Here is a 230,686-nt window from a genome sequence, read left to right on the forward strand (position 1 = left end):
GGTTGGGGGCCGCTTTTTGTTCGGGTGGGGTTTTTTGGCCCCCCCGGCGGCCTTAAACGGCTGTGCGCCGGGGGGGGGCCGGGGCCCCCCCCGGTTGGGGCCCCCCCCCCCCCGACAGAGCCCAGCAACTTCTATAAAAACTTCACGCTCGTTCTAGCGGAAACGCCAATACATCTGCGATATCACGAGTACCAGTTTTCAGCATCAATAGACGATCCAGCCCTAGCGCCACCCCAGCGCAGTCTGGCAAACCCTGTTCTATAGCCGCCAGAAAAGCCTCATCCATCTCCATTTCGGGCTTTCCATCAACTTTTCGTAGACGATTATCCGCCTCGAAGCGGGCGCGCTGTTCGTCGGCGCTGGTGAGTTCCCAGTAGCCGTTGCATAGCTCCAGGCCATTAACATAAAGCTCGAAGCGGTGGGCTATGTCAAAGCCATCTACGCTGGAAATTCTGGCCAGAGAGGCCTGGGAGGCCGGGTATTGGTTGATGAAGACCGGGGTTTCGGTGCCCAGGCTGGGTTCAACAGCGAAGCTCATGAGCAGGTCGAGGCAACCATCGCGGCTGAGGCCTTGCAGTTGTTCGGGCTCAAGCCATTGCCGGCAGCGCTGGCGCAGGTCGTTTTCCGTAACCACGAAAGGGTCGATGCCGGCCCCGTCAATCATAGCCTGGCGGTAGCTTGTAATTTGCGGTCGCGGGCAATCAAGCCAACCACAGACCAGGTCGGCAACTTCTGACATCAGACCTATGTCGTCAAAACCCGTGCGATACCATTCCAGCATGGAAAATTCGGGATTGTGGCGGCTGCCACGCTCTCCGTTGCGAAAAACTTTCGAGATCTGGTAGATGGAGCCGGCGCCGGCGGCTAGCAGGCGCTTCATGTGGTACTCCGGCGAGGTCTGCAGCCAACCACCCTCAAGGCCCTGGGCGCTTGAATTCGCAAAGATGCTCTCGAGATTGGGCTCTGTTACACCGCAACGGCCGAGTATCGGGGTTTCAACTTCCAACACACCTCTTTGGGCAAAGAAGCCGCGCACAAAGGAGGACTGCTGTGCACGGCTTTTCAAGGCTGCCCGGGAGGCTGTCGGCTGCCAGTCGGGCTTTTGTTTCATACTTTGCTCAGCTGCTTTTTACCCGGTTCATATATTCACCGGAGCGGGTGTCTACTTTGAGCACTTCACCGATGGTGATGAACAGCGGCACGCTGACAACGGCGCCGGTAGACAGGGTTGCCGGCTTGGAGCCGCCCTGTGCAGTATCGCCCTTCATCCCTGGGTCGGTCTCAACAACTTCCAGTTCAACGAAGTTTGGCGGGGTAACCGTCAGGGGTGCACCGTTGTATAGGGTAACCGTGTAAACGTCCTGCTCTTTGAGCCATTTTAGAGCATCACCTACAGCTTTTGCGTCGGCTGCGAACTGCTCAAATGAACCATCGGTCAACATGAAGTGCCAGAATTCCCCGTCGGTATAGAGGTATTCCATATCATGGTCCATTACGTCTGCACCTTCGAGACTCTCACCAGACTTGAAGGTACGTTCCCACACCCGATTACTCATCAGGTTACGCAGCCTGACCCGGTTAAAAGCCTGGCCTTTACCGGGTTTTACAATTTCGTTCTCAAGAATGATGCAGGGGTCGCCATCCAGCAATACTTTAAGACCGCCGCGAAATTCGTTGGTAGAATATGAAGCCATGAAATGTCCACCTGCCAAAATGCTGTTTAAAATTCGAAGGCCGCTATGATACAGCGAACCCCCACCTCTATAGAAGCCCGGCTTTCTGGCGATGACAACCGAAGCTGGCAACAGCTGCTGTCCGATTCCATAACTTCGCCACAAGAGCTGCTAACCAGGCTGGGTCTGCCGGCAGATACCTGGCTGGATGGCGCAGAGACCGGACACCGATTATTTGAAGTCAGAGTTCCCGAGCCTTTTCTCGCACGAATGGAGAGGGGAAATGCCTCAGATCCGCTTCTACGACAGGTTTTACCCCTGGGTCTTGAGGCCAATCCGGCAGAGGGATTTGTAGCAGACCCCTTGCAGGAAGACGGTGCAATACAAACCACCGGACTGATTCGAAAGTACCGCAGCAGGGCTCTGCTGATGGTAACGGGCCAATGTGCGGTTAACTGTCGCTACTGTTTTCGCAGACACTTCCCCTACGACGAGCAACGCCTCAGCCCGGCCGATCGACAGGAAGTGCTGGATACGCTCTCGGCAAGCCCGGAAATCAATGAAGTTGTTTTCAGTGGCGGCGACCCTTTGGCAGTCAACGACCAACTGCTATCCCGGTGGTCTTCAGCCATCAGCAGCATTCCCCACATACGCCGTATACGCCTGCACACTCGACTGCCGGTGGTGATACCTCAACGAGTGTGTGACTCTCTGCTCAAGTGGATCAGCAGCACACCGGTGCAGGTTGTGATGGTGCTGCACATCAATCATCCAGCGGAAATTGACCAAATGACCCGTCGCGCACTGAGCTATCTCCGCTCAGCAGGCGTAACCTTACTGAACCAAAGCGTCATCCTCAGAGGTGTTAATGACAACGCCGATGTGCTTGAGGAGCTAAGCGAAACACTGTTTGATGCGGGTGTTCTGCCCTACTATCTTCATGCATTTGACCCGGTCGCAGGGGCTCAGCATTTTGATGTACCTGATGACGAGGCTCGCGCGCTGGTTCGCGAACTGCTCTCCAGGTTGCCAGGATTCCTGGTTCCAAAGCTGGTTCGCGAAGTGCCCGGAAAGACGGCCAAGACACCTATTGACCTGCACCTGGAAACTCTTTAGCCGTATTTTTTCAAAGCTGGCCTGATTTCACATGTCAAACATTGTTAACTGACAACTTTCTCGCTTTCTTGCTCTGGTTTGCTACTTTAAAGTCCAGTACCGTCTATTTTGTAAAAAAATGTATTTACGGTGTTTTCCAGGCATACCGATGTGATAGAGCGATCTACTTTGCGTCGAATGAGGAAGCCCGGAATACGAAACCCAGCTTTGATATTGGCGCATATTCATGGAAGGCATGATCCTCAAACCCGATCTCCGTGTTCCCGAGCAGAAAACAGCGAGTCTGTCGTTCTGTGACACAACGCCCAAAGCGTTCAGGGCCTGGATCAATCAGCTTCCCATGGCCAATATTGGCGAGGTTTCGCGTCAGCTCTATCATGCGATCATAGAGCTCAACCATCTGTTCCTTGGCCCCCAGCATCGCCTGCAATTCCTTGAGCTGATTCGTGACAAAATTCACTTCGTCTGCAGTGAGCTTTCCCGTCATTATCTTGGTCTTGCTGTGGCACTGCCTGAAAAGCAGCGCAAAATTGCCAATCTGTCCCAGGCGCTTCAGCTTCACCTCGCCAGTGGTTATAAGCTTTGCGTTCTGGAGGCATTGGATGACGGCGGACTCGACAAAAACCGCAAACTGATTGCGACAGCCATCCATCGGGCTATGTCAGAGCTGGCCTCAACCATTCTGAGATCTCACCAACTCTATTGCCCGAGCCCGGCACAAAGCTGGCTGGAATGTCACCGCATGTTCCGGTTTGCCCATCGCAACAAACTTTCGGACGCAACCGTAGAAGACAGCACCTTGAAACAGCGAAAGGCAAGCACTGTGGCCGACAGCTACAAGCGCCTTTTGCTTCTCGGTTGCGCAAGACCAAACCAACTCCGGCAGTCAGAATTGCTCCAGGCATACGACCTGTTTGAATCCTGGACTGAACAAACCCGTTGCGGACCGAACATCGGAGAAGACACCCTTTTCGTCATCAATATGGAAGGGGATAGCTCGCCGGTATACAGAAGCCTTCTCGAAGCCAAGCCCGGTGATGAGAGCTTCGGGTTTGATACCCGCGACCTGGCGGCCGCAATTTCCGAAAACCTGGATGCGAGGCTACGTAAACTTCCGGCACCCGACACTTTGATAGTACCGGGCAGTGTCAACGAAACCCTCCTCACTCACCTGAGCCAGGCTCTGGGAATTCTGGCCAAAAGGAATTTCAACCGGATTGCCAGCCAAGGCACACTCGAAGTCTGCGTAGGACTCTCGGCGGCACACTATTTTATTTCCGGGGAAAAGTCGTTTACCGAGTTTGTTACGGGCAATGACAACGGTGATGAGGCCGACGAGAACCTTTTTGTGCGTTCCGACCGCTCGTCACGCAAGCGAGGTGATGCCTGGTCAGGCGCCCATGATGCCTCTCCTGGTGAGGAGCGCCTGCACTCCGCTGATACACCAATCAACTTTCGCGGCAGCTTCGGAAATACACCGGCACCTGCAACGGAAAAGAATCGCCCGAGAGCGCATATTACCTTGCTGGTGAACACCAGTCCCGGCGGCTACTGCGTCTCGTGGGAAACCAACGTCCCACCGTCGATGCAGGCAGGTGAAATTCTCGGTGTGCGAGAGCAACGCTCTCACCCATGGAGCATCGCGGTCGTGCGCTGGATCCGGCAGATCAAAAATCAGGGCACCCAGATTGGCATAGAACTTTTGGCACCCAGCGCCTCCCCCTGCGGTGTTCGACTGATTCATAAAGTCGGCAACAGCAGTGAATATCTACGCGGACTTCTGCTTCCCGAGATCAGTGTTGTCAACCAGGCTGCAACCCTGATCACGCCACGACTGCCGTTCCAGGACGGCAGTCGAATCTCCATGCTGCATAGCGGCCGAGAGGAACAGGGGCAGCTTCTGAAAAAGATATCTTCTACCGGAAGCATCAGTCAGTTTGAGTTAAAGCTGCAACACAACGCTGCAGCCCCGGCACATGCGAGTACCTCACCTTCGGCAGGCACCAGCGAGGATGATTTCGACTCTCTGTGGCCATCACTCTGAACACCTCCGGCGCCTCCGTAAATCCGCCGGAGGCTTGTTATTAAGCCTCAACCCCTGCATCATTCAGCGATAGTGATAGTCCGGTCTTGCAGTACCAGTTCACATTTTCTTGCAAGATACTGTATTTAAGGCAGATTTTTATCTGCCAAGGCCGGCTCAGCCAACCTGTATTATGAGACGCCTTAGGAATGCAGAAACAGAACGCCACCGTACACCTGCTGATCCTCGATCCATCCCAGAATGATGCCGAATCCCTGGTAAGCCTCCTCAGAAATGCTGGCAGGGCCACTCGGGCGCATCGCATTACCTCCGAAGAGGACCTGGAAGAAGCTCTTAAAAGCAACAACTGGGATCTGCTTCTAGCGCGTGATATCGAGCAGGAATTCTCCGCGGATAGCGCTTTAGCCATGATCCGACGCATGGATAAAGATATCCCCTGTCTGTTCCTGACAGAGGAAGAAACCCGTGAAAGAACCGTGGCTGTCATGAAAGCTGGCGCTCAGGGTACGGTTCAGTCTGGCCATAATGATCTATTGGTTCTCAAGACCAAGCGCGAACTTGCAGCCCTGGAAGATCGCCGCCGCCGCAGAGCGCTGGAATCTCATCTGCGCGAGGCAGAACAACGCTGCCAACTGCTACTCGAAAGTTCTAAAGATGCGATCGCCTATATCAATGACGGCATGCACATCTACGCCAACCAGTCTTACCTGGAATTTCTGGGATACGACGACATCGATGACCTGATGTGTGTCCCTGTGCTCGATACGCTGACCGCTGAAAGCCAGAACGACTATAAGGCGTTCATGAAATCTTTCACCGAGAAGGGCGAAGACGGCATGACCATCAACTGCACTGCAAAGCGCAGCGATGACCATGAACTGAACGTAACCATGTCTGTCTCAGCTGCCACCTACGATAGTGAAGTATGCACTCAGATTGTGCTGCAGCCCGAGCACAGCGATGCAGAGCTGGAAGAGAAATTGCGCGAAATCAGCAGCCAGGATCTGCTTACCGGCCTGTATAACCGTCAATACCTGATGAAAGAGCTTGAACAAACCATCGCCAGTGCCGGCAAAAACAACGAAACCGGTGCCCTGGCGTACATAGCTCTCGATAACTTCATAACCATGAAAGGCCAGGTTGGTATTTCCGGCGCGGACTTGTTGCTGGGTGACCTGGCCACACTGCTGAAAGAAGAGGCCGCCGATGATCTTGTACTGGCGCGCCTTAGCGATGATGCGTTCTGCCTCTTGTCTCAGTCAGGTGATGAAAAGTCACTGACCAACCGGTGCGAGCAGGTTCGCAAAGCTGTTGAGGAGCATCTGTTTGATATAAATGGCCACACGGTTCCGTTGACCGTCAGCATTGGTATTGCATCCATTACCGAAAACTCGCCAAAAGCCGAAGACCTCATGGCTCGGGCTCATAATGCATCATCGGAAGTACGCAAACAGGATGGCCACGCCGAGGGCAATGGTATTTGCGCCTATAATCCTGCAAATTATGAAACCCTCGATGATGGCAGCGCCGTAGATGACATACTGAAGGCACTGGAAGATAACCGATTCCGGCTTCTGTTCCAGCCCATTATCAACCTTCGCGGTGAAGGCGAAGAGCACTACGAAGCTTTCGTGAGAATGCTCGACAAAGACGAAAATGAAGTCTCCCCCTATGACTTCCTCCCTCCCTTGGGACCAAGCGATACCGCCATCAAGATCGACCGCTGGGTCATTCTGCAGACCATAAAGCAGTTATCCAGCCACCGCTCCAAAGGTAACGATACTCGCATGTTCCTCAATGTGACGGCGGAAACTCTCCAGGACAAAACCTTCACGCCCTGGCTGAGCGTCGCCCTGAAAGCCGCTCGCTTACCCGGTGACTCGCTGATTTTCCAGATCCGCGAGGGCGATGCCAACAAGTACATGAAGCAAGCCAAGGAGTTCACCAAAACCCTGCATCAGCTGCACTGCAAGGTATCCATTGCACAGTTCGGCTGCGCACTGAATCCGTTCAATACCCTGAAGCACATCGATACGGACTATGTGAAGATAGACGGGTCGTTCACGGAAGAAATCCAGAAGAACGATGAAGCCAGGGAACAGGTGAAGGAAATGGTAAAAAGCCTGCAAAGCTCTGGCAAACTAACCATCATTCCTCTGGTAGAAAACGCCGCTGTTCTCGCGACACTCTGGCAAGCCGGCGTGAATTACATTCAGGGGTATTATCTGCAGGCCCCGGTACCTGAGATGAACTACGACTTCAGTGATAACTGAAACTGACTGGTCAATGCCGGTTTAAAAACCGGCATTTTTCAGCCCCTGATTCGTTTCACTTTCGCGAAAGCCGATCAGATAGAGAATAGCATCGAGGCCAAGCGTAGATATCGCGTGGCGAGCAGACTCCTTAACCAACGGCTTGGCCCGGAATGCAACGCCAAGTCCCGCCTGACTCAGCATAGGCAGGTCATTGGCGCCATCCCCGACCGCAATCACCTGTTCCCGGGAAATATGCTCTTTCCCGGCAATCTCGAGTAGTAATTCCGCCTTGCGCTTACCGTCAACAATTTGGCCACAAACCTCACCTGTCACCTTGCCATCGCGAATCTCCAGCGCGTTTGCGTACACGTAGTCGATTCCCAGCTTCCGTTGAAGGTGCTCGGCAAAGTAAGTGAAACCACCGGAAAGAATCGCCGTGCGGTAACCCAGCGCCTTCAGGCTTCGTATCAGGTGTTCCGCTCCTTCCGTCATCTTCAGACGGCCAGCAACACGCTCAAGCACAGATTCATCCAGACCTTTGAGTAGCAAGAGGCGTTCAGCAAAACTCTGGCTGAAGTCCAGCTCTCCCTGCATGGCACGTTCTGTAATCTCCGCAACCTGTTCGCCAACGCCAGCTTCCAGGGCAAGCTCATCAATCACTTCAGCCTCAATGAGGGTGGAGTCCATATCAAAGACCACCAGGCGGCGGTTCCGCCGGAAGATGGAATCCTCCTGAAACGCGATATCTACGTTCATCTCACCGGCAATGTGTAGAAAATCAGCTCTGAGCTGCTCAAGATTGGAGGGAGTGCCGCGCACTGAAAACTCCACACAGGCAATCCCGTTGCCGGCCGCAGTGAGTGAAGGTCTTGCCGACAGCCTGGAGATATTATCAATATTCAGGCCATGACGAGCGGTGATCGCAGAAACCCGGGCAATCTGCTCTGCCTTGATATCACGGGACAGCAGGGTGACGATGTAGCAGGCCCGGTTACGCCCTTCAGCCCAGGACTGGTATTCCTCCACTGTTATTGGCGCAAACCTGACCTGAAGATCCAGCGAATGCAGTCGAAACAGCAAATCGCGGATCACCGGGGAGGATTTCGATTCATCAGGAATCTCAATGAGAATACCCCAGGTCAGGTGGTCATGAATAACCGCCTGACCTATGTCGAGAATCCTCACGTCATAACGACCCATGATGCCGGTAATTTCCGACGTAAGGCCGGGCTTGTCGCGCCCCGATACGTTAATCAGAACCAGTTCACTCACGATTTGAGCTCTCCATCATCAGAACTCTCCTCTTCCTTTGCTCTTGCGGCAGAAGGGATAACATCAATGGAATCCACCCGCTGCAGCCCTCGCGGCAGTTTATGCCCGCGCCGGCCCCGCTCGCCCAGATAATGCTCAAGATCGCTGAACTGCAGCCCCATCTTGCGCTTGCCTGCACGTATCTCTAACTGATCATCCTTGGCGAATACCGCCACAGCCACCACATACTCTTCGCGGTTCTGCACCCGGGCGGAAGGGATACTGATAATCTTGTTGCCCTTACCCTTGCTCAATTCCGGCAATTCACTGAGAGGGAAAACAAGCATTCTGCCTTCGTTGGATATCGCACCAAGATACAATGCGTTCTCCGTTACAGGGATAACCACCGGCGGCATGATCTTCGCTCCTTTCGGCACGCTGACCACGGCCTTGCCGTTCCGGTTTTTACTGATCATGTCCTCCAGCGAGGTCACAAAACCGTATCCGCCATCCGTAACCAACAGGGCTTTGCGGGCAGGGTCGCCCATCAGCAGGCCGGAGAAGCTTGCCCCCGAGGGAGGATTGATCCTTCCGGTCAGAGGCTCGCCCTGCCCCCGGGCTGAGGGCAGGCTATGGGCCATCAGTGAATACGCCCTGCCGGTGGAGTCCATAAAGATGGCTTGTTGGTTATTACGACCTCTGGCGGCCAGGGCAAACCGGTCGCCGGACTTGTAGCTCAGCCCGTCCGGATCGATATCATGCCCCTTGGCGGCACGCACCCAACCTTTATCCGATAGAACTACGGTAACAGGGTCGTTGGATACCAGATCATTCTCACTGAACGCACGGGCTTCCTCACGCTCAACAATCGGAGAGCGCCGATCATCACCGTATGTTTCGGCATCCGCTTGCAACTCACTCTTGATCAGCTCGCGCAGCCGGTCTTCAGAACCGAGAATGGCCTGAAGCTCGTCCCGCTCAGCAGCCAGTTCGTCCTGCTCACCGCGGATTTTCATTTCCTCAAGCTTGGCCAGGTGCCGCAATTTCAGCTCAAGGATGGATTCGGCCTGATCCGGAGACAAGCCGAAACGTTCCATCAACACCGGCTTAGGCTTATCTTCGGTGCGGATAATATGGATGACTTCATCGATATTCAGATAAGCAATCAACAGACCTTCAAGGATGTGCAGGCGCGCCAACACCTTATCGAGCCTGTGCTGCAAACGACGGGTAACCGTGGTGCGACGGAACGCCAGCCATTCTGTCAGCATCTGGCGCAGGCCTTTTACGCCCGGACGACCATCGTTACCAATTACATTGATATTTACCCGATAGGTTTTCTCGAGATCTGTGCTGGCGAAAAGATGGGCCATAAGCCCGTCCAGATCTACACGATTGGAGCGCGGCACAATAACGAGGCGAGTCGGGTTCTCATGATCCGACTCATCACGGAGGTCCGCCACCATAGGCAGCTTTTTAGTTTGCATCTGGTGCGCAATCTGCTCCAGCACACGGTTGCCAGATACCTGATGTGGCAGGTCTGTCACTACAATTTCACCAGTATCCCGAACCCAACGCGCTCGCATACGCAGCGAACCCCGCCCGGTCTCATACATCTGGCGTAAGTCCTTGCGGGGCGTAATTATTTCAGCGTAGGTTGGGAAGTCCGGGCCTTTTACGTGTTCGCAAAGCTGGTCAACCGTCGCTTCCGGGTCGTCCAGCAACCGTATACAGGCCGCGGTTACTTCCCTCACGTTATGGGGCGGGATATCCGTCGCCATACCCACCGCAATACCGGTGGTGCCGTTTAGCAGTACATGGGGCAAGCGTGCCGGCAGAACTGCGGGCTCGTCCATGGTGCCGTCAAAATTTGGCGTCCAGTCTACCGTGCCCTGGCCAAGTTCCGAGAGCAAGACGTCGGCGAAGCGCGCCAGCCGGGATTCCGTATACCGCATAGCTGCGAAGGATTTGGGATCGTCCGGCGCACCCCAGTTACCCTGCCCGTCAACAAGCGGGTAACGATATGAAAAGGGCTGAGCCATCAGAACCATGGCTTCATAGCATGCGCTATCCCCATGGGGATGAAATTTACCCAGCACATCACCCACGGTGCGTGCAGATTTCTTATATTTGGACGTGGATTTCAGGCCCAGCTCTGACATGGCATAGATAATACGCCGCTGAACCGGCTTCAGCCCGTCCCCGACATTGGGGAGCGCCCGGTCAAGAATGACGTACATGGAGTAATCGAGATAAGCTTTTTCCGTGTAGTCCCTGAGTGAAACCCGCTCAAAGCCTTCATCCGTCGTCTGAAACTCTGGCATGGATGCCTCTTTTGCCTGTATTGCCTGATTTTGAAGAAGTCCGTGATGCTACCTTGTGCGCCCGGAATAATCACGGGGCAGTGCAGTGGCACATTATATGAAGCAGCGCGCTGATACACCAACAACCGGCGTATTTATTGGTCTGAATGCTCCATCGGCGCCAGGTACCAGCAATTCCAATAGCGGAATTCCCGCATGGAGAGTCGGTAAGGTGCACCGTATGCTCCATATCGTTGACGATCAAAAGGCAGTTTTCCCTCCACACAAGCGGAACACTATGAAACCCAATATGAAAGCCTGCGGGCAAGCCATGATCACGGCAATAGTGAATGCGTCACTGGCCGTCGCACTGATGCTTCTTGTGGAATTCGCAATCAGCGGTAGCTTTCAGGTACCTGCGCCCTATCTCTGGGCTGGCCTGTTGATCGGGCTGGTAATTTTCGGTGCTCAGTTCTGGCGTCAGCGCCATCTTTGTCGCGCCTGCGAAACCCAGCGGGATGCCACCAACACAACACATCACAAGCTTCACACTGACACCTGATCCTCATTATGGGATACAGACCGCCGCAATAAATCCCTTAGAATCTGCTAAACCCTGTTATGCTCTAAAAAAAACAAACAGACACGAGCATACTATGACTATCGGCAAACGCTTCGGGCTAAGGTCCAAAATCGCACTCCCCTTTGCCATCACATCAATTGCCCTGGTTTTTATTGGATTATTCAGCGTTAACACTACGCGTCAGCTGGTTTCAGGTACGGAAGATATAGCCGACACCTATCTGACCTCAGTCAGCCTCATCCTGAACGGAGACCGGGACCTCTATCAGGCGCTCGTTGCCCAGACGTCCTATGTGGATGCCAGAACAAACAACACGGATGGCTCAAACTTTCTTTCAGAATTCAGGGAAAATGCCGGCCAGGCCAAAGAGCGCTTCGAGACAACGGTAAAACAGCTCGAAGGCACCGGCGTTTCAGCGGTAGCACAAGGATTCGATGCTGCCTTCGAAAGCTGGCACGAATCCGCTATGCAAGTGATCAGTCTCGCGGAGAGGGGCTCACTGGAACAGGCACGAGCGCTGGCAACGACTGAAACATCCCCTCGCTTCGACTCCCTGCGCAGCTATTTTGACGAGGTCGGCGCTCATGTAGACCAAAGAGCGCAAGCTCGCACTTTGGCCCTGGCCTCTGAAGGACAGAGCAGCTCTGCAACAATTCTGGTCATCACTGCGATTGCCATTCTCGGCAGCATCACGCTTTTTATCATGTTCCTCAGGATGATCATTCAATCCATTTCAACCCTCAAAGAACAATTGGATAACATTGCACAGGGCGAGGGGGACCTGACCCAGCGCATTCCGGTTGAACTCGATGACGACCTGGGCGCTCTTGCCGGAAGCTTTAACCTGGTTCTTGGAAACCTGCAGTCAATGGTCGCGTCAATCCAGCAACTGACCATAGAACTGGGCAAAGGTGCAAACAGCCTCCGCCAGGCCTCCAATGACAATAACGAAGGCGTAAGCCGGCAAACCGACGCTATCTCGATGGTGGCAACCGCTATCAATGAAATGCAGAGCGCTATAGAAGAGGTGGCCGGAAATGCATCTCAAGCGGCAGATGTCACAAAAGAAGCCCAGCACAAAGGTAGCAACAGCGCGAAAATTATCCGCGAATCTTCTGAACAGGTGCACCGCCTTTCCGCCCAGATTACGAAAGCTGTGGAAGTTATCCGTAAGCTCTCCGACGACTCCGACAACATCACGTCGGTGCTGGATGTTATCCGTGGCGTTGCAGAGCAAACCAACTTGCTCGCTCTGAACGCGGCTATAGAGGCAGCCCGGGCCGGCGATCAGGGCCGGGGGTTTGCCGTAGTCGCAGACGAAGTACGAACGCTGGCCCAACGTACACAGCAGTCTACGGAAGATATTCAGACCATGATTGAAACACTGCAGACGGGCGTTTCAGATATTGTTTCCGTCATGGAAACCGGGAGCCAGGAAGCGTCAGAAACAGTGAAACTGTCAACAGAAGCCGAACAAGAACTGAATGCCCTTCTTGAGGCCATGACCCGGATTGCTGACATGAACATCAGCGTTGCTTCCGCCACGGAGCAACAGACTCAGGTTGTTGACGAAATAAACCGCAGCATCACAGAAATCAATGACCTTGCAGCGGAAAGCGCGTCCAGATCGGAACAGATTGACGATATCAGCCAATCCCTCGACGGCTATGCACGAGAACTGGAAAATCAGACAGGCAGATTCCGGGTTTAACCCCGGAATCTGTTTTGGCACGGTAACCGGTTTTACTGGCGGATGCCTTCAACCGAAATAGTGATCTCAACGGTCTCCGATGCCTTCCCAAGGTTCGTGGGAATACCGAAGTCTTCAAGGCGTAGCTCGGTCTCGGCTTCAAAGCCCATCCGATAGCCTCCCCATGGATCTTTACCGTGGCCCAGCATCTCAACATCCAGGGTAACTTCGCGGGTAACGCCGCGCAGGGTGAGGTCACCGATAATGTCAGCCTCACCTTCCTCATCAACAACCACGCGCTTGCTCTTGAAACTCGCCTCCGGATACTCACTCACATACAGGAAATCTTCGCCGCGCAGGTGTTTGTCTCGCTCGGCATGATTCGAATCCACACTTGAAGGGTCAATCGTCACGTTTACTGAGCTGTTTTCCGGGTTGTCAGCATCGTACGTAAATTGCCCATCAAAATCATTGAAGCGGCCGTAGAGCCAACTGTAACCCAGATGCGAGATCTTGAAAGTGATGAACTGGTGCGCGCCCTTGTCATCAAACGCATAGGTACCAGCGTGTTCGTCTGCATGAACACTGCCGATCATGGCCAGTGAAACCGAAGTTGCAAGCAATAGTTTTTTCATAGTTGTCTCCTTTGACGAGAAATCCAAAACGCTCTGAGCCAGAGCGACTGTAGGTAAATCAATGATCCCGGCGGCCCGGAGCCAGCATCCGGCGGAGCGTCGCATCCCGGTCTATAAAGTGATGTTTGAGTGCCCCGGCGGCGTGAATCAGGGCAAGGACGATCACCGCCCACGTGCTCCAGTAATGCACCAGGCCTGCAGTGTCTTCCAACCCTTTTATCTGGCCAGTCACCGAGGGCACCTCGAACCAGCCGAACACATTCACAGAGGAGCCGTCCGCAGTTGAAATCAGAAAGCCGCTTACCATCACCACAAAAACCAGGGCATACAAAAGGATGTGCGCTATCCGGGCGCTGACCCTCTCCCAGTTTTCGTGCCCCGACAGTGGATCAGGCGATGTGGCGAACAGGCGCCAAGCCAACCGGAACACCATCAAGCCAAATAATAAGACACCGATACTGCGATGAATATCCGGGGCGCGACGATACCAATCGTCGTAATAAGACAGGTCCACCATCCAGAATCCCAAAGCGAAGGTTCCGAACACGGTGGCAGCAACAACCCAGTGAATAACGATAGTCAGCCAACCATAACTGACAGATGTGTTACCTAATTGCATCGTGACTGATCCCTCTTTTTCCTTGTCTGCAACTCGCGAGAAGGAGTATATGAAGCCTCATACTCAAAGGAAATCGGAATGTTTTGCCCACTATCATCAGAAATTCTGATCATGTATCCGGAGGTACGCCAGCCATTTGCCTTTGGTCTCATACGGCTTCTACGGATTGTTAGAAACCATAGACACGATAAAATTTGTCCATGCTTAACCGCCCCGTCCGGGGGGCCTCATTGAACGAGAGGACAAGACATGGAACTTGAATTCGACGAATCCGTTGCAATCCCCAGCAATAACTAATTTTGCGTGGCCCCTTGCGGGGCCACCCTCTTACTTCAGCCCACACTACACTACGAAAATCCGCAAATCGCTTCCTGTTTCTTCATGAAACAGTGGCAATACTCTTCCGTTTTTGGCAATCTCTCTTCCAACTAGCAGTTTACTCAGGCTTTTTCCGGTTTTACCAGTGACTGACCAGTGACCATTCAGGTACTTGGCTTCCATAGTTCCTGATGCATTCGCTCAATAACCTGAAACTCACTATGCAGCGCTCCTTCCCGGAAAAGTGGACAGCCCCCGAACTTGATGTGCTGTCGCCAATGTTACACAGAAACGGCAATGTCTGGACGGCAGAGTTTCGCGGTCTGGTTCTGAGCACGGCGCTCCAACCTATCTACAGCATTTCCCACAAACGAACGGTTGGCTACGAAGCCCTGATCCGGGCCCATGACCCAGATAAGTCCAATGTTCTGCCAATACATCTTTTTGAGGTGCCAACTTCAGATGCTGAAGCCCTCCTCCTGGATCGCCTCTGCCGATACCTTCACATTCAGAACTACTGCGGTGCAGAGGATCAGCTCAACTGGCTGTTTTTGAATGTATCCCCCCGGGTGGTCACTATCGGCAGCCAAAGAGATTCGTTTTTCGGCGAATTACTTGCAAAAACAGGACTCCCTCCGCACCGGATCGTTATCGAGATTGTTGAGCAACCAACAGATGACGCCGAACGCCTGCGTGAGACAGTTGCCTACTACAGGAAGCTGGGATGCCTGACAGCCATCGATGACTTTGGCGCCGGACACTCCAACTTTGAGCGGATATGGAACCTGTCTCCAGACATCGTCAAGCTGGACAGGAAGCTGTTAACTCGAGCTACAGAAGACAATAAGGCACGGCAGATCCTGAACGGTATCGTTTCACTGCTACACCAGTCCGGGTGTCTGGTTTTACTGGAGGGCGTGGAAACCAGTGATCAGGCCATGATTGCCATCGATGCCGGTGTGGATTTTGTTCAAGGGTTCTACTTCTGCCGACCCAGCACGGATCTGGCAAAGCTGTGCAACACCCCAACAGATTTCGACCAGCTTCTGCAGAAATACAAAGCCTGTCACCAGATAACCCGGGACCCGACCCGTCAGCTGATCGATTTCTTCCAGCGAGATTTCCATTTGGCAGCCGAGCAACTCCAAACCGGCGCCCCCATGGCCAAGGCCTGTAGCGTCCTGCTGAACCAGCCTACAGTTTCCCGTTGTTATCTGGCGGACGACAGAGGCGTGCAGGTTGAGGACACGCTCATATCAGACACCGGAACCCGAAGCCTCGACCCCCGCTTCAAACCGCTTGAGAGCACCAGCAAGGCCGACTGGTACCGACAACAGTACCTGAAGCAGGCATTGGCCCAACCGGGCAACCTCCACGTTACAGCGCCCTATCTCTGCGTAACTGGCGCATACATGTGCGTTACCCTATCACTCTGCTTTACTTACGAGAGCGAGCTACGCGTACTTTGCTGTGACATTCTCGCCAATCCGCCAGCAGTTCCCGTTAACCAGAACTGATTCCGTATACCAAGGAAATCACTGCAACAGATACCAGACCAATGAACACATTCATTGGCAAGCCTAACCTTACAAAATCCCCGAACCGGTAACCACCCGGGCCGAATACCATCATATTGGTCTGATAACCCAAAGGGGTCGCGAAGCTGGCCGAGGCAGCCATCATCACCGCGATCACAAATGGTTCGGCTGCAACGCCCATGCTGGTGGTCATCGACAGCACTATCGGGAGAACAAGGACAGCGGCTGCATTGTTTGTAATAACTTCCGTGAGCACGGATACGGAAAAATAGACCAGGAAAAGAGCCAACAATACGTGCCCCTTGCTGAGACCAAGAATGGCACCCGCCACATAGTTTGCCGCCCCGGTCTGTTGCAGAGCGGCGCCCAGAGCAAAGGAAGCCGCTATAGTCAGAACCACTGGCACATCCACGGATTTCTGAGCCTGGCCTACGGAACAGCAGCCACTCAGGATCATGAGGGCTGCACCCAGCAAAGCGGCATTCAACATGCTCAGAACACCGCAGGCAGCAAGCCCTACCAGAACAACCAGCACGCCCCAGGATAACCATGCACGATCATGCCTCGGGGCTTCTGTTCCCAGGTCGTTGATAAGCAGGAAGTCTTTATTGTAGCGTTGACGGCTCACAAACGCCGGCCGTGCTTCGAGCAAAAGCACATCGCCGGGTTTGAGGCGAATGTTGCCCAGGTTTCCCGAGACTCTCGCGCCACCCCGGGCGACCGCCAGAACAACCGCCCCATAACGTTCGCGGAATCGCGCATCGCGAATGGTCAGGCCAAGCACCTCCGACTGGGGGGACAAAGCCGCTTCCATCAAACAACGCTCCGCACGGTCTTTGCTGAGGCTAGGCTCGTCCGCGTGTACGGAAGGCACAATGCCGTTAATGCGCAGCAAATCGGAAATTGCCTGAGTGTCCCCGGCAAATACAAGCCGGTCTCCGCCTCGCAGGCGCTCCTCGGAAGGCACTGCCGTTACAACGCTGCCATCGCGCTCAATCTCGACAAGGTATAACCTTTCCAATTCGCGCAGGCCAGCTTCACCCACAGCCTTGCCAACCAGTGGCCCATCAAACGCAACCGCAACTTCCAGAGTAAACTCCTTCATGGAACCGAACTTGTGCTGATCTTCACGGTTGGGCAAGGCTCTGGGCATAAACAGTAAAATAGCGCCGATACCGAGAATCGCTACCGGCAGCCCTACAACGGTTATGGAAAATATAGAAAATCCGGCATCACCGGTTAGTTGCTCATACTGACCATTTACAACCAGGTTGGTGCTGGTGCCAATCATGGTCAGCGTGCCACCAAGAATGGCGGAATAGCTGAGAGGGATCATCAGTTTGGAAGGTGAAATTCCGATCTTCCGGGACCAGGCATGAATCGCCGGAATCATTGTGGCAACGACTGGCGTATTGTTGAGAAAACCACTCAACACCGCAACCGGAAGCGTAATCCTTGCCTGAGCAGAGCGCACAGTCGTCGGGTTTCTCAGCAGGTGCTTGACCAACAGGTCAACCCCGCCGGAATGATGAATGCCCGCCGCCACCACAAACAGTGCCACAACGGTGATCAATCCGGTATTACTGAAACCCGCCAGCGCCTGGTCAGCAGAAATAATGCCACTGGCACTCAGAACCACAAGCACACTCATCATGACAAGATGGGGCGCGAAGCGCCCTGAACTCATAAGTACCAGCGCTCCCCCTGCGAGGCTCAGCGCAAACCAGCCCTGCCAATCCATCTGCGGTTCATCCCGATCGTAAAACCGGCAGGATAACGAGTTTCAGGAATACTTAAAAAGAATAAAGAACTATTTTTATAGACCTAAAGGAAATATTCTTCGACCCAAGCACCTTGCCATAATCAAACGGCCACATCCGCCATGTTGCCATAGGCCTCAAGCCACGCCCTGCGGTCAGACGCGCGCTTCTTGCCAAGAAGCATGTCCATCCGGCTATCGGTATCATCGCCGTCTTCAATGGTCAGCATCACCAGACGACGGGTATCCGGCGCCATGGTGGTCTCCCGAAGCTGGAGCGGGTTCATTTCACCCAACCCTTTGAAGCGGGTAACGGAAATCTTGCCTTTACGCTTTTCCGCTTCTATACGATCGAGGATGCCCTGCTTTTCGTGTTCGTCCAGGGCATAAAACGTTTCCTTGCCCAAATCCACCCGATAAAGCGGTGGCATGGCAACAAAGACGTGGCCCGCAGCAACAACCGAGCGGAAATGCTTGAGGAACAATGCGCACAACAGCGTAGCAATGTGCAAACCATCAGAATCCGCGTCCGCGAGGATGCAGATTTTGTTGTACCTAAGGCCGTCAAGCTGATCCGAGTTGGGGTCAACGCCAATGGCCACGGCGATATCGTGGATTTCCTGGGAAGCCAGGATCTCACTGGAATCCACTTCCCAGGTGTTCAGAATCTTTCCACGCAACGGCATGACCGCCTGGAATTCACGATCACGCGCCTGTTTCGCGGACCCACCCGCGGAATCCCCCTCTACCAGAAACAGCTCAGAGCGGGCGGTGTCGCCGCCAGAGCAGTCGGCAAGCTTGCCGGGTAAAGCAGGCCCGGAGGTTACCCTTTTTCGGGCCACTTTTTTACTGGCCTTGAGCCTGCGCTGGGCGTTGCTGATAAACAGTTCCGCCAGCACTTCGGCCACGCCAGTGTGCTGGTTCAGCCACAAACTGAAGGCATCCTTGACCACACCGGAAATGAATCCTGCTGCCTCCCGCGAGGATAAGCGTTCTTTCGTCTGGCCGGAGAACTGAGGCTCCTGCATCTTGAACGAAAGCACATAGGAAACTTTTTCCCAAATATCATCCGGAGAAAGCTTTACGCCCCGTGGCAGAAGATTACGGAACTCACAGAACTCACGCATGGCTTCCAGAAGCCCCGTCCGCAAACCGTTTACGTGGGTGCCTCCCTGAACGGTGGGAATCAGGTTCACGTAGCTTTCCATGAGCGCCTCACCGCCTTCCGGGAGCCACTGGATTGCCCAGTCAACCGCTTCCTGATTACCCGAAAAGCTGCCGGTAAACGGTTCCAGTGGCACAACTTCCAGGTCTGTCAGCGCAGAGCGCAGATAATCCCGAAGGCCTTCCTCATAGAACCACTCATCTTTTTCACCGGTTTTTTCCTGCACAAAAGTTACCGTCAAACCCGGGCAAAGCACTGCCTTTGCGCGGAGGTTATGACGCAAGCGACTGACAGAAAAATTAGGGCTATCGAAGTATTTTGCATCCGGCGTGAACTTGATTCGGGTACCGGTGTTGCGCTTACCAACCGTATCGATAACCTCCAACTCAGAAGCCTTGTCTCCATTCGCAAATGTCATGCGATGGAGTTCACCGTTGCGCTTTATCGTTACTTCAAGCAGCGTGGAAAGTGCGTTCACGACGGAAACGCCAACGCCGTGCAGGCCACCGGAGAAGTTGTAGTTACCCTGCGAAAACTTACCGCCGGCGTGGAGTCGGGTCAGGATCAATTCGACGCCAGGCAGCCCTTCCTCTTTATGGAGATCGACTGGCATACCGCGGCCATCGTCTTCAACACTCAGCGAACCATCGGCGTAAAGCACCACGTCAATACGGCGGGCGTGTCCGGCGAGGGCTTCATCCACACTGTTATCGATCACTTCCTGGGCCAGGTGGTTCGGACGACTGGTGTCGGTGTACATTCCCGGGCGCTTACGCACCGGGTCCAGGCCGCTCAGTACTTCAATGGCATCGGCGTTGTATTGTTGCTCGCTCATAAACTGGAAGTGACTCCGCAGGAAGAAAAATTCGTTAACATAGCTTAGGGATTCGCCGCCAAAGATCAACGGCTGATTTATGCAACCCGTAAGGCTCACCGGGCTAGTCGGCCTCTAAGACCGCCAACACGACCATCATGGTACCTTTGTCGTAAGTATTTCATACGGAGGTTCCAGGCCACCACATCCTTTAGGAGGATTTGCTCAACGCAGGCTTGACACCTTTTCCCGGTAAGGCTAGTTCTAAAAGATGAAGCATAAAGGCACGCCAACAGGTGCCTCAATCAGATAATAACAATATTTCCATGACCCACTCCCTCACATACATACTGAAGCCGCCCATGCCGTTGAAGTCTGGCTATCAGTGAAGCCACTAGATGCCCGTTCCGGTAGTTAAAGGTTAAACGGGCCAGGGGAGTGAGAAAATCAGTCTGATCGACTGGATGTCGGAGGGCAAGACAACGATGGCGAGCCTCATTGAATCCGAAGAGTTGCCTGTTTGGGTGCCGGGAGAGGTTCTGACCGCCAGTGATAACCTCGGATGGCTGGATGTCGGGCAGCGCTCTTATCGCTATGCAGGCCTGGATGTCCCGATTCCGCCGATGAACCACTACATGATCGTCCGGTATTTCGAGGGGCAGACGCCCATGGACCGGCGGATTGACAGCCGCTGGACACGGACGACCTGCGTGCCTGGCCACATTTCCCTGTTGAGCCGGGCTCGACCATCACACTGGCATTGGACGCAACAGATCGACGTGTCCCACGTTTACCTTTCCGAAAACCTGATGTCACGAGTTGCACAGGATGTTTTGGGGCGCCCGATATCAGAGGTCAGCCTGCACGATGTTCTTAATGCGGAAGACCCTACCGTTACTTCGATCTCTGACGCCATCCTGGGAGAAACGCGGAATTCTGCGATCGGTGGGCCAACTTATGCCGAGGCACTGGGCCTGCAGCTCAGCGTTCACCTATTGCGAAATTATGCGGATGTAAAGTTCAGGGAAGATCACAGCCAGTCTGGCCTTTCAAAGCGCCAGCGCTCAGCGCTGACCGAGTTCATCTATAGCAATCTACAGCATCAGATCAGCATAGAGCAGTTGTCTGCAGTCACTGGTCTGGGCGTCTGGACTTTCTGCCGGCGATTCAAGGCAAGCTACGGAGTAACGCCTTGCGCACACCTTCTGGACACACGTGTCGAGCAGGCAAAACTGATGTTGGCAAAGAGTTCGCGCCCTATCAAAGCCATCGCAACCGAGTGCGGCTTCTCGGACCAGGCTCATATGACGCGAGCATTCCGACGCAAGCTGAACCTGACACCCGGACAGATCAGGCAATCCCGGAGCCATTAATCCGCGCGTCTCCTTACGCGCCAACTTACTGCAATCACTGCAAATCAACGAGAGCGGTAGCACTCGCGCCACCGCTCCAGTCACCAACCTATCAATTCAGGTTGTTATAAGTTGTCGCCTCGAACTCATAGAATCCGGGATAAGAGGCACAGTCATAAAAAGGCAGTATCTGGGTAGCCCAGTATCCACCCACTCCCCTGGCCTTATCAATCCACAGATAGCTATTGGCAAGGCCTGTCCAGGCCATGGATCCGGGGGAGCGCCCGGTAGGTGCCTGTTCACGATTAATCATAAAAGCATGGGACCACCCCTTATCCACCCCGGGCATAAACTCACCACTATTGGCCAGGCTCGGATCAGACGTTTCCCAGAGGCCTATTGGAATGCTGGTGTCAGCGTAACCATCTTTGGCCAGCAGATGTGCCGTTTCGGGTTTCAGTACCCTGCCATGTTCACCGGCACCGTCGTTCAGGACCATACGTATGAACTTCATGTAGTCCCTGACCGTTCCATAGAGGCCATGCCCGCCCATGTCCATGACAGGTTTTGCAGGCAGGGCCAACTCAGGAACGGGTACCAACTGCCCGTCCGCGGCTCGCGAATGTATGGTGGCACGGCGCGCCACCATGTCATCGCTGACCGAAAAGGCCGTATCCACCATGCCAAGGGGCTGAAACACACGTTCGTGCATCACCTCACCCAGACGTTGCCCTCGCAGTTTCTCTACCACCAGCCCCAGCCAGTCGGTATTGACTCCATAGGTCCAGGCCTCACCGGGATCGTGCTGAAGTACTGTCTGAATCGATTCCCTGGTGCAGGTGATAATCGATGGAATATCTTTCAGCTCCCGGTATTTCTTGTCCTCAGCGCTGAAAAAATCGTAGCACAGCCCTGAGGTTTGCAAGAGTAGATCACTGACGGTAATCCTGCGTTTGGGTGGCCTCAGCCGGGCCTGCCCGTCCGCACCAAACCCTTCAAGCACATGCAGCTTGTCAATCTCCGGGAGATACTTGCCCACTGGGTCATCAAGCCGAAGAAGCCCTTCCTCAAGCAGTTGAAGTGCACAGACACTGGTAATCGCTTTGGTGGTGGAAAAGATCGCAAACACCGTATCCAGATCCATCGGGGTTTGCTTACCCTGCTCTCTGACTCCCGCCGCACCTTCATAAATGTTGCGTTCCTGATCGGTAACCATAGCTACCACACCAGGGGCACCACCGTGGCGCCCCGTGGTCTGCCGGAGCACACTGTCCAACGCAGCTTTCATCTTCGGATCGCTCATTTGACACTACCTCTTGTTGTTGTCGGAATAGATCTTTCTACCTGCTTTACGCGAAGACAAATCCCGGGTAGTTGTTCCTGGCCAGCTCGACACAATGCTGGTTGTAGCTATTCACCCCGCCGCAATACGACAGCAGTCTCCGGGGCTTGCCCGGTACATTGGTTCCCATATACCAGCTATCCACCAGGGGTAGAAGTGTCTGGTTTGTCACCTCGTCGTGGTGCCGCACCCACTCGTCCTGGCACTCTTTGGTAGGCTCTATCACCGTTTTATCTTCTGCTTTCGCATACTGAATGATATCGGTGATCCACCCTACCTGCTGCTGCAGACAGGTTGTCATGTTGCACAGTGCAGCGGACGGTGCGAGCGGCGCGCCAGTTGTAAATAGATTGGGGTAACCGTGTACCTGAAGCCCCATTGCCGTACGGATTTCATTGCTCCACTCTTCCTTCAGGCTGCGCTCTTCCTTGCCGCGTATGTCAATTCGCGTCAGCGCACCGGAGCCGGCGTCAAAACCTGTCGCCAGCACAATAATATCAACTTCATGAACGCTACCGTCCTGCATCAGAACACCCTCGGGGACAATGCCTTCGATCGGTGTCTCGCGGCAGTTCACGGCTTTTACATTCGGTCGCAGGAAGGTTTCCAGATAACCGGTATCCAGCGGAACACGCCGGGTACCGAAACCGTAGCTGGTGGGAATAAGAAGTTTACAAAGATCGGCATCATTGTTCAGTCGTGCCCGCATTTTTGCACGAACAAATCGGGAGATTTCTTCACTCACCTCCGCTTCAGTGAACATCTCAGGGTAGGAGGACAGCCAAAGCGCAAGCGAGCCGTCGTTGTAAAGTTTTTCCAGGGTCTGTTCGCGTTGTTCCGGAGTGTCCGTATGCCAGGACCGCCCATCGAAGTCGTAGTCAAATCCTGCAAAAGTATTCAGAACTTTATCTTTGAGATACGTGAAATTCTTCGACCAGTGCTTCCAATCCTCTTCCGTATATTTCGGGTTTCTCATCGGAATGGTGTACTGAGGTGTGCGCACAAACACCGTGAGGCTCTCTACCTCGGGCGCAATGCTCTGGGTGGCCTGAATGCCGGTAGCACCAGTGCCGATCACGGCAACACGTTTGCCTTTGAGATCTACACCCTCTTTGGGCCAGCGGGAAGTGTGGCAAATCTGGCCCTGAAACGTGGATTGTCCAGGGAAGACATCCTCAAGTGGGGCGGAAAGCATGCCAGTACAGGCAATCAGGTACCTGGCTTCCAACCGGTCACCCTTGTCTGTTCTGATGGCCCAGCTACCGTCTGCCTCCTGCCAATGTGCGGAATCCACCCGGGTATTAAACTCAATGTCCTGATTAAGATCGAGTTTGTCAGCAACATGATTCAGCCACCGCTCGCTTTCAGGTTGCGCAGGGAAACGCTCTGATGGTTGCCAGCTCTCGTAAAGCTCTTTCGAGAACCAGTACTGGTAAATCTCTGCCTGGGAGTCGAAACGGGCACCCGGGTACCGGTTCCAGTACCAGGTACCGCCTACTCCGGAGGCAGATTCAATAACCCGAACACTCATTCCGAGGGACCGTAGCTTGTGCAACTGATACAAACCAGCCACACCCGCACCAATCACTATTGCATCGTAGGAACTAGCATTAGCTTCAACATTCATCTCATACCCCTCGTTTCCTCTATCAGGAAACTTTCTTGTATTTGTTTGTTGGTCGCCAGCACGGGTAAAAAGTGCTGGCAAGCTCAATACTGAGGGGGTAAGAGTGATTGGGTATTGGATGAAACTGGCAAGTTATTGCACATTTCTGGCAGATTCCGCATCGCATTGCGGTTCAGAGTTTTAAAACAAGATCCTTGTCACGAACACCGGATACCCGGACTTCCGACCATTCATTGGCCGGCACGGCGACCACCGCACAGGGAGAAGTAATCGCCTGAGTAACCATGGTTCCAGGGGCCGGCGCGCGTATCGCCATGGAAAGACGCAAAATCTTACCGGCGCGCTCTGCCGACGCCAGACTGACGTTGTAACCGCCTGTAGGCTTCTCTCCCAGGGTTACGAACAGCAGATGCTCCTGTTGCAGATCCACCTGCCGCAGTTGCTGAACGGCCATATTCTGGGTAGGTAATTCCAACAGTTGCTGCAGTCGCTCACTGGTCTGAACATAAGCCAATCCGGGTCCCGTCAGCCCGCAGTGTGCAGACTGGGTAACCTGGCGTACCAGGGGTGCACTGGACTCACTTTCTACCGGCTCTGAAGATGCACAGCCAACCAGCCAAACACACCCGACCAACAAAAAAACCAAAGGTAAGCCCGCCAATACCTTCCTGTATGCTGCAATCAACGCTCTGCTCCGATTGTTTTGGGTGCTGTGCCGCCAGTGTCTGGCAGTTGCTGAATCAACCTGTAGCCTATAAAAGCAGGGCGAGGCAATACGCCAGGTGTAGCGGCAGATATTGAGGGGCGGGAATAACTGGTTGTCATCCGGACACCCGTGACAGGATCTCCCTGCCTGATCGTGATTTCCTCCCGGAGCCCAGCTACCGGATACTCCGCACAGGCTTCACCAGCATGACAAATCAGCCCATCATTATCCAGATCTGTCCCTGCGACGAGAATGTAGTCGCCAGGAGGCACCTCGTTCAGCATTCTCGGCACCTCACCGTCATCAGGCAAAAATGAAAACTGATACTGTCCGTTTTCTGCCACCGCAATGGTCTGAGCAACGGTTGTGTACCGATCGCCAACGGGCTCTGGATCGACCAAGAGCACAAAATGCCTGCCTGCATCACGGGCCTGCTGGTCTGTCACCCACTGGCCGATAACCGGGATTTCGAGCCGGCGCAATTCGTCACTTCTGTATTCGATAACTATAGTTGTCCGCTCGGATATACCAGCCTCCAGGGCTTCCGGCAGCAGAGTGACGCTGATGGCGAAATCAGTTCCAGAGTCCCCACTGACTGGCGCTGAATCCAGTCTTAGCCATGGGGCCACAACGGATACGGATCCAATGATAATGTCACTGGGAGCGCTGCCATATACATTCAGGCTCACGCTCGCAGACAGTTCCCCTTCCGTTGAAAGGCTCACAATGGAGGGCGACGCCGTTAAAAAATCCGATACCGTGCCTGCGGCCGCAGCCAAAGCCGACTTACCCGCATCCAGAAGTCCCCAACCCAACTCGGTCGACTTCAGGCAAATCTCGCTGCCACAGGTCAACTTCCCTGTCATCAGCATGTCATTCAGTTGTTCATAACCGAGTGCCGAATTGAGATTCTTCATCAGCGCAAACACCGCCGAGACATGAGGCGCGGCCATCGACGTTCCCTGTAAGCCGATATAGGTTTCCTGAACCGTGCCATTTACCAGCGCTGCACTGGAGCTGCTGACCAGATCACTGCGGCCGTCGGCGTTACCATCACGGCTGGCATCACCGCCAGGTGCAGCAACGTCTATCCAGCTCCCATAATTTGAATAGGATGCCAGAACACCCGCACCATCCACCGCGCTTACAGCAAAAACTTTATCGAAGGCTGCCGGGTAAGAAGCGACAGCAGAAGCGGAATTACCCGCTGCAGCAACGAAGACAATACCCCGGTCCGCTCCATAGGTGATGGCATCCTGCAATGGCTGCAAAAAGGGAAGCCCACCGAGACTCAGATTGACGATTTCGGCCAGAGGCTCTCCACCTGACGGCCCGGCCACCCAGCGAAGGGCCGCCAGCAGATCGGCGGATGAGCCTGTGCCGCCCTCTCCCAGAACCCGAACGGGGAGCAGCGAAGATTTGTAGGCAATACCTGCCCCACCCGCCCCATTCACCGCTGCTGCGATGGTTCCCGCTACATGAGTGCCATGATAAACACTACTGCCCACGGCATTCCCTGGATCCGACGGGTTGCTATCAGGGCCTGGCATGCCATCATTGTCAAATTCTTCTGACACGAAATCCCAACCCTCAATGATATTTGCATTCAAATCACTGTGCCAGTTCCCAGGCGCCCCGAACAGACCTGTATCCATCACCGCAAGGGTAACGCCACTTCCACCATCCGGGGCTATTTGCCATGCAATCGGGGCATTCAGCAGTTCATAGTGCCATTGCTGCCCGACGGAGGGGCTGTCATAGAGCGGTTCGTCCAGAGGCGTTTGCATGGCGCGCATTTTGTAATTGGGTGTTGCGGAAGCAATTTCCGGGCGTCTATTCAGCGTTCGAATCCACTCCAGTGTCGCTTCTTTTGGTTGCGCCTGGCTGCTGCGGGCCATTTGGGATGGCGCCTTCATCAGCCAGACACCCGAAGCCAGCTCCTGTTTTGGTTCCATAAGGTGCAGCGGCATTGTTGAGCGCATCGACACCGAGTCTTTATCAGCCTTGAGCACGACAATTGCCTCAGCGTCGACAAAATCATGATCCGGCCACTCGAATGCTATCGCGCGAGCACTACCAGCAGCGGATGTAGTGAGGATATAGAGCATCGGAGCTGCGCCAATTGCCCCTACCTGCAATGTATACGCACCCGCAGTCTCGGTATCCGGTAATGAAACCCGAATCGGATCCACCTGGTTATTAGTGACAACGCTTTCAATAACACGACTGCCACTCAACAACGACAGAGCAAGCGGCGAAAAACCCTGGCTTGTTGAAAACGGCTGGAGATAAACACTCTGCCCTTCACGCAGAGTCATTGAGAAGGTATCAACAGGATCAGCCGGATAGTTGTTTCCTGGAAATTCGTTCTGATCCGGGTATGTCCCGTCGCTGACGCTGACATAACCCGCCAGAATAAACTCCTGTGGCAAAAGCTGCGAACTACCCAGAGGGGATGCGCTCAACGCGAGCGTATCGGCATCGTCTGCATCTACCCGGGTGCCGGTTTCAATATCGATAATGCCCGAAAGAGCGATATTGGCCGATGCCGGCTCGCTGCCGCCAGAGCTACCGCCACAACCATAAAGTGAAGCAACCGCCACCAGTACGGAGCACCTGAAAAGAATCGCAGCCCGCGAGTTAGCCGTCATCCACAATAGCCTCTGTGTTTATACAAGATACAAATATACGCCACGCACTTTACAGCCAGATGTTAAGAAATGCCCGAACACGCCCGCCCGGGGCGCAGAGAAACAAAAAAGCCGCCCCAGGGAAATTCCAAAGGCGGCTCTAACTATAGAGGATAAACCCTAGATCACGTAGAACATCATCGGTACAAACGCCACCAGACGGGCTGCATGAGTTGCCAGTACGGACATCATAAGTCGCCTTGCGCTACTTTGTTTTTATGAGCGTGGACCACAGCCAGTTCTGTTGTTCCGAAAGCAAGGATGCGTTGAAAACTGTCCTACAAAAATGGTTCGTTTGGCATTTTGGTCATGCCAATTAGACCAATGACCTGAAAAGACGGCTTTACTTTGGATATTTCCATTCAAAACAATGACTTTGCAAAAACAAAAACCCGAAGTCATTCTACGGGCTTATTTCGAATAGGTTACCGACGCCTATTGCAGCCTGCCAGGTTATAGATCAGGACTAACTCAGGCCCAGCATTGCAACCACCTGATCTGTCAGCCCTTCCCGGGTCAGGCCACCGCGTTCCGGGCGGTACCAGGTTACGGTCCAACTCAAAGCGCCCGTCAGCATACGGCGTACCACAAATGGATCGGCAACCAGGGCGCCCTCGTCTTTCAAAGCTGTGAGCACATCCAGCCACAAGGCTTCATAAATATCGCGAAGCTTCAGCACCTCTACCTGGGAAGCCTCCGACAGGCTGCGCCATTCAAACACCAGAACCGCCATTGCCTCGCCGGTCTGCCCATTAATCGATTCCAGCTCGGCACTGATGAGTGCCCTCAGCTTGTCGCGATTGGAATCAGCAGCTTCCATGGCTGCCTGCATGACCGCTGTGTTAAGCCTGATGGTTTCAACCATAACCGCTTTAAGGATCTCTTCTTTGGTGCGGAAATGGTGAAAGAGACTGCCCGATTGAATTCCAACCGCCGCTGCCAGGTCCCTGACAGTGGTGCGCTCATAACCTTTATCACGAAATAAACGGGCTGCCTCTCGAAGCAGTCGGCCACGCGCGCTGTCCGGGGCCGAAACCAGGTTGTCAGCGATCAGTGACTGAAGAATTTTGTCTTGGCTCACGGGCATATCCACGGGTTTTGAAAGAACAGATATTCTACCCCACATTTAGCTGTTTACAAACCAAGCGCTTGCTTGGTAATGTTTGATCCATGGGCTAAACACTGGCCCGCACCCCTCGTGGGGCACGTGCCAGTAATAACAGGATGCTTAACCATGGCTGATTCCACTAAAACGGTTCGTATCGGTTGTTCCTCCGCCTTTTGGGGTGACACAGAAACAGCCGCTGCGCAGCTGGTTCACAAAGGCGATATTGACTATCTGGTTGCCGACTACCTTGCCGAAGTCACCATGTCGATCATGGCCGGCCAGAAAATGAAGGACCCCAACCAGGGCTACGCACGGGACTTTGTCGAAACCGTCATGGGCCCCCTTCTTGCTGACATTAAAGCAAAAGGGATTCGCGTACTGACGAATGCCGGCGGCGTAAATCCTGTGGCTTGCCGGGATGCACTACAGGCACTCTGCGAGCAGGCCGGTGTGGAAATGAAAATTGCGCTGGTGGTCGGGGATGATCTGCTCCCCCAAAAGCAGGCGCTGAGCAAAGCTGGCATTACTGAAATGGCCACAGGCGAGCCTATGCCGGCAATGATGGTAAGCCTGAACGCCTACCTTGGCGCTCCCGGCCTGGTGGCTGCTCTGGACGGAGGCGCCGACATTGTTCTTACCGGCCGGGTAGTGGACAGTGCATTAATCCTCGCCCCTCTGATTCATGAATTCGGCTGGGGTTGGGCGGATTATGACAAGCTGGCTCAGGGTAGCCTTGCCGGTCACCTTCTGGAGTGCGGCGCACAGGCTACTGGCGGTAACTTTACCGACTGGGAAGAGGTTGCCGAAGGCTTCGCCGACATGGGCTTTCCCATTGCCGAAGTCAGTGCAAACGGAGACTTTGTCATCACCAAGCCGAAAGAAACCGGTGGCAAGGTGAGCCGCGGCACCGTTGCCGAACAACTGGTTTACGAAATCGGTGACCCTCGTGCGTACCTGCTGCCAGATGTGACCTGCGATTTTACCAATGTAAAACTGGAGGAGAGCGGGCCAGACCGTGTAACCGTCTCCGGAGCAAGCGGCCTGCCACCCACCGATAGTTACAAGGTATCCGGCACCTGGCCGGACGGCTTCAAGTGCACCGCAACTTTCCTGCTGGCAGGCATGGATGCTCCCAAAAAAGCACAGGCTGTTGCCGAAGCGATCCTGAGCAAAACATCCCGACTGTTCCGGGAACGCGGCTTGCCCGATTACACCGAAACCAGCATCGAACTCTTGGGCACTGAAACCACCTACGGCAAACAAGGTCGTGGCCAGACCAGCCGGGAAGTTGTCGTGAAAATCAGTGCAGCCCATGTCAAAAAGGGCGCTCTTGTACTTTTCTCCCGGGAGATTGCGCAAGCCGCTACCGGCATGGCACCGGGTTTAACGGGCATCGTGGGTGGTCGGCCAACAGTGTGGCCCAAGATTCGACTCTATTCTTGTCTGGTGCCCAAGAGTGAGGTAGCTGTGTCTGTTGACTTGAACGGCGAGGCAGCCCCCGTTTCGGTAGCTTCGGCCGGTGGATTCCAGCCCGGCCGGATCACGGATCAACCCTTAATAGAGAAACCATCGGCAACGGATACCACCGTGCCTTTGATTGATCTTGCCTGGGCTCGCAGCGGTGATAAGGGAGACCACACAAACATTGGCGTCATTGCACGCAACCCCGACTTTGTGCCTTTTATCGCAGCAGCGTTGACCGAAGAAGCCGTTGCGGCATGGATGGCCCACACACTGAACCCGGAAACCGGAAGGGTCACACGCTGGTCACTGCCAGGATTTAACGCCTTCAACTTCTTATTGGAGCACAGCCTGGGCGGAGGCGGCGTTGCCAGCCTGCGTATTGACCCGCAAGGCAAGGCGTTTGCTCAGCAGTTGCTGGAAATTCCGGTACCGGTGCCCTCGGGACTGGCTGGATCTTAATCCTATGGTGCATGCCCGAGCGCCCCAACATTGAACAAGGCTTTCAAATTATGAGTTATCAATCCGTTTTCCACCCCGACCTGTTCAAGAATCAGACCTTTATCGTCACCGGCGGAGGTTCTGGTATCGGGCGCTGTACCGCCCACGAACTGGCCTCTCTTGGAGCCAGAGTGGCGCTGGTGGGTCGTAAAGTCGAAAAAGTTGAAGCCGTGAAAGCTGAAATTCTTGAGGACGGCGGTATTGCCTCAGCTCACGTGTGCGATATCCGTGAAGAAGAGTCTGTAAAAGCCACGGTAAAAGCAATTATCGCCGAGCACGGCGGCTTGAACGGCCTGGTCAACAACGCTGGCGGCCAGTTCCCCTCCCCCCTTGCTGGAATCAATCAGAAAGGCTGGGAAACTGTAGTTCGCACCAACCTCACCGGTGGTTTTCTGATGGCGAGAGAAGCCTACACACAGGCGCTATCGAAAACCGGCGGCGCCATGGTGAACATTGTGGCCGACATGTGGGGCGGTATGCCGGGCATGGGGCATTCGGGCGCAGCGAGAGCGGGCATGGTGAATTTCACCCAAACAGCCGCTGTAGAATGGGGCACCTCCGGCGTTCGCGTGAATGCGGTGGCTCCAGGCTGGATTGCCTCAAGTGGCATGGACAGCTATCCCGAACACATGAAGCAGTGGATTCGCAGCCTCGGCGATAACGTTCCTATTAAACGCATGGGCACAGAATCGGAAGTCAGCTCGGCGATCTGCTTCCTGCTGAGTCCGGGCGCATCGTTTATCAGCGGCGACTGCCTGCGCATTGATGGCGCAGCGTCACAGGGTGGGCGCGTATGGCCGTTCCCCAAAGCCAAGAATAACGAGCCTTATAACGGTTTTCATCGGGCAGTCACACCCAAAGTACTCAGCGAGGATTGAGGAATTCCTATGCAACCCCTGGAAACCACCGTTAATCCGCAATCTGATGAGTTTCGCGGCAACAGCGAGGCGATGACTGCACACATCCAGACGTTCCGGGATGTAGAGCAAAAGGTGCTCGACCTGGCGGAAGCCGCAAGGGAAAAGTTCACCAAACGCAAAAAGCTCCTGCCCCGGGATCGCATCAACCGCCTTCTGGATCGTGGCACACCTTTCCTGGAGCTTTGTTCACTGGCCGGCTACAAAATGCACGATGACAAAGACGGCAGTATGGCGGGCGGCAACATCATCGCCGGTATCGGCACCGTCAGCGGCATCCGTTGTCTCGTAGTTGCCAGCAATAGCGCCATCAAAGGCGGGACCATCACGCCTGCGGGCCTTGATAAAACCTTGCGCCTGCAACAGATCGCCAAAGAGAACAAATTGCCGGTTGTCTCGCTGTCGGAGAGTGGCGGCGCCAACTTGAACTACGCCACGGATATTTTTGTTCAGGGCGCGAGGGGCTTTGCCAATCAGGCTCGCATGTCGGCCGCCGGGCTACCGCAGATCACTGTGGTACACGGCAATGCTACGGCCGGCGGCGCCTACCAGCCCGGCTTGTCTGATTACGTAATTGCCATTCGTGACCAGGCAAAAATGTTCCTGGCCGGTCCACCATTGCTTAAAGCAGCAACCGGTGAAATAGCCGATGACGAAGAACTCGGCGGCGCAGAAATGCACGCCCAGGTTGCCGGCACCGCCGAATACCTTGCCGAAGACGACGCCGACGGGATCCGCCAGGCCAGAAACATCATGGAAGCCCTGCCCTGGAATGAGCAACTCCCGGTTCAGCGTGAGTTGAAATGGGACGAGCCTCTTTATCCAGCTGAAGAGCTCCTGGGAGTAATCCCCTGTGATTCGAAAAAACCTTACGACGTGCGCGAGATATTGGCGCGCATTGCCGATGGCTCAAAGTTCATGGATTTCAAGAACGAGTTCGACGACCAGACCGTATGCGGCACCATTCGCATTGAAGGTCACTCCGTCGGCATTATCGGCAACAACGGCCCGATAACCCCGGCGGGAAGCGCAAAAGCGGCCCAGTTCATCCAGCTCTGCGACCAGGCCGGCACGCCTCTGCTGTTCCTGCACAACACCACAGGTTTCATGGTGGGCACTCACTCTGAGCAGAACGGCATCATCAAACACGGTTCGAAAATGATTCAGGCCGTTGCCAACTGCCGGGTACCCAAAGTCGCAATCGTGATCGGCGGTTCCTATGGTGCAGGTAACTACGCCATGTGTGGTCGCGGCCTGGACCCCAGATTCATCTTCGCCTGGCCCAACAGCCGAACCGCCGTAATGGGCCCCGCGCAAGCCGGCAAGGTGATGCGCATCGTAGCGGAAGATAAACAGCGCCGCGCCGGTATGGAGCCAGACGCGAAAACTCTGGAGTTTCTGGAGCAGGCCACAGCCAAAAAACTGGAGGACGGCTCCACGGCTCTCTTCGGTACGGCAAGGTTATGGGATGACGGACTGATCGATCCAAGGGATACCCGGCGCGTAGTCGCCCTGGTTCTCGACGTATGCCGAGAAGCCGAAATTCGCCAGTTGCGGCCCAACACATTTGGCGTGGCCCGGCTCTAGGGGATTTGAATCATGGTGTGTGGAACCGGGCCGGAAGGTCCCCCAAAAAACGCCCGTAAATACGTCCCTGTAGGGCTCGGTCGCGCCATCCCTGGCGCTCCACGTTTTTGGGAGACCTTCCGCCCCGGTTCTGAGCAACCACCAGTTATCGCTTTGAAACGCTTCAACAAAATAACGTGCCAGCAAGTAGCAACAACATTGCAGACAACAGCGGGTGTGGGGACAGGCTTCCAGAAAATGTCGGAGGCCATGGATGGCCGGAGTCAAGCGCACACGGACGTGCTTGTAGCGGTTTTCTGGAAGCCTGTCCCCACACCCGCCACCCAAGGTTATGAACCTGCTCCCACACCAGCAGGCAAGAACTAGTCATCAGGAGAACAAAAAGTGAAATTCACAGCCGAACACGAAGCCCTGAGAAAAACCGTCCGCGATTTCGTGCAGAAAGAAATTAACCCCCACTGCGACGAGTGGGAAGAAGCAGGCAATTTCCCTATTCACGAACTGTTCAAAAAACTGGGCAACCTTGGCCTACTGGGCATTCAAAAGCCCGAAGAGTACGGCGGCATGGGGCTGGATTACAGCTACAACCTCGTAGCGGCAGAAGAGCTTGGTATGGCAAATTGCGGTGGCGTACCCCTGGCCATAGGCGTGCAAACCGACATGTGCACACCCGCTATATCTCGTTTCGGCTCAGACGAACTGAAGCGCACCTTCCTGGCACCGGCGATCGCCGGCGATATGGTGGGATGCATCGGCGTGAGTGAAGTGGGGGCCGGATCCGATGTCGCGGGCCTAAAAACCAACGCCAAAAAAGATGGGGATGATTACATCATCAACGGCTCCAAAATGTGGATCACCAACAGCCCGCAGGCCGACTTTATCTGTCTGCTGGCAAACACCAGCGACGACAAACCGCACAAAAACAAGTCCCTCATTGTGGTGCCCATGAACACGCCGGGGATCACCTTCAGCCCGCATCTGAACAAGTTGGGCATGCGCTCGTCCGAAACCGCCCAGATCTTTTTTGACGACGTTCGCGTACCCCAACGCTACCGTATTGGCGCTGAAGGCACCGGTTTCATGATGCAAATGCTTCAGTTCCAGGAAGAACGTTTGTGGGGTGCAGCCAATGTCATCAAGGCGCTGGAAAACTGCATTGATCAGACCATCGAGTATTGCCGCGAGCGCAAGACCTTCGGCACACCGCTGATCGACAACCAGGTTATTCACTTCCGTCTGGCCGAACTGCAAACCGAAGTCGAAGCCCTGCGCGCCCTGACCTACCAGGCTTGCGAGCTCCACATCGAAGGCAAAGATGTAACCAAACTCGCCTCCATGGCCAAACTGAAAGCCGGTCGCCTGGGCCGCGAAGTTACCGACAGCTGCCTACAATACTGGGGCGGCAACGGCTTTATGTGGGACAACCCTGCATCCCGTGCGTTCCGCGATGTCCGCCTGGTGTCTATCGGCGGCGGTGCCGATGAAATCATGCTGGGGATCATATGCAAGCTTATGGGGACCTTGCCAGGCAAGCGCTAAAGCTGAACTTTGGTGCCAGACCGATAACCCGGTTGAACTCTTCAGGACACGCCCGCGAGTACGTCCATGTAGGGCTCGATCGGGCCATCCCTGGCCCTCAACGGTCCTGAAGAGTTCAACCGGGCTATCGGACCCAAATACTGTTCGTGGAGTCTAACGATGGAAACCTTGCCTCACTGCGAAACACTGCTTCTGGAAAAACAGGGGCCAGCCCTGCACGTCACCATTAACCGGCCAGACTCCCGGAACGCCATGAGCCTGCAGATGGTGGCCGAATTGTCCACGATCTTTACCGAAGTGGAATCGGATTCCAGCATACGCACCGTGGTTATAAGAGGGTCAGGCGGCCACTTCTGTGCAGGCGGCGACATCAAAGACATGGCAGGCGCCCGCAACCAGAAAGCCAATCAAGGTGAAAAAGATCCGTTCTACCGACTCAACCGCGCCTTCGGACAGATGATTCAACAAGTAAACGAATCCTCCAAAGTTGTCATCGCCATCACCGAGGGTGCCGTCATGGGCGGCGGCTTTGGCCTTGCTTGTGTATCCGACGTAGCTATTGCCGGGCCTACCGCAAAATTCGGCATGCCGGAAACCTCCCTCGGCATCATCCCGGCCCAGATCGCGCCATTTGTGGTTGAACGCATAGGCCTGACCCAGGCCCGACGACTAGCGTTGCTCGGATTAAGAATTGGAGCGGAAGAAGCCTGTGCGCTGGGCATCGTTCACCAAGCAGCAACATCCGATACAGAGTTGGAAGACATGCTGGCACATGCAGTGGAACGCGTTCGCCACTGCGCGCCAGATGCCACGGCAAAAACCAAAGCCCTGCTCCACCGGGTCGGACACGAATCCATGGGCGGGTTACTCGACAGCGCAGCCGAAATGTTCACAGCAGCTGTCCGGGGCAGCGAGGGCACCGAAGGCACCATGGCATTCATGCAGAAGCGTGCTCCAGCCTGGGCAGACACGAAATAGATCAGAGGGAGTGAATGGGTGTGGAAGCACTTTCAGGAAATGTCGGAGGCCATGGATGGCCGGAGTCAAGCGCACATGGGTGAGGCAAGCGTTTATGAAGCGAAGCTTCATGCGCAGCCGAACGACAGCAATCTATGATTGCTGGCCGGACCCCGCAAGGGGGGCTCGTAGCGGTTTTCTGGAGACGTCTGTCCCTCCTCACTCGCGGCCTCACACAGAACAAGAGACCAGCACAATGCTAAAAAAGTTACTGATAGCGAACCGCGGAGAAATCGCAGTCCGCGTTATTCGTACCGCCAAAGCCCTCGGATACCGCACCGTCGCCGTCTACTCCGAAGCAGACGCCAACGCCATGCACACAGAGCTGGCAGATGAAGCCGTTTGTATAGGCCCGGCGCAAGTCTCCGCGTCTTACCTGAACGCCGACGCCATACTCGATGCCGCCCGCAAAACCGGCGCAGACTGCATTCACCCAGGTTACGGCTTCCTCTCCGAAAACGCCGGTTTTTCCAATGCTTGTAAAGAAGCCGGCATCGTATTCGTAGGCCCGCCAGCCGGCGCCATCGAACTTATGGGCAGCAAACGGCGCTCAAAAATCGCCATGCAAAAAGCTGGAGTACCTGTTGTTCCCGGCTACGAAGGCGACAACGCCAGTGACAACGAGCTCATTGCCGCCGCAGCCGACATCGGCTACCCGCTGATGATCAAAGCCTCTGCTGGTGGTGGTGGCCGGGGCATGCGCCTTGTAAACGATGAGTCCGAGCTGGCAGACAACATAAAACGCGCCCGCTCCGAATCCAAACAAGCCTTCGGCGACGACGAACTGATCCTCGAAAGAGCCGTCATCGAACCTCGCCATGTGGAAATACAGGTCTTCGCCGACCGCCACGGCAACGCCGTATACCTTGGTGAACGGGACTGCTCGGTACAGCGGCGCCACCAGAAAGTGGTGGAAGAAGCTCCCTCACCCTTCGTGACCCCGGAACTCCGGGCCGTCATGGGCGAAGCCGCCGTTAAAGCCGCCCTGGCCTGCGACTATGAAGGCGCAGGCACCGTCGAGTTCCTCGTGGACAAAGATCGAAACTTCTACTTCCTGGAAATGAACACGCGCCTGCAGGTAGAACACCCGGTTACTGAACTGATCACCGGGCAGGATCTGGTGGCATGGCAGCTTACAGTTGCCGAAGGCTTGCCGCTCCCGCTGGTTCAGGATGAAATCAAACTCAATGGCCACGCTATTGAAGTGAGGCTCTACGCCGAAGACCCGTCCAATGGCTTCACCCCACAAACCGGCCCCCTGCATGTCTTCCAGCCGGCCGAGGGCGAAGGCCTTCGCTATGACACGGGCGTGCGTTCCGGCGACGAAGTCACTCCGCATTACGACCCCATGCTTGCAAAGGTCATCGCCTGGGGCGAGAACCGGAATCAGGCCCGCCGTCGGCTGATCCGGGCGCTGGAAGATACGTTTGTTTTTGGCGTCACAACCAACCGCCACTTCCTCAGCCGAATTATTACAGACAGCACGTTTGGTGCCGGCGAGGCTACCACGGCATTCCTGCAGCAAGCCTTCAGCGAAGACCAATCATTGCAGCCAGCTAAACCGAGAATCCGCCAGCTCGCGCTTGCAGCCTGCGTTCTGGCCCATGGCAATGCTAGCAAGCAAGCCTGGAGCAACGCACCCGCTACCAATACGCCGATGAAGCTCGATACCGGCGACGAAACTGTTGAGCTGCTGGTACAAAGCAGCGGCAACAAACTTTCCTGCCGCTTTGGTGACGAATGCCATGAAATGGTTGTTACCAGCATGCAGAACGGTGTCCTATGCACTATCGACAAGGGTATCCGGCAGCGTTGCCAGTATCATCGCAGCGGAGATTCGCTATATTTACAGGCGTTCGGAGAGTCGTGGTCAGTCACTGATCTTACTCACCAGCCAGCCGCAGGTACGAACGGCCCGGGCAGCGGGCGCATTCAGGCCTCAATGGACGGCGCCATTATCGACGTACAGGTGGAGCCCGGGCAGGCAGTTCGCCAAGGCGACACCCTGGTAATACTGGAAGCCATGAAAATGGAGCACCCGGTGAAAGCCGATTGCGATGGGGTTGTTGGCGAGGTTCTGACCAACAAAGGCAGCCAGGTGAAACGCAGCCAGTTGCTGGTAGAGATCACCATCGGCGAAGCACCCGAACAGGAGAGCGAGAAATGAATACCTTGAACAAGAAAACCGTATTTATTACCGGTGCCAGCCGTGGCATCGGCCGCCAGATTGCCCTCGCCTGTGCCCGTCAAGGCGCAAATATTGTGATCGCCGCAAAGTCAGACACACCGCATCCAAAGCTACCCGGCACCATTCACACGGTCGCTGAGGAAGTTCGTGCAGCCGGAGGCCAAGCACTGCCTTTAGTACTCGACGTGCGCGACGAAGAACAGATCAAAAAACGCATTGATGAAGCAGCCGAACACTTTGGCGGCATTGATGCCCTGATCAACAACGCCGGCGCCATTCGACTGGCCGGTGTGGAGAAGCTGAAGGTCAGCCGCTTCGACCTTCTGCACCAGGTAAATGCCCGTGCAGTGATGGCATGCAGCCAGGCCGCCTTGCCCTGGCTTAAACAGTCCGAGCGTGGCCATATCCTTAGCATGTCGCCGCCATTGAATATGGATCCCAAATGGTTTGCTCACTTTGGGCCTTACACCTCAACGAAATATGCCATGACCATGATCAGCATTGGGATGGCTCAAGAGTTCAAACGATACGGTATCGCGGTGAACACCCTTTGGCCTAAAACCGTAATAGCCACCGCAGCGATTCAGCATGAAGCGGGCGGCGAACAATTAATGGCACAAGGCCGGAAGCCGGACATCATGGCCGACGCTGCCGTAAGCATCCTGAACCGGACAGTGGACGAACTGACAGGACAGAACCTCATTGACGAAGATGTTCTCCGTGAAGGCGGCGAGACCGATTTCGAACGTTACCGGTACAAAGCCGGCGACAAGCCCCTGTTGCCCGACCTTTACCTGGACTAGCCTCCCGGCGAGGTTATTCCGAGGCCCTGATTCAACTATAAAAATACCAAGGGGAAACCATGAGCCAAGACAGCGTTACCGCGATGGATATCGTGCGCAGCCTCCCGGGAATACTTAAACGATTCCCGGCGATTGCCAAAGGCTATTATTACTACTCAATCAAGGATGCGCGCAAACCCCTTACCCTCGGAACACTCATTGAGAACAACGCAGAAAAGCATGGCGAAAGACCAGCGATTCTATTCGAGGATCGCAGTATCACCTGGGGTGATTTCAATGCATGGTCAAACCGCATCGCCGGTTATTTTCAATCTCAGGGACTAAAAAAAGGCGACTCCATCGCCGTCTTCCTGGAAAATCGCCCGGAAATTCTGGCCGTGGTTGCGGGCGCTGCCAAGATCGGCGTTGCCTGCGCCATGCTGAATACATCGCAAAAAGGCAAGGTTCTGGAACACAGTGCGAAGCTGGTCAAGCCAACAATGGTCGTGGTTGGTGAGGAGCTGGTACCTGCATTCGATACTGTAAAAGCAAGCCTTGAGCTCAACCACCCCACGCCTTTTTTGTTTCTCGCCGACACCAATACACTCAATGCCTTCGGTGACGCACCCGCGGGCTACGCCAACATGGCACAACAGGTCAGCACCTTCAACAGCGACAACCCCGATCTGAGCGACCCGCCGAGAACCGGAGATACAGCGATTTACCTGTTCACCTCCGGTACAACCGGCTTACCGAAGGCTGCACCGGGATCCCACAACAAGTTCCTGAAAGCCTACGGTGGCTTTGGCCTGATGTCTCTTTCAATGACACCGGAGGACGTCTTCTACTGCACTCTGCCGCTATATCACGGTACTGGCCTTGTAGTTTGCTGGGGCTCAGTGTTGGCCGGCGGTTCAGCCTTTGCCCTGCGCCGAAAATTCTCCGCCAGCGCTTTCTGGGATGATGTACGCCGTTATGATGCAACGGTTTTCGGCTACATCGGCGAGCTATGCCGCTACTTGCTCAATCAACCGCCAAGCGACCAGGACCGTAACCACCGTCTGACCCGCATGCTCGGCAATGGCCTGCGGCCTTCTATCTGGAAAGAGTTCAAAGACCGCTTCGGCATTGAAACTGTCGCGGAGCTTTATGCCTCCAGCGAGGGCAACATAGGCTTCAGCAACTTTTTCAACCAGGACAACACAGTCGGTCTTTCTACGGCAACTTACAAACTGGTGAAGTTCCACGATGGCACCCGAGATCCGGTTCGGGACGAAAAAGGTGTGATGCAGGAAGTAGCCAAGGGCGATCCGGGCCTGCTCATCGGCGAAATCACAAAAAAATGGTCTTTCGAAGGCTACACCCAGAAAGAAGCCACGGAAAAATCTATCCTGCGCGATGCCTTCAAACAAGGTGACGCCTGGTTCAATACTGGCGATGTGCTGAGAGAAATAGGCTGTCGCCACCTGCAGTTCGTTGATCGAATGGGGGATACCTACCGCTGGAAAGGCGAGAACGTTTCAACCAACGAGATCGAAAACATCATCGATGGCTCCGGGATGGTCGAGGAAGCCATCGTTTACGGCGTCGAGATTCCGAAGACCAATGGCAAGGCGGGCATGGTGACGCTGGTACCGAACAAGAGTAACTTCGACCTCAACAAGCTGCTGACCTACTTGCGAGATAACCTGCCAGCTTATGCGGTGCCGGTGTTTGTGCGGGTCACCCACTCCATAGAGAAAACGGGAACCTTCAAGTATCGCAAAGTGGATATCCAGAAAGCGGGTTACGCTCTGGAGCGACCCAATGAGGAAGTTTATGCGTGGCTGCCAAAGACAGAGGGCTACACACTGCTAACTCCGGAGCTGGTTTCGGATATTGATGCCGGGCAGTTTAACTTCTGACTTTGGTGTTGGGGTCTTGTTGAAGCTCTAGCCTATAACATTTGGGGCCTGCGTTGGTGGGAGCCCCCTCCCAAAAACCGCTACGAGCACATCCCTGTGCGCTTGGCGTGGGCCATCCTTGGCCGCCGACATTTTTGGGAGGGGGCTCCCACCAACGCGACCAAACTTATCCATTTACCTTGAGCAACACACACTGAGACTCCAAGACAAAGCTCACGTTCAATCGGAGCGATGCCCTTAACTTCAATAATCAGAGTCATTCGGTTTTGATATATCTGAGAAGCCAGCAAGCCGTGGCTGACAGGCCTCCCCAAAAATGTTGGAGGCCATGGACGGCCGGAAACAAGCGCACACGGACGTGCTCGTAGCGGTTTTTGGGGAGGCCTGTCAGCCACGGCTTGCACCCCAACTATCAGGCTACAGTCACTAAAAAGCAGGCACCTCAAGGGCCGACCTTAAGCACCACCTTCCCAGTAGCACGCCGCTCAGTCAGAGCGCCCAGAGCCTTGGCATAATCCTCAAACTCGAAGACTTCGCTGATTTTGGGATCGATTTTACCCTCAGCATAGAGCTTCATCAGCTCCATCATATTCTGGGCACTTGCCTCCGGCTCACGCTGGGTGAAGCTGCCCCAGAACACACCAACAACGGAACAGCCTTTAAGCAGAGTCAGGTTCGCAGGTACTTTGGGAATATCACCTGCAGCAAAACCAACAATCAGGTGCCGGCCATTCCAGGCCATGGCCCGAAGTGCCTGCTCGGTGAAATCACCACCTACCGGATCGTAGATCACATCCACACCTTTACTGCTGGTCAGGCGCTTTACGGCGTCTTTCAAAGGTTCCTCGGTGTAATTTATCAGCTCATCCGCACCGGCAGCCTTGGCAATCTCCAGCTTCTCCGCTGAACTGGCAGCAGCTATCACACGAGCGCCCATCGCCTTACCCAGCTCTACCGCCGCCAGGCCAACTCCCCCACTTGCACCCAGAACCAGAAGGCTCTCGCCCGGCTGGATGTGTGCACGCTGCTTGAGAGCGTAGTACGAAGTGCCGTAAACCATCGTAAACGCAGCTGCTTTTTCGTCGCTCATACCTTCCGGCACGGGCAGCAGGTTGTGCTCAGGTACGACTACCTCTTCGGCAAAAGCTCCGTAGCCGGTCAGGCCGGCAACACGATCACCGACTTTGAAGCGGGTTACTTTATCGCCCACAGCGACAACTTCACCTGACATTTCACCACCGGGGGAGAATGGCATGGTCGGTTTGAGCTGGTACTTGCCTTCAATAATCAAGGTATCGGGGAAATTCAGACCCGCCGCTTTTACGCGAACTTTAACGCCACGGCCTTTGGCCTCGGGACTTGGTACATCCTCGATGGCCAGCGTTTCAGCCGGGCCATATTCCTTACAGAGAATCGCTTTCATGGGGGCTCCTTTAGTGAACGTCTGTTGTTATTGAATCACGCCAAGCTAAACAGAGTCGGACCATGAAGCAAATAAAGAGCTTTTATCCATATTTATAAACGGTACTTATAAACCGTTGTCTCCGCACTCCAGAGCAGAGATGAATCAGGCGCAGTTTTCAGCTATCCTTCGCGCTTCTGATCCCGGCCGCTCAGATGCTAGCCGATGTCCTTTCAGGGTTGATCATGCTCGACATTATTTACTCACTTGAAATGATTGGAATTATTGCCTTTGCAATATCGGGCATGGTGGTTGCGCGATCCAAGAATATGGACCCGGTTGGCGTTTTTACCATCGCATTCATTACCGCCCTGGGCGGCGGAACCCTGCGCGACCTGATTATGGGGAACCACCCGGTTTACTGGATTAAACATGAGGAACAACCCATCCTCATCCTCGCCATGGCGATCGTATTCAGCTACTGGAAGCGTTCAGAGCGTATTCGCGAATCCTGGATTGTTTTCCCGGACGCAATCGGGCTCGGTACTTTCTCGATATTGGGGGCGCAGCTTGCTCTCGATCTGGGCCATTCATGGTTTATCGCCTCGTTGCTCGGCGTGATGACCGGCACCTTTGGAGGCGCTCTGCGGGACACTCTCTGTAACGAAGTACCCTTTATTTTCCGCAAAGACCAAATCTATGCATCCATTTCATTCGCCGGGTGCTGGCTCTATTTCGTGTGTCAATGGGTTCTGCAAAGCGAGGCCCTGTCACTGACAATTGGTTTGCTTTTCATTGTTATCGTTCGGATGGCAGCTGTACGCTTCGATATCCGCTTACAGCGTGATCCAACGCAACACTGACGGCGCCGAGACTTCAATCATTTCTTGGCCTTGGAGCCCTCAACCAGTAAGATTACCGGTTTTTCACGCAACTCTTTTTCAAGTAGCTTTTACAGCTAGGCTTTTTAATTTAACGGTACACTCCCAAACTCCACACTCTGGCATCCTGAGAGGCAGACACCCGTCATGCTTGAACGACTGTTCCAACTCCAGGCCCACGGCACCGATGTTCGTAAAGAACTGGTTGCGGGCATCACCACCTTCCTGACCATGGCGTACATTATCGTGGTCAACCCAAGTATCCTGTCTTCAACAGGTATGGATTTCGGCGCTGTTTTTGTCGCCACCTGCCTGGCAGCGGCCATCGGCACTCTGATCATGGGGCTGTGGGCAAATTATCCGATTGCTCTGGCGCCGGGCATGGGCCTGAACGCCTTTTTCTCATTCACTGTCGTGGGCAGCCTCGGGTACAGCTGGCAAGTCGCACTTGGCGCAGTTTTCCTCTCTGGCCTGATCTTCTTTTTACTGAGTGTTCTAAAAGTCCGCGAATGGATCATAAACAGCATCCCCATGTCTCTGCGCTTCGGGATTTCAGCTGGTATCGGCTTCTTCCTGGCGCTGATTGCACTGAAAAATGCAGGCATTGTAGTGGACCACCCCGCTACGCTGGTTGGCCTCGGTGAACTGAAGTCGGCCGAGAGCATGCTGTTCTTTGGCGGATTTGTTCTGATTTGCGCTTTGTCGTTCCGCCGCATAACCGGTGCCGTCATGATCGGCATTATTGCCGTAACCGTCATCGCAATGATGCTGGGCATGGTGGAATACAACGGCTTCGCTTCCGCGCCACCAAGTCTTGCGCCCACTTTCATGCAACTGGATATTGCTGGCGCTTTGAATATCGGCATGATCAGCATCGTTTTCGCGTTCCTGTTCGTGGATCTGTTCGACACCTCGGGCACGCTGATTGGTGCCGCTCAACGCGGCGGCCTTCTGGACAAGGATGGCAAGCTTCCACGGCTGGGCCGCGCACTGATGTCTGATTCAGTAGCCACCATGTCTGGCGCAGCCCTGGGCACCTCAACCACCACCAGCTACATTGAGTCCACTGCTGGCATTTCCGCTGGAGGGCGAACAGGTCTGACAGCTGTGGTTGTAGCTTTGCTGTTCCTTGCCTGCCTTCTGCTCTCACCCATCGCCAGTATCATCCCGGCCTACGCGACGGCCCCTGCGCTACTTTACGTGGCAGTATTGATGGCGAGCGGCCTGAAGCTGATAGACTGGGACGACATCACAGAAGCCGCACCGGCTGTGGTAACTGCGCTGATGATGCCCCTTACGTTCTCTATCGCTAACGGCATTGCGATGGGCTTTGTCACTTACGCTGTAATCAAAGCTTTGAGCGGGCGCTGGTCAGACCTGAACGTGAGTGTGGTGGTGATCGCCATTATTTTCATACTGAAATTCATGTTTCTGGACGCAGGTTAAGCTGCGCCCGGAATGAGAGCCTGACTTTTTATGGATTACTTTTCTCAAAGCATCAAACAAGCCATTCGCACCGTGCCAGACTGGCCCAAGCCCGGCGTTGCGTTCCGGGATATCACCACGGTTCTGCAGGATAAGACTGCCTTCCGGAAACTGATAGATGCGTTCGTTCATCGCTACCACGGCCACGATATCGATGCCGTGGCAGCGGTCGATGCGCGCGGATTCATCATTGGTTCTGCGTTGGCTTATGAGCTCAATGCTTCACTGGTACTGGTGCGCAAGAAAGGCAAGCTGCCGTTTGACACCCTGGTGGAAGACTACGAGCTCGAATACGGAACCGCGTCCGTTGAGCTGCATCAGGATGCATTCAAACCCGGTGACAAAGTAATACTGATAGATGATCTGATCGCCACCGGTGGCACCATGCTGGCCGCCAGTCGCTTGATTCGGCGCATTGGCGCCGAGATTGTGGAGGTCGCAGCGATGATTGACCTCCCCGACCTTGGCGGCTCCACCAAGCTGCAGGAGGAGGGTCTGAAGGTCTATACTGTGTGTTCGTTTGAGGGCGAATAAAGGCTTCGCCCAACCAAGTGCTGGTTGAAGCACAGATGGCGTTTTGGGAGGTCACTATGGAGCAGTATCAGCATCATTGGGTTGATGGCACACCGGTGCATTTGCCATTGGGGAAAATCGTCTGCATTGGCCGAAACTACGCCGAACATGCCAAAGAACTCAATAATCCGATACCAGAAGAGCCCCTGCTATTCATCAAACCGGCTACCTCAGCAGTACATGTAACACGCCCTCTGAACTTCCCTTCGGATCGTGGCCAGATGCATTTCGAGACCGAGTTGGCGGTGCTGATTGGCAAGCCCCTCACCAACGCAACTCCCAGCGAATCCGAGGCGGCCATTCTCGGCTATGGCCTGGCTCTGGACCTGACCCTTAGGGACCTGCAGAGTCAGCTGAAGGAAAAGGGCCACCCCTGGGAAAGAGCCAAGGCGTTTGATGGTGCCTGCCCGCTGTCACCATTCGTAGCTGCTGAGCAGTTCCACAAAGATCACATTACTTTTAGCCTTGATATCGATGGTCAGCGCCAGCAAAGCGGCGACACCCGGGATATGCTCTTTCCTGTCATTCCTCTGCTGGGCCATATAAGTCGCCATTTCACGCTACTGCCCGGCGATGTTGTCATCACCGGCACCCCTAAGGGCGTTGGTCCATTGCACCAGGGGCAAACGTTGGCACTGCAGCTGGAGGATAAGTTGTCTGTCTCCACCAAAGTGGTTTAACTTAGGCTGACACAATCTTTCTTTACACAGAAAACGTATAGTCAGGCATGGCAAAAAAACCAGTTACCTCACGCAGTGGTCGTTTTTTCAAGCTAGCCGGCATGACTGCCTCGGTAGCGGGGCAGTATGCGGGCCAAAAAGCCCGCAGCATGTTCAGCAGCGAAAACGACGACGGCGCCCGCAGTGAAAGCTATACCCGCATGGCTAACCGCATCACCGACACCCTCGGTGAAATGAAAGGTGCAGCCATGAAGGTGGGCCAGATTGCCTCGCAGACCCAGGACTTCCTGCCCAGGGAGTTTTCTGATGCGCTTCAGAAGCTGCAGAAAGAAGCGCCACCCATGCCCTTCGAGATTATCCTTGAGCAGATTGAGACCGAGTTGGGAAAACCGGTTGGAGAGCTGTTTGAGTACCTGCAGGAGACGCCATACGCAGCGGCATCGATTGGTCAGGTTCACCGCGCACGCCTGCACGATGGTACCGATGTGATCATAAAAGTGCAGTATCCGGGTGTTGATGAGTCCTGCGACTCCGACCTGAAGCAATTGCGTCTTGCTTTGAAGCTCGGCGGTCTGTTGAAAATGCCCAAAGAGTCAGTCGACCAGCTGTTCACGGAGATTCGCGAACGGCTGCGGGAGGAGCTGGATTACGAGAATGAGGCCCGGAACATTGAACTGTTCCGCGCGTTTCACAAAAATGATCCCTGGGTGGTTATTCCTTCCGTGGTTCCTGGTCACTCTACGCGTCATGTTCTCACTCTGGAGCTGGAAGAAGGTGACCATGTGAGCGAGGTCACACCGGAGCACTACGATCAAGCGACGATCAACCTGATCGGCCACCGTATGTTTACTGCCATGGCGGATCAGTTATTCCGCTTTCAGTGTATCCACGGTGACCCCCATGCCGGGAACTTTGCGTACCGGCGGGATGGCAGTATCGTTATGTACGATTTTGGCTGTGTTAAGAAACTGAAACCGGAAATTGTTGAAGCCTACCGCAATGCAGTTAATGCGGCACTGGAACAGGACTATAAGGCGCTGGATGCGTATCTGATTGACCTGGGAGCGCGGGTTGGAAGCCAGCCGGCCATTGATGAGGCTTACTACGCCATGTGGCGGGATATTCTTGTGGTGCCGTTTGATTCTGAGCAGCCTTACGATTTCGGCGAGTCAAGCATTCACAAAGATGTGGCCGCCAAGACGAGCACCGTGTTCAAGTATCTGGATTCGTTCAAACCGCCAGTTGAGAGCATTTTTATTGACCGGATGATTGCGGGGCATTACTGGATGCTGAAGCGGCTGGGGGTTCAGGCTGCTTTTGGTGAGCAGCTTCGGAAGTATCTTGCGGAAACTCACTGACGTTCATCTCTGGCACTATCGGAGGCATCCGGACAGGGTTTTCAAAACACGCAGTGAATACTTCCCTGTACGCTTGGCTCCGCCATCCATGGCTCCGCACAGTTTTGAAAACCCTGTCCGGATGCCCCCTCCCAAACTCAGAAATTTGCTGCCGACACCTATCTGGATAAGAAGTTTTCAATCCATTCGGCAACGCCCTCTCCTGCACTTTTACGGATAACCCTTGCCCGGGAAACGCCCGCTGGCTCGCCTGGGTCTATTACCGTGATGGGTACATCTCTCTCAACCTCATGCACCAGCCCTGCTGCCGGGTAGACCTGTAACGAGGTGCCTACGATCAGTAAGTCGTCGGCAGTACGAACCAGGTCAGCTGCCGCGTCCAGCATAGGAACTTCTTCGCCAAACCAGACAATGTGTGGGCGCAACTGTTCGCCGAGTTCACACTGCTCGCCTAGCTCGATATCCCGGTAGCCCAAATCGTAAATCAGCTCGGGGTTCAGTGAACTTCTGGCTTTGGTGAGTTCGCCGTGAAGGTGTATCACGTGGCTGGAGCCGCCTCGTTCGTGCAGGTCATCTACGTTCTGAGTGATGATGGTGACCCGGTGGCGTTTCTCCAGCTCGGCGAGCAGACGGTGGGCACGATTGGGCTGAGCCGCAGCGAGCTGTTGCCGGCGTTCATTGTAGAACCTCAGTACCAGCTCCTGATTACGCGCGAAGGCCTCGGGAGTAGCAACGTCGTAAACACTGTGTTGTTCCCAGAGGCCGCCGTTGTCACGGAAGGTGGAGAGGCCACTTTCGGCGCTGATGCCAGCGCCGGTGAGTACTACGATATGCCGTTCCATCAGTCGAAGATCTTGCCCGGGTTGATGATCCCATTGGGATCGAATACCTGTTTGATTCCTCTCAGGTAAGCGATTTCCGCTTCGCTGCGGGTGTATTGCAAGTAAGGCTTTTTAGTCATTCCCACGCCATGTTCGGCGGAGACGCTGCCTTTATATCGTTCGACGATTTCAAATACCCACTTGTTGACCTGCTGGCACTTTTCGAAGAAATCTTCTTTTGCCATGTCTTCCGGTTTGAGGATGTTGAGGTGCAGGTTGCCATCGCCGATATGCCCGAACCAGATGATCTCGAAATCCGGATAGTGGTCAGTCACAACCGCATCGATTTCCTGCAGGAAGCCAGGCACTTTGGAAACAACAACGGAAATATCGTTCTTGTAGGGTGTTCGGGGCGCGATGGACTCCGAGATTCGCTCGCGCAGCTGCCACAGGTTCTGCGCCTGGGTTTCACTCTGGCTTATAACACCATCCACCACCCAACCGTTTTCCATGCACTGTTCGAACAGGCTCATGGCGTTGTCCATGACCTGATCAGACGTTGCCTCAAACTCCAGCAACGCATAGTAAGGGGCCTCGGTTTCAAACGGAGCCGGCACTTGCCCATGGGCCAGGACATGCCCCATGGCTTGATGAGAAAAGAACTCATAGGCAGTCAGATCAAGGCCGCCCTGGAAGGTCTTGAGCACATCCATGGTGTTGCCAAGATCACTCAGCCCGAGCACCAGGACTGTAAGACTGTCAGGTTTACGCGAAAGCTTCATGGTGGCTTCGGTGATAAAGCCCAGCGTACCCTCAGCGCCGATGAAAAGGTGGCGCAGGTCGTAGCCGGTATTGTTCTTTTCCAGATCTTTGTTCAGGTCAAGGATATCGCCTTTGCCGGTGACTACCTTGAGGCCAGCCACCCAGTCTCGGCTCATGCCGTAGCGGATAACCTTGATACCTCCGGCGTTAGTTGAAAGATTACCACCCAACTGGCTGGAGCCCGCAGATGCAAAATCCACCGGATAATAGAGATAGTTTTCCTCAGCAAAATTCTGCAGTTGTTCAGTCACCACGCCTGCCTGGCAGCGAACCAACCGGTCGCTGGCACTGAAGTCCAGAATCTGGTTCATGTTATCAAAAGCAACGACGACTTCGCCGTTGGCAGCAACAGCGCCGGCACTCAGGCCGGTGCGGCCACCGGACGGAACCAGAGCAACCTGGTGCTCATTGGCGAATTTCACTAGTGCCTGAACCTGCTCGGTGGTCTTCGGGAGCACGATGGCCAAAGGATTAGGGGCGTAAATGCGCGTCCAATCCTTGCCGTAGCTTTCAAGATCAGCGGCGTCAGTCAGAACCTTTCCGGGCGTCGCTCCGGTGGCCACCAGCTCTTTGAGGGAAGCAATGATCTGTTCGGATTTCATGAAGGCATCAGTCTCGTCAGGGTTGGGCAGGAAGCTATGGACAAAAGTTTCTCAGTTCAATTGATCCAGGTGAACCCGCACACTGTGAAAAGTTCCTTTTATGGTATCATACCGCCCCTGTTCTGTGAGCTAGCCCATACGATGCCTGGCCACAGGTCACTTCATGCGACGAAAGGTTCGGAAGCAAAGCCCATGTCAACGACGTCTCTCGAAAAGAGCAAAATCCGCATTCTGCTGCTGGAAGGCGTGCATCAGTCCGCACTGGATACCCTGAATGCTGCAGGCTACACCAACATTGAGTACCTCAGTCACTCTCTGGCCGAGGAAGACCTGATTGAGAAGATTGCCGACGCACACTTTGTCGGTATTCGCTCACGCACTCAGTTGACGGAAAAAGTATTCGAGGCAGCCAAGAAGCTGGTTGCGGTGGGTTGTTTCTGTATCGGTACCAACCAGGTGGATCTGCAGGCAGCGACCCGTCGCGGTATCGCAGTCTTCAATGCACCCTTCTCCAACACCCGAAGTGTGGCCGAACTGGTTCTGGCACAGGCTATCCTCCTGTTGCGCGGTGTTCCCGAGAAAAGCGCCATGGCTCACAGGGGCGAATGGCAGAAGTCTGCAAAAGACAGTTACGAGATTCGTGGTAAAAAGCTGGGGATCATCGGTTACGGTAACATCGGCACCCAGTTCAGTGTTCTGGCCGAAGCCTTGGGCATGGACGTATATTTTTACGATGTGGTTTCCAAGCTATCCATCGGCAATGCCACCCAAGTGGGCACGATGCAGGAACTGCTCAACATCGCGGATGTTGTGAGCCTGCATGTTCCGGAAACACCGGCCACCAGGTACATGTTCAAGGCTGAGCAACTGGCCCAGATGAAGCCAGGTTCTATCCTGATGAACGCATCCCGCGGCACGGTCGTTGATATTGACGCACTGGCCGACACTCTGAGAAGCGGCAAACTGCTCGGCGCGGCGATCGACGTGTTCCCTACCGAACCCAAGTCCAACAACGAAGAATTTGTTTCTCCGTTACGGGAATTCGACAACGTTATCCTGACCCCGCACGTGGGCGGCTCCACCATTGAAGCCCAGGAAAACATCGGGCGCGAAGTAGCCGAAAAACTGGCTATGTACAGCGACAATGGTACCTCTGTGTCGTCAGTAAACTTCCCGGAAGTTGCCTTGCCGTCGCACCCGAACCAGCACCGCTTGCTGCACATTCATGAAAACGTGCCGGGCGTAATGTCTGAGATCAACCAGGTCTTCTCCGAAAACGGTATCAACATTTGCGGTCAATACCTGCAAACCAAAGAAGACATTGGCTATGTCGTGGTTGATGTAGACAAGGCTTACGGTGAGCTTGCACTGGAAAAACTGCTCCAGGTCAAAGGCACAATCCGGGGTCGCGTTCTGTTCTGAACAGACGACTAGCTGCACAAAAAAACCGGAGCGATTTGCTCCGGTTTTTTTGTGCCCGGCAGAACCGGGATGCTAACCATCCATGCAGTATCTGTTTACTGCATAGGCACCAACGTCAGCTCAACACGACGATTTTGTTCACGCCCTGCGGAGGTGTCGTTGGAAGCAATGGGGTAACGCTCACCGTAACCCACCGCGCGGGTACGGTTAGACTCAATGCCCTGGTTTAGCAGGAAGTCTCGCACTGAGCCTGCACGACGCTCACTGAGCAGTTGGTTGTAACTATCTGAACCCGAGCTGTCGGTGTGACCCTCAATCTGGATAATGGTCTTATTGAACTCTTTCAACACCAGGGCGACAGATTCGAGGGTGTTAGTGAAACCACCCCGGATGGATGTCTGGTTCAGGTCAAAGGTAATATTGCCGGGCATGATGAGCTCAATCTGATCACCATTACGGACCACACGAACACCACTACCTTCCAGCTTCTGCCTCAACTGGGCTTCTTGCCGATCCATATAGTAACCAATACCACCACCAACAGCCGCACCACTTGCGGCGCCAATCAATGCTCCCTTTCCACGGTCGCTTTTGCTGGAGGTTGCAGCACCAACGGCTGCGCCACCAATTGCGCCAATGATACTGCCTTTGGTCGCATCAGAAGTCTTCTGCTCGCCGGTGTACGGATCATAAGTCATACAACCGGCAAGGCCCATGGTCGCTACTGCTACTGCAAGCATTGTTCTCTTCAAAACATTCTCCTGTTGCTGATTGTACTGCAGACGGCTTTAAACTCTCTGGCACTCTTATCAATGAGAATCAGGAGTCTCAGCGACGCCTGCCACTGAATGATCAAATGTATCAATAATGGCATTGAAGACGGTTGCCTGTAAGTCCTTGGCTTCGTTCACCAGATGATGACGCCCGTCGATAATTCTTACTTCCTCTACCGATGCAAACTTGTTACGGATAATTCTCAAATTGTGTTGCCAGTCTACAGTCTGGTCTTTTTCGCCCTGAACGACAGTAACCGGAAAGTCTACGGGGCGAGCTGATTCTATGTGCGGTATCCAGGTGCGCAGAGCGCTTACCCAGTCCACGTGAACGGCTCTTGCCTGCAATGGGTCATGTTCGCGCAGGAAGCGTAAAAAGCGGGTGTTGCCGCTGTTCGCTGCAAATACACGCTGCCAGCGGGTAACGAAGGGCTTCACCATGGTGTGCAATACTTTAGCGCCAAGCCAACCTGCAGGCCGCACCAATGGTGCCAGCAAAACCACTTTGCGGAACTCCGATGTTTCCCGGGAGTGATGGTTCGACAAAAGGTAGTCAATCAGTATGCCCCCACCTGTACTCTGTCCAACCGCAAACCAGGGCCCCCGGATTTTATCGCGGACATGGGCCAGAACTTCTGACAGCACCCCCTGATACTCAAGAAAACTACCAATTGCAGCCGGCGTGCCGCTGGAAAGTCCATGGCCCGGCTGGTCGTAAGTCAGCACATCAAAGCCAGCCGCAAGGCAGCGCTCAATCAATTGGCTATATAAACCTACATGATCAAAGTAGCCGTGCAGGATGAACACAGTGCCACGCTCTGCACAAGACTCCGGTAGCCGGAAATAGTGCACCATTACTTCGTGCTGGCCTGCTGTCACATACCCTTGATGATACGCAACATCCGGATGCTCAACCCAGAGATCAAGTCCATAGAAACGGCAGTACGCCACCATTTCCTCGCTGAGCTCTCTCCGCTCTTCCGGGTCGAATGGCTCTAGCCGGTCCAACAGGGATTTACGATTCCAGTCCGGTATTTCTATGGTATCCGTTTTCCAGTACACGTAGAGTTAAACGCCTGTCATGAATAGATAATACGAATTAAGATACATAATCCTAACCCATAGCGGGGGCATAACACAGATGTTGCAACATCTTCTTGAAACCGGACTGCGCCAGACCATGAATCGGCTGGTCAGGCCAGCACTTCATCCAGCAGTCCCGGTTTCGGTTCAGCGCGCTTTGATCAGCCAGGCCTACCGAAGCTCCGTACCGCCCCGCGGCTGCCGTTTCCAGACAGCTACATTAGCAGATAGACCTGTCGTGAAAAGTTCTTATGGCCAGACCTCGCGGGGCGCAGTCCTGTACCTTCATGGTGGAGGCTATATCATCGGCTCGGCGGCCACTCATAAAGGGCTTACCGGACACCTGGCCAAAACAAGCGGCTGCATGGTAATTACACCAGACTACCGTCTTGCTCCCGAGCACCCTTTCCCGGCCGCACTGGACGACGCTGAGGCCGCCTGGCTGGCGCTGATTGAAGAGGGGTTTGCACCCGGGCAAATTGCCATTGCAGGTGATTCGGCCGGCGGCGGGCTGGCCATCGCTCTAGCTATGCGCTTGCGTGACAACACTCAATCCTTGCCATCATCAATTACGGTTTTTTCACCGTGGATGGATCTGACTCAGGAAGCGCTGTATTCACCCGAATGCGAACCGGTACTACAACCACGCTGGACCGCAAAAGCCGCAAAGCTTTACGCTGGCGGAGAATCTCTACGCACCCCCCTAATCTCTCCAATTTTCGGTAAGTTTGAGGATTTGCCACCACTATTGATACAGGTCGGCAGCCAAGAAATTCTGCTCAACGATGCAGAACGGCTTGCGGATGCGGCCAGAAAAGCCGGAGTAAAAACCTACCTTGAGGTGTTTAACAGCCTTTGGCACGTGTTTCAGGTTCACAGTGGACAACTGGACAGAGCAACCGCTGCCGTGCAAACCGCTGGCGAGCATATCAGAGAACATCTGGCAGACTGAGCACTCCGAGCACTAGCGCCTCTTTACGTTGTCGTGGCCACCGCTTGATGTGCCACTCCAACTTTGATGCGTGGCTGCGGTCGCCGGCTGGTGAACTGAACACCAGCTCCAGTGGCCCCTTCCCTCTGAGGCTTCGGGCGCCCTTCGGCGCGCCAGCCTGATGTTCAGCAAAGCGTCGAGGCACATCTGTGCTAATACCAGTGTAAAGCGCACCACTGGCGGTGCGTACCAGGTAAACAGACCAATCAGTCGCCATTGATCAATACCCGCTCCCTTGCTTTCACTTTTTTCTGCTGTAACCAGAGGCCAGCCATAATGAGCACCAGACCGATGTAGGTCGATGACAGGATCCGCTCTCCAAGAATCAAATAGATAAAAACGAGAGAGAGGAAAGGTGAAATGAAGATCAGGTTGCTCACTCTCGAGGTGTTTTCCGCCTTTTTCATGGCATAGGACCAGAGTACAAAGGCGATGCCCATCTCAAATGTGCCGACGTAGACCGCGGCAGCAATTGAGCCGGTTGCCGGCATGCTCAACCCTTCTGTCCACCAGCAGATCAAAGCAATAACAGGAAGCCCGAACAAAAAGTTGAGAAACAGACCGACCACAGGATCCCGGGTATCGCGGGTCGCAATAATCCAGTAAGAAGCCCAGACAAGCGTGCTGCCGATAGCCAGTGAGACGCCCAGCGGATCTGAAAAGCTGAGCGTAGTCACAGCACCACGGGTTGCGATCACTACGACCCCGGCGTAACACACCAGCCCGGCGACAATATCCAGACTGCGCAGGCGATGCCCCAGAAATGGCACCGAGAGATAAGCCAAAACCAGCGCCCAAGTATAATTTAACGGCTGTGCTTCTTGTGCTGGCAGCCGGTCAAAAGCGCCAAACAGCAGAAAGTAATACAGGCAGGGGTTGATCAAACCCATACCAAACGACTGGATGTATTGCCTTTTACCTAGCGAAAACACCAGATGCCAACGCTTCTGCAATAACAGAATGCCGCCCATGACCAATACAGATGAAGCGCAAGCAACCAGCAGCATTTGTACGGGGGCGAGATCCGCAAGCGCCAGCTTGAAAGCGGTAGCCACAGTAGACCAGAGCAGCACCGTGCCCAGCCCATACATCATGGCTGTTTTCTGATTCGTCATTACAGCCCCCCTTTCAGCTCCCCTGCATCGGTGCCTTCAGAATGAGATTCATCACTTGTCTTGTCCGCCGCCTGATCTGCTGCCAGCCAACGGTACAAGGTACGTCGGTTAATGCCGAGAATCTGTGCTGCCCGGCGTTTGTTGCCGCTAACCGCCTGCATTACCTCGCGCACATAGTCTTGCTGAAGGTGTTCCAGCGTTGGCCATTCAGAAATGTTTCCAGCGGATCGCGCCGCTTCAGGGTTCACCGATCCGACCCGACGCTTCCTGATGCGCTCAGGCAGATGATCAGGCTGAATGGTATCGCCTTCACAGAAAGTAACCGCCCTCTCGATTGCGCTACCCAGCTCGCGGACATTCCCCGGAAACGGATAATCCATCAAAGTGCGGGAGCTTACCTCACTGAGCTTGAGAAATCCGCGTTGGTGCTTACGAGCTATCTCCCTTAAAAAGTGCATTGCCAGAAGGTCGACATCATCCCCCCGCTCTCTCAGCGGTGGAATACGCAGGCTAAGAGTTTCCAGGCGATAATAGAGGTCTTCCCGGAAGCTTCCTTCGTGCACGGCCTTCAGCAAATCCACATGGGTAGCGGCGAGGATTCGCACGTCCACTGGCTCTTCCTGATCCGCACCTACCGGTTTGACCATGCCTTCCTGCAAAACCCGGAGCAGCTTCGCCTGCAACGCCAGAGGCATTTCTCCTATTTCATCAAGCAACAAGGTGCCACCATGGGCTTCTGCGAACAGGCCTTTTCGAGCCTGACGGGCGCCGGTAAACGCACCCGCCTCATGGCCGAAAAACTCACTCTCCATCAACTCGCCGGGAATGCCGGCGCAATTGACAGCTACAAAAGACCCTGAACTCCGCCCGCTAGCCTGATGGATCGCTCTCGCCACCAACTCCTTACCTGTGCCACTTTCGCCGCAGATCAGCACGGCAGCTTCGCTGCGCGCAATTTGCCGGATTTCCGAGCGGAGCCGAACCATGCTTTCATGCTCACCTATCAGGCCAAGAGACTGATCCTCGCCTTTGTGCGCAAGAAACTGCTGCAATTGCCGGGTGAGATCGGCCTGAGTCAGTAACCGGCGTATCTTCAGGCGCAGGTGGTCAGTAGATAAGGGTTTGGTCAGAAAATCATCTGCTCCGGCTTTTAGTGCATCAACGGCCTGATCCACGGTCCCGAACGCGGTAATGATGATAAAAGGCAGGCTACGGCCGTCAGCCTGAGCTGCCTTTAGTAGCTCCAGCCCATCGCCATCCGGCAGACGAAGGTCAGAGACAACCAGATCCGGTGTTTCTTCAGCAAGCAGCCTGCAGGCCTCATTTACTGTACCGGCCCGAGTTACGCTATAGCCATCCAGCTCGAGCTCTTCGCTCAACAGCAAGCTCAGGCTGACATCATCTTCCAGAAGCAGGATAGTTGCCTGTTGCTCTTTCATTCCGCTACCTCCGCGGGCCAGAACAGACTCATCCGGCACCCGCCTGTTTCATTGCTGCCGATTTCAATCCGGCCACCGTGCTCCTTCAATACACTACTGACGACCGCAAGCCCAAGCCCTGTACCCTCTCCAGCTGGCCGGGTACTGTAAAACGGCTCAAATACAGACTTCCGCTTCTCCGCCTCTATGCCTGGGCCGTCGTCGTCTACCCGTACCTCCCACTCGTTATTGCTGCAAAGCAGCGATACGATCACTTCAGAACGGGCGGCCTGGCAGGCGTTGCGGACGACATTAAGACACGCCAGTTCCAACCTCATGGGTTCTGCCCTGACCCTCGCGTTCACATCAAGGCCTTCACTCAGCAAGCGCTTGCCGCGGCATTTATCATCTTCAGTAGCACGCTCCAGGGCGTCCCGGAGAACCGTACTGAGGCTGATTGGCCTTCTTGAATCCGGCACATGACGAAAGCAATCCAGGAGTTGCTGAATAATCGTGGTCATACGCCCAACCTGATAACCGATATCATCCAACTGCCGACGCTGATCTTCCGTAAGCGTCTGTCGTGCCATGATATTTGCGCGCCCCTGAATTACATTCAACGGGGCGCCAAGTTCGTGTGCGACGCCTCCGGCCACGCGCCCGATCATGGCAATTTTCTCCTGGTACTCAAGACGCTCGGCCAATTCGCGTTCCTTGATCACGCGCTGTTGTATTTCCTCTTCCGCCCGAGCCATGCGCTCTCCCATGTCCCGCACACCACCGTATATCTGCCGCAATTCACGGGGGCCGGACGCTTCCGCACCAAGGCGCCATTGCCCGGGAGCCAGGCTTGCCATGGTATTCAATAGCCGGCTTACATGCCGCCCCACCGCACCATAATGCCCGAGCACCACCACCAGAATGATCGTGATCGCAAGAGCCGACCAGATAGACACAGCCCACAGGCGCATTGAGGCAAGAAGGTCATGAAAGTCACTGCGCCTACGAGTTACCTGCAGCAACCCCTGTATCCGGCCATCGTCGGCTACCAGCGGAGTGAAGTGCGAAAATACTGATTGCCCGTCGACCCAGCGAAAAGCGCCCCCCAATTCGCCGCTATTGATGACCTGTTCAGCGCTGGCACTATTACCCACATCGGTATCTGCAAGGCCCAGGCTGGAGACTCGCGCGCCATCCTTGTCAAACACCGACGCTCCTGAAACACGGCCAATCCGGAAGATCGACTTCAGGGAGTCGCTCATCACTAATTCATCTTTTTCCTGCATCGCCCGGGAGAGCGGACCGCTGGCCGCACGGGCAACCAGTTCCAGGTCTTCACGCAGGCGGTCATTCAAGGCTCGTTCAACCGCACCAAACCCCAGGTAGATGGCAAGCCCGCTGATGAGAAGCAGAGGGACAACAATGCTCAATACCAGTGTTAACTGTATCGATCCAAAAACCTGGCCGGCGTTTCTGAGTAAAGGTTTCATCCTGGCTCCCACGACATAATTGCCACACCTTTCTGCCACATGTGACATTTCGCCACAACCTTCATTACCTCAGATTAACCAGAATTTTCGCGTAAGTTTATGTTTTAACTACATAAAATAAAAACCAAAGAAGCTGGCACGGTGCTTGATACATCAACAATGAACCTACACGAAACAGGAGAAGTCGATTATGAATATGAACAAAGTACTCGTATCCATTACCGCATCCGTTGCCCTGCTGGCCGCAGCTCCCGTTATGGCAGAGCAGGCGCAGCAAAACCCGGCCGCCACAGATTCAAGCGGCTACTCAAACCCTGCAGCAACAGGTACTCAGAAGACCGATTACAACGATGCAGAACTGAAAAAGTTCATCGACGCCCAGGAAGGCATTACCGAAGTGCGCGAGGAGTATATCGATAAAATCGAATCAGCGGATTCCCAGCAGAAAGCTCAGGAACTGCAGATGGAAGCTAACGATGAGATGGTAACGGTTATCGAAGAGGCGGGCATGGACATCCCGACCTATAACGCCATCGCCACCGCTTACAGCAGTGAGCCGAAGGTACGTAACCGTATTGAAGCGCTGATGTAATCGCCGGGCGAAACCGGACAAGCTGTTCGTCAGTTTAGCCCCGCCAAGTGCGGGGCTTTTTTACAGAAATCTGACAACCCTTACTGCAAATCTCTCTGTCCATTGCCAGGTAGTCTTAGCTCAGCGTGCGAAAAGGAAATCGCTAATCCTTATCTCTTACCCAGCGGTCCCCTTCTTTATGATATTCCTGCTTTACTGCAGCCCAAGCGACTTTGTGAGCGGTTTCCTCGCGTCCTGAGTCGTCCCGGCGGTCGTCTGGATCACTGTATTCGTCCCACGCTGAGTTAAACGCTTTGCGATAGATTTCCTGAGCATGAGAGGGAAGGTTGTCGGTAACCTGTTCTGGCAACTCCGATTTACTTGAATACGGCATAAATACCTCCCTGAATGAGGGGTTGGCTACGCGCCTTGCCGGCGCACTCCGCCAACATAATTAACAATCTTTGCGACTGCCTTCAACGCGCAAATAATGACAGCAGCCTTAAGAATTATTCACAACCGCTCCTTCCAGCATTATTCACACTAGACTAACTCCGGTAACTGTCGATATCGCGAAAGGAGACATTCTATGACTCATAATTCCGATCATCCAAAACACTCCGCCGCTAAGGGCGGTGAGTGGCATCAGCTTTCTGACAAAACGCACCCGACGCTTACAACCCAACAGGGCGTACCCATTGCCGACGACCAAAACTCTCTACGCGCCGGAGCTAGAGGACCGGGGCTGCTTGAAGATCAGGTCATGCGGGAGAAGATCTTCCATTTCGATCACGAGCGGATTCCGGAGCGGGTTGTTCATGCCCGCGGCGTTGGTTTCCATGGCTACTTTGAGAACTATAAAAACCAATCGGAGCTCACGACAGCAGATCTGTTTCAGCGCCCTGGCGAACAGACCCCCGTCTTCGTAAGGTTTTCAACCGTCGCGGGAAATAAAGGCTCCGCCGACCTGCCTCGTGATGTCCGTGGGTTTGCGACCAAATTCTATACCCAACAAGGCAACTGGGACCTGGTAGGCAATAACATTCCGGTCTTCTTTATTCAGGACGCAATGAAGTTTCCGGATCTGGTCCACGCCGTAAAGGAAGCACCGGATCGCGGTTTTCCGCAAGCCCAATCCGCCCACGACAATTTTTGGGATTTTGTCAGCCTGATGCCCGAAAGTACTCATATGCTGATGTGGGCCATGTCCGACCGGGCAATACCCCGTTCCCCCCGATTCATGGAAGGCTTCGGCGTACACAGCTTCCGCTTTGTTAATGCTCGGGGGGAGTCGCACTTCGTGAAATTCCACTGGAAACCGAAACTGGGGCTTCAATCAGTTGTCTGGAACGAAGCTGTGAAGATCAACGGTGCAGATCCCGACTTTCATCGCCGGGACATGTGGGACGCCATCCAACGCGGCGATTACCCTGAATGGGAATTAGGGGTACAGATTTTTGACGACGCCTTTGCGGACGAGTTCGAGTTCGACATATTAGATCCCACAAAACTTATTCCGGAGGAACAGGTTCCGGTAACACCGCTTGGCAAAATGGTGTTGAACCGCGTGGTCGATAATTTTTTTGCTGAAACGGAGCAAGTTGCCTTCTGCACGCAAAATATCGTCCCAGGTATGGATCATTCAAATGACCCTCTCCTTCAGGGCCGCAACTTCTCCTATCTGGATACCCAGACCAAACGCCTGGGCGGGCCAAACTTTACGCACATTCCGATAAATGCACCCAAATGCCCGATGCATCACTTTCAGCAAGATGGCCACATGGCGATGACCAACCCCAGAGGCCGGGCAAATTACGAACCCAACAGCTGGGATGACAACCCAGGGCCCCGGGAAAACCCTGAGCTAGGGTTTCAGAGCTTTCCTGAGGAGATATCTGGCACCAAAGTGCGCGAGAGATCCCCCACTTTTGCCGATCACTATAGCCAGGCGTGGCAGTTCTATATCAGTCAGACCGAAACGGAGCAAAATCATATTGCCGATGCGTTCGTATTCGAGTTGAGCAAGGTGGAGAGGGAGGATATACGTATCAGGATGGTGAGCCACTTGTTAAACGTGGATGACACCCTTGCCAACAAAGTTGCCGACGGACTCGGGCTGGAATCGCTGCCAGACGCAGCTGCCGCCGCGGTAGAGCCGAGAAAAGACCTTGCCCCCTCTGACGCCCTGAGCATTTTAAAGAGCGGACCCTCGAGTTTTGCTGGCCGCAAGCTTGGAGTGTTTGTCAGTGAAGGCACGGATGCAAAGATCTTCGATGCCCTGAAGGCTGCAGCAGAGCATGAGGGCGCAGTGCTTGCTGTAATTGCGCCGGTCATTGGTGGCGTAACCGATAGCAGTGGCCGAAAAATCAGCGCGAACGAGAAAATTGATGGAGGACCGTCTGTGCTTTTCGATGCCGTCGCTCTCTTGCCTGGCGACAAGGGCATTCAAAAACTCGCACGCCACAGCCCGGTTCGCGATTTCATCAGTGATGCTTTTGCCCACTGCAAGTTCATTGGCTATAACACAGCCGCTGAGCCTTTACTGGAAAGCGCTGGCCTTGCTGAAAGCAAAGATGACGGATGCATAGAGATCGATATCATCGAGGACTCTTGTGCACGTTTCATCGAACGCTGCCGTGATTTACGTTACTGGCCACGTGAAGATGCAGTTAACAAAGTATGAAAACCTGACACTCAGGGCGAAGTGATTAAAGTTGGCCGGGTTTCGCGGCCAACTTTAATCTACAGCGACCGGCACCGAGACAAACTTGACGCCCTGGCGCGCCAATTCAGCAGAACCACGTGCCGTAAGTTCGGAGATAAACTGAAACTGCTCTTTAGGGGCGAACGGGTAAGCCTTCAATCGATAATGCATACCCCACGGCTTGTTGAATACAATCACGACCACAGGCTGCCAGGTTTTTGTTCTCGGGCTAGTAAAAGCCACATCTCTGAGCAACTCACGCACCCGGCCGACATCATGGTTCGACTCAAGATGAAAATCGGCCACGCACATCAGGTTGTCGGTGCCATCGTTACCGTTGGCAATCAATGAGTTCCACAATTTGTTATGAGGGATAATCACAACCGTGTCATCCGGAGTAACAATCTCCGCCGCACGCGTTCCTATCGCCCGCACTTCACCGTACTGCCCGTCTACCTCAATCCAGTCACCTGGCCGGTAAGGCATCTCATAGAGGGTCACAATGCCAGCGATCAGGCTGTTCGCATAATCCTTGAAAGCAAAGCCCAGAGCCAACGCCAGGGCGCCAAAAATAGCCACCATATTTTCAAACGATGGCTCCACCAGAATCGGAACCACGACCACAATCGTGGCGAGAATGATTAACAGCCGAAGCAGGGGCACAGACGCCAGCAGGTAAAGGCGCGCCTTGCCACCCAGCTTTTGCGCAACCCGCGGAAGCACCTTCTGAATCGCTACGGTTAACAGGGAGGCGAGAGCAATAACAAGCACAGCCTCCAACAGCGCCTGCCCGGTTATGGAGGCAAAGGCGTCTTTGATACCAAGGTCATCGATCATGGTCGCTCCTAAAACTGATCAAGCGGGAATCCCCAACTCTGCAGGTGGCGCCTGACCGTGGGATACCCGATGGGTGTTACTCGCCAGCGCTCGCCGGGCTGTTCACAGATCACCAGTTCAGCACGCTTCAACCGTGACAGCACCAGGCTCAGCTCATAGGCGGAAACACCAGTGACCACCTCCAAAGAGGCTATATCGAGGCTGTTGTGCAGCAACAACCCATGCAGCACGAAACCGGTGACACTCTCCTTGCTCTGCGGCATGGTCGGAAGGCTCAACCGCTCCAGTGGCACAACCCAGCAGTCCGCCGCCCGGCTTTGTTTCTCCGACATTTCGCCGTCACCTTCCAGCTTGGCGTCATCATCTGGCTGTGCACGCAAGGATCTCTGCCAGATGGCCAGGGCCACGCCGGGATTGCCGCGAGATGTCGCCGCCAGGTCACGCAAAAAATTACTGTATTTGCGCTTCTTACTTCTCTTCTTTTTTTCAATATCATCTGGCTCAGGCTGGGGCAGCACGTAATGACCATCACCGGTCATCCTTACGACCACCGACGATTTTCTGCCTTTCGAAGCCAGATAAGTAAACCAGACACCCAATCGCTCAGAGTTCATTGGCGCAGGCGTCCAGGGTGACATTTGGGCGTTTTCAAGATAATGCCCCCAATATCGCCAACACCAACTTGAGCACCCCACAATACCTGCACCCGCATTGCCATTTGCGATCCTGCGAAACAGCTCCTTGACCAAGGCCAGACCTGAAAGACGTCTCAACCAGAATTCTGCAAGCTCAGTGATTACCCAGGGGCGAGACAAATCCTGGTTGTCCCACCATTCACAGGCTTCCTGATCGCTGAACGCCAAGGTCTCAGGCGGCGCAATAATAGTCCATTCGCCAGTCCCACCAGGGATAAAGCCCGACGGCCCAGACTCAGAAAAACAAGCTAGCGACTGCTGCACTCCAGAAAAAGGCGGCGCCACCAGGCAGACAACTTCGCGGCTGAGCGCGCCTTCGGAGCGTGCGTGATCAAGACTGGAGGCAATAACGACCGCCTGGCGTGCATAATCCGGCTCCGGGGCGAGCCGATGTTGCTGGGCGATGGAAAGTTCGGGTAGGTCGTCCATGCTCTCAAAAGGCTCTTCGGCCTGAGACACACCGGCCCGCAGCTGTGTAAGTGCATGGCTAATTGCATCTTTTAGCGAACGCCGCACAGAGGTCTCAGGCAACGCCCACTGCTCAGCAGACATCAAACCACCAGGAAGACACGGGTCAGCATTATTCTCGTTGGTTGTTTCCTTCAAAAACAGCTCCTCCATGGCGAGCGGCTACCCGGTCTACTCAGGCAGCAACCAGCCCTGTTCGTGGGAAAGACCCAGCACAGACTCTCCGGCGATATCCCCAATCATGGCAGAAAATCGTTTATCAAACCCCCAAGGCGGGTTGACCACCAACATGCCGGAACCGGTCATGCCCCGCTCCGGAGGCGTTTTCAGATGGACCTCGCTGCACCACACTTTACGCATCGGGCTGTTTTCCAATGACTGCTTCAACGCAGTATGCAAACCACTGGTAAGAATCGGATACCAGACAAGATAGACCCCATGACGGCATTTTTGCCATGCTTTCTGCAAAGTAGTGGCAACATCAAGATACTCGGATTTGATTTCGTAAGAGGGGTCAATCAACGTGATCAGCCTGGGTTGAGCGGGCGGCAGGTTCCGCAACAGGCCTTTCAAGCCATCTTCATGCAGAACCCGCACACTCTTACCCTGCCCCCGGTCCGCAGCCCAGCCTTCAAGCTGGCCGCTTTCCGAAGGGTGAAGCTCAAACGCCGTCAACGAATCACCCCGGCGCAGGGCATGACGAAGCCAGGCCGGGGAGCCCGGATAAACTGTCAGTGGGCCTTCGCCGGCATTGAAATGCGACAACAGATCCACAACTGGCTGCCAGTCTTCAGAAGTAAAAGCGTTCCGACTGGTCCAGAATTTTTGCACGCCCGAATCCGCTTCTGCAGTTTTCCGTGCGCGCTCACTCTTAAGGTCATAGACGGCGCTACCCGCGTGGGTATCAAAGCAGGCAATGGCAGAGGGCTTCGCCTGCATCATGGAGATGGCAAGCGTTAATGCACCGTGCTTTTGCACATCCGCAAAATTCCCGGCGTGAAAAGCGTGAAGATAACTCAACATAAATCAGCTCCCTGTAAACAGGAGCTATTAGGCCCGAGCGCGCACTCGCTGTGCAAGCTAACGCCTGCAAAAGCCTCGCAAAGTGAACAGAAAATGGGGATTCTGCCGGATGTCAGCCAGAACGGCTCCCACTTGAGGAGGCCTGACCTGAACCACAGCACTCGGGCCGACCCTGCGCAACATTGCCTTTATCGACCGACTTACGGAGCGATTGCCACGCAGAGAACACACTTTTTGAGGAGCCTGCTAGTCGAACCACTGATCCACTCATGCTTTTCTCCAAATTAAGAGCACGTTTGAATCAGAATTTAGCATCACAAATTGTAATTGCAAATGATTATCATTAAAAATTGATATCGAGCAGGTTTTTGTTCTACCTTGGCCCGCGCTAAAGCATGCTTGCGTTAAGACACTTTAACAAACATAATTACGAACGATAATGCCTCCCATTTACATAGCCGCTTCTCAACTTTCGGAGTTCTCAATGAAAGCAATGTTCCGACCAGCCCCTCTGGCACTTACCGTCGCTGCGGTTTTAACCGCTGGTTGCGCCAACACTACCCAGACAGATTCTGCTGCGTCCCAACCAGCCACGAAAGCATCGGTTGTTGAACACTATGCCGATCTTGCACATGCAGGGTACGAAGACGCACTGATCACAGCAAAAACACTGAACAAAGCCACAGACCGTTTACTCGCAAACCCTACAGAGGCCAATTTGCAAGCAGCTAAAGAAGCCTGGCTTGCAGCCCGCGTACCCTATCAGCAAACAGAAGTGTTCCGCTTCGGCAACACGATTGTAGATGACTGGGAAGGCCAGCTGAATGCGTGGCCACTGGATGAGGGCCTGATCGACTACGTGCAGGCAGACGATTATCAGTATGAGCTGGGCAACGCAGGCGCAACTGCCAATATCATTGGAAGCGACAGCCTCAACGTTGGTGGTGAAACCCTTGATGTAACAAACCTTTCTGCCGAACTCCTTGCCGACCTGAATGAAATTGGCGGCTCGGAAGCCAACGTTGCAACCGGCTACCACGCCATCGAATTTCTGCTATGGGGCCAGGATTTGCATGGCTTTGAGCCTGGCAGTGGCGAACGCCCGGTAACCGACTACGCCACCGGTGCCGACTGCACCAACGGCAACTGCGAGCGCCGGGGTGAATACCTCGATGCCGCCACGGACCTTTTGATTTCTGATCTGGAGTGGATGGTCGCACAGTGGGCGCCAGGCGCCTCAGACAACTACCGCAGCCAGCTTGTAAATGCCGACGCCAACGAAGGCGTGCAGAAAATGCTGTTCGGAATGGGTTCTTTGTCGCTGGGAGAGCTTGCTGGCGAACGCATGAAAGTGGCTCTTGAAGCCAACTCCTATGAAGATGAACACGACTGTTTCAGCGACAACACCCACAATTCCCACTATTACAATGGTCAGGGCATCCAGAACGTATACACTGGCACCTATCGGCGCGTAGACGGTAGCCTGGTAACAGGCCCATCGCTGTCTGATCTTGTAAAACAGGGCAATCCCGAGCTGGATGCACGCCTGAATGCACAACTGGATGCTTCAATGAAGGCGCTGGGCGTAATGAAATCCAAGGCCGAATCGAGCCAGAACCCCATGCCATTTGATAGAATGATTGCACCGGGCAACACCAGCGGCGCAACCGTTGTTAATGGCGCAATCATGGCGCTGGTTGAACAGACTGGCTCCATTGAGCAGGCTGCTCGTCAACTGGGCCTTGAGGCTTTGTCGCCAGACGACGCCGGCCACTCTTTCTGACGGGAAATCAGTAGGGTATAGATATCCGGGGGCAAAACTTGCCCCCGGTCATCAAGGAACCGGAACAAGCCATGGAAAGCCTGCTTTGAGATGAGCAGATTTTCCATGGCTTCTTCAATTGTGTGGTAAGAAATAATGACCAGAAACAAATTAATGACTGCGTTGCTGCCCTTGCTGCTCGGCTTCGCGTTACCAGTTAATGCCGACACCCATGCTGGCTTTCCGTTGCAGCAGTCACCAGGCACCGGAGGAGAGGGTACTGTGGAGCAGTTTGATACCAACGCCTACTCCCTGCCCCAGAGCAACCTGTCGATGACCAAGCGCCTGGACTTCAGCGTTGGCAACAGCTTCTTCCGCAACCCATGGGTAGAAGCACCATCCAGCACCGTAGCACGGGACGGTTTGGGCCCCCTGTTCAACACCAACTCCTGCCAGGGCTGTCACATAAAAGACGGCCGCGGACACCCCCCCGGAATTGATGAACCGTCGGTATCCTTGTTTCTGCGCCTGGCTGTTCCGGCAGACCCCGAGGCTGACGCCGAAATGTTGCTTACCCATGGATTCAAACCTGCGCCTGTCTATGGCAGCCAGTTGCAAACGGCTGCCCTGCCCGGTGCGCAACCAGAGGCAGATTTGGTGTTAACATGGAAAAAATTGACCAAAACTCTGGCTGACGGCACCAAAGTGGAGCTGCGGGAGCCCGTGTACCAGATAGAGAACCCCAATTACGGTCCCTTGCCCGATGGCCTTCTGGTCTCCCCTCGTGTCGCACCACCTATGATCGGCATGGGGCTTCTGGAAACCATTCCAATTACCGATATTGAGGCCCTGGCTGACCCGGAGGACGCAGACGGAGATGGCATTTCCGGTAAACTGAATCAGGTATGGGATCTGGCAACTAACCAGACAAAACCGGGTCGGTTTGGCTGGAAAGCTGCCGAACCAGACGTACACCAACAGAGCATGGGCGCGTTTGCCGGCGATATGGGTCTGACCTCCAGCCTGAAACCCACTACGGATTGCACACCAGAACAGGAATGTGATCGCTTTCCCGACGGCGGCCAACCGGAAGTCAGCGACAAGATCGCAAACTTTGTAACCTTCTATGCCAAGAGTCTGGCTGTGCCGGCACGGCGTAATATGGAAGAGCCATCTGTGCAAAAAGGCGCACAGCTATTTAACGACACCGGGTGCGCCGGATGTCACACTCCCCGGCACACCACAGGAACAGATCCGGAACGGCCAGACTTGAGCAAGCAGACCATCTGGCCCTATTCCGACATGCTTTTACACGACATGGGCCCTGCCCTTGCCGATGGCCGTGATGAGTTTTTGGCCAATGGCAACGAGTGGCGCACACAACCTCTCTGGGGCATTGGTCTGGCCCAGACCGTCAATCCGCAAGCAGGATTCCTGCATGACGGGCGAGCGCGAACCCTGGAAGAAGCCATACTTTGGCATGGTGGTGAAGCCGCACCAGCCGTAGCACGCTTCAGCCAGTTCAGCGCCGACAACCGTCGGGCTCTGCTCGATTTCCTGAACTCACTTTAAAAGGAGCCTGTTATGAAGCGACTGACACTAACGCTTTGCCTCGCCTCAACTCTGGCCACCGCGCCGTTGATGGCTGCGAGCACCAAGAGTACCGATACGGACTATCGGACGCAGTGGCACAGCGACATTCTCACAGGCTACGAGAGCTTGTCGACACAAAGCCAAGCCCTGGCAGAACAGGCCGAGACATATTGCCAGAGCCCAACATCCGAAGGGCTTGAGAAGACCAAACAGGCCTGGCTGGAAGCGTTCCTCGCCTGGCAGCAGGTTCGATTCGTAGACTTTGGCCCTGTAGAGCATGGAAACCGCGCCTGGCAATTCCAGTTCTGGCCGGATCCCAAAAACCTGGTGGCTCGCAAAGCTTCCTACCTGCTGAAAGATAATGCTGCGATCACACCTGAGGCAATCAACGAATCCGGCGTTGCAGTTCAGGGCTTTCCCATGGCTGAGTACCTGTTGTACGACCAGACCTTCAACAGCAGCGAAAGAGCGCTGCCAGTAGACCATACCTGTGAGCTACTGGTGGCCGTAACCCGTCATATCGCTGGTAATGGTGAAACCCTGGCTCATGACTGGAATAGCTTTCAGAGCGACTACCTTGGCAATGACCAGTACACAGACACAACGATTCGTGCTGCCATGGCCGGGCTGGAAATCCTTGAAGAGCGCCGCCTGGCCACCCCTATGGGGTTGCGCGGCAACGGCAAACGCTCGGTATACAGCGCCGATGCATGGCGCAGTGGAGCCAGCCTGATTGCTGCTGACGCGAGCGTTCAAGGGCTTAAAAACCTCTTTCTTCCGGGCTTCTCTAAACTCCTCAAAGAGAAGGGGCAAGCCGACCTGGCTGAGGATATAAATCAGCAGTTTAACGAAGTTCTCGAAAACTTCCCGGAACTCGACCGCCCAATGGCTCCATTACTGGCTGACGACAATGCCTTCCGGTCCTTGCAAAGCCTCTACATTGACGTGACTCAGCTAACCGCACTGGTGAACGACAGGGCAGCCGTTGAACTAGGCGTAGTGCGCGGCTTTAATTCCAGCGATGGAGACTGAGACAAAGCCATGCCTGAACTGACCCGCAGAAGCCTGATCAAACTAGCCTTCACAGGCAGCGCCGCGCTCACACTATCCGGTTGCAACATCTTGCCCCGAAAAGCCGGCAGTGACGGCCCGCATCAGTACACAGGTGCGGTCGGCCTGGCCGACGGCAGTTTTGCTGTGAGTGCCATAAAGCCGAATGGGAAAATACTCTGGCAATCTCCTGTACGAACCCGCTGCCACAGCGGCTGTAAACGCCCGGGTACAGCGGAGGTGTTGTTTTTTGAACGACGGCCCGGCTGGGCGTTCTACGCCATCAACAGCAAAACAGGCGAACAGCTCCATCGTATTGAAGCCGCTGAAGGCGAGCATTTCGTGGGCCACGGTGTGTTTTCACCGGACGGTCGATTCCTGTACGCCCCCGCTAATCGCTACGAGCCCGGAGAAGGCATCATCGCGGTTTACGACAGTCATCAGCAATACCAGCGAGTCAATACCTTTGATCTGAAAGGTATAGGCCCACATCAAATCACACTGCACCCGGATGGCCAGACATTGGTCGTCGGGCTGGGTGGTATTCTCACCCACCCGGATTACGACCGTATCAAGCTCAATCTTGACACCATGGAGCCAGCGCTGATCTTGATGAACAGGCATTCCGGTGAGATTCTTGCCAGATTCCAGCCAACCCATCATCAACTGAGCACGCGGCACGTGGATGTGGCGCCAGATGGCACCATTTATGCCGCCTATCAATATCAGGGAGCGGCCCATGAACTGCCACCGCTGGTAGCAAGATACCGCAACGGGCGCTACGAAGAGATAGCCTTTGATGAGGCCGTTCACCGGGAACTCGGTAATTACATCGCCAGCATAGTCGCACACCCGGAAAACGATCTGGTTGCCATTGCCTCACCGATTGGAGGCACAGCGCTGATCTTTAACAGCCGCACAGGCGCGGTTATCGAGAAGGCCGCCATCGCAGACTGTGCCGGCGTTGAAGCGCTGGCAGGGGGCGACTTTCTGATATCTTCAGGCCGTGGCAAATTGGTTCGCATGGGCCAGCGCACGCCCGCCAAAGAAATTGCCAGCTTGCCGGTTCAGTGGGACCATCATCTGGTGTAAAGGAAACGCTGATCTGCATTCCGGGGTTCAGGGGTGCCGGCCCGGCTGGTATCCTTGGCTACCCATTTCCCGGAGGACTGCGGCTTGTCCCAGCAACAGACACCCTTACAGAACAACACTTCGTCACCAGAGCGCGCCCAAACAACCGGCGCACTCGATCGATCGGTTGACCGGCTATACGGCCTGATTGCAAACGAGGAAGATGCCCGAGTCTGCAAAGACATTCCGGCGGAAGCCTGCCAAGTTGTGCCGCGCAACTTTTTTCTGATTCTGGCCGCCAACGTACTGACCAAGCTGGGCGATCTCCTGATTAGCCCCAAAACAGTACTGGCGTGGCTGATGAGTGCCATTGGAGCACCGGCACTGGTGGCCTGGCTTGTCCCCATCCGGGAGTCCGGCTCCATGGTACCCCAGATGATGATTGCAGCCTGGGTTCGCCGCAAACCTGTGCGTAAATGGTTCTGGACCCTTGGCAGTTTTGGTCAGGCGATCAGTGTTACAGCCATGGCGGCGTGCGTCTGGTTTCTTGAAGGCTATATGGCAGGTGGCGGCATCATAGCCGCGCTGGTGGCATTCTCCCTGTCACGGGGCTTCTGCTCTGTCGCCATGAAAGACGTTCAGGGAAAGTGCGTTCCGAAAACCCGGCGAGGCAGGCTTTCAGGCCTTGCGGCCACCATCGGCGGCACTGCGACCGTTATATTAACGGTTTTGCTGTTCCGGGATCAGGGCGATCCGACCCTCGCATTTTACAGCTTGCTACTCTTGCTTGCTGCCGCCCTCTGGATCATTGCAGGTTTTTTGTTTGCTGGTGTGGATGAGTATGAAGGCGAAACCGGCGGCGGTGGCAACGCCCTCAAAGAAGCAATCCATAGCCTGTCACTTTTGCGCGATGATGTGCCTTTTCGCAACTTCGTTATTACCCGGGCGCTTCTGCTGTGCTCAGCCCTGGCATCTCCTTATTTCGTGGTGTTGGCCCAGAAAGAATCAGAAACGGGCTTGATGCTTGGAGTATTTCTTCTGGCAAGCAGTCTCGCCAGTTCAGTGTCCGCAAGCTTCTGGGGCTGGATGGCTGATTCATCAAGCCGTCGGGTGATGATTCGCGGTGCCGCTATGGCCAGTGCTGTATGCCTTGGTGTCGGGCTGACAGCCATGCTTGCAGGTACAGGGGTAGGCAACGGCTGGTTTTACCCACTCGCCTTCTTCGTGCTCAGCATTGCCCATGCAGGCGTGAGACTGGGTCGAAAAACCTATCTGGTAGATATGGCAGGAGGCAATAAACGTACAGATTACACGGCCGTCAGCAACACTGTTATCGGCTTTTTGCTGCTCGCGACCGGTGGACTAACGGCCCTGCTCTCACTGATATCAAACTCTGCCGTGATTGTCGTGCTCGGATTGATGGGGTTGGCTGGAACCTTCAGTGCCATTCAGTTAAAGGAGGTAACTGACGACTGATTCCCCAGTCGTCAGACAGCCACTTCAGACAGGTGCCTTGCCATCATTCAACGCCAGGGCACCTTTCACGATGCGATAAATAACCCATATCGAAATCCCCAGCAGTATGAGCCACCCGATAATCAGGAAGGTGGTCACAACCCCGATAACTGTCCACAACAACCCTATCCAGAAAGTGCGGATCTGCCACCGAAAATGAGGTTCCACCCAGGTGCCGCGAACATCGTCCTGTTTTACGTAATTGATGATCACGCCAACCAGCCCGGTGATGCCTCCCAGGAAAAAAGACAGGCCTTGAAGAATATAGACCACAACCGCCAGGTTACGAGCGGGGTCGGAGCGACGGGACAGCTCATCCGCCTGTGCGTTGGCAGGAATGAATTCCGAATCAGCCAAGTCGTATCTCCTTTTTCTGCATGAGCCACCAGTTTAACACAGGCTCTGACGGCGCTTTCAGGCTTCGGTAGTCAGTGTTTATCCGGACGATACCCAAGCCGGAACCCGCCCCAGTGTCGGCCATTTACATAGATCGGCACAGAGAGGTCGTGCATGATTTCACCTGTGTCGCGGCGATAGGTTTGCAACAACATCTTCTCTTTGTGGTTACCACAGCGAATAGCCGTGCGATCATTAAACAGGCGTTTGCTTCTGCTGCGCATGAGATCAACTTCTGGCTCGCCAGTGGGCGGGTGGGCGAATTCACGGTTATGAGTGGGTATATAACCATCCGGTGACTGCGCAGCGGCATACACCAGAGAGGGATGTGAATCTTTTACCCGCTCCTGAACAGCAGGTAAATTGTTGTCAGTAAACGAATCAAAGCTGCTTGTATATTTGGGCGGCTGAGTACCCTGGATTGGCGTTCTGGTTTTGTCAAACAGTTTACTTTCAGCCAGCTTGCCATCGCGGATCGCCTTTTCAAGTAACTGGCCGATCTGCACAGCTCCATCACGCGCCTGATCGTAGAAGAACCTGTGGTAACTGGAACCACTGTTCAATGCAAACGCCGCGTTGGCAACTTCCGCAAGCTCCATCAGTGTACTCGCTTGCTCTGCAAGCGACGTAACGCTGTTATCGCTCTCAGAGATCTGATCCCTGACAGTTTCGATAGCTGAGAATACGTGGGTGAGGCTAACCTCGTTAGCCTGATCTATCTCGGCAATGCGCGCCACCTGCTGCTGCACCCGGTCTGACTGATCACGGATCTGATCGAGCCGTTCGCCGACAGTCTCCACAGAAGCAAGCCCCTCCTCGACACTGCGTGCAAGGTCTTCAATACGGGTGACGATCAATGCAGTATCGGAACGAATCTCGTGCAAAGTCTCCGCGACCTCACCCGTAGCTTGAGCGGTGCGACCAGCCAGTTGCCTGACTTCATCCGCAACCACCGCAAAACCGCGACCCTGGTCTCCAGCCCGGGCGGCTTCAATCGCCGCGTTGAGTGCCAGCAGGTTAGTCTGCTCTGCAATACTCTGGATGGTGGTGGTCACACCCTGAATCTTGTTGGACTTCTCGTTCAGCTCCTGGATCAGGCGCAGGTTTTCACCGGATTGCCCATGCACCACCCGTATGCTGTCAATTGCGGTTGTCAGCGCCTCGCGCCCTTCAGTACTGGCATTTCGGTTCTGCAAGGCCATTGCAGCGGCATCGGTAGCTTGCTGAGAGGATTCCCTAACGGTTTCAGTGATCTGGCCGGCGTAATCTGCCATCTGAGCAGTTTCCTGCACCTGAAGATCCAGACGCAGCTTGAGTTGGTCAGCGGCATAAGATACCTGAGCTGCGGAGATTGCATTCCTGTCGGCGCTTCCGGAGAGGGTTTCTGTCAGGGAGCGCCCGGCCTTGGCATCGGATAACAGTTGTTGGCATTGCGACTGGAGCGGATGACCCTCGGCCAGGGAGCCATCATTCAAAGCCTTGAGACCGCGCTCCGCAGGCTCCAACACCCGAACGATCATAAATCCGCTTGCGGTCACCAGGCCGACCACAAGCCCGATCAGGATTGACGCAGGCTCTAATCCTAGCACCATCGCCACCACTGTACAGGCGACAGCAACAATGGCGGCAACTGCCGCCCCCCATAAAATTGAAGTTCGGTCCAGTAACGCCATAAAAACCTCTGCTTTATCGTTGCTTCCGCAATCATTTTGTTATTCAAGGCCACGATGAACTAGAGAAGTCTAAAGAATGAGTATGAATTAATAACCCATACTTTAGGTTAGTTGTTTTGCTTATCGGCAGAGGAAGGTGTTTCTGAAACAAAAAAACCGCAAACCCGACTCACACAATGACCATGTGAGCCGGGTTTACGGTTTTCAGGCAACCTGAAAGCGGAGAATCAGGCTCCCACTACACCATTGTCGTCACGAGTGACAATCACGGTGGCGTCACGAGGGCGATCCTCACTGGCAGTCGGCCAGTTGCCACGTGGATGCTGGATATTCACGAACATGGTTTTGCTGTCCGGAGTGGTTACAACACCGGTTACTTCGCAACCAGACGGGCCCACGAAGAATCGACGGATCTCGCGCGTCTCCGGATGTGCTGCCAGCATCATCTGGTTACCAAAGGTGTCGTTGCTGTAGCCGTCAGTCTGGATCCAGAGCACACCATTGTAATCAAACCAAAGACCGTCCGGGCTGTTGAAGATGTTGTCGTCTGTAAGGGAAACGACCACTTCACCATCGGCAACGGTTTCCATGCCCTGTTCACCGGCAAACACGAAAATATCCCACTCAAAAGTGGTTGCCGTGTGATCGTTACCCGCTTCCGCCCAACGAATAATGTGTCCGTTGCGGTTCTCTACAATCGGGTTCGCAGCGTCAGTTTCCTCGTCAGTCCGCTGGCTGTTATTCGTGAGGGTGAAATACACCTCGCCAGAGTTGGGATCGACAGCGCCCCATTCCGGGCGATCCATCGGAGTCGCGCCGGCAATATCAGCGGCAAGACGAGTATTGACGGATATGTCAGCCTGGCTCTCAAAGCCATCAAACAGAATTCCACTGCGTCCCACTTCTGTACCTTCGGCAGCGGCCACTTTGGCGGCGAAGTCAGCGTCATCCAGTGACAGAGGCAACCATTCGCCAGAACCATCGTCATTGAACCTGGCAACATACAGGGTACCCTCGTCCAACAGCGATCCATTCGCCGTGGCAGCACTATAGGGCTGGGCAGTGACAAACTTGTAGATGTATTCGAATCGGGAATCATCGCCGGAATAGCAGACAACCGGCTGGCCTTCCGTAACAGGCGCAAAGATCACACCTTCGTGGCCAAAACGGCCAAGAGCAGTGCGTTTCTGAGGTTTGCTCTCTGGTGCAAACGGGTCAATCTCGACCATGTAACCGAAGGTGTTGGCCTCGTTCCGGTAGTCAGTCTCGGCTGAGCCTCCGTCGTTTGGAGTCACGTTGAAACGCTTATACTGGTCCAGACCGCTATCCGCCAGCTCCCAATCATAACGTGAACTGCTTCCTACACCGTGGCGAACGTATTCACGGGGACGCTCTGCTGCACTGGTGGCGAAATATCCGTGCCAGTTTTCTTCAGCAGTCAGATAAGTGCCCCAAGGTGTTGGTCCCATGGCGCAATTGTTCAGCGTACCGCGGGTTTCAGTGGCGTTCAGGCTGTACGGTGTTACCAGTTTGCTGTATCCGCGAGCGGGCCCCCGTATATCCATGGCCGTGCCGCCGGTAATACGCCGGTTGTAAGCGCTGCCGAAAACGACGTCCCACTTGCCGTTGCTGTCTTGCTTGATGTGCACGACAGAAACGCCGTGAGCCGCAATTTCCTTGCGAACCTCATCCGCGGGGCGAACGCCACCGTTATCTGCTGAACGAGTCGGACCATTGGCGTGCAAGGCGCCCTGGTTGATGTACTCATGGTTCATCACCAGAAGACCTTCGGTAGAAGAGTTCCCACCACTCTTCTGATCGATCGGGTAGAAATGCAAGCCATCATGATGCATACCTACCTGCTGTTCTTGCTCAGCGCCGGTATTGGTGCCGTCGGCACGGTATTCGGGGTAGGAGCCTGTAATCGGAGTTCCCCAGGGAAGGAAAGTCTCGGAGCTGTAGCCCTCAGGAACAACTACACTGTTTTCGCTGGAAACCGGAACCGCCTTGAAGCCCAGCTCGGGTGTCTGTGAGCTATTGCCTGAAGTTGACCCAGAGCTATCGCTGTCACTATCGCTATCACTTCCACAACCAGCAAGACTAACGCCCATAAGGCTAGCCAGCGCAGCACCCACGCTACCTTTCATAACAGTGCGTCGCTGCATGCGAGCCGCAAGAATTTCATTGAAAGGGGTATTGCCAGAGTGGTTAACTACCGGCTCGTAGTTGGGGTCCAGATAATTTGAATCAAGGTCGTGCTTAGCCATTTTTTATCTCTCTCTCGATGCGAATCAAACGGGTAAAACCGAAAGGGCAGTGTCGGAGAGAAGCATGACAATGTGGAGACAACTAAAAGACAGGGTTATTAAGGCTTTATGACAGCGCAAAGTTCACTCTGCTCTATACGGAGATAGTACCCGCGAAGAGCTAAAAACAAAAAAGGCGGCCTGAAAATTCATGGCCGCCCTCATACTCAAGGAAAGAGACTATATAACCTTATTGGGTTATTTCGTCATAACCTTCTTCCATAGCGTCGCCTGCGTCGTCTGCGGCGTCACCGATTTCTTCACCAGCGTTTTCGGCACCTTCTTCCATTTCGCCCATTACGCCTTCATCCTGACCAGTGGCCTCCTCGTAAGTCTCTTCAACCGAGTTGCCAGCATCGTCCACCATTTCTTCAGCGTTGTCAGCGGCCTGATCAAAATCAGCTCCCTCATTATCCTCGGAGCTGCAAGCAGCAAGACCCAAAGTCAAAAACATAAGAAGCGCGCTGAGAGTAAATTTATTCATAACATGTCCCTCTGTCGGTAAACGTTTGTAACCCTGCACAGGGTACGGCCATGTCCTGCACCATACAATTACCTGCCGGTTACCCTTTGTTTAATCAACCGAGCCAGAGATCTGGCCACCGTCAAGCATGAGGACCCGCTCGAATGGCAACATGGTACCTCGACCAAGAAGAATAAAATCCTGCCCTGCACGGCTGAAAATATCCCGCACGACATCATGAACAGCGCAGACCTGCCCTGCGCTATCACGGTATACAATTTCAACAAGCCGCGCATGAGACACGTATTCCTGAAGCCTGTTTAAAACCTCCCCAGGCGCGGCAGAAGGCAAAGCGCTGGAAGCTGTCATAACCGTCCATCCCTGTTTTTATCTTTTTTGTGCTGAAAGTCTGGTCCAGATTTGCGGACTCCGCCAATTAATTGCTTTTTGTCATTTCGAGCCAACCTCCAAAGCCGTCACTTATAATTGTTGTATTGTCAGATTGTCCGACATAAATTTGAAGTGCACGCACAACAATGGAGAGACGCCGTGAACGCCAAAACCCGTGACCGTCTGGACCCGCAAACCAAAACAGATGCGGTCGATAGCCTTGCAACGCCTACCCGTCGCATCGAAAAGTGGAAAGATCCAAAACGCTACCTCTGGCTGTTGGGGCCGGCCTTACCCGGCATTGGTCTGGCAGCTCTGACAGGTTATGCAGTGGCACCAAAAAAACTCAAAGCCCTCGCCTGGACGGGCCCAACGCTGGTGCACGGTATTATCCCGGCTCTGGATCGGGCCATTGGTGAGGACAAGAGCAATCCGCCGGAATCTGCGGTTGGCCCACTGGAGCAAGACAAGTATTACAGCCGCATAGTAAAGGCATTTATACCCACCCAGTATGCAATGACAGCCCTGGGAGCATGGCTGGCTAGTCGCAAGAACACGCCGGTCGAGGACAAGATCGGTTTGACGCTGACGGTTGGCGCCATCAATGGCGTTGGTATCAACACGGCCCATGAACTGGGGCACAAATCCAACAAGTTCAACAAACTGATGGCTATGGCCGCCCTGGCACCAACGGGCTACGCCCACTTTGTTGTCGAGCATAATTTTGGCCACCACAAACGGGTAGCGACCCCGGAAGATCCGGCGAGCAGTCGCATGGGTGAGAGCTTCTGGAAATTTTTACCCCGCACCGTGTTCGGTGGCATGAAATCCTCCGTGAAGATCGAGCGGGCTCGTCTGGCACGGAAGGGAAAAAGCTTCTGGAGCCTCGAAAACGAGCTGTTGCAAGGCTGGGCGATGAGTGCGGGCTTTTTCGGGGCGACAACGCTGGTTTGCGGGCCACGGGCTCTGCCTTTTCTCGCGGCGCAAGCGGTTTATGGCGCCAGCTTGCTGGAGAGCGTGAACTACATTGAGCACTACGGACTACTACGACAGAAAGACGCTAACGGCAAGTATGTGCGAACACAGCCGGAGCACAGCTGGAACAGTAATCATATCGTGACGAATTTGTTCCTGTATCAGCTACAGCGCCATTCCGATCACCACGCCCACCCGCAGCGCAGTTATCAGGCTTTACGTCACTTCGAGAAGGCGCCCCAGCTGCCTGGCGGCTACGCCTCCATGTTAGCGCCTGCTTATGTGCCGCAGTGGTGGTACGAGACTATGGATAAGCGGGTGATTGATCATTACGAAGGCGATCTGAGCAAGATCAACTGGGATCCGGACCGCAAGGCGGAGCTGATGGCGAAGTATGCGGATTACGCGGCTGAAGTGGCTGCCAAGGCTGAGGCTCGCCGGGAGAAAGAGGCTGGTACCGCTTCGGAGAAGGCCGCTTAGTAATAACCATCAAAACTCTTGAGCCTATAGCCTTCAGATTCAGGTGCAGGCCGCCGGTGGGCCAAGGTTCTCAGGACACGCTGTAAATACATCCCTGTACGCTTGACCGCAGCATCCATGCTGCCGACAGCGCTGAGAACCTTGGCCCACCGGCAGCTTGGAGCTTGGTAGGGGCTGCCCTATTTTCCTTTGAAAACTGCACTTCTCCGCTCGAGAAAAGACTGAATACCTTCCTTTACATCCTCGCTAGCCATCACGGGTTGCAGATCCGGGAACAAGCGCTGTTTAGCTGCTTCCTGGCCCTCGCTTACTGCGATTTTGGAGGACTTCAAACTACCCCGCACACCCAGGGGTGCGGCACTTGCGATCTTCTCAGCGATTTCCAGTGCTGCGTTGAATTGCTCACCCGGCTCAACGAGTTCCTGTATCAGGCCCCATTTATATGCCTGGTCAGCAGTCCATTCGTCACCGGTCAGCAGATAACGCTGGGCATTGCCCCACCCGATTTCCCGTTGCAGCCGGATGGTCGCACCACCGCAGGCGAAGATGCCGCGTTTTACTTCCAGTTGCGCGAAGCGAGTGCCTTTGGCCGCTACGCGGATGTCTGTATTCAACATCATTTCGACACCGCAGGTAAAACAAATGCCTTGAGCGGCAAAGACTACCGGTTTGTTGAGGCCGTCTCCGGTTATATGAAACGGATCCAACTCGCCTTCACCCGGTTCTATACCTTTACCCCTGGCGAACACGTCTGCCCAGTCGTCCAGCTGCAAACCGCTGGTGAAGTGGTCGCCCTCCGCGTACATCAGGCCCACTCTTAAATCGTCATCGTGTTCCAGCTGGTAATAAGCCGCAGCGATTTCATGATACATGGCCCGATTCATGGCGTTCATTTTTTCCGGGCGGTTTAATCCAATGAGCAGGATGTGGCCGTTCTTTTTAACATTAACCAAGCCCATCAGAACCACTCCGTCTTCATGTTCAGACAGGTGTCATCCATATTCCGCAACAACACCAAATCCTGCGCCACTGTCGGCAGCTCCCAGTGGAAGAAATACTGAGCCGCCTGCAGCTTGCCCTGATAGAAATTACGTTCCTCGTCACTGTTAGCGGACGCCAGTGCTTGAGCTGCCGCATTGGCTTGGCGCAGCCACATCCAGGCAACAATGATGTGTCCGAACAGGTGCAAATAGCAGGACGCGTTGGCGAGGGTTTTATCCACTTCACCGCTCATCAGGGATTTACCCAGGTTCTGGGTCACTTTCACGGCCTGCTGCAAAGTCTCGCTGAGGGACAGGGCCCATTGCTGGCAACGGTCGGTAGTTGCAGCTTCCAGATCCACCTGCATTTCCTTCATCAGCAGCTGTAAGCCATGGCTTTGGTCCTGCCAGATTTTGCGGCCCAGAAGGTCCAGACCCTGAATACCAGTGGTGCCTTCATGGATCGGGTTCAGGCGATTGTCACGCCAGCACTGCTCCACCGGGTACTCTCGGGTGTAACCGGCGCCGCCGTATACCTGAATAGCCAGATCGTTGGCTTTCGGGCCATGTTCAGAAGGCCAGGTTTTGATAACCGGCGTAAGCAGATCGAGTAATTTTCCAGCTTCCGCGCGTTTCTGTTCGTCCGGGTGGGTGTGCTGGTCGTCCATCAGGCGAGCACCGTATAGGCAAAGAGCCAAGCCACCTTCACTGTAAGCCTTCTGCGCCAGTAGCATCCGACGTACGTCTGCGTGGTCGATGATGGGTACCTGGGGGCTTTCCGGGTTCTTTTCGGAGGCCTTGCGACCCTGCAACCGGTCTTTGGCGTATTCCAGGCTGTGCATGTAACCGCGATAGCCGATCACCGCGGCCCCAAAACCGACACCAACACGGGCTTCGTTCATCATCTGGAACATGTACTTCAGGCCCTGGTGCGGCTCTCCCACCAGATATCCGTGGCAGGGTGCATCGTCGCCAAAGCTGAGTGCCGTTGAGGTAGTGCCGCGATAACCGAGCTTGTGGATGAGGCCTGCGAGACTGACTCCGTTGCGGTCCGTCGGATTGCCTTCGCTATCTACGCGGAACTTGGGAACGACGAACAGGGAGATACCCTTTACACCAGCCGGAGCGCCTTTGATTTTGGCCAGCACCATGTGAACAATGTTTTCAGTGATGCTCTGTTCACCACCGGAGATATAAATTTTCGCGCCTTTGATCAGGTAATGGCCATCATCCGTTGGCGTGGCGGAAGTACGAATATCTGCCAGCGATGAGCCAGCATGGGGCTCGGTAAGCGCCATGGTTCCGGAATAACGGCCGCTGAGCATGTTAGGAAGAAAGCGGGTTTTCTGTGATTCGTCACCGAAAACCCGAATAAGGTTGGCGGCCGCTGTGGTTAAAAACGGATAGCCAGCCGTGCCCGGATTGGCTGCGGTAAAGAAGCCGTTGCAAGCAGCCATAACCGATTCCGGTAACTGCATACCCCCCAGCTCGTAGTCATAACGCCCTGCGATAAAGCCGGCTTCCGCGTAGGCATCAAAAGCTTCTTTCACTTCCGGCAGCATTTCGACCTGGCCGTTAACGAATTTGGGCTCGTCTTTATCCGCCGCGCTGTTATGGCTGGCAAACTTTTCCCGGGCCATTTTGTCTGCGGTTTCAATAACAGCGTCGAAAGTATCACGATTATGCTCGTTAAAGCGGTCACGGCTGAGCAGGCTTTCGGTATCAAGCACTTCGTAGAGCTGAAACGCCAGATCGCGGCGGTCTATCAGGGTATCGGTCATCTATGCAGCTTCCTGGTGATTGGCTGGAGCCATCTTTTGGTTACCTACAGGCTCTCATAACAGGGTTTTCGTGGGAACCGGCGTTTATGACATAATTATGGTTATATTCGCCACTTTGCCAACTGATGCCAGGGCGATGCGGGTGCCACTACCCAGGGCTGTCGGCAGCATGGATGCTGCCGTCAAGCCTACAGGTATGTATTCACAGCGTGTCCTGGGCAGTGGCACCCGCATCGCCCAACTCCAGAGCTACAGCCCGGAGGCTTCATGCAAAAAGTTTCAATCATTGGGTTTGACGGCGCTTTGGCCAGCGCCATCACCGGTGTGATCGATTTGTTTCGTTTGGCCGGCGTGACCTGGGCGCGGATTCATGGTGAGCAACCAGTGCCGCACTTTACTACTCGACTGCTAACACGCAACGGCGATCCCTGCCGGTGCATTAATGGCATCACCCTGCTGTCAGACGGCAGTTGGGACGAGCTGGATACGGACAATGCTGATCTGGTCATCGTGCCGACTATCGGTGCGCCGATTGATCAGGTGCTTTCTTCCAATAACGACCTGATTGCCTGGCTTGGCCAATTCAACAATCAGAACAATAGCTCTGCAGGACAGGTTCGTGTGGCCAGTAACTGCACCGGCGCCTTCCTTCTGGCAGAGGCGGGATTGCTCAATGGCAAGGAGGCTACAACCCACTGGGGCTTCAGCAACGGTTTTCGCCAGCGGTACCCACTGGTAAACCTGCACCCGGACAAGCTGGTAACCGTAGACGGGGATATTGCCTGTGCCGGAGGCGGCATGGCGTGGTGGGATCTGGGGATACATCTGATCGAACGCCATGCAGACGCTCAGGTTGCCAGGGAGTTGGCGAAGGCGTTTGTTATCGACGCAGGACGTAACAGTCAGGCACCCTACAGCGCACTTCAGAGCAAGCGGTATCATTCAGACCCGATAATCCTGGACCTCCAGGACTGGCTAGAGACGCACTATAGCGAAACCATTACCCTGGCTTTTCTGGCCACTTTGAGCGGCCTGACATCGCGCTCGCTAATGCGACGATTCAAGCTTGCCACCGGGGACACGCCAACCGGGTATCTTCAGGCCATTCGAATAGAAGCAGCACGTGCCCATCTGGAAAACTCTCGCGTGCCAGTAGAGGAGGTCACCCGCCTGGTGGGTTACGAGGATGTCAGTTCGTTCAGCCGTCTATTTCGCAAGCACACAGGGCTCTCTCCCGGGGCTTATCGTTCACGGTTTGGACGTTGATGGGAGCAGACATCATTTGGCCCGGGTTATGCATCGGATCGACTTAACGGCCTCTGGCCGGATGTTTCTGTAAACAATACTGACAGGTGTCATATGGGAGAAAACGCCATGAACGCACCCGTTCAAAAAACTCAGGTTGAAGTTCTTAACCGGCTGTACACCATGAAACTTGAGCAGATCGAAGCGGCCAGCAGACAAGGCAATAGTTTGCGCAGCCAAGTGCTGGAGGCCGAAGCCGAGGCCATTTTTAATGCTCTCAAATCAGCCCGGTGATACTCCAACAACCGTGAGGCGTTGGCAGAAAGCGGCCGAATAGTGCCGCTCCACGTCACTTTTAAATGCAATTTCTGCACTTGATCCATCACAAGTTGACTTGACCTGCGAGCCCGGGCACGTATCATCGGTTTCCAGGTTTTACTAACGGAGCAACCATGACCGCCAGGTCCGTCGGCTGCATGCAGATCAATCGCCCCCCAATTACCGCTGACATCGCGCGGCATCGCGGGCGTTTACCGTACTTCCCAGACCCACCAGCACTCTGCTGACCCTAGCCCAGGCACCCATCACGACGGTCTAGAAGAGACGTGTGCAGGGTGGCCAACCGGAGACTAGACTCAGGTTCAAACGCTATCTCCATTCATAAGAACAGAAAACCGCTAACGAGGTTGCGATGTCGCTACCGCTGGTTGTACTACTGCCATTTTTGGGGGCCATAGCCGCCCCCCTGTTTGCCCAGGGCGGGCGAACCGCTATTGCGATAGCATCATCCGTTCCTGCACTGATCGCACTGGCAGCGCTGTTTCCCCACTGGTCCGTTCTTTCCGCAGGTGGCACGGTATTGCACAGCTACGAGTGGCTTCCTGTGCTTGGGCTATCGTTCAGTTTTCGACTCGACGGCTTGGCGCTCCTTTTTGCGCTGTTGATACTGGTCATCGGCCTGCTGATCATTATCTATTCCCACTACTACCTTAAAGCCAGTGAGAATGTAGCCAAGTTTTACTCCCTGCTCCTTTGTTTCAAGGGCTCGATGCTGGGCATAGTGCTCTCCGGCAACCTGTTGCTGATGCTTATTTTCTGGGAATTAACCAGCCTGACTTCGTTCCTGCTGATCAGTTTCTGGACGCACAAACAGGATGCGCGGCGCGGTGCACGAATGGCTCTGGCAGTTACTGGCGGCGGTGGGTTGGCTCTGCTGGCCGGCATTCTTCTGATCGGCAACATTGTTGGCAGCTTCGAACTTGATGATGTGCTTGCCGCCGGCGATCTGATCAAGGCCCACGCTTTGTACCCGGTTGCACTGACACTCATTTTGCTCGGTGCCTTTACCAAGTCGGCTCAGTTCCCGTTTCACTTCTGGCTGCCGCACGCCATGCAGGCGCCGACACCAATTTCTGCCTACCTGCACTCTGCCACCATGGTCAAAGCGGGGATATTTCTCATGGCTCGCCTTTATCCGGCGTTGGCGGGAACTGAGCAATGGTTTTACATGGTCAGCTTCACCGGCATGGCCACGCTGCTTCTTGGCGCCTATATCGCCATGTTCAAGCATGACCTGAAAGGTCTGCTCGCTTATTCAACCGTAAGCCACCTGGGCCTGATCACCCTGCTACTAGGCATGGGAACTCAGTTGGCCGCCGTCGCTGCAATATTCCACGTTATCAACCATGCCACTTTCAAGGCCTCTCTGTTCATGGCCGCCGGCATCATTGATCACGAAACCGGTACCCGCGATATGCGCCGGATTAACGGCCTTTGGCGTTACATGCCCCACACTGCCACTCTGGCGATGGTTGCTGCCTCATCCATGGCTGGCGTTCCTTTGCTGAACGGATTCCTCAGCAAGGAAATGTTTTTTGCCGAGTCCCTGGAACTTAACCTGCCCGGCCTCTGGGCCTGGCTACCTCCGATTATTGCGACCCTGGCAGGCATCTTCGCCGTTGCCTACTCGGCTCGCTTCGTTCACGACGTTTTCTTTAACGGCAAGCCTGTCGACCTGCCTAAATTCCCGCCCCATGAACCTCCCAGGTATATGAAATTTCCGGTGGAGATCCTGGTATTCGCGTGCATCATGGTGGGCGTATTCCCTACCATCGCCGTCGGCCCACTGCTTTTCGCGGCAGCGTCTGCAACCCTTGGCGGTGATGTTCCTGACTATCAGTTGGCGGTAATCCATGGCTTTAACCTGCCGCTGCTGATGAGTTTTATGGCTTTCTTCGGTGGTCTTCTGATGTACAGCCAACGTCAGCGCTTTTTCGATTTCCATGCCCGGTTCCGGGAGATTGACGAGAAAGCGGTGTTTGAGGCCGTGGTCTCAAAATTCGTACTTCTGGCAAACCGCTGTACCAGCTGGCTTGAAAATGGCTCCCTCCAGCGCTACGCCATGCTTCTTATTGTGAGCGTCATCGCTGTTACTGTGATGCCTCTGGCTGACATCGGCTTTGATATCGGCGAGAACGGGCTTAGCGCCGTTGACGGGGCCACGGCACTCGCCGCGGTCATACTCATACTCTCTGCACTGGCAACGGCCACCTGGCACAGAGAACGCTTTTACGCGCTGGTACTGCTGAGCGTTGTAGGCCTGATAGTGGCGCTCACATTTGCACGATTCTCCGCGCCGGATTTGGCCATGACACAGTTGTCGGTGGAAGTTGTGACCATCGTTCTGCTGATGCTGGCACTTTTCTATATGCCTTCCTGGACACCGCTGGAGAGCTCAAAAGCCCAGCGCACGCGCGACATTCTCATAGCCCTTGCCGCGGGCGCCGGGATGACACTGATCACACTGGCCATTCTCACCCAGCCGTTCAGCTCCATTTCCGACTTCTTCCTGGAAAACAGCAAGCCCGGCGGCGGCGGAACCAATGTGGTTAACGTAATCCTGGTCGACTTCCGTGGTTTCGATACCTTGGGCGAAATAACGGTACTCGCCATAGCAGCGCTGGGCATATACGCCATGCTTAAAGACACTGCCCTGACTCCTCCCCCGGGAGACGGCTTGGGCCATGCGTGGACGCGGGATCATTACCCGCTAATGCTGAGACAGATTGCCCGGCCCATGCTACCGCTGGCGCTGATGGTGTCTGCCTATATTTTCCTGCGCGGGCATAACCTGCCCGGCGGCGGTTTTATCGCCGGCCTGATCACCTCTGTAGCGCTGATTCTTCAGTATATTGCCAGCGGCATGATCTGGACCCAGGATCGCATTCGGTTCCGGTACCATAATGTTATTGGTCTCGGCCTTCTGTTTGCGACCATTGCCGGTTCCGGCAGCCTGGCCTTCGGCTACCCCTTCCTGACGACCACATTTGGCTATATTACCTGGCCCATTGTTGGCAAATTCGAAGTTGCGTCGGCTCTGGTGTTTGACCTGGGTGTATATATGGCGGTGATCGGCGCCACGCTGCTGGCACTTGTGAGCATTGGCCGGTTATCACCTCACTCCGCCATCAAGAGTAAAAAGGAGGGCGTGTAATGGAACTGTTATTTGCACTGGTTATCGGTGCCTTGACTGCATCCGGCGTATATCTTCTGCTGCGCGCCCGCACTTTTCCCGTTGTTATGGGTCTGACTTTGCTGTCTTACGGCGTCAACCTCTTCCTGTTCGCCACCGGGCGCCTCGCAACCGGTGAGCAGCCGGTCATCGGAACTGCCTCAGGCTATTCAGACCCGTTGCCACAGGCTCTGGTGCTCACAGCTATCGTTATTGGCTTTGCGATGACGGCATTTCTGGTTGTTCTGGCTCTGCGTAATCTGGCAGACAATGAAAACGACCATGTGGATGGACAACACGAAACACCTTCCGAGCAAACACAGGACCAGGAGGTAACCAGCAAATGACCCACTGGCTTATTGCTCCGATTCTGATACCGCTGCTCGGCGGCATTCTTCAGGTTTTCATGGGATATGCTCCTATCAGCCTGCGCCGAACCCTGGCCATCGCCACCACTGTGCTTATGCTGGTTTCCGCTGTGGTGTTGCTAATGCTCGCCAATGATGACAGCTACCGCATCTATGCGTTCGGCAACTGGCAACCACCCTTCGGCATTGTGTTGGTTCTTGACCGGCTAGCCGCACTGATGCTGGTTTTGACAGCTATTCTCGGATTGTTCTGTCACATCTATGCCTGCGGGGGTGCCGATGAGGGGAACCGGCAGTTCCATACCCTGTTTCTGTTCCAGTTGATGGGCCTGAACATTGCGTTTCTGACCGGCGACCTGTTCAACCTGTTCGTTGCCTTTGAAGTTCTGCTGATCGCCTCCTACGGTCTGCTCATGCACGGTGGAGGCAGTACACGAACCGTCCCCGGGCTTCACTACGTCGTTCTCAACCTGACGGGTTCAGCGCTGTTTCTGATCGGTGTCGGCATGATCTACAGCGCTACAGGAACACTGAACATGGCAGATCTGGCGGTGAAAATCCCACAGGTATCTGGCAGTAACGTGAACCTTGTAAAGGCTGGTGGCATGATGCTTCTGGTGGTGTTCTGCCTGAAAGCGGCGCTTCTTCCGCTATGTTTCTGGCTGCCCAAAGCCTACGCGAAAGCAACTGCACCGGTTGCAGCACTTTTTGCCGTTATGACCAAGGTGGGCATCTATGCAATTGTCAGAATTTACCCACTCATCTTCGGAGAGGGCGCAGGAGAGTTAGCATACCTGGGCATGGACTGGCTATTCCCTCTGGCCCTGGTAACTCTGGGCATGGGAGTTATCGGGGCCCTTGGAGCAGACAACCTGAAAACTCTGGTCGCCTGGCAGGTTATTATTTCCGTTGGGACACTACTTGCACCTATCGCACTCGGCTCTGAGGCTGGCTTGTCGGCAGCGCTGTTTTATCTGATTAGTACAACATGGACGGTCGCGGCTCTGTTCCTGGTTTCCGAGTTGGTCGCAAGCCAACGAGGCCAGGCCGGAGACAGTATCGTCACTGCACCAAAAATGCGCCACAGGACGTTCCTGAGCGTGCTGTTTCTTATCGGTGCTGTGGCCGCCGCCGGCCTGCCTCCCCTGAGCGGCTTTTTCGGCAAACTGCTTATTCTCCAGTCGGTTGAGCCTGGAGCCGAAATGGCCTGGCTATGGGGTGTACTACTCGTTGGCAGCTTTCTCACCCTGATAGCCTACAGCCGTGCAGGAAGCATTGTCTTCTGGTGGAACGTAGATGGCCAAATTGAAAAACCGGAACCAATGAGTAACAGAGCATCCATTTCCACCGGGATGCTTACCTGCCTTACTATGGCGATCGTTGTGCTAGCAGGACCGGTGAGTGACTACACCCGTGCCACCGCCGAGCAGTTGTACGACAATCGAGGCTACATCAATATTCTTCAGACGCCCATGCATGTCCCACAGAGCCCATTAGTTGGGGAGGCAAACTGATGTTTGATCGCCTGAGTTTTCCTCAACCCTGGCTTAGCCTGGTTCTGTTCACGACTTGGCAGATACTCAGTGATGGTGTATCCGGTGGCAGTGCCGTTCTCGGGTTCATTCTGGCCTGGCTGATCCCCCAGATGACCCACGGTTTCTGGCCAGAGCGCCCGGCCTTTGTAAAAACCTGGCGCATGCCCTGGTATATCCTGCGGGTACTGAATGACATCATAGCCGCCAGCTTTTCGGTGGCGTGGCTAATACTCAGCCCCCGCAAGCCGCAACCGGCTTTCATCAGCTACCCCCTGAAGCTTGAACACCCGCTCGCCATATCGATTCTGGCGAGCACCATCTCACTCACTCCCGGAACTGTGAGTGCCGATGTCAGCGATGACAACAAGACCCTGTTAATCCACGCATTGGACTCCTCAAGCGATGAGGAGATTATTGACGCTATATTCAACCGCTACGAAAAACCGCTGATGGAGATGTTCCAATGATTACAGTTGCACTGTATCTCACCATCGCCATGGTGACCTTGGCGGCTCTGCTCAACGTATATCGCCTGATCCGGGGGCCGGATGAACCAGACCGGGTTCTGGCGATAGATACACTCTATATCAACGCCATCGCTCTCATCATCTTGCTTGGTATCACTCTGAACACACGCATGTATCTTGAGTCCGGTCTGTTGATCGCAGTCATGGGGTTTGTAAGCACTGTGGCCATGGCCAAGTATCTGAAACGAGGTAGTGTCATTGAATAACTACCTCACCCAACTAACCAGCCCCCATCAGCCCTTTCGCAGAGGAGAGAACTCATGAGCCCGTTTGCGGAATACGCTATCTCCGCCCTGTTACTTTTTGGGGGAGCATTTACACTTGTAGGCGCCATCGGCCTGGCCCGGCTGCCAGACTTTTATACCCGACTGCATGGGCCTACCAAGGCAACCACCGTCGGGGTGGGAGCCATCATGCTCAGCTCGGTTATCTACTTCAGTGCCATCGGCGAAGGCATAGGTATTTCTGAAGTCCTCATCACGGTATTCCTGCTGATGACCGCACCGGTGAGTGCCAACATGCTGGCCAAAGCGGCCATGCATATTGGCGTGGAAACAGTGAAAGACACCAAAGGCAAACCCTGGGAGCAGTAGGTGGCATCACCTTACTGTTCTTGCAAGTGTTAGTAACGGCGTGCCCCAAGCTTTCGATTTCGCTCGTTTTATGTCAGATTTCGTCAACCTCTCAGACAAAACCAACAATCGTTATAGAGGATTCCAGACATGGTACAAACACGAATTTTACCTGCAGCTGAAAATGCCCATCAATACCCACTCCTGATCAAACAGCTACTGCGCTCGGGGCCGAGGTATTCTCCGGATCAAGAGATCGTTTACGCCAACCGGAGCAAGTACACATACACAGATCTGGTAGAACGCATTCATCGCCTTGCCAATGCGCTCACCGATGCCGGCGTTAAACCGGGCGATACAGTTGCGGTTATGGATTGGGATACGCCCCGCTATCTTGAATGTTTTTTCGCGATTCCCATGATGGGAGCTGTTCTGCACACGGTAAACGTGCGCCTGTCACCGGAGCAGATCGTCTACACCATGAATCATGCGGAAGACGACGTGGTGCTGGTACATGACGATTTCATACCTATCCTGGAGGGCGTTCAGGACGAAATTAAAACAGTCAAAACCTACATCCAGCTTACCGACGAAAAAACCGCCAAGGATACAAAGCTCGAAACCAGCGGCGAATACGAAGAGCTGCTCGCGAGCGCATCGGCAGAATTCGATTTCCCGGATTTCGACGAAAACAGCGTCGCAACCACCTTCTACACCACAGGCACTACCGGCAATCCAAAAGGTGTTTTCTTCAGCCACCGCCAGCTGGTACTGCACACTCTGGCCATGACCGGCTCGCTTTCCGCCTACGATGAAGTGCCACTGTTGCGTTCGTCTTCGGTGTATATGCCGGTAACGCCCATGTTCCACGTTCACGCCTGGGGTGTTCCTTACGCCGCCACCATGATGGGCATAAAACAGGTGTACCCTGGCCGCTACGAGCCGGAGTTGCTGGTTGATCTCATCAAGGAACACAACGTCTCCTTCTCGCACTGTGTTCCGACCGTCATGCAGATGATGATGGGCACAGAGTCCATAAAAACAGCGGATCTCAGCAACTGGCAGGTATTGATTGGCGGCAGCGCACTGACCAAGGGTCTGTGTGATGCGGGCGCGAAACTTGGCATCCGCATGTACACAGGCTACGGTATGTCCGAAACCTGTCCTTTGCTCAGCGCAACCCATCTCAAGCAAGAAGATCTGGAGCTACCGCTCGAGCAGCAAACCGCTAAGCGGATCAAAACCGGCATCGCAGTCCCCATGGTGGAACTGGAAATTGTTGACCCATCCGGTAAACCTGTCGCTCACGACGGTGAAGCCAAAGGCGAAGTTGTTGCCCGGGCCCCCTGGCTTACTCAAAGCTACTTCAAAGAACCGAAAAAAGGCGAGGAACTCTGGGAAGGTGGCTGGTTGCATACGGGTGACGTTGCCTCCATGGAGCCTGACAACACGCTGACGATCAAGGATCGCATCAAGGATGTCATCAAGACCGGTGGTGAATGGCTGTCATCCCTGGACCTGGAAAATCTGATCAGCCAGCATTCCGCGGTAGCAGGTGCTGCTGTAGTGGGCATTCCGGATGAGAAATGGGGCGAGCGGCCCTATGCCCTGGTCACCCTCAGACCTGGCGAGCAGGCCAATCTGGAAGATATACAGCGCCACCTGCAAGAATATGTCGATAGAGGCGAGATCAATAAATGGGCGATACCGACACAGATCGATTTTGTTGAAGACATTCCGAAAACAAGTGTCGGCAAGATCAATAAAAAACTGATTCGTGACCAGCTTCAGTAAATAGACCTGATACTAAAATGGCCCGCGAGGCTTTCCTGCGGGCCATTTCAGGTTTTCGTGCACAATTCTAGTTAAAGAATTTTCCCACCAAATGCTGCGTAAGAGCTCCAACAACATCAGCTTCAGCCACCTGAACGCTTAACAACCCAGCCCTTTTGCTCGAGAAGGGGCACGAGCAGATCACGTTGATCACCCTGTATCTCCACCACACCGCCCTTAACCGTGCCGCCGGTGCCGCATTTGGCTTTAAGCACTTTTGCGTAGGCTTTGAGTTCTTTCTCATCCATGGGGATGCCGGTAATCAGGGTTACACCTTTCCCCTTCCGCCCTTTAGTCTCACGGCTTACACGCACAATACCATCACCTTCCGGGCGCATTGCCTGGCCGCAGGTACAACTGGCAACCGGATTACGGCACTCAGGGCACATCCGCCCCTGCTCGGTTGAAAACACTAAGCCGCCTGTGGATCGCTTCGCCATTAATCCTCCATATGCAGGGCCGTTGGGACTATGCCATCGAAACGGCCCAGGTTTTTCAGTCCAGATCGGGAGGATACTTGGTAAACATCTCTTCAACCACTTCGTCGATCAGCTTCCCGCGTTTTTCAGGAGACTGATCTTCATTGAGGTAGCGGCGGCTGGCTGCACGCCAAACAACTTCCTTCGAACTACTACTTGCCAGCTCGACCACCAACTTGCCTTCTTTGACTTCACGCACAGGAGGTGGTGCCGAAAGCCCCCAGCCAAAATTCCCTGTACCAAAACCAATGCCAAGCCCGACGCCTGATTGCTCAAGTCGCTCCTCTTCCACAATTCGCCAGCTCACCAGAAGGTCAGCCTCCGACTCTTCCACCTTACTTAAGGATTTAAGGCTCAGTTCCCGCTCAATCGCGCCCTGTACACGACTTCCATCCAGAGAAATGAACGAGGAATCACCTGCACTGGGCGCGAAGGCCCAGGATGAATAGTCGCTAAAAGCCGCGGTTGAATTGTAATCAGTCACTACATTGCTGGCGCACCCGGTCATTGCTATTGTCACCAGCGCTACCATCAGAAAACGAGCCATAACCTACCCCTTAATTTCCGGAATCCTTAACCCAAGTATACGCACAAGACACTTATCCGATGCGTTTTTGTCCTTTCATGTTTCAAAACGGTAATCCAGTTTGTGAGCGTCACAAAACGCCGTAAACGCTTCAGACTGGTCTTCCGGAACGAGAACCCGTGCAGTTACCGAAGTGCCATAGGTGATTGCATCCAGCTCGGCCGCATGGGTGTCACACCAGTGTCGCAATGGCTGCTCATCCGCAAAACCCATTATGACGTTTGCCGCACTGACAGGCTTGTGGAATACCCTGCCGACTTCTGACAGTACACTCTCGGCTGCACCGGCATAGGCTCTCACCAGACCTCCTGCACCAAGTTTGATGCCACCAAAATAACGGATGACCATCACAAGGACATCCCCCATATCCTTGTGCTGAATCACGTTTAAAATCGGCTTACCTGCGGTTCCGGCCGGCTCACCATCATCGTTCATGGCGGCTTCCGCCGCTGAGCCCGGGCGTCCGATCTGGTAGGCCCAGCAGATATGGCGAGCATCGGGGTGATCCTGATGTGCTTTTTCTAGCCAGCCTTTCACATCGTCCCGGGAAGCCACAGGCGCAATTCTGGCAATAAAGCGGCTTTTCTTCACGTCTGTCTCGCGCTCAAGGAAGCCGGCAGGTACTGGATAGTCTTTTTTCATGAGGTGGCCTGTGTGGTCATCAGTCGACCGCAAATACCGGGAGCCGGACCAGAATCTGCAAACCGCCGCGCTGACTATTGTTTGCAGTGATTTCTCCGTCATGGGCCAGAATGATGTCTTTGGCTATCGCCAGCCCTAGCCCCCAGCCTTCGCCGCCCCGGGATTTGTCGCCCCGAAAAAACGGCTCGAAGAGATGATCGAGAATCTCACCTGGGACGCCAGGCCCTTCATCCTCAATCGCCAGGCTTATCCAACCTGAAGACACCTTCAAAGCTATATGCACCACTTTCCCTGGCGGGGTATGATCCAGAGCATTCTGCAAGATATTGTCAAACGCTCTCTGCAACAGTCCGGCGTCGCCTAACACAGAAACACCAGTGCTCTCAGGCATTGAATCCAGCTTACAATCTACTCGCTGATGCTCGGCATAGTCTGCGGCATCCCGCAAAACCTGATTCACCAGATCCACAGGTCGCTCTGGCTCCCGCGCGATATCACCACCCTGTTCGGTAACCCGATACAGGGTCAGGATCTGACCAGTCATTGAATCAAGACGTTCATTCTGACGTAGAATGCTGGCCATTAAATCGTCTTCTACCCCGCCTTCGCTGGCCAACTCAATAGCAATACGTTGACGTGCCAGCGGCGTACGTAAATCATGGGAAATATCTCTCAACAGATGTTTCTGGCGATCCAGCAGTTTACACAGCTGGTCGGTCATTCCATTAAATGCCGTTGCCAACTGCCCGACCTCATCCCGGCGGTTAGCTATGCGCTCATCGACCCGCAATTCCGTGTTGCCGCCCGCGATAGCCCGAGCCGTCCTTTCCATATGCCTCATGGGCCGCGACACAAAGCGCGCGATCAGCCAGCAAGCCAGAGTGATCAGAACAAACGCCAACCCCATCTCCATAAACCGGAAAACCCGGGGTTCCAACCAGCCCTCTCCATGCATTTTAGGCCAGGCGATCAGGCGATAACCGTCGCCCAAATCCACAATGGCAGGCTTTTGCCGATACCATCCGGATTCAATTCGGGATCGAATGGCAGGCGGTAAACGCTCGTCGCTATCCGCACTGATCATCATCAGATGCAGCCCCAGTTCATCCCCCTGGGAACTGAGAAACCTGTGAGCCTCCCGGCGCCCCTGGCGCTCCCTAATCGCGGCCACGTCGAACCCGAGATCCCGTAACTCGAGCTGCCGCTCAATGGCAGCTCGCTCGCGATCCAGCAACACCTGGGAGGCAAGATTACTCACCACAACGGTTACGGCCATGGCCAGCCAGATCAACAGGAAAATCCGCCAGAATAGTGGAAACATTACCCGCCGATTCATGCTGGCACCCGGTAACTGTAGCCAAGACCACGCACTGTTTCGATCCTGGGCGGATCATCGCTACCCAGTTTCTTCCGGAGATTGCTGATATGCATGTCCAGGGTGCGGTCGAAGGCTTCAAGGCGGCGCCCCAGGGCCCATTGCATCAGATCCGTCTTACGAACCACACTTCCGGCATGTGCAAGCAACACCTGCAGAATTTCGTACTCGGTGGCTGTCAGCTCAAGTGGCTCACCATGATGGTATATACGGCGGTGGTCAGGTTCGACGCGTAAATCTCCATAATGCCTTTCTGTCTTCACTTCCGCTTTCTGATCCCAGGCCACCCGACGCAGGATCGCCTGGAGCCGTGCCACCAGTTCACGGGGGTTGCACGGCTTGGGTATATAGTCGTCAGCACCCACCTCAAAGCCAACAATGCGGTCTGTTTCATCGCCTCGAGCTGTCAGCAGCACCACCGGTAAGTGCGTGGCCGCACGTAATTCCCGCAACACCTCAAGGCCACTGATATCCGGCAGCATAATATCCAGCACCACAATATCGCAGTGCTGCCCGAGTGCCAGCGCCAAGCCATCTTTACCATTGGCCGCTTCGCGTATGGTGAACCCCTGTCCACTCAAATAGCGGGCAAGCAGTTCGCGTAGCTCGTCGTCATCTTCTACCAGCAAGACTCTGTTCTGCATCGTTTGTCTCTATCCGGGCTTGTTCAGTCATCGTGTGCATGGTGTGGTGCCCTGAAGTTTAACACGCCCCCCTGAAACTGACGGCGCCACTCAGTATTCCTTTGCAGAACCTTTACATACCCTTGACGCTCATTTACCAAGATTCGCCTTACTATGGGGGCGAATCATGCTTATGCCGAAACCGGCCAAGCAGCTAATCAACTGTACGAGGAATTATCATGAGCAAACGCAGAACCTCTATTATCGCCGCCAGCCTTTTGGCCACGACTCTTTTTGCAGCCAGCCCTGCAGTATTTGCCGACAAGCATTCCGATCATCGCGGCGACGGCCCCCGTGATATGACCGAAATGTGCGAGAACATGCGCGAAGGCAAAGGGCCTTTCAACAAAGCTGAACGCCAGGAAAAGATGGCCGAAAAGCGCGATGCTATGGCCGAGCGCCTTAAGCTGAACGATGAGCAACGCAAAATCTGGAACGATATTCATGAAGAAAGGCGCGAAGAGCAGGAAAAGCGCGCAGAAAAAATGATGGAGAAGATGAAAAAACGCTGCGATCAGCAGAAGAAGTGATCAAAAGCCGGGTTTTGACGTAAGGTATCGGGAGCGATCAAGGAGTACGCCCCAGCCATGCCAGAACCCGCAGTATCAAATATAACGATCGAGGCCTGCCATTCCCTTTCCGACATTCCCAGGGAGACCTGGGATCGGCTGGCAGGCACCGATAACCCGTTTCTCCGGTACGAGTTTTTTGAAGCGCTGGAAACCTCCCGCTGCACCAGCGAAGAGACCGGTTGGAAACCCTGCCACCTTGTCTTCCGGTTAAAAGGTGAGATTGCTGGCGTCGCTCCGGCCTACCTTAAATCCCACTCAATGGGCGAATATGTGTTTGACTGGGCCTGGGCAGACGCCTACCGTCGCTATGGTCTGGATTATTACCCGAAGCTTCTGATCGCCATTCCCTTTACGCCTTCCCAGGGGCCCAGGCTACTTCTTGATCCACGGCTGCGTGACACTCTGGACGCTCTTCAGGCTCATGACCTTCTTGATACGCTGGCAGCCCGTCTTGGCGCGCATTCATGGCACCTTCTGTTTCCGAACACTGAAGATCAGCAACTATTAAACCATGACAAACAGCTGCACCGGATTGGCTGCCAGTTTCACTGGCGAAACCGCGGCTATGGATGCTTCGAGGATTTTCTGGGCGAGCTGACTTCCCGCAAACGCAAATCCATACGCAAGGAACGCCGACAGATTTCGGAGCAAAGCATCAGCTTCCGCCGCTTTCACGGTCGGGAGATTCCCGGTCACGTTCTTGCTGCATTTTATGTTTTTTACCAGGCAACCTATCTGAAACGTGGGCAAAGGCCTTATCTGACCCAGCAGTTCTTTGAGCAGCTGCGTGAGAAAATGCCTGATCACCTGCATGTCATCATGGCGGTGAAAGACGGCGAAATGATTGCAGGGGCCCTGTTTCTCAAGGGAAAAGACACACTCTACGGTCGCTACTGGGGCTGTCTTGAAGAGTACAACCACCTTCACTTTGAAACCTGCTATTACCAGGGCATTGAACTAGCCATAGAGCTGGAGCTTCAGACCTTTGATGCCGGTGCACAGGGCGAACATAAGCTCGTTCGCGGCTTTGAACCGGAACTCACTCATTCATGGCATGGGGTCGCCCATTCCGGGTTTCGAGAGGCCATTGCAGAATTTACACAGGAGGAGGCAGAGCAGGTGTTGGCTTATTTTGACGACGCCAAAACGGCGCTTCCGTTCCGGCAGAACGACGGAGCCTGACAAGAGGCGCCTTTGCGCCCCAGGCTCCGCATACAGGTCAGCTCTCCTTGATCCGGAAACCTATGCTCAGCGACACCTGGTAGTGGCCAACCTTGCCATCAACAATGTGCCCGCGGGTTTCCGTAACCTCAAACCATTCCATATTGCGGATAGTCTTCGCAGATTCCGCGAGCGCATTTTCAATCGCACCCTCAATGCTGGTTTCTGACGAACCGACAATTTCGACTTTTTTGTACACGTGATTATTGGACATAGTAAAGCTCCTGATATTCGGTGGCTTTCACAAAAAGCCTATAAGGCTCGTTGCGGTCTGGCAAATCACGATCTTGTAATCTTGAGGAAGTCCCATGAAACCTCCTTAAATCCAGCAACCATTCATTCAAGTCAGGCGACGACGACCCGATTGCGGCCGCGGCTCTTCGCCTGATACAGGGCGTCGTCTGCTTTTCTGATCAAGCGCTGATAATCCGGGTGACCGTCGAAGCAGGATACCCCTGCACTGATGGTCACTCTCAACGTGTTCTCCTCGGGCAGCCGGAACAACTCCCGCTCAACACTCACCCTGAGCTTTTCCACAAGGCGCTGGACCTGCTCTTTGTTGATGTCTACCGCAACCAACAGGAACTCTTCTCCTCCCATTCGGAACAAATAGTCACCAGACCGGCTGTTATTCAGAAGAATCAGGGCAAGCTGCTGCAGAACGACATCTCCAGCCTGGTGGCCGTATGTGTCATTAACCTGCTTGAAGTGATCAATATCCAAAGCTACAACACCAAAGCAGGTGTCCTGTTTTCTCGCCTGGTCAATCTGTCTGGTGAGAACCACTGGCATGAACTTTCGGTTAAGTAAACGTGTCAGTACGTCCCGCCCGGATTCCAGCTCATTGCTTTGCTCAAACAGACTGTCCAGATGAAACAAAATGCTTCTTACATTGTCCCGCAGGTCATGCAACAAGGACACACGCTTCGCCTGGCCCTCCAGGTCGTGGCCGCCGGCACCAAACAATGGGAGCAGCGTATGGTCAATAGCATCCATGGCATCCAGAATTGCAGTAGCCTCAACCGATCCTTCGAATGCATGAGCCCCTTTATGACGAAACCAAAGCCCGAACTCGGATGTCTGAATACGAGGCAGCTCTGAACACTTTTTGCCAACAGCCTGGCCAAACATCAGCTGGTTTTCCCAATGAAGCACAGCTGCTCGTTGCTGATCTTTCTCGTTTGCAATATTTTGGGTAATCGCAAAGAGCCGATAAGCCTCTTCAGCTCGAGAATTTCGGTCGTGGGAGAGAGAATAAGCCTGCCCCATGACTTCCATAGCAAGATCGATCGTGTCAGAAGCCAGGTGGATTGCCAGAACCCGCTGCTTATCACTCAATAACCCATCATCAATCAGGGCTGTAAATTGATTCTTCAGGCAGCGCGCTCCCCTCAATACCAGATGGAGGGGAATATCGATTCTGGCGTGCACCTCACCAATTTTGCGCTGCTCTGCAATCAATTTAAAAACAGAGTCCTGATCCGAAGACCCAAAAAGCCCGGACAACCAGCGCTGCATGGAATTCCCGAGCCGTTGCTGAACATCCTCATTCGATAAGAATTTTGAGGCCTCTGGATTGGAAAGCATCACCTGATAGAAATATTCAGAGAGTATGCTCGCGTTGTTCTGAAAAAAACCTCGAACAAATTGGTGAGTTTCTGACGGAAATTTCTCGTTGAGCGCAAGCCACTCTGAGGAAACGAATTCAAGGGACAAGTGAGGCATGGTCTTACCAGTTTCAATAACAGCGGTGCGTTAGCTATTGCGTTGATTACATATAAACATACGCAATAAGCGACACATTCTATGGCAAGGCCAAACACGAGAAATAGGTATATTCCCCGGAAACCTACAGGTAGCGAGCATGTTCAGGGCGAAACTGACAGATTCACTTGCCGAAACACTGAAAGTCGAGGGCAGTTCAATAGGCGACTGTACGCAGCTTGATCGTGTGCGGTATGAGGAGCATGATTATTGAGCTTTAAATGCAGGCGGAACCATCAATGTTCCTGCCAGCATAAACTTGCCATTTATGTAACCTAAACAAGGAGTCACAAATGGAACGTCTGGGAAACAAGGTCGCTTTAGTTACAGGTGCAGGACAAGGAATTGGTCGAGCAATCGCATTGCGACTCGCACGCGATGGCGCCGACATTGCCGTTGTTGACCTTAATGACGAGAACATGCAGGCCGTTGCCGACGAGGTTCGAGCACTGGGGCGCAAGGCCACAATCTTCAAAGCCGATGTCTCCAAACGCGACGAAGTTTATGCTGCGATCGATCACGCAGAGAAAGAGCTGGGCGGCTTTGACATCATCGTCAATAACGCGGGCATCGCCAACATTCAATCCATCGCCAATGTTACACCGGAAGAAGTCGATAAAATCTTCAAAGTGAACGTTGAAGGTGTTTTGTGGGGCACTCAGGCGGCAGCCGCGAAATTCAAACAACACGGAACCAAAGGCAAGATCATCAATGCGTCGTCCATTGCCGGCCACGAAGGTTTCCCGTTGCTGAGCATATATTCGGCCACGAAGTTTGCAGTGCGGGCTCTGACACAGGCATCTGCCAAAGAGTTCGCGAGCGACGGCATAACGGTCAACGCCTACTGCCCAGGGGTGGTCGGCACCGATATGTGGGTTGAGATTGATAAGCGCATGGCGGAGATCACTGGCGCTAAAATCGGCGAAAGCTATGACAAGTTCGTCGGCGGCATAGCTCTTGGTCGCGCCCAGACGCCCGAAGATGTGGCGGCTTTCGTCTCGTTTCTCGCAGGACCCGACGCCGACTACATGACGGGGCAGGCCCCACTGATCGATGGCGGCCTTGTTTATCGGTAGGAAAAGCCCGACATTTCTGCCATTCAATAAGGGCGGTTGCGGTGGTTAAGGTTATCGGCCTGCCAACAACCAGTTTTCGGGGTTGGCAGGCTAAGGCAGTTACGACGCAATCGCCCGGCAATTCAATATAGACTCTTTCATACGAGAGGCGGCTCTCCGCCGCAGACGTACAATCTCATCCTGTCCTACCCTGTGCAGGATTACACCCTGGCAAACTCAAGGTACCGACTCGCAGCCTGCTTTTTCTCATCCTGGCTGTTCAGCAGTTCAAGCCGCAACTGGTTGATGATATTCATGTACTCATCCAGAGGGGATTTTGCTTCCCCCAAGTTCTTGGTCTCTTCGATAAAAGCTTGTTGTTTTACCCGAATGTCATTGAGCTTCTCCAATGCACCTCGAATGGCCTCAATCCGTGCGCCCAAAAGCCCGCCGACTTCGTTGCCGTCTCTATCAGGTCCACCGCTGCCACCGAGACTCTGCATTGCGGGTGGAACTTGCTCCGTATTCTGTTCAGCCAAAGTAATTTCCTCGAGCGTGCGAACTTCGCCGTCGGTGGTCAGGTAAATGCCTGAAGCCTGAATCTGTCCCAAAGGAATGCCCTGGCTATTCGTGAGGGTAAAGCTATCCTCAGCGCTGCCTACATATAACGCCTGTACCCCAACGTCTTCCAGCGACCTCAAATCCTGCGAGCCGTCAGCAGTCTGCACCCAGACCGATAGCGATGAGAAGACTTCATCGCTGACATCAATCCACTGGTTACCGTCATCATCAAACGTTGCCAGTTCGCTGAATCCAGAACCGCTTTTGGGGCCAAACAGCTCAGTGCCGTCATCCACCTCGCCGTTCTCATTGCGATCGAATACCAGATAACCACTGCCGCTACCCAAGGTAGCAAACTGCCCGGATTCGCCGTTTCCGTTCAGGTCGAACTCGAACAGAGTGTCGTTAAGCTGAGCCGTTGCACTGCCGAAATTGATAACCAGTGGATCGGTCATCGGGCGTTCCTCTATGCGAAGACTTTCAGAGTATTCATATGTCCGGGACTGTGATTGACGAAGTGACAAGGTGAAATCAATGGTCTCGCCGTTCTCCAGAGAAATACTTCCGGTCGAGGCAAAGGAGCGGGTTTCACTCTCGGAATAGAACATGTAGCGGTTGGCCTCAACGGACATACTGCCTTGCGTCTGGGTGCCAGAGTCGCCAGCCAAAGCAGCACGGCCTACGCTGATGGCCTGCTGGCCCCGAAGAAACAGTTCTGCGGTTTTCTCCGCCAGCTCCGCGCTGGAAAATACCGCACTACGATCAGCGCCGCTGACGGTGCTGGAACCGGAGTAGCTCAGGCGCTCCTGACTCGTGTAACGATAGGCTGCATCGCGCGTTATATTGACTTGCGCCCCACCCGGCTGATCGCTTGCCGGGGCGCCGGATAGCGGTTGTTGGTTAATCCGGAGCTGGCTCTGGTCGAAAGCCGTTTCCTGACGGGAACTTCCCTGAAGAAAGGAAATCTGACTGGACACGATCATGGCGCGGGTTTACCTCTCAATAACTCGAATCTCTATCCGTTTATCGGCTTAGAAAAGGCGAACTTGAGAGGGGTTACGCAAAATACCGGACAAGAGCAGCCGCGAGGATACCCGACGCAATGGCTGGCAGCGGCTTCTTGGTAGCAAGCATGACAACGGCAGTCACAGACAGGGCCGCAATCGCGCCGGCATCACCACCAAACGCCATGGGCACGATAATGGCAATGAGCACGGAGCTGGCCATGGTATTGATAAAGCTTTCAATGCGCGGGCTTATCCGCACATAAGACATGATAAACACGCCCCCGAACCGGGTTGCCAGGGTTACCAGGGTCATGATCAGTATCAGCGCCAGAACGCCGGTTGTGGTTGTTTCAATAGTCATGCCGGCTCCTCGACATGCTCGTCAACCGGCTTTTTTTCTAGCCAGAAGAAGCCAACCACACCACCGGCAAGGGCGCCGGCAACCACATGAGTATTGGCCGGCAGCCACTTCCATGCCGCAAAGGAAGCAATCGCGGCAAGCGACCATGCAACCAGTACTCGAGGGTTTTTCTTTCCGCCCAGCGCCATAGCCAACAAAAAACAGCCCAGCACCATGTCCATCCCCAGGCTTTTCGGATCCTGCAAAAGCCCACCGAAGTACACACCAAGCCAGGTCCCGACAATCCATGCCAGCCAAAGAGCCAGGCCGCCGCCCAGAATCACCTCAAGGTTACGCCTGCCACTTTGGTATTCCTGAGCAGATACCGCCCAGTTCGCGTCGGTGAGAAGCAACATAAGACCATAACGTTTAGCGGGAGAAACATCTTTCAGCATGGGGTACAGCGAAGCCCCCATCAACAGGTGTCGGGAGTTGATGGCAAATACCACGACCATAACGGGAAGCACGGAGACTTCAGCACCCCACATATCAATTGCCGCAAACTGCGAGGCACCGGCAAACACCAGAGTGCTCATCAGAATGGATTCAAGAGGCCCCAGCCCTTTCTGCACAGCCGCCAGACCAAAGGCAGCGCCGAACGCCACCACGAACAGTGAGATAGGAAACATCCGGATAAGCTCGGAACGAACCTTTGCGGGCTGAAATTGGTAGGGATATAGGGTGTTTATCATCTACGCAAGCTAAGGAAATTTTCCGGCCACGCGAATAAGTAGTTTCCGCAGGCGTGAGTTGTTGATCTGCCAACAAGTTTTGTAAATGCAACTAACTGCAAGGAGGCTAAAGACTGCATTCGGGACAAGCCCCACGATTGACCTGCCCGGTTACAGCGATTAGTTTAACTCCAGTCCGGCCCCACAAGGGCAATCCCCTTCGGTAAACCCGGACACCTGAAATCAAACCGCCGGCCACAAGCCGGACGACAAAAACAACACCGCCACTGCCGCCGAGATCCGGCCAGGTGGAGAGGATTTCAAAATGTTTATATCTGCACGCCCCCAGGGCGCCGTTTGCAATGTGCAAACGTGTCCTTCGTTTGAGTTCGTCACCTCAGCTTCCGAAAAACGGCGCCCACCAGGGCCAGGAAAAAGAGGTGAACCGCAATGAACGTCTTCAGCCATCCCGAGTTCGATAACCACGAACATTTATCCTTTTTCTGCGATCCCGAAACCGGGCTAAAAGCCATTGTTGCCATACACAACACCTCCCGCGGACCAGCTCTTGGCGGCTGCAGGATGTTCCCCTATGCCAGCGATGAGGAAGCTCTGCGCGACGTATTGCGTTTGTCTCGGGGCATGACATACAAGTCCGCACTTGCCAACCTGGACCTCGGCGGCGGCAAATCGGTCATCATCGGGGATCCACGAAAGCAAAAAAGCGAAGCCTTGCTGGAAGCCATGGGCAAGCACCTTGAGGGGCTTGGCGGCCAGTACATAGCGGCCGAAGACTCCGGAACCAGCGTGCCGGACCTGAAAGTCATGGGGCGGCACACCAAACACGTTGCCGGCATAATCGAGCGCACGGCTTTTGATGGTCAGCGCAGCAATGGTGACCCCTCCCCCACCACCGCTTACGGCACGTTCGTAGGTCTGAAAGCCGCGGTGAAACACAAGCTCGATCGCGACGATCTGACCGGTTTGAAGGTTGCCATCCAGGGCATTGGCAACGTGGGCTATCGACTAGCCCGCCACCTGAAAGAAGCCGGCGCTGAACTCTGGGTGTATGACATTCACCAGGAGAATATGCAGCGCGCTATGGATGAACTGGGCGCTCATGCCGCATCGGCTGAAGACATTCTGTTTCTACCGGTAGATGTGGTGGCACCATGCGCCATGGGTGCCGTGCTGAATGACGACAGCATTACCCGCCTGAAAACAACGATCATTGCAGGCGCAGCCAACAACCTCCTGCAACGTCCGGATCATGACCAGGCGCTCAAAGACCGGGGCATCCTCTATGCCCCGGACTTTGCCATCAACGCCGGCGGCATCATCGATGTTTTCTACGAACGCACAGGCGCGTCCCCGGAAATCGTGCGAGCCCACGTAGAGGGCATTGGCCAAACACTTTCAGAGATTTTCAAGCGTTCGGACCGCAGCGGCATACCAACTGGCGCAGTCGCCAACACACTCGCCGAAGAGCGCTTCCTGAAACACTCTGGCGCAAATGAGCCCGCGCGTGAGCGGCACACTGGTACAGGTTAACCAACGACATCCCGATTTCGGGGGCCGTGATCAATTCACGGCTTCCGCTCTTACCAACAAAAACAAGTATCTGTCAGGAGACAGTCATGTCTGAATCAAATGCGCCCTATTCCGGGGCTTTAGAAGGCTCAAACGCCAAACGGGGACTCTGGTCATCTCGCCTGGCTTTTATTCTTGCGGCTACCGGCTCTGCCGTTGGCCTGGGTAATATCTGGAAATTCCCCTACGTCACCGGCGAAAATGGTGGTGGTGCTTTTGTGCTCGTGTACCTTCTGTGCATCGCGGCAATTGGCTTGCCTATCATGATGGCCGAGGTACTTATCGGCCGCCGTGGCGGGCACAGCCCGGTTAACAGCCTGAAAGCCATCGTCAGGCACGACAAACTGAACCCCGCCTGGTGGATTGTCGGTGCAATCGGTGTCGTCGCGGGTTTCCTCATTCTGTCGTTCTACTCGGTGATTGGCGGCTGGGCTGTGTCCTATGTTGGTACAGCGGCGAGCGGACAACTCACAGGCCAGTCCGCTGACGCCATTGGCACCATCTTTTCTGACCTGCTTGGCGACCCTGCAACCTTATTGATGTGGCACACTCTGTTTATGGGTCTGGTAATGCTGGTGGTAGCGAAGGGCGTTCGTTCCGGGCTTGAGCGCGCGGTCAGCATCCTGATGCCCGCTCTTTTTCTGTTGCTTCTGATCGTCGTTGGTTACGCCATGACGACCGGCGAATTCGGACGGGCGATGACTTTCCTGTTCCAGCCAGACTTCTCCAAACTCACCACTTCCGGCATTCTGGTGGCCCTGGGCCACGCCTTCTTCACTCTGAGTCTCGGCATGGCGGTAATGATGGCTTACGGCTCCTACTTGCCCAAAAACGTATCCATAGCCAAAACCTCCATAGCGGTTTGCGTTATCGATACAGGCGTGGCTCTGCTTGCGGGCCTGGCGATTTTCCCCATTGTATTCGCAAACGGCCTTGAGCCCGGCGCCGGCCCCGGCCTGATCTTCCAGACCCTGCCGCTCGCTTTCGGCCAGATGCCTATGGGCAGCCTGTTCGGAACCCTGTTCTTCGTGTTGCTGATATTCGCTGCATGGACGTCAGGCATTTCCCTGCTGGAACCCATTGTGGAATGGCTGGAAGAGCAAAAAGGCATGAATCGCACCATCAGTACATTGGGTGCCGGTTTTGTGTGTTGGGCTCTGGGTATTGCATCGATTCTTTCCCTGAACCTGTGGTCAGATTTTGCACCCCTGGGCTGGATCGGCATGCTTGAAGGCAAAACCATCTTTGACCTGCTGGACTTCTTTACCGCCAACATTCTGTTGCCTCTGGGCGGCCTGCTGGTTGCAATATTGGCTGGCTGGGTAATGTCACGCAAGGCAATGGAAGAGGAGCTGTCGCTGTCGGAGCCCATGTTCCGTCTCTGGTACGTCACTGTGCGCTACATTACACCGGTAGCTGTGGGCGCGGTATTTGTCTACAACCTGTTCGGATCTTGAGCTATATCAAATCGGAGGATGAGGGGTAAAAATCCGGGAATTTTGACACCGACTTCAAATATGTTTGAGCTATATCGACGTGTATGATGGGTCTGTGTTGATCTAAGGAGAGGCCCAATGACCCGTCGCCCCGTCAAGGATCCATCTGGCCCCAAGTGGTTTGCACTTGGGGAGGACGAGGTTTTCAGGAATGTGGGCTCAGGCCTTGATGGCCTGAGCTCCAAAGACGCAGCAGGCAGGCTCAACAGTACCGGACCAAACCGTCTACCCGAAGTTCAGCCTGACGGCCCGCTACGCCGGTTCCTCAGGCAATTCCGCAACCTTCTTATCTATGTACTGCTGGCCGCAGCAGCCGTAACGGCCGCACTTGGGCATTTGGTCGATACCGGTGTGATTCTGGCCGTCGTGCTTGTCAACTCAGTAATCGGCTTCGTGCAGGAGGGGCGAGCCGAGCAGGCTCTATCGGCAATCCGCGACATGCTGGCTCCAGAGGCAGAAGTACTGCGTAACGGGCGCCGCGCGACAGTGCCTGCCGAAGAACTGGTGCCCGGGGATATCGTGCTTCTTGACGCCGGCGACAAGGTCCCCGCCGACCTTCGATTGGTTGCCGCCAGGGGCCTGCGAATTCAGGAAGCAGTTCTGACCGGTGAATCTGTCCCGGTCGACAAGGCGACAGATCCCGTCGCATCAGACGCACCCATTGGCGACCGACGCTCAATGGCCTACAGCGGTACTTTGGTCGCCGCTGGCACCGGGCGTGGTGTTATTGTCGCAACAGGGGCCGAGACCGAAATCGGGCGAATCAGCGGGCTGCTGACCAGCGTCGAGACAACAACCACGCCACTTCTCCTGCAGATGGAAGTATTCGCCCGCCGCATTACCGGCGTCATTCTAGTGCTGGCAGCTATGATCCTCGCCTTCGGGTATGGCGTGGCCGGCATGGGCTTCGGTGAGGTGTTTGTTGCCGTGGTGGGTCTGTCGGTTGCGGCGATTCCCGAGGGACTGCCGGCAATTCTCACCGTAACACTCGCCATCGGCGTGCAAGCTATGGCGCGACGCAACGCGATCGTGCGTCGGCTTCCCGCCATCGAGGCTTTGGGCTCTGTCTCAGTCATCTGTACGGACAAAACGGGCACTCTGACCCGCAACGAAATGACAGTGACCAGGGTCGCCACCGCCAGACAAAGTTTTTCTGTAACCGGCACAGGGTATACACCCGATGGTTTCATTATGCTCGACTCCCAGGAGATCGAACCGGGAACCCATCCGCTCCTGAGTGACCTTGCCCTTGGCGCCATGCTTTGCAACGATGCAGAACTGAAGCAAACGGAAGCTGGCTGGACCGTGCAAGGCGACCCAATGGAGGGTGCACTGGTCGCCTTTGCCTGCAAAGCCGGCCTGATGACAGGCGACACCCGGCCCGCCAATCCGCAAACTGACGCGATTCCCTTCGACGCCCAGCACCGGTTTATGGCGACACTGCATCATGATCACAACGGCCAGGCAACCATACACGTAAAGGGAGCTCCCGAGCGCATCCTGGCCATGTGCACCTGCCAGCACGAGGACGAAAACGGAGCCACACCTTTAGATACCGAATACTGGAGGCGCACGGCGTCGGAGATAGCGGCTGAAGGCCAGCGGGTTTTGGCCATCGCCACAAAGCGTGCACCGGAAGGAGCTCAGACACTGTCCTTCAGTGAAGTGGAAAGCGGGCTGACTATTCTGGGGCTCGTCGGCCTGATCGATCCACCCCGTGAAGAAGCCATTACCGCCGTGGCCGAGTGTCAGGCCGCAAGCATCCGGGTCAAAATGATTACCGGCGATCACGGAGGTACGGCCCTGGCGATTGCTCGACAACTGGGGCTTGAGAACACCGAGGAGGTGCTGGAAGGGTCTCAGATCGACGGGCTGAGTGCCACAGAACTGCAGGAGAACGCCGCCCGCATCGACGTGTTTGCGCGCACCAGCCCCGAGCACAAGCTGCGGCTGGTCGAAGCATTGCAGGCTGATGGACTCGTCGTGGCCATGACCGGCGACGGGGTAAACGATGCACCATCGCTGAAACGCGCTGATATTGGCATCGCGATGGGTAAAACCGGAACCGAAGCGGCGAAGGAAGCGGCCGAGATAGTGCTGGCGGACGATAATTTTGCCACCATTGCAGCCGCCGTTCGAGCCGGCCGAACCGTTTACGATAACCTGCAGAAAGCCGTTGTCTTTCTACTGCCCGTCAACGGCGGCGAAGCCATGGCACTGATCGCAGCGCTTCTGCTGGGCCTGACATTGCCAATTACCCCGGTGCAGATCCTTTGGGTTAACATGGTCAGCTCGGTCGTTTTGGCCATGGCCCTGGCGTTTGAAGGGCCAGAACCTGGCATCATGCAGCGCCCGCCTCGTTCTTCCGCCGAAAGCCTTCTGTCCCGCTTCGTGATATGGCGCGTGGCATTCGTGTCGGTTCTCTTATGCTCGGGTATCTTCGGGATGTTTATCTGGGCGCAACAGCAAGGTGCACGTATTGAAGAGGCACGCACGATCGCAGTCAACACCCTGGTGGTGATGGAGATCTTCTATCTTTTTTCTGTACGCTTCCTCAATACCACGTCGCTGTCGCTCAAGGCCGCACTCGGGACGCGACCGGTGCTTATCGCCATAACCGCAGTCACCGCATTACAGTTCCTGTTTACCTACGCTCCGTTTATGGAGGCTTTCTTCGATACCCGGCCTTTAACCATTTCCCAGGGCCTGGCTGTCGTTGCCGTAGGGCCAGCACTGCTAGTAATTCTGGAAATAGAAAAGCGGGCTCTGCGCTACAGGACAAACCGTCCGGGCACCGCAGGGCAACCATCAAAAACCGAAAATAAAAGAGAGACATTGTGACCGAAGCGCTTCAGGGCTACATGTTCTACGAGTTCGCAGCACTGCTGGTGCTGGCCGCCGGCGTAGGCTTTATCGGACTTCTTCTGCGCCAACCATTGATCGTGAGCTTCATCGCAGTAGGTATCGTAGCCGGCCCTTCGGTGCTGGATATCGCGCGCTCTGACGAACAGATAGACCTCCTGGCCGAGCTGGGCATCGCGGTTCTGTTATTCCTAGTCGGCCTGAAGCTTGATTTCAATCTGGTGCGCACGCTGGGACCCGTGGCACTGGTCACAGGGCTGGGACAGGTGATTTTCACAACGGTCTTCGGCTTCGTCATCAGCCTCGTGCTTGGGCTGGATGCGTTGACGGCGGTTTATGTGGCGGTTGCATTGACGTTTTCGTCGACCATCATCGTCGTCAAACTCTTGTCTGATAAGCGCGAGATCGACTCACTCCATGGCCGCATCGCGCTTGGCTTCCTGATCGTACAGGATGTGGTTGTTGTGGTTGCGATGATCGTGCTGTCTGCCATCGGCGTGGGAACCGGTGAAGATGCAGCATTGACCGATGTGCTGGTCGTTCTTGGTTATGGCCTGGCCATGCTTTTTGCCGTGGCGCTGTTCATCCGCTATGCCGCCAACCCACTGGTCGACCGGCTGTCGCAGGCTCCGGAATTGCTGGTGTCATTTACCATCGCCTGGGCCGCACTGTTGGCGGCGATTGGCCACTACCTGGGCTTCGGAAAAGAACTCGGCGGGCTTCTCGCGGGTGTTTCACTGGCATCCACAGCCTACCGCGAGGCAATTGCAGCACGTCTCACGTCGCTAAGGGACTTCCTGCTACTCTTTTTCTTCATAGCGCTCGGAGCTTCTCTTGACCTGTCAGTTCTCGGCGCCAGCGTAGGGCCGGCCGTTGTTCTGTCGCTTTTCGTGCTGATCGGCAACCCCCTGATTGTACTGATCATCATGGTAACTATGGGCTACCGAAAGCGCACAGGCTTTCTTGCAGGCCTTACGGTGGCGCAGATCAGCGAGTTCTCCCTGATATTCATGGCAATGGGCGTAACCATAGGCCATGTCAACGATCAGGCACTTGGCCTGGTGACCCTGGTGGGACTTATCACCATCGCTGCCTCAACTTACATGATCACCTATTCACATCAGATCTATGACCGGTTGGAACCACTTCTGAGAATCTTTGACCGGCGAATGGCTTCAACTCCGCGCGAAGATGCACCATCAAGCTCGCAGGGGCACGATGTCATCCTGTTCGGGATGGGGCGTTACGGCCTTGGCATTGCGTGTGTGTTGAGAGAGGCTGGTCTGAGAGTGCTTGGTGTCGACTTCAGCCCCACAGCGGTTCGCCATGCCCGGATGGATGGATACGATGTCATTTTCGGAGATGCAACCGACCCGGAATTTCTCGCACACCTGCCACTTGGGGCGGCAAAATGGCTGGTACTGGCTGTACCCGAACACGAAACCGGACTGACCCATGACGATCCGCGACGTGCGCTGCTCAGATCTGTTCAGGACCTCGGTTATCATGGCAAGGTCGCCGTTGCTGCACACAGCATACAAACGGCGTCCGCGCTCACGCACGCAAAAGCCGACATAGTGCTAATGCCCTACCGCGATGCGGCTATTGCTGCGGCGCGTATGATACTGAGCGGAGGAAATTCAGCGGACGTTGCCATGGAAGACCCGACTGGTCAGAAGGAGTTAGTCGGCTGAAAGACCAGTTGATCGATGCCATAGGGCCAAAGACAAGTCACTAGTCTGGGAGAGACCTTTGATGGAGTTTGTTTAACGTGTCAATCCCACCGACCGAAGGCTGGACTCTATTGCAGGGTGGCCTGGTTTTTTGTGTATGTGCGGCCATCATCGCGATCGCCGGAACACGCATTACCCGAGTAGTCGACCAACTGGCTGACCGCACCGGAATTGGTGAGGCAGCCGCAGGTGCGGTGCTTCTGGGCGCATCAACGTCTCTGGGCGGCTCGGTTCTCTCGGTCACGGCAGCCTGGAATGGCCATGTCGAGCTGGCCGTCAGCAACGCGCTGGGCGGTATCGCAGTACAAACCTTTTTCCTGGCGGTTGCCGATATGGTCTATCGCCGGGCCAATCTGGAACATGCCGCCGCATCGGTTCCGAATATGATGCAGAACGGGCTGCTGATCTGCCTGCTGGCAATGATTCTGTTCGCACCCTACTTGCCAGATGTGACCATTGGCGGCGTCCACCCTGTAACGCCAGTGCTGCTTGTAGCCTATTTTTACGGCATTTATCTGGTTCGTACGGCATCAGAATCCCCCATGTGGTTGCCATCCATGACCCGGGATACCCGCGAAGACAAGCCCGATGATGTAACGGCCATGCCTCCCATGTCGCAATTATGGGGCGAGTTTCTGGTGTTGATGGCCATCCTTGGTATCGCCGGCTGGATGCTGGAACCTGCTGCTACGGTCATTGCCACCGAAACCAACATGACTCAGACAGTGGTCGGTGTACTGCTTACCGCCATCAGTACCTCGATTCCTGAACTGGTCACTTCGATTGCTGCGGTTCGCCGTGGAGCACTCACGCTTGCGGTGGGCGGGATCATTGGCGGCAATGCGTTTGACACGCTGTTTACCGCTGCATCGGATATTGCCTACAGGAACGGTTCGATCTACCACGCAATGCCCGAAGACTCGAAATTCTGGGCAGCTCTCACCTTGCTGATGTCGGGCGTGCTGATGATGGGGCTGATCCGTCGCGAACGCCACGGCATCGGTAGGATCGGCACAGAAAGTGCGGTTATTATGGTGCTGTATATTTTTGGGGTCGTGTTGCTGTTTGATGGCATTCCGGCTTAATGGAGCCCTGGCCCCTGCCTACAACCGAGTGAGGGTGGCCTGCAAGGTCTCCCCGATTCTGGCGTTCAGTTTCAGATCCGCCAATTCCTCCGCACGAGTGCGGCCCAGGTTCAGGGTGGCAACCGGCTTGCCGAATTCCTGGGCGTAGCGGCAGAAGCGAAAACCCGAGTAAACCATCAGCGACGACCCGATTACCAGCAGCCCATCACTGGCCTTGAGTGCATCCAAAGCTGAGTGCACTCTTTGCTTGGGCACATAATCTCCAAAAAACACCACATCCGGCTTCAGAATACCACTGCATTTAGGGCAGTCTGCCAGCTGAAATTCGGAGAAATCGATATCCAGGTCTGCATCGCCATCCGGTGCTGTATCGGCTCTATACTGCCCGAAACCTGGATTAAGGTCAGCACAGCGTTCGTGAACGTCATCCCTTGGGCAACGGTAGCCGCAGCTCATGCACAGAACTTCGTCTGCACGTCCATGCAGGTCACTCACAGCGTGAGTGCCGGCTTTCTGGTGCAGGCGATCCACATTCTGGGTAACGACAAGGCTGGAGTGGTTACGCAACTCCAGATCAGCAATGTGATAATGGGAGGGGTTGGGCGCGGCATTTCGCATCACAGGCCAGCCAATCAGGCTTCGCCCCCAATAACGCTGGCGGGTTTCGAAGCTTTCCATGAACTCACGGTGCTGAACCGGCTGTTTGCGCTTCCAGGCACCTTCGCCATCACGATAATCCGGAATACCTGAGTCCGTACTCACACCAGCGCCGGTCAGAATCAGCAGTTTGGGGTAGCGATGGATAAAATCCGACAGCAAATCACCCGCCTGTTCAGGTTCGTGCAGAATCATCGGCCCATCCCGTTCCGGGAGGCGCTGGTTTGAACTGAAAGGACGAGTGCGATGGGTCGTCACTGGCATACAAGCTCCGGCAAATTCAGCCCGGTTTGCGGGCCACGTAGACGGTGTTGAAAGATTCTCTGTTCTGGAACGGATTGTAGAAGCTTACAACATGGCAGACGACTTCGGTAAACGCGTCCCGCAGTACTTCCATGAATACGGCGTCTTCGCCCTCATTGGACCACATGGCAAAAATCCCACGAGGTTTGAGCTGCCCGGCCATGCGACGGATATTATCGGTGGTGTAAAAGCTGGCGTTCGAGTCGCTCAGCAAGGCTCGGGGCGAGTGGTCGATGTCGAGCAGAATGGCATCAAACTCTCTGCCCGGCGCGTCGGGATCAAAGCCGCCGCTGTCTGGGTCGGCAACGGCCAGGTCAAAAAAGCTGCCGTGGATGTAGCGGCTGCGGGCATCGGCGTTAATGTCTTTGCCAAGGGGGACGTATTCTTGCTGGTGCCAGCGGATGACAGGCTCGAGGTATTCGACAATCAGCAACTCCCCTACCCGCTCATGCTTGAGCGCGGCCACGGCCGTATAGCCAAGCCCGAGGCCACCCACGACAACGCTGAGGTTGTCGCCTTCGGTTTCACCTAGCCCGAGATCAGAGAGAGCGACTTCGGCGTCCACAAACATGCTGGACATCAGAAATTCTTCGCCGAGCTTTACCTCGAAAATGTCTCTCTCGCCCAGTGCCGGGATGCGGCGACGGCGGAGTGTGATTTCGCCGATTTCGGAGGGTTGGCTATCTATCTGCTCGAACAGTCTTGCCACTTTGGTGCCTCTTTTTTTTGGTTTGGCTACGGTGGAGCCTTCATTACATCTGCACTGTGCAAGCACTGGTGGGGGCCGTTCTCCCAAAAAACGCTGTGAATACGTCCGTGTACGCTTGGCTCCGCCCTTTAGCGCTAAATGCTCCTGCGTCGCGCTAAAGGTCCTGGGCAAGCCGTCCATGGCTTGCCCGTGAAGTGCTTCGCACTCCACCCATGGCTCCGCACATTTTTGGGAGAACGGCCCCCACCAGCGCAACTGTCTACTCCCGTGTTTTCTGCAACTCCCGCATATTGGGAGTAGTTCTTTATCTACTCCGCGGCCTTTTCTGACGCTTTTAAACAGCCAGCTAGAATATCCCGCATTTTCTCTGCACCGAGCTTGTTCATCAGCTCAATATTCCTCGGGGGTATTCCATCTACATCCGGATGACTATCGATCGCAGCTTCCAAACTGGCTTCCCGCAACAGGTGGAGCATGGGGAACGGGGAACGGTTGGTGTAGTTCTCAGCTGCATCCGGTTCAGCGTCCGAAAACTGGTAATCCGGATGGAAACTGGCGATCTGGTATACGCCTTCCATATCCAGATACGCGAGCAGACCATCGGCTGCATCCAGAAACTCGTTGTAGTCCGCGAAGCTCTGTAGAGCATGAGGGTGAATCAGAAGCGTGGTTTCGGTTTCTGGTTCATCATCCAGCCGCAGGAGTTCAGTTTGCAGGGCCTGAAGCAGTGAGTCTTCGTTATCAGCGTCAGAAACCACAAATCGAACGCGATCTCTGACCAGTTCCCGTTTGGCGAACGGGCAAAGGTTGTAGCCAACAACGACGTCTTCGACCCATTTACGGGTTGCTTCAATTACTGATAGCTCTTCCAAAGCAGTTTCCTTCACTGAGTCGAGGCCACCCCAAAGTTCGGGCGGGGGCGCGGGTGGGGCGCTCCAAAAATGTGCGGAGCCATGGATGGCGGAGCCAAGCGTACACGGACGTATTCACAGCGGTTTTTGGAGCGCCCCACCCGCGCCCCCGCTTCTCACAAGTAACCTTGGCTGCGGAGATAGTCATCGTAGGTACCACTAAAGTCAGTAACACCCTCAGGCGTCAGCTCTATAATCCGAGTCGCCAATGAAGACACAAACTCACGGTCATGGCTCACGAAAATCAGTGTACCGGGATAGTTCTCCAGCGCCAGGTTCAAAGCCTCGATGGACTCCATATCGAGGTGGTTGGTGGGCTCATCCAGCAGCATCACGTTAGGCTTCTGCAGAATCAGCTTGCCGAACAGCATGCGCCCCTGCTCACCACCGGAAATCACCCGCACCGATTTACCAATATCATCGCCAGAGAACAACATACGCCCCAAGGTGCCGCGAACCAGTTGTTCGCCACCCGTCGTCCACTGAGCCATCCACTCCGACAACGTGTCGTCGTCAGCAAAATCATCCGTGTGATCCTGGGCGTAGTAGCCCACTTCGGCGCTGTCCGTCCACTTCACCTCACCACTGTCTGGCTCATAAGCACCTGCCAAACACTGTAACAGCGTGGTTTTACCAATTCCGTTAGGGCCAATCACAGCCACTCGCTCGCCGGCCTCAACCTGCAGGTTCAACTTGTTGAACAGCGTATTCCCATCAAAGCCTTTTGTCAGATCCCGAATGGTGACCGCCTGACGGTGCAATTTTTTGCCCTGCTCAAAACGAATGAAAGGGCTCACACGGCTGGAGGGCTTCACTTCGTCCAGCTGAATCTTGTCGATCTGGCGTGCCCGGGAGGTGGCTTGTTTGGCTTTCGAAGCGTTGGCAGAGAAGCGGCTAACGAACTGCTGCAATTCCGCAATCTGAGCCTTTTTCTTGGCGTTATCCGACAGCATACGCTCACGGGCCTGGGTGGCGGCCGTCATATACTCATCATAGTTACCCGGGAACAGCTTCAGTTCACCGTAGTCCAGATCCGCCATGTGGGTGCACACGCTGTTCAGGAAGTGACGGTCGTGCGAAATGATGATCATGGTGCTGCTGCGCGCTACCAGAATATTTTCCAGCCAGCGGATGGTGTTGATATCCAGGTGGTTGGTGGGCTCATCCAACAGCAAGACATCCGGGTCCGAGAACAGGGCCTGTGCCAACAGAACACGCAGCTTCCAGCCAGGCGCGAGGTTGCTCATCGGCCCATCGTGCTGTTCCAGGGGGATATCCAGGCCAAGGAGCAGTTCGCCCGCCCGGGATTCGGCGGTATAGCCGTCCATCTCGGCAAACTGAACCTCCAGGTCCGCCACCGCCATACCATCTTCTTCAGTCATCTCAGCCAGCGAATAGATGCGATCGCGCTCTTTTTTAACGTTCCACAGTTCTTCATGGCCCATGATCACAGTGTCCATGACAGAACAGGCCTCATAGGCGAACTGATCCTGACGCAGCTTACCCAGGCGAACGTTCGGCTCAAGCATAACCTGCCCTGCGGAAGGCTCAAGGTCACCACCGAGGATCTTCATCAGGGTGGATTTGCCGCACCCATTAGCCCCGATCAGGCCGTAGCGATTGCCGTTACCGAACTTGGCGGAAACATTTTCAAAAAGGGGTTTAGCCCCGAATTGCATGGTGATATTGGCAGTAGAGATCAAGAAACAAACCTATAGATGTGAGGGCCGACGCTGCGCCAGCTAAATAAAGCGGGCATTGTACAGGTTTGCAGTGACAATCGTGAGGCCGCAGAAACACCGATAAAAAGGCTTGCCTCCGGCGATAGGGACGGGCAGCATTCCCTCTCTGAAGTATCCATTCATTCTAGTTAAGGATCGTTACCATGACACAGGCAACCGCGCGCCACATTCTGGTAGACAGCGAAGCAAAGTGTGAAGAACTGAAGAAAGAGATTGAAGGCGGTAAAGATTTCGCTGAAGTTGCAAAGCAGCACTCTTCTTGCCCGTCTGGCCGCAACGGCGGCGACCTGGGCTCATTCGGCCCCGGCCAGATGGTTCCTGAGTTTGACAAAGTGGTCTTTAGTGGCGAAGTGAACAAGGTTCTCGGGCCAGTAAAAACCCAGTTTGGCTACCACCTTCTGGAAGTAACCAGCCGCAGTTAAGAGCCTTCAGCCGCATGTGGAGGAACCTTTACTTATAAGCCGAAGGTTCTCCCGCCGCGGGCTGCAGATTGGCTCCTGATTGCATCGGGAGCCAATCCTGCCAGCGCTGACTATTCTTCTAGCTAATTCCCTACTTCTGCGGGGCAAGAAAGCGTGCCATCTGGTTTCCGATGGACTCAATCGGATCCGTAATAGCCTGCTGAATACTCTGGGTAACGGTTTTAGAAAACGCAGTGCCCGGGCCACTTTCCAGAAAATCAATATACAGCCCCATTTCTTGAGAGCTGATGTTTTCATAGGTGTGCAAGTAGCTGTCGTACACCTGCTGTTCAACGATGCCCCGGATTTTGCCGCGCTGGTTTTCTATGCTTTGTTTAAGCTCATCGTAATTCACCGAATCACTGCTGAATGCAGCCATGGCGGTTGCCAACCCAAGCTGCACGGCAATGGTCGTATCCACCGTGCTTTCAGTCGCGCGGGCTGCACGATCAAACCGCTCAAACATTTTTGCGCGATCCGTACCCTTATATTTCTCGTTCAAATCCGATGCTCTGGCCTGAATCTGCTTCCAGACAACTGGGTCCGAAGCCGCGATTTCTGCCGCCGAGATTTTCTGGGCAACCGGGGTCGTGTACCAACTCTCTACCGCTTCAAGCTGTTTCCCGGAGAGGTCGCGCTCCAGGTTGTTCACGATTTCCTGTTCTATGTCTGCAGCGCGAAAACTGTTAGTCACCACATAGCCAATGGTATCTGCCACCATAGGCGGTAGTTGCTGACTGCGCTTCATACCCTCGCGAATACCTTCACTCATCATGGCAGGGTAACGATCTACAATATCGTCTATGGGCGATGCATCTAAAACCTGCTGAGCACTAGGCGTTGCCATAACGGGGCCAGCCAGGAACAGGCCGGTGATTAAAAGAGGTTTAACTAGGGTGCCAAGCTTCATTTAATTATCATCCTGTTTGATGGGTGCTGCGTTTATGACACGCGCACCCTTCCCTGAGCAAGCAATCCATGGGTTCCGGAGATGACAGTTTGGTAGGAAAATTCTGGAGACCGGCGCGCCCACGTAAAAGACGGCGCCAGACACGCCGTAACCTGTGGAGATTCCGACTGAAATGGTACGGCCTTCCGGTACTGGGGCTGCTTATCGGCACCTGGGCAACCTTGAGGTTCAGTCTGCTGGCCCCGGAACCGCCAGTTAATCCCGACAATGTATGTGAGATTTTTCGTGAGCATACCGTTTGGTATGACTATGCAAAAAACTCTCAGGACCGCTGGGGCACGCCCATCGCCACCCAAATGGCGTTCGTTTATTACGAATCTTCATTCCGCAGCCACGCCAAACCTCCCAGGACTTTGCTATGGGGGTTTATTCCCTGGAGCCGGCCAACCACAGCCTATGGCTACGCCCAAGCCCTGGACCCGGCATGGGGAGAGTATCTGATGGCCAACGGCGATGGTCTGTTTACCGTTCGTACCGATATGGAGCACGCACTGGATTTCGTGGGTTGGTACAACCACCTCACCCACCAACAACTTGGCATTGCCTTCCACAGCCCGCGCCAACTTTACCTGGCTTATCATGAGGGTCGGGGCGGCTACGCCCGCAAAACATATAACCGCAAGCCCGCAGTTACGGCTCTGGCTTCACGGGTTCAGAACCGCGCCTTTCTTTACGATAATCAGCTCCAATCCTGTGAGCAGGAATTTCAGTGCTGGCGCTGGTATCAGTTCTGGCCATTCTGCGGTTGAGATTGCGAATTATCATGCGGTCGGGTTGAACTCTATGATCGCGGCCTGGGCACGCAGTCGGTCCACCAGAAACTCCATCACAATACGAACTCTCGCCATTTGCTGAGTGTCCTGGCTTACATGCACCCACAGGTCGACACTTTCACCCTCGATAGGATCTGACAGCCGGCGCAGCTCTTTAGTGCCTTCGCCCAGGAAGCACGGCAATACAGCCAGGCCTGCGCCGGAGCGCGCCAACGCATGCATGGCGTGCAGACTGTTACACCGGATGACCGACGTAGCGTTTTTCAGGTGTTTGCGATACCAGCGGCCCGTAGCCAAGTGGCTGAAGGTTTCGTCCGGGATAATCCAGAGACAGTCTTCGGGCTGGTTTTCAATATCCATATTACGGTTGCGCCGGCAGTAGCTGGCTGAACCATAAACAGCCGATTCGATTGCGGCTATCCGCTCACCCTCGAGTGTTGCCTGAGGTTTATTTTCAGGGCGAAGTGTAAGGTCCGCCTCCCTGTGTGTGAGGTTGGTTACGTCATTATCTGTAAGAACTTCCAGTTCAATATCCGGAAACTCGCGCACCAGTTCTGCCAGAACCGACCCGAGCAATTCGCTCATCATCGTATCCTCAGCGGCCAGCCGCACCTTGCCCACGGGTGCAGAGTCCTGCCCGACCAGCTTGCGCTCGAGATTTTCCATCTCAACCGATAGCTTTTCGGCGTTACGAAAGGCGGTTTCTCCAACCGGCGTCAGCTGCAAGCCATCCCGGTTGCGCTCGAAAAACTGCACCCCCAGCGACTCTTCCATCTGGTCCAGACGGCGTAAAACCGTGGTTTGGTGCACTCCCAGTATTTCTCCGGCTTTTGCGAGTGTTCCGCCTATTGCCAAAGCATGTATATATCGAAGATAATCCCAGTCCATAGCTACTGCATATTTGCAACGTGAGTACGGAGTTTAACGTATTTAAGCTGCAAAAAAATACCTTTAGTATTCATCGTAAATTCGGGTCAAACCCTTTATTCACTCATTAATTGTTAATCACCAGCCAAGGAGGAAGTCGCTATGGCTCATAAGCACATTGCAACCGTTCACCCGCTACCGTCCAGTATCCTCCACAACAGTGCTGGAGTAAGAAGTCATCACACCCGTGCAGCTGCAAAGATCGCGGTACAGTTCATGAGCAGAAAAATGCGCTCGTTTAACCGTAAGGCTGTAGCAGTAACTGATATCACCCAAATGCAGGGTGGTCACTGATTCCAGTCGAACATACGTAAAAAGCTGCGCCATACAGCGCAGCTTTTTACGGGAAAACCAGACTGAAAACGCCGACGATTCTGAACAGAGTCGTCGGCGTTTTGCATTACACGCTCAGAACTCCCAGATTACTTTCTTCTTCTGCTCAAACCACTCGTCCATTTTGCGGTTATATACATCCTCGATAATGTTGCGTTTAATCTTCATGGTAGGCGTCAGCATCCCGTTCTCCATCGTCCAGGGCTCTTTCACCGCAACCACAAACGCAATTTTCTCGTGGGCCTCGCAGTCTTTGTTCACCGCCTCCAGTTCCTCCGCCAACTCCCGTTCCAGCGCCTCCCGGCTGGAGCCGGTTTCCAGAGAATCCCTGACATCTTCTGAAAGCAACAACATAAGGCAGGGCTGGGGCTGATTGGCCCCAGCCACGCAGACCACTTCCACCGAAGGGTGATTGAACCTGTTTTCGATGGGCACCGGCACTACGTACTTGCCTTTGGACGTTTTGAACAGGTCTTTCACCCGGCCTGTAATCTGCAGATACCCATCAGCGTTGATTTCCCCCATGTCGCCGGTTTTGAGGAAACCATCGGTAGTGACATCTTCTCGGGTTTTTTCCTCATTCTGATAGTAACCCAGCATCATTCCAGGGCTCTTGACCTGTATCTCGCCACCTTCACCAATACGATGTTCAACACCTGGATTGGCTACGCCCACATAGCCGATCCTGGCCTCCCCGGGGCGGCTGGCGTGGGAGTAACCGAAGTTTTCTGTCATGCCGTAGACTTCCAGCAGCTCCAGCCCGAGGTTGCGGTACCAGGTGATGATCTCTTCGGACAAGGGAGCGGCACCGGTCAGAGCGGCCCGACAATGATCCAGACCCAGTTGCTTCAGTACCTTCTTTTTCACCATTGAGCCTATAAACGGAATACTGAACAGCAACTTCTGTTTTTTAGGCGGCAGTTTGGCGTTAATCCCCAGGTAGAACTTCATCCACAGGCGTGGGACCGAAAAGAAAAGGGTTGGCCGGGCGCGCTGCAAGTCCTGCTGAAAAGTTTCCAGGGTATTGGCAAAGTACAGGTGAAAGCCGAAATACAGGGATTGGGTTTCCACCGCAGCCCGCTCAGCCACGTGTGCCAGTGGCAAATAGGACAGCATACGATCATCGGATGACGCGGTGAACATCTGTTGCAAACCGTCGGCGACTGACATCATGGCGCGGAAGCTGTGCATTACCCCTTTGGGGCGACCGGTGCTGCCGGAGGTATATTTAATCGTCGCCAGGCTATCCGGGTCGGGTAGCTTTGGTGAAGCCGGCTCATACTCCGCAATAATGTCCAGCCACTTTGGCGTATCATTCCGCGGCGACATCGGCAGGGATATGATCGGAAGATCGGAAGGAAGATGCCCTTTTATATCGTTCCATCCATCCGCCGTTCCATCAAGCTTCCCCAGAAACAACAACTTAACCCCGCTGTGTTCAAGGATATAGGCGGCAGCTTCCCCGTTCAGGGTTGGATAGAGCGGCACAGATACATGCCCTGCAGCCCAGATGGCCAGGTCTGACAGTATCCAGTGGGCACTGTTTTTACCCAGAACTGCGATATTGCTAGGTTCTGGTAGCTCAAGACTGTTGAGGTGGGCCGCCATTCGCGACACCTGATCGGCGGCTTGCTTCCAGGTGATGTCTTCCACCGTGCCGTCGGGATAGGGTTGAGTCAGATAGATTTTTTCCGGGTTGTGCTCCGCCCAGAAATATAAGCAGTGCAAGGATGTCTGCCTACGGGGGTCCATTGCCATGAACAACTCCTTATTGTTTTTATCGTTTGTTGAACCTGTACCAATTCTCAAGAATCGAAATCAAGATCAGACTCATCTTAACCTGATTTCTGAAGAGCTCAATGGCATTAGACACCCTGTCTGGTGGCAAAACGCACTGCATGACGTCAGGGAGGCTAAAGAAAATGATTATATTTTTGTGACATTAATCAAGATTGGTCTAGAGTGGAAAATGAAGCGTATCGAATCCCATCACTCATAGGAGACTGCCATGAGACAATCGAGTCGCTCTTTTCTGATTTTTCCAGCCTGGGGATTTATTCTGCTTGGCTCAGCCGCTTTCTTGTACAGCGCTTACGCAGGCATGCTGGGTTCTTGATACTCACAGTTTGAACAATAGCATTCGGAAAGCGCCTAACGCCGGAAACGGGTTTCCAGAACCACCGCCGAGTTAGTGCGCTCAACACCGTCAAGGTTTCCAATTTCGTCCAGCACGGCACTCAACTCCTCCAGAGACTGAGCCTGCACGATCGCTATAAGGTCGTATTCCCCGCTGACCGAGAACAATTGCGCTACCTGGCTGATACCCTCAAGCGCGGTATTCGTTCGTGCAGTCAGTTTCTGCACAACTTTTATCGAAACATGAGCCTCTACCTGGCTACTTGAAAAAGCCCCTCCCAACTGCACCGAATACCCGGCAATTACTCCACTGCTTTCCAGGCGAGCTATCCGGTTTTGAACCGTTGTGCGTGACAGGTTTAAAGCTCTGGCAAGTTCACTGATGCTGGTTCTGGCGTTCTGACGGAGCAGCATAAGTAGCTTCTGGTCTTTGGTTCCGATCACTTTGATCACCTGATTGGTCATTTTGATAAAATAACAACTCATTTAGATCAAATTATACCTGCAACCTGTTAGTACATCACTTCATACTGTTCCAAAACACTGTCAGGTTGCAGCCCATGGTCATTCGCCCGATTACCGACACAGATCTGGACACTCTTGCTCAGATAGCCAAGGAGTCCGGCCCGGGGTTTACCTCCCTGATGCCAGACAGAGATGCTCTGGCGCGAAAAATCGCCCACTCCATGGCCAGTTTCGAGCGCCGGGTGACCAGCCCGGGCGACGAACATTATCTGTTCGTGCTGGAAGATGAGAGCACCGGTGATATTCTCGGCACCTCTGGCATAGAAGCAAATGCGGGGCACACCCGGCCGCTTTATCATTTTCGACGCAATACGGTTACCCATCACTCCCGAGACCTCGGTCTTCGTCGAAGTGTGGAAACTCTCACCCGCTGCAACCATTACACTGGCTATTCCGAGATTTGCTCGCTCTATTTACGGCCTGAACTCCGCCGGGCCCATGCTGGCAAACTCCTATCCAGAGTGCGCTTCCTGTTTATGGCACAGCACCCGGAACGCTTTTCAGACAAAGTGATTGCAGAGATGCGAGGTGTGTCCAATGGCGCTGGCCAGTCGCCATTCTGGAACTGGTTGAAGGCACATTTTGTGGATCTGGAGTTCGGCCGGGCGACACATCTGGTAGGTAGCGGCTACACTGAATTTATAGATGAGTTGATGCCATCGCATCCTCTTTACACCTGCCTCATGAGCAAAGAGGCCCGTGCAGTTCTCAGTCAGGTACACGAGAACACGCGGCCGGCTCTGAAGATACTGGAAGCCGAAGGGTTTCAACACAAAGGGCTCATAGACCTGTTTGACGCGGGCCCAACAGTTGAGTGCGCTCTGGCTGATATCGCCAGCGTAAGGTCTTCTTCAGCCTGCCCCATCATTATTAGTGAAACGGGTAAAAGAACTGGCAACGGCCATGAACACAACAGATACCAGCCTGATGAGCCGATCCTGATTGCAAATACAGGTACGGCAGACTTTCGGGCCACTGTCTCATCCGAGGTGTCCGCCCAGCCTGATAAGCTGACTGTTCCCCTGGCCCTCGCTGAAAAGCTGCACCTGAGGAATGGCAACTTCGCGCGCACTTTGCCCTTGGGTCAGTCAACGCCAACACAAACCCGAAATACGGCCCCGGAGTTAAGTTATGCATACTGATCGCAACGCGTTGTTCGAAAAGCTCTGGCAGAACTACCGAGACGTCACGCCTTCTGCGGTAAAAATCCACAAGATTCTGGGTGCCGAAGAAGGGCATGGAATAATCAACGATCATATCGCTCTGAGAACCTTCAACCTCGCCCCCGTTGGCCTGGAGTCTCTGGCAAAGCATTTCCTCTCTCTTGGCTATCGCGAGGGCGGCGAGTATCACTTTAAAGGCAAAAAACTCTATGCGCGCCACTATGAACACACAGATCCTGAGGCTCCGAGGGTATTCATTTCAGAGTTGTTGACGGAACAATGCTCCCCGGAACTTCAGGGCATAGTAAAAACTCTGGTCAAGAAGGTAGGAAAAGAACAGGTCGCGGCAGACGACTTTCTATACTCCGGCCGGCACTGGGATATCGATTACGAGACCTACCGAAAGCTGCTGGATGAGAGCGAATATGCGGCCTGGCTAGCGGCTTGGGGCTACCGGGCGAATCATTTCACTGTGAGCGTTAATCATCTGCAGAACTTTCAGACAGTTGCTGACATCAACCAGCTTCTGAAAGACAAGGGTTTTACGGTGAACGTTTCCGGCGGCGAAGTGAAAGGGTCTCCCGAGGACCTTCTTGAACAGTCATCCACCATGGCTGACCGAGTTCCTGTTCAGTTTAGCGATCGGGAAATGACGATTCCCAGTTGCTTCTATGAGTTTGCACTGCGCTATCCAAAGCCAGATGGCAGTCTATACAACGGGTTTGTCGCTGCCTCCGCGGATAAAATCTTCGAAAGCACCCACGCCGGTATGTAACGGCCTGGGTGTGTCCTACCTGGTTAAACCGCTTACCCGCTGTTACAAAGAAATAACCTTTTTACAACGGCGCCACTGAGCGTCATTGTCTACTTTTTAGACACGAACACCATTCCAATAAAGCCACCCGGGCAAACCCGGGATCGGCATAACAACAATAATAGGCTGGCAGGCCCCCAGATTCCTGCCACCACCGAGGAGAGCATATGTCTGCATCAGTCAATCATCTCGACGAGCGTACCCGGGATTCGGGCGAGCTTCTTGAGAGCATCATGCCGTCAGCAATAACCCTTGCAATGATGCTACGGCACAAAAAAATGGCTGCATGGCTACGCTCCGAATTCGACGGTTATCAGGACCGCGATGCGGCGCCACCCTATCGCCTGGATTTGCCCGGACACATTGTCGCGAAATCCCCGCAATACGGATGGATACCCGCTCCCGTGGTGACCGAGCAGCAGAAGCTCGAGTTCGGACATATCGACCTTGTCGAGGGCACCAAATCTCTGGAAAAAATCTGCGTCAACAGCAAAAAAGGCGACGGCAACCGGCTATTACTGGACGAGGAGGACATGGCTGTTCTGCAGAAACAAATCAACCTCAGTGCAGAGCTCGCGATCAATCTCAGCCGCGACGTATACTCTCACCTGCTAAGAACAGTGAGGGGTGCGGTTTACCTCTGGACGCAGGCGCTGATGGAAAAAGGGCTTGCGGGAGAGCATAACCACTACAGCCCCGATGAGCGCGCACAAGTTGCGGAGCTGGATAACCCGGAACACTTCTGGCGCAAGGCCATGGATGAGTTAGACAGCCTGCCTATTCCGGATGTGCGTTCAGCAGGTTTTTTCGAGCGGATGTTTGGGCGGGCAAGCTAAGCTGAGCGTTTATATATACCCCAACGGGTACCCAGGCATCCCGGATCTGATCTAAACTGACTCCTTGTTTGTTCCCGAACGATCCCCTGTTGTTCAACATAACGAGGAGTAACGATGAAACCTGTCGTCACACTTCTGCTGGCCAGCGTGCTTTTCGTTGCAGGCTGCCAGTCGTTGCCCGATCAACCGTCAGGCACAAAGAATGTGTCCGCAATCCCGGAAAGCACAAGTAGCGGCACAGTCTTTCTCAGCGCTCAACACTGTCTGAGCGAATATGTTCGTGATCTGGCGAAGGTTCATTACGGGCCCTGCCTCAAAATCATCAGTGTGGACGGAGAACCCCCACAAGTTTCGGGTGACGGTTTTATTGAGTTACCCGTTGCTACTTCTGCGACGATTGGCACCAGCTGTGTTTATCGTCATGCCGACGGCTCGCCTATCCCCGCCACGATGGAAACAACCGATTTCCGTATCACGCCGCAGACATTCAGAAAACCCGGCGAGCGCTGGTACCTGCATGCCCACAAGCAGGCAAGACAGATCATTGGCTGCGAGCCAACCCTGTCGCGCTCGAAAAGTCCAACCTACAAAACAGACTGACAGCATGAAACAGCTTCGGCAACGTTTACCCGGCATAACACCGTCCATGAAAATCAGGTCTTTATGACAACAGATATCAACATTGTATGGCTTGGCGCACTGGCGAGTCTGCTGGCAGGCCTTGCAACCGGTATCGGTGCCTTGGCGGTTTTCTTCGTCAAAACCCTGTCTGACCGACTGCAAGACAGCATGCTTGCGGGTGCTGCGGGCGTGATGCTTGCAGCCTCTTTTTTCTCTTTGCTGCTTCCGGGGCTCGAGCACGGGGAGGCACTGCTGGGTTCAACATGGGCGGCAGCCCTGCTGGTGATATTCGGCATATTGTCCGGCGCAGGGGCTCTTTACTTCATCCATCAGAGACTGCCCCATGAACACTTCAACCTGGGACCGGAGGGACCGAATGCGGCCCACATACGCCGTATATGGTTGTTTATAATTGCCATAACACTGCATAACTTCCCGGAAGGCATGGCGGTGGGCGTCGGTTTTGCCGGGGGAGACGTGCGCAACGGCTATGTACTGGCAATGGGCATAGGTATCCAGAACATTCCCGAAGGCCTCGCCGTTGCTCTCTCATTGATGGCCATTCAATACTCGCGGGTAAAGGCATTCACCATAGCCCTGATGAGCGGCCTTGCCGAACCCATCGGCGGTGTATTCGGCGCTGCCATGGTGTGGCTGGCAGAGCCGATTATGCCCTGGACTCTGGGTTTTGCTGCAGGAGCCATGCTATTCATTATCAGCAACGAGATCATTCCGGAAACCCACAGGAACAGCTATAAAACGCTGGCGACTTTCTCACTGCTGGTCGGTTTTGTCGTCATGATGTTCCTGGACGCAACATTGGGGTAGCGTAACGGAAGACCGCTGTTAAATCAGGCCTCTATCTAAAACAGGCCTCTACGGAGATAACACCTTGCCCGATAAAAATAAAACGCCGGGTCAGTTTGAATTTGACTACATCATAGCCGGCGCCGGAACAGCCGGCTGCCTACTGGCCAATCGTCTGAGCGCCAACCCGGAGAACCGGGTACTGCTGATCGAGGCCGGAGGGCAGGACAATTACCACTGGATTCACATTCCGGTGGGTTACCTCTACTGCATCAACAATCCACGCACCGACTGGTGCTTTCGCACCGAGCCGGCACCGGGGCTCAACAACCGATCGCTGATTTACCCGCGCGGCAAAACCCTGGGCGGCTGCTCCAGCATCAATGGGATGCTGTATATCCGCGGCCAGGAACGGGACTACAACCGATGGGCTGAAATAACCGGAGATGACGCCTGGACCTGGGAAAATTGCCTGCCGGACTTCATGCGACATGAGGACCATCACGGCCTGGACGCCGGTGACCCTGACGATAGCAAGCTAAACCACTTCCACGGCCATGGCGGTGAATGGCGGGTAGAGCGCCAGCGCCTAAAATGGCAAGTACTTGAAGATTTTGCTGAAGCAGCAGTTCAGGCGGGCGTTCCCCGCACCTATGATTTCAACCGGGGGGATAATGAAGGCGTTGATTATTTCGAGGTAAACCAGCGTGCCGGCTGGCGCTGGAATACGTCAAAAGCCTTTTTGCGAAGCGCTGCAAAAAGGCCGAATCTCACCGTGTGGCACTCCACTCAGGTAGTGAGCCTGGAGATGGGCATGGATGGCAAACAGCCAAGGTGCACCGGCGTGCGCGTGGCAGGCACTGGCTTTCAAGATGCAACCCTGGCGACGGCCAGCCGCGAAGTTATTCTATCGGCCGGCTCGATCGGCTCCCCGCAACTTTTGCAGCTGTCTGGAATAGGGCCATCCGACCTGCTGCAGGCATTGAACATTCCGGTAGTTGCAGACTTGCCGGGGGTCGGCGAAAACCTTCAGGATCACTTACAAATCCGCTCCGTCTACAAAGTGACGAACGCGCTTACCCTGAACACCATGGCCAACTCTCTTTGGGGCAAGGCCCGGATTGGTCTTGAGTATTTGCTTAAACGCTCTGGCCCGATGAGCATGGCTCCGTCACAACTGTGCGCATTTACCCGCAGCTCGGATGAATACGACCACGCCAACATCCAGTACCACATCCAGCCCCTGAGCCTGGATGCCTTCGGCCAGCCCCTGCACAATTTCCCGGCCATTACCGCCAGCGTGTGCAACCTCAATCCCACTAGCCGGGGCACCGTGCGTATCCGCAGCCGCAATCCTCTGGAGGCCCCGGCCATCTCGCCAAACTACCTGAGCACCCCGGAGGACCTGAAAGTTGCGGCAGACTCATTGCGGGTAACACGCCGCATTGCGCAACAGCCAGCCTTTTCAAAGTACATGCCAGAGGAATACAAGCCCGGGGCACAGTATCAGACCGACGAGGATCTCAGCCGCCTGGCCGGAGACATAGGCACCACTATTTTCCATCCCGTGGGAACAACCCGCATGGGGCAGCCCGATGATGCAATGGCCGTGGTGGACTCTCATCTGAGAGTAATAGGTGTAACCGGGTTGCGTGTGGTGGACGCTGGTGTGATGCCCGTGATTACCAGCGGCAACACCAATTCACCCACATTGATGATTGCCGAGAAAGCAGCAGGCTGGATTCTGGCAGGCAATTAAGCTGTCTGGGCAGACAGCCTGACGATATCCTGGTACTCCCGAATCTGAACCACCTGCTCGGCTGCAGATTCGCATGCCAGGTTACAAACCTCATTAACCATCGCACTGGCAACTGTCGCCGCTTCGATAGCACGGTATTTTTCCAGCGGGCCAACAAGAGCCCGATTGATCAGTGGCATAGCTTTGACACCTACAGCCTCTCCCAGGCGATGTTCATTCCTGGCACCCAGTAGCAGGCTGGGGTGGTAAATTGAAAGATAAGGGTACTCCAGGCCCTTAACGCCATCCTCCAGTTCACCTTTTACCCGGTTGTAGAATATGGTTGATGAAGAAGATGAACCTATAGCCGACATCAGAATAAATGCTTTAGCGCCCTCAACCCGGCCTAGTTCAGCGGCTTTCAGCCCATAACCAAAATCCACTTTACGAAACTGTTCCTGGGAGCCCGCCTTTTTGATCGTTGTACCCAGACAACAGATAATCGCATCCACCTGAAAGAGCCCGGTGTAGTCGCCCATGTGGTCAAAATCAATTTCCTCCTGGTGCAGCTTGCTGTGTTCAAGCCTTAACTTGCGCCTCAGTGGCACATTCACCAGTTCAACCTCATCACGGCCCAGCAACTCACTCAATACAAGTCCCCCGGTAAGCCCGGTAGCACCCAGTAATAGCACTCTCATAGCATTCTCTTCTCTCAGCGCAGGCGCCCATAGTATCAAAGACACCGACAGACCGGAGCCCGCCTTTGGTATCTAGAGCCCTTTCAGGTACTGCAAACCCGACAGCTGGTCCATCTGTCCGCGAATCCAGAATACCCGATCCCGGACATAGGGTGATGGAGAGTTCACGCTCAGCACATTCGGATTCGGCAAAACTGCGGCTAACCGTGCCGCCTGCTGCGCTGATAGTTGACGAGCAGGAATCCCGAAGTAAACCCGACTGGCGGCCTCAACCCCATATATTCCGGGGCCAAATTCGGCAATATTGAGGTAGACCTCCAGAATTCTCCGTTTAGGCCAAAGCCCGTCGACAGCCAGAGCAAGCCCCGCTTCCATCGCCTTACGCACGAAGCTGCGACCATTCCACAGAAACAGGTTCTTTGCGGTTTGCTGGGTGATCGTGCTTGCACCTCTGAGACCCTCACCGGCGTGATATTCGGCCAGGGCTTTGCGAATCGCCGCAAAGTCGACCCCCCAGTGATCCGGAAACCGCTGATCCTCACTGGCCACTACGGCAAGTGACATCCACGGCGAAATATCCGAATAGCTGACCCATTGCTGTCGTACCTCCTGGTCCGGATTTGCAATACTGTAACTAACGATGAACGCAGAGGTTGGCGGATTTACGTACCGGAAAAGAAGCAACAGGGAAACAAATACCAACACCAGAGTGAGGAACACCCAAGCGGCTGCACGGAAAAACCGCCTAACCATTGATCTGCGGGCCATAAGCGCGTTACCCAAGCCCCAGGCGGTCACTATCAGCCGTTCCCGTGCCCACCACTGACGCACCGATGACCCGGAGACAATGCTTGCGACAGGTTACGTGCAGCGGCGTCTTGCCCGCTTCATCACCATCTACGGTAACAGTCTGTGGACGGGAGGTAAGAACATCACAATGCTTACCTTTCAGGTGCACTACGGTACTGGTGCGGTCAGGAGACCTGCCGCTAAACCTGACCATGAGAAACGTCAGAATCAGTTGTATCAGAGGGCGTGGTTTTACGGCAATAACGTCCAGAAGACCATCGTCGGCAGTCGCTTGCGGAACCTCATTCCCTCCGCCGAAAAAGGCACCACTGGCTACGGCAATGGATAGCCAACGACCGCTCACAAAGGCCTGATCACATTTTATTTCTGCGTGAAAGCCTCGTTTGACTCTCGCACTACGTAACAGTTCAATGCCGTAGCTGAAGCGCCCGAGGAGTTTTTTGGCCGAGCCCTGCGATTCCCGAGCAGGAATCGTACCCAGGCCAATGTGGGCAACATTCAGGAATAGCCCATCACCAAACTCGGCAACATCAACCGTTTGCGTAATACCCTGCTGTACTAATTCACACACAGCCTCGGGTTCCTGGGGTAGCGCGAGGTTGCGAGCAAAATCGTTGGCAGTACCTGATGGCAAAACAGCCAGCGTGGCATTACGTTCAAGGCAGAGTCTGGCGCCAGCATTAACCGAACCATCACCACCGGCAACCATAACTACGTCATCAGGCTGTACCCGCTCAGCCCAGGTCTGCTCGCTGAAATCACAACACTCCGGGCCGGTGATACCGGCGTTTTCAAGCCTTTCAAGCCAGAACGCCCGGCCTCTTTGGCCATCGCCTGCTTCTGGATTTGCAACCAGCCAATAGGTCATATCATTCGCTTCTCTTTACCTGCGCCCATACATATTCCGGAAAACGATCGCATCCAACATACCTCAAACACGTCGCTACTGGGGTTACGATCAGGAAACCGGCGCCATATCTCCAGATAACAGATTGTCAGCCTATAGTTCAGTGTGTCCCTCAGGCTGGGCGTCTCTGCGATACCACCAGCGCAACGCCGGTTATAGAAACAATGCCTCCGACAATCGCCAGCACACCGAGGCGCTCATCAAACAGCCAGAAGGCCTCCAGAGCGGTCACCGGGGGGACAAGATAGAACAGGCTGGCAACCTGGGATGCCGCACCACGGCGAATCAACCACATGAGCAACAGAATTGCGCCAATAGAAACGCCCAGGACCAACCAGGCCATGGAAAGCTGCAATTGCAAAGACCAGACCACCTCCCGGGTCTCCAGCGTCAGCGCGCCAACCGCGAAAAACGTGGCTGCAGCGCCGTACTGGATAATGGTGCCCGCAACAAGATCTGCACCCGTACCATTGCGTTTCTGATAAACCGTACCCAATGAAATGCCAGCCAGGGCGAACAGAGCCCAGACAAGCGTCCAGAGGGGAAAGCCGGTACCCGGATTGCCTGCCCCGCCAAACTTCTCCAACAAAACCAGCGTTACGCCCAACAACCCTAACCCAAGCCCGAGCCACTGTTTGCCTGAGACCGATTCCTTCAATACAAAAACCGCCACAGCAGCCGTTACCAATGGCTGCAGACCGACCACCAGAGACACTATACCGGAAGGCATTCCGTCCTGAATCGCGTAGTAAACACCGCCAAGATAACACCCGTGAACCAGCAGCCCGGTAACTGCCAGATGCCCGGCAGCTCGCAAGCCCGGCCAGCGGGTTTTAAGCAACAATGCCAGCACGAAAAGCAGCGCCAGTGTCAGCAGCATACGGATTAAAAGAAGTGTAAATGGCTCGGCATAGGGCAAGCCATATTTGGCACCGATAAAACCAGTGCTCCACAACCATACAAAAAGGGCGGGGACGAAAAAGGAATAGAACATCTTGCGCATAGCGAGTAGCCGGAATGAGGTGTTTAGGCGGTCACCCAGTATAGAAGCTCATGCACATACATAACAGATACAGACGCCCAGCCAGAAGACCATCACAGATGGCCACCCGGCCGGAAAACTCACTGTTTATGTTGTAAGGATAGATTGTAGTTTCTGCGTCAACTCAACAGCCTCACTGCCCATAGGCGTGAGATAGCCGCCGTCATCGCGAGTAATCAACCCCTTGGCAAAAAGCCGCTCAGCGGCCTGCACTGTCTCAGGTGCTGCATCATGCTGATGCACCTTGATACCAGCCTGGCCTGAGGAGGACTCAAACTGTGATAGCAGGTTAAGCTCGGCAATATGGTCTGGAGAAAATGGCATTGTGTTTCCTTGTCTCGTTTTGTTTTGATGATCAGATACTGTCGGATCTCTTGTCCTGATCCAGAGTCAATTCCCGCTCGGTTTCATTCCACTGCTCGGAAAATGTTTCATACGCGTCGGAGAAGCCTTTTTTAGCCCGCTCCCATGCCGATGCAGAACTGGCTTTGAGTTCGTTATACCAGACTTGCACCCGTTCACGCTGTTCTTGAAGAGACGCCAGGCTTTCCTGTGAACGCTCGCGGGCAGTGCTGCTCATGTCGTCCCAGTTTTCGGAAAGCTCTCTTTCTAGCTCCGCAATACGTCTGTCCAGAGCTGACAGTGTTCGATTGATAGAGTCCTCAGCCTGGTCTTTCTGGTCGGCACCGTATTCCTGTAGTGACTCGCCAAGCTCTCGGGTTTCCTGCTTGAGCTTGTCTACCGTTGAATCATTTGATTCCGCATACAAAGGCGCCGCAAGCGTGCATGAGGCTGCGACGAGCAAAGCACAGGTAATGCGTTTCAAATTCATAAAATACTCCTGAGCTACGTTTAATAAGAATAGCAGTAGCGCCACGATAACAATATCCCGCCCAACAACTTATCTTATAAAAGCTTAATCAACTGACAATAAAGTCTGTTTATCGCTGATAAAACATACTGTTAAAACTGAAAAGACTCCTCGGAAATGGCGCTTTGGTGTCCCCGAGACTGCTTGAGATTTGTGCATTCCGGATGTGTGTGCCACGTTTACATGGAAGTTAAACAAGGAGGAAAGACTATGCTTTATTGGGCTGTCATTTGTCTCATCATCGCCATCATTGCTGGCGTTCTCGGTTTCGGGGGCATTGCAGGCACAGCGGCAGGTATCGCCAAAGTACTGTTCTTTATCTTTCTCATTCTGCTGGTGATTTCTCTGGTCGCCAATGCAGTTCGCGGGCGGGGGCCAAAGGTCTAGCGTTCTCAGTTAATTTGCTCAGCATTTCTGCCCTGGCACCTCTCAATGCCGTGCCAGGGCAGCTCTCCCGTTAACATTTTTCCGACAAGACTTTATGTCATTTCTGCGTGGTAGCGCCGTATAATCCCGGCTGTGTCTGTTTTACTATAACTTCAAGCACATATGTGGATTACGCTTTCCGCGAGTAGCCAATGATACGTCACCAACACATCGCCCTACCCTTCCTCACCTTGCTGATCTGGTTTTCTGCACCGGTCACAGCGGACAACATCAAGCGTATTGTGCACCCCGACGGCCGAGTTGAGTTTACCAATGTAAAGAGCAACAGCCCTGGTAGAGCCTCCAGCAAAAGCGAGACTGTTTTCCGGTATCAGGACGAAAATGGCATCATCGCTTACAGTGGAACCCGGCCCTCAGTTTCAGATTTCGATGTAATCAGTTTCCACTGTTACGCCTGCGACCCCGACTCAAGCGTCAACTGGCGCACAACCCCGTTGTTTTCTGGCCGTTACGAGACCGAAATTAAAACGGCTGCCAGCGAATATGGCGTTGATCCAGCGCTGGTACGCGCGGTTATCCATGCGGAATCTGCATTCAACGAGAAGGCGCTTTCCCCGGTGGGGGCGCAAGGGCTTATGCAATTGATGCCGGGAACAGCTCTGGAGGTCGGCGTTCAAAACGCCATGGTAGCAGCAGAGAACATCCGCGGCGGAGTCACCTATCTTGCCAAAATGCTCGATCGCTTCAAAGGCGATACGAGGCTGGCAACCGCTGCCTATAATGCTGGCCCCGGTGCCGTTAGCCGTTACGGTGGGATCCCTCCCTATGCCGAAACCAAAGCTTACGTTGAACGCGTAGGCATACTGCACGAGCGATACGCCAGCAACTGATCAATAAACCGGCCGACCCGTCCCTGGGTCCAAGTTCTGCCGGCTTTTACAGTAACTTTATTCAGATGCCGCAATCAGACTGGCGTTGCCACCGGCCGCAGTTGTGTCTACGCAAAGATGACGTTCAATCACAAAGCGCTGATCGAGAGTGTGCTCTGTGATCAAAGGCAGCAGCGCACCATCACGTTTGGCCAGAGCCAGGCGATATTTCCGCAGGAGTGGCTGTTCAGCGCAGCTTACAACCGCCTCAAAGCCGCTGGCACTGCCCAGTGCCTCCGGCTCAAGATTACCCTCAACGCCTACAATGGGCAGCCCGGCTTGCGCAGCGCGATTTACAGATTCTGCGACACCGGGCGCAACCACAATCACTTTGTTGCCCTGTGACAACGCCATAGCTGCCTGTGCCAACGCCGTTTCCTTGTCAGGCCCTAGGCATAACACAACCCCACGGGCATGATTGCTAAGGCGGTTCAGTTCACCCGTTGGTCCCGGCAATTCTTCAACATGGGCATCCAAAGGCTCGGGCACCTTGCCGAAAATCGGTTCCAGGGCTTCAATTCTGGCTTTTGGAGCGGGCACTTCAAGCTTGCGCAGATTAGCTGCCAAGCCTTCCAACTTCTTGCCTTCGACTGTTTTACCACCCGATTCGGCCGGACGTTCTGCCTTGGGCCCTTTCAGGAAACGACGAACATATTGCGGGCCGCCGGCCTTAGGACCGGTTCCGGAAAGCCCTTCACCACCAAATGGCTGAGAACCAACGATTGCACCAATCTGGTTACGGTTAACGTAGGTATTGCCGACCTTGATCCGGCTGGAAATCCGGTCAACCCGGTTATCAACCCGGCTGTGGATGCCGAACGTCAGTCCGTAGCCCCTGGCGTTTATGTCATCAACAACCTTGTCGATGTCCTTGGCCTCAAAGGTAGCCACATGCAGTACCGGGCCGAAGATCTCCTCTTCCATATCCTTAATGCCGCTGACTTTCAGCACAGCCGGCGAGACGAACAGACCTTTTTCCGGCACGGGAAGCTTTTTCAGCAAGCGACCTTCGCGCTCAAACTTGTCGCAATGGTCCACGATCTTCTTGCGGGCGGCTTCGTCAATGACCGGACCCACATCCGTGGAAAGCGCCCAGGGATCTCCAATCCCCAGTTCTTCCATGGCACCGTAGAGCATTTCCAACAGGTTATCCGCAATGTCTTTTTGCACATACAGCATGCGTAGCGCAGAACAACGCTGGCCTGCACTCTGGAACGACGAGGCCAGTACATCCCGAACCACTTGTTCAGGCAGGGCCGTCGAATCCACAATCATGGCGTTAAGACCGCCGGTTTCTGCCACCAACGGCGCGTCCGGTGCAACGTTCTCAGCCATCACCTTGTTGATACGCTGAGCGGTCGCTGTGGAGCCGGTAAAGCACACTCCGGCTATACGGGGGTCAGAGGTGAGCGCGGTGCCCACCGTCGCGCCAGAACCCGGCAGAAGCTGAATGGCATCCTTTGGAATACCCGCTTCGTACATCAATTCAACAGCGCGCGCCGCAAGCAATGAGGTTTGCTCCGCCGGTTTGGCGAGGACTACGTTGCCGGCCGCCAGGTTCGCCAGAATCTGACCTGTAAAGATCGCCAACGGAAAGTTCCAGGGCGAGATACAAGTGACAACGCCGCGAGCCTCACCTTGATCGCTGTTGCGTACGCCTTCATTGGCGTAAAACTGCGAGAAATCAACCGCCTCACGAATTTCGGCGATGGCATCCAGTAGAGATTTTCCAGCTTCCCGCGTTGTCAGTGCAAACAGCTCGTAGGCATTCTCCTCCAGCAGGTCGCCGACTTTGCGAACGCAGGCTGCGCGGTCTTCTGCCGACATGGCGGACCAGCGAGTGAAACCTTGCTCGGCAGCGGTAATGGCAGCATCGACATCGGCTTCATTAGCCTGAGTCATCTGCCCGACCAGGTCATCCGGATTAGCTGGATTTTTAACGTCCAGCACTTCATTGCCGGTGATGTCCGCGGCAATAAGCGGGCCGCCAGTCCAGTGGTGACTGCGGAACGCATCGCGACCTTCGTTGATGCGCGCAACCGTAACAGGGTCGGTAATATCCCACCCTTTGGAGTTGCGGCGATTGGGGCGAAACAGGTCTGCAGGCTGCACAATCACTTTGCTCGAAAGGTTCTCACCAAGCTCCTGGACTGCATCAATCGGGTCCTTGGCGATCTCCTCAGGCGTGATGCTGGTATCTACAATCTGGTTAACGAACGAGCTATTAGCGCCATTTTCAAGCAATCGACGTACAAGGTAAGCCAGCAAATCGGCGTGCTTGCCTACAGGTGCATATATCCTGCAAGGCACACCACTCTCCTTGAGGACCTGGTTATGCAATGATTCGCCCATGCCATGCAGGCGCTGGAACTCATAACTTTTCAGACCAGCAGTTTTAACCAGCTCCAGAATGGCCGAAACCGAATGCGCATTGTGGGTGGCGAACTGTGAATAAATGCGGTCGCTCATGCCCACCAGCTTTTTGGCGCATGAGAGGTAAGCCACATCGCTGCATGCTTTACGTGTAAATACAGGAAAATCACTCAGACCCATTACCTGGGCGCGCTTGATCTCGGCATCCCAATAGGCGCCTTTGACCAGACGGACCATGATGCGGCGGTCGAGCTTTTCGGAGAGAGCGTATAGCCAGTCAAGGGTATGTGAAGCACGCTTGGCAAAAGCCTGAACAACTACGCCAAAGCCATCCCAGCCCGCCAGTTCCGGGTCAGACAATATCCCTTCGATGACATCCAGTGAAAGGTCGAGGCGGTCCTGTTCCTCGGCGTCAATATTGAACCCCATATTCGCAGCCGCCGCTTTCTTGGCCAGCATCAGGGCCCGGGGCAACAGCTCAGTCATAACCCGGTCTTTCTGGCCATATTCGTAACGGGCCAGCAGTGCAGACAGTTTGACGGAAATCCCGGGATTTGTGCGCACATCGTCTTTGCAGTTTTTGGCGATGCTATCAATGGCGTGGGAGTAAGACTCAAAATAACGACGGGCATCAGCATCGGTACGAGCGGCTTCGCCAAGCATGTCGTAGGAATAGGTATAGCCCTTGGCCATGTAGGACTTGGCCTCGCTCTGGGCTTCTTCAATGTCGCGGCCCAGAACAAACTGACGGCCCATTTCCTTCATAGCCTGGCCTGCGACAGTACGAACCACCGGTTCACCCAGGCGCTTGACCAACTTGCGAAGGGTTTCCCCCACTGTGTGGCGTTCGGAGTCCTTCAGCAGGTTGCTGGTCATCAAGAGCGCAACGGTCGTGGAGTTGATGAACGATGACGACGCCTTGCCAACGTGAGCTCCCCAGTTGCCAGAGGTAATCTTGTCTTCAATCAGCGCACTTATGGTCGTGTTGTCCGGCACACGCAACAGCGCCTCAGCCAGACACATAAGCGCAACGCCCTCTTTAGTGGTGAGGCCGTATTCGGCAAGAAATTTTTCCATGATCGTGGATTTCGCGTTTGCACGGACGCTGCGCACCAGGTCCGCCGCTCGCGCCGAAATCGCTTCACGCTCTTCCCGGGACAACTGAGCGTCAGCAATCATCTCGTGAATGACTTTATACTCATCTTCGAGATAATAATCGCGAACCCCTTGCCGACTTTGGGCAAGTTCGGGAGTAACTGATTGCTGCGATGACATAGCTGTACCTCTCAGTTGTTTGTCTTTTTCGCATTCTACCTACAACGACAAAGACTATTTCACTGTATAGACCAAAAACACATATCATTTCGGCTTTATTGACCAACAAAAATACAGAAATTCCCCTTTATTAAGTGCCTTTTCAGGCAAATTAACTTATGCTCACGAAGCCTCTTTCCCGGGAGCCAATGGGCCATCTGGTACTTTCAACCTACAGCATAGTGCCCCAATCGCGGACTTGCCCAAAAGTGACGGTTTGGACATATACAGCAGGTTTACGACTGTTGGAACGGGAGAGGTCAGATGACTACAGCCACGCGGGCGCCATCACAATATGAGCGAACTTGACCGGATAGATCATTCCATTATTCGTGAACTGCAAAAGAATGCACGGATCACAATCACCGACCTTGCCTCCCGTGTTGGACTATCCAAAACCCCATGCCAAGTGCGTATGCGGCGGCTTGAGGAACAAGGTTTTATTACCGGCTACACGGTGCTGGTAAACCATACCAAGTTAGGACAAAGCCACATCGCCTTCGCCCAGATAACTCTGAGCGACACCAGCAGCGATGCACTCAGGGCTTTCAACAAAGCGGCGAAAGAAATTGCGGCCGTTGAGCAGTGCCACATGATTGCAGCCAACTTCGATTATCTGCTGAAGGTGCGTACCCGTAACATGGCAGAGTACCGGCAGGTGCTGGGCGAGCAAATTTCTGCCTTGCCCCATGTACTGCAAACGAGCACGTTTGTGGTGATGGAAAACGTAAAAGATGTGGGGCTTTGAAGCATCTGATCGCGCAAAGCGACTACTTGTTGACCCTCGCCAGCCCCAGAGAAGATACATGCAGGCCAAGCTCACTTCGATAAAGCGCATTGCCGATGCCCAGTACAATATTCTCTACCGTAAAGTTGGAGGACACGGCACTGGCGCCGCCAGTGGCGCGGGACTCCAGTACGAGCACCAGGCGCAGTAAATCCAGCAACCGAATGACCAGATCAAGAATACCAAAATCACTCGGCGCATCATCGATACGGGATATAACATAAGCTCTGGCCGCCTCTACCACAAAGGCTTCGTGACCCGTAAGGTGCTCGGTCCCCATACATTTGATCGACTCAACGCGCTGCTCTCGCTCACGTCTGATAGCCTCCATACAAACATCGCCGGAGTTCTCATGCGTTTTACCTCCACGCAGAATACCTGCGAGGCGAAAATCCACTTTGCCCTCGCTGCGCATCTGATCGTACTCGCTCTTCAGACTCTCTTTGGCGTGAGGAAAATACCGGCGGATTGCCGTCTCGCGGGCCCGCTCGAGATCTTCGGTCGTCGCCAGACTCACCAGCGAACTCATCACGCGAACACAGTGCAGCAGGTGCTGCCAGCGAGCCGATTCGATCGAAAGCGGGTTATCCGGAAGCACACGTTTGGCTGAAACAAACTCGAAGTACAGAGCAGTCACCTCCTGCTCCGAAAAATCAGACGTACGAATAATTCGCCGCAAACCCAACTTTTCAATATCCCGCAAAAGACTGGGAATCAGCATCAGAACGTAATGTTGCGCGCCTTCCGATATCGACATATCTCATTACTGCTCCGGTTAACAACTGCTCTTACCATAGCACCAAGCCCCCGCAACCGCTGCCCCCATTTTACCTCGCCCACCCCGTGCTTAACTGACCGAATCCTCTGTTCTGATAGCCTTTGGCGGCCGATATCAGTTAATTTGGCTACCAAAGACAGTTCCGGAATCCGTCCACTAATAACAACAGGTCACCATGAAACCAAAACTCGTTTACCCACAGCGAATCATTTTGCCGATAATTGTTGCCCTGTTGGGGGTCGCAGGCTGCGACTCAGGGCCAGCTCAGGAATCCGGCGCCAACGCCACCGGCCATACAGCGCCAACAGACATTACCAGCCGGATTAACACCGAAGTACTCGAACAGCGCCCCTTCAGCAATCGCGAAGACTTCGATAACGCCCGCCGAGGACTGATTGCCCAGGACCCGAGCCTGGTGGTAGAGGGAGAAAACGGCGCTGCTATCTGGAATATGCCGGAATACGGCTTTGTTGATGAACATGGTGAAAACGCCCCCGCCTCGGTTAACCCCAGCCTCTGGCGGCAGGCTTCACTCAATAATATTCATGGGTTGTTCAAAGTGACTGAGGGACTCTACCAGCTCCGGGGCTTTGATCTGGCAAATATGTCCATCATTGAAGGCGACACCGGCTGGATTCTGGTGGACCCACTGACCTCCCGTGAGACTGCAAGCAAGGCCTTCCTGTTCGCCCAGGAACATCTCGGCAAGAAGCCCCTGAAAGCGATCATCTTTACCCATAGCCACATCGATCATTTTGGCGGTGTAATGGGTGTACTCCAGCACCTTTCAGACGAAGAGAAGCGCGAACTGAAAATCATCGCGCCCGAAGGTTTTGAGGAAGAAGCCACCAGCGAAAATATCATCGCAGGCCCTGCAATGACGAGGCGTGCCATGTACATGTATGGCAAACGGCTGGAACGCGACGAGCGCGGTCACGTGGGGACGGGACTTGGTAAAGGGCCGGCGTTCGGTACCTTCGGGTTTGCAGAACCGACACAACTGGTCAGCAAGACAGGCAGTGAACTGACCGTCGATGGCGTCCGGATGGTCTTCCAGATCGTTTCCGGCTCCGAAGCGCCCTCTGAGTTCACCTTCTATCTGCCCGAGCTCAAGGCTTTCTGCGGTGCCGAACTGGTCAGCAGAAACATGCATAACCTCTACACCCTGCGAGGCGCCAAGGTACGGGATGCCCGCATCTGGAGCGCGTTCATCGACGAGGCCCGAAGCCGGTTTTCCGATGCAGACGTCTATTTTGCCAGCCATCACTGGCCGCTGTGGGGGCAAGACAACATTCAGGACTTCCTGGTGAAACAGCGGGACACCTATAAATTCATCCACGACCAGAGTGTTCGCCTTATGAACCGCGGTTTCACCCCCAACGAAATCGCCGACAATTTGCAGCTCCCGGCGGCCCTGAATCAAGACTTCCACAACCAGGGTTACTATGGGACCGTTTCCCACAATGCAAAAGCGGTGTACCAGAACTATATGGGATGGTATACGGCAAACCCTGCAAAGCTTGATCCCTTGCCTGAAGCTGAATCCGCTGAGCGTTATGTAAAGATGATGGGTGGTGCAGACAGCATCCTGGAAAAAGCACAAAGCGACTTTGACGCTGCTGCTGAGATGAGCACAGTTGAAGGCAAGAAAGCCTACCGGTGGCTGGCAGAACTCCTGAATCATGTTGTCTTTGCCGATCCGGGCAATCAACAAGCCTTGTCCCTGCTGGCGCAGGTGTACGACCAACTCGGGTATCAGGCAGAATCAGCACCCTGGCGTGACTTCTATCTTACCGGCGCTTATGAGCTTCGCCATGGAGGACCTGACGAAGGTATCAAGCCCGCAGCCATGACGGACGTCTTACTCAATACCCCAGTCTCGCTGTTCTTCGACAGCATGGCAGTGCGGCTGAATGCCGATGATGCGGAAGGTGAGTCCCTGAGGATCAAGGTTACCTTCACGGACCTTGGCGAAAGCTACCTGTTAACGCTGGACAACTCCGTTCTGCACAACCGGGAGACCAGCAGCGACACACCAGCAGATGCGACTCTGAAACTGACCCGCCCTCTGTTCGTGGACATTCTGACCGGCGAGGCAGGATTAAAGGACATGCTGTTCAGCGACGACATCAGTTTTGAAGGGAGCAAACTCGACCTCCTAGGCTTCTTCAGCATGCTGGACAAACCGGAGGGTAAATTCAACATCGTGACACCCTGAAGCACCATGAACCCAGCTCTCCCTGAATCAACCGGAGAGAGCTGTGTTCGTTTCACTGCCCTTGATCCGACGCGCCAGGTGCAGCACCCCGACACCAAGCGCCATCACCAACAGCGTAAGCCATAGGCCATTGGTGTAATTACCCTCGACATCGGCAAGGTAACCAACAACGGCAGGCGCCAGCATCTGGGCGATACCATAGCTGAAGGTGAGCCGGCTCATGGGCCGGGAGGGGTTTTCCGGGAATACCCGGCCAACCATCGCCAGCATCATGCTGACAATGCCGATAAAGCTGGCACCATAGATAACGGCGCTGAGCATTACACTGAGCATGCTGGTATTGATGATCAGCATTAGAATACTGACCGCATTAAGTGTGTAAGCAAGATAGAGCGCTGTCCACTGCCCCCACCGGCGTGTAAATACGTCCCATAGCCAGCAGGCAGGTGTGGCAGAAAGTCCGGCAACAAGCCAGATCAGCCAACCATGGCCGCTGAGTGCCGGTATTGACTCGGCAATGGCCACCAGAAACGTTGCCGTTACTACGTACCCGACGCCGGCACAGAAGTAAGCCAACTGCAAAATCACGATAAATCGGCTGCGCTCCTCATTGGCCCCCGCGTTGCCCGTTCGCGGCAAAGCACAGGCACGATAATCCGGCATCCAGCGCCAGGCGGGAACCAGCAGCGCCAGCCCCACAAGCCCGTATATTACCCACTGTTGATCCCAGCTGAAGGGCCCTTTGATCAGCTCCGCGATAACTGCCGTCAGAACAATCCCGAGCCCGATGCCCGAAAAGAACACGCCGAGCTCGGATTTTTCGTTGTTTTTTATCAGCCAGCTCATCAACAGGCCGGCGCCGAGCAACATGCCCGCCGACGTACTGAGACCGGAGACAAAACGCAAGACAAACCACAGCCAGGTCTCTGTGGTGTACCCCATGAGAACAGTAGAGGCGACCGCAACCACAAGCCCAAGCTGATACAGCTTTACCTTGAGCCCCAGATCACTGATCCGGGTGATAAGGAGCGCGCCCGTCAGGTAACCGGCGTAGTTTACAGTCGCGAGCATGCCCACTACGGACTGGCTAAGCCCGAGCGCTTCCATCATCTCGGGGATCATTGGCGTATATGAGAACCGCGCAACCCCGACCGTGACCACAACTGTGATCACGCTGGCTGCCAGCACCCTTATTGTTTCTATTGTTTTCACGGGGCTTCCCTAATTCAGAACAACTTCGGATCAGGCGCGGCTAAGGAACTTGCGCTCCTCCACGTTGATTTTGATCCGGTCTCCAGTAGAAATGTGTTCCGGAACCTGGACGATCAGCCCGGTGGTCAGTTTCGCAGGCTTGGTGCGAGCGGTGGCAGATCCACCCTTTACAGACGGATCTGTTTCTTCGATATCAAGTTCTACGGTTGGAGGCAGTGCCAGGGCTACAGGCGCGTCACTGACCAGAACAACCATAACACCCTGAGTGTCTTCACTGATAAAGAGCAATTCGTCAGCGATAGCTTCGCCATTCAGGCTGTACTGAGTGAAATCTTCGCTATCCATGAAGACGTATTCGTCGCCATCAGAATAAGAGAAGGTCGCAGGCCTGCGCACGAGGTCGGCAAGGTTCAGCATGTCGGAATCCTTGAACGTCTCGTCGATCTTGGCTCCAGTTACCACGTCATACATACGCATACGGTAAAGGCTTCCGCCGGCCCGCCCCTGAGGAACGGAGCGCTCGATGTCCTTTACAAAATAGACCCGACCTTCGTATTCAACCGCGGAATTTTTCTTGATTTCATTTGCTCTAGGCATTGTTTAAAGCTCCAAAACAATATCGTAAACGCGTTCATACCGGGTATAAGCCGGCGTGTTTCAACCCCGGCAATTCTACCCGCAGATCAGCCCCGCCGATACGGGGCAAGCGGACACTATAGGCCATTCCGCAAAAAGCTTCCCGACCCTATAACCGGATTCGCATAAGAAATAGCATTTTGATGTAAGCTATGATTCATTGTGGCCATCGCACGTGCCCTCACCTGATACCAGGATGAAGCATATGCATGGTCGGTGCGCTTACGGCTAAATTGAAAGGTTCTATGAAAGTACCCAAGAGATTACAGCCCCTGGTCGACGACGGCCTGGTGGATGAAGTGCTTTACCAGCTCATGAGCGGCAAAGAAGCACAGGTTTACGTTGTAAGGTGCGGTGAGCAGGTGCGCTGCGCCAAGGTGTTCAAAGAAGCGCAGAAGCGGAGTTTCAAGCAGGCTGTTGAGTATCAGGAAGGCAGAAAGGTACGCAACAGTCGCCGCGCCCGGGCGATGAGCAAAAAAACCCGCTACGGCCAGAAAGAACAGGAAGATGCCTGGCTTAATGCGGAAGTGGACGCCCTGTACCGGCTGGCTGAGGCTGGTGTGCGCGTACCAGCCCCCATGGGTTTTGTTGACGGCGTGCTACTGATGGAACTGATTGCCGACGCCGATGGTAAAGCCGCTCCACGCCTGGATGACGTGACTCTCACGCCAGAACAGGCCCGGGATTACCATGGGCGGGTGATAGCAGAAATTGTGCGAATGCTGAGCGCCGGCCTTATACATGGTGACCTGTCAGAATTTAACGTTCTGGTAGACAGCAACGGACCCGTGATCATCGATCTGCCACAGGCGGTGAACGCCGCAGGCAACAACAACGCCGAACGTATGCTGGAGCGGGATGTAGACAACATGCGCCGCTATTTTGCCAAGTACGCACCCGACCTGCTTGTTACGGATTACGGCAAGGAGATCTGGGCTCTGTACGAAAGCGGCGACCTGCATCCTGACAGTAAACTCACCGGGTGTTTCGAGCACGATACCCACAGCGCCGATGTCGCCGAGCTTATGGCCGTAATTGACGCGGCGAAAGAGGAAGAACGAGAGCGGCTGGAACGCATGCAGGACGACGACGAGGATTAGTACGCCTCGTCACCGTAACTACCAGGCTAGCCATATAACGTGCTTTGCCCCTTTGCCGGGGCGGTGGGCTCTTACGGTTACAGCCTCAGCCGAAAGGCCGGCACGCTTCAGGCGTTCGGTAAACGCCGGGTCCTGCCCGGCTGACCAGTAGGCCAGAACCCCCTCTGGCCGCAATGCTTCCTGCGCTGCAGCAATGCCCGCAGAAGAATACAGCCAGTCATTTTCTTTACGTGTAAGGCCCTCCGGGCCATTATCGATATCCAGCATAATGGCATCGTAACCGCCCGGAGAATCCTTGATCAGTTGCACAACATCACCAATGTGCACCCGTGCACGTGAGTCTTTCAGCGGATAGCCGGAAGCGCTGCCCAAAGGGCCCAGATTCCACTGCTCTACCTCGGGCACCAGTTCTGCAACCGTCACTTCTGCAGCATCTCCCAGAGACTGCAAGGCCGCCGCAAGGGTAAACCCCATGCCCAGCCCTCCGATCAACACCTTCGGGGCAGAATGATCCGCAATGCGTTCACACGCCAGGGTTGCAAGCGCATCCTCAGACCCATGCAGCCGAGTGTTCATCAACTCACCGCTTGTGCCGGCAATACGAATGGAGAACTCATCGTTACGCTGCAACAGGCGCAGTTCTGTGCCCTTGCCAGGGATAATTGCCGTGCCTAGCAACTCGAAGCGAGCCATAAAAACCTCTGTAAATGGAAATCCCGGGGGTGCGGGTGGGAGATAAAATAGCTCAGATTTGAGCGAGAATATTTCGTTCCGTTTGACCAGGTAATACCCCCGTCAACCAGGCCTCAGTAACAACTTCGCTATGTTGATTGGAGAGCACTGCTTCCGCCTTTGCACGGTTGCGCTCATCCACTTCGGTAATGGTGAAGACGCAGGTAATGGTATCGCCAAAATAGACGGGCCGGCGGAACCGGAAGTTCATACCGGATGCAAGCCAGCCAACCTGGCCACCGACCTCGGTGATCATGCCCCCGACCAGCAAACCATGGCAGATTTTACCCCGAAAACCCTTGGCAACAGCAAAGTGTTCATCATAATGAATCGGGTTTGCATCACCGCTGATTTCGCCGAAGGCTATGGTGTCACTCTCGGAAAAGGTACGGGTAACCGTAAAAACGTCACCAGCCGTGAGACCCCGAATGGCCTGCTCTCGAATTTGCGTCACTCAGGTCTCTCCGGGATCTCGGTTTAAGGTTCAGGCTCGCGCTAGGCGGCACTTTAACACATTCAGCCACCCGACTTTGTTCAGCTAGCGGCCATCACTCTGCAATTGGCGCGCATCAGCCAAAAACTGATCAAACCTGATGAAACATCCGCGCGGTTCGCTCAAACGTCAGGGCCATGCGCTCGAACATACCCTCAATAGTTGCCGTTTGCGCATCCGGCTCTTTGGCATCGTAGATAGCCCTGAGCAGCCCTGCGCTCGCCTCCCTGAAGCGGGCGTTCACAATGCCACGGGAACTCAGCAAATATGTGTCAGCCAGCACCTGCTGCCACTCAGCAAGTTTTGCATCCACTTCAGCACTTCGATGATTCTTGATCCGCCGCCGCAAACGAATGGACATATGACCGATGTTCAGCCCGGTAAAGCCCAGGTCGGTCATATTGCGGTTCGAGCTGCCCGAGCTCTGGTCATAATTAGCGAGCCGCAACAAGCGCTCTCCCATGCGGCCGTTGAACCAGTTTTCAGGACGGCGATGAAAATCGATACCCGTAAGGTCTCGCGCTGTTGCTTCAAGCAAACGGCGCTGCATTAACTGGCCGTCCGGTGGAGTAATGAGCTTGAATACCCAGTACAGAATACTGATACCCACGAAGAGCCCCAGCGCGTTGCTGGTGGCAACTTCCATGTTGAATGTCATATGGTTGCCCGGCTGCACAATAAGCGTGAAAGGAATGCACAGGCCCAGGCCATAAGGCAGGGTTTCCCGGTTTGCCAGGGCCAGCAACGCGACGAAATAAGGGCCGGCCAGTACAAGCGCCAGCAACTCGAAGTCTCCGCTACTCGTTGACAAAAGCCCCATACCAAAAAGCAGTGCCACTGGAATTGCGACCACAACACCGAGCAGCAAGCGTCGTAAGATAGACGTCAATACTACCCGGGAAAAACGGGCAAACATCACGGAGAATACAACCGGCATGATCATCAGCATTATGGCTGCAAGGCTGCCGGTGCTTAACCATACTGCTGCCCCGATCAGGAACACCACAGCGGTCCGGAAGCCGTTAACGGCACCAACCAGCGGGTCACGGTGAGTTTTCAAACTAGACGCTTTCAGCAGTGTCTGATCACGGTTCTCAAGCGCGTTATAGGCCCGCAATACCATAGCCAGGTCCGCAACCAGCTCTGCAGCTGTCTGGGTGAGGCGAATCACAATAGCGGATTCATTTACATACGCGGCCCGATGTTCAAGTAACGCGCGCCTCAACGCCTGGGCCTCAATGTAGGATTCCTCAAAGCTATCCACTTCAGCGACTTTTATGAAGTGGGCTCGCATGTCTTCCAATAACTTGCTGAACGCCGGCGAAACCAGATCCGGGTGGTTTCGTGGAAAACGCCCCATAATTTGCGTAACGGCCAGCAACGACAACACTTTGTTGCAGAGCAGATTTGCCGCCCTGCTCCGCCCCGGCCCCTCTGGCCCTTCATAGGCGACCGCACTGGAATCGTCATTCAGCACAACCAGGGTTTCCAGGATCTGGTCCGCGTGCTGATGACGCTGTTCATGAGTACTGTTCGGGTCCAGCTCCAGCGAGAGATATTCAAGCGTGTCGTTGATAACAACACGGGCATGGCGTCGAAGACTGGCTTTCACCGTGACGGGCCATAACAACTGGCTGACCAACATCGCACAGAGAGCACCCACAGTAATTTCGCTGATGCGCGACTGGGCGATATCAAACACCGCACGACTATCTGCCAGGTTGGGGGTAATCATCACCAACAGAACCACCAGCCCGGCCGTCATTCCTGACATGGCAAAGGCGTAAATAAAGTTGATGTTGTGCACCATGGACGAGGCGGCAGAATTCAGGCCAATCCAGAGCGTGAGACAGGCCAGGGCCAATAAGGGGTATGGCATGAAAAACGCCAGAATCAGAATCCCGACGCCACCACCCAGTACTGACCCCAGAATCTGACATGCGGCCTTTTCCGTCACCAACCCGCTTTCCGGCCGGATTTGCAAAAAGATGGCAGATACCAGTGCCCAATAGGGGCGGTCAAGCTGCAAGAACATAGCTACATACAATGCCAGTACTACGGACACCACCCCTTTGAGGGCAAAAATCACAGAACTTCTGTCAGGCATCAGAAGTTGGGCCAGGAGCGGGTGGAGCGTCATGCAGGCTACTCCGTTACTCGGTTTCCAGGTATATGGAAGCCGTCATGCCCGCACTGATATTTACACCTTCAGGTATCGGGTCGAGCGCTATATCGACAGGAATGCGCTGGGCGAGCCGCACCCAGTTAAACGCTTGCTGTACCTGAGGTAACATCTGGCTATCACTGCGGGTATTCGAATCCGCTATGCCCCGGGCAATACTGACGACCTTTCCGGTAAGCTTCTCATTGCCCGATAGCAGCGTAATTCGCGCCGCTTGCCCCACCTTGACCCTTTGCATCTTGGTTTCTTCGAAGTACCCGGTCACGTAAAAAGAATCACTTCTGATCAGCGATAATGCAGCATTTCCCCGCGAGGCATAATTGCCCTGGCGCAATGCAAAGTTATTCACTATGCCGCTTTCTGGCGCAAAGACCCTTGTCCGCTCAAGGTCGATTCGTGCGGTATCGAGCTCGGCCTGTGCAAGTTGAAAACTGGCTTCTGCAGATTCGGCGCGAATACGGAATGTTTCCAGGCTTCCGAGGCTGACGGTCTGGCGATCGGCTACCTTTTGCCGGTTTTCATACTGATGCCTGGCGAGCTCCATGGCGATACGTTCCTGAACAAGTCGGGCACTCGCTTCGGCAGATTTCGCGCGGTAGCGCGTATCATCAATGGTAAAAAGCAGATCACCCCTGCTGACAGCCTGATTGTTTTTCACATTCAGCCCCGTTACCCAGCCAGAAACGTCCGGAGCGATGGTGATAACATCCGCCCGAATCCGGCCGTCCCGCGTCCAGGGTGAATAGAGATAGTAATTCCAGACCCAGACTCCAGCTGCAACTGCAGCCGCCACCACCAGCAAAGTAATCCCGATACGCCCCGGTTTTCCCATGAGAGTCTCTTAATCCCCGAACAAATAAACGATAGCCGCCAGATAACAAACGAAGACACCCACATCAAACCAGGCTTCCTTCCAGATGTACCGGCGCAGTCCCAGATAATGCAGCAGCAGTCGCGTAGCGGCCGTAAGAATAAACGCAAGAGGCGCAATCACCAGCAACGGGCTGAACAGCATCCCGCCAATACTCATCTCATGAAGCATATAGAACACGGGCCTTTTGAAGAAATACCGAACGACTTGCCCCAAGCGATTGATCATAGTTGCCGCAGAGGCAATTGGCCAATCCGTATATGCTAGAGTGACAGCTATATTTATAATGCGAGCTCTGAAAAATGTCGTCCGCAACTGTATTTGCTGTGTTCGCCGTTGCCTTCATCGCTTCGGCCGTCTTCTATCTGTTCTTCTACAGATCCTGGCGGCGGGAGCGGGAACTGCAGCAACCCTTTCCGCAAGCCTGGCGAAAGCACCTGCGATCAACCGTGCCTCTATATCGCCAGTTACCGAAGCAGCTACAGAAAACTCTGGAAAAGCAGGTTCAGCTATTCCTCGCTGAAAAAAACTTCTATGGATGCGACGGCTTTGAAGTGAATGACCGCGTGCGGGTAGCGATCGCCGGGCACGCCTGCCTTTTGACGCTCATGCGCTCGTATGCGGATTACAACGAGGTTCGCAGCATTCTTGTTTATCCTGATGTCTACAGGGTCGAAGCTTCGGAGCGCGATGGCATGGTGGTTGGCGTCAGCAACCAGGTTCGGGCGGGCGAGGCGTCATCTCTGGGTCAAATAGTACTGGCCTGGGCGGAGTGTGAAAGTGGAGCCATGCAGCCCGGGACGGCGCACAATGTGATCCTCCACGAATTTGCTCACCAGCTGGACTACCTGGATGGCACCGCAGACGGCGCACCGCCGCTAAGCGGGGAGCAAGCCGATGAATGGCAACAGACCATGACCATCGCCTATGACAATCTCCGACACTCCCTAAGGCACCGGCGCAAGAGCTGGCTGGACCCCTACGGCGCCACAAAACCCGCCGAGTTCTTTGCAGTGCTGACAGAAACCTTCTATCAGCAACCGCAACACCTGAAAGACCAACAGCCAGCGGTTTATGATCTGCTCAGCGATTTCTACCGAATAGACCCTGGCGAGTTAATCCAGCACTAGCTTGTCTATCAACCTGAAATGCCCAGGCTTTCCGAATCTTTCTCGATGGACCGATCCAGCAGCTCCAGATAACCGGCTTTGGCTTTAAGTTTGGTCTGGGCGTGTGCTCTCATGTTCAGCTTCCGGAACGCTTGGGCCAGCTCACTCGCACGGTTCATAAGCTGCTCTGGCGCAACAACCTCATCAAGGAAGCCGGCTGCCACAGCGCCTCCAGGGGAGTAGATTTCAGCATTGATAACCGAACGGTAAAAGTGAGCAGGAGCCAAACGATGCCGTGCAATCTCGATGCCGGCATGGTGCATGGTCATACCGATCGCCACTTCATTGAGCCCAAGCTTGAAGTCGCCTTCAATGCCAACCCGGTAGTCGACAGACAACATTATAAACGCGCCCTTGGCAATGGCGTGACCGCTGCATGCCCCGATAACCGGCAATGGAAACGCCGCCAGGCGGCGGGTCAGTTTTGAGCCCACAGTGACCAGTGCCGCCGCCTCTTTCATGCCCTTCTGCATTTCCTTCAGGTCATAGCCCCCGGAAAAGATACCCGGCTGCCCTGACAGGATAACCACGGCCTTATCTTGTTCTGCCTGGTCCAGGGCCTTGTTCAGCTGTTCGAACACTTCGTGGCTGAGGGCATTGGCCTTGCCGTTATTAATAACGATTGTCGCGACACCATCGTTCAGCGAGTAATCTACAAAGTCCGTCACCGGCGTTTCCTCTTGGTGGAGTTAGGTGTGAATGCGCAGAACTTTGCCAGCTTATGCTGGCCGCCACAAATCATTCTTCAACCAATGCCGGTTTCTGCCAGATTTCATCAGGTGCGGTGCTGAAGATTCAGCCGCAACTGAGCGCTGAAACCTTTTTTCGATGACAGAGGAATCAGGTAACTGTCACCATCAGTTTCAGCCTTGCTTCCTCCACGTTCGCTCCATTGCTCATCTGTGGTGACATAGCGCAGGTTCCAGCCGTCACCGGCAGGCGTCATTTTCAGCGTGAGCGTGTCTCGGTACAAGTATTCGCCCTCCACCCTGTGTTCTGTCCACAATGCACCATCAATAAAGTAATCCGTTGCGGATACCGCAAGCTCGACAGTCATTACCATGGTTCGCCCTCGATCAACCGTGATTTTCGAGCTATCCAGGAACGTCGAAAACAGCACCGGAGAGCGAGCTGAATCAAGCCCAGCCTGAGAGGGTTTCATCATCTCGTCGAACTTTCTCAGCACGGCACTGAACGTTTCTTTGCGCCTTTCTGTCAACCGAAAGCTACGAGGCCCCCGGGGCGACACGACAACCTCGAAATAATAGGAAGCACGGACTCGTCTGCCCCCCTGCTTCGCCTTTTCGACAGACGGTGGCAGTGGCAGGGATTCAACCTCCATCACCCCATCGACGCGAACATCACCGAACAAAAATCGCACCATGTTCTGGTAGCCGTCTTCGGAATTAACGATGCCATATGGGCCACTGTGACTGCGATAAACAAAAGCCCTGGGCGCTCCCTGAACGCTGGCGTTCTCTATCGCAACCAGCCCGTCACTCATCTTGCCGGCAAGCCACTTGGATACGCCCTTGGCCGCCCCATAGTCTTGCTGATTGGTCCCGACCAGGCAGAAAAAGCGGTCTGGATCGAATTTGCCATCAAGGGTATCCACTCTCTCCGGCTTGCCATCCAGATCGAGATATTCCGCCATGGTTTTCCGGTTGAAGTTATTGATATCCCAAAGCCCGAGAAACGAAGGGACATTAATGCCAGCCATCTCGATACCATTGTGGGGCGTAGCATAGGTAAACACCTTATCCACAATGTTGCGCATCGGCGGGTTATTAATACCGTCATTCTGCAGCAGGCAACGACAAACCAGGCCGCCCATGGAATGCGCGACAAGATGCACCCGGAATTCCCCAAGCAACTCAGGGTCATCACCACAAAGCTGTTGCCGGATATTCAGAATCAGATCCCTGAGCTGCAACGCAGCGGCAGGAATGGACAGCGGCTTGCCTTCACCAAAATCCCTGTCGGCCTGATCGTAATAACGGTAAACAACAAGGGTTTTATGAGTAATGTCCCGGTCGACCTCAGCACCATCGGAAAAGGCATCGGTATAACCGTAATCCTTCATCAGGCGCATCATCGGAGATTCAAAAATTTGCTTGTAGATGGCTCCATCCCAGGACTGGCGAACTTTCGTCGCGCCCAGGTTAAAGCCCATATAGGGCATGGATACAGTATCGGCAATTTCATTGGCCGTCATGGCATAGCCACGAACATAAATGATGGGATGGAACTGGCTCATGAGACATGCTTCCTTTCAGGCTGATCCTGCCCGACAGGCATGCGATATTCGTTCCGAAAGTCTCTTTATGATGAAGCTGCGAGCACTTGGACCCTTAGGGGTCAAGCTGTTTCAGGTTGGCTTGGCAGAAGTGTAAAAAAGGCTGACGAACAAAATCCCCCGGAGCTGCCTATCCTTTGTCTCAGAAAAAATAATACCGAACCATTTGAGCCACGATCAGCAAGGCCACCAAGGGGAAAATAAACCTTGTAAGGTTGCCGTAGTTACGCGATTCGCCTTTCGGAGCATATTTCTCAACCAGAGGCAGAATAACGATCAACGCCACGAAAAGAACGGCGAGAATAATCAGCAAAGTTTCCATAAGTTGTGTCCCATCTGGCTAGTTCCTTTTAACGAAGGCCGGGGTTGCTCAAGGCTTCAGCTCAATCGTTGGCCGTTGCTGCTTGTCGCGGCGCAGAGCGCAAAACTCCTGAGTTTCCCCGCCCTTGTATCGCACTTTCACATTGAAGCCTGCACCGGGAGTATGGTTGAGCACAAGCACGCGCTTTTTGCCGGGTGCAACGCGAAAAGCCAGTATCGATGATTGAGTATCGGCAGTTCCAAAATCCAGTTGTATGGACTCCACAGGAACCTCACTCCGGTTGTGAAACGTGACTTCCATTCCCTGAACCGGAGCAGTATTGCGGCCAATCACCCAGCCAACCGTCAATGCGATCACAAGTGCCAGATAGAAATAACGGCGGCGCATGCGAGGACGGCGGGGCTCCTTGCCAGAAGAAGCGCTGATAGTAGTGCCATCCATTGAACAAACTCCCGAAAAAACTTATCCCACAAATCTGTGGATAACTTTGTGAAAAGGCGAGGGACAAGCAAGCTCAGCCCGGTTAAAACGGGTGTTCGACAAATGTGACCGTTAAGTGACCAGATCATTTATTGTTCGGTGGCATTCTGTCGATACGCCGGCCTTCAACAGCCGTTGCTTTGCAGCCACTGATTAATCTGGCCCTGATTCATCGCGCCGCTTTGCCGAGCCAACTCGCGGCCGTTACGGAACAGAATCAACGTTGGAATACTGCGGATACCGAATTGTCCGGACGGCCCAGGGTGTTCTTCTGTATTGAGCTTGGCAAAGCGAACCTTGCCTTTCCAGCTTCGCGCTGCCTGCTCGAACTGCGGGGCCATCATCTTACAGGGGCCACACCAGCTCGCCCAAAAATCCACCAGAACAGGCAAGTCACTGCGCCCGGTATGAGCCGCAAAGCTCTGCCCGCTCAACTCCAGCACACCCTCTGGCCATAACGGCTGTTTACAGGCTCCGCAGTTACCGCCGGCGGCCACACGCTCCGCCGGCACGCGGTTTGTCTTGTTACAGTGGGGGCAAACTACATGTTTAATGTCATCACTCATGATTTCACCTCACAGTGCTTGGAATCGCTCGCTCTAAAAACCGGAAAGCTCGTCTTGCAGATCCTTTTTAAGCTCGGCCGCTTCGGTTATCCACACCGTTTTATCAAGGCCCGGAAACACTCCCACCTGCAACCCGTCTTTCGATAACCCCGGCACCCACTTCTTGAAGAAATCAGGCAAAGAGATGCTTTTCGGGCTCAAATCATCCGAACCCTGGGCATAGGCAACAGCGAATTCTGAACTGGGCCAGACCGGCAAGTGCGCCATCCCGTCATCTTCCGAGACAATAGTCAAAAAGCGGCTATCCGAATTGACGAGTATCCAGATGTCCCGTTCTTCCATCACTTCGCTCAAAAAATAATCGTAACGCTCTTCGCCAGTCATCTCGAGAACGCTGGTCAGTTGCTCATCCGTCATAATCTGCATCTCTGTTTATTGAATTCGGCTCAGGAAGCCTGCTCACTGGTACGCTGCGCTTTTCGATACATCCAGGCCAGCCCGAGCAACGCCAGGCCCAGCCCCATAAAGGCTGCCACCCGCCAGAGGCCCTGCAGGCCAGCCATATCCAGCAGGAATATCTTGCCGATAACCATGCCCAACAAAGCCATGCCCGCCTTATACAACATAATATGGGCACTTTTCGCCGAATAAACCGTGGAATAGATAATTGCCGCGATGGCGTAGAGCATTCCAATCACCGAATAGGTATATAGCTCTCCCTCTGTCATACCAAACCAGAATGCCATGTCGCTACCTTGCCAAAGCTGACGAATTTCCAGGGCAGTGAACAGAAGAAAGCCCGCCGCCGCGACGCACAGAGACCAGATCTTCGGTGCAATCTCCGGGAACCGGCTGATAACCAGAGCCAGAAGAACCGGACCACCGAAGGCCGGCAGCAGCATATTGAAAATTGGCGTATCCCCGATAGTACCTTCATTCCACCAGGGGTTGTGGATAGTGATTAACGCAAGGTAACTGAGACTGGAAAGCGCCAACAAAATCCATGAGAACAACCGATAAAGCCAGGTCAGGGACTGGCTGGTTTTGGCACGAACAGCATAGGTCACGCTAAGCGCACCCCAGAGTAAGGCATTCAAGGTTGCTTCGGTAAGGCTGTATTCGTGAATAAAGATATTACCGTCGTACAGCCAGTAACGCAGCTCCGTACCGAGGAACAGCACCAGCAGGTGCAGGGTTGCGCCTTCCAGCCAGGGGCGAATCGAATGGTTTTTATCCGCCAGCCTGGTTGCAACCGCCGCAAGCAAAGTGGCTCCGCCGTAGGTCCATAACGACCAGTGAACACTCGCATCGTAACCCTGCAGCCAGGGGTTAAACGTCAGACGTGCCACGACCAGTGCCAGAACGCCTTTCAGAAGCAGGTAGAGTTCTGGCATCTGATAACGCCGCGCAAGCCAGGTCAGGCTGACAAACTGAACCGACAGCGCCAGCGTGAGCGATGCTTCACGGAAGGCCATAACCGTGGCCAGCGAGTAGCTGACGTGCGCTGCCAACACTGCCCAGACCACACCGTTTCCGTAACGCGCCCGCCCTTCCATTTGCCAGGCCAGAGCGCCGTATACTCCGCCCAGAAGAAGGGTGACAACCGCCCAAACGGTCGACGTCTCGCCATAACCGTGCAGCAAAAGCCACCCCAGGATCAGCCACACCAGCGGTGAGAGCAGCGTTAGCGAGGCCCAGCGCCGCTTATCGTCGAAGCGCCCCCACTGCCACAAACCAAGGCCTGTGGAGGTGATAGCAGCGACCATGAGGTAGCTGATAAAACCTGCCTGTTGCTTCATGGGGAGCTGAAGCAAATACACGAAATCATCCCCCACTCCTCCTACATAAAGCAGCCAGCCCGCGGCAGTAGCCAGAACAGCCGCCCAGGGCAGAAACCACAGAGCACCGCGGCTCTGTGGAACCAGGATGGCTGCCGGGAGAAGGAGCAACCAGCTCCACATCGGCGTACTGCCGGCAGTCTGGTGCGCAATTGAAATACCCCAGATGGCTAATATCGGCAAAAATGCTTCGCGCAACCGGGAGGGCGCGGCCTGCTCCTGGCCAGGCAAGAAAGCAAAAACCACAAACAGTGCAGCCAGATAGCAAGCTGTGGCCAATTCCGTGGGCGCCGCAACGACGGTAACGGCCCACCAGAGCAACGCTCCCGCAAGCGTGGCGTACCAAAGCCAGTCGCGAAAGACGTAACGCATTAACAGGAGTGAGCTGAGCGTAATCAGGAAGCTGTATGACAGCACAAAAGTGACACTGCCATCCTCACCACCGATCAAAAGAGGCACCAGGTAAGCGCCACTCAAGCCCATGATCGCCAGCAAGGGGCCGTGCACCAGTGCCAGAGCCATGGTCGCCAGAGATACTACCGCCAGGGCAATCAGCCCAATGACAGGCCCGATCAGGTCGTAGTGGTGAACACCGGCCAGCAAGGCCGCATACAGTGTGACACTGCCGCCGCCCGCCAGTGCAGCAAACACCTGGTCGGTGCTCATGTGGCGCCGGCGCAGATACTCCGCTCCCGCATGCAAGGCAAGGCCAGTAAAAAGAGCGAGCAGCAATTGCTGAGCCGGACCGATCAACCCTGCATTAATGGAATGGCTGACCATGAAAATGCCTGCCAGAGCCACACTCAGACCACCCAGCCAGACCATCCAGTTCTCTTTCAGAGCAGCAATAAAGCGGGATGGCTCACGGGGCTCAATCCAGTCATCTGTCTCTACTTCTGCGTGACTGCGCGAGGTTGACCACTGAGCCTCAATGGCCTTTTCGACTGCCCGCCGCTCAGACTCCGCCTGTTGTTCAGGGATAATCTCTCGTGGCTGTTCGGGCCGCTGTGCCCGCGAGGGTGACGGCGAAGCCTCCGGTGGAGCCTGCCTGTTCTGAAGACGCAATTCGGCAACCTCAAGGTGCAACGAAGCAACCTCATGACTCAGTGCGTCGATACGGGAGGCTTGCTCATTGCGCTTGCGAAATGCCAGAAAACCAAGAACGGAGCCAATTGGTATAAACAGTAAAAGACCCACGCCAAGAAGAATAAGTATTGCTTCCAAACCCCTTCACCTTTTTCAAGATTCCATTCAGATGCGGCGTAAGGCGCCGGCGTAATGCGCAGTCTATAGTTTCTGAGAAAAATGCTCATCTACAAAAGCCGACGTATTACGCGTCCAGGCAAAAAAACCAGCCAAGCAACCATCTATAATTTCTCGGGGTACGGGCGAAAAAAATGAACAGAAAGGGGCAACAGTTGAAATACAGAATTGGCTTGATGCCAGCCAATAGACAAAATAAATATCAGCTTGGGGAACAGCGTTTCCTGAAGTCAGAGGGAGTCATTCCAAAGCGCCCCTTGAACGCGGTGGAGAAATAACTGGAGCTACCAAAGCCAAACCTATACACAACCTCTGTGAGGCTCAACCTCCCGCTATTTGCCCTGATATAATCAGCACACATTTCCAGCCTCTGAGCCTTCACATATTCTGACAAAGTGATCGAATTACCCGCAAATGCTCGATGAAGGCTCCGGACCGATGTCCCGACTGAGTTGGCAACCATCGATGCGTTAAGGCCAGGTTCTCCGATATTGTTTTTAACAAACTCTGAAGCGGCCCTGAAAATCTTGTCGTAAGGCTCGGTACTATGGACGCTCTTAAGGACTGACGGTTTAATCAAGGTGGCCAGCGAATCGAGAATCGCCGCACCTTCCTCTATGTCGAGATTTTCATGCCGAGAGGCTTCAAGCACCAGCTTGGTAGCAAAGCCGGCAATATGTGAGTCAGCCGGAATTTTTACGCCCAGTTCAACCTTACTGAGATTCAATATCCGCTCAATAATCTGTCGCGGCAAAATGAGAGATATCTGTTGCGCCAGCTTTTGATAGGAAAACCGGAACGGTAATGCGGAATCCACAAGTACAATGTCCCCTGGCGTCAGAGACGAACGATTCCCGACTTGCTCCACCAGCGAACAACCCTGGATCTGGAAAACACAAAAAAAGTCCGGCACCCCACTTTTCTGTATCTCTTTGGGGGTTCGATATAGATCTGCGCCTCGGATACTAACCCTGGACATATCCAGCGATCCACCTACTTTCTCGACAGATCCTGAAAATTCATCTCCTACTGGGTTCGCCAAAAATGGCCCGCATATATCATTGATATTGCTGATCCATCTATCGAAATCATCAGTCCCGCCAGTACGTAAGGACACGTTTATGACCTCTTGCTCTTGTTAGTAATTATTGGCCATGAAGTTGACTAGAAAACAATCAAAAGTCAAGGAATCGTTCCGAGAGCCTGCGCCCGGATTTTGATACAAGCCCCTACGAATATCAAAGAAAGGGGTATCAGGCCAACCATGTGTTTTCGCCATACTGGCACAACAACGAAACCTTCTGGCACCGAAGAGAAAGCCCGCAGCGTGCTGAGTTGATAAAAATAGAAGACATAACGGCACCCATGCCGACGAAGGCCAGAGGCAGCTGCACAAGTTACTTCTGAGCCAGCTTCAAACATAAAACAAAAAAGGCTGAACAATGCATCAGAACAATCAACTGCGACATGCTTTTTTATGTCTTCTTGCTGCCGGTCTTGCGGTTCCAACGGCCTCCGCAGTCGAAATTTCAAACAGTGACAACCACGAACTTAATGCAGACCTGGAGCTAGCCGCCGGCATTTTTAAAAGTGACAAGAACTATCTGTATGACTCCGACCGAGGCGGGGCTACTTGGCAAGAAGGCTATTTCAAATACGGCCTATCGGGTAATTACTCTTTAGGTAAAAACGCTTCAATTTACGGAAGCGTTAGTGCTGTCTCGTCGGGTACGTTCGGTGAGGGCGATGCCGGCGGTTTCAGCACGGGAGACGAGCGCAACACGGATCTTGAGGATGCCTATATTGGCTTCAAATCCGGTGACTACCTGCCATTTCTCGGCCACAACGGCCTGGACGTATCGTTTGGCAGCCAGAACTTCGCCATTGGCGATGGCTTCCTCATAAACGGCGATGCCCTGAATTTTGGCGAGGGGTTGAATGGGGGAGGCTTTGATTTTGATCGCGGCGGGGCGTACTGGCTTGCGGCGAGAAAGGCCTTCGACAAAACCGCATTGGTTCGAATTGGAGGCAACACAGGATTACGCTCGGATTTGTTCTGGGTTGAATCGGACAATAATGCCCAGGCCGATACCGAACTGACTGGCATCAACCTTGAGTATGTATCGCGCAACGGAACCTTCGGCCTGATGCATTTAAAAGGTCTGGGCGTAAACGACCGATATGCTCAGGCGCTTGGACTCACGGCCAGAGATGGCCAGGACACTACCAGCTTCAGGTATCAGGGTAATGCCGGCGTCGAGCCACTTTTTCTTTCGGCTGAGTTTGTAACCCAGGGCCAGGGTGACACCAGCCGTGAGGATGCCAGGGCCTGGTATATGGAAGCCGGGTGGAGCTTTAGTGAACAGTCGTGGTCTCCAAGCGTGAATATCCGCTACTCCACGTTCGAGGAAGACTTTGACCCTCTGTTTTTCGGTTTTAATCGCGGGTATGGAACCTGGTTCCAGGGTGAGGTTGCCGCGAACTACGCCGGGCCATTCAACAGCGACACAGATGTACTTCACCTTGGCATAAAAGCTTACCCCTCCCCCACCGTCGCAATTGGCGCTTTATTTTTCGACTTCAGTGACACTGCTCAAGGAAGCGGGACACTGGATAGCCAGGAATTCGACCTTTACGCCGAGTGGGCCGTTAACGACCATCTATTCCTGAGCCCTCTCATCGGTTTTTTTAAACCCGAGAACCGTGGGGCTGATGGCGGCAGCCAGCTCCAGGACAACGACCTGAACACATACGCTCAAATCATGGCGGTTATTGCCTTTTAAACAAGGGGCCAGCGGGGCACCAATATGGCTTCGCCCAAGAACAACATTGAACATCAACAGCTGGAGACCTGATACATGCAGACTTACCGGAATACTGTGGACGGAAACCTTGCAGAACCCGCGAGCAGGTACGAAATATTCAATCCTGCCAACGGTCAATCCTTGGGGTATGCGCCAGAGAGCGACGAACAGGAAGTCGACCGAGCGGTTCATGCGGCCTTGCTCGCTCAGAAAACCTGGGCAAAACGAAGTGATGGGGAACGACGCGACATTACTTTGAAAATCGCTCAGATCCTTGAAGATAACTCGGGGTATCTGGCAGAACTGCTCACACGGGAGCAAGGCAAACCCCTGTCCGGCCCCGGCTCGCGTTTTGAAATGCAAGCCTGTGTCGGATGGACTCAGGTCCCGGCTAGTCTGGAACTCCCACCAGAGACGGTATACGAAGATGATGAGCGCAAAGATACATTACATCGTGTTCCACTAGGAGTTGTTGCGGCAGTCGCCCCATGGAACTGGCCCCTGATGATAGCCATTTGGCAAATCATCCCCGCCATAAGAATGGGTAATACCGTTGTCCTGAAGCCTTCTGAATACACCCCTATCGCAACGTTAGAGATGGTAAGGCTGATTAGCGAGGCTCTCCCGCCGGGAGTGCTCAACACCGTAACCGGTGACGGAAACATTGGCAGCAAGCTGACCCATCATCCCGATATCAGCAAAATCATGTTTACCGGCAGCGAAGCCACAGGCCGCCATATTGTCAAAGCATCCGCCAGCAATCTGGCTCCCATAACCCTGGAACTGGGTGGCAACGATGCCGCCATCGTTCTACCGGGAACGGACATTAAACGCATAGCAAATGATTTGTTCTGGGGGGCATTCCTGAACATGGGTCAGACATGCGCCTGCATCAAGCGTCTCTATGTTCAGGAGGACGACTACGAGGCCGTCATGTCCGAACTCAGTGCAATCGCCAGCCAGATGAAAATAGGTGACGGCATGGATGAATCGGTGCTGATTGGCCCCCTCCAGAACAAAATGCAATTTGAAAAAGTCAGAAACCTTGTGTCCGACGCCAGATCAGCCGGTTGCGACGTCCGTGAATTTGGCGAAGTACCCGAACAAGGCTACTTCCTGCCAATTACGCTGGTCGGCAACATTATGGACGGCCAGAGGCTGGTTGATGAAGAACAGTTTGGACCTGCCTTGCCAATCATTCGCTATCGGGAGCTGGATGATGCTTTCGAGTCCGCAAACCGGCTCGACGCAGGCCTCGGCGCCTCCCTTTGGACAGACAGACCGGAAGAAACAATCGAGCTTGCAACCCGATTGGAAGCCGGGACTGTGTGGGTCAATCAGCACGGCGCGATTCATCCTATGGTTCCCTTTGGCGGGAACAAAGCATCCGGCTACGGCGTGGAATTCGGCATTGACGGCCTGAAAGCAGTCACCCAGAGCCGAGTGATAAGCATAAAAAAATAGAACAGCCTGCCGCATTTCCGGGATGCGGCAAATAACGAAACAACAGAAAAACAACATCGAGGATCTAAACAATGTACCTACCCAAAAAACTGGCGTGCTGCCTGATGGTAGCGTCCAGCCTTGTTGCTGCGAGCGCGAATGCGCGGCTACCCAACGAAACCGTTGGCAAGACAACCCTCCCGCTGCCTGATGACCATCGAAGCTACATGGTGGATTTTGAGTTCAACAACATGGTCTCTACGCGGGTTGTGGTAATTGACCCCGATAACCAGAAATACCTGGGCATGATACCGACAGGTCACGCTGCTCCTGCGACACTGTCTCAGGACAGGAAGACCATCTTCACCGCTGACTTCTACTACACGCGTTACGTGCGCGGGGAGCGCACAGATGTCCTCACCGCCTGGGATAGCCAAACCTTATCTCCGTCGTGGGAGCTTGAGTTACCAAGCCAACGTGCCTTCACCTTGACTGAACGTTTTTCGCTAGCGACCAGTAGTGATGACAAGTTCGTCTACATATACAACTTCACTCCATCTACCTCTGTAACCGTCGTCGATACCACCAAGAAAGAGATGGTTAACGAAATTACGATCAACGGCTGCATTCTTAACTACCCGGTGGGTGAGCGCCGGTTTGCTTCCCTCTGCGGAGACGGATCGCTGCAGATGATTACGCTGAACGATGAGGGTCAAGAAACCGACCGCACAAGAACCACATTTTTTGACCCGGATGTGGTCAAGCTGGTTGAAAGAGCAACCGTTATTGGAGAGACCTATTACTTCGTGACTACTCTGGGGGAAGTTCTGCCTCTGGACTTATCAGGAGACAAACCAAAGCTTTTACCACGCTGGTCGCTCGTAACGCGTGAAGAAATGGCCGAAGGCTGGGCACCGGGCGGCTGGCAACTGCTCACAGCCGCGCCGGAGCTGAATCGCCTTTACGTGCTGATGCACCCCGACCATAAGCCCCATAACTGGGAAGACCCAAGCCAGATTATCTGGGAGTTTGACCTGAAAACCGGCGAAAAAATCGGGACACTGGAATCCCCTAATTACATCTGGAGCCTGAGTGCTACCTCAGACAACACGCCTTTACTACTGGGCTCAAATATTGAGGGTGGGCTGGAGATATTTGACCTTTCCACTGGCGAACATACGGGAACAATGGAAGGCGTTACGAAAACTCCGACGCTGATACTGAATCATTAAGAGGTGACATGATGATAGACCCTATTATCAGCACAGCGGCTGCTTTGGCACTGAGCGTTATCTTCGCCAGCGCTGCCAGCCATAAACTTCGGCACCCCGGCTGGTTTCGCCGCCAGGTGCAAGAGTATGAGCTAGTCCCAGGGCTCACGGTACCCATCGTAGCAACAGCCCTGCCGCTGGCGGAGCTCACGATTGCCGTTGGCCTGCTATGGAGCATCAGTAGACCTTATGCCGCGGCTCTGGCATTCATACTTATTGCTGCTTACACACTGGCCATCGCCATCAACCTGGCGCGGGGTCGCAAAGATATCGACTGTGGCTGCTCCGGGCCGGCAATGCGACAGCCACTGCAACCCGCTTTATTTGCTCGCAACCTGCTACTGGCAGTCATGGCCCTTTGCGCTTTACTACCTATGCTTGACCGTTCGCTCAGCCTGCACGACAGCTTCGTAATGATTGCCGCAGGAACCGTGCTGATTTTGTTATACACAGCCACAGATCTCTGGCTTGCCAATAGACCACTACTACTAAAAATGTCAGGAGAAAAATAAGATGCAAGCACTCATCGTTTCAAACATTTTGCTTTGGCTTCTGCTGATAGCCACCTCCCTGGTTCTTCTCGGCCTTATCCGACAAATTGGCGTTTTACATTCACGAATTGCCCCTGCCGGCGCACTTATGCTCGATAAGGGCATCGAAGTTGGCCAGCCTGCCCCGCAAGTTACGGCACCAGACCGTTTCGGGCGCCCGGTCAACCTGGGCTATGCCGGTGAACGATCAACTCTTCTCTTTTTTCTTTCGCCCACCTGCCCCATCTGTAAGACGTTGATCCCTGCAATCAAAGCCATCAGCCGGTCGGCAAAAGATGTGGACGTTGTTTACGTCAGTGACGGCGACGCCGCAGAACATGACAAGCTCATTGCCGAGGCAGGGCTTGAAAAGTCTACCTATGTTGTAAGCCCTGAAGTCGGCATGACCTATCAGATTGGCAAGCTGCCGTATGCGGTGCTAATCGATAAAGCCGGCACTCTCAAGGCCAAGGGCCTGGTAAATTCCAGGGAACATCTGGACAGTCTTTTCGAGACCGAGATACTGGGCTCATCAACACTTCAGGATTATTTGAAGACCCAGTCCGCATCCCCGGGTATTCACACGCCATCCTGATTAAGGAGAAAAACAAAATGAAATTTCTTGATCGCTTTTTTGAACGCTCGTCACGTCACGTGGCCAATACAACGGGGCGGCGGCAGTTCATCGCAAGATTCGGATCCTTTATGGCTGTCGGTGTGGCTGCTCCAGCACTTCTTCCAATCGACAGAACGGGCAAAGCTCTGGCTGCCGGAGCGCCTTCAGCTGGGGACCCAGGGGATCCAACCAGCTGTGACTACTGGCGCTACTGTTCTGTTGATGGTTTTTTATGCAGCTGCTGTGGCGGCTCGGTAACCAGCTGCCCACCTGGAACGGAATCCTCACAAGTCACTTGGGTCGGCACCTGCCGCAACCCGGCCGACGGCATCGACTACATCATTTCCTACAACGATTGCTGTGGCAAACACAGCTGTGCCCAATGCGCCTGTACACGGAACGACAGTGAAGAGCCCATGTACCGGCCATTCAATAACAATGACATCAACTGGTGTCTCGGCACCGACAGCAGTGTCTACAATTGCACAGTAGCGGTTATTCGGGGTGTAGCAACCCCAGGAGCTTGACAATGCGTGCACTGCTAAGTGCTTTGACTTTAGCCCTTCTGGTTGCCTCCCCTTCGGGGGAGGCAAGGGTTATTCCCGACCCTGGCCAGAAACCGGCACCGGGTAACGAAGCCCGGCAAACGCCTTTGCAGCAAGCCGGTTATTCACCCTCGGTGAACTATCAACTGCAATGTCTGGGCTGCCATCTGACAAACGGCGAGGGTTCGCCTCGAAATGATGTTCCCATGATGACAGGCTTTGTCGGGAACTTTCTGAAGGTAAAAGGAGGCCGTGAGTTTCTCATACAGGTTCCAGGCTCATCGCTGTCTGCTCTTAACAACCAGCAGTTAGCCGACTTACTCAACTGGATGCTGACAGACGACGGAATTGCATCAGGAAGTGCCCCTGACGGATTCAAACCCTACACGGGAGAGGAGGTCGAAGCCTACAGGGAGGTCATGATAAAAGACCTGCCTGGGTACAGGCTGAATCTCATTAAACAGATCAGGGATCTGGATATAGATATTCCCGAAAATGTCATACCGTAACTCAGTCCCCATGAATTAAACGCGGCTCAATCACACCCGAAGCCGCGTTTTCTTATTTTGTCGACAAACCTGACCCTCCTCGTTACAAACACTACCCAAATCTCGCACTTTACGTTAAGGTCAACTTTGCCGAGCTTTATTGGTTTTACCCGAACCGGTAAAGCTGGCAACAGGAGCCGCATCGCAACACCGGCAGGGTTGCATATTGCGTTCTATACTCTGGAAACCACCGGCAGTTAGAACAAAAGGCTCCGTAACTTAACGAAGCCCTCACAAGGGGCATTCTGTTCCTCAAGCCATCACCCCAGGACGAGGATTTATGACAACAACAAAGTCAAAAACCGTTTACTCCCCCGTTTTTACCGACGGTGCGGAGTTCCGTATCCCGACGTTTAAACTCCTGAAACAGGACGGCTCGCTCTACAAAGGCGGCAAGGCTCCTGACATCGACAAAGAAAAAGCGCTTCGAATCTATCATGCGATGGTAACAACCCGTGTGCTGGATGAACGCATGCTGGGAGCTCAACGCCAGGGGCGCCTGAGCTTTTATATGCAGTGCACAGGCGAAGAGGCTTCTGTTATCGGCAGCACCGCCGCGCTGGACGATGCCGACATGATCATGGCTCAGTATCGTGAGCAGGGCTCCCTGGCCTATCGCGGCTTTACCATTGACGAGTTCATGAACCAGCTGTTCGGCAATGAACGGGACTATGGAAAAGGCCGCCAGATGCCGGTTCACTATGGGTCCAGCAAGCTCAATTACATGACCATTTCCTCACCGCTGGCCACACAGATTCCCCAGGCCACCGGTTATGCTTATGGCCAGAAAATGGCTGGCGACGGGCATTGCACGGTGGTCTATTTTGGCGAGGGTGCAGCGTCAGAAGGCGATTTCCACGCGGCCCTGAATATGGCAACCGTTCATCGCGTGCCGGTAATCTTCATTTGTCGTAACAACGGTTATGCCATCTCTACCCCGGCCGTTGAGCAGTTCGCCGCCGATGGCGTCGCGCCCCGCGCCTACGGCTACAAGATGGACGTCATCCGGGTAGACGGTAATGACATTCTTGCGGTTTATCAGGCCACCGAGGCCGCCCGAAAACTGGCCGTGGAACAGAACCGGCCAGTTCTGATCGAGGCCATGACTTATCGCCTGGCCGCACACTCCTCATCCGATGATCCGTCAGGCTACCGCAGTAAAGACGAAGAGTCTGTGTGGCGTGAGAAAGATCCCATCCTGCGCATGCAAAACTGGCTCACGAAGAAAAAATGGTGGAGTGAAAGCGAAGAGAAAGAACTGCAGGAGCGCCTGCGCCGCGAGGTGCTCGAAACCATGAAGCGAGCCCAGAAGCTCCCCCCTCCCCCACTGGAATCTCTGATCACGGATGTTTACGACGAGGTGCCTCCTGCGTTGAAGGCACAATATGAAAAACTCAAATCGCACATCCGCAAGTACCCGGACGAGTATCCAAAGTCGGCCGAACACGTTAAAGGAGGGGCGTAACATGGCGAAGATGAACATGCTGCAAGCCATCAATGATGCGCTTGATATCGCGATGGCCGCCAACGACCGCGTTCTCTGCTTTGGCGAAGATGTCGGTGTTTTTGGTGGTGTATTCCGGGCTACCAGCAATCTGCAACAGAAGTATGGCAAAGACCGCTGTTTCAACACGCCTCTGGTTGAGCAAGGCATTATCGGATTCGCTAACGGTCTGGCGGCCCAGGGCTCGTATCCGGTGGCTGAGATCCAGTTTGCCGATTACATATTCCCGGCCTTTGATCAGATCGTCAACGAAACGGCCAAGTTCCGTTATCGCTCTGGCAACCTGTTTAACGTGGGTGGGCTGACGATTCGTGCCCCCTACGGCGGCGGCATAGCCGGCGGCCTTTACCACTCCCAATCGCCCGAGGCCTATTTCGCCCATACACCGGGCCTGCAAATCGTAGTGCCACGCAACCCGCATCAGGCTAAAGGCCTGCTACTGGCCTCCATCAACGATCCCAATCCGACGCTGTTCTTCGAGCCCAAGCGCTTGTATCGCGCCTCCACAGGCGAGGTACCAGAAGGCGAATATGAACTGCCTATCGGCGAAGCCGAGGTTTTGAAAGAAGGCAGCGATGTAACGGTATTGGGCTGGGGTGCCCAGATGGAAGTTATCGACAAAGCCGTCGAGTTGGCCGAAGCAGAAGGCTTCTCCTGCGAGGTCATTGACCTGCGCACCATCTTGCCCTGGGATGTGGAAACCGTCGCCGAATCCGTGCTTAAAACCGGGCGCCTGGTGATCACCCACGAAGCCCCCCTCACGGGCGGCTTTGCCGGTGAGATCGCCGCCACGATCCAGGAGCGCTGCTTCCTCTATCTGGAATCACCGATCGCACGGGTCACCGGGATAGACACGCCTTTCCCGCTGGTGCTTGAGAAAGAGCACTTCCCCAACCACCTGAAGGTCTATGAGGCCATTCGGGAAAGCGTCGAATTCTAAGCGGATATCCGGACAGGAGAACAACGATGAGTGATTTTATACTGCCCGATATCGGCGAAGGTATCGTGGAATGTGAACTGGTCAAATGGCTGGTGAGTGAAGGTGACCTGATCGAAGAGGATCAGCCGGTCGCCGAAGTTATGACCGACAAGGCGCTGGTAGAGATTCCCGCCCCCTATAAGGGCCGGGTGACGCGCCTGTATTGGAAAGAAGGCGACATAGCAAAAGTGCATGCGCCCCTGTTTGAACTGGTTGATGAAAGCGGTGAAGGCTCTGATCAGAGCTCAGCGGAACAGGCTGCAACAAGCGAGGAGAGCAACAGCAAGACGCCGGAGGCAAAGCAGGCAGAGCCGCAAAAAACGCAGGAATCTGCACAAGCGCCAGCCGCAAAATCAGCTGTCTCCCCTGAGGCACCGCGCACCCCCGCCAGCCCTGCTGTACGTCGGCTCGTTCGTGAAAACGAACTGACACTCGATAGCATTGAAGGTTCTGGCAAGGATGGCCGCGTACTCAAATCTGATGTATTGACCCACCTGGAACAGCCTGCCTCCGGCGGTTCATCAGCCCCCGCGAGCGGAATGCGCAGGGCTGACGCGCAGAACCAGGAAGTTCGCATAGAACCCATTAAAGGCATGCAGGCGGTGATGGCCAAACGCATGGTGGTCTCTGCATCGACCATCCCGCACTTCAACTTCAGTGAAGACATTGATGTCACCGAGTTGCTGAGCCTGCGCCAGCAACTCAAGCCCGAAGCCGAAGCACGGGGTTCCCGCCTCACACTCATGCCTTTCATCATGAAAGCCATAGCGCTCGCTGTGCGGGAATACCCTGTGCTCAACAGCCAGCTCAACGAGGATGTCACCGAAATCCACTACCAGCCGAACTGTAACGTAGGCATGGCCGTGGACAGCAAGATCGGCCTGCTCGTACCCAACGTCAAAAACGTGGATCAGCTTACGTTGCTGGAGATTGCTGACGAAGTCACCCGGCTGACCGAAGCAGCCCGGGAAGGCCGGGTAAGCCAGGCGGATCTCAAAGGTGGCACCATTACCATCTCCAACATTGGTGCACTGGGAGGCACTTACGCCTCACCCATCATCAATGCTCCGGAGGTGGCTATTGTAGCTCTCGGACGCACCCAGAAGCTGCCTCGTTTTGATGCCAACGGGCAAGTGGCTGAACGCGCGATAATGACGATCAGCTGGGCTGGCGATCATCGCATTATTGACGGCGGCACCATCGCCCGGTTCAATAATCTGTGGAAGAGCTACCTGGAATCACCACAATCCATGCTTCTGCATATGGGCTGACCTGTATGGCGCCATCAGACCCATCACAGCCGATGTCGCAGTCGCCGCAACCGTCCCAGCTGCAGCAATTCTACATCCCGGAAGAGCAGTCGGTTTATCTGCTCAGTCACGATGATGCGAGAAAGCTGAAAGACTGGGTTGCGTTGTGTACAACGCAGCTCCGGCAGATGGGCTACGACGATATCGCGATGATTGGTAAGGGCGCCTACGGCTTTGTGTTTTCCGGCCGGTTGCAGTTGGAAGGTGCGCGTGATCTCGAACACGTGTTCAAGTTCACCCGCATCACCCTGCCCCAACACCTTCACGACCGGCTGGAGGACGAAGCCTATATTCTGGAACAGGTAGAGCACCCCCGGGTACCTCGCCTGATCGCCTTTCACCGCGCCGGCAAACAGCCGATTCTGGTCATGGAGCGGGCACCCGGCTTTAACCTGGAGGAAGTGTCCCTGCAGCAAGGCCGGCTGAGCCCGCGTCTGATTATCCGCATCGCTGATCAGTTAGCCGATATCCTGCGCAATCTGCGGCGCGAGTCCGGCAGCGACAAACGCCCCATCGTGCATGGCGATATCAAGCCCTCCAATCTGGTCTTTGACGGAGAAACCGAGAACATTGCCCTGATCGACTGGGGCTCTTCGGTATTTGCCCAGCTGGACGCCAACCAACAGTTCCTGAGCCCCAATGTCATGGAATTGATGTCGGATAACCTGCAGCAGACCAACGCCCGCCTTGGCGACGTCTACTTCATTGGCGAAGAACAACTGTATGGCGGCTTATCTTCCCCGAGGTTTGACGAGCAAGGTGCAGCAGCCACCCTGTACGCGCTCGCCTCCGGACAGTCCTGCCGCTTTGGCCACCAGGCCATACCCGCCACATCGCTAGGATTACCCATGGAGTTCGCCCGCATGCTCGAAGGCATGCTGAACCCGGATCCTGAACGGCGCAGGCAGGCCGGTGACTATTATCTGAAAGAAATGCCCCGCATGGGGCGGACAGTGATGATCGACCTGCCAGAACCTGCACCCACACCGCTGGTACCAATCTGGACGCGGCTTTCCGGGCGGGAAATCGACACCGTGGTTTATAGTTCCCGGAAATCCTTTCTCCGTCAGGAAGGAGCTCCGGAAACCCTGAACGACGTCAACGACGTGCAACTCGACCGCTACTATAAAAACTTCATGCAGGGCATGGGGGAAACCGAAAAAGCGTTCCTGGCAGCCGTCAGCCGGCTTGGCCGTTACCCAGTGGAAGGCGGGCTGGCAGTGCGCTGGGAACCTGACGGTATTTACGTGGATACTTCGTTGAATCTGCACGACCCGGAGCTCAAAAACGCCTTCACCACGGCCGTGAACAACATGGTTAACCTGGCTCAGGCAATTTACCGCCAGGGTATCTTCAAAAGCTGCCTGTTCAACGCCCGGGATACTCTGCACATTGAGCGCGACGAGCCAGACCAACCATTCCTGGCACCACAGGAAATGCGAATACCCTATCAGGTAAGCTCGGCACCGGAAGTAGAAGACCGCTCACGGGTACACTCCTACTTTGAAGACGGTCCAGACCCGGAGGAATTTCTGGTACTGCCGCAAACCATTATCAAGTCCCTGGAAGCACTCAACACCATTCGCCACACCGGCATGATTATTTTTGAGGCATTGCCCCGCCATCTCAAAATTCACAGCCAGTACTGCCTGCTTGATCCGGAAAAAGAAGACGAGTTTCGCCAGCGACTGGACGAAATCCTGGCCGCCGTAAATCAGATCAGCGGGCTGGGTGTATCAGGCTTCATGAAGATGCCGTATAAGGACACTCGGTTCTTCCCCCACATCGAGCGACTGCCGGAACGGTATTATCCCCGGAATCCCAGACAGGAAGCTGCGGAAGCAAGCTAACTTCCGGCAATCATTTTATCTGCTTCGCAAACAGCCCTGATTGGTTTACGATGCGCCGCCATATCGCGTTCCCGCTAAAACCTTCAGGCTGCCATGTCCTCCAATTATCTGTACACCGATCTGTCTGGCTATTACGACTTAATGTGTTTGGATATCAGCTATCACGCACAAAGCTACGGCGTTCAGCGGCTGCATAAGCTGTTCGGCAATAACGGACAGACGCATCTGGACCTGGCCTGCGGGACCGGCCCTCATATTCGCCACTTTATTGACTTCGGATATCAGAGTAGCGGTCTGGACGTAAACCAGCCCATGCTGGATCAGGCAAAAAGCCGGTGCCCGGAAGCACAGCTTCTATTAGGCGACATGTGCGGTTTTGAGGTTGATGAACCTCTGGATTTGATCACCTGTTTTTTGTATTCCATCCACTACAGCGATGGCATCGAAAAGCTGGAGCAATGTGTTGCCAGCGCACATCGCGCGCTAAAACCAGGCGGCATGTTTTGCTTCAATTCCGTCGATAAAAACAAAATCGACAACAACCTGTTTGAACAACACACCGTCGTTCAAGGGGGTAGCCTTTTCACCTTCCGCTCCGCATGGCACTACCCTGGAGAGGGGGAAAAGCAGTCTCTGAAACTCAGCATCGAAAAAACAACCGGGGGCATCACCCACTCCTGGGAGGACGAACACCCTATGGTGGCTTCAGGTTTTGAAGAACTGACAAAAATCCTTCAGTCCTTTTTCGATGTTCATATTCTTGAGCACGACTACGAAAGGATCGTTCCGTGGGACAATACATCAGGAAACGCAATCTTTGTATGCGTGAAGGCATGACCCGGCCACTGGATTTTCCTGACCAGCACTGGTAACTTTCAGCTCAGATTTATCACCAGATAAACATACCTTCAAGGATTGAAGATATGCCCCAGGCAAACGGATTGCAGTTCACTGCGCGTGTCGGTGAGCTCTCCCCAGATGTATTTTCTGTCGTCAGTTTTGCACTTACCGAAGGTCTTTCGGAGCTTTTCCATGGCCGACTGATCATGGCTAGCACAAACCCCGGAATCCAGGCCTCCGATATACTGGAGCAACCGGTGAATCTGGTGGTCTGGCAGGACGGGATTCCCCTGCGCCGCTTTACCGGCGTGGTGAACGAGTTTGTCCGAGGCGACACAGGCCATCGCCGCACCCTCTACGAGGTGGTCATTCAGCCGCCACTATGGCGTTTGGGGCTGATGCACAACAGCCGTATATTCCAGACTCAAACCACTGACACCATAGTGCGCACCCTGCTGGAAGAAAGGGGTATTGTGGATTCGGTGTTTGATCTCAAGCGGGCGCCACAGGAGCGGGAATACTGCGTGCAGCACAGGGAAAGCGACCTGGCATTTATTGAGCGACTGGCAGCAGAGGAAGGCTGGCACTACCGGCACAAACACGGCAGCCTGGACGATGACAGCGAAGAAGAGAGACAGCCCTGTTTGATCCTTGCCGACCACCACGGCGACGCACCAAGGTTGGAAGCTGCCGATTACAATAGTAAAGCGGGCAGCAGCAGCCAACAGCCTGCGGTGTTCCGCTTCCGCTTTGAAGAAAGAGTTCGAGCCGCGTCCATTGCCATGAAGGACTATACCTTCAAGAATCCCGCCTACAACCTTCTGCACGAACAGAACGCCGCCAGCTCAAATCAACGCCAGGATTATCAACACTTCGATTACCCGGGCCGATTCAAAGCCGACTCTAGTGGTCAGTCGTTCACAGAAGCGCGCCTGGATGCACTCAGAAACGATGCCATCACCGCCAACGGCGAAAGTAACCGACCAGACTTCACCTGTGGTGCAAAAGTCGAACTCACCCACCACGAAACCGAAAAACTGAACCGTGACTGGCTACTGACTTCTGTAACCCATGTGGGCGATCAGCCCCAGGCACTGGCAGAAGAAAGTGGCACCGCGCCAACCACCTATCACAATCTGTTCGGCGCTGTCCCAGCTAATAAAACCTGGCGCCCCCTGTGCAACCACCGCCCGCTGATGGACGGCCCGCAAATTGCCATAGTGACAGGCCCCGAGGGTGAAGAGATTCACTGTGATGAGTTCGGCCGGGTAAAAGTGCGCTTCCCCTGGGACCGGCGCCAGCGGCGAAATGAGGTAGAGAACAAGAAGAACAACGAACACAGCAGTGCCTGGCTGCGCGTAAGCCAGGGCTGGGCGGGTGGGCAATATGGTTTCATGGCGCTGCCGAGAATTGGCCACGAAGTGATCGTGTCTTTTCTTGATGGCGATCCTGATCAGCCCATCATCACCGGCAGAACACACCACGCCACCAATACACCCCCTTATGCGCTACCTGAGCACAAAACCCGCACCACCCTGAGAACCCGGACACACAAGGGTGAAGGCAGTAACGAACTGCGCTTTGAGGATGAAGCAGATAGCGAACAAATCTACATCCACGCCCAGAAAGATCTCGACCTGCTTACGGAAAACAACCGCACTGAAGTCATCAAAAATGAGCGCCACCTGACCGTCGAGAACGATCAGTTCACCCATATCAAAAACCAGGATCACGCAACCGTAAACGGCGAGTACCGGGAAAACATCGGTGGCGACTTCAGCCTCACAGTTAACGGCAGCCATCACAGCAAATTCGGTAAAGCCCAACTCATCGGAGCAGGCAACGAGATACACCATAAGGCAGGCATGAAGATTGTTATTGAGGCCGGTGCAGAAGTAACCCTGAAAGCCGGCGGTAGTTTTGTGAAACTGGACCCGAGTGGCGTAACCCTCTTCGGGCCTCTGGTGAGGATGAATTCCGGAGGTGGCCCGGGCAGTGGCAGCAAGGTCTCAGCACAGGCCCCTCTGCGGCCCTCATCACTTTCTGCGCAGGAGCAACCTGACCATGCAACAGCAGAATTGGCGCGAGCGTCTGAACGACCGAGTGCTTCATACAAACCACTTTCGCCGAGCATGGCCCAGCAAACGAACAGGGCGGGCCTGTTAAAACAGGCTGCTCAGGAAGAAGCATTAACCGTGACTGCGTGTGTGTTCGATGAGCACGGGCGTTGCACCTTGCACCAACACACCTGAACTGTGCTCAACGCCACTGTATGCGAGGAACAAAAAAAGCCCCCGAAGGGGCTAAAACTTGAAACACTAAACGCAGTCTGATCAGTGACTGATCATCCAGGGCCGCATGGAGGGGAACATCTTTTTCCCGTCAGCGGTATAGAACAGCATGTGTTTGCCGTCTGATTTTTTCTTGCACCCACAGCTCTTGCGATGGTCTGCATCCCGTGCCCGTTGGTCCGCAGTGGAGATAATCGGCTCATGCCGGGCTTTCTCATTGCGGGCTTGCGCCTTGCGCAGCGCAGGGTCCATGGCGAGCACCTCTGGCGGCAGAAGGATCACTCGCGGCGACAGCACCTTACACTCTGGACAGTTTGCCGGATGGCCAGCTTCCGCTACTGTGCCTAGCTCCTTGAACAGACCGTGCTCGCGGCACTTGTAGTCATACAACGGCATGGCTTGTTACTCCTTGTCCGGAGACAGGGGTACGTCGATACCCGGGGTAACCATCTTCGTTGGGCCCTCTGCCGTGGGATTGATGTCAAAGTCGAAGATTTCGGTCGGCAACCACAGGGTTGCACAGGCATTGGGTACGTCTACCACACCACTGATATGGCCTTCGACCGGCGCGCAGCCAAGCAGTGCATAGCCCTGAGCTGGCGTATAACCAAATTTGGTCAGGTACTCAATGGCGTTCAGGCAGGCCTGGCGATAGGCTACCTGCACATCCAGGTAATGCTGCTGGCCTTCCTCATCCACCGAAATGCCTTCAAAGATCACGTAGTCTTCATAACGAGGCTTGATGGTACTGGGCTTGAACACCGGATTCTTGATGCCGTACTTGGACATACCATCCTTGATCAGATTTACCCGCAGGTGAATCCAACCAGCCATTTCGATCGCACCACAGAAGGTGATCTCACCGTCGCCCTGACTGAAGTGAAGATCGCCCACCGACAGGCCGGCACCTTTCACATAAACAGGGAAATAAGCTTTGGAACCCCGGGACAAATCCTTGATGTCGCAGTTGCCGCCGTGTTCGCGAGGAGGCACGGTACGGGCCGCTTCTGCTGCGGCTTCCTTGGCAGCGTCACCGGCCAGTTTACCCAAGTGGGCAGTGTCGGCATACGGCATGTTGGCCAGCCCAGGTACCCGGTTCGGTTCGGTGTCGTAAAGTTCTTTCTCCCGGCGGTTCCACTCCGTCAACATTTCTTTGGACGGCAAGCAGCCAATCAGACCGGGGTGAATCATGCCCGCGAATTCCACATTGGGAATATGGCGGGATTTGGTGAACATGCCGTTGAAGTCCCAGATGGATTTTTGGGCTTCGGGAAAATGCTCCGTAAGAAAGCCGCCGCCGTTTTTCTTGGCGAAGAAACCGTTAAAACCCCATTGGCTGTCCTGGAAGGCACCAATATCCAGAATGTCTACTTCTAACAGGTCACCGGGCTCTGCGCCTTCGACAGCAACAGGCCCCGAAAGGAAATGCACCTGAGTAAGATCCACGTCGCGGATATCGTCTGCGCAGTCGTCGTTTTTGATCTGCCCGCCGGTCCAGTCGTAACATTCCAGAACAAAATCATCTCCTGGCTTAACCGTCGCGGCCATGGGGATGTCCGGGTGCCAGCGGTTATGAATTTGCTCATTCTCGTAAGCAGATTTGCTTCTATCGATCTTGATCAGGGTTTCGGCCATAACGGGCGCTCCTAGGTTCTTGGCTTCAGGGTTCAAAGCGGTAACACGCAGTGCCCGAAGGCTTCCGCGCTGACGTGAATCACTATCGGTTATCGCCGCCGGGAGCGGTATTCGCAAAATGCCCCCGGCGCCTACGTCATTCGACGTATTGGTGCACTGTGACGGACCCGTTCTGCACGTCGGCCTCAAACCGTTGGCAGTCAGAATGGACCAGCAGCGCCTTCGCTACCGCCGGTTCCAATCGCTGGCGAAATGCCCGCAACATCTCCCGGGCACCATAGCGAGCATCGTAGCCACGACACAGCTCGACCCTAAGCTTAGTAGACAGAGACAGCTCTGCCTGTTTTTTACCCAAGCGGCGATTGAGACCTGCCAACTCTATGTCCAGCAGCGCCTCAAGCCAGTTATCAGTAAGGCTGTTAAAAGTTAGAATCTGATCAATACGGTTCAGAAATTCAGGGTCGAAATGTCGACGCAAAGCGACATCCCGCACAGACTCACTGTCACCGGGCGACAATCCGAGCCAACGGCGCCAACCCTTCTGATAGCGCTGTTCGTGCTCCTCGGCATCCAAAGCCCCGGCATTGCTTGTCATGAAGATCAGGGTGTTGCGGAAATCAATTTCACGGTTACCAGAGGGGAATACCAGCCGGCCGGTATCCAGAACATTCAACAGAGTGCGGACCACTTCCTTGCTGGCTTTCTCGATTTCATCGAACAGCACTATGCCTGGCTTGCTGAACGAGCCCTGGACCTTGTCCAGATCAAACAGGCTGTGGCCTTCTTTACTGCCCACGTAGCCTGGCGGTGCACCGGTAAGTGCAGCCGCGTAGTGTTCCTGGGCCAGGGTGTTCATATCGATACGACACAACCCATCCCGGTTACCATGAATAGCTTCGGCGATCAGACGTACGGTTTCGGTTTTACCAACCCCGGTGGGGCCAAGGAACAGATGCACCGCCAGCGGTCGATTTTCCTCGCCGATATCGGCCTTCACCCGCACCAGCATGGATTCCATCGCAGTCAGGGCCTCATCCTGCCCCACAATGTTCTCTCGTAGACGTGACATGACGACATCTGGCTCAAAGCGAAACCGGGAAGCACGAACCGGGCCTGAGGCGGCCCGGTTCTTTTCAATGGATTCCCGATTGGCTTCCAACCGCTCATTAATAAACGGCATCAGCGCCTCCCGGCTTTAAGCTCCTGCAGACTTTTCTTTCCCATCGAAGGGCAAGGAACCCACCGGGCACTCGGCGGTGCCGACGGTCTTCCTGGTCATTGCCTCAACATTCTCCTGGGCTTTCTGGGCATCCATTACCCAGGTACGGTAGAACTCGAACGGACAGTCCGCCACGCCCTTGTCGCCATCGCCGGAGCTATGAACGCCGGTGTAGCCACGGTGCAACAGTTTGAACAGATGGTTCTGGGACTGGTCATTGGCACGGGCATCGCGAATCTGGCTGATAGAAAGCTGGGCATACTGAATCCCCATATCTTCCTCACCACACTCACCCAAAGTGCGACCATCAAAGCCGATGATTGCCGAATGTCCGAAGTATGAATAGACACCGTCGAAGCCGGATGCGTTCGCAACCGCCACATAGCAGTTATTCGCCCAGGCCATGCTCTTGGACATCATCACCTGCTGTTCCTTGGCCGGATACATATAGCCCTGGCAACGGACGATCAACTCGGCACCTTTCATGGCGCAATCCCGCCAGATTTCCGGGTAGTTGCCGTCATCACAGATGATCAGACTGATTTTCATGCCCTTCGGGCCTTCGCTGACGTATGTGGTATCACCCGGATACCAGCCTTCGATCGGGCACCAGGGAATACATTTGCGGTACTTCTGAACAATCTCACCTTCGTTATTGATGAGAATCAAAGTGTTATAGGGGGCCTTATTGGGGTGGTCCTCATGACGCTCGCCAGTCAGGGAGAAAATACCCCAGGTATTGGCTTCACGGCAGGCGGCGGAGAAAATCGCCGTTTCATCGCCAGGAATCATAGCGGCGGTTTCCATCATCTCGTCGTTGTCGTACATGATGCCCATGGTGCTGTATTCCGGGAACACCACCAGATCCATACCCGGCAGGCCGACTTTCATACCCTTGATCATGTCCGCAATCTTGCGGGCGTTATCCAACACCTCGGCTTTGGTATGTAACCGGGGCATCTTGTAGTTCACTACCGCCACACCAACGGTATCGTTACTGCTGGAAATATCACCGTGTCTCATAAATTACTCTCCCGAAAATCTTACTCAGAATTTTGGGCCGCTGGGGCGGGACACTTCTTCCGAAACCGTACGCGGCAGGAATGCCGCGTCCGAGACTACATGGATGTATTCACGGCGAGTTTCGGAAGAAGTATCCCGCCGCAGCGGCTTGCACCAAACTAAACAGCCAGATAACTGGCAATCTTCTCCTGATCTGCCTCGGCCCGGCTCTCTTCATGGACGATCGCGCCCTTCTCGATCACCAGAATCCGGTCCGCAGCATCCATTACAAAACTCAAAACCTGCTCCGAGACCACAATTGACAGCCCACGCTCATCGCGTATGCGTCGCAGGGTTTGAGCAATTTCTTTGATAATGTTCGGCTGAATGCCTTCAGTGGGCTCGTCGAGCAGCAGCACCTTCGGCCGCGTCGCCAATGCCCGGGCAATAGCCAACTGTTGCTGTTGCCCCCCCGACAGGTTGCCGCCGCGCCGGTTCTGCATTTCCTTCAGCACCGGAAACATTTCATACAGATCTTCCGGTACCTTCTTCTCGCCCACTGCGGCGAGCCCGGTTTCAATGTTCTCCCGCACCGTGAGCGTCGGAAAGATCATCCGCCCCTGAGGAACAAAGCCGATGCCAGCGCGCACACGCTGAAAACTTTTGAGGCGGGTCAGATCAACACCGTCCAGGCTGACTTCGCCCCCTTTGGTTGGCGTCATGCCAACAAGAGATTTCATCAGTGTGGTCTTGCCCATGCCATTGCGGCCAACCACAGCCACAATCTCGTTTTTTTTCACATCGAGGTTCAGGTCCTGGATGATGGTGCTTTGGCCATAGGCCACCAAATGATGTTTGATGCTTAACATGATCAATGCCCCAGGTAGACTTCGATGACTTTAGGATCTGACTTCACGTGATCGATGGATCCTTCCGAGAGAACCTTGCCCTGGTGCATGACCGTGACCCGGTCAGCGATATCGCCGACAAACTGCATGTCATGCTCAATAACCAGAACCGTATGATCCTTGGTGATCACCCGGAGCAGTTCCGCCGTTTTCTTCCTTTCCGCCACAGACATGCCGGCCACCGGTTCATCAAGCATCAGCAGGTCTGGTTTCTGAATCAGTAGCATGCCGATCTCCAGCCACTGTTTCTGGCCGTGGCTGAGGAGCGCAGCAGGTTCGTGCAGGGCTTCGGTGAGGAAGATGGTTTTCGCTACGTCTTCAACAGCCTCAATAACCGCCGCATCCCGCTTGAACGCAAGCGCACCGATCACACTGTGGCCTTGTGGATAGGAGACCTCGAGGTTCTCGAATACCGTCAAGTCCTCAAACACCGACGGGGTCTGGAACTTCCGGCCAACGCCCGAATGAACAATCTGGTGCTCTTTGAGTTTGGTCAGTTCCTTCCCCGCGAATTTGATGGACCCGGATGTGGCCTTGGTTTTGCCGCAAATCAGATCAAGAACCGTGGTCTTACCCGCGCCGTTAGGGCCAATGATGACCCGGATTTCCTTGGGGTCCAGATAGAAGGACAGGTCGTCCACTGCCTTGAAACCATCGAAGGAGACGGTCAGGCCTTCAACTGCCAGCAGAAAATCCCCGCTTTTGCTCTTGGCTATGCTCATCACGATTTCTCCGGGCTGTAGGTGTTTGCCATCGGACTGTAGTCATCGGCTTTTTCAGCAGTCTGACTGGTCCCCACAGGTACGGCTTTACTCTTGTTGCGCTTGAATACCTTGTCTTCCAGGGGCATAACGTAGCTCTTGTAGAGACCCGCAAGGCCATCCGGGAACGCCAGCACCACGCCGATGAACAGGGCACCCATGGCAAAAGGCCAAAGCTCGGGGAAAGACTCGGAGAAACCACTCTTGGCGGCATTTACCAGCAGAGCACCGTAAACGGCACCAAGGATGGACAGTCGGCCACCAAGGGCACAGAAGATGACCATCTCGATGGAGGCAACGATGCCAATGAACGACGGCGACATGAAGCCCACCAAAAGGGTAAACAGAGCGCCACCAATGCCGGCGAACGCCGCAGCCAGGCAGAATACGAAGATCTTGAAAGCCGCGACGTCATAGCCGGAGAAACGCACTCGCATCTCCTGAGCGTTCATTGCAACCAGAATACGGCCGAGTTTACGGTTCTGAACAAGACGTGCTGCAAACAAGCAGAGGAACAGCATACCGACGCAGATGAAGTACAGGATATTTCTGGCCTCATCGGTGCGGATGTCCCAGCCCATGAGGGTCTGCAAATCGGTAATACCATTCACGCCACCGGTATAACCCTGTTGTCCGATAATCAGGATGGTCAGGACCGCAGCGATAGCCTGGGTGATGATGGCGAAATACACGCCACCCACACGCCGGGTGAACATGGCCACACCGATCACGAACGCCAGCAGAACCGGCACACCAACAACAGCCAACAAGGTAAACGAGAAGCTGTGGAACGGTTCCCAGAACCACGGCAGCTCGGTGAGCTGGTTCCAGTCCATGAAGTCCGGGATGCCGGGCGTGGACTGAATAGCTGTGGCCTCAGGCGTGGAGGCCTCCAGTTTAAGGAACATGGCCATGCAGTAGCCGCCAAGACCAAAGAACACGCCCTGGCCCAGGCTGAGGATGCCAGCCTTGCCCCAGCACATCACCAGGCCAATCGCAACGAATGCATAAGTCAGATACTTACCCACCATGTTCAGGCGGAACGAATCCAGCGTAAGCGGCAAAAGAACCACCAGCAGGAAGGCCAATGCCAGGTAATACAGTCCCTCTCGGGAGACAAACCACTTCATAAGGGATGAATGCTTCATGACAATCTCCTAGCGACGGACCTTCAGGGCCATAAGTCCTTCCGGACGTATCATCAGAATTCCGATAACAACCAGCAGGGTCAGTACCTTGGCCATGGAACCACTGAGGAAGAACTCCATGGTGGACTGGGCCTGCGAGATACCGAAGGCAGATACAATCGTGCCGATCAGGCTTTGGGCACCGCCAAACACCACAACCAGGAAGGTATCAACGATGTAGGCCTGTCCGGACGAGGGGCCGGTGGAGCCAATCATGGTGAATGCAGCTCCGGCAATACCGGCAATGCCGCAGCCAAGAGCAAAGGTAGCCCGGTCTATACCCGCACTGTTGATGCCCACGGCTTCCGCCATGGGGCGATTCTGAACCACAGCACGAACCTTCTTGCCGTAGCCGGAGCGATACATAAGCAAGTACACACCCACCGCGACCGAAAGTGCGATGACCATAACGAAGAGGCCGTTGATTGGCAGGTCGACCATTTCGGTTACCGGGATTGCACCCATCATCCATTCTGGTAGATCAACACCCACTTCCCGGGCTCCGAAGATAGAGCGGTACGCCTGCTGCATGATCAGGCTCAGGCCCCAGGTGGCAAGCAGAGTGTCGAGGGGGCGGTGGTAGAGATGCCGTATCATGAGCCACTCAACGAGTGCTCCCAGCGCGGCACAAATAAAGAAGGCCAGAACCATGGCGATAAAGAAGTAACCGCTGAATAGTCCTGGCAGATAGGATTGGAAAAATCCGGATGTCAGATACGTTGTGTAGGCACCGAGGATCATGAACTCCCCGTGGGCCATGTTGATCACACCCATCTGACCAAAAATAATTGCAAGGCCCAAGGCCATCAGCACGAAGACTGAAAACAGGGAGAGCCCGGCAAACCCCTGCATGGCAAATATCGACATCAATTCACTGCTGGTGTAGCCATCGAACATGACCCAATCTCCCGTTCAAACCAACGTACTTCCCGTTATAGCGACAATGGACGCCGGCGCCCGAAGGCACCGGCTATCCGGTCTTACTGGTAACCTTCCGGGAACGGATCTGGTTCCATCAGTTCTTCGGTCTCGTAAACCACTTTGTACTGGCCATCAAGCTGAGCCTGACCGATACGGGTTTTGGACCAGAGGTGATGGTTCTCGTGGATACGCACATAGCCTTCAGGTGCCTTGTCGAACTCGATGCCAGCGAACTCTTCGCGGATCTTGTCGATATCGAAGGAACCTGCCTTCTCAACCGCTGCTTTCCACAACCATGGGCCGAGGTAGGCCGCCTGAGTTACGTCGCCGATAACCATGTCATCGCCGTAGGCTTCCTTGAACGCCGCAACAAACTCTTTGTTGTTGGGGTTATCAAGGCTCTGGAAGTACTTCATGGACGCATAGATACCTTCCACGTTCTCACCACCGATACCGCGGATTTCGTCCTCGGTTACAGAGATGGTCAGCAGCAGAGGCTTCTCGTCGGTGAAATCAACACCCGCAGCTTTCATCTGCTTGTAGAAAGCTACGTTGGAGCCGCCCACAACTGATGCGAAGATCACGTCAGGCTTACGAAGCTTGATTTTGTTGATAACCGAGTTGAACTGGGTATGGCCCAGTGGGTAGTACTCTTCACCCACCACTTTCAGGCCCAGCTTGTCGATGTGCTTACGGGCAATCTTGTTGGAAGTACGTGGCCAGATATAATCCGAACCCAGCAGGTAGAATGTCTTGGCACCTTTGGTTTCAACTGCCCAGTCGATACTTGCGAGAATTTGCTGAGTCGCTTCCTGTCCGGTGTAGACAACGTTGGGGGACTGCTCCAGACCCTCATAGAACGTCGGGTAGTACAGCATGCCGTTAAACTGTTCAATTACCGGCAGGATGGCTTTACGTGATGCGGAGGTCCAGGCACCGAAAATAGCCGCAACATTGTCCTGACGCAGCAACTTACGGGTTTTCTCAGCGAAGGTCGGCCAGTCACTGGCGCCATCTTCCTGAACATATTCAATCTGGCGTCCGAGAACGCCGCCCGAGGCATTGATCTGATCGATGGCAAGTTTTTCCGCCTGCACCGAACCGATCTCACTGATCGCCATTGTGCCGGTGATTGAGTGCAGAATACCGACCGTGACGGTGTCATCGGTAACCGCCAGCCCTGTGGTGTTGACCTCAGCTGTGCTCGGCGTGGCCGCTTGCACAGATGTCGCCAGCATGACGGACGCCGCCAGTGTCATCAGGCTCTTTCGAAACCCTGATCTTTTGCCATCTGACCGCCCAATGGCGGTTGTATCTGTCGTACCCATGGTGAATCCTCACAGTGTTTGGAAAGCCGGTGCTGCGCACCCTCAGGAGAGCACAGCGCCTACCCCAAACATTCTGCTAGACCCCTTCATAGGCGCCCATTCGGTAATCGCCCCAGCAGACTACGTCATTTGACGCATTCCTTCTGCACAGGCCAATACCTCACTCGCACGGTATAATCAGATCCGTTCACTCCCGCAAGGTGAAATCTGGCATAAAAGTTGTAAATACCTCCCTGCCCGACATAAAGAAGCACTATAACGCACCAAAATCGGGCAACCTTCATATACAGAGACAAGACAGCAATGGCGGCAACACAGAATATCTTCAGGGTCAGGCGTCGATACAACCAATGGGTCGCCAACCAGACGCTCGAAGACTACGCCCTGCGTTTCACCGCCAAGAGCGCTCGACGCTGGTCTGCAGGAAGGGTGTCCAATACAGCTCTGGGCGCAATCTCATTTCTGGCCATGGAAGCCATTGGCGGCTCCATCACCTTGTACTACGGCTTTGACAACGCGGTGGCGGCTATTCTTGCGGTCGGTCTCATGATCTTTCTGACTGCAATCCCTATCAGTTACTACGCTGCACGCTACGGTGTGGATATTGACCTGCTCACCCGCGGCGCCGGCTTTGGCTATATCGGCTCAACCATCACATCGCTCATATACGCCAGCTTCACGTTCATTTTTTTCGCCATAGAAGCTGCCATCATGGCCATGGCCCTGGAAATGCTGTTCGATATTCCCCTGGTGATTGGCTATCTGATCTGCGCAGTAGCCGTTATCCCTCTCGTCATACACGGCATTACTACCATAAGCCGGTTTCAGGTTTGGACGCAGCCTGTATGGATTCTGTTACAGCTGGCTCCCTTCGTATTCATAATTTACGCCGACGCCTCTTCCGTCGGCGACTGGACACAGTTTGAAGGTCTCAGCCCTGTGGCCGGGCAAGGGCTCAATGTGATGGCGTTTGGCGCTGCGGCAGCGGTTGTTTTCTCTCTCATCGCCCAAATCGGCGAACAGGTGGATTTTCTTCGTTTTATTCCTGAACCCCAGAACCAGAAAGAAAAACGCCGCTGGTGGTTAGCCGTCATGGCCGGTGGGCCAGGCTGGATTGTAGTCGGCATATTCAAGATTCTGGCCGGATCGTTTCTGGCCGTACTTGCACTAAATCAGGGCATTTCTGTGACGGAGGCGGCCGATCCGACCCAGATGTACCTTGTGGCATTCAACTACATCACCCATTCCCCGGAAATATCCCTGGCATTGGCGGGCATTTTTGTAATTCTATGCCAGCTTAAAATCAACGTGACCAACGCTTACGCCGGCTCTATCGCATGGTCAAACTTCTTCTCCCGTTTGACTCACAGCCACCCGGGGCGCGTAGTCTGGTTGTTTTTCAACGTGGCTATTGCACTGCTGGTCATGGAATTGGGAGTGTACCGGGCGCTTGAGGAAACCCTGGGCTTCTACGGCATTATTGCCATCGGCTGGGTCGGAGCACTGGTGGCTGACCTGGTGATCAACAAACCGCTTGGCTTCAGCCCTCCTCATATCGAGTTCAAGCGGGCACACCTTTATGACATCAACCCCGTAGGCGTTGGCGCCATGCTGGCGGCCTCCGTGGTAGGTATTACCTGTCATACCGGTGCCTTTGGAATGTACGCTCAGGCCTTGTCCCACTTCATTGCACTGGGCACTGCCCTGATAACGGCACCGCTGATCGCCTGGCAAACGGGAGGACGCTTTTATACGGCTCGCCCTTTCGTTCTGCTTGCCACGGACCATCAACTGGTGCAGTGCACCATCTGCGAGCACAGCTTCGAACCTGAAGATGTTACCAGCTGCCCCGCCTATGCGGGCATCATATGCTCCCTGTGTTGCTCACTTGATGCCCGTTGTGGTGACTCCTGCAAGCCTGGCGCGGGCTATCACGAGCAGCTCCAGGAATTTCTGAGCAAACTGATTCCTCAAGCAATACTGAACCGCCTGCGTTCTCGTCTTGGCCATTTTCTGACGCTTCTTCTGTTGATCAACGGGTTATCAGGCCTGCTGTTGTCACTCATTTACTTTAAAACACCCGTCGCCTCGGTACCTGAAGCCCTGGTGCTTTCCATTACCTTGTGGAAGGTTTTCTTTATCCTTCTGATTGTCACCGGGGTGATCTGCTGGCTGTTTGTTCTGGCCCATGAAAGCCGCGTGGTTGCCGAAGAAGAATCCCGGCGGCAAACCCGGCTGCTGACGGAAGAAATCGTTGCGCACAAAAGGACTGACCAGGCTTTACAGGAGGCCAAGGAGCAGGCGGAGGCAGCCAATGGTGCCAAGAGTCGGTATCTGACTGGGATCAGCCACGAACTTCGGTCCCCGCTCAATTCGATTCTGGGATATGCCCAGCTGATGGAGAATGACGAGGCGATACCAGCTCATCGAAAAGAAGCCGTGGGCGTCATCCGCAACAGCGGAGAGTATCTCGCGGACCTGATTGAGGGGCTTCTGGACATTTCCAAGATTGAAGCCGGGCGCCTGGATCTTCACCGGGACAAGGTGCGTATAGGGTTACTGATGGAACAAGTGGTTACCATGTTCCGGTTACAGGCTGAAGAAAAAGGGCTGGCGTTTGATTACCACTGCCCAAATCCCCTACCCGAGGTCGTGACCACCGATGAGAAGCGTCTGCGCCAGATCCTAATTAACCTGCTGTCCAATGCGATCAAATATACGGACCACGGGAGCGTTTCTCTGACCTTGCGCTACCGCAGTCAGGTAGCGGAGTTTACGGTCAGGGATTCGGGTGAGGGGATTGCAGAGGAAAACATTGAACGTATTTTCCGCCCCTTTGAGCGTATTCGCCTCCCCGGGGAGAGCCGCATAGGCACCGGCCTGGGACTGACGATCACCCGTCTACTCACCGAAATCATGGGTGGCGACATCAGCGTGGACAGCAAACTGGGCCATGGCAGCACTTTTAAAGTCAGCCTTATGCTGTCCAGTGTTCACAGTTCCACCCCACGCTCCACCTCCGCTCCAACCCGTCGAATTTATGGTTATCAGGGAGTCCGGCGCAAAGTTCTTCTGGTCGACGACGATCCCTCAAATCGCCAGGTGATCCGCGCCATGCTGTCACCGCTTGGCTTCGAAATCATTGACACCGGCAATGCCCTCAAGGTTCTGGAGACCGTTGAAGCAGAACGACCGGACCTGATTCTGATGGACGTATCCATGCCAGGCAAAACCGGCTGGGAAGTTCTCGAGCAGTTGCGTGCGGAAAAGCATACTATGCCGGTAGTCATGGTGTCCGCCGATGCCAACGAGGGCCATCACTCGGTGGAATCCACCCCACTGTACGATGATTACATCATTAAACCCGTGCGGCTGAACTTACTGCTTGACACCATTGCCCGGGTGATGGACCTGGGCTGGCGCTTCGAAAAGAGCGCCGAACCGCTGGCACCACTGCAGTTGCCTGAAGCCGGCGCTCTTCCGCTCCCCGATATAGCGCACCGGCTAGCGCTCGCGAGCCTGGCTCGAATAGGCCACCGCAAGGGCCTTCTGGAATCCCTGCACGGCCTGAAACACAATGGTGAGGCTGACGAGCGGTTTACTCGTGAGCTGACAAGTCTCACCAACGACTTCCAGTTTGAGAAAATAATTGAACTCCTTAAGGTAGCCGAACATGAAGCCTCATGATGACCGTAAAACCGTTGTAATGGTCGTAGATGACGCGATCGACTCCATCCGAATGATCAGCGATGCGCTGGAGGAAGCGGGCATGACCGTACTGGTTGCGCTGGAAGGCAATCAGGCGCTGACCATCAGCCAGAACATCACTCCTGATGTTGTACTCATGGATGCGCTCATGCCCCATATGGATGGCTTCGAAACCTGCAGGCGCCTCAAGGAAAATCCGGCCTTCACCGATATCCCTATTATCTTCATGACGGGCCTGAGTGATACCGAACATGTCGTAATGGGACTGAAAGCCGGCGGTGTCGATTACGTTACCAAGCCCATCAATACCACTGAACTATTGGCCCGTATGGATGTGCATCTGGCCAACGCCCGTATGACACGAAGCGCCAGAAGTGCGCTGGATACGGCCGGCCAAAACCTGTTCGCGGTGGACCGGGAAGGTAACCTGCTCTGGGGCACCCCCCAGGTATGCCGGTGTCTGCCTGATATTGGCCACCCTGAATTTCAGGAGATTCGAAGCAAACTCTCTGAATGGCTGGGCCACAACCTGGAGCCCGGACACCAGATGCCGTTGCATGCTCTGGATACACAACACTCGGTAGAATATCTGACATTGGTAGATGGCCAGGAATACCTGCTTCGGCTGAAAACACCGCAAAGCCAATCCAGTGCCACCGCAGCCCTGAGGGACAGGTTCAAGCTGACATTGCGTGAGTCCGACGTATTATTGTGGATCGCTAATGGCAAGACCAACCGGGAAATAGCGCAAATTCTGGACATGAGCCCCCGCACTGTGAACAAGCACCTGGAGCAAGTGTTCCGCAAGCTGGGCGTCGAAAACCGGACCTCTGCTGCCGCCACGGCCATTCGCCTGCTGGCTACACAGTAATCGTATCAGTACATTTCTACGGCCACCTGCCCCATACAACCACCTGTTACACTCTGGTCAGGCTAGACTGATCGGCATGTACAACCCATATCCGGTGGTGATCATTTGAAAAAGCTACTTCTGATTTGTGGCATAGCCCTGCTGATGGCGGCTATTTTCAGCACAACCTCCCAGCCAGTCCCCATAGAGCAGAAGCTGATTAACATTCACGCCAGCGACGTGCTTGGTGACTTCCATGGCATTGAGCAGGAGTCCGTCGACATTCAGGCGATACTGCTGGACATGTCAGACGACCCTCTGCTGCTTTTGAAAGCCCAGGCCTCGTTCATACGTTATCCCGACATGGCCCGAAATCTGTTCCCACTCTACGCAGCAGAGCCCGAGTTTCGGGATATTCTCAGGCACTACGGCGAGGACGTTCTGCTACCCATTCAACACTTTGTAAACCAGCCCATCAGTACGATCGAGTGGATGAACAAGGCGTCTCGTCAGTATCAGGCCGCCAAACGTTACTTTACAGGTGCTAACGAGGCTTCAAAGCCCGACAGTCAGTCATCAAATGGAGAGAGCGATGACCTCTCACCGGAAGAGCGCGGCTGGTACGCCGTCAACTTCATTCAGAGCGAAGGCCACGACTTTTTGGGCCAATTTATTGTGGATAGTCAGGGCGACACTCAGTGGATCGGCACGGAGCGTGTGCTGGAAGGCGTGAATCAGTTTTTTGCCAGTGGCCTTCGTGATCTGGAACGGAACTACCGGTTGGGCAATGAGATTACCGCCGGTGATATTGGCTGGGCATCGGTGGACATGCTGGTTTTTGCCAGTGCCGTCAAAGTACTCCGCGTTGGTCGTGCTGCCGCCGTCACCACCAAGAATGCTAGCCGCGGCACTCGTTCTGCGGCTCTGGCGGCCCGGGTGTCACGCAGCGGGAAAATGGTTCTGAGCAGCGCCCGTTATGCCAAATGGCCAGTTATTATCGGTGCAGGCTACCTGATTATCACCCACCCCAGCATTATCAATGATCTGTTTGCAGGTGTGGCGGATGTGCTTGGCTACCCAGTGGTTGTCGTTCAGTTCGTGGGCTGGCTGTTACTGCTTGTTCCTGCGCTTTACATCGGTAGTTGGCTGCTATGGTTAGTGGCACCCTTTCTGATGGGACTGTTCAGAGCTTTGAGCCTTCTGGTGGCGGCTTTGAGCGGCCGCCGGCATCGTCATTCCGGATACGGTAAGCTATAACGCAACCTGAAAGCCTCACGTTCCGGAATCGCTGACCATGGCACTCCCCTATTTTCTTGGCTGCCCCCAGTGGCAACACCCCGCGTGGAGTCGAGGGCTACCACAGGGCAAAAGCCCGCTGAATCGTTACAGCCAGGTGTTTAACTGTGTTGAGGGCAACACAACCTTTTACGCGACGCCCAGCCAGGAGCAATGCCAGCAATGGCGATCCCAGGTGCCAGACGACTTCCGCTTTTTACTCAAGTTTCCACGTGCCATCACTCACGACCGACTGCTCTCTGGAGTAGACGCGGGCGTACGGGACTTTCTGGCGGTTGTTGCGCCACTGGAGGATGTACTCGGCCCGTTTCTGCTGCAGCTTCCTGCGGCATTTGGGCCAGAACACCTGGGCAATCTCTGGCAATTTGTTGATGGTTTGCCTGCGCCCCTGCAATGTACCGTTGAAGTCCGAAACAGCGCTTTTTTCAGCAAAGGAGAGGCGGAAAAAACGCTGAACCGTGGCCTCCGTGAACGCAGCATCGCACGCGTATGCATGGATACCCGGGCTCTGTTTTCGGCTACGCCGGATAGTGAAATCACCATTGAAGCCCAACGCAAGAAGCCTCGAGTGCCTGTGCATTTGCTTCCAGGCGACGCAGCTCCGGTAATCCGCTACATCGGCCACCCGGATCTGGAGTCCAACCGGCGGTATCTCGCGCCCTGGGTCGAGAGAGTTGCCAACTGGATCGAAGAAGAACGTCGACCGTATTTTTTCCTGCACATGCCGGATATTGGCGATGCTCTCTCCCTGACAGAAATCTGGACGGAGCTTCTGAGCAAGCGAGTAGATGGGCTGGAGCCCATGCATTTCAAAGAAGAACAGCCCCAAATGGGGCTGTTTTGAAGAAATCTTCCGGGCCCACACCCACAGGCCTGCCAGCTACGTCCTGGCTTTCGCAAGCCGGAATAACGCCTCCGGCGCCACCCGCTTGACCCACAATGCAGCCATTTCCTTGCCTTTGCCCACCGGGATCTCGCGCTTTTTCGCATCCAGAGCTTTAACGACCACTTCGGCGCACTCGTTCACCTCCATACCTCCGGAGATATCGTCATCGTCCTCACCAAAGGCTTTGCCGTCACCAGCAAGCGCATTTCGCGCGATATCCGTTCGAATAAAACCTGGCACGATCGTAGAGACATGAATGCCCTGCCCTTCTACCTCGGCACGCAGCGCATCGAAAAAACCCATAACCGCGTGTTTGGCTGCGCAATAGCCGGTACGCAAAGGCGCACCCACTTTACCCGCCACGCTGGCCGTCACGGCAATATGACCAGCGCCACGCTCCAGCATATGTGGCAAAACTTCTTTCGTGAGCGCAATCTGGCCCATCACATCCACTTCCATCAGCTGGCGATAGACAGACATATCTGTATCCACACACAAAGAGCGCTGGGACACGCCAGCATTGTTGATTAACAGGTCAATATGACCAAACCTGCCGCGCACGGTTTGCACTGCATCAGGCAATGCCGCCCAGTCGGTAACATCGAGAGGCAAAACCAGAACCTGGTCTTCGTTAAGGCCATTTTCCGTGCAACGTTCAGCGACGCGTTTCAGCTCGCTTTCCCGCCGGGCGGAAAGTACCAGACGGACGCCATCCCGTGCATATCGAACAGCTAGCGCCTCGCCGATGCCAGAAGATGCCCCGGTTATCCAGATGGTTCGGTCAGACATTACCGTTTCTCCAAAAAAGTCGCCAAAAAGGTTTGTGAACTCAAACCTCTACTGACCCCAAGTCTATCGAAAAGCGCCGCCAATACGAACATGGGTGCGTCACTTCGGAAAGTCTGAAACCTCTCCCGGGGCGGGGGCAGCAATCGAGCCTGCCCCCATCCTCAACCTCTATTGGCATTGTCCTTTCTCAAAAACTCCCGCCGGATTTTCCCTGACCCAGGCATTCCCACCTGGAAAAGCTCCAAGGTAATCGTCCCCTCCGGTGCTGTAATAGCCACCAGCATAATAGGCGCGCCCTGCCATATTGTGGTTCAGGTTACTGGCATTCCAGTCCTGGCAGACAAACGGTTCGCCACCACTGTTACCACCACCGTTACCACCGCCATTGCTGCCACAGGCGGCAGGCTCGCTGGCGAACCATTGGCCCGGGTTACCTTCATGAAGAAGTACATCGCTCCAGCTGTCAAAAGAGCCACCAATATCTACATCGTCACCGTTCGTGTAGGCACGGAGGTTATAGCTACCGCCAGCGTATGCCCGGCCCGCAGATATGTGGGCGCTGGGTGAGGCTGTCACCTGCTCACAGGTTTCGGTGGGCGCATTCGGATCCATAACCACAACCTGGCGCTCTGCCGTAGTCACATTGGCATCACTGTCCGTTGCCGTGTACATGCAAGAATATGTACCGACAGTGGATGCATCTACTGAACTGCAATCCGCCGTGACCGCTACGGATCCGTCTTCCGCATCTTCGGCAGTCGCACCCGGGTCGACAAATGAGGTATTTAAAGCAATTGTCGCAGGGTTATCACCAATCAGCGTGATCACCGGGAACCCTTCCGGTGCGGTACCGTTGCGGCTGTGCCCATTGAAAAAGTTCCAGATAATATCCGGATAGCTTGGCCCCGTTCGAACAGCCCATTTGCCATTGTTGCCCTGCTCGCCTCCAACCCAATAATGACCATGATTGGTATCCTGGGAGTTAGGTGTGGTCAATGGCCCGTCAAGGTAAACGGTTTCAACCAGCGATCTGGCGCCACTGGTCCCATCCTGGGTATACCGGGTACGCATGCAACCATAGTTGTTCTGGTAGTAAGGAGAGCAGGCACCAGACTCTGCCTGGGCTTCCGCGGGGGTGTCGAAAGAAGCCTCGCCAAATGCTTTCAGGTGGGCGTCGCGGATGAGATCGGCTGACGCTTTTATAACGGTGCAGTCATTCTCGTTTTGCAAAACCATCAGCGGTATCGGATAAGCATCATCCATCTCGGCGGCCATATCGGAAACTACCCGGGACAAGCTGTGAAAAGTCGCATTTCCAGGGCACTGGCCGGTCAAGGATACCGACGATGCATCCTCACCATAGGGAATACCGGCCGCCGGCGCAGCCGCTGCCCAGTATTCGTTATGCGCCACGGCTGCAACGACCGTCATCGCGCCGCCTGACGACAGACCTGTGATATAGCGGCGCTGAGAATCAACAGCGTAGTTGCTCTCAACCGCGAGCGCGATCTGGTGCAGGTCTTCCACTTCTCCTGCCCCCTGATGGCGATGATGTTCAAACCAGAAACCCCAGCAGTTCTCGTTTCGCAAACCGTCATAACTGGTTATGTAGGGCGCAACGAGAATAAAGCCATACTGGTCGGCCGCTGCCTTCAGACCCCAGTCATTCAAGACATCATTGTTGGTCTGTTTACACCCGTGCAAGGCCATCACCATGGGCGCTGGTGACTGGATATTATCCGGAATGTAGACCTTGTAGTCCCTGGCACGGGACTGGTTGTAGCCTTGTTGCGGCAAGGTGTAGGAATCGGTCTGGCCTGCACTGGCAGACAGCGAGGGCAGCATTAAGGTCAGAGACAGAGTCAGTGCAGAAATAGCAATACGACTCATCCCGTTGAACATGATGTTCGACATGAAGTGCTCCTTATTGGATTTGTTTTTAGCACCAGAACAGAAAGAAAGAATCATGCCACATGGATAACACTTTAATTTAAAAGCACTAACCTTTTTGAGTAAGATAAAAAGTGGCCGGACAGCCAGACAGGGTGTCCGAAAACCAAGACACCAACCTTTCAAAGTTTCCCACTCAAAAGGACAGCTATGACACTCCACCTCGAACTTGCTCCGCTCATTAGTCTGGGCGCTGGGATTGGCATTCTGGTGTTTCCGCGCCTGCTTAACTACATTGTAGCTGGCTATCTGATCGCTCTTGGCGTGCTTGGATTGCTGGGGCATTCGCTGTGACATACCGATAAGCGCCGATCCTACGTTACCTGTAGGAGATCTCTCACAGGCCAGCGAGCTGATCTCCGGTATCCCGCAAATACACTCCCTATAGAATAGCTAACGTCAAGGATGACAAGCCGGCAAGGAACGTTGGCTCAGGGAAGACGCGCTCAGGATGAGCGACAGCCTGAAGGAACAGGCGGGGGTCAGCCACGGAATCGGGGATCACAAGGACTGTGGCCCTTATCCGTGCACCATATGTCACCCATCATGGTTTACGATGGAGATGTGACTCTCCTTCGTTTTTTCGCTGAATCCGCCGGAACCTGAGACCCTCGTCTCTGCTGCCTTGCGCCTCTGACCCATAACCACAAAGACGCAACTTGGACTCAGGGAAAGATTTACATGAAGCACACATCCTTTTTTGCAACTCTGGTATTGTTATTCAGCCTGGTAACCGGATTCGCGCATGCACAGCCACAGGTTATCAATATCAATCTCGCCGATGCAGCAACCCTTTCAAGCCTTGACGGAATCGGGAACAGCAAAGCAGAGGCCATAATTGCCTATCGCGAAGCAAACGGTCCCTTCGAGACAACACTGGACCTGTCCAACGTAAAGGGCATCGGAGCGCGCACCGTTGAAAAAAACGCCGAGCGTTTGTCTGTAAAATGAGTGCAGAGGGGTAATATTTCCCCGGGCATTTAAAATGAGGGCAGCTCCAAGCTGCCCTCATTTCCCATCCGCATAATGCACCACGAAAGTATTCTGGCAACTCCCACGCAGCCGCCCTATGATTACCGGACAACAAATCTAACCGGTTCGAGTGGCATGCTATGGCTGATCCCATCAAGGTTTACCCGCCAAAACCCTCCCATGTTTATTTTTACGCAACCTGTCTGATAGACATGTTCTACCCCGATGCGGGCATGGCTGGCATACAGCTACTTGAGCGTGAAGGCGTTAAAGTCATTTTTCCCGAAGATCAGACATGCTGTGGCCAGCCGGCTTATACGTCCGGTTACCATGATGAGGCCCGGGCAGTAGCAAAGGCCCAACTTGATCTGTTTCCGGAAGACTGGCCTATCGTTGTGCCCTCTGGTTCCTGTGGTGGAATGATGCGTAAACACTACCCGAGCCTGTTCAAGCATACCGACCAGGAAGATAAAGCTTCCGGGATTGCCGCCAGAACCTGGGAGCTGACGGATTTTCTTCTGAACGTGTGCCACATACATCTGAAAGATCTGGGTGAGCCGACCACCGTTGCCATGCACACATCCTGCTCAGCCCGTCGTGAAATGGGTGTTGCTGAGGTCGGACCGCGGCTGCTAGGTCAGCTGCAAAACGTAAACCTGGTGGAACAGGTGCGCGCCGAGGAATGCTGCGGATTTGGCGGGACTTTTGCTGTACGCCATCCGGAAATTTCCGGGGCCATGGTGAGCGAGAAAGTGGATGCCCTTACCGATACCGGCGCAGGAGCATTTGTGACAACGGATTGCGGCTGCCTGATGAACATTTCTGGTTGCGCGGAGAAGAACCGAAAGCCCCTTGAAGGCCAGCATATCCTGAGTTTTCTCTGGGACCGCACGCATTCCGGTAGTGGGAGAGAGTCATGAATCAGGCAACCCAGGACCCGCACCACATCGATGTAAAAGAATTTCATCCCAGAGCACGGGCGGCCATTTCAGACCCCAAGATACGCCAGAACTTTCGCAAAGCTATGGACGGGCTGATTACCAAGCGCAAAGACGCCTTTGAAGGCATGGACCTTGAGGCCCTCAGAGAACTTGGCGCCAACATCCGCCTGCGGGCGCTGGCAAACCTGCCAGATTTGCTGGAACAGCTCGAAAAAAAGCTCAGTGAGAATGGCATCAAAGTGCACTGGGCGACGGATGGCGATGAAGCCTGCCGAATTGTGCGGAACATCTGTGTAGCCCGGAACGCCAAAACGGTGATCAAAGGCAAATCCATGGTGTCTGAGGAAATGGAGCTGAACCATTACCTCGAGGAACGTGGCATTACTGCACTGGAATCGGATCTGGGCGAGTACATAGTTCAGCTTGCCGGCGAAACACCCTCCCACATCATCATGCCCGCGATTCACAAGAATACCGGTGAGATTTCCGAGCTAATGCACCAGACGACCGGCACCGATCTTTCCAACGATGTTGAATACCTGACTGCAAGCGCCCGCCAGCAATTGCGCGAAAAGTTCATGAATGCAGATGTAGGCGTCTCCGGGGTGAACTTTGCAGTTGCCGAGACCGGAACGCTTTGCCTCGTCGAGAATGAAGGCAACGGCCGAATGACCACCACGGTGCCGCCCTGCCATATTGCCGTTACCGGCATAGAAAAGGTCGTGGGTAACCTGGAAGATGTGGCTCCACTTCTCGCGCTTCTGACACGCTCAGCCACCGGACAGCACATTACCACCTACTTCAACATGATCTCGGGCCCGCGCAAGCTTGAGGAACTGGACGGCCCCGAGGAAGTCCATCTGGTACTGGTTGATAATGGCCGCTCGTCCATCTACCAGGACGACGAGTTACTGGACACCCTGCGCTGCATTCGCTGCGGCGCCTGCATGAACCACTGCCCGGTTTATACCCGCGTGGGTGGTCACACCTACGGCACCACCTACCCTGGACCAATCGGCAAGATTCTGATGCCCCACCTTATCGGTCTCGACGAAGGTCGGCACCTGCCCACGGCTTCAAGCCTCTGCGGTGCCTGTGGTGAAGTGTGCCCGGTAAAAATTCCGATACCCGACCTTTTGGTGCGCCTACGTCAAGAGTCCGTAGACGGCGATAAACTCAATCCCGCCAAAGTTCGCGGTCACGGGGCGAAACGCGGCTCGGTAGAAGCACTGGTCTGGAAAGGCTGGAGCTGGATGCACGCCCGCCCCGGCGTTTACAGGTTTGGTACAGCGCTGGCTGCACGCCTACGCAAACTGCAACCCGGGCAACTGGGGGGCTGGACAGAGTACCGGACGGCACCGAAACTGGCTGCCAAAACACTCCATGAACGTATGAAGGAGCGTGGCCAATGAGTTCCCGAGATGCAATTTTACAACGCTTGCGTAACCGCAGCGGCGGCGAGCTGGCCATACCCGACTGCGACTTTTCAGTACTACAGCGACCGTCTTCCTCTGTGGCTGAACGCGTTGATCAGTTTCAGAAAACCATAGAGTCCGTGCATGGGGAAGTGCATCGATGCACATCAGAAAACTGGATTACACAGCTTGCAGACCTGCTCTCATCCCGCGGAGCCCGTAATCTGCTGGTTCCCGCAGCACACCAAATCGGCCGCACGTTACGCGATGCCGATAGCAATGAACTACCAGAACTGCTGATCTACGACGAGCCGATCCACAGCTGGCAGGCCCAGCTGTTCAACGAAGTCGACGCCAGTATCACCTCCACCCGAGGTGGTATTGCCGAGACAGGATCGCTGATTATGTGGCCAACACCGGACGAGCCTCGCCTGATGAGTCTGGTACCCCCCATCCATATTGCTGTACTGGAAGCATCGGAACTCTATTCAACATTCCATGAGGCGATGCAGGACCAGAACTGGGCTGCTGGCATGCCGACAAATGCTTTGTTAGTCTCCGGCCCTTCCAAAACCGCCGACATCGAACAGACTCTGGCTTACGGTGTTCACGGCCCCAAAGAACTGATCGTACTGGTTATAGAATGATTCGAGGCGCTCTGCTTATCGCCCTGGCGGCCCTGCTCTGGGCGACTACAGGGATTGTTGCAAAATTCCTGTTTACCGGCACAGAGCTACAAGCTACTACCCTGGCCTTTCTCCGGCTGGCCGTTGCACTGCCATTTTTCTGGTTACTCATGCGCAGGGAGCAATACCAACTTCGAAACGCGGATGCCAAAGCACCTGGTAGCTCCCTGCGACAATTAAATTTGAAATCCCTGGCCCCCCTTGCAGCGCTCGGGCTTTTTCAGGCTATTTATCAGGGCAGCTATTTGCTTGCAGTGGACCTGACCGGAGCCGGCATAGCCACGCTGATTGCCCTGTGCCTCCCGCCGGTGCTAGTGGCGATACTCGCTGCGCCGTTGCTTGGAGAAAAGCCAGGGCTGCTAACCATAATGGCTCTGATTACCGCGGTTATCGGCACCGCCATGCTGGTACTCAGCGATATGGATACCAGCGGCACCTTGCGACTTGCGGGTATACTCATGGCATTACTGGCAGCATTCGTGTACACAGGTTTTACCCTGACAAGTCGCTACAGCTCAACCGGCACACCGGTCTTTACTACGGCCTTCATCTGTTTTTTTACCGCCGCACTCATACTGCTGCCCATAGTCGGACTCAGCGGAGGCTTTGCGGGACTTGAAGAACTGGCGCTCAGGCACTGGCTGATGGTGGCTTTTATCGGCATAGTCCCCACCTGCATCGGTTACGTATGCTTCTTCGCGGGCATGCAAACAACCCCGGCAACGCTTTCCAGCATTATTGTCACACTGGAGCCGTTGTTCGTCGCTCTACTCGCCTGGATTTTTCTGGAGGAGATTCTGGGGCCGATTGGAATCACCGGCGCTCTGATACTCACTGCAGCGGTGATTGTGGCTTCGCGTTATGGCGGGAAATCCGCTGCCGCTCCGAAGAGCGACACGGAAACATCCGTCTGATCAGCTGGTCTTGCGCTGCTCCTCCAGCATGTTTGGCTGCAGTATCTCGATCCAGTAGCCGTCTGGATCCTTGATGAAGGCGAGGCCTTTCATCTTTCCGTCATCCGGTTTCTTGACGAACTCAACACCCAGACTCGTAAAACGCTCGCAGGCGCTGTAGACATCTGGTACCGCGACGCCAATATGGCCGAAGCCCTGTGGCTCATCGTTGCCGTTATGGTAGGCAATTTCGTTATCATTTTCCGTGCCCCAGTTATGGGTCAGCTCCAGCATGGCTTCGCGCCCGAACGTGTAGGTGGTCCGGTGAGCGTCATCTGCCGGCACAAGGCCAGCCTGCCGGTCATCAAGGTAGCCGAGGAAATAGAGCGTAAACTTCATCTCCGGGAAGTCCAGCTTGCGCACTAGCCGCATTCCCATCACACGGGTATAAAAATCCATGGAGCGTTCAGGATCTTTTATGCGCAGCATGGTCTGGTTAAAAACGTAGCCTTCCGTTTCCGGAACTGGCTGTTCATGCAGACCGGGGGCTTGCTCAAAATGCTTGGGCATGGTTTTTCCCTTTTTTACTTTTGAAAAATCAGGCTATATACCTGTGTGCGATTCGGCTCAATTTCAAGGCTATGGTTCGGCGGGCTTTGTCTTCAATTTAATCCGTACCGGCAACTGTGATTCAACTCACAGACATACCTGCTCCTCCCTCCTATCGTAACAACATGTAACGAAACTCTATTGCCGCTGCGTCGGTTGCGTTCTCCCCTGCGGCCAGGAAGCTTTTAAAAGCTCCATACCAACAACAAAAACAGTCCATGGAACCGGGGTCGTCATGATTCAGCCGCTCACTTGTCGCCGCACGATACGATCAGAAACGTTTTCACTCTGGGTGCTCGCACTCTCACTGCCTAACGCTGCCATGGCGGAGTTTGAGCCGTTGGATGACGGCACTCTTTCAGGCGTTACCGGCCAGGCCGGCGTGACGATTGAGCTTGAAACCAAAATCAATATCGATCGCCTGACCTGGACGGATGAAGGCTCGTTGAATGTGAACAACATGCGGCTGTCCGGGCACAACAATACCCTTCTGGATAACCTTAAGCTGACCGTGGATATTGCCGGTACGGGTGAAGTGCTGGAGCATGGGTTTTCAGAAATTGCTCGCCGGGCAAATGCCGGGCTTCTCAATACCAGTGATGCTGATGTTGCAGACGCATTGGCGACCTACTCCATAAACGGCGAGTTTGGTAAGCAATTCAAAAGTGGAGACCTGGTTATTCATTTGGGCGCTACCAATTACGGCGACCCGACCAGCCTCTCTGATTACTTGCAGGCGGTGGATTTTGAGCTCGAGGTAGGAAGCATTATCGCCGCCGGTTCCGAAGGGACGGCCACGCTGTTTTCAGATGTGTTGCTGCAGGGTTATGTAGGGCCTACGGACCTGGTTATCCGCAACGCCAGCGGGTCAAATCGCACGTTGCGTAATGGTAACGTCGTTTCTGGGGCAGAACTGCAGCTGGACACTCATTTTGAAATCACCAATGGAAGCCTGAACTGGGATGCCGCGGATTTGATTCTGCTGTTCAACTTTGCTGCCGTAGGAATCGAGGGTCTGCAAATTCATAACCGGCGGGGCAATGACACCCTTGGCCACTTCGGCATGGCAAGCGCCACCGCCAAGCTCTCACAGGGCACAGGTTCGGTGTCAGGCAAGGAGGGCTTGTCGATTCACGACGTCGAGTTCCGGGCAGACATTGATATGCCCGTGTTCAAGGTAGGCTCGATCAGTATTGGCAGCGTTCAATTCACAGACTTTGCCATTACGGATACCACCATGTTGGTTTATGGCCACTAGTGTCCTGTAAACTGCCTGTCTCTTTTTGACGGGCAGCCCATGACTGACAACATTGACACCAGTTACCAGCCAACAACCTCGGCACGACGCCTGACCCTGTTCAGCCTGCTCTTTATTTTACTCACAGCGGCCGGGCTCTACGCCGTTTATGATCAATTCGCAGAGCGCAGCATAAGTTTTGACGCCAGACTGATTGCTCCACAGACCCTTGTAGCCATCGGTGCCCTGCTTCTCGTGTATTTCATCTCCGATGGTCTGCGTCTGCACTTTACGCTGCGGGCACTTGGGCACTGCCTGTCTTTTCCAACGATATTTCGTCTGGTTTTTATCAACCTGTTTTTTTCCAACGTCACGCCCATGGCCACCGGCGGCGGCTTCGCTCAGATCTGGTACCTGAATCGCCATGGGGTTCCGGTGGGTAGGGCCACGGCTGCGACTACCATCAGAACAGTGCTGGCAGTACTTTTCATCTTCTCTCTTACGCCGGTCTTCCTGCTGACAATGGATGCGTTTGACGGCCAGACCATCACCGGCGACCTGGGCGTGGCACTGGCCATATTCATTTTGCTGTATTTGGGCTTTTTCATTGTCCTGCTGTTCCGCACACGTTGGCTTATTGGCCCCCTCAGCGGCCTGCTAAGGACTCTTAATCGCTGGCATATCATAGGCGACACTCGCCATCAGCTCTGGCAATTCAAGGCGCGGCGGGAGATGCTGCGTTTCTCACGCAGCTTTGGGGATTACTTGCGGGGCAAGCCTCTGTTCGTTGTGCTTTCGATCCTGTTTACAGCCCTGTTCCTTCTCAGCCTGTTCAGCTTTCCGGCTCTGCTTATTTACAGCCTGGATTATGATGTTGATTACCTTATGTCGCTGGGGCTACTGGTTGTAACAACCTTTATTATGTATTTCTCACCAACGCCCGGCGCTTCCGGCATTTCAGAGGGTGTCTTCGGCAGCTTCTTCAGCGGGATCCTTTCAGGAAACCACCTGATTCTGGTTATTGTAAGCTGGCGACTGATCACGATTTATCTCGGTATGATCATCGGCCTGTTCGTGCTGCAAAGAGAGCTGATTAAAACTCGCAGGAACCCCGGATGATTTTCCGAAACCCGCTAAAACTGCTGTTCTACCTCAGCCTTCTGATTGTGATATTGCTGGTGGGCTATAAGGCCTACCTGAACTTTTTCATGGAAGACTTCGCAGGGGTGCATAGCGAACAGGTCGATCGAATTCACGACAACCTGTCGGCCAACGAACCCTTCGCTTTCGCGGTGGTTGGCAACATCAACAATTCTGTCGGGATTTTTGAAGATCGCATCATTCCGGAGCTAAACGCGTCAGGAATGGATTTTCTGGTATCCGCCGGCAATGCCGTCAGCGGCGGGGGTGAAGACAAATACCGAGCCCTGTACGGAACTCTAAGCCATCTGGACATTCCGTACCTGCTTACATTTGGCGCCCACGAATACGATGATTTTGGCAGCTTTCGTTTTTACGACCATTTCGGACCGCACTTCTACAGCATTCAGGCTGGCAGCAGTCGGTTAATCTTTCTCGACAGCACCGGGAAAACGCCCTGGCGTTGGCAGATTCGCTGGCTGGACGACCTTCTGAGCCAGGACACCTCAAAAGCCAGAATCCTGTTTATTAGTCACCCACCTCTGCAGCCCAGCGAGGATGCTCTGTTTGATCAGCCTGAGGACTATCTCGAACCGTCTGAATTCCGGAGCGCATTTCTGAAGACGACCAAAAAACACAACATCGATCTCGTATTCTCAGCCAACCTCTCGCTTTACTCGGAGAAGCGCCTGGGCAACACGACGTTCATAACCACCGGAGGTGCCGGCGGGCTTATACTGAACGACGACACCAGTTTTTATCACTACGTGAGGGTGAACGTCAGCCCGGAAGGCGAGGTCAGCCACACGCTTCAAAAGCTTGAAGTCGGCCAGCACCCGATCCTGAAGCGTCTCGAAAGCCTGTGGTTCTTCGTCTATTCACTTTTTTATACCGGCTATATCAACTTCATTCTGATTGTGGCGATCTTTGCGGCGATCACCATCAAGCTCTACTCCGTTATTTTTGTCGGCAAGGACTATTACCCGGACTACGATCTGGATCCTACGCCATGGCTGGAGAAGCCGTTAAGAGTGGCCATGTTCACCAACAACTACCTGCCGTTTATTGGAGGTGTACCCATCTCCATTGCCCGGCTGCGACAGGGCCTTGAGAGTCTTGGCGACAAGTTGCTGGTCATTGCTCCGAGATACAAGGATCAACCTGAAGTTGAAGAGCATGTACTCCGGGTTCCTTCTCTGCTCGCAATGGGCGAGAAACGGGAGTTCCGGCTTGCAAACATTTTTCTTGGCCGAATCCGAAAGCGGGTGAGAGCCTTCCACCCGGATATTATTCACCTGCACCACCCGTTCTGGCTTGGGTCCCTCGGTTTATTTATGGCGCGGAGGCTCAAGGTGCCCGCTATTTACACCTACCACACCAGGCTGGAGCACTACGCTCACTTTGTGCCCCTGCCTGGCCTGATCTTCCGTAACTTTATCTCCCATGCATTGATCAAGCGCTTCGCCAACAAGTGTGATGGTGTAATCGTACCGACCTATTCAACCGAGGAATATCTCAGAATGATTGGCGTAAAAACGCCCACTTTCGTGCAGCCCACAGGGATCGAGTACGAGCGTTTTCAGGCCGTAACAGATGAGGAAATCACTCGACTCCGCAAAAAGCTGAACCTGGAAGGCAAAACCGTTTTCATCAGCGTCTCGCGCTTGTCTAACGAAAAGAATATCGATTTCATGATCGAGGCAGTCAGCACACTGCGCCAGGAAACAGAGAAACCTTTTCACTTCCTGATGATCGGCGAAGGCCACCAGAAAAGCCGGCTGCAAAGCAAGCTTCAGGAGCTTGGACTTGAAGCCTGCATCACACTCGTTGGCGCAATACCGCCAGATGACATGGCTGTCTGGTATCGCCTGGGCGACGCTTTTCTGTTTGCATCCAAATCCGAAACCCAGGGTATGGTTATCCTGGAAGCTATGGCAGCAGGCCTTCCTGTCGTTGCTGTGCGCTCCAGTGGTATTGATGACGTTGTCCGCCATGGCTTCAACGGTTTCAAAACCCCGGAAAGACAGGATCAGTGGTGCGCTCAGGTAAAGTGTTTGCTGGAGGACGAGGATCTAAGACGTACTCTTTCGGAGCAGGCTCTGGCCTTCGCCAAAGATTTTTCAGTTGAACAGTTTGCCAGTGATGTTCGCGGGATTTACGCTACTACTTTGGCACTCAACGATAAAAAGCTGACAAAACGGAGAGAAACGTGAGCGGTATTCCTGTGGGAATCAGCACCTGCCTTTTGGGCAAAGAAGTTCGCCATGACGGCGGCCACAAACATTCAAGATACTGTACGCAGGTCTTGGCGCAGCACTTTGACTTCCGCTCCATTTGCCCGGAGCTCGAAGCCGGCCTGGGTGTCCCCCGCCCCGCCATTCATTTGCGGGAGTACCCGGATGGCATCCGTCTTATTGAAGCAAAGGGCACTGCCGATCACACCATAGCCATGCAGGAATTTACCGAGCGTATTCTGCCGGACCTGTCCGACCTGCGCGGTTACATCCTGATGGCAAAGTCGCCCAGCTGCGGCATGGAACGCATTAAGGTACATAACGCTGAAGGCCAGGTGGTGCGACGCGATGGGCAGGGCATGTTTGCCGAGGCGCTTATCCGCGCTTACCCGCTGATGCCGGTTGAAGAAGAAGGCCGGCTAAATGATGACACGCTACGGGAGAACTTCATCGAGCGAGTGTTCGCCTACGACGACTGGATCCAGAACGTTGCAGGCCAACACCTGACAGCAAAGGCCCTTATCGAATTCCACACCCGCCACAAGTTTCAGCTCCTGGCGCACTCTGAAAAGATCTACCGCCAGCTTGGGCCTATGCTGGGAGATCTCAAAGCGGACGCACTCGAAACGATCGCCGGCCGATATATTCAGGCATTCATGGAGGCGATGACGAAGAAAGTAAGCCGGGGCTCACACATCAATGTCATGCAGCATCTGATGGGTTACCTGCGGGATGCCATAGGAGACGAAGACCGCAAGGTTTTGGTAGAACAAATTGAAGCCTATGGCCGCGAAGAAATCCCACTGGTTGTACCTATGACATTACTGAGAATGGCACAGCGCAGGGAGCCAGTGGATTATCTGAACCTGCAACACTACCTGAGCCCCTACCCGGATGAGTTGGGGCTCAGAAACAAGGTTTAGGGCGTTGGATCAGAAGCCATAAAGCAGTGTGATCGCCGTCTCCGTATCCGTAGAGTCTTTGCCGGCAGGCGCATCGGATAAATGCTTCACGCGGTAAGCAGCTTTCATTGAGAGATTGCCAACTATGTTGGCTTTTATCGCAGTCTCGGATTCGCTGATCACGTTGTTGTCATCCAGGCCAATTTCCGTGCTCAGCTTCTGATGGAACAGTGCATTGTCAGAAAGTTCATAGTCGAACTGAGCTGCAAGCCGTGCGATTGCTTCTTTCTCGACATCTTCACCGTCTGAATTTACGACCTCCAGCTTGTTGTAGCGATAACCAACACCTGCCGAGAGATCAAGAAATGAGTCTTCTCCCCGCTGCCAGACCCGGTTTCCATAACCGGTGGTAGCACTGGATTCGAAGTCGTATCCGGAGAAACGATCATTCTCGTAGCCGCCCCGCAGAAACCAGTACTGGCTTTCATCAAACTTGTAGTTGGTTTCCAACGAACCTCTGTATTTCTCCGCCGTGGTTTCATCCTCGGCTTCAGAGTAGTTGGAACTGAACTGCGCAATGTTACGCCAGTCCACTACCTCATGAACCACCCCAAGGCGTCCATTGACGTTGGTTTCTTCAGTATTACCAGAAGTAATGAGCACACCAAGTTCGGCCTCGCCTTCCCAGTCTTTGGCATCCTGGCCGTAGGCCAAAGGTGCGGCTGAAATAGCAATAACGGCAACTGTTTTTTTAAAACCCATGAAAGCTCCTTGATAGCGGGTTAACTCAAATTCGCTCAGGTCTCAAGACCATGTGGCTGCCCCTCACCCTTCAGGCTTTTCTCCGCATGGCGTTCACGCTCTGACTTTTTGCGCGCCTTGCGCTCAGCAATAAAATGAGCAGCCTCACCGCCTACATGCACTTCACCGCGGGCCTCGGCCAACCTAATCTGGCGTTCCCGCTCGGCAAATCGAACCTTTTGTTCTTCACTCAGAGTGTCCAGGCACCGATGACAACTCACACCTTGCTGATACTCCGGACGCTGCTTATCAGCCTCGGTAATCGGGCGGCGACAGGCATGACATTGATCGTAATCGCCCCGTTCCAAACGATGATTGACCGTAACCCGATCGTCAAATACAAAACATTCACCTTTCCAGAGGCTTTGTTCTTCCGGCACCTCTTCCAGGTATTTCAGAATACCGCCCTTGAGGTGATATACCTCGTCAAACCCTTGCTCTCTAAGGTACGCCGTCGATTTTTCGCAACGAATGCCGCCGGTACAGAACATGGCAACTTTTTTATGCTTTGCCGGGTCAAGGTTCTGCTTTACATATTCCGGAAACTCACGAAACGTATCTGTGGCCGGGTTAACAGCATGAGTGAAGGTGCCAATTTCCACCTCGTACTGGTTACGGGTATCCACAAGAAGAACATCCGGATCGGAGATCAGGTCGTTCCAGTCGCTCGGCTCCACGTAGGTGCCGACGATGCGCTTTGGATCGATACCATCAACGCCCATGGTGACAATTTCTTTTTTGAGCTTCACTTTGGTGCGTTTGAACGGCTGGATATCGACGAACGATTCCTTGTAATCAATACCATCAAAGCGCTCATCAGTGCCCAACCAGTCCTGTACCGCATCGATACCGCTGCGGCTTCCGGCAATGGTGCCATTGATACCTTCCCGGGCCAGTAACAGAGTGCCATGCACACCGTGGGCCAGCATGACATCAAGTAGCGGCTGACGAAGGGTTTTGTAATCATTCAGAACGGCGAACTTATAAAGCGCGCAGACAACAACGTTGTTGCTCATGGGCATTCTCCTGCGGGCCGGATCGTAAATCCGGAGCATGGGTTTATTTATCTGGAAGGCATAAGCCAAGAGAAGGCGAGAATTCTAACCCACTCCGGCTTATGTTCAAATCAGGATTGACCGAAGTCATAATCCAATGCTTATTCGCTCGCGGCGGAAAGCTCCCTCTCCACTAGGGCTGAAAGCTGCCCCCAGCCCGGGCGTGTAAGGCGGATATTATCCACCAGCACCGTTGGGGTACTGGTTACTCGCAGCTGCACAGCAACTCTGCGGCTTTCTTCAACAGCCTCACGATGTAACTCTGTTGTCATACACCGGCGAAAGCGGCGCTCTTCCAGACCTAAATCGTTCCCGTAGCGGGTAAACGTAGCAACAGGATCGTTCGACCCGCTCCACTCAGACTGCGAATCGAAAAGGCGTTCATGCATTTCCCAATAGGCACCCTGGTCGCCGGCACAGCGTGCAGCCTGAGCAGCAGGAAGAGCGTTCTGATGCTGCTGTAACGGCAGGTCGAAATACACAAAGCGAACCTTCCCCGCCTCCACATATTCCTGCTTCAGGCGCTTGCTCGCTTCTGCAAAAAGACCACAGGCAGGGCACTGGTAATCAGCAAATTCCCGCACCACAACCGGGGCGTCATCAGCACCCACTGAAACACCGTACTGGTCCAACTGAGCAGGAAAAGCGTCTGCGCCTGGCGCAGCAACCGGCAAGTCCTCCGACGTTGGCTTCGGAGCTGCCGTCAGAAAGAACGCGCCAATAACAATAGCTGCCAGAACCAGCACACTCACACCGATGAACAGAGGCTTTCGCGAGTTGGTTTTCCGGGGCGGCGGCGCTCCGGTTTGTTTGCGACGTTTTGCTTCACCCATTCTTGACTCCCTTTTGTTTTACCGAGGTTACCCGGCGTTTGTTAGCAGGCGAACATTTCCACATTCGCTCAGGCAGGCTAAGATCCTCTATATCCTACATAAGTTCCAATACAAATTAAGGAGATCTCATGCCGCTTCCCGCCTTTAGCAAAGATTCACTCAGTCTGCCCGTCGTTGCCGCCCCCATGTTTCTGATCTCTGGCCCCGAGTTAGCACTTGCGTGCTGCCGGGAGGGCATAGTGGGTAGTTTCCCGGCTCTGAACCAGCGCACAAGCGAAGGTTTTGAGGAATGGCTGATTCAGATGACGGAGGATCTTGCCAGGCTGGAAAACGAAAATACTGAAGCCAACATAGCACCCTATGCTGTCAACCTGATCGTGCATCGCTCCAACCCGCGCTGGCAGGCCGATCTGGAGCTGTGCGTAAAGCATCAGGTACCCATCATCATCACGTCGTTGGGCGCTGCAAGCCAGGTGGTCGAAGCGGTGCACAGTTATGGTGGCATGGTTTTCCATGATGTAACCAACCAGAAGCACGCGCGCAAAGCGGCCGAAGCCGGCGTAGACGGAATTATAGCGGTGTCAGCCGGTGCCGGTGGACATGCAGGCACCACAAACCCCTTTGTTCTGGTTCATGAAATCCGCGAAGTGTTCGATGGCATTATTTTACTGGCGGGCGGGCTCTCCCATGGCGAAGATGTTCTCGCTGCCCAGGCTCTGGGGGCGGACCTGGCTTATATGGGAACACGCTTCATCAACACCACAGAATCCCGGGCGGAGGACGCCTACCGCAATATGATTATTGAATCGGTATCCGGCGACATCATCCATACGCCTGCAGTTTCCGGTGTACCTGCCAGTTTTATGCGACAGAGCCTTGAGGCTGCAGGCTTTCCGATGGACAAACTGAACCAGGCCGGCGAGATCAACTACGGCGACAAACTCAAACCGGTTGATGACGAAGCCAAAGCCTGGAAGACCGTCTGGTCAGCAGGCCAGGGTGTCAGCCAGATCCACGATGTACTGACGGTCAAAGATCTGGTGAGCCGCCTGTCCGAGGAATACCAAAGCGCCAGGGCCCGTCTGGCCTAAACCCGGAACTGTGACGCTTTGTCCTGCAGGGAGGTCAGTGTGCGCGCAATCTCGCCACTGGCCTCATCAGAACGTTCAATCGCTTCGACCGTTTGCCGGGAAGAGCCGGCTATATCGCTCACGCTTACGCTGACTTCGCTGGCGTGACGCCCCTGCTCTTCCGCCACCGATGATATCGCAAGAGCCCGGTCCTGCAGACTGCTTAGCAGCTGGTTGATCCGATCAAAATGTTCATCAGCCCGATGGAACTCCGACGACGATTCCACAACCTGTCCGGACACATCACCGATAACACTGACCGCCTGCCGACTGCCCTGTTGCAGGCGATCAATGATAGCCTGAATCTCCGTGGTGGACTCCTGGGTCCGGCTCGCCAGGGTGCGAACCTCATCGGCCACCACCGCGAAGCCCCGTCCAGACTCTCCTGCACGGGCGGCTTCTATAGCGGCATTCAACGCCAGCAAATTGGTCTGCTCGGCGATTGAACCAATCACCGACAGCACCGAACCGATTTCCTTACTCTGGTTGTCCAGCTCGTTAACGGCACCCACCGCCTTTTCAACATTCCGGACGACCTGATCCAACCGGTTTCGCACGTCCCGGGAAATCCCAGCTGTCGCCTCACTCTCGGAGCTGACGTTGCTCACCGAGCCGGCGATACTCTGAATGTTATCGGCCACCTCGGAAATACTGCGTGACATGGCATCCATGGTTGCCGACACATCAGCTACCTCTTGTTCCTGACGGTTCACGGCTGCCACCGCAGTGCGGCTGACCGCACCCTGTGCCTCGGCCTGACCTGCCGCCGATTCGGCAGAGGCTTTCACATCCGAGACCAGCTCCTGAATGCGGGCGATAAAACGGTTCACGCCCCGGGCCATTTCTGTGAGCTCATCATTGCCTTTCATGGAGACCCTGCGCGTCAGATCTGCCTCGCCGTCAGCGATACCCCAGATTGCAGAGCTTAGCCGGGACACTCGCGCCAGCAAGCCTCCGCCCAGTACCAACGCAACCAATGCGATAAGAACAAGCACCGAGCCAATCACCAGAAAGCTCAAGTTTGCCGACAGGCTGGAGGCCTCAATATTCAGTGCTTCCACCGTACTGCGGATGCGTGATCCCGTGTCGGTATCCATGCTGGCAAGCTGTTGCTGAAGACGCTGATTCACCTGCTCGGTTTCTGATTCCAGTGTGCTGCTCAGCGCGCCAATGCTGCCGCCAATCGTGGCACTGAACTCTTCCTCCAGCGCGGCCAGATCCCGGTTGATACCTTCAAGAGACAACCCCAGTTTGAGCTGACCGATTGCGGAGCCCTGTGGTGCTATATCCGCTGTAACGATCACCACATTCGAATCACGGCTTGCAGCATCCAGAACACGGTTTGCTGCACCACGCCCTTCCCCCTGCTCCATTAAGGTGCGCACACGGTCATCACTGCGATCCACATAGCGGGTGAGGCGTTCACCGTACTGGTCGTAATAGACGGCGAACAGAACAGATTCACGGGCATCTGCAAGTTCTACAAGATCGGTAAGCCGGGGCACGTCACGGTCCCAGATCAGGGGGGCAGCTACGGCTGCAAGCACGTCTGCAAGCCCCTGGGCTTCAGCCATAACAGCACTGCGGACGTTACTTGCAACCCGCTCTTGCTGTGCGGTCTGCTGGCGGGTTAGTTCCAAAGAGAGTTCGTCAGTGGTCGTCTGCCGCATGACGTCCAGGCGAGAGCGGACGTCTTCGCGGGTATCCCCGAAGGAGGCACTGACCTGCTGACTACTGGCCTCAAGTGCCGAGCCTGCGGTTTGGATCAGACGCTCAACCTGACTGGATATCAGCCACTGGCTGACCAACACCTGAACCAGGCCGGCAACCACCAAAACGATGAAAACAGGCCGAAGAAGGCGACTTGAAATCAGCCTTCTGATAAAACTGAGTGACATATGGACTCCGCTAATGTGTGCGCTTCATGCATCCTGCACACTTCTGAATAGCTTCCCTGCGAAGCGTGTCCATATGTATAGCAAAACCCGGGCCGGAAAGGGGCGTGGTTATGTACAGGTTTTGTAGTCAGACTCTGTCGTCAACCGTGCTTTAGCTTTCGTCAGTTCAGTTCAATACTGGATGCTTCATACTGATCAGTAAAATCTTCCATTCGTCTGTACTCGACCTCAAGCACAACCTTTTCCTCGCCCTGAAAAAGCGCCTCCACTTCGTCGCGGAGCACACCATCAAACACTTCATCCGGTGCATTGATGGTCACGCCGAGAACAGTAATCGAAGAAAACGAGACCCCGCTCATATCCAGCACGCCTTCAAGCTCATACGTCCCATCAGGTTCAACGCCGAGCTCTCGCTGTATGTTAATTGCCTCCACATATACCGTGCCGTCGATATCCTCTTTTTGAAGGCCGGCTACCCCAACCTGAATCGCGCCTGCGCCAGGTATCAGGTCATTAATCGTCAACCTTTCCTCAGCCTCATCATCCGAGATTATCGTTCTCGGAGTTATCTGAACACCCACTCCACCTATGTAAAGCCTGTCAGCACCAGGGTCCACGGTATCAATAACCCCTCTTATTTCAGCATCACTGTCCAGGGCCAGAATTTGGCTGGCAAGAACCAGATTGCTCCCAACAGACTCACCCTCAACCTGAACAAGCAGCCCTTCGTTAATATCTTCCAGCTCAATACCGACCAGCTCAGCTCCAGCCGTCACCTGAATAGTCATTCCGTTGAGCCCGAACGTTCTCTCGTTAAATATATAATCCGAAGAAACAGGACCGGCCATATAAATATTTTTATCCGACGGCTGATAGCGCCTGAAGTCATTGGGCTGAATTCGTGCGGCAACCACCGCATCACTAGCGAGGTCTAAATCACCTTCAACCTCAAAATACACACCGGACTGCAGATCTCCGGAGGTCAAACCTTCCACGAAACTGAGATCATCAAATTTGATAATCTGTCCGTTCATTTTGAATTGACCGCCCCCCACCGAACCCGCATCTACAGGGCCCTCCAGCTCTATCGCGCTATCACCAAACGCGCCGAAATTAACGCCAATGTAACTCGCCCGGAAAACGCCATCCGGCTGCCTCCACGCACTGACTCTTACAAAATCCCCATTTTCCAAGTTCGCCCGGGACTGCTCATCAAAGACTGTTTGCCGATCCGCAAAAACCGGCTGCCCATGAATCTCGAAGGTAATCTGGTCATCATTCGAACCTGTTGCCAGATTCGAAACCGTGCCACGCAGGGTGTCATCATAGGCCATGGAACTTGCTGTCCCTGTGTCATCGTGACGCCACTCTCCGTCCACTCTAAGAATCATCCCCTCGTGGAGGATACGTTCAGAGTCGATACCGTCATTACCTTCTACTCCTCTGTCCCGAATACCGTCAGTATCGAACTCGATGCCATTTACAAACACACTACCGAACCCCGAAACCGGTCCGACGCTGGAGCCAGTGCCACGAATTCCGCCTTCCGCAATATTTACGCTATTACCGTCACAGCCAGAGATCACGCAGATCGTCAGAGCTGCTACCAAAATGGAAACCAGGCGTTTACGGGCTATTAGTTGCATTGCTCTCTCCAGTTCGGGTAGCCGCACTGCGTCACGACCTTAAATAATATCGACATCAGGTTTCATCGTTATGTCGGTTGCCTAAATTCATTGCGGAGTTTCGCCTGTATCGCCTTCTTCCAGGCGACACCTCCAATCCAGGGACGTCGTGAACATAGGTGCTTCGACGAAGCAAAACATGGCCACTATCCAACTGTTCTACAACGCCCTTGCGCAGCAATTCATTGAGAACCACTGATGCGGAAAAATTCAGATTAACCGCTGCCACAAGCTGGCTGAAAGTGGGTTCACTCTGACTACTCATCGCCAACATAACTGGGTGTCGATGATCATCCAGAAACGCCAGAGCACTGATCCAGTAACTAACAACTTCACGGCTGGGAGCAGATAATATGGCAGTTGCGAGCTCAGTAGGTTCCCAACGACAAACAAATTGCGGTTGGCTGGTGGAGTTCATATTGACCTCACTCTTTTGGAAGCTGACGAAACCGCTTCTTCAAAATAAAAAACACTGATACCCGTTCTAAAAGACTCCTGAACTGCGGCATCGTCCTGACTTCCAGACACATCGCGGTCTTTTGGACCAAGCCAGGAGTCCATTTGCTCGAGCATATTCTGGGATTGCTCCGCTGCGTATGCGCGCCACTGCGACACAACTTCGGGAGGGATGTTGTTGTACGTCAGCGTCCGCTGAAAAAACGGCGGCTCATCGCCTTCACCACGTACCAGGTTATGATCCACGGTAGCTATAAGATCCGACACATCCTCACCGAAAAACTGGAGCATTTCCTCGCTGTCTTCGGTGGGCACAAAAGCTCTTTGTATCAGCGTCACTTTACCGGCGTCGTTATCCATGGATACCATGCCGACTCTTAAAAGTTCATTCAGCACGGAGCGCGGGGGCATATCCCCACTGTACTTTTTCACCAGTTCGCAAAAGCCCTGCGCCCCATTAAAGGCCAGCGTGGCAGGGTGACCATCCGAATCCTGAAAAACTGAGTCATGGACCCAGCCAGAGACTACTCGAGACGCGCGGTTAGTGTGCAAACCCTCGAGTTTACCCGTGTGCTCGCCGCCTAGAATCTCGCGCTGGCGCTTGACTTCCTTTCGAGTCAACCCCGTCATCACGGCGGCGCCGGAATCTGTCGGCTTGCGCCCTTTTCCTGGAAAATCCTCCATTGCCGCTTCCACGTATGCGCGTTTTACCAATTCAGAAAACTCGCCATAAGGAACGCCATTTCGCAACAGCAGCCTCGCAAGAGGTCGCAGAATGCGAAACAAGGCCCTATGTAATGGCTTGGCGTGGAGCTTATTCATATTTGGGATTATATTCCCATAACTCTTCAGAAAGCCAGTAAACTGGCACGAGAAACCTGCCCAACGCATTTTTCTGACAGCTCCCATTGGACTCGCCTTGTGAACTTTCAGGCAGCGCAAGCGTAAAGACTCTTAATCAAGTGCCATATGGGAAGAAAAGCATGCTGGGATTTTTAAAAAGTGATCCGAAAAAGAAATTGCAGAAAGCCTACGAAGACAAGCTAGCCAAAGCCCTGAAGGCACAGCGCAATGGCGACCTCAGAACACATGGGACACTGATGGAAGAGGCTGAAAAGATATACGCCGAGATTCGAGCGCTGGAAGAAAAGAACTGATCAGGGGGAGTGGCTCCCCCTGATCGCTTGCTAGTCCATTAACTGCTGCAAGCGTTGATTAAGTCGCGCCACCTCCCGGCGCATTTCCTGAACTTCGTCCAGAAGCTCCAACGACATAGCCAACCCTGGCAGGTTCATTTTCAGGTCCCTCTGCAACCGCCGGGCTTTGTGCAAACGGGCCAGTGCCGCCACATCAAACAGCCACTGGCGAGCCTCCTCAGAAGGCTCTACGGGCGCGATAATGCCGTAGTTAACCAGTTTGATAACAAATTCAGCGTGGCACTCACCCCGCTCGCACACCTCGTGAAGGGTATAGGTGCTGCCATCGGAGTCCATTACTTCAACGGTCAGAATACTGTCTTTATTACTCATCCCTTACTCTCCCCTTCACAGATGGAGTTTACTGCGTGGATCGAACGCTTTTTCAGCTTCTGCAAGCTGTTCGTAGAGTTTGCTTGCCTCCGCAGAATGCTGCTCCGGTATGGCGATCTGAAGGATAACGATCTGGTCACCAGGGTGTTTCCCCGGAAGCCCCTTACCCTTGAGGCGGAGCTTGCGACCGGATGAAGTTCCCTTGGGTACTTTCACATTAACCCTGGAACCAACCGTCGGAACCGTAATTGTTGCGCCCAGGGCAGCCTCCCAGGGCGTCACGGGAACAGTCAGGACAACATCTCTACCCTCCACACTGAACAACGGATGGGGCGCCAACTCAACTTCAATCAGCAAGTCGCCTGCATCACCACCGCCAATTCCGGGAGAGCCCTGGCCTTTCAGACGCAGGTGCTGCCCCTCTCGCATACCCGCAGGGATTTTCACTTTCAGCGTTTTCTGACGTGCAACTATGCGACCGTGGTCATCGGCTTCATGAACAGTGAAGGAAACCTGCTTCTCTGTTCCGTTAAATATTTCCTCCAGGAACAGCGGCAAACGGGCAATAACATCTTCACCCCGCATGCGCACGTTCCGGCCGAAACCACCGCCAGCGCTTCGACCACCCGCTTGGCCACCACCACCAAACATCTGCTCAAAAAAGTCGCTGAACTGACGGCTATCCGCATCGGTGTATCCTCCGCCACCAAAGTTGGATTCGCTCTGCCAGCCCGGAGGCGGTTGGAAAGAGCCATCGGCCTGCGCACCGTATTTCCGTAGCTGATCGTACTCAGTCCGTTTTTCCGGATCTTTCAGCACTTCGTAGGCCTCGCCCAGTTCTTTGAACTTCTCGTCGGCGTTATCCTCTTTACTGACATCCGGATGGTACTTCCGGGCCAGCTTCCTGTAGGATTTTTTAATCTCCTCGGGGGAGGCAGACTCGCTCACACCGAGCACGGCGTAATAGTCTTTGAAATCCATTGGACTCCTCGCATATGGTCAAAGATTGTTCTCTTGCTCTATATAATTGGCGCAAACAGCTGGAATACAAGCTCTGCCCGGCGCTTTCGCAGATATAGTAACCTTAGCCCAAAACCGAAGCCGAGAAAGAAAGTTATGCCAGATAAGCCGTCGAAACCCGTATCCGCCTCAGCGATTGAGAAACACGTTTACAAAGTCTTTCCCAATGACATGAATGCCCACGACACCGTATTCGGTGGCATGATCATGGCAAAATGCGACCGCCTTGCACTGGTGGTCGCAGAGCGCCACTCGGCGCACGTGTGCGTAACTGCGGCAGTCGATTCCATTCATTTCCGAGCACCGGCAAAAGGTAATGATACCCTGCTGTTCAACTTATCTCTGAACCGCAGCTGGGGCTCATCTATGGAGATCGGCGCCCGCGTTGAAGCAGAGAACAGCTATACGGGTGAAACCCGGCATATTCTCTCCGCATTCTTTACCTTTGTAGCTCTGGACAGGAACGACAGGCCGGTCGATGTTCCCTCCGTAACCCCTGAAACAGCCAAACAGCAGCGGCGTTTTGCAAATGCAGAAATTCGCAGAGAGGGGCGGCTAAAAACCCGTTCAGAGCTGGCGAAAGCTGCGCAGAAGGAAGGCTCTTAACCTGCCGAGATTCTGTAAATGGGCCAGCTATGATAGGGTCTCGCGAGCTTAAACCTTCTCCATCCACCTTGTTCAATGAAAACTCAGGAGCACTGCATGATCTGGAATGTCTACCTCTCTGGCGAGATCCACACCGACTGGCGTGAACAAATTCAGGCCGGAGCCGAAGCCGCCGGGCTGCCGGTAGAATTCACTGCGCCCGTGACCAATCACGAAGCCAGTGATGCCGCAGGCGATATGCTGGGGAAGCCTGAAGTGGGGTTCTGGCGTGACCACCAGTCATCAAAGGTAAATGGCATTCGCACCAAAACGCTGCTGGAGCAATGCGACCTGGCCGTGATCCGGTTTGGAGACAAGTACAAACAATGGAACGCAGCGTTTGATGCCGGCTTCTGTGCTGCCATGGGTACGCCCTACGTTACGCTGCACAACGACGACATTATTCACCCACTGAAGGAAGTAGACGCATCCGCCATGGCATGGGCGCAGACTCCCGAGCAGGTGGTTGAGATCCTGAAGTACGTTACCTCAGCTCAGTAATTACCTGAAACATCTGGCGAAGAACAGGCCTGGAGGCTACTTCGCCAGGTGTCCCACGTAAGCTGCTACAAAGGCGGTTTCCTGAAACACCTTCAACCCTGTCTCTGAAAAGGAGATAGGCATCGGCTTGGCAGCCAGCGTCGATTTGATGGTTGCAGGTGAAAGCAATTCCACCTCAACATCTGTACCTGGCATCAACTGAATAGCCGCTTCCATTTTGAAGCTGATCGCACCACCGGCAAACTTGCCTTTGGGCATGCGCTCTTTAATGGCCACTTTTTTTACATCGTGCTCTGCCAGAAACTTTGCAAAAGACACTTGGAATTCCTGCAAATCCTCACGGGTGTGATTCTTCTTCAAGGTGATCTTGCGAACCTTGCTCTCTGGCAAGCTGAACTGCCCCGAATCCAGGTTCAGCAAACACACCACTGCATCGCTGCCGCTCAGTTCAACACCACAAATAAGCATGGGCACTCCTTTTCGATGAGGAAGGTTTTTTGTTTATCAGGCGCAGCACTTTTTGAATTTTTTTCCACTGCCGCAACTGCAGGGGTCGTTCCGGGAAGGTGTTTTGGCCTGCGTAATGGTGCCGCCCTTATTCAGAATAGCGGTAAGTTCCGCTATGGATTCAACGGCACCCTCCTGGGAATCGACAGTGATATCCGCGTGCAGCTGTGCATTTGCCAACAACGCCTCAACCTCTTGCTTGCGGGCCTCACTGGTCACTGTCAGTTTCAACGGGAACTTTTTGCTACCACTTTTCTGACTGGCGTTTGTCTTAAAGCCGCCATAAGCCGTGTGGTGCTGGCGCGCATCCTGCCGGCCTTTGAAGAAAAATTTATCAGACATGCTGAAATTCCGGATAAAAAAGGGCGATCACAATAACACCGCCTATGGCCGCGACGCGATCAGCAAAAATACCGGGTAATTACCGGATTCCCTCTCGATCGTACTGGCAGATACCACCTCCACGTTTTCAAAGCCCGCCTGGGCGGCGGCAGAGGCAATGTCATCCCGATCGAAACCGAAATGGAACACCCCGGTATCTTCGGTGTGAAAGGAGCCGTCCTCCTTATCCAGATCGGCTATGGCAATAAAGCCACCCGGCTTCACCATCTCATGAAAACGGCGGAACATGGCGCCAACGTCTCGAACATGGTGCATCGTCATAGAGGAAATAATGCCATCGAACTGCCCCTCTATGGATTGGCTTTCCAGGTCCAGTTGAAGAATCTCCAGCTCACAGCCCAGGCTGCCCTGCTTCTCCGCCAACTGCTTGTTCATGGAGGGCGAGATATCAACTGCCGTGATCTTTTTCACGTGAGGCGCAATGCGTTCCAACAGCAACCCGGTTCCGGAACCAAAATCCAGCAGGTGCATAGTCGACCCAAGCTTCGCCTTTTCAAGGATGGTGTTGGCAATGTTGCTTACATTATCGACGCGATCGGGGCTCTGTTCGTAGGTGTGTGCCTTGTGGGCGAAAAAGTCTTTGTTCATGAGTACCTCGGAACATTAATCGTGGTTTGAGTGATTCTGCATGCCTGTTTTGGAAGCTTCAATAAAAAAGCCCCGGCAAATGCCGGGGCTTCAGTCCAGACACTAAAGTGCTTAGTGCAGAGTTTGCTTACGACGGTTGCGGATAACCAGTCCACCGAGTGCCGCCAGTGCCACAAGTGGCAATGTCGGATCGAACGGAGCACCCGGGTTGTAGCTACAACCGAAGAGTGTGCCGCCACCTTCTTTCTCATCAGTGCTAGTGCCAGGATCCGTTGGCTCGTCAACCCTCACGGTGATTACAGCAGAGTTGGACTCTTTACCGTTCACGGTGACCGTATAGGAGAAACGATCCAGCCCGGTAAAGCCTGACGCAGGCGTATACAACACTTTGCCGTCCGCAATAACTGCGTTGCCGTTCAACGGATCATTATCCAGAATCAATGTTCCTCCAACCGCACGCGAATCATTGTCCAGCACGTCAATCGTTACCGGAGTGTTGATGAAGGTCACAGCCGAATCGTTTTGGGCGATTGGCGCATCATCTTCCGGATAGGAGACGACTTGGATAGTGACCGTCGCGGTGTTCGAAACAGAATCCGTGTCGTAATCATCGGAATCGCCAGGGTTGGTATCAGTCACTTCCACCTGATAGGTGAACGTATCCTGACCTGCGAAGCCATAACTCGCTGTGTAGGTTGCTTGCCCATCAGCAGCGTTGACGCTGACCGTACCATTTGCCGGATTTCCAACAACGGTATAGTCCGCAGTGACATCACCATCTGCAATACGCTGGCTCAGAAGAGCTCCGTTTAGAACATCGTTCTCCATCAGATCGATCTCAACCGGGAAAACCCCGACAGCCTGCGCTGAATCGTTCAGAGCTTCCGGAGCTGGCCTTGGAGCCCGGTATGTCGCAAGATCCGGAGCCGTATTTTCACCAGTGACCGGATCAACCCAAGCCGGAGTAGCGTTGCCAAGGCTGGTAGCTGTAAGCCCTTGACTAGCAGTAGAAACAGCCGTTACCCGCATAGTGATATTGTCGTACTTGGGGTTGCCGTCTCCGTCCAGTATGCCGTCACTGATGTAGATATAGACGTCCATATTCTGGACAGCCAGATCGTCGGCCAGGATAGAGGCGTAGCGCACTTTATCGGTGTCAGTTGTAGGAGTGCCCAGAAGGTCTTCAGCCCATGCAGCTAGCTGGCTGGGATCCACCTCACCGAACGAATTCAAACCGGCAGCGTCTCCGGCCTGCCCATAGCGCCAGATGCTTCCATCCCACCAGGCTTCGAGTGCATCCGACTCGCCATCGGGGATGCCTTCGTCATAGCGTGCGATGGTGAATGGCGCCAATGAATCGGACAGCCAATATCCGAAGATACCCTCAGCGCTACCGTCATCAAAACTGGTTCCTGCTGCCTGCAAGTCAGCCATGCTGAAAAAGTTCTGGGTAACTGCCCCGAGTGCACCTGTCTCTGCGTTGAAGTCAACACCACTGGCTATCCGTGTCGTTTTGTCCGAGCTATCACCCGCTGCATTGCCAACATCCTGTGGCGGGAAAAGACCGGCAGCCTGATCGGAGAAGAAGCCGGGATCAAAGCGCGCACGTTCACCGGTATCAAAAGCCTTCGGCGAGAAGGTAGAGAAGCGCTCTGTATCCCATACTTCGATATCCGGCGCGCCGGTCTCTCCTTCAAAGAACTCGCGGGGCACAAGTGGACGGAGTTCAAACGCAACACCGTCTTGGGCGAAATTGAATGGCGTGAAATCGTCTCCGACACCGTGACCCAGTTCTACTTCAACACCCATCCAACGCTCGTCAGAGTTGTTGATCACCTTTTGAATCACACGATAAATACGGCCGATGCCGTATTCCTCACGGAAAGCGGCTAATTCTTCGCCTCCGTCATCGCTTTTCACACCCTTATAGCGAATGTCCTTCAGACCGACATCGAATACCATATCGACTGGCTGATCAGCTGTCCGGATTTCCAGGAAGTAGCGCTTGGAGCTGCTCTCCGAATCACTGCAGGTTTTAGGAACAGCCACACCCAGCTCGTCGTCAACTATCTCACCTGAAGCCATGATGCAGTTGTTGGTAGGGAAGTCCAAATCGTCCGTTACAGCCTGAATCCCAGGTGCGCGGCCGCTGCCGTTATCAAGTTCCCAATATACTGCAGCAGGGCTTTCTCTCCATAATTCGTCTTCAGTAACCATCAGGTCAGGATTACTCACAAATGTCTTAGCAGCATCACGTGCAGCCTCGCTCGGGTAGAACTGAGTCCGCGCAGATGCCCCCGAGTAGCCGTCAACACCTGGCTGAACCGTCAAGGTGTTGGCCTCGGTGTTCCAGCGGGTTAGCTGGGGCACAGAAACATCTATGTATGTATTAGGCTCTGGATTGGGTTCCTGAGCGACAGCAACGCCAGAAAGCGCGCCCGCAACCAGAAAACCGGTAAAAAAGGCCTGCGGCTTTCTGCGAGCCAAACTCTTTGGCGCCCCGGCGGGGCCCGATACTCTGTGATAACAAGACTTCAAAATCATATTAAAGCTCCGATTACTTCTTATTCGTAGACGGAAAAACCAACACAGACGGCCTATCACAACATAACATGAACGTTTGTTCATAATTAATGCTACACGAAGAGCCCCCAGTATCCAAAAGGTTATTTCGTTATATCCAATACAAACCTTAGCCGAGCACTACCCTCTGTCAAAATGATTCGTTACTAGCTTGTAACGATTAGGAATAGAGCGTTTTAATACATGGCACTTGGGGGTGCGGCTAATTGACGCACACTGATATGAAGGCGCAGGTTTGGGGAAATAGAGTACTTCTGATGGCAGTGAAACCACCGAATACATCGTTGTCTGGCGACAAGCAAACTCGGATTGTGAATCAGCTGACGTGTTAACCTAGCGCATCCGGCACCAGGCAATTTATCAAGGTTATCGACAGGTCCCGAAAAACAGCCTCTGAGGCCACAATGCTCGGAAACTGGTCGTACATCGCACGCCGGCAGGTCGACGTGCGGGTTTCCGCTTGCGCTACACAGCGGGTATAAGCCCCGGTGCCTGGTGGCTGCCCGGTAGCATCCTCACAGAGGGAAGGTACCTGAGTCACAATCCAGCCCACCGCCGTACTGAGTTGAACGGGATTTTCCGCCAGACTGGTAAACCTTTTTGCATCGACAACTTCCGGCTGCTCCCGAGCTTGGTCCCAGAGAACAAACATTAACGCGGCTGAAACCAGAGAAACAGTAACAATCGGGAATTTCATGAAAGCCTTTATGGGTCGAAGTGTTAAACGAATTATTATAGCCCTGCTCGCACTGGGCTGTCTGGTCGCCTCCTGGCACCTCATGCAAACCGGGCTCGGGCAACTCGCTCAGGCGCGCCAAATGGAGCGCATGCCACAGACACCCATCGGAGCCCTGGCAAAAGGGCCGTATATCCTTGCCGGACAAGTCCATATCGAACGGGATGCACTCACAGCTCCCTACTCCAACTCGGAGGCCGTTTATTACCGCTACAAACTTGAGGAAGAGTATCGGGATTCCGACGGCGATTTGCGCACCCGTACACTCGACTCCGGCCAGCGCGGCACAAACTTCCAGCTTCGGGATTCCAGTGGCACCGTTACCATTGCCCCCGGAAAGGACCTGTCCGCCATCGAATGGAGCCTTGAGCGAACCTACAGGTCAAGAGCCGGGGATAAAATCTATTCGGAATGGGCTCTGAAGCCCGGTGAGACTGTGCGAATAATCGGGCACTACAACAACGAGACCCGCAAACTAACATTCTCCGGTCTGGAAGACTTTAGTCTGCCAGCGCTGGTTTCAGGCTTCACCCTCGATATCGATGGCGGGGATCGAATGTTCAGCGCGGCCATCCGGATTTCAATTGCCACCGGTTTGCTGGCGCTGGGCGTGGCTTTGCTGCTGACGGCCGCCAAAATACACCGTTTTTGGGTTTATGTGTGGGTGATGAGCATCGCTGTTTCGGGAACGCTTGCGGCCCTGGGCGTGACCAAGCTGAACCAGGAATGGCAGGGAATTGCCACACTTTACGAATCCCGCTATCAACAAATTAGCACTGAAGCCAGCAACCCACTGGTACTCGCAGATCTCGCCGCTTTGCGACAGCTCATTCACCAGAGCACAAGCGGGTGGCTCGACCGATGGAAATTCCGGAGCCTAGTAGAAAAACGCTTGCCGATACCTGAACTGGATGCCAGTACCGCTGCGAGGGCGGCACAAATTATCGAAAGTCAGCCAAACGGCAAATTCCAGCATACCTGGACGAGCTGGGGGCTTTCCGCCGCAAGCTCGGTACTCGCTGTTGTTCTGATTCTGTTCGCCATACGTGCGGTTAAACTGAAGCGTTTGATTGAGGCCGTGCCTACAACCAGCACCAAGGGCTTGAGCTTCGGGCTTTCCGAGCTGAAGGCTATGGTCGATGTAGATGATGCATACCCACCGGTTCGCGACCCACTTCGGAACGAAAAATGCGTTGCCTACGATTATAAAGTTGAAGAACGTAGGGGGTCCGGTAAGGATAAAAAATGGCGCACCTTAGAACATAAGAAAGAGCGCGTGCCCTTCTGGCTGGAAGACAACGAAGGCCGGGCACTGGTCTATCCCGAGGGCGCCAACATCATCTACCCGAAACGCCACTCGGAAATCCGTGGCAATAAACGCTACACCGTCAGGTTACTGGACACACTGGTCAATGTTTATTGCCTTGGGTTTGCGGGACTCGACCGTGAGCAGCCAGACCGCCTGGCCCTGCAAAAAGATAGTGACTCGCCATTTCTGATCACCACTCAGGAAGAAGACGACATAGTCCTTTCTCGGGGTGCGGGAGGATTTGCCGGCACGGCTGTGAGCCTCGGACTGTTTCTATTTGCGGCCACTGCCTTGTTGGCTGCAGACGGCAGCTTTAGCCCGGATAATCTGTTGCTGTCTGCACTCACCGTTCCATTAGTGCTCTGCGCCTACCTTGGCGTTTTGCACTACAACGACATAGTGTTCCTTAAAAACCGCGTCGACAGGGCCAGAGCCAATATCGACACAATCTTACAACAGCGCCATGACCTGTGGCCCAACCTCGAGAAAGCGGTAAAAGCGTCGCTGGCCCATGAGAAAGAGCTGCTGAGAACCATCGCCCAACTACGAACGGCTAACCCTGCGAAGACCAATACCCCGGACCGTATGGATCAGTTAATGGAAACTGAACAGCAGGTGGTCACAACTCTGCTGGCCCGGATAGAGAACTACCCGGACCTTAAAAACAATACCGTGATCATGAAGTTTATGAGCATTATGAGCGAGACCGAAAACTACCTTGCGCTTCTACGGAACAGCCATACGGAAAGCGTGATGATCTACAACACCCGCATACAGTCCTTCCCGGATCTGATTCTGGCCAAGCTGTTCCGGTTTCGGCCAACTCACCAGTAGCCCAACAGCTTCCACCAGAGACCACCAACCACTACCCATATGGCCAGATTTACCAGGCTCATCACGAAACCGGCCTTCCACCATTCACCCAGGGCTACATAGCCCGAGCCAAATATGACCGGCGATGTGCCGGTGGCATAGTGAGTTAACGTCATCATGATGGAGGAGGTGGCCGCCATCATCAGCACAAAAGCCATAGGTGGAGCGCCCAGGCCAAGACCAACGACCAGAAAAGCTCCCATCATCGCAGTGATGTGGGCAGTGGTACTGGCAAAGAAATAGTGGGAATACAGAAACACCAAAACCAGAATCGCCGTTGAAGCTGGCCACGCCAACCCTGTGCTGACAATGCCATCCTGGATAGCCCCGGAGAACCATGTAATAACGCCCAGCTCGTTAAGCTGAGTGGCCATCATCACCAGTGCCCCGAACCAGACCAGCGTATCCCAGGCGCTCTTCTCACCCAGCACGTCCTTCCAGTTCAATACGCCGGTGACCAGCAGAATCGACAAACCTACAAAGGCCGTGGTGGTTGCGTTCAGTTTGAATGAGGCCCCAAAAATCCAGGCAGGTATATCCGCCCAAAGCAACAACAGAACCAGGAACACACCCAGCATGATGCCTTCATCACGGGTCAGCTTTCCCAGCTTTTCGAGGCGTTCACGGGCGAAATTGACCGCATCCGGTGTGGCTTTTATTTCCGGGGGATACATCAAGTAGATCGCCAGAGGCATCAGCGCAATGGCAACAAGGCCAGGCAACAACATGGCGAAAGCCCAGGTCATCCAGCTCAGGCTGATCGCGGCGCCCGTAGCATCGGCAATCAATTTGACGGTCAATGGATTGGGTGCGGTGGCGGTAATGAACATCGCCGAGGTAATAGGATTGGCATGGTAGTTTACCAACGCCAGATACTTGCCGATTTTATTGGTATTGCCTTCGTCTGGCGTGCACCCATAGCTCTTGGCGATAGACAACATGATTGGGTGAATAATAGCGCCGCCACGGGCAGTGTTGCTGGGCGTGACCGGTGCGATCACCAGTTCTGAAAGCGCCAGGCCGTAACCAATTCCAATGGTTTTTTTGCCAAAGATCGCAATAAAGTAGTAGCCAATACGCTCACCCAACCCGGTTTTTATGAGCCCCCGGGAGATCATGATCGCTATGGCTATCAGCCAGATCAGCGAATTACTAAAGCTCCCCAGCGCATTGCGAATCGACGTGCCCGGATTGTCGCTGGTAACGCCGCTAACCGCCACTACGGTAATCGCCACAATCGATATAGCGCCAATCGGCATTGCCTTGCCGATGATGGCCGCAATGGTCGCCACGAAGATGGACAGCATCAGCCAGCCCTGAGCAGAAACACCTTCCGGTGTAGGTATGAACCAGATAGCAATCCCGATGGCGATTGCAACAAGGGCAGGCAGTAAACGAAAATCGGATGTAGAAGATGGCATTACAAACAATCCTTTAGTGTTTTTTGAAAAAGCTCCATTGAGATCAAACAGGCCAACTCTCTGAACAAGGGAACTCCACTAAGAGAAATCTGCTTACAGGCTAGTCGCTGACGGCTATGGCTGTAAACAATCTGCGAGAGACTTTCGGGCTCACTTGCCACATATCATCAATCCGGCTTAAAAGAAGGCAATTTGTGCCCTATCATGAACCGTTACACGGTAACTAAACGTATAAATGCCTGATCCAACACCCCAAAGGAACGTGTTTGACCATGACATCGCCATCCCAGACAACTGTGTTCACAGCTAAATCACCCAGTACACGGCCAAGCCCGATAACATTGCTTAGAACACCCAGGCTGGACGACGGCGCTCCGGGCGAAAAGCGTAAAGAAATAGGTCTCTACTTCCTTAACACTTTTGACACCTATACAAGCCTTTTCGACTGTTTGGCGGATGATACGGGGTTCTATCAAAAATCCATTCCATTGCGGCATCCGCTCATCTTCTATCTCGGCCACACCGCAACATTTTTTATCAATAAGCTCACGCTGGCGAAACTTCTTCCAGAGCGCATTGATCCTCGTATGGAGTCGATTTTTGCGGTAGGTGTGGATGAAATGAGCTGGGACGATCTGAACGACGATCATTACAGCTGGCCAAGTGTGTCTGAGGTAATGGACTACCGGGCCAGGGTACGAGCCACGGTACTTGATCTGATCGACACCCTGCCCTTGCACATGCCGATTAACTGGGACAATCCCTGGTGGCCAATCGTCATGGCCATTGAGCACGAACGCATTCACCTCGAAACTTCGTCCGTACTGATCCGCCAGCACGACCTCGCAAGGGTTCGGCCACAGCCAGCTTGGCGACCCTGTATGGCAACGGGTGAAGCACCGGTAAATGAACTGATAACAGTACCGGCCGGTAGAGTCCGTATCGGGAAGTCTTACGACGACGCCTACTATGGCTGGGACAACGAATACGGCGAGCACGAAGCAGACGTCGAAGAATTCAAAGCCAGTCAATATCTGGTGAGCAATCAGGAATTCCTGGAGTTTGTCGAGGCAGGCGGTTATGAGCAGGGCAGATACTGGAGCGACGAGGGGCAATCCTGGCGCCGTTTTACGGGCGCCAAGCACCCCTCCTTCTGGCAGTGGCGCAACACCTGGCACCTGCGACTGATGACCGAAGAAGTTGAAATGCCCTGGGACTGGCCTGTGGAGGTGAATTACCACGAGGCAAAAGCTTTCTGTGAATGGAAACGGGAGCAAACCGGGCTACCTGTTCGCATGCCCACAGAAGATGAATGGTACCGGCTGGTTTCGGCCGCCGGTGTAGAGGAAGTTGGCGACGGCGCCGCGAACGGAAACCTGCACCTGGATCACGGTGCCTCGCCCTGCCCGGTAACCCGTTACCGGCATGGCGGATGGTTTGATGTCGTCGGCAACGTATGGCAATGGACCGAAACACCGACCTACCCTTTCAATAACTTCAAGGTACATCCTCTATACGACGATTTCACCACTCCAACCTTCGACGGTCAGCATAATCTCATCAAAGGCGGTTCCTGGATTTCGTGCGGAAATGAAGCGCGTCTTGCTGCCCGCTATGCGTTCAGACGCCACTTCTTCCAGCATGCCGGGTTCAGATATATCACATCTGAGGCGGAGGCAGCGCAGCCCAATGCCTATTATGAAAGCGATAAGCTACTCACGGAGTACGCGGAATTTCACTTTGGTGACACCTCATTCGGGGTTGGCAACTTCCCGAAGGCCCTTGCGGATTTGGCATTGGAAGCCATGAAAGGAAAGCCAACGCAAAAGGCCCTGGATCTCGGGTGCGCCTGCGGCCGCGCCAGCTTTGAACTGGCCCGACAATTCAGTGTGGTGGAGGGCGTTGATTTTTCAGCCAACTTTATCCGCCTTGGGGTCGAAATGGCAGACCAGGGCTCGGTGCGATACTCACTTGCCGAAGAAGGCGATTTGGTTAGCTACCATACCCGCACGCTCAAGGAACTTGGGCTGGAAGCAGCCGCCCAAAGGGTGTCGTTCCATCAAGGAGACGCCTGTAATCTGAAACCTCAATTCACTGGTTACGACCTGGTACTGGCTGCCAACCTGATTGACAGGCTTTACCGGCCAAGACGCTTCCTCGACAGCATTCATGAGCGAGTTAACGAAGGCGGCCTGCTCATCATTGCATCACCCTATACATGGCTGGAGGAACACACACCCAAAGACGAATGGATTGGAGGCTTCAAAAAAGACGGAGAAAACTACACAACGCTGGACGGCTTGCGAGACCTCCTCTCTGACAACTTCCGGTTAGTAGGAGAGCCCAGAAAAGTGCCCTTCATCATCCGTGAAACACAACATAAGCATCAGCACACCTTGTCTGAAGTTACCATTTGGGAGCGGTTGCCACGCTGACCCGCGTGGCTCCATCCAGCCAATCAACACCAAGGAACGTTTTATGGCAGAAGGTATTCACTTCTATGAACCAGCCCAAGGCCATGGGCTGGCCCATGACCCGTTCAACGCCCTGGTGGCACCACGCCCGATTGGCTGGATTTCATCCAGAAGCAGTGAGGGAACGCTTAACCTAGCTCCTTACAGCTTCTTCAATGCTTTTAACTATATCCCCCCGATCATTGGATTCTCGAGCATCGGCTACAAAGATTCCGTTCGCAATGCACAAGAGACGGGAGAATTCTGCTGGAACCTGGTCACGCGCTCGCTCAGCGACGCCATGAATCAGACCTGTGCACCTGTCGGGCCAGAAGTTGACGAATTTGCCCTTGCAGGGCTTACACCCAGACCGTCCCGGATTATTTCTCCTCCGCATGTCGCGGAAAGCCCGGTAACCCTGGAATGCAGAGTTTCACAAGTACTACAGCTTTCAGGTGCCGATGGAAAAAAGGTAGACACCTGGGTGGTTTTCGGTGAAGTCGTTGGTGTGCACATCGCACAACAGCTTCTTAAAGATGGGATCTACGATACAGCGGCAGCAGAGCCAGTCATGCGGGGTGGCGGCCCTGCCGACTACTTTACCTTGGACGCAGGGCAGAAATTCCAGATGCACCGGCCCAAATAAATCTCGGGCCAATTGCTACACCCTGATCAATGATGTTCCGGCGGTGTCCATACCGGAACATCCTCGGGCTTTGGTTCGTCCCAGTCCCGATGCATGGCGCTGCTCAACGCTTCTTCCAGCTTCATGAACAACTCACCATATCGAGGACTAAACTTAATACCTCCCTCGATTTCCTTCCAGGCCTCAAACAACTGGTCTTTATGGGCCTGCTCGTTATCGACAAACGCCCAGGTCATTTGCCGCGCCCGCATAGGATGCACGCCTAACGCGGTCAGGGTGTAGCCGCCAAGCTCCAGCGCAGAGTGGTAGGTTTCACTGACCACATCGTCTGCACCCGCTTCCCTCAACTGATAGCCATGCCCGCGGTCAAAAGCCCGAGCCAAAATCCATACGCCCGGGAAGAACTTCTTCGAGTGCTCTACTATCTGAACAGCACGTTCGCTGTCGTTAATGGCAACCACCAGCAAACGCGCCTGCCCAATGCCCGCAGTTTCCAGCAATTCGGGCCGGCTCGCATCACCAAAGAAGCTCTTGATGTTAATCTTGCGAAGATTCTCAATCTGCTCGAATTCATGGTCGAGAGCCACGACAGGAATGTCGTTGGCCCGGAGCAGCCGACAGATTACCTGGCCAAAGCGCCCCACACCCACGACAATCACTGGCGCTTGCTCATCTATCGTGTCCGACTCACGTTCGTCATTTTTCGAACGCCGGTAGAGCGGCAAAACAAGCTTGTCGTAAGCAATGAACAACATGGGTGTGAGGAACATCGACAACGCAACAACCAACGAAAGAATCTTGGCGACATCTGGCGGAATAACGGCGTTTTGTACGCCATAGGTAAGCAACACGAATCCAAATTCGCCTGCCTGTGCCAGCCCCAGAGTAAACAACCAGCCGTTGCTGCCACGGCTCCTGAATATCAGCGCAAGGATGAGCAGGATAAGAGCTTTTATCACTATCACCGTTACCACCAAACCAGCAACGGCGTCCCACTCGGCTACCAGTACCCCGAAATCAATGCCCGCACCCACGGTGATAAAGAATAACCCCAGCAACAGGCCTTTGAAGGGTTCAATACTCGCTTTCAGTTCATGGCGGAACTCACTGTTACCCAATACCACACCGGCCAGAAAGGCTCCAAGAGCCGGCGAGAGGTTCACAATACTCATCAGTGCCGCAATGCCGATAACCAGCATTAACGCTGTCGCAGTGAAAATCTCACGTAACCTGGATTGCACAACATAGCGGAACAAAGGGCGGCTCAAATAATAACCACCAACGATAACGGCAGCGACCGCACCCACAACTACCAGTGCGTGGCCCCAGCCGGGAAGACCGTCGACCAGGCTCAATCCTGTTTCAGGACTGGCAACAGAGCCGGAGTTCGATTTCAGGCCAGGTAACGCCAGCAGCGGAATCAGAGCCAACATGGGAATAACCGCAATATCCTGAAACAACAAGACGGAGAACGCGTTGCGCCCCCCTTCTGTTTTCGACAGGCCTTTCTCTTCCAGGGTCTGCAACACAATAGCGGTAGAGGAAAGCGCAAAAATCAGGCCTACCGTCAGTGCCGTCTGCCACTGAAGCCCAAGCCCCCAGGCCACAGCCATCCCGGCCGTAGAGGTCAAGGTTACCTGTAAGCCACCAAGCCCCAGAAGGTGAACCTTCCTGGCCCAAAGCCTCTTCGGGTCGATTTCCATGCCGATCAGAAACAGCATCATAACGACACCGAATTCTGCAAAATGCTGAATAGTGCTGGTTTCCTGCCCCACCAGCCCCATAACAGGCCCGATCGCCACGCCGGCAACCAAATAGCCCAACACAGAGCCCAGGCCATAACGCTTTGCTAAAGGCACTGCAACTACGGCAGCAAGTAGATAAATGAAAGCTTGAATAAAATAAGTGGTCATAAGGGTCAGAGATCAATAAATCTGGGGGTGAGCATCAGAACAACACCGACAGCTACCACAGCAATTGTGTCAGTTACCAAAAATGGATAAAGAATCAGGGCAATACCGCAATATCGTGCGATCAGACTCGACTGTTTTCGACCGTAGACAAAGTAACCGATGCCAATGGAGCCGAAAATCAACCCCAAAAACAGATGAGCGGTTTCCATGGTACTTAAGCTCCAGGCCAGGATCTCGATTGTTTAAAAACATGCTAGTGTGTGAATCACGGTTCCCAATAGGCTCGCCGGGGCATCTCTGCCGGCCAGAACTCAATCAGGACAACGCCATGATGTATTTTGCCCACGAGATAGGCCGCGCAGCACTGAAGCCGGTACGCATGATAGCCAGTGTTCAGAGCAAGCTGCTCCAACATCGACTCAGCCCACTCTCCCGTATCCCGGGTGCACGCAGCGTAGCTTCAGCTTACAGCGTATTCGGAGATCTGACCCGCCGCTACCCGAAGCCAGCCTTTAATTTACCCACAACCATCTGTGATGGCGAGCAAGTCAACATTCGCGAGGCCATTGTCAAACGCAAACCCTTCGCGCAGCTTAAGCATTTCCAGCGCGATGTGGCGCGCCCGGATGACCCGAAACTACTGATTATTGCACCGCTATCAGGCCATTTTGCTTCGCTTCTTCGCGGCACAGTGGAAGCTATGCTACCGGATCATGACGTATACATTACCGATTGGCGCAATGCCTGTATGGTTCCACTTTCAAAGGGCGATTTTGGTCTCGACGAGTACATTGATTACATCATTGATTTCATCGACCACCTGGGGCCCGATACGCACGTGCTGGCCGTTTGCCAGCCAGTAGTGGCCGCACTGGCAGCAACCGCCGTCATGGCAGAGGATGGCCACCCCTCGGCGCCTCGCTCACTAACGTTAATGAGCGGGCCTATTGACGCACGCATCGACCCGACAGAACCATGCAAACTGGCGACCAAACACAAACTGGCGTGGTTCAAACGTAACCTCGTCCACCCGGTGCCCGCGCCCTACCCTGGTGCCATGCGCAAAGTTTACCCGGGATTCCTGCAACTGACCGGGTTTGTGAACATGAACCTCGACCGCCATGTTGATGCCTATCGGGGGCTATTCAGATCCATTCGGGACGACGAAGCCGAGAAAGTCAGCCGCCACCGTGAATTTTATGACGAGTACCTGGCCGTGATGGACCTGCCGGCCACTTACTACCTCGATACGATACAGCGTGTCTTTCAGGAATTTCAGCTGGCACGCGGCTGCTTCAAGTACCGCGGCCGCCTGGTAAACCCAGCCGCCATTCGCGACACCGCCCTGATGACGATTGAAGGCGAAAAAGACGACATTTCCAGCCCTGGGCAGACCCGTGCCGCCCAGGATCTATGTATCAACATCCCGGACTCCCGCCGGCTGCATCATTTGCAGCAAGGTGTGGGCCATTACGGCGTGTTCAATGGCAGCCAGTGGCGCAAGGCGATTTCACCCAGATTACGGGAATTTATCCGCGCCGCCTGATCGTTTGTTTCGCCGATTCCTTGTGGCGTCGTGGGGCCTCTGCTAGCTTAATTAATGAGTAGTCTTTGCATATAGCTTTTGGTTTAAACGCAAAATACTCAACGATCAACAATAATTATTAGCTACGCAGTACCGAAATCAAAACAATACCAAGGAGAGTCTCATGAAAGATCTCACAGGCAAGGTGGCCATTGTCACCGGCGGCTCTCGTGGCATCGGCCGGCATATCGCACTTCAGCTCGCGCAACGCGGCGCAGACGTCGCAATCAACTATCGCTCACGGCAATCCGATGCAGACGAAACCCTCAAGGAAATTGAGGCGGAAGGCGTCCGGGCACTGGCCATCAAGGCGGACCTTTCGAAGATGCCGGAGGCGCGCGGCATGATCAAAAAGGTTCACGAAAAGTGGGGGCGTATCGACATCCTGGTGAACAACGCGGGCATCACCAAGGATAAATCCATGAAAAAACTTACCGATGACGACTGGAATGACGTTCTCGATACCAACTTGGGGAGCGTTTACGCGACCTGCTCCGAAGTGCTGAATATTATGCTGGAGCAAAAGTACGGGCGCATCATCAACATCACCTCGTTCGTCGGCCAGGCCGGTAACTTCGGCCAGGCTAACTACGCTGCCAGCAAAGGCGGCATTATCGCCTTCACCAAAACCATGGCGCTTGAAGTGGCAAAGCATAACATTACCGTCAACGCCATTGCCCCGGGCTTTACCGAGACCGAAATGCTTGCCCAGGTCCCTGAGAACATCCGCGAACAAATCATATCGAGAGTACCTATGGGGCGCTTTGGCCAACCGGAGGAGATCGCCAGAGCGGTCGTATTCCTGGCCGCGGAAGGAGACTACATTACCGGCCAGCAGATCAACGTTAACGGCGGTGTGTACATGTAAAACCCCGTCGCGGCAGATGCAAAGAGCCCTTGCGTCCACCGCCGTTTTTAACAGATCCGCGGCCCTGGTGGTCGCGGGTTGGAGACTGTGCCAATGTCTGAGAAACCTGTTAAAACCACACCCAACCCCGAACTTGAACCCAACGTTGTGCCCCGCTCCCTGATGCGCGTCAGCATACATGGCAGCAACCTCCTGAAACGCTCTATTATGAGCCGTTTACAACGCAGAAGCCCTAATCCGGTCAGCATCAAAAGCATGGCCAAACCCTTTGTTTCACTCACAGGAAAGCTCCTGACCCAGCCTGACACACTGGTCCTCGCGCAGGTGCGCCTACTCAGAGACACCACCAAATTCTGTTCGGGCCTGGTCTCCAGTGGCATACGCAATAAGCGATTGGACGTGATCGAGCCGGAAAGGGGCGATGGGCGCTTCCGCGATCCAGGCTGGAACGACACGATGGCATTCAACGCCATCAAACAGGCGTACTTGCTCACTAATCGCTGGATCATGGACACCATCAATGATGTGCGCGGAATGGACAAGCACACCAGGCGCAAAGTGCGTTTTTTCACAAGCCAGATGACAGACGCTCTCGCACCGAGCAATTTCGTTCTGAGCAACCCGGAAGTGCTGCGTACAACCGTGCAGACGCGCGGCACGAATCTGCTGCGCGGGATAGCCAACTTGCTGCGTGATCTGGATGAAGGCTCGGGCCCTATGCCCTTTAGAATGTCTGACCCGGATGCCTTCACAGTTGGGGAGAACCTGGCCAACACGCCGGGAGATGTTGTTTTCCAGAATGAGCTGATGCAGCTGATTCAATACAAGCCAACGACTGACACCGTTCACCGTCGGCCATTGCTGGTCATCCCCCCCTGGATCAACAAGTACTACATTCTCGATCTGGGTGAGAAAAAATCGTTCATCCGCTACTGGGTGGAACATGGGCACACGGTGTTCGTAATCTCATGGGTTAATCCAGGGCCGGAACTGGCACACAAGAGCTTTGAAGATTACATGCTGGACGGGCCCATCGCTGCCATGGACGCGATTGAGCAAGCCACCGGAGAACGCGAGCTCAATACCGTCGGCTACTGCATTGGCGGCACCCTGCTTGGCTGCACACTGGCCTGGCTCGCAGCCCGCAAGGACAACAGAATCAAAAGCGCAACCTTTCTCAACAGCATGTTGGATTTCTCGGATGTTGGCGATCTGGAGGTGTTCATTGATGAGGACGCCGTTAGCAAGCTCGAGAAGGCCATGGACAAACAGGGCTATCTTGAGGGCGCCTCCATGGCAACCGCCTTCAACATGCTGAGGGCCAATGGCCTGATATGGTCATTTTTCGTCAACAATTACCTGCTGGGTCGCGACACCGCCCCCTTTGACCTGCTCTACTGGAACGCAGATGCCACTCGCATGCCTGCGGCCATGCATAGCTTTTATCTACGCAATATGTACATGCATAACCGGTTGCGTGAGCCCGGGGGTATTGAACTGGCGGGCACACCGATTGATCTGGGAAAGGTCAAGATTCCGACTTACTTCGCCTCGGCCATCGAAGACCATATTGCGCCCTGGGTCTCCTGTTACAAGGGGTCCCGTTACCTGGGCGGACCTGTGCGATTTGTACTCGGAGGCTCAGGGCACATCGCTGGCATCATCAACCCGCCGGACCGGAAAAAATACGGCTATCGTCTCAACGATGACAGCAACCTGGAGCCGGATGCCTGGCTAAGTGGCGCAGAGCAGTTTGAAGGCTCCTGGTGGCCAGATTGGATCGCTTGGGCGGCAAAGTTTGACGGTGGCAAGGTGAAAGCCCGCCAGGCCGGGGAAGGAAACCTCACGGTAATCGAACCAGCACCCGGGGCTTATGTGCAGAATTAAAACGTAACGCTGTCACCTGGCAGGCGGCCCCGGGCAAACTCATCACTGTTTATCCGGGCGCTGCGCAAACAGTGAGACCAGGGCCAGACACGCCGAGCCCACCATCAGCAACACCGAAACCGCATTCAATACCGGAGTAGAGCCTTCGCGCAGCCGGTCAAACATGGCAATGGTCAAAGGTGCGTCTGAGCCCACCAGCATCAGGGTGGTGTTGAAGTTCTCAAAGGACATCAGAAATGCCACCACACCGGCACCGAACAGGGCCGGCTTCAAAAATGGCAGTGTCACAGTTGCAATAGCCGTCAGGCGGCTCGCGCCGAGATTCATAGCAGCCTCTTCCTGGGTAACGTCGAACTTGCGCAGGCGTGCAGAAATAACAAGGGTGGCGATGGTGGTAATGAAAGCAAACTGACCAAGGGTGACTAACACCAGGCCCGGCCGCAAAGCTTCGAAATCGTAGTCAAACTGCACTTCAAACCAGTTTGCCACTGTACTGCTGAATACCAGGATAGAGACACCAAGTATGACCCCCGGTACTACCAGCGGCATCAACATGAGTACATAAAGAAAGTTCTTGCCCGGGAACTGCTCCCGCTCGAACAAAAAGGCATTGCAGGTCGCCAGTGCGAGGCTTGCCAGCGTAGTCACTATAGCTACCTGAACACTAACGCCGATACTCTCGAGCAAAGCGTCATCATGGAACAACCCGAGCCTTGGCTCCTTGCTGCCCAGGTACCAGTCCCAGGTAAAGCCGTTCCACGGCAACGAAGGAAATAAGGAATCGTTGAACGAGAAGGCCGCCACCACCAGTAGAGGCGTAATCAGAAAAATAAAAAACAGTACGACGTAACACAGGTAGGACGCCCGATAAAAACGGCTACTGGAAATAGAGGGGATCATGACATCACCCGTGTAAAAGACTGCTTGGTGATTTTGAGTCCCAGCCAGACAATCAGCGACGACAAGACCAGCAGCAAAATACCGAAGGCCGCACCCTGCTCCCAGTTAAAACGAGTGATGAACTGGGTGTAGATTTGCTCGGTAAACCACAAGCTGTCTTTGCCTCCCAGAAGTGTCGGGGTCAGGTAATTCCCCAGCGTCAGCATAAACACCACGATGCAGCCACTCATGATGCCAGGCATGGCATGGGGAATTA

205 protein-coding genes (1 of these 205 cut by a window edge) are annotated in these 230,686 nt (G+C 54.4%); 100 read left to right on the top strand and 105 right to left on the bottom strand.

Going from position 1 to position 230,686, the window contains the following annotated elements:
- Window positions 1–142 precede the first annotated feature (142 nt).
- Window positions 143–1,111 carry an EF-P lysine aminoacylase EpmA gene (gene epmA / locus Q4501_RS10595; protein WP_303596205.1) on the bottom strand — a complete coding sequence of 323 codons (969 nt, stop codon included), beginning with the start codon at window positions 1,109–1,111 and terminating at the stop codon, window positions 143–145.
- Window positions 1,112–1,118: 7 nt separating this feature from the next.
- Window positions 1,119–1,694 carry an elongation factor P gene (gene efp / locus Q4501_RS10600; RefSeq protein ID WP_303596206.1) on the bottom strand — a complete coding sequence of 192 codons (576 nt, stop codon included), beginning with the start codon at window positions 1,692–1,694 and terminating at the stop codon, window positions 1,119–1,121.
- Window positions 1,695–1,739: 45 nt separating this feature from the next.
- Between efp and epmB the strand changes: the two genes are divergently transcribed.
- From epmB to Q4501_RS10615, 3 genes are all read left to right on the top strand, one after another.
- A complete protein-coding gene (gene epmB / locus Q4501_RS10605) occupies window positions 1,740–2,789 on the top strand; it encodes an EF-P beta-lysylation protein EpmB (protein WP_303596207.1) in 1,050 nt (349 codons plus the stop codon).
- Window positions 2,790–3,015: 226 nt separating this feature from the next.
- Complete coding sequence (locus tag Q4501_RS10610) at window positions 3,016–4,833, top strand: GTPase (protein WP_303596208.1); 1,818 nt, start codon at window positions 3,016–3,018, stop codon at window positions 4,831–4,833.
- 188 nt (window positions 4,834–5,021) lie between these two features.
- Window positions 5,022–7,106 (top strand): EAL domain-containing protein, encoded by a 2,085-nt coding sequence (locus tag Q4501_RS10615; RefSeq protein ID WP_303596209.1) that lies wholly within the window; start codon window positions 5,022–5,024, stop codon window positions 7,104–7,106.
- Between the two features lie 21 nt (window positions 7,107–7,127).
- On the opposite strand, the gene serB is transcribed toward Q4501_RS10615, so the two are convergent.
- Together serB and parC are read right to left on the bottom strand one after the other, a co-directional pair.
- On the bottom strand, window positions 7,128–8,360 hold the full coding sequence (gene serB, locus Q4501_RS10620) for a phosphoserine phosphatase SerB (protein ID WP_303596210.1): 1,233 nt from the start codon (window positions 8,358–8,360) through the stop codon (window positions 7,128–7,130).
- Window positions 8,357–10,663, bottom strand: coding sequence for a DNA topoisomerase IV subunit A (gene parC / locus Q4501_RS10625; protein WP_303596211.1), 2,307 nt, complete (start codon window positions 10,661–10,663; stop codon window positions 8,357–8,359). Before parC ends, serB begins: the two co-directional genes overlap by 4 nt.
- Before the next feature lie 97 nt (window positions 10,664–10,760).
- Here parC and Q4501_RS10630 point away from each other — a divergent pair, with 97 nt between their 5' ends.
- Entirely contained in the window at window positions 10,761–11,204 is a 444-nt protein-coding gene (locus Q4501_RS10630) for a hypothetical protein (RefSeq protein ID WP_303596212.1), read from the top strand.
- 94 nt (window positions 11,205–11,298) lie between these two features.
- The gene (locus Q4501_RS10635) at window positions 11,299–12,936 is read left to right on the top strand and encodes a methyl-accepting chemotaxis protein (protein ID WP_303596213.1); all 1,638 of its coding nucleotides are present in this window, start codon (window positions 11,299–11,301) and stop codon (window positions 12,934–12,936) included.
- 32 nt (window positions 12,937–12,968) lie between these two features.
- Here Q4501_RS10635 and Q4501_RS10640 read toward each other — a convergent pair whose 3' ends face one another.
- Both Q4501_RS10640 and Q4501_RS10645 read right to left on the bottom strand, forming a co-directional pair.
- Window positions 12,969–13,550 carry a YceI family protein gene (locus Q4501_RS10640; RefSeq protein WP_303596214.1) on the bottom strand — a complete coding sequence of 194 codons (582 nt, stop codon included), beginning with the start codon at window positions 13,548–13,550 and terminating at the stop codon, window positions 12,969–12,971.
- A 58-nt stretch (window positions 13,551–13,608) separates the two neighbouring features.
- A complete protein-coding gene (locus tag Q4501_RS10645) occupies window positions 13,609–14,169 on the bottom strand; it encodes a cytochrome b (RefSeq protein WP_303596215.1) in 561 nt (186 codons plus the stop codon).
- A gap of 539 nt (window positions 14,170–14,708) precedes the next feature.
- Here Q4501_RS10645 and Q4501_RS10650 point away from each other — a divergent pair.
- Window positions 14,709–16,004 carry an EAL domain-containing protein gene (locus Q4501_RS10650; RefSeq protein ID WP_303596216.1) on the top strand — a complete coding sequence of 432 codons (1,296 nt, stop codon included), beginning with the start codon at window positions 14,709–14,711 and terminating at the stop codon, window positions 16,002–16,004.
- On the opposite strand, the gene Q4501_RS10655 is transcribed toward Q4501_RS10650, so the two are convergent.
- Both Q4501_RS10655 and parE read right to left on the bottom strand, forming a co-directional pair.
- Entirely contained in the window at window positions 15,991–17,766 is a 1,776-nt protein-coding gene (locus tag Q4501_RS10655) for an SLC13 family permease (RefSeq protein ID WP_303596217.1), read from the bottom strand. The two genes, Q4501_RS10650 and Q4501_RS10655, sit on opposite strands and share 14 nt — an antisense overlap.
- Window positions 17,767–17,888: 122 nt before the next feature.
- Window positions 17,889–19,784 carry a DNA topoisomerase IV subunit B gene (gene parE, locus Q4501_RS10660; protein ID WP_303596218.1) on the bottom strand — a complete coding sequence of 632 codons (1,896 nt, stop codon included), beginning with the start codon at window positions 19,782–19,784 and terminating at the stop codon, window positions 17,889–17,891.
- A 464-nt stretch (window positions 19,785–20,248) separates the two neighbouring features.
- On the opposite strand from parE, the gene Q4501_RS10665 reads away from it, so the two are divergent.
- Window positions 20,249–21,136 carry an AraC family transcriptional regulator gene (locus Q4501_RS10665; RefSeq protein ID WP_303596219.1) on the top strand — a complete coding sequence of 296 codons (888 nt, stop codon included), beginning with the start codon at window positions 20,249–20,251 and terminating at the stop codon, window positions 21,134–21,136.
- Between the two features lie 91 nt (window positions 21,137–21,227).
- Here Q4501_RS10665 and Q4501_RS10670 read toward each other — a convergent pair whose 3' ends face one another.
- The 5 genes from Q4501_RS10670 to Q4501_RS10690 form a co-directional block, all read right to left on the bottom strand.
- Complete coding sequence (locus Q4501_RS10670; protein WP_303596220.1) at window positions 21,228–22,418, bottom strand: serine hydrolase; 1,191 nt, start codon at window positions 22,416–22,418, stop codon at window positions 21,228–21,230.
- Between the two features lie 46 nt (window positions 22,419–22,464).
- Window positions 22,465–24,084: an NAD(P)/FAD-dependent oxidoreductase gene (locus tag Q4501_RS10675; RefSeq protein WP_303596221.1), complete on the bottom strand. Its 1,620-nt coding sequence runs from the start codon at window positions 24,082–24,084 to the stop codon at window positions 22,465–22,467.
- Window positions 24,085–24,256: 172 nt separating this feature from the next.
- Window positions 24,257–24,769 (bottom strand): protease complex subunit PrcB family protein, encoded by a 513-nt coding sequence (locus tag Q4501_RS10680; protein WP_303596222.1) that lies wholly within the window; start codon window positions 24,767–24,769, stop codon window positions 24,257–24,259.
- Window positions 24,766–27,441: a S8 family serine peptidase gene (locus tag Q4501_RS10685; protein ID WP_303596223.1), complete on the bottom strand. Its 2,676-nt coding sequence runs from the start codon at window positions 27,439–27,441 to the stop codon at window positions 24,766–24,768. Before Q4501_RS10685 ends, Q4501_RS10680 begins: the two co-directional genes overlap by 4 nt.
- A 505-nt stretch (window positions 27,442–27,946) precedes the next feature.
- Window positions 27,947–28,567, bottom strand: coding sequence for a TetR/AcrR family transcriptional regulator (locus tag Q4501_RS10690; protein ID WP_303596224.1), 621 nt, complete (start codon window positions 28,565–28,567; stop codon window positions 27,947–27,949).
- A gap of 147 nt (window positions 28,568–28,714) precedes the next feature.
- On the opposite strand from Q4501_RS10690, the gene Q4501_RS10695 reads away from it, so the two are divergent.
- The 8 genes from Q4501_RS10695 (at window position 28,715) to Q4501_RS10730 (ending at window position 40,484) form a co-directional block, all read left to right on the top strand.
- Window positions 28,715–30,511, top strand: a complete 1,797-nt coding sequence (locus Q4501_RS10695) for an acyclic terpene utilization AtuA family protein (protein ID WP_303596225.1) — start codon at window positions 28,715–28,717, stop codon at window positions 30,509–30,511.
- Window positions 30,512–30,561: 50 nt separating this feature from the next.
- Entirely contained in the window at window positions 30,562–31,428 is an 867-nt protein-coding gene (locus Q4501_RS10700; protein ID WP_303596226.1) for an SDR family oxidoreductase, read from the top strand.
- Window positions 31,429–31,437: 9 nt separating this feature from the next.
- Window positions 31,438–33,054, top strand: a complete 1,617-nt coding sequence (locus Q4501_RS10705) for an acyl-CoA carboxylase subunit beta (RefSeq protein ID WP_303596227.1) — start codon at window positions 31,438–31,440, stop codon at window positions 33,052–33,054.
- A gap of 384 nt (window positions 33,055–33,438) precedes the next feature.
- Entirely contained in the window at window positions 33,439–34,593 is a 1,155-nt protein-coding gene (gene atuD / locus Q4501_RS10710; RefSeq protein WP_303596228.1) for a citronellyl-CoA dehydrogenase, read from the top strand.
- A 159-nt stretch (window positions 34,594–34,752) separates the two neighbouring features.
- Window positions 34,753–35,571: an enoyl-CoA hydratase/isomerase family protein gene (locus tag Q4501_RS10715; protein ID WP_303596229.1), complete on the top strand. Its 819-nt coding sequence runs from the start codon at window positions 34,753–34,755 to the stop codon at window positions 35,569–35,571.
- 235 nt (window positions 35,572–35,806) lie between these two features.
- On the top strand, window positions 35,807–37,777 hold the full coding sequence (locus Q4501_RS10720) for an acetyl/propionyl/methylcrotonyl-CoA carboxylase subunit alpha (protein WP_303596230.1): 1,971 nt from the start codon (window positions 35,807–35,809) through the stop codon (window positions 37,775–37,777).
- The gene (locus tag Q4501_RS10725; RefSeq protein WP_303596231.1) at window positions 37,774–38,601 is read left to right on the top strand and encodes an NAD(P)-dependent oxidoreductase; all 828 of its coding nucleotides are present in this window, start codon (window positions 37,774–37,776) and stop codon (window positions 38,599–38,601) included. The genes Q4501_RS10720 and Q4501_RS10725 overlap by 4 nt, the downstream gene beginning before the upstream one ends.
- Window positions 38,602–38,660: 59 nt before the next feature.
- Window positions 38,661–40,484 (top strand): long-chain-acyl-CoA synthetase, encoded by a 1,824-nt coding sequence (locus tag Q4501_RS10730; protein WP_303596232.1) that lies wholly within the window; start codon window positions 38,661–38,663, stop codon window positions 40,482–40,484.
- Window positions 40,485–40,926: 442 nt separating this feature from the next.
- Here Q4501_RS10730 and Q4501_RS10735 read toward each other — a convergent pair whose 3' ends face one another.
- Window positions 40,927–41,907, bottom strand: coding sequence for an NADPH:quinone oxidoreductase family protein (locus Q4501_RS10735; RefSeq protein ID WP_303596233.1), 981 nt, complete (start codon window positions 41,905–41,907; stop codon window positions 40,927–40,929).
- 224 nt (window positions 41,908–42,131) lie between these two features.
- On the opposite strand from Q4501_RS10735, the gene Q4501_RS10740 reads away from it, so the two are divergent.
- From Q4501_RS10740 to Q4501_RS10760, 5 genes are all read left to right on the top strand, one after another.
- Window positions 42,132–42,749 (top strand): trimeric intracellular cation channel family protein, encoded by a 618-nt coding sequence (locus Q4501_RS10740; RefSeq protein WP_303596234.1) that lies wholly within the window; start codon window positions 42,132–42,134, stop codon window positions 42,747–42,749.
- 165 nt (window positions 42,750–42,914) lie between these two features.
- Window positions 42,915–44,213 (top strand): NCS2 family permease, encoded by a 1,299-nt coding sequence (locus Q4501_RS10745; protein ID WP_303596235.1) that lies wholly within the window; start codon window positions 42,915–42,917, stop codon window positions 44,211–44,213.
- A gap of 30 nt (window positions 44,214–44,243) precedes the next feature.
- The gene (locus Q4501_RS10750; protein ID WP_303596236.1) at window positions 44,244–44,786 is read left to right on the top strand and encodes an adenine phosphoribosyltransferase; all 543 of its coding nucleotides are present in this window, start codon (window positions 44,244–44,246) and stop codon (window positions 44,784–44,786) included.
- A 56-nt stretch (window positions 44,787–44,842) separates the two neighbouring features.
- Window positions 44,843–45,505, top strand: coding sequence for a fumarylacetoacetate hydrolase family protein (locus Q4501_RS10755; protein WP_303596237.1), 663 nt, complete (start codon window positions 44,843–44,845; stop codon window positions 45,503–45,505).
- Between the two features lie 47 nt (window positions 45,506–45,552).
- The gene (locus Q4501_RS10760) at window positions 45,553–46,863 is read left to right on the top strand and encodes an AarF/ABC1/UbiB kinase family protein (RefSeq protein ID WP_303596238.1); all 1,311 of its coding nucleotides are present in this window, start codon (window positions 45,553–45,555) and stop codon (window positions 46,861–46,863) included.
- A gap of 158 nt (window positions 46,864–47,021) precedes the next feature.
- Here Q4501_RS10760 and Q4501_RS10765 read toward each other — a convergent pair whose 3' ends face one another.
- Window positions 47,022–47,705, bottom strand: coding sequence for an NAD-dependent deacylase (locus Q4501_RS10765; RefSeq protein WP_303596239.1), 684 nt, complete (start codon window positions 47,703–47,705; stop codon window positions 47,022–47,024).
- A complete protein-coding gene (locus tag Q4501_RS10770; protein ID WP_303596240.1) occupies window positions 47,705–49,108 on the bottom strand; it encodes an FAD-binding oxidoreductase in 1,404 nt (467 codons plus the stop codon). The genes Q4501_RS10765 and Q4501_RS10770 overlap by 1 nt, the downstream gene beginning before the upstream one ends.
- Before the next feature lie 192 nt (window positions 49,109–49,300).
- On the opposite strand from Q4501_RS10770, the gene serA reads away from it, so the two are divergent.
- Window positions 49,301–50,530: a phosphoglycerate dehydrogenase gene (gene serA / locus Q4501_RS10775; RefSeq protein ID WP_303596241.1), complete on the top strand. Its 1,230-nt coding sequence runs from the start codon at window positions 49,301–49,303 to the stop codon at window positions 50,528–50,530.
- Window positions 50,531–50,625: 95 nt separating this feature from the next.
- Here the strand turns inward: serA and Q4501_RS10780 are convergent, their stop codons facing one another.
- The gene (locus Q4501_RS10780; RefSeq protein ID WP_303596242.1) at window positions 50,626–51,282 is read right to left on the bottom strand and encodes an OmpA family protein; all 657 of its coding nucleotides are present in this window, start codon (window positions 51,280–51,282) and stop codon (window positions 50,626–50,628) included.
- A 57-nt stretch (window positions 51,283–51,339) separates the two neighbouring features.
- The gene (locus tag Q4501_RS10785; protein WP_303596243.1) at window positions 51,340–52,365 is read right to left on the bottom strand and encodes an alpha/beta hydrolase; all 1,026 of its coding nucleotides are present in this window, start codon (window positions 52,363–52,365) and stop codon (window positions 51,340–51,342) included.
- Between the two features lie 79 nt (window positions 52,366–52,444).
- On the opposite strand from Q4501_RS10785, the gene Q4501_RS10790 reads away from it, so the two are divergent.
- A complete protein-coding gene (locus tag Q4501_RS10790) occupies window positions 52,445–53,338 on the top strand; it encodes an alpha/beta hydrolase (protein WP_303596244.1) in 894 nt (297 codons plus the stop codon).
- On the opposite strand, the gene Q4501_RS10795 is transcribed toward Q4501_RS10790, so the two are convergent.
- From Q4501_RS10795 to Q4501_RS10810, 4 genes are read right to left on the bottom strand one after another with little or no spacing between them, the layout of a single operon-like run.
- A complete protein-coding gene (locus tag Q4501_RS10795) occupies window positions 53,316–53,594 on the bottom strand; it encodes a GIY-YIG nuclease family protein (protein WP_303596245.1) in 279 nt (92 codons plus the stop codon). The genes Q4501_RS10790 and Q4501_RS10795 overlap by 23 nt on opposite strands.
- Window positions 53,584–54,492 carry a DMT family transporter gene (locus Q4501_RS10800; protein WP_303596246.1) on the bottom strand — a complete coding sequence of 303 codons (909 nt, stop codon included), beginning with the start codon at window positions 54,490–54,492 and terminating at the stop codon, window positions 53,584–53,586. Before Q4501_RS10800 ends, Q4501_RS10795 begins: the two co-directional genes overlap by 11 nt.
- Window positions 54,492–55,931 carry a sigma-54 dependent transcriptional regulator gene (locus Q4501_RS10805; RefSeq protein WP_303596247.1) on the bottom strand — a complete coding sequence of 480 codons (1,440 nt, stop codon included), beginning with the start codon at window positions 55,929–55,931 and terminating at the stop codon, window positions 54,492–54,494. Before Q4501_RS10805 ends, Q4501_RS10800 begins: the two co-directional genes overlap by 1 nt.
- A complete protein-coding gene (locus Q4501_RS10810; RefSeq protein WP_303596248.1) occupies window positions 55,928–57,400 on the bottom strand; it encodes a sensor histidine kinase in 1,473 nt (490 codons plus the stop codon). The genes Q4501_RS10805 and Q4501_RS10810 overlap by 4 nt, the downstream gene beginning before the upstream one ends.
- A 190-nt stretch (window positions 57,401–57,590) precedes the next feature.
- Between Q4501_RS10810 and Q4501_RS10815 the strand changes: the two genes are divergently transcribed.
- Entirely contained in the window at window positions 57,591–57,992 is a 402-nt protein-coding gene (locus Q4501_RS10815; RefSeq protein ID WP_303596249.1) for a DUF4168 domain-containing protein, read from the top strand.
- Between the two features lie 142 nt (window positions 57,993–58,134).
- On the opposite strand, the gene chaB is transcribed toward Q4501_RS10815, so the two are convergent.
- Window positions 58,135–58,365, bottom strand: a complete 231-nt coding sequence (gene chaB, locus Q4501_RS10820) for a putative cation transport regulator ChaB (RefSeq protein ID WP_303596250.1) — start codon at window positions 58,363–58,365, stop codon at window positions 58,135–58,137.
- 195 nt (window positions 58,366–58,560) lie between these two features.
- On the opposite strand from chaB, the gene Q4501_RS10825 reads away from it, so the two are divergent.
- Window positions 58,561–60,654, top strand: a complete 2,094-nt coding sequence (locus Q4501_RS10825; protein WP_303596251.1) for a catalase — start codon at window positions 58,561–58,563, stop codon at window positions 60,652–60,654.
- Window positions 60,655–60,708: 54 nt separating this feature from the next.
- Here Q4501_RS10825 and Q4501_RS10830 read toward each other — a convergent pair whose 3' ends face one another.
- The 3 genes from Q4501_RS10830 to Q4501_RS10840 are packed head-to-tail and all read right to left on the bottom strand — an operon-like array spanning window position 60,709 to window position 63,698.
- Window positions 60,709–61,512 carry a mechanosensitive ion channel family protein gene (locus Q4501_RS10830; protein ID WP_303596252.1) on the bottom strand — a complete coding sequence of 268 codons (804 nt, stop codon included), beginning with the start codon at window positions 61,510–61,512 and terminating at the stop codon, window positions 60,709–60,711.
- Window positions 61,513–61,520: 8 nt separating this feature from the next.
- Window positions 61,521–62,813, bottom strand: a complete 1,293-nt coding sequence (locus Q4501_RS10835) for a hypothetical protein (RefSeq protein ID WP_303596253.1) — start codon at window positions 62,811–62,813, stop codon at window positions 61,521–61,523.
- A gap of 33 nt (window positions 62,814–62,846) precedes the next feature.
- Window positions 62,847–63,698: a 23S rRNA (adenine(2030)-N(6))-methyltransferase RlmJ gene (locus Q4501_RS10840; RefSeq protein WP_303596254.1), complete on the bottom strand. Its 852-nt coding sequence runs from the start codon at window positions 63,696–63,698 to the stop codon at window positions 62,847–62,849.
- A gap of 484 nt (window positions 63,699–64,182) precedes the next feature.
- On the opposite strand from Q4501_RS10840, the gene Q4501_RS10845 reads away from it, so the two are divergent.
- From Q4501_RS10845 to Q4501_RS10865, 5 genes are all read left to right on the top strand, one after another.
- Entirely contained in the window at window positions 64,183–65,481 is a 1,299-nt protein-coding gene (locus Q4501_RS10845) for an imelysin family protein (protein WP_303596255.1), read from the top strand.
- A 153-nt stretch (window positions 65,482–65,634) separates the two neighbouring features.
- A complete protein-coding gene (locus Q4501_RS10850; RefSeq protein WP_303596820.1) occupies window positions 65,635–67,032 on the top strand; it encodes a di-heme oxidoredictase family protein in 1,398 nt (465 codons plus the stop codon).
- 12 nt (window positions 67,033–67,044) lie between these two features.
- Window positions 67,045–68,085, top strand: a complete 1,041-nt coding sequence (locus tag Q4501_RS10855) for an imelysin family protein (RefSeq protein ID WP_303596256.1) — start codon at window positions 67,045–67,047, stop codon at window positions 68,083–68,085.
- 9 nt (window positions 68,086–68,094) lie between these two features.
- Window positions 68,095–69,195 (top strand): DUF1513 domain-containing protein, encoded by a 1,101-nt coding sequence (locus Q4501_RS10860; RefSeq protein ID WP_303596257.1) that lies wholly within the window; start codon window positions 68,095–68,097, stop codon window positions 69,193–69,195.
- 183 nt (window positions 69,196–69,378) lie between these two features.
- The gene (locus Q4501_RS10865; RefSeq protein ID WP_303596821.1) at window positions 69,379–70,650 is read left to right on the top strand and encodes an MFS transporter; all 1,272 of its coding nucleotides are present in this window, start codon (window positions 69,379–69,381) and stop codon (window positions 70,648–70,650) included.
- Between the two features lie 24 nt (window positions 70,651–70,674).
- Here the strand turns inward: Q4501_RS10865 and Q4501_RS10870 are convergent, their stop codons facing one another.
- The 5 genes from Q4501_RS10870 to Q4501_RS10890 all read right to left on the bottom strand — a co-directional run bounded on the left by Q4501_RS10870 (window position 70,675) and on the right by Q4501_RS10890 (window position 75,896).
- Window positions 70,675–71,046 carry a hypothetical protein gene (locus Q4501_RS10870; RefSeq protein WP_303596258.1) on the bottom strand — a complete coding sequence of 124 codons (372 nt, stop codon included), beginning with the start codon at window positions 71,044–71,046 and terminating at the stop codon, window positions 70,675–70,677.
- A 71-nt stretch (window positions 71,047–71,117) separates the two neighbouring features.
- Window positions 71,118–72,758: a methyl-accepting chemotaxis protein gene (locus Q4501_RS10875; RefSeq protein WP_303596259.1), complete on the bottom strand. Its 1,641-nt coding sequence runs from the start codon at window positions 72,756–72,758 to the stop codon at window positions 71,118–71,120.
- Between the two features lie 227 nt (window positions 72,759–72,985).
- A complete protein-coding gene (locus Q4501_RS10880; protein WP_303596260.1) occupies window positions 72,986–75,025 on the bottom strand; it encodes a PhoX family phosphatase in 2,040 nt (679 codons plus the stop codon).
- Between the two features lie 229 nt (window positions 75,026–75,254).
- Entirely contained in the window at window positions 75,255–75,548 is a 294-nt protein-coding gene (locus Q4501_RS10885; RefSeq protein ID WP_303596261.1) for a hypothetical protein, read from the bottom strand.
- 90 nt (window positions 75,549–75,638) lie between these two features.
- Window positions 75,639–75,896, bottom strand: a complete 258-nt coding sequence (locus tag Q4501_RS10890; protein WP_303596262.1) for a hypothetical protein — start codon at window positions 75,894–75,896, stop codon at window positions 75,639–75,641.
- A gap of 180 nt (window positions 75,897–76,076) precedes the next feature.
- On the opposite strand from Q4501_RS10890, the gene Q4501_RS10895 reads away from it, so the two are divergent.
- Entirely contained in the window at window positions 76,077–77,372 is a 1,296-nt protein-coding gene (locus Q4501_RS10895; protein WP_303596263.1) for an alkane 1-monooxygenase, read from the top strand.
- A gap of 179 nt (window positions 77,373–77,551) precedes the next feature.
- Here Q4501_RS10895 and Q4501_RS10900 read toward each other — a convergent pair whose 3' ends face one another.
- Window positions 77,552–78,331 (bottom strand): crotonase/enoyl-CoA hydratase family protein, encoded by a 780-nt coding sequence (locus tag Q4501_RS10900; RefSeq protein ID WP_303596264.1) that lies wholly within the window; start codon window positions 78,329–78,331, stop codon window positions 77,552–77,554.
- A complete protein-coding gene (locus Q4501_RS10905) occupies window positions 78,331–80,133 on the bottom strand; it encodes an acyl-CoA dehydrogenase (protein ID WP_303596265.1) in 1,803 nt (600 codons plus the stop codon). Before Q4501_RS10905 ends, Q4501_RS10900 begins: the two co-directional genes overlap by 1 nt.
- 267 nt (window positions 80,134–80,400) lie before the next feature.
- Between Q4501_RS10905 and Q4501_RS10910 the strand changes: the two genes are divergently transcribed.
- The 9 genes from Q4501_RS10910 to Q4501_RS10950 all read left to right on the top strand — a co-directional run bounded on the left by Q4501_RS10910 (window position 80,401) and on the right by Q4501_RS10950 (window position 89,685).
- Window positions 80,401–81,399: a GlxA family transcriptional regulator gene (locus tag Q4501_RS10910; RefSeq protein WP_303596266.1), complete on the top strand. Its 999-nt coding sequence runs from the start codon at window positions 80,401–80,403 to the stop codon at window positions 81,397–81,399.
- A 108-nt stretch (window positions 81,400–81,507) separates the two neighbouring features.
- Window positions 81,508–81,672 carry a hypothetical protein gene (locus Q4501_RS10915; protein WP_303596267.1) on the top strand — a complete coding sequence of 55 codons (165 nt, stop codon included), beginning with the start codon at window positions 81,508–81,510 and terminating at the stop codon, window positions 81,670–81,672.
- A 397-nt stretch (window positions 81,673–82,069) separates the two neighbouring features.
- Complete coding sequence (locus Q4501_RS10920; RefSeq protein ID WP_303596268.1) at window positions 82,070–84,871, top strand: monovalent cation/H+ antiporter subunit A; 2,802 nt, start codon at window positions 82,070–82,072, stop codon at window positions 84,869–84,871.
- On the top strand, window positions 84,871–85,236 hold the full coding sequence (locus Q4501_RS10925) for a Na+/H+ antiporter subunit C (RefSeq protein WP_303596269.1): 366 nt from the start codon (window positions 84,871–84,873) through the stop codon (window positions 85,234–85,236). The genes Q4501_RS10920 and Q4501_RS10925 overlap by 1 nt, the downstream gene beginning before the upstream one ends.
- Window positions 85,233–86,771, top strand: a complete 1,539-nt coding sequence (locus tag Q4501_RS10930; protein WP_303596270.1) for a monovalent cation/H+ antiporter subunit D — start codon at window positions 85,233–85,235, stop codon at window positions 86,769–86,771. The genes Q4501_RS10925 and Q4501_RS10930 overlap by 4 nt, the downstream gene beginning before the upstream one ends.
- Window positions 86,771–87,259: a Na+/H+ antiporter subunit E gene (locus tag Q4501_RS10935; RefSeq protein ID WP_303596271.1), complete on the top strand. Its 489-nt coding sequence runs from the start codon at window positions 86,771–86,773 to the stop codon at window positions 87,257–87,259. Before Q4501_RS10930 ends, Q4501_RS10935 begins: the two co-directional genes overlap by 1 nt.
- Window positions 87,256–87,525 carry a K+/H+ antiporter subunit F gene (locus Q4501_RS10940; RefSeq protein ID WP_303596272.1) on the top strand — a complete coding sequence of 90 codons (270 nt, stop codon included), beginning with the start codon at window positions 87,256–87,258 and terminating at the stop codon, window positions 87,523–87,525. Before Q4501_RS10935 ends, Q4501_RS10940 begins: the two co-directional genes overlap by 4 nt.
- 54 nt (window positions 87,526–87,579) lie before the next feature.
- Window positions 87,580–87,912 carry a Na+/H+ antiporter subunit G gene (locus Q4501_RS10945; RefSeq protein ID WP_303596273.1) on the top strand — a complete coding sequence of 111 codons (333 nt, stop codon included), beginning with the start codon at window positions 87,580–87,582 and terminating at the stop codon, window positions 87,910–87,912.
- A gap of 129 nt (window positions 87,913–88,041) precedes the next feature.
- Window positions 88,042–89,685, top strand: a complete 1,644-nt coding sequence (locus Q4501_RS10950; RefSeq protein WP_303596274.1) for a fatty acid--CoA ligase — start codon at window positions 88,042–88,044, stop codon at window positions 89,683–89,685.
- Between the two features lie 122 nt (window positions 89,686–89,807).
- Here Q4501_RS10950 and Q4501_RS10955 read toward each other — a convergent pair whose 3' ends face one another.
- The 5 genes from Q4501_RS10955 to Q4501_RS10975 form a co-directional block, all read right to left on the bottom strand.
- The gene (locus Q4501_RS10955; protein ID WP_303596275.1) at window positions 89,808–90,164 is read right to left on the bottom strand and encodes a translation initiation factor Sui1; all 357 of its coding nucleotides are present in this window, start codon (window positions 90,162–90,164) and stop codon (window positions 89,808–89,810) included.
- Between the two features lie 55 nt (window positions 90,165–90,219).
- A complete protein-coding gene (locus Q4501_RS10960) occupies window positions 90,220–90,750 on the bottom strand; it encodes a DUF4136 domain-containing protein (RefSeq protein WP_303596276.1) in 531 nt (176 codons plus the stop codon).
- Window positions 90,751–90,825: 75 nt separating this feature from the next.
- Window positions 90,826–91,431 (bottom strand): YigZ family protein, encoded by a 606-nt coding sequence (locus Q4501_RS10965; RefSeq protein ID WP_303596277.1) that lies wholly within the window; start codon window positions 91,429–91,431, stop codon window positions 90,826–90,828.
- Between the two features lie 19 nt (window positions 91,432–91,450).
- The gene (locus tag Q4501_RS10970) at window positions 91,451–92,767 is read right to left on the bottom strand and encodes a HAMP domain-containing sensor histidine kinase (RefSeq protein ID WP_303596278.1); all 1,317 of its coding nucleotides are present in this window, start codon (window positions 92,765–92,767) and stop codon (window positions 91,451–91,453) included.
- A complete protein-coding gene (locus Q4501_RS10975; protein ID WP_303596279.1) occupies window positions 92,764–93,450 on the bottom strand; it encodes a response regulator transcription factor in 687 nt (228 codons plus the stop codon). Before Q4501_RS10975 ends, Q4501_RS10970 begins: the two co-directional genes overlap by 4 nt.
- A 218-nt stretch (window positions 93,451–93,668) precedes the next feature.
- Between Q4501_RS10975 and Q4501_RS10980 the strand changes: the two genes are divergently transcribed.
- A complete protein-coding gene (locus Q4501_RS10980) occupies window positions 93,669–94,019 on the top strand; it encodes a hypothetical protein (RefSeq protein WP_303596280.1) in 351 nt (116 codons plus the stop codon).
- 57 nt (window positions 94,020–94,076) lie between these two features.
- Window positions 94,077–95,243, top strand: a complete 1,167-nt coding sequence (locus Q4501_RS10985; protein ID WP_303596281.1) for a GNAT family N-acetyltransferase — start codon at window positions 94,077–94,079, stop codon at window positions 95,241–95,243.
- A 37-nt stretch (window positions 95,244–95,280) separates the two neighbouring features.
- Here the strand turns inward: Q4501_RS10985 and Q4501_RS10990 are convergent, their stop codons facing one another.
- Both Q4501_RS10990 and Q4501_RS10995 read right to left on the bottom strand, forming a co-directional pair.
- Window positions 95,281–95,496, bottom strand: a complete 216-nt coding sequence (locus Q4501_RS10990; RefSeq protein WP_303596282.1) for a dodecin — start codon at window positions 95,494–95,496, stop codon at window positions 95,281–95,283.
- A 131-nt stretch (window positions 95,497–95,627) separates the two neighbouring features.
- Window positions 95,628–97,007 (bottom strand): diguanylate cyclase, encoded by a 1,380-nt coding sequence (locus Q4501_RS10995; RefSeq protein ID WP_303596283.1) that lies wholly within the window; start codon window positions 97,005–97,007, stop codon window positions 95,628–95,630.
- A 332-nt stretch (window positions 97,008–97,339) separates the two neighbouring features.
- Here Q4501_RS10995 and Q4501_RS11000 point away from each other — a divergent pair, with 332 nt between their 5' ends.
- Window positions 97,340–98,122, top strand: coding sequence for an acetoin reductase (locus tag Q4501_RS11000; RefSeq protein ID WP_303596284.1), 783 nt, complete (start codon window positions 97,340–97,342; stop codon window positions 98,120–98,122).
- Window positions 98,123–98,322: 200 nt separating this feature from the next.
- Here the strand turns inward: Q4501_RS11000 and Q4501_RS11005 are convergent, their stop codons facing one another.
- From Q4501_RS11005 to Q4501_RS11015, 3 genes are all read right to left on the bottom strand, one after another.
- Window positions 98,323–99,645: a hypothetical protein gene (locus Q4501_RS11005; protein WP_303596285.1), complete on the bottom strand. Its 1,323-nt coding sequence runs from the start codon at window positions 99,643–99,645 to the stop codon at window positions 98,323–98,325.
- Between the two features lie 73 nt (window positions 99,646–99,718).
- Window positions 99,719–100,030, bottom strand: a complete 312-nt coding sequence (locus Q4501_RS11010; RefSeq protein ID WP_303596286.1) for an AzlD family protein — start codon at window positions 100,028–100,030, stop codon at window positions 99,719–99,721.
- Window positions 100,027–100,698, bottom strand: coding sequence for an AzlC family ABC transporter permease (locus tag Q4501_RS11015; protein ID WP_368497543.1), 672 nt, complete (start codon window positions 100,696–100,698; stop codon window positions 100,027–100,029). The genes Q4501_RS11010 and Q4501_RS11015 overlap by 4 nt, the downstream gene beginning before the upstream one ends.
- 492 nt (window positions 100,699–101,190) lie before the next feature.
- Here Q4501_RS11015 and Q4501_RS11020 point away from each other — a divergent pair, with 492 nt between their 5' ends.
- From Q4501_RS11020 to Q4501_RS11040, 5 genes are all read left to right on the top strand, one after another.
- Window positions 101,191–102,291 (top strand): Glu/Leu/Phe/Val dehydrogenase dimerization domain-containing protein, encoded by a 1,101-nt coding sequence (locus Q4501_RS11020; protein ID WP_303596288.1) that lies wholly within the window; start codon window positions 101,191–101,193, stop codon window positions 102,289–102,291.
- A gap of 86 nt (window positions 102,292–102,377) precedes the next feature.
- Entirely contained in the window at window positions 102,378–103,787 is a 1,410-nt protein-coding gene (locus Q4501_RS11025) for a sodium-dependent transporter (RefSeq protein WP_303596289.1), read from the top strand.
- 117 nt (window positions 103,788–103,904) lie between these two features.
- A complete protein-coding gene (locus Q4501_RS11030) occupies window positions 103,905–106,667 on the top strand; it encodes a cation-transporting P-type ATPase (RefSeq protein WP_303596290.1) in 2,763 nt (920 codons plus the stop codon).
- The gene (locus Q4501_RS11035; RefSeq protein WP_303596291.1) at window positions 106,664–108,382 is read left to right on the top strand and encodes a cation:proton antiporter; all 1,719 of its coding nucleotides are present in this window, start codon (window positions 106,664–106,666) and stop codon (window positions 108,380–108,382) included. Before Q4501_RS11030 ends, Q4501_RS11035 begins: the two co-directional genes overlap by 4 nt.
- A 77-nt stretch (window positions 108,383–108,459) precedes the next feature.
- Window positions 108,460–109,506 (top strand): sodium:calcium antiporter, encoded by a 1,047-nt coding sequence (locus tag Q4501_RS11040; protein WP_303596292.1) that lies wholly within the window; start codon window positions 108,460–108,462, stop codon window positions 109,504–109,506.
- A gap of 18 nt (window positions 109,507–109,524) precedes the next feature.
- Here Q4501_RS11040 and Q4501_RS11045 read toward each other — a convergent pair whose 3' ends face one another.
- From Q4501_RS11045 to Q4501_RS11060, 4 genes are all read right to left on the bottom strand, one after another.
- Complete coding sequence (locus tag Q4501_RS11045; protein ID WP_303596293.1) at window positions 109,525–110,427, bottom strand: NAD-dependent protein deacetylase; 903 nt, start codon at window positions 110,425–110,427, stop codon at window positions 109,525–109,527.
- Between the two features lie 16 nt (window positions 110,428–110,443).
- Window positions 110,444–111,175, bottom strand: a complete 732-nt coding sequence (locus tag Q4501_RS11050; RefSeq protein ID WP_303596294.1) for a spermidine synthase — start codon at window positions 111,173–111,175, stop codon at window positions 110,444–110,446.
- A gap of 308 nt (window positions 111,176–111,483) precedes the next feature.
- Window positions 111,484–112,047 carry a DUF1415 domain-containing protein gene (locus Q4501_RS11055; RefSeq protein ID WP_303596295.1) on the bottom strand — a complete coding sequence of 188 codons (564 nt, stop codon included), beginning with the start codon at window positions 112,045–112,047 and terminating at the stop codon, window positions 111,484–111,486.
- A 155-nt stretch (window positions 112,048–112,202) separates the two neighbouring features.
- Window positions 112,203–113,789: an ABC-F family ATPase gene (locus tag Q4501_RS11060; RefSeq protein WP_303596296.1), complete on the bottom strand. Its 1,587-nt coding sequence runs from the start codon at window positions 113,787–113,789 to the stop codon at window positions 112,203–112,205.
- Window positions 113,790–113,971: 182 nt separating this feature from the next.
- Between Q4501_RS11060 and Q4501_RS11065 the strand changes: the two genes are divergently transcribed.
- Window positions 113,972–114,250 carry a peptidylprolyl isomerase gene (locus Q4501_RS11065; RefSeq protein ID WP_303596297.1) on the top strand — a complete coding sequence of 93 codons (279 nt, stop codon included), beginning with the start codon at window positions 113,972–113,974 and terminating at the stop codon, window positions 114,248–114,250.
- 130 nt (window positions 114,251–114,380) lie between these two features.
- Here Q4501_RS11065 and Q4501_RS11070 read toward each other — a convergent pair whose 3' ends face one another.
- The gene (locus Q4501_RS11070) at window positions 114,381–115,199 is read right to left on the bottom strand and encodes a DUF2059 domain-containing protein (protein ID WP_303596298.1); all 819 of its coding nucleotides are present in this window, start codon (window positions 115,197–115,199) and stop codon (window positions 114,381–114,383) included.
- A 167-nt stretch (window positions 115,200–115,366) separates the two neighbouring features.
- Here Q4501_RS11070 and Q4501_RS11075 point away from each other — a divergent pair, with 167 nt between their 5' ends.
- Window positions 115,367–116,008, top strand: coding sequence for a lysozyme-like domain containing protein (locus Q4501_RS11075; protein ID WP_303596822.1), 642 nt, complete (start codon window positions 115,367–115,369; stop codon window positions 116,006–116,008).
- A gap of 12 nt (window positions 116,009–116,020) precedes the next feature.
- On the opposite strand, the gene Q4501_RS11080 is transcribed toward Q4501_RS11075, so the two are convergent.
- Complete coding sequence (locus Q4501_RS11080; protein WP_303596299.1) at window positions 116,021–116,920, bottom strand: LysR family transcriptional regulator; 900 nt, start codon at window positions 116,918–116,920, stop codon at window positions 116,021–116,023.
- A 141-nt stretch (window positions 116,921–117,061) separates the two neighbouring features.
- Here Q4501_RS11080 and Q4501_RS11085 point away from each other — a divergent pair, with 141 nt between their 5' ends.
- The gene (locus tag Q4501_RS11085; RefSeq protein WP_303596300.1) at window positions 117,062–117,253 is read left to right on the top strand and encodes a hypothetical protein; all 192 of its coding nucleotides are present in this window, start codon (window positions 117,062–117,064) and stop codon (window positions 117,251–117,253) included.
- 114 nt (window positions 117,254–117,367) lie between these two features.
- Here Q4501_RS11085 and Q4501_RS11090 read toward each other — a convergent pair whose 3' ends face one another.
- Window positions 117,368–119,050 (bottom strand): AMP-binding protein, encoded by a 1,683-nt coding sequence (locus tag Q4501_RS11090; protein WP_303596301.1) that lies wholly within the window; start codon window positions 119,048–119,050, stop codon window positions 117,368–117,370.
- On the opposite strand from Q4501_RS11090, the gene Q4501_RS11095 reads away from it, so the two are divergent.
- A complete protein-coding gene (locus tag Q4501_RS11095; protein WP_303596302.1) occupies window positions 119,049–119,291 on the top strand; it encodes a hypothetical protein in 243 nt (80 codons plus the stop codon). The two genes, Q4501_RS11090 and Q4501_RS11095, sit on opposite strands and share 2 nt — an antisense overlap.
- Before the next feature lie 152 nt (window positions 119,292–119,443).
- Here the strand turns inward: Q4501_RS11095 and Q4501_RS11100 are convergent, their stop codons facing one another.
- A complete protein-coding gene (locus Q4501_RS11100) occupies window positions 119,444–119,872 on the bottom strand; it encodes an Lrp/AsnC family transcriptional regulator (RefSeq protein ID WP_303596303.1) in 429 nt (142 codons plus the stop codon).
- Window positions 119,873–119,988: 116 nt separating this feature from the next.
- On the opposite strand from Q4501_RS11100, the gene Q4501_RS11105 reads away from it, so the two are divergent.
- The 6 genes from Q4501_RS11105 (at window position 119,989) to Q4501_RS11130 (ending at window position 125,953) form a co-directional block, all read left to right on the top strand.
- Window positions 119,989–121,095, top strand: a complete 1,107-nt coding sequence (locus Q4501_RS11105) for an arginine N-succinyltransferase (RefSeq protein ID WP_303596304.1) — start codon at window positions 119,989–119,991, stop codon at window positions 121,093–121,095.
- Window positions 121,085–121,891, top strand: coding sequence for a DUF1338 domain-containing protein (locus Q4501_RS11110; protein WP_303596305.1), 807 nt, complete (start codon window positions 121,085–121,087; stop codon window positions 121,889–121,891). Before Q4501_RS11105 ends, Q4501_RS11110 begins: the two co-directional genes overlap by 11 nt.
- A 206-nt stretch (window positions 121,892–122,097) precedes the next feature.
- Window positions 122,098–122,766, top strand: a complete 669-nt coding sequence (locus Q4501_RS11115; RefSeq protein ID WP_303596306.1) for a hypothetical protein — start codon at window positions 122,098–122,100, stop codon at window positions 122,764–122,766.
- Window positions 122,767–122,880: 114 nt separating this feature from the next.
- Entirely contained in the window at window positions 122,881–123,366 is a 486-nt protein-coding gene (locus Q4501_RS11120) for a hypothetical protein (protein ID WP_303596307.1), read from the top strand.
- A 63-nt stretch (window positions 123,367–123,429) separates the two neighbouring features.
- Window positions 123,430–124,215, top strand: a complete 786-nt coding sequence (locus Q4501_RS11125; protein ID WP_303596308.1) for a ZIP family metal transporter — start codon at window positions 123,430–123,432, stop codon at window positions 124,213–124,215.
- Window positions 124,216–124,279: 64 nt separating this feature from the next.
- A complete protein-coding gene (locus Q4501_RS11130; RefSeq protein ID WP_303596309.1) occupies window positions 124,280–125,953 on the top strand; it encodes a GMC family oxidoreductase in 1,674 nt (557 codons plus the stop codon).
- Here Q4501_RS11130 and Q4501_RS11135 read toward each other — a convergent pair.
- The 6 genes from Q4501_RS11135 to Q4501_RS11160 all read right to left on the bottom strand — a co-directional run bounded on the left by Q4501_RS11135 (window position 125,950) and on the right by Q4501_RS11160 (window position 130,221).
- A complete protein-coding gene (locus tag Q4501_RS11135; RefSeq protein ID WP_303596310.1) occupies window positions 125,950–126,630 on the bottom strand; it encodes an NAD-dependent epimerase/dehydratase family protein in 681 nt (226 codons plus the stop codon). The two genes, Q4501_RS11130 and Q4501_RS11135, sit on opposite strands and share 4 nt — an antisense overlap.
- Window positions 126,631–126,702: 72 nt before the next feature.
- The gene (mtgA, locus tag Q4501_RS11140; RefSeq protein ID WP_303596311.1) at window positions 126,703–127,398 is read right to left on the bottom strand and encodes a monofunctional biosynthetic peptidoglycan transglycosylase; all 696 of its coding nucleotides are present in this window, start codon (window positions 127,396–127,398) and stop codon (window positions 126,703–126,705) included.
- A gap of 7 nt (window positions 127,399–127,405) precedes the next feature.
- Window positions 127,406–128,308, bottom strand: coding sequence for a diacylglycerol kinase family protein (locus Q4501_RS11145; RefSeq protein ID WP_303596312.1), 903 nt, complete (start codon window positions 128,306–128,308; stop codon window positions 127,406–127,408).
- A 151-nt stretch (window positions 128,309–128,459) separates the two neighbouring features.
- Complete coding sequence (locus Q4501_RS11150; RefSeq protein ID WP_303596313.1) at window positions 128,460–129,350, bottom strand: DMT family transporter; 891 nt, start codon at window positions 129,348–129,350, stop codon at window positions 128,460–128,462.
- Window positions 129,351–129,476: 126 nt separating this feature from the next.
- Complete coding sequence (locus Q4501_RS11155; RefSeq protein WP_303596314.1) at window positions 129,477–129,713, bottom strand: TIGR02647 family protein; 237 nt, start codon at window positions 129,711–129,713, stop codon at window positions 129,477–129,479.
- 31 nt (window positions 129,714–129,744) lie between these two features.
- Window positions 129,745–130,221, bottom strand: coding sequence for a hypothetical protein (locus Q4501_RS11160; protein ID WP_303596315.1), 477 nt, complete (start codon window positions 130,219–130,221; stop codon window positions 129,745–129,747).
- 249 nt (window positions 130,222–130,470) lie between these two features.
- Between Q4501_RS11160 and Q4501_RS11165 the strand changes: the two genes are divergently transcribed.
- Both Q4501_RS11165 and Q4501_RS11170 read left to right on the top strand, forming a co-directional pair.
- Entirely contained in the window at window positions 130,471–130,647 is a 177-nt protein-coding gene (locus Q4501_RS11165) for a DUF1328 domain-containing protein (RefSeq protein WP_303596316.1), read from the top strand.
- Between the two features lie 191 nt (window positions 130,648–130,838).
- Entirely contained in the window at window positions 130,839–131,537 is a 699-nt protein-coding gene (locus Q4501_RS11170) for a lytic transglycosylase domain-containing protein (protein WP_303596317.1), read from the top strand.
- A gap of 57 nt (window positions 131,538–131,594) precedes the next feature.
- Here the strand turns inward: Q4501_RS11170 and putA are convergent, their stop codons facing one another.
- Window positions 131,595–135,224, bottom strand: coding sequence for a bifunctional proline dehydrogenase/L-glutamate gamma-semialdehyde dehydrogenase PutA (putA, locus tag Q4501_RS11175; protein WP_303596318.1), 3,630 nt, complete (start codon window positions 135,222–135,224; stop codon window positions 131,595–131,597).
- A 334-nt stretch (window positions 135,225–135,558) separates the two neighbouring features.
- On the opposite strand from putA, the gene Q4501_RS11180 reads away from it, so the two are divergent.
- Window positions 135,559–136,011, top strand: a complete 453-nt coding sequence (locus Q4501_RS11180) for a winged helix-turn-helix transcriptional regulator (RefSeq protein WP_303596319.1) — start codon at window positions 135,559–135,561, stop codon at window positions 136,009–136,011.
- Between the two features lie 22 nt (window positions 136,012–136,033).
- Here the strand turns inward: Q4501_RS11180 and Q4501_RS11185 are convergent, their stop codons facing one another.
- On the bottom strand, window positions 136,034–136,807 hold the full coding sequence (locus Q4501_RS11185; RefSeq protein ID WP_303596320.1) for a hypothetical protein: 774 nt from the start codon (window positions 136,805–136,807) through the stop codon (window positions 136,034–136,036).
- A 196-nt stretch (window positions 136,808–137,003) separates the two neighbouring features.
- Here Q4501_RS11185 and Q4501_RS11190 point away from each other — a divergent pair, with 196 nt between their 5' ends.
- Entirely contained in the window at window positions 137,004–139,046 is a 2,043-nt protein-coding gene (locus Q4501_RS11190) for an alkyl/aryl-sulfatase (protein ID WP_303596321.1), read from the top strand.
- Window positions 139,047–139,073: 27 nt separating this feature from the next.
- Here Q4501_RS11190 and Q4501_RS11195 read toward each other — a convergent pair whose 3' ends face one another.
- Both Q4501_RS11195 and yeiP read right to left on the bottom strand, forming a co-directional pair.
- Window positions 139,074–140,258, bottom strand: coding sequence for a YbfB/YjiJ family MFS transporter (locus Q4501_RS11195; RefSeq protein ID WP_303596322.1), 1,185 nt, complete (start codon window positions 140,256–140,258; stop codon window positions 139,074–139,076).
- Window positions 140,259–140,288: 30 nt separating this feature from the next.
- Window positions 140,289–140,855: an elongation factor P-like protein YeiP gene (yeiP, locus tag Q4501_RS11200; protein WP_303596323.1), complete on the bottom strand. Its 567-nt coding sequence runs from the start codon at window positions 140,853–140,855 to the stop codon at window positions 140,289–140,291.
- A 284-nt stretch (window positions 140,856–141,139) separates the two neighbouring features.
- Here yeiP and Q4501_RS11205 point away from each other — a divergent pair, with 284 nt between their 5' ends.
- Window positions 141,140–141,994, top strand: a complete 855-nt coding sequence (locus tag Q4501_RS11205; protein ID WP_303596324.1) for a PA4780 family RIO1-like protein kinase — start codon at window positions 141,140–141,142, stop codon at window positions 141,992–141,994.
- Window positions 141,995–142,012: 18 nt separating this feature from the next.
- On the opposite strand, the gene Q4501_RS11210 is transcribed toward Q4501_RS11205, so the two are convergent.
- The 5 genes from Q4501_RS11210 to Q4501_RS11230 all read right to left on the bottom strand — a co-directional run bounded on the left by Q4501_RS11210 (window position 142,013) and on the right by Q4501_RS11230 (window position 146,500).
- Window positions 142,013–142,687 (bottom strand): spermidine synthase, encoded by a 675-nt coding sequence (locus tag Q4501_RS11210; RefSeq protein WP_303596325.1) that lies wholly within the window; start codon window positions 142,685–142,687, stop codon window positions 142,013–142,015.
- Window positions 142,688–142,739: 52 nt separating this feature from the next.
- Complete coding sequence (locus tag Q4501_RS11215; RefSeq protein WP_303596326.1) at window positions 142,740–143,180, bottom strand: MaoC family dehydratase; 441 nt, start codon at window positions 143,178–143,180, stop codon at window positions 142,740–142,742.
- Window positions 143,181–143,310: 130 nt separating this feature from the next.
- Window positions 143,311–145,359 (bottom strand): FUSC family protein, encoded by a 2,049-nt coding sequence (locus tag Q4501_RS11220; protein WP_303596327.1) that lies wholly within the window; start codon window positions 145,357–145,359, stop codon window positions 143,311–143,313.
- 13 nt (window positions 145,360–145,372) lie between these two features.
- The gene (locus Q4501_RS11225; protein WP_303596328.1) at window positions 145,373–146,233 is read right to left on the bottom strand and encodes an HlyD family secretion protein; all 861 of its coding nucleotides are present in this window, start codon (window positions 146,231–146,233) and stop codon (window positions 145,373–145,375) included.
- A 9-nt stretch (window positions 146,234–146,242) separates the two neighbouring features.
- A complete protein-coding gene (locus tag Q4501_RS11230; RefSeq protein ID WP_368497556.1) occupies window positions 146,243–146,500 on the bottom strand; it encodes a DUF1656 domain-containing protein in 258 nt (85 codons plus the stop codon).
- A 74-nt stretch (window positions 146,501–146,574) separates the two neighbouring features.
- On the opposite strand from Q4501_RS11230, the gene Q4501_RS11235 reads away from it, so the two are divergent.
- Window positions 146,575–147,402 carry a zinc-dependent peptidase gene (locus Q4501_RS11235; RefSeq protein WP_303596329.1) on the top strand — a complete coding sequence of 276 codons (828 nt, stop codon included), beginning with the start codon at window positions 146,575–146,577 and terminating at the stop codon, window positions 147,400–147,402.
- A gap of 8 nt (window positions 147,403–147,410) precedes the next feature.
- On the opposite strand, the gene Q4501_RS11240 is transcribed toward Q4501_RS11235, so the two are convergent.
- The 8 genes from Q4501_RS11240 to feaR all read right to left on the bottom strand — a co-directional run bounded on the left by Q4501_RS11240 (window position 147,411) and on the right by feaR (window position 155,323).
- Window positions 147,411–148,109, bottom strand: a complete 699-nt coding sequence (locus tag Q4501_RS11240; RefSeq protein ID WP_303596330.1) for a crotonase/enoyl-CoA hydratase family protein — start codon at window positions 148,107–148,109, stop codon at window positions 147,411–147,413.
- Window positions 148,110–148,216: 107 nt separating this feature from the next.
- The gene (locus Q4501_RS11245; protein ID WP_303596331.1) at window positions 148,217–149,698 is read right to left on the bottom strand and encodes a triacylglycerol lipase; all 1,482 of its coding nucleotides are present in this window, start codon (window positions 149,696–149,698) and stop codon (window positions 148,217–148,219) included.
- A 181-nt stretch (window positions 149,699–149,879) separates the two neighbouring features.
- Window positions 149,880–150,059: a hypothetical protein gene (locus Q4501_RS11250; RefSeq protein WP_303596332.1), complete on the bottom strand. Its 180-nt coding sequence runs from the start codon at window positions 150,057–150,059 to the stop codon at window positions 149,880–149,882.
- Between the two features lie 48 nt (window positions 150,060–150,107).
- Window positions 150,108–150,500 carry a hypothetical protein gene (locus Q4501_RS11255; protein WP_303596333.1) on the bottom strand — a complete coding sequence of 131 codons (393 nt, stop codon included), beginning with the start codon at window positions 150,498–150,500 and terminating at the stop codon, window positions 150,108–150,110.
- A 164-nt stretch (window positions 150,501–150,664) separates the two neighbouring features.
- Window positions 150,665–151,105, bottom strand: coding sequence for a thioredoxin TrxC (gene trxC / locus Q4501_RS11260; protein ID WP_303596334.1), 441 nt, complete (start codon window positions 151,103–151,105; stop codon window positions 150,665–150,667).
- Window positions 151,106–151,138: 33 nt separating this feature from the next.
- Complete coding sequence (locus Q4501_RS11265; protein ID WP_303596335.1) at window positions 151,139–151,522, bottom strand: DUF2750 domain-containing protein; 384 nt, start codon at window positions 151,520–151,522, stop codon at window positions 151,139–151,141.
- 29 nt (window positions 151,523–151,551) lie between these two features.
- Entirely contained in the window at window positions 151,552–154,167 is a 2,616-nt protein-coding gene (locus tag Q4501_RS11270; RefSeq protein WP_303596336.1) for a DUF2339 domain-containing protein, read from the bottom strand.
- A 241-nt stretch (window positions 154,168–154,408) separates the two neighbouring features.
- Window positions 154,409–155,323, bottom strand: coding sequence for a transcriptional regulator FeaR (gene feaR / locus Q4501_RS11275; protein WP_303596337.1), 915 nt, complete (start codon window positions 155,321–155,323; stop codon window positions 154,409–154,411).
- 343 nt (window positions 155,324–155,666) lie between these two features.
- Here feaR and Q4501_RS11280 point away from each other — a divergent pair, with 343 nt between their 5' ends.
- The 13 genes from Q4501_RS11280 (at window position 155,667) to Q4501_RS11340 (ending at window position 170,698) form a co-directional block, all read left to right on the top strand.
- Window positions 155,667–156,989 (top strand): hypothetical protein, encoded by a 1,323-nt coding sequence (locus Q4501_RS11280; RefSeq protein WP_303596824.1) that lies wholly within the window; start codon window positions 155,667–155,669, stop codon window positions 156,987–156,989.
- A 75-nt stretch (window positions 156,990–157,064) separates the two neighbouring features.
- The gene (locus Q4501_RS11285; protein ID WP_303596338.1) at window positions 157,065–158,474 is read left to right on the top strand and encodes an aldehyde dehydrogenase family protein; all 1,410 of its coding nucleotides are present in this window, start codon (window positions 157,065–157,067) and stop codon (window positions 158,472–158,474) included.
- Window positions 158,475–158,545: 71 nt separating this feature from the next.
- Window positions 158,546–159,685, top strand: coding sequence for an amine dehydrogenase large subunit (locus Q4501_RS11290; RefSeq protein WP_303596339.1), 1,140 nt, complete (start codon window positions 158,546–158,548; stop codon window positions 159,683–159,685).
- 8 nt (window positions 159,686–159,693) lie between these two features.
- Complete coding sequence (locus Q4501_RS11295; protein ID WP_303596340.1) at window positions 159,694–160,236, top strand: MauE/DoxX family redox-associated membrane protein; 543 nt, start codon at window positions 159,694–159,696, stop codon at window positions 160,234–160,236.
- A 1-nt stretch (window position 160,237) separates the two neighbouring features.
- Complete coding sequence (mauD, locus tag Q4501_RS11300) at window positions 160,238–160,849, top strand: methylamine dehydrogenase accessory protein MauD (RefSeq protein ID WP_303596341.1); 612 nt, start codon at window positions 160,238–160,240, stop codon at window positions 160,847–160,849.
- 17 nt (window positions 160,850–160,866) lie between these two features.
- Window positions 160,867–161,397, top strand: coding sequence for a methylamine dehydrogenase light chain (locus Q4501_RS11305; RefSeq protein ID WP_303596342.1), 531 nt, complete (start codon window positions 160,867–160,869; stop codon window positions 161,395–161,397).
- 2 nt (window positions 161,398–161,399) lie between these two features.
- Complete coding sequence (locus tag Q4501_RS11310) at window positions 161,400–161,924, top strand: cytochrome C (RefSeq protein WP_303596343.1); 525 nt, start codon at window positions 161,400–161,402, stop codon at window positions 161,922–161,924.
- A gap of 319 nt (window positions 161,925–162,243) precedes the next feature.
- Complete coding sequence (locus Q4501_RS11315; protein ID WP_303596344.1) at window positions 162,244–163,428, top strand: thiamine pyrophosphate-dependent dehydrogenase E1 component subunit alpha; 1,185 nt, start codon at window positions 162,244–162,246, stop codon at window positions 163,426–163,428.
- Between the two features lies 1 nt (window position 163,429).
- Window positions 163,430–164,407: an alpha-ketoacid dehydrogenase subunit beta gene (locus Q4501_RS11320; RefSeq protein WP_303596345.1), complete on the top strand. Its 978-nt coding sequence runs from the start codon at window positions 163,430–163,432 to the stop codon at window positions 164,405–164,407.
- A gap of 26 nt (window positions 164,408–164,433) precedes the next feature.
- Entirely contained in the window at window positions 164,434–165,717 is a 1,284-nt protein-coding gene (locus Q4501_RS11325; protein WP_303596346.1) for a 2-oxo acid dehydrogenase subunit E2, read from the top strand.
- Window positions 165,718–165,722: 5 nt separating this feature from the next.
- Complete coding sequence (locus Q4501_RS11330; RefSeq protein ID WP_303596347.1) at window positions 165,723–167,606, top strand: protein kinase; 1,884 nt, start codon at window positions 165,723–165,725, stop codon at window positions 167,604–167,606.
- Between the two features lie 93 nt (window positions 167,607–167,699).
- The gene (locus Q4501_RS11335; protein WP_303596348.1) at window positions 167,700–168,443 is read left to right on the top strand and encodes a class I SAM-dependent methyltransferase; all 744 of its coding nucleotides are present in this window, start codon (window positions 167,700–167,702) and stop codon (window positions 168,441–168,443) included.
- Window positions 168,444–168,529: 86 nt separating this feature from the next.
- On the top strand, window positions 168,530–170,698 hold the full coding sequence (locus Q4501_RS11340; protein ID WP_303596349.1) for a type VI secretion system Vgr family protein: 2,169 nt from the start codon (window positions 168,530–168,532) through the stop codon (window positions 170,696–170,698).
- Between the two features lie 81 nt (window positions 170,699–170,779).
- On the opposite strand, the gene Q4501_RS11345 is transcribed toward Q4501_RS11340, so the two are convergent.
- The 9 genes from Q4501_RS11345 to urtA form a co-directional block, all read right to left on the bottom strand.
- Window positions 170,780–171,133, bottom strand: a complete 354-nt coding sequence (locus Q4501_RS11345) for a zinc ribbon domain-containing protein (protein WP_303596350.1) — start codon at window positions 171,131–171,133, stop codon at window positions 170,780–170,782.
- A gap of 6 nt (window positions 171,134–171,139) precedes the next feature.
- Window positions 171,140–172,372, bottom strand: a complete 1,233-nt coding sequence (fmdA, locus tag Q4501_RS11350; protein WP_303596351.1) for a formamidase — start codon at window positions 172,370–172,372, stop codon at window positions 171,140–171,142.
- Window positions 172,373–172,508: 136 nt separating this feature from the next.
- A complete protein-coding gene (locus Q4501_RS11355; protein WP_303596352.1) occupies window positions 172,509–173,552 on the bottom strand; it encodes an AAA family ATPase in 1,044 nt (347 codons plus the stop codon).
- A 15-nt stretch (window positions 173,553–173,567) separates the two neighbouring features.
- Window positions 173,568–174,614 carry an aliphatic amidase gene (locus Q4501_RS11360; protein WP_303596353.1) on the bottom strand — a complete coding sequence of 349 codons (1,047 nt, stop codon included), beginning with the start codon at window positions 174,612–174,614 and terminating at the stop codon, window positions 173,568–173,570.
- A gap of 158 nt (window positions 174,615–174,772) precedes the next feature.
- Window positions 174,773–175,462: an urea ABC transporter ATP-binding subunit UrtE gene (gene urtE / locus Q4501_RS11365; RefSeq protein WP_303596354.1), complete on the bottom strand. Its 690-nt coding sequence runs from the start codon at window positions 175,460–175,462 to the stop codon at window positions 174,773–174,775.
- A gap of 2 nt (window positions 175,463–175,464) precedes the next feature.
- Complete coding sequence (urtD, locus tag Q4501_RS11370; RefSeq protein ID WP_216007385.1) at window positions 175,465–176,223, bottom strand: urea ABC transporter ATP-binding protein UrtD; 759 nt, start codon at window positions 176,221–176,223, stop codon at window positions 175,465–175,467.
- Window positions 176,223–177,410 carry an urea ABC transporter permease subunit UrtC gene (gene urtC / locus Q4501_RS11375; protein WP_303596355.1) on the bottom strand — a complete coding sequence of 396 codons (1,188 nt, stop codon included), beginning with the start codon at window positions 177,408–177,410 and terminating at the stop codon, window positions 176,223–176,225. Before urtC ends, urtD begins: the two co-directional genes overlap by 1 nt.
- 9 nt (window positions 177,411–177,419) lie before the next feature.
- The gene (gene urtB, locus Q4501_RS11380) at window positions 177,420–178,346 is read right to left on the bottom strand and encodes an urea ABC transporter permease subunit UrtB (protein ID WP_303596356.1); all 927 of its coding nucleotides are present in this window, start codon (window positions 178,344–178,346) and stop codon (window positions 177,420–177,422) included.
- Between the two features lie 83 nt (window positions 178,347–178,429).
- Complete coding sequence (gene urtA / locus Q4501_RS11385) at window positions 178,430–179,608, bottom strand: urea ABC transporter substrate-binding protein (RefSeq protein WP_303596825.1); 1,179 nt, start codon at window positions 179,606–179,608, stop codon at window positions 178,430–178,432.
- A gap of 393 nt (window positions 179,609–180,001) precedes the next feature.
- On the opposite strand from urtA, the gene Q4501_RS11390 reads away from it, so the two are divergent.
- The 4 genes from Q4501_RS11390 (at window position 180,002) to Q4501_RS11405 (ending at window position 186,396) form a co-directional block, all read left to right on the top strand.
- A complete protein-coding gene (locus tag Q4501_RS11390; protein WP_303596357.1) occupies window positions 180,002–183,385 on the top strand; it encodes an ATP-binding protein in 3,384 nt (1,127 codons plus the stop codon).
- Window positions 183,372–184,277: a response regulator gene (locus Q4501_RS11395; protein ID WP_303596358.1), complete on the top strand. Its 906-nt coding sequence runs from the start codon at window positions 183,372–183,374 to the stop codon at window positions 184,275–184,277. The genes Q4501_RS11390 and Q4501_RS11395 overlap by 14 nt, the downstream gene beginning before the upstream one ends.
- A gap of 105 nt (window positions 184,278–184,382) precedes the next feature.
- Window positions 184,383–185,513, top strand: a complete 1,131-nt coding sequence (locus Q4501_RS11400) for a hypothetical protein (protein WP_303596359.1) — start codon at window positions 184,383–184,385, stop codon at window positions 185,511–185,513.
- 37 nt (window positions 185,514–185,550) lie between these two features.
- Complete coding sequence (locus tag Q4501_RS11405; RefSeq protein WP_303596360.1) at window positions 185,551–186,396, top strand: DUF72 domain-containing protein; 846 nt, start codon at window positions 185,551–185,553, stop codon at window positions 186,394–186,396.
- Window positions 186,397–186,432: 36 nt separating this feature from the next.
- On the opposite strand, the gene Q4501_RS11410 is transcribed toward Q4501_RS11405, so the two are convergent.
- Window positions 186,433–187,227 (bottom strand): SDR family oxidoreductase, encoded by a 795-nt coding sequence (locus tag Q4501_RS11410; protein WP_303596361.1) that lies wholly within the window; start codon window positions 187,225–187,227, stop codon window positions 186,433–186,435.
- Window positions 187,228–187,395: 168 nt separating this feature from the next.
- Window positions 187,396–189,141, bottom strand: a complete 1,746-nt coding sequence (locus Q4501_RS11415) for a PHB depolymerase family esterase (RefSeq protein WP_303596362.1) — start codon at window positions 189,139–189,141, stop codon at window positions 187,396–187,398.
- Between the two features lie 186 nt (window positions 189,142–189,327).
- Here Q4501_RS11415 and Q4501_RS11420 point away from each other — a divergent pair, with 186 nt between their 5' ends.
- From Q4501_RS11420 to Q4501_RS11445, 6 genes are all read left to right on the top strand, one after another.
- Entirely contained in the window at window positions 189,328–189,471 is a 144-nt protein-coding gene (locus Q4501_RS11420; protein ID WP_100686898.1) for a DUF3096 domain-containing protein, read from the top strand.
- A gap of 387 nt (window positions 189,472–189,858) precedes the next feature.
- Window positions 189,859–190,128, top strand: coding sequence for a ComEA family DNA-binding protein (locus Q4501_RS11425; RefSeq protein ID WP_303596363.1), 270 nt, complete (start codon window positions 189,859–189,861; stop codon window positions 190,126–190,128).
- A gap of 161 nt (window positions 190,129–190,289) precedes the next feature.
- Entirely contained in the window at window positions 190,290–191,069 is a 780-nt protein-coding gene (locus tag Q4501_RS11430; RefSeq protein ID WP_303596364.1) for a (Fe-S)-binding protein, read from the top strand.
- On the top strand, window positions 191,066–192,502 hold the full coding sequence (locus Q4501_RS11435) for a LutB/LldF family L-lactate oxidation iron-sulfur protein (protein WP_303596365.1): 1,437 nt from the start codon (window positions 191,066–191,068) through the stop codon (window positions 192,500–192,502). Before Q4501_RS11430 ends, Q4501_RS11435 begins: the two co-directional genes overlap by 4 nt.
- A complete protein-coding gene (locus tag Q4501_RS11440; RefSeq protein ID WP_303596366.1) occupies window positions 192,499–193,152 on the top strand; it encodes a lactate utilization protein in 654 nt (217 codons plus the stop codon). Before Q4501_RS11435 ends, Q4501_RS11440 begins: the two co-directional genes overlap by 4 nt.
- Window positions 193,149–194,105 carry a DMT family transporter gene (locus Q4501_RS11445; protein ID WP_303596367.1) on the top strand — a complete coding sequence of 319 codons (957 nt, stop codon included), beginning with the start codon at window positions 193,149–193,151 and terminating at the stop codon, window positions 194,103–194,105. The genes Q4501_RS11440 and Q4501_RS11445 overlap by 4 nt, the downstream gene beginning before the upstream one ends.
- On the opposite strand, the gene gloA is transcribed toward Q4501_RS11445, so the two are convergent.
- On the bottom strand, window positions 194,106–194,654 hold the full coding sequence (gene gloA, locus Q4501_RS11450) for a lactoylglutathione lyase (protein WP_303596368.1): 549 nt from the start codon (window positions 194,652–194,654) through the stop codon (window positions 194,106–194,108). It lies immediately after the preceding gene.
- A 274-nt stretch (window positions 194,655–194,928) separates the two neighbouring features.
- Here gloA and Q4501_RS11455 point away from each other — a divergent pair, with 274 nt between their 5' ends.
- From Q4501_RS11455 to Q4501_RS11470, 4 genes are read left to right on the top strand one after another with little or no spacing between them, the layout of a single operon-like run.
- The gene (locus Q4501_RS11455) at window positions 194,929–195,951 is read left to right on the top strand and encodes a DUF6160 family protein (RefSeq protein WP_303596369.1); all 1,023 of its coding nucleotides are present in this window, start codon (window positions 194,929–194,931) and stop codon (window positions 195,949–195,951) included.
- A gap of 39 nt (window positions 195,952–195,990) precedes the next feature.
- Entirely contained in the window at window positions 195,991–197,049 is a 1,059-nt protein-coding gene (locus Q4501_RS11460) for a lysylphosphatidylglycerol synthase transmembrane domain-containing protein (protein ID WP_303596370.1), read from the top strand.
- Window positions 197,046–199,283 (top strand): glycosyltransferase, encoded by a 2,238-nt coding sequence (locus Q4501_RS11465; RefSeq protein ID WP_303596371.1) that lies wholly within the window; start codon window positions 197,046–197,048, stop codon window positions 199,281–199,283. Before Q4501_RS11460 ends, Q4501_RS11465 begins: the two co-directional genes overlap by 4 nt.
- A complete protein-coding gene (locus Q4501_RS11470) occupies window positions 199,280–200,227 on the top strand; it encodes a DUF523 and DUF1722 domain-containing protein (RefSeq protein WP_303596372.1) in 948 nt (315 codons plus the stop codon). Before Q4501_RS11465 ends, Q4501_RS11470 begins: the two co-directional genes overlap by 4 nt.
- 9 nt (window positions 200,228–200,236) lie before the next feature.
- Here Q4501_RS11470 and Q4501_RS11475 read toward each other — a convergent pair whose 3' ends face one another.
- The 3 genes from Q4501_RS11475 to Q4501_RS11485 form a co-directional block, all read right to left on the bottom strand.
- Window positions 200,237–200,968: a YdiY family protein gene (locus Q4501_RS11475; protein ID WP_303596373.1), complete on the bottom strand. Its 732-nt coding sequence runs from the start codon at window positions 200,966–200,968 to the stop codon at window positions 200,237–200,239.
- A gap of 35 nt (window positions 200,969–201,003) precedes the next feature.
- Window positions 201,004–202,023 carry a rhodanese-related sulfurtransferase gene (locus tag Q4501_RS11480; protein WP_303596374.1) on the bottom strand — a complete coding sequence of 340 codons (1,020 nt, stop codon included), beginning with the start codon at window positions 202,021–202,023 and terminating at the stop codon, window positions 201,004–201,006.
- Window positions 202,024–202,163: 140 nt separating this feature from the next.
- Window positions 202,164–202,895: a thioredoxin domain-containing protein gene (locus tag Q4501_RS11485; protein ID WP_303596375.1), complete on the bottom strand. Its 732-nt coding sequence runs from the start codon at window positions 202,893–202,895 to the stop codon at window positions 202,164–202,166.
- Between the two features lie 128 nt (window positions 202,896–203,023).
- Between Q4501_RS11485 and Q4501_RS11490 the strand changes: the two genes are divergently transcribed.
- Window positions 203,024–203,986 (top strand): nitronate monooxygenase family protein, encoded by a 963-nt coding sequence (locus Q4501_RS11490; protein ID WP_303596376.1) that lies wholly within the window; start codon window positions 203,024–203,026, stop codon window positions 203,984–203,986.
- Here Q4501_RS11490 and Q4501_RS11495 read toward each other — a convergent pair.
- The 4 genes from Q4501_RS11495 to Q4501_RS11510 all read right to left on the bottom strand — a co-directional run bounded on the left by Q4501_RS11495 (window position 203,983) and on the right by Q4501_RS11510 (window position 208,886).
- Window positions 203,983–205,923, bottom strand: coding sequence for a methyl-accepting chemotaxis protein (locus Q4501_RS11495; RefSeq protein WP_303596377.1), 1,941 nt, complete (start codon window positions 205,921–205,923; stop codon window positions 203,983–203,985). The two genes, Q4501_RS11490 and Q4501_RS11495, sit on opposite strands and share 4 nt — an antisense overlap.
- Before the next feature lie 161 nt (window positions 205,924–206,084).
- Window positions 206,085–207,569 (bottom strand): DUF5666 domain-containing protein, encoded by a 1,485-nt coding sequence (locus Q4501_RS11500; RefSeq protein ID WP_303596378.1) that lies wholly within the window; start codon window positions 207,567–207,569, stop codon window positions 206,085–206,087.
- 55 nt (window positions 207,570–207,624) lie between these two features.
- On the bottom strand, window positions 207,625–208,026 hold the full coding sequence (locus Q4501_RS11505; RefSeq protein ID WP_303596379.1) for a DUF6502 family protein: 402 nt from the start codon (window positions 208,024–208,026) through the stop codon (window positions 207,625–207,627).
- Window positions 208,023–208,886, bottom strand: coding sequence for a DUF6502 family protein (locus Q4501_RS11510; RefSeq protein WP_303596380.1), 864 nt, complete (start codon window positions 208,884–208,886; stop codon window positions 208,023–208,025). Before Q4501_RS11510 ends, Q4501_RS11505 begins: the two co-directional genes overlap by 4 nt.
- A 161-nt stretch (window positions 208,887–209,047) precedes the next feature.
- On the opposite strand from Q4501_RS11510, the gene Q4501_RS11515 reads away from it, so the two are divergent.
- A complete protein-coding gene (locus tag Q4501_RS11515) occupies window positions 209,048–209,221 on the top strand; it encodes a DUF6435 family protein (RefSeq protein ID WP_303596381.1) in 174 nt (57 codons plus the stop codon).
- Between the two features lie 30 nt (window positions 209,222–209,251).
- Here Q4501_RS11515 and Q4501_RS11520 read toward each other — a convergent pair whose 3' ends face one another.
- Window positions 209,252–209,593, bottom strand: coding sequence for a chaperone modulator CbpM (locus Q4501_RS11520; protein WP_303596382.1), 342 nt, complete (start codon window positions 209,591–209,593; stop codon window positions 209,252–209,254).
- A gap of 15 nt (window positions 209,594–209,608) precedes the next feature.
- Complete coding sequence (locus Q4501_RS11525) at window positions 209,609–210,574, bottom strand: DnaJ C-terminal domain-containing protein (protein ID WP_303596383.1); 966 nt, start codon at window positions 210,572–210,574, stop codon at window positions 209,609–209,611.
- Between the two features lie 135 nt (window positions 210,575–210,709).
- On the opposite strand from Q4501_RS11525, the gene Q4501_RS11530 reads away from it, so the two are divergent.
- Window positions 210,710–211,219 carry an acyl-CoA thioesterase gene (locus Q4501_RS11530; protein ID WP_303596384.1) on the top strand — a complete coding sequence of 170 codons (510 nt, stop codon included), beginning with the start codon at window positions 210,710–210,712 and terminating at the stop codon, window positions 211,217–211,219.
- Between the two features lie 96 nt (window positions 211,220–211,315).
- Window positions 211,316–211,759, top strand: coding sequence for a YtoQ family protein (locus Q4501_RS11535; RefSeq protein ID WP_303596385.1), 444 nt, complete (start codon window positions 211,316–211,318; stop codon window positions 211,757–211,759).
- Between the two features lie 36 nt (window positions 211,760–211,795).
- Here Q4501_RS11535 and Q4501_RS11540 read toward each other — a convergent pair whose 3' ends face one another.
- From Q4501_RS11540 to Q4501_RS11560, 5 genes are all read right to left on the bottom strand, one after another.
- The gene (locus Q4501_RS11540) at window positions 211,796–212,227 is read right to left on the bottom strand and encodes a DUF3010 family protein (RefSeq protein ID WP_303596386.1); all 432 of its coding nucleotides are present in this window, start codon (window positions 212,225–212,227) and stop codon (window positions 211,796–211,798) included.
- Between the two features lie 36 nt (window positions 212,228–212,263).
- A complete protein-coding gene (locus Q4501_RS11545; RefSeq protein WP_303596387.1) occupies window positions 212,264–212,608 on the bottom strand; it encodes a PBPRA1643 family SWIM/SEC-C metal-binding motif protein in 345 nt (114 codons plus the stop codon).
- A 42-nt stretch (window positions 212,609–212,650) separates the two neighbouring features.
- Window positions 212,651–213,256, bottom strand: coding sequence for a class I SAM-dependent methyltransferase (locus tag Q4501_RS11550; protein ID WP_303596388.1), 606 nt, complete (start codon window positions 213,254–213,256; stop codon window positions 212,651–212,653).
- A 111-nt stretch (window positions 213,257–213,367) separates the two neighbouring features.
- Window positions 213,368–215,743, bottom strand: a complete 2,376-nt coding sequence (locus Q4501_RS11555) for a choice-of-anchor F family protein (RefSeq protein WP_303596389.1) — start codon at window positions 215,741–215,743, stop codon at window positions 213,368–213,370.
- 424 nt (window positions 215,744–216,167) lie between these two features.
- On the bottom strand, window positions 216,168–216,536 hold the full coding sequence (locus Q4501_RS11560) for a hypothetical protein (RefSeq protein ID WP_303596390.1): 369 nt from the start codon (window positions 216,534–216,536) through the stop codon (window positions 216,168–216,170).
- On the opposite strand from Q4501_RS11560, the gene Q4501_RS11565 reads away from it, so the two are divergent.
- Entirely contained in the window at window positions 216,535–218,718 is a 2,184-nt protein-coding gene (locus Q4501_RS11565) for a LemA family protein (RefSeq protein WP_303596391.1), read from the top strand. The two genes, Q4501_RS11560 and Q4501_RS11565, sit on opposite strands and share 2 nt — an antisense overlap.
- Here Q4501_RS11565 and Q4501_RS11570 read toward each other — a convergent pair.
- Window positions 218,709–220,178, bottom strand: a complete 1,470-nt coding sequence (locus tag Q4501_RS11570) for a DASS family sodium-coupled anion symporter (protein WP_303596392.1) — start codon at window positions 220,176–220,178, stop codon at window positions 218,709–218,711. The two genes, Q4501_RS11565 and Q4501_RS11570, sit on opposite strands and share 10 nt — an antisense overlap.
- 272 nt (window positions 220,179–220,450) lie before the next feature.
- On the opposite strand from Q4501_RS11570, the gene ovoA reads away from it, so the two are divergent.
- Window positions 220,451–222,613 carry a 5-histidylcysteine sulfoxide synthase gene (gene ovoA / locus Q4501_RS11575; protein ID WP_303596393.1) on the top strand — a complete coding sequence of 721 codons (2,163 nt, stop codon included), beginning with the start codon at window positions 220,451–220,453 and terminating at the stop codon, window positions 222,611–222,613.
- Between the two features lie 43 nt (window positions 222,614–222,656).
- Window positions 222,657–223,277, top strand: a complete 621-nt coding sequence (locus Q4501_RS11580) for a flavin reductase family protein (protein WP_303596394.1) — start codon at window positions 222,657–222,659, stop codon at window positions 223,275–223,277.
- Window positions 223,278–223,303: 26 nt separating this feature from the next.
- Here Q4501_RS11580 and Q4501_RS11585 read toward each other — a convergent pair whose 3' ends face one another.
- Both Q4501_RS11585 and Q4501_RS11590 read right to left on the bottom strand, forming a co-directional pair.
- Entirely contained in the window at window positions 223,304–225,190 is a 1,887-nt protein-coding gene (locus tag Q4501_RS11585) for a monovalent cation:proton antiporter-2 (CPA2) family protein (RefSeq protein WP_303596395.1), read from the bottom strand.
- 5 nt (window positions 225,191–225,195) lie between these two features.
- Window positions 225,196–225,399, bottom strand: a complete 204-nt coding sequence (locus Q4501_RS11590) for a hypothetical protein (protein WP_303596396.1) — start codon at window positions 225,397–225,399, stop codon at window positions 225,196–225,198.
- A gap of 119 nt (window positions 225,400–225,518) precedes the next feature.
- Between Q4501_RS11590 and Q4501_RS11595 the strand changes: the two genes are divergently transcribed.
- The 3 genes from Q4501_RS11595 to Q4501_RS11605 all read left to right on the top strand — a co-directional run bounded on the left by Q4501_RS11595 (window position 225,519) and on the right by Q4501_RS11605 (window position 229,530).
- Window positions 225,519–226,736 (top strand): polyhydroxyalkanoate depolymerase, encoded by a 1,218-nt coding sequence (locus tag Q4501_RS11595; protein WP_303596397.1) that lies wholly within the window; start codon window positions 225,519–225,521, stop codon window positions 226,734–226,736.
- 163 nt (window positions 226,737–226,899) lie between these two features.
- The gene (fabG, locus tag Q4501_RS11600; protein WP_303596398.1) at window positions 226,900–227,643 is read left to right on the top strand and encodes a 3-oxoacyl-[acyl-carrier-protein] reductase; all 744 of its coding nucleotides are present in this window, start codon (window positions 226,900–226,902) and stop codon (window positions 227,641–227,643) included.
- A gap of 93 nt (window positions 227,644–227,736) precedes the next feature.
- Complete coding sequence (locus Q4501_RS11605) at window positions 227,737–229,530, top strand: alpha/beta hydrolase (RefSeq protein ID WP_303596399.1); 1,794 nt, start codon at window positions 227,737–227,739, stop codon at window positions 229,528–229,530.
- 42 nt (window positions 229,531–229,572) lie between these two features.
- On the opposite strand, the gene Q4501_RS11610 is transcribed toward Q4501_RS11605, so the two are convergent.
- Window positions 229,573–230,430 carry an ABC transporter permease gene (locus Q4501_RS11610; RefSeq protein WP_303596400.1) on the bottom strand — a complete coding sequence of 286 codons (858 nt, stop codon included), beginning with the start codon at window positions 230,428–230,430 and terminating at the stop codon, window positions 229,573–229,575.
- Window positions 230,427–230,686, bottom strand: partial view of an ABC transporter permease gene (locus Q4501_RS11615; RefSeq protein ID WP_303596401.1) — the 3' portion only. Its footprint extends 622 nt past the window's final position; only the last 260 of its 882 coding nucleotides appear in the window; its start codon lies beyond the right edge, outside the window — the gene reads right to left on this strand; the stop codon is at window positions 230,427–230,429. Before Q4501_RS11615 ends, Q4501_RS11610 begins: the two co-directional genes overlap by 4 nt.

This window comes from Marinobacter sp. 2_MG-2023 (genome assembly GCF_030546935.1).
Taxonomy (GTDB): domain Bacteria; phylum Pseudomonadota; class Gammaproteobacteria; order Pseudomonadales; family Oleiphilaceae; genus Marinobacter.

Excerpts from the sequence above, each read along its gene's own strand:
- epmA (WP_303596205.1), bottom strand. The coding sequence starts at position 1,111 with ATGAAACAAAAGCCCGACTGGCAGCCGACAGCCTCCCGGGCAGCCTTG.
- efp (WP_303596206.1), bottom strand. The coding sequence starts at position 1,694 with ATGGCTTCATATTCTACCAACGAATTTCGCGGCGGTCTTAAAGTATTG.
- epmB (WP_303596207.1), top strand. The coding sequence starts at position 1,740 with ATGATACAGCGAACCCCCACCTCTATAGAAGCCCGGCTTTCTGGCGAT.
- Q4501_RS10610 (WP_303596208.1), top strand. The coding sequence starts at position 3,016 with ATGGAAGGCATGATCCTCAAACCCGATCTCCGTGTTCCCGAGCAGAAA.
- Q4501_RS10615 (WP_303596209.1), top strand. The coding sequence starts at position 5,022 with ATGCAGAAACAGAACGCCACCGTACACCTGCTGATCCTCGATCCATCC.
- parC (WP_303596211.1), bottom strand. The coding sequence starts at position 10,663 with ATGCCAGAGTTTCAGACGACGGATGAAGGCTTTGAGCGGGTTTCACTC.
- Q4501_RS10630 (WP_303596212.1), top strand. The coding sequence starts at position 10,761 with ATGAAGCAGCGCGCTGATACACCAACAACCGGCGTATTTATTGGTCTG.
- Q4501_RS10635 (WP_303596213.1), top strand. The coding sequence starts at position 11,299 with ATGACTATCGGCAAACGCTTCGGGCTAAGGTCCAAAATCGCACTCCCC.
- Q4501_RS10640 (WP_303596214.1), bottom strand. The coding sequence starts at position 13,550 with ATGAAAAAACTATTGCTTGCAACTTCGGTTTCACTGGCCATGATCGGC.
- Q4501_RS10645 (WP_303596215.1), bottom strand. The coding sequence starts at position 14,169 with ATGCAATTAGGTAACACATCTGTCAGTTATGGTTGGCTGACTATCGTT.
- Q4501_RS10650 (WP_303596216.1), top strand. The coding sequence starts at position 14,709 with ATGCAGCGCTCCTTCCCGGAAAAGTGGACAGCCCCCGAACTTGATGTG.
- Q4501_RS10655 (WP_303596217.1), bottom strand. The coding sequence starts at position 17,766 with ATGGATTGGCAGGGCTGGTTTGCGCTGAGCCTCGCAGGGGGAGCGCTG.
- parE (WP_303596218.1), bottom strand. The coding sequence starts at position 19,784 with ATGAGCGAGCAACAATACAACGCCGATGCCATTGAAGTACTGAGCGGC.
- Q4501_RS10665 (WP_303596219.1), top strand. The coding sequence starts at position 20,249 with ATGGCGAGCCTCATTGAATCCGAAGAGTTGCCTGTTTGGGTGCCGGGA.
- Q4501_RS10670 (WP_303596220.1), bottom strand. The coding sequence starts at position 22,418 with ATGAGCGATCCGAAGATGAAAGCTGCGTTGGACAGTGTGCTCCGGCAG.
- Q4501_RS10675 (WP_303596221.1), bottom strand. The coding sequence starts at position 24,084 with ATGAATGTTGAAGCTAATGCTAGTTCCTACGATGCAATAGTGATTGGT.
- Q4501_RS10685 (WP_303596223.1), bottom strand. The coding sequence starts at position 27,441 with ATGACGGCTAACTCGCGGGCTGCGATTCTTTTCAGGTGCTCCGTACTG.
- Q4501_RS10690 (WP_303596224.1), bottom strand. The coding sequence starts at position 28,567 with ATGCCCGTGAGCCAAGACAAAATTCTTCAGTCACTGATCGCTGACAAC.
- Q4501_RS10695 (WP_303596225.1), top strand. The coding sequence starts at position 28,715 with ATGGCTGATTCCACTAAAACGGTTCGTATCGGTTGTTCCTCCGCCTTT.
- Q4501_RS10700 (WP_303596226.1), top strand. The coding sequence starts at position 30,562 with ATGAGTTATCAATCCGTTTTCCACCCCGACCTGTTCAAGAATCAGACC.
- Q4501_RS10705 (WP_303596227.1), top strand. The coding sequence starts at position 31,438 with ATGCAACCCCTGGAAACCACCGTTAATCCGCAATCTGATGAGTTTCGC.
- Q4501_RS10715 (WP_303596229.1), top strand. The coding sequence starts at position 34,753 with ATGGAAACCTTGCCTCACTGCGAAACACTGCTTCTGGAAAAACAGGGG.
- Q4501_RS10720 (WP_303596230.1), top strand. The coding sequence starts at position 35,807 with ATGCTAAAAAAGTTACTGATAGCGAACCGCGGAGAAATCGCAGTCCGC.
- Q4501_RS10725 (WP_303596231.1), top strand. The coding sequence starts at position 37,774 with ATGAATACCTTGAACAAGAAAACCGTATTTATTACCGGTGCCAGCCGT.
- Q4501_RS10730 (WP_303596232.1), top strand. The coding sequence starts at position 38,661 with ATGAGCCAAGACAGCGTTACCGCGATGGATATCGTGCGCAGCCTCCCG.
- Q4501_RS10735 (WP_303596233.1), bottom strand. The coding sequence starts at position 41,907 with ATGAAAGCGATTCTCTGTAAGGAATATGGCCCGGCTGAAACGCTGGCC.
- Q4501_RS10740 (WP_303596234.1), top strand. The coding sequence starts at position 42,132 with ATGCTCGACATTATTTACTCACTTGAAATGATTGGAATTATTGCCTTT.
- Q4501_RS10745 (WP_303596235.1), top strand. The coding sequence starts at position 42,915 with ATGCTTGAACGACTGTTCCAACTCCAGGCCCACGGCACCGATGTTCGT.
- Q4501_RS10750 (WP_303596236.1), top strand. The coding sequence starts at position 44,244 with ATGGATTACTTTTCTCAAAGCATCAAACAAGCCATTCGCACCGTGCCA.
- Q4501_RS10755 (WP_303596237.1), top strand. The coding sequence starts at position 44,843 with ATGGAGCAGTATCAGCATCATTGGGTTGATGGCACACCGGTGCATTTG.
- Q4501_RS10760 (WP_303596238.1), top strand. The coding sequence starts at position 45,553 with ATGGCAAAAAAACCAGTTACCTCACGCAGTGGTCGTTTTTTCAAGCTA.
- Q4501_RS10765 (WP_303596239.1), bottom strand. The coding sequence starts at position 47,705 with ATGGAACGGCATATCGTAGTACTCACCGGCGCTGGCATCAGCGCCGAA.
- Q4501_RS10770 (WP_303596240.1), bottom strand. The coding sequence starts at position 49,108 with ATGAAATCCGAACAGATCATTGCTTCCCTCAAAGAGCTGGTGGCCACC.
- serA (WP_303596241.1), top strand. The coding sequence starts at position 49,301 with ATGTCAACGACGTCTCTCGAAAAGAGCAAAATCCGCATTCTGCTGCTG.
- Q4501_RS10790 (WP_303596244.1), top strand. The coding sequence starts at position 52,445 with ATGTTGCAACATCTTCTTGAAACCGGACTGCGCCAGACCATGAATCGG.
- Q4501_RS10795 (WP_303596245.1), bottom strand. The coding sequence starts at position 53,594 with ATGGCGACTGATTGGTCTGTTTACCTGGTACGCACCGCCAGTGGTGCG.
- Q4501_RS10800 (WP_303596246.1), bottom strand. The coding sequence starts at position 54,492 with ATGACGAATCAGAAAACAGCCATGATGTATGGGCTGGGCACGGTGCTG.
- Q4501_RS10805 (WP_303596247.1), bottom strand. The coding sequence starts at position 55,931 with ATGAAAGAGCAACAGGCAACTATCCTGCTTCTGGAAGATGATGTCAGC.
- Q4501_RS10810 (WP_303596248.1), bottom strand. The coding sequence starts at position 57,400 with ATGAAACCTTTACTCAGAAACGCCGGCCAGGTTTTTGGATCGATACAG.
- Q4501_RS10815 (WP_303596249.1), top strand. The coding sequence starts at position 57,591 with ATGAATATGAACAAAGTACTCGTATCCATTACCGCATCCGTTGCCCTG.
- chaB (WP_303596250.1), bottom strand. The coding sequence starts at position 58,365 with ATGCCGTATTCAAGTAAATCGGAGTTGCCAGAACAGGTTACCGACAAC.
- Q4501_RS10825 (WP_303596251.1), top strand. The coding sequence starts at position 58,561 with ATGACTCATAATTCCGATCATCCAAAACACTCCGCCGCTAAGGGCGGT.
- Q4501_RS10830 (WP_303596252.1), bottom strand. The coding sequence starts at position 61,512 with ATGATCGATGACCTTGGTATCAAAGACGCCTTTGCCTCCATAACCGGG.
- Q4501_RS10840 (WP_303596254.1), bottom strand. The coding sequence starts at position 63,698 with ATGTTGAGTTATCTTCACGCTTTTCACGCCGGGAATTTTGCGGATGTG.
- Q4501_RS10845 (WP_303596255.1), top strand. The coding sequence starts at position 64,183 with ATGAAAGCAATGTTCCGACCAGCCCCTCTGGCACTTACCGTCGCTGCG.
- Q4501_RS10850 (WP_303596820.1), top strand. The coding sequence starts at position 65,635 with ATGACTGCGTTGCTGCCCTTGCTGCTCGGCTTCGCGTTACCAGTTAAT.
- Q4501_RS10855 (WP_303596256.1), top strand. The coding sequence starts at position 67,045 with ATGAAGCGACTGACACTAACGCTTTGCCTCGCCTCAACTCTGGCCACC.
- Q4501_RS10860 (WP_303596257.1), top strand. The coding sequence starts at position 68,095 with ATGCCTGAACTGACCCGCAGAAGCCTGATCAAACTAGCCTTCACAGGC.
- Q4501_RS10875 (WP_303596259.1), bottom strand. The coding sequence starts at position 72,758 with ATGGCGTTACTGGACCGAACTTCAATTTTATGGGGGGCGGCAGTTGCC.
- Q4501_RS10880 (WP_303596260.1), bottom strand. The coding sequence starts at position 75,025 with ATGGCTAAGCACGACCTTGATTCAAATTATCTGGACCCCAACTACGAG.
- Q4501_RS10885 (WP_303596261.1), bottom strand. The coding sequence starts at position 75,548 with ATGAATAAATTTACTCTCAGCGCGCTTCTTATGTTTTTGACTTTGGGT.
- Q4501_RS10890 (WP_303596262.1), bottom strand. The coding sequence starts at position 75,896 with ATGACAGCTTCCAGCGCTTTGCCTTCTGCCGCGCCTGGGGAGGTTTTA.
- Q4501_RS10900 (WP_303596264.1), bottom strand. The coding sequence starts at position 78,331 with ATGGGCTTGGTTAATGTTAAAAAGAACGGCCACATCCTGCTCATTGGA.
- Q4501_RS10905 (WP_303596265.1), bottom strand. The coding sequence starts at position 80,133 with ATGACCGATACCCTGATAGACCGCCGCGATCTGGCGTTTCAGCTCTAC.
- Q4501_RS10910 (WP_303596266.1), top strand. The coding sequence starts at position 80,401 with ATGCAAAAAGTTTCAATCATTGGGTTTGACGGCGCTTTGGCCAGCGCC.
- Q4501_RS10915 (WP_303596267.1), top strand. The coding sequence starts at position 81,508 with ATGAACGCACCCGTTCAAAAAACTCAGGTTGAAGTTCTTAACCGGCTG.
- Q4501_RS10920 (WP_303596268.1), top strand. The coding sequence starts at position 82,070 with ATGTCGCTACCGCTGGTTGTACTACTGCCATTTTTGGGGGCCATAGCC.
- Q4501_RS10925 (WP_303596269.1), top strand. The coding sequence starts at position 84,871 with ATGGAACTGTTATTTGCACTGGTTATCGGTGCCTTGACTGCATCCGGC.
- Q4501_RS10930 (WP_303596270.1), top strand. The coding sequence starts at position 85,233 with ATGACCCACTGGCTTATTGCTCCGATTCTGATACCGCTGCTCGGCGGC.
- Q4501_RS10935 (WP_303596271.1), top strand. The coding sequence starts at position 86,771 with ATGTTTGATCGCCTGAGTTTTCCTCAACCCTGGCTTAGCCTGGTTCTG.
- Q4501_RS10940 (WP_303596272.1), top strand. The coding sequence starts at position 87,256 with ATGATTACAGTTGCACTGTATCTCACCATCGCCATGGTGACCTTGGCG.
- Q4501_RS10945 (WP_303596273.1), top strand. The coding sequence starts at position 87,580 with ATGAGCCCGTTTGCGGAATACGCTATCTCCGCCCTGTTACTTTTTGGG.
- Q4501_RS10950 (WP_303596274.1), top strand. The coding sequence starts at position 88,042 with ATGGTACAAACACGAATTTTACCTGCAGCTGAAAATGCCCATCAATAC.
- Q4501_RS10955 (WP_303596275.1), bottom strand. The coding sequence starts at position 90,164 with ATGGCGAAGCGATCCACAGGCGGCTTAGTGTTTTCAACCGAGCAGGGG.
- Q4501_RS10960 (WP_303596276.1), bottom strand. The coding sequence starts at position 90,750 with ATGGCTCGTTTTCTGATGGTAGCGCTGGTGACAATAGCAATGACCGGG.
- Q4501_RS10965 (WP_303596277.1), bottom strand. The coding sequence starts at position 91,431 with ATGAAAAAAGACTATCCAGTACCTGCCGGCTTCCTTGAGCGCGAGACA.
- Q4501_RS10970 (WP_303596278.1), bottom strand. The coding sequence starts at position 92,767 with ATGAATCGGCGGGTAATGTTTCCACTATTCTGGCGGATTTTCCTGTTG.
- Q4501_RS10975 (WP_303596279.1), bottom strand. The coding sequence starts at position 93,450 with ATGCAGAACAGAGTCTTGCTGGTAGAAGATGACGACGAGCTACGCGAA.
- Q4501_RS10980 (WP_303596280.1), top strand. The coding sequence starts at position 93,669 with ATGAGCAAACGCAGAACCTCTATTATCGCCGCCAGCCTTTTGGCCACG.
- Q4501_RS10985 (WP_303596281.1), top strand. The coding sequence starts at position 94,077 with ATGCCAGAACCCGCAGTATCAAATATAACGATCGAGGCCTGCCATTCC.
- Q4501_RS10990 (WP_303596282.1), bottom strand. The coding sequence starts at position 95,496 with ATGTCCAATAATCACGTGTACAAAAAAGTCGAAATTGTCGGTTCGTCA.
- Q4501_RS10995 (WP_303596283.1), bottom strand. The coding sequence starts at position 97,007 with ATGCCTCACTTGTCCCTTGAATTCGTTTCCTCAGAGTGGCTTGCGCTC.
- Q4501_RS11000 (WP_303596284.1), top strand. The coding sequence starts at position 97,340 with ATGGAACGTCTGGGAAACAAGGTCGCTTTAGTTACAGGTGCAGGACAA.
- Q4501_RS11005 (WP_303596285.1), bottom strand. The coding sequence starts at position 99,645 with ATGATCGTGTCCAGTCAGATTTCCTTTCTTCAGGGAAGTTCCCGTCAG.
- Q4501_RS11010 (WP_303596286.1), bottom strand. The coding sequence starts at position 100,030 with ATGACTATTGAAACAACCACAACCGGCGTTCTGGCGCTGATACTGATC.
- Q4501_RS11015 (WP_368497543.1), bottom strand. The coding sequence starts at position 100,698 with ATGTTTCCTATCTCACTGTTCGTGGTGGCGTTCGGCGCTGCCTTTGGT.
- Q4501_RS11020 (WP_303596288.1), top strand. The coding sequence starts at position 101,191 with ATGAACGTCTTCAGCCATCCCGAGTTCGATAACCACGAACATTTATCC.
- Q4501_RS11025 (WP_303596289.1), top strand. The coding sequence starts at position 102,378 with ATGTCTGAATCAAATGCGCCCTATTCCGGGGCTTTAGAAGGCTCAAAC.
- Q4501_RS11030 (WP_303596290.1), top strand. The coding sequence starts at position 103,905 with ATGACCCGTCGCCCCGTCAAGGATCCATCTGGCCCCAAGTGGTTTGCA.
- Q4501_RS11045 (WP_303596293.1), bottom strand. The coding sequence starts at position 110,427 with ATGCCAGTGACGACCCATCGCACTCGTCCTTTCAGTTCAAACCAGCGC.
- Q4501_RS11065 (WP_303596297.1), top strand. The coding sequence starts at position 113,972 with ATGACACAGGCAACCGCGCGCCACATTCTGGTAGACAGCGAAGCAAAG.
- Q4501_RS11070 (WP_303596298.1), bottom strand. The coding sequence starts at position 115,199 with ATGAAGCTTGGCACCCTAGTTAAACCTCTTTTAATCACCGGCCTGTTC.
- Q4501_RS11080 (WP_303596299.1), bottom strand. The coding sequence starts at position 116,920 with ATGGACTGGGATTATCTTCGATATATACATGCTTTGGCAATAGGCGGA.
- Q4501_RS11085 (WP_303596300.1), top strand. The coding sequence starts at position 117,062 with ATGGCTCATAAGCACATTGCAACCGTTCACCCGCTACCGTCCAGTATC.
- Q4501_RS11095 (WP_303596302.1), top strand. The coding sequence starts at position 119,049 with ATGAACAACTCCTTATTGTTTTTATCGTTTGTTGAACCTGTACCAATT.
- Q4501_RS11090 (WP_303596301.1), bottom strand. The coding sequence starts at position 119,050 with ATGGCAATGGACCCCCGTAGGCAGACATCCTTGCACTGCTTATATTTC.
- Q4501_RS11105 (WP_303596304.1), top strand. The coding sequence starts at position 119,989 with ATGGTCATTCGCCCGATTACCGACACAGATCTGGACACTCTTGCTCAG.
- Q4501_RS11110 (WP_303596305.1), top strand. The coding sequence starts at position 121,085 with ATGCATACTGATCGCAACGCGTTGTTCGAAAAGCTCTGGCAGAACTAC.
- Q4501_RS11115 (WP_303596306.1), top strand. The coding sequence starts at position 122,098 with ATGTCTGCATCAGTCAATCATCTCGACGAGCGTACCCGGGATTCGGGC.
- Q4501_RS11120 (WP_303596307.1), top strand. The coding sequence starts at position 122,881 with ATGAAACCTGTCGTCACACTTCTGCTGGCCAGCGTGCTTTTCGTTGCA.
- Q4501_RS11125 (WP_303596308.1), top strand. The coding sequence starts at position 123,430 with ATGACAACAGATATCAACATTGTATGGCTTGGCGCACTGGCGAGTCTG.
- Q4501_RS11135 (WP_303596310.1), bottom strand. The coding sequence starts at position 126,630 with ATGAGAGTGCTATTACTGGGTGCTACCGGGCTTACCGGGGGACTTGTA.
- mtgA (WP_303596311.1), bottom strand. The coding sequence starts at position 127,398 with ATGGCCCGCAGATCAATGGTTAGGCGGTTTTTCCGTGCAGCCGCTTGG.
- Q4501_RS11145 (WP_303596312.1), bottom strand. The coding sequence starts at position 128,308 with ATGACCTATTGGCTGGTTGCAAATCCAGAAGCAGGCGATGGCCAAAGA.
- Q4501_RS11150 (WP_303596313.1), bottom strand. The coding sequence starts at position 129,350 with ATGCGCAAGATGTTCTATTCCTTTTTCGTCCCCGCCCTTTTTGTATGG.
- Q4501_RS11155 (WP_303596314.1), bottom strand. The coding sequence starts at position 129,713 with ATGCCATTTTCTCCAGACCATATTGCCGAGCTTAACCTGCTATCACAG.
- Q4501_RS11160 (WP_303596315.1), bottom strand. The coding sequence starts at position 130,221 with ATGAATTTGAAACGCATTACCTGTGCTTTGCTCGTCGCAGCCTCATGC.
- Q4501_RS11165 (WP_303596316.1), top strand. The coding sequence starts at position 130,471 with ATGCTTTATTGGGCTGTCATTTGTCTCATCATCGCCATCATTGCTGGC.
- Q4501_RS11170 (WP_303596317.1), top strand. The coding sequence starts at position 130,839 with ATGATACGTCACCAACACATCGCCCTACCCTTCCTCACCTTGCTGATC.
- putA (WP_303596318.1), bottom strand. The coding sequence starts at position 135,224 with ATGTCATCGCAGCAATCAGTTACTCCCGAACTTGCCCAAAGTCGGCAA.
- Q4501_RS11180 (WP_303596319.1), top strand. The coding sequence starts at position 135,559 with ATGAGCGAACTTGACCGGATAGATCATTCCATTATTCGTGAACTGCAA.
- Q4501_RS11185 (WP_303596320.1), bottom strand. The coding sequence starts at position 136,807 with ATGTCGATATCGGAAGGCGCGCAACATTACGTTCTGATGCTGATTCCC.
- Q4501_RS11190 (WP_303596321.1), top strand. The coding sequence starts at position 137,004 with ATGAAACCAAAACTCGTTTACCCACAGCGAATCATTTTGCCGATAATT.
- yeiP (WP_303596323.1), bottom strand. The coding sequence starts at position 140,855 with ATGCCTAGAGCAAATGAAATCAAGAAAAATTCCGCGGTTGAATACGAA.
- Q4501_RS11205 (WP_303596324.1), top strand. The coding sequence starts at position 141,140 with ATGAAAGTACCCAAGAGATTACAGCCCCTGGTCGACGACGGCCTGGTG.
- Q4501_RS11210 (WP_303596325.1), bottom strand. The coding sequence starts at position 142,687 with ATGGCTCGCTTCGAGTTGCTAGGCACGGCAATTATCCCTGGCAAGGGC.
- Q4501_RS11220 (WP_303596327.1), bottom strand. The coding sequence starts at position 145,359 with ATGACGCTCCACCCGCTCCTGGCCCAACTTCTGATGCCTGACAGAAGT.
- Q4501_RS11225 (WP_303596328.1), bottom strand. The coding sequence starts at position 146,233 with ATGGGAAAACCGGGGCGTATCGGGATTACTTTGCTGGTGGTGGCGGCT.
- Q4501_RS11230 (WP_368497556.1), bottom strand. The coding sequence starts at position 146,500 with ATGATCAATCGCTTGGGGCAAGTCGTTCGGTATTTCTTCAAAAGGCCC.
- Q4501_RS11235 (WP_303596329.1), top strand. The coding sequence starts at position 146,575 with ATGTCGTCCGCAACTGTATTTGCTGTGTTCGCCGTTGCCTTCATCGCT.
- Q4501_RS11245 (WP_303596331.1), bottom strand. The coding sequence starts at position 149,698 with ATGAGCCAGTTCCATCCCATCATTTATGTTCGTGGCTATGCCATGACG.
- Q4501_RS11250 (WP_303596332.1), bottom strand. The coding sequence starts at position 150,059 with ATGGAAACTTTGCTGATTATTCTCGCCGTTCTTTTCGTGGCGTTGATC.
- Q4501_RS11255 (WP_303596333.1), bottom strand. The coding sequence starts at position 150,500 with ATGGATGGCACTACTATCAGCGCTTCTTCTGGCAAGGAGCCCCGCCGT.
- trxC (WP_303596334.1), bottom strand. The coding sequence starts at position 151,105 with ATGAGTGATGACATTAAACATGTAGTTTGCCCCCACTGTAACAAGACA.
- Q4501_RS11265 (WP_303596335.1), bottom strand. The coding sequence starts at position 151,522 with ATGACGGATGAGCAACTGACCAGCGTTCTCGAGATGACTGGCGAAGAG.
- Q4501_RS11285 (WP_303596338.1), top strand. The coding sequence starts at position 157,065 with ATGCAGACTTACCGGAATACTGTGGACGGAAACCTTGCAGAACCCGCG.
- Q4501_RS11290 (WP_303596339.1), top strand. The coding sequence starts at position 158,546 with ATGTACCTACCCAAAAAACTGGCGTGCTGCCTGATGGTAGCGTCCAGC.
- Q4501_RS11295 (WP_303596340.1), top strand. The coding sequence starts at position 159,694 with ATGATGATAGACCCTATTATCAGCACAGCGGCTGCTTTGGCACTGAGC.
- mauD (WP_303596341.1), top strand. The coding sequence starts at position 160,238 with ATGCAAGCACTCATCGTTTCAAACATTTTGCTTTGGCTTCTGCTGATA.
- Q4501_RS11305 (WP_303596342.1), top strand. The coding sequence starts at position 160,867 with ATGAAATTTCTTGATCGCTTTTTTGAACGCTCGTCACGTCACGTGGCC.
- Q4501_RS11310 (WP_303596343.1), top strand. The coding sequence starts at position 161,400 with ATGCGTGCACTGCTAAGTGCTTTGACTTTAGCCCTTCTGGTTGCCTCC.
- Q4501_RS11315 (WP_303596344.1), top strand. The coding sequence starts at position 162,244 with ATGACAACAACAAAGTCAAAAACCGTTTACTCCCCCGTTTTTACCGAC.
- Q4501_RS11320 (WP_303596345.1), top strand. The coding sequence starts at position 163,430 with ATGGCGAAGATGAACATGCTGCAAGCCATCAATGATGCGCTTGATATC.
- Q4501_RS11325 (WP_303596346.1), top strand. The coding sequence starts at position 164,434 with ATGAGTGATTTTATACTGCCCGATATCGGCGAAGGTATCGTGGAATGT.
- Q4501_RS11330 (WP_303596347.1), top strand. The coding sequence starts at position 165,723 with ATGGCGCCATCAGACCCATCACAGCCGATGTCGCAGTCGCCGCAACCG.
- Q4501_RS11335 (WP_303596348.1), top strand. The coding sequence starts at position 167,700 with ATGTCCTCCAATTATCTGTACACCGATCTGTCTGGCTATTACGACTTA.
- Q4501_RS11340 (WP_303596349.1), top strand. The coding sequence starts at position 168,530 with ATGCCCCAGGCAAACGGATTGCAGTTCACTGCGCGTGTCGGTGAGCTC.
- Q4501_RS11345 (WP_303596350.1), bottom strand. The coding sequence starts at position 171,133 with ATGCCGTTGTATGACTACAAGTGCCGCGAGCACGGTCTGTTCAAGGAG.
- fmdA (WP_303596351.1), bottom strand. The coding sequence starts at position 172,372 with ATGGCCGAAACCCTGATCAAGATCGATAGAAGCAAATCTGCTTACGAG.
- Q4501_RS11355 (WP_303596352.1), bottom strand. The coding sequence starts at position 173,552 with ATGCCGTTTATTAATGAGCGGTTGGAAGCCAATCGGGAATCCATTGAA.
- Q4501_RS11360 (WP_303596353.1), bottom strand. The coding sequence starts at position 174,614 with ATGAGACACGGTGATATTTCCAGCAGTAACGATACCGTTGGTGTGGCG.
- urtE (WP_303596354.1), bottom strand. The coding sequence starts at position 175,462 with ATGTTAAGCATCAAACATCATTTGGTGGCCTATGGCCAAAGCACCATC.
- urtD (WP_216007385.1), bottom strand. The coding sequence starts at position 176,223 with ATGAGCATAGCCAAGAGCAAAAGCGGGGATTTTCTGCTGGCAGTTGAA.
- urtC (WP_303596355.1), bottom strand. The coding sequence starts at position 177,410 with ATGAAGCATTCATCCCTTATGAAGTGGTTTGTCTCCCGAGAGGGACTG.
- urtB (WP_303596356.1), bottom strand. The coding sequence starts at position 178,346 with ATGTTCGATGGCTACACCAGCAGTGAATTGATGTCGATATTTGCCATG.
- urtA (WP_303596825.1), bottom strand. The coding sequence starts at position 179,608 with ATGCTGGCGACATCTGTGCAAGCGGCCACGCCGAGCACAGCTGAGGTC.
- Q4501_RS11390 (WP_303596357.1), top strand. The coding sequence starts at position 180,002 with ATGGCGGCAACACAGAATATCTTCAGGGTCAGGCGTCGATACAACCAA.
- Q4501_RS11395 (WP_303596358.1), top strand. The coding sequence starts at position 183,372 with ATGAAGCCTCATGATGACCGTAAAACCGTTGTAATGGTCGTAGATGAC.
- Q4501_RS11405 (WP_303596360.1), top strand. The coding sequence starts at position 185,551 with ATGGCACTCCCCTATTTTCTTGGCTGCCCCCAGTGGCAACACCCCGCG.
- Q4501_RS11410 (WP_303596361.1), bottom strand. The coding sequence starts at position 187,227 with ATGTCTGACCGAACCATCTGGATAACCGGGGCATCTTCTGGCATCGGC.
- Q4501_RS11415 (WP_303596362.1), bottom strand. The coding sequence starts at position 189,141 with ATGTCGAACATCATGTTCAACGGGATGAGTCGTATTGCTATTTCTGCA.
- Q4501_RS11420 (WP_100686898.1), top strand. The coding sequence starts at position 189,328 with ATGACACTCCACCTCGAACTTGCTCCGCTCATTAGTCTGGGCGCTGGG.
- Q4501_RS11425 (WP_303596363.1), top strand. The coding sequence starts at position 189,859 with ATGAAGCACACATCCTTTTTTGCAACTCTGGTATTGTTATTCAGCCTG.
- Q4501_RS11430 (WP_303596364.1), top strand. The coding sequence starts at position 190,290 with ATGGCTGATCCCATCAAGGTTTACCCGCCAAAACCCTCCCATGTTTAT.
- Q4501_RS11435 (WP_303596365.1), top strand. The coding sequence starts at position 191,066 with ATGAATCAGGCAACCCAGGACCCGCACCACATCGATGTAAAAGAATTT.
- Q4501_RS11440 (WP_303596366.1), top strand. The coding sequence starts at position 192,499 with ATGAGTTCCCGAGATGCAATTTTACAACGCTTGCGTAACCGCAGCGGC.
- Q4501_RS11445 (WP_303596367.1), top strand. The coding sequence starts at position 193,149 with ATGATTCGAGGCGCTCTGCTTATCGCCCTGGCGGCCCTGCTCTGGGCG.
- gloA (WP_303596368.1), bottom strand. The coding sequence starts at position 194,654 with ATGCCCAAGCATTTTGAGCAAGCCCCCGGTCTGCATGAACAGCCAGTT.
- Q4501_RS11455 (WP_303596369.1), top strand. The coding sequence starts at position 194,929 with ATGATTCAGCCGCTCACTTGTCGCCGCACGATACGATCAGAAACGTTT.
- Q4501_RS11460 (WP_303596370.1), top strand. The coding sequence starts at position 195,991 with ATGACTGACAACATTGACACCAGTTACCAGCCAACAACCTCGGCACGA.
- Q4501_RS11465 (WP_303596371.1), top strand. The coding sequence starts at position 197,046 with ATGATTTTCCGAAACCCGCTAAAACTGCTGTTCTACCTCAGCCTTCTG.
- Q4501_RS11475 (WP_303596373.1), bottom strand. The coding sequence starts at position 200,968 with ATGGGTTTTAAAAAAACAGTTGCCGTTATTGCTATTTCAGCCGCACCT.
- Q4501_RS11480 (WP_303596374.1), bottom strand. The coding sequence starts at position 202,023 with ATGAGCAACAACGTTGTTGTCTGCGCGCTTTATAAGTTCGCCGTTCTG.
- Q4501_RS11485 (WP_303596375.1), bottom strand. The coding sequence starts at position 202,895 with ATGGGTGAAGCAAAACGTCGCAAACAAACCGGAGCGCCGCCGCCCCGG.
- Q4501_RS11490 (WP_303596376.1), top strand. The coding sequence starts at position 203,024 with ATGCCGCTTCCCGCCTTTAGCAAAGATTCACTCAGTCTGCCCGTCGTT.
- Q4501_RS11495 (WP_303596377.1), bottom strand. The coding sequence starts at position 205,923 with ATGTCACTCAGTTTTATCAGAAGGCTGATTTCAAGTCGCCTTCTTCGG.
- Q4501_RS11500 (WP_303596378.1), bottom strand. The coding sequence starts at position 207,569 with ATGCAACTAATAGCCCGTAAACGCCTGGTTTCCATTTTGGTAGCAGCT.
- Q4501_RS11505 (WP_303596379.1), bottom strand. The coding sequence starts at position 208,026 with ATGAACTCCACCAGCCAACCGCAATTTGTTTGTCGTTGGGAACCTACT.
- Q4501_RS11510 (WP_303596380.1), bottom strand. The coding sequence starts at position 208,886 with ATGAATAAGCTCCACGCCAAGCCATTACATAGGGCCTTGTTTCGCATT.
- Q4501_RS11515 (WP_303596381.1), top strand. The coding sequence starts at position 209,048 with ATGCTGGGATTTTTAAAAAGTGATCCGAAAAAGAAATTGCAGAAAGCC.
- Q4501_RS11520 (WP_303596382.1), bottom strand. The coding sequence starts at position 209,593 with ATGAGTAATAAAGACAGTATTCTGACCGTTGAAGTAATGGACTCCGAT.
- Q4501_RS11525 (WP_303596383.1), bottom strand. The coding sequence starts at position 210,574 with ATGGATTTCAAAGACTATTACGCCGTGCTCGGTGTGAGCGAGTCTGCC.
- Q4501_RS11530 (WP_303596384.1), top strand. The coding sequence starts at position 210,710 with ATGCCAGATAAGCCGTCGAAACCCGTATCCGCCTCAGCGATTGAGAAA.
- Q4501_RS11535 (WP_303596385.1), top strand. The coding sequence starts at position 211,316 with ATGATCTGGAATGTCTACCTCTCTGGCGAGATCCACACCGACTGGCGT.
- Q4501_RS11540 (WP_303596386.1), bottom strand. The coding sequence starts at position 212,227 with ATGCTTATTTGTGGTGTTGAACTGAGCGGCAGCGATGCAGTGGTGTGT.
- Q4501_RS11545 (WP_303596387.1), bottom strand. The coding sequence starts at position 212,608 with ATGTCTGATAAATTTTTCTTCAAAGGCCGGCAGGATGCGCGCCAGCAC.
- Q4501_RS11550 (WP_303596388.1), bottom strand. The coding sequence starts at position 213,256 with ATGAACAAAGACTTTTTCGCCCACAAGGCACACACCTACGAACAGAGC.
- Q4501_RS11565 (WP_303596391.1), top strand. The coding sequence starts at position 216,535 with ATGAAAGCCTTTATGGGTCGAAGTGTTAAACGAATTATTATAGCCCTG.
- Q4501_RS11560 (WP_303596390.1), bottom strand. The coding sequence starts at position 216,536 with ATGAAATTCCCGATTGTTACTGTTTCTCTGGTTTCAGCCGCGTTAATG.
- Q4501_RS11570 (WP_303596392.1), bottom strand. The coding sequence starts at position 220,178 with ATGCCATCTTCTACATCCGATTTTCGTTTACTGCCTGCCCTTGTTGCA.
- ovoA (WP_303596393.1), top strand. The coding sequence starts at position 220,451 with ATGACATCGCCATCCCAGACAACTGTGTTCACAGCTAAATCACCCAGT.
- Q4501_RS11580 (WP_303596394.1), top strand. The coding sequence starts at position 222,657 with ATGGCAGAAGGTATTCACTTCTATGAACCAGCCCAAGGCCATGGGCTG.
- Q4501_RS11585 (WP_303596395.1), bottom strand. The coding sequence starts at position 225,190 with ATGACCACTTATTTTATTCAAGCTTTCATTTATCTACTTGCTGCCGTA.
- Q4501_RS11590 (WP_303596396.1), bottom strand. The coding sequence starts at position 225,399 with ATGGAAACCGCTCATCTGTTTTTGGGGTTGATTTTCGGCTCCATTGGC.
- Q4501_RS11595 (WP_303596397.1), top strand. The coding sequence starts at position 225,519 with ATGATGTATTTTGCCCACGAGATAGGCCGCGCAGCACTGAAGCCGGTA.
- fabG (WP_303596398.1), top strand. The coding sequence starts at position 226,900 with ATGAAAGATCTCACAGGCAAGGTGGCCATTGTCACCGGCGGCTCTCGT.
- Q4501_RS11605 (WP_303596399.1), top strand. The coding sequence starts at position 227,737 with ATGTCTGAGAAACCTGTTAAAACCACACCCAACCCCGAACTTGAACCC.
- Q4501_RS11610 (WP_303596400.1), bottom strand. The coding sequence starts at position 230,430 with ATGATCCCCTCTATTTCCAGTAGCCGTTTTTATCGGGCGTCCTACCTG.